This is a genomic window from Pigmentiphaga kullae (assembly GCF_004216695.1).
Classification (GTDB): domain Bacteria; phylum Pseudomonadota; class Gammaproteobacteria; order Burkholderiales; family Burkholderiaceae_B; genus Pigmentiphaga; species Pigmentiphaga kullae.
Genome location: NZ_SGXC01000004.1, coordinates 1 through 226,790 on the forward strand (window position 1 = coordinate 1; position 226,790 = coordinate 226,790).

The following is a 226,790-nucleotide window of genomic DNA, read 5'->3' on the forward strand; positions in this document are numbered from 1 at the left end:
CGGACGTCTGTGAAAGTAGGTCATTGTCAGGCTATCTACACCCAAAACCCCCGACCGGAAAACCGGCCGGGGGTTTTGTCTTTGGTGCTCCTGTTCGTGCTCAGCCATGCGAGCCGTTCCCCAGCCGGGGAACGGCTGCACCCTTGTTCCGGTCAAGAAGTAATCGCGGACAAGGAGAATGACATGAAACCAGTGCGTTGGATGGCAGGCTGGACCGTGGCGCTTGGCATGGCGGCGGCCACCGTGTCGTGGGCCCAGCCGGTGCGGCCGGGCAAGGACATACCCATGAATCGCGCGGCCCTGCCCGCCGGGGTACAGCTATCGACCTGGGCCGAGGGCCTGGAACATCCCTGGGGATTGGCCCTGCTGCCGCAGGGTGGCGCGCTGGTGACCGAACGGCCGGGCAGGTTGCGGGTCGTGTCTTCGCGCGGCGAATTGTCCGAGCCCGTCGCGGGTACACCCAAGGTCGACGCCCGAGGGCAGGGCGGTTTGCTGGACGTGGTGCTGCATCCCGATTTCGCGCGCAACAGCCTGGTCTACCTGAGCTACGCCGAAGCGGGCGAAGGAGGCAACAGCACGGCCGTGGCCCGCGGCAAGCTGGTGCAGGATGGCGGCCAGTGGCGCTTTGCCGAGTCCCGGGTCATCTTCCGCCAGGCTCCCAAGTTTGCCAGTACGCTGCATTTCGGCTCCCGCCTGGTCTTCGCACGCGACGGTACGTTGTTCATCACGCTGGGCGAACGTTCCAGCCGGCAGACCCGCCCGGACGCACAGGGGTTGAACACGCATCATGGCAAGGTCGTCCGCGTGAGCGACGATGGCGGCGTGCCGCGCGACAATCCATTCGTCGGCGACAAACAGGCGCTGCCCGAGATCTGGTCGCTGGGCCACCGCAATCCCCAGGGCGCGGCGCTGAATCCGGCCACGGGCGAGCTCTGGCTGGTCGAACACGGCCCCCAGGGCGGCGACGAACTGAACGTCGTGCGGGCCGGCAAGAACTACGGCTGGCCTTTGTACACCTACGGCGAGGAGTACGGCGGCGGCCGCATCGGACAGGAATCGTCGCCGGCCGGCTTCGAGCCGCCCATCTACAGCTGGGTGCCGTCGGTCTCGCCCAGCGGCCTGGCGTTCTACACCAGCCAGGCCATTCCTTCGTGGACGGGCAGTGTGTTCACCGGCGCATTGAGCGGGCAGGCCCTGATACGCCTGCAGATGGAAGGAGGGAAGGTGGTACGCGAAGAACGCCTGCTGACCGATCTGGGCAGCCGGATCCGCGATGTCGTGATGGGCGCGTCGGGGGAGCTGTATCTGCTGACCGATGCCAGGCAGGGAAAGATACTGGTCCTGCGCGCCACGTAGCGGGCAGGCAGGGCGCCCGGACCGCATTGGCCGGGCGCCGGCGGGAGCCCCGTCAGCCGGGGCGGCCTGCTTATTTCAGGTGAGCGTTGACGATCTTGGTCAGCTCGAACATGTCGACGCTGGGCTTGCCGAACAGCTCCTTGAGCTTGGCATCGCCGTTGATGTTGCGCTTGGCCTTGGGATCCTGCAGCTTGTGCTTCTTGATGTATTCCCAGATCTTGCGCGTGACTTCGGTGCGCGGCAGCGGGGCCGGGCCGATGATGGCGGCCAGCGTGGCGCTGGGGGTCATGGGCTTGAGGAAAGCGGCGTTGACCTTGCGGGGAGCCTTGGTCGCGGCCTTCTTGGCCGGAGCGGCCTTTTTGGCGGCCGGGGCTTTCTTAGCCGGAGCGGCTTTCTTGGCGGGCGCGGCTTTTTTCGCCGGCGCCTTCTTGGCTGTGGCCATGCTGTACTCCTAAAAAGGGGTTCAATCGTCAGATCGTTGGCAGGGCCACACCGCAGTGCGCGAGAGGCAAACTCCAGAACTGCGGAATAACCCCGCGAGCGCAGCATATCGCCTAGCTGGGCAAAGCCACAACAAAATTCCAACAGAAACGGCGTTTCCCCGGGGTTTTAGACGGGGATGCAACGCTTGGCGGGCCGCTATGGCCGGTAGAATGGTCACATTGCCGTCTACGCCCCTGCCGGGATGTGCCCGCCGATGTTCGCATTTGTTCCGTTTGGTATCCGGTCGTCCGCCTTGTTGCTGGCTTTCGCGGCGCTGCTCGCGGGCTGTGCCGGTCCCGCTCCCGAGCGGGCGGATCCGGCGGAACCGGTCGACGGCGCCGCGGCGCTGATGCTGTCGCAATCGCCCTCGGCCGTGGGCGAGGCCCCGGCGGGATGGCGGCCCTGGATCATCCGGCACGACAAGACCAAGACCCGATACCGTGTCGCCCGCGCCAGCGTGGGCGGGCACGAGCGCGCGGTGCTGCATGCCGTGGCGGAATCCGCCGCGAGCGGGATGTGGGTGCCGCTGCACCTGCCCGCCGCGCAGGCTCCATACGTGCGCTGGTCCTGGCGCACCGACGCGATGATCGAGCGGGCCGACAGCGCCCGCCCCGAGGCCGAGGACGCGCCGGCCCGCCTGGTGCTGGCCTTCGATGGCGACTGGCGCAAGCTGCCGCTGCGCGATCAGATGCTGGCCGAGACCGCGCGCATGCTGCTGGGGCGCGAGGTGCCCTACGCCACCCTGATCTACACCTGGGATGCGGGCAAGCCGGTGGGCGCCAACCTGGCCAATGCCCACACCTCGCGCATCCGCCTGAAGGTGGTCGAGTCCGGCCCCGAGCGTACGGGCCGCTGGCTGGACTACGAGCGCAACTATGTGCAGGACTACATCGAGTTGTTCGGAGAGGAGCCCGGCACGCTGATCGGCGTGGGGGTCATGACCGACTCGGACAACACCCGGGGTTATGCCGAAAGCTGGTATGGAGACATTCAGCTTTGGACACCAAGTCGTACCGCGCTGGGGGAACTCCCGGACGGACCGGTTATCGATTGACATTCGGGCCGCAAAGCGGCCGCAGGACCGGAGAGCAGGAATGGATGCTGGGGTGGCGTTGCGTTCGCCGCTGGAAGCCATACGCAAGTTTCACGATGATCTGACGCTGCTGCGGCGCGACCTGCACGCGCATCCCGAGCTAGGATTCGAAGAGGTGCGCACTTCGGGCATCGTCGCCAAGGCGCTGGAGCTGCTGGGCGTGGAGGTGCACCGGGACATAGGCAAGACCGGCCTGGTCGGTATCATCCACGGCCGGCGCTGCGACAGCGGCCGCATGATCGGCCTGCGGGCCGACATGGACGCGCTGCCGATGGCCGAGGACAACGCCTTCGCGCACCGTTCCAGCAAGCCGGGCCTGATGCACGGCTGCGGCCACGACGGCCATACCGCCATCCTGCTGGGCGCGGCCCGCTACCTGTCCAGGACGCGCAACTTCGACGGCACCGCGGTACTGATCTTCCAGCCGGCAGAGGAAGGGCTGGGCGGCGCCCGCGCGATGATGGACGATGGGCTGTTCGACACCTATCCTTGTAACGAAATCTACGCGCTCCACAACTGGCCGGGGCTGCCAGCCGGCAAGGTCGGCATCAATCCCGGGCCGATGATGGCCGCCTCCGACCGCTTCGAGATCGTCATCGAAGGCAAGGGCGGCCATGGCGCGCACCCCTACCAGACGATCGATCCGGTCGTGGTGGCGGGCCAGATCATCACCGCGACGCAGTCCATCGTCTCGCGCAACGTCAATCCGCTGGATTCCGCGGTGGTGTCCATCTGTTCGGTGCAGGCCGGCCATCCCGGCGCGATGAGCGTGATCCCGCGCGAGGCGCGCCTGGTGGGCACGGTGCGGACCTTCCGCCGCACGGTACAGGAGATGGTCGAGACGCGGCTGCGGGACCTGTCCTCGTCGATCGCGGCCGCGTTCGGGGCCACGGCCACGCTCAAGTACGACCGCATCTATCCGGCCACCATCAACACGCCGCGCGAAGCCAACTTCGTGGCCGACGTGGCGACCGCGATGCTGGGCAAGGAGAACGTCATCCGCGACCTGACGCCGTCGATGGGCGCCGAGGACTTCTCGTTCATGCTGCAGGGACGGCCGGGCGCCTATTTCCGGCTGGGGCAGGGCGGCGCGGAACAGGGCTGCTTCCTGCACAGCAGCAAGTACGATTTCAACGACGCGGTGATCCCCCTGGGCGCGGGCATCATGGCCTCGCTGGTCGAGCGCAGCATGCCGGTGGTGGACTGAACTCGCCCGAGGGGGCGGGTTTGCACCAGCCTTGCTTCCAATTGCTTTAGAAATAAAATTTGTAAATCTAAAGCAAGATGGGAGGATGACATGGCGAATGGAGAACGCACGGCGGCGCACGCCGGTACCGGCGGCCTGGACCGGCGGGATTTCCTGCGCGGCGCGATGGTGGCGGCGGTGGCCGGAACCGGTATCGCCGCCGCGGGCCAGGCGCGGGCCCAGGTGGGAAATAAGGAGGCGTCGGGCCGGGAATTCCTGATCTCCGGGGGCCATGTACTGTCGATGGACCGGAGCGTGGGCGACCTGCCCGAGGGAGACGTCCACGTGCGCGATGGCGCCATCGTCGCGGTGGGCCGCAAGCTATCCGTGCCCGGCGCGCAGGTCATCGACGCGCGCGGAATGATCGTCATGCCCGGCTTCGTCGATGCCCACTCCCACCTCTGGAATGCCTTCCTGCGCGGCTCGGTGCGGGGCGACGATCCCCTGCGCGGCTATTTCCCCACGACCAATCGCGCCGCGCCGCTGTGCACGCCGGACGATGCCTTCCATTCGGTCCGCTTCGGGCTGATGCAGGAACTGTTATCGGGCGTGACCTGCCTGAACAATTTCTCGCACAACACGCGGTCCGTCGCGCATGCCGACGCCGAGATCCGCGCCGCGCTGGACGTGGGGGCCCGCACCCGCTTCTCGTACGGCACGCCCGGCCGGGGCGAGCGGCTGGACCTGGCCGGCGTCAAGGCGACGCTGGCGAACTGGGGCCGTGCCGATCCGAGGCTCAGGCTGGGCGTGAACCTGCAATTGCCGTCGCCGGCCGTGCTGAAGGCCGGCGGCAGCGACGAGACCTTCGTCGGCGAAGTCCGGGCGTCGCGGGAGCTGGGGCTGCCGATCTCGCTGCATTACGGCGACACGGCGCACGGGCTCGTGGGGCTGATGGATCGCAGCAACCTGCTGGGTCCGGACATCCTGATGATCCACACCCAGGGCTACACGGCCGCCGAGCGCGAGCTGATGGTGAAGAAGCAGGTGCAGTTCAGCATGTCGCCGGCCATCGAGATCCCGTATTCGACGGTGCGCAACGGCTACATCCAGTTCGCGGAGCTGGAGGCGCTGGGGGCCAGCCTGAGCCTGTCGGTCGATGCGTCCAGCGCGTTGGCGACGGGCGATTTCTTCACCGTCATGCGGGCGCTGCTGTGGGCCCACAAGCAGCGCGCCGACGTGGACCGCAAGCTCGAACCGCGCCGCATCGTCGAAATCGCCACGCTGGGCGGTGCGAAGGCGCTGGGCATGGACGACGCCATCGGTTCGCTGTCGGCCGGGAAGCAGGCCGACATCATCCTGGTCCGCAAGAACGACATCAACATGGCCCCGGTAATCGACCCGTACTACTCGCTGGTCTATTCGGGCATGCCCGCGAACGTCGATACCGTGATCGTGGGGGGACGCGTGCTGCTGCGGGGCGGGCGGCACGCGACGCTGGACGTCCAGGAGGTCGCGGACCTGGCCGCACGGGCCGGGAGCCGGATGCACGAGCGGCTCGAGGGCATCATCTCGAACCGGAAAGAGAACCTGGGCGACCTGAACCGGAAAGGATGAGCGGGAGCGCGCGCGGCCGCAGGGGTTGGCGCCCGGCCGCGTTCGGGCCGTAAAATGAGGGCAGCCGGGCCGGCGCGGGTGCGGCGTACGCGCCAGCGCCGGCCGATCCTCCGATACGCCCTTGGCCGCATCCATGACCCTTTCCACGCTTACCATCACCCGCCCCGACGACTGGCACCTGCACCTGCGCGACGGCGAGGCGCTCGAGGCCGTCGCCGCCCATTCCGCGCGCCAGTTCGCCCGCGCCATCATCATGCCCAACCTGAAGCCGCCGGTCACGACCACGGTCCAGGCGCTGGCATATCGGGACCGCATCCTGGCGGCGCTCGGCAAGCGCGGCATCGGGCCGGAGGCGTTCACGCCCCTGATGACGCTGTACCTGACCGACAATACGGCGCCCGAGGAAATCCAGCGCGCCCGCGAGTCCGGCGCGATCCATGCGGTCAAGCTGTATCCGGCCGGTGCGACGACGAACTCGGATGCCGGCGTGACGGACCTGCTGGGCCGCTGCGCCAAGGTGCTCGAAACCATGGAGAAGGTCGGCATGCCGCTGCTGACCCACGGCGAGGCCACCGACCCCGCCATCGACGTGTTCGACCGCGAACAGGTCTTCATCGACCGGGTCATGATTCCGCTGCGCCGCGCCTTCCCGGCCCTGAAGGTGGTGTTCGAGCACATCACCACGGCCGATGCCGCGCAGTACGTGCGCGATGCCGAGGGCCCCATCGCGGCCACCCTGACGCCCCAGCATCTGCTGTACAACCGCAATGCCCTGTTCCAGGGCGGCATGCGCCCGCACTGGTACTGCCTGCCGGTGCTCAAGCGCGAGACGCATCGCCAGGCCCTGGTCGAAGTCGCCACCAGCGGCAATCCGCGCTTCTTCCTGGGCACCGACAGCGCGCCGCACGCGCGCGGCCTGAAAGAGCACGCCTGCGGCTGCGCGGGCTGCTTTACGGGGCTGCATGCCATGGAGCTGTACGCCAAGGCCTTCGACGACGCCGGCAAGCTGGATGCGCTGGAAGGCTTCGCCAGCTTCCACGGACCCGATTTCTACGGCCTGCCGCGCAATACCGGCACGCTGACGCTGGTGCGCGAGTCTTTCCGCATTCCCGACGAACTGTCGTTCGGCCAGCAGACCATCGTGCCGCTGGCCAGCGGGGAGACCTTGCCGTGGCGGGTCTCGATCTGACCCACATCGACTGGGGCCAGCCCTGGTTCGCCGGCATCGCCAACCGGGGCGAGCTGTTGGCGTCCACGGGCGACGAGCCCCTGTGCGACAGCCTGAACCGGCTGCTTGCGGCGGGCGAGGGCGGCCACGGCGCGCGCGGGCGCATGCGGACGGCCTCGGGCAAGCCGCTGCTGTTCGCGCCCCAGTCCGACCTGCCCGAGGGCCGGGCCTACGAGGCGCACATCCACCAGACCGGCCGCATTCCCACGCGGGACAACCTGCACGATCTCTTCAACGGGCTGATGTGGTTCGCCTTTCCGCAGACGAAGGCGCGGCTGAACGCGATGCAGGCGCGCGCGCTGAAGAAGGCGTCCGCGGCCGAGGGCCGGGGGCCTTTGCGGGATGCCGTGACGATTTTCGACGAGAACGGGCTGGTGCTGGCCTGCTCCAGCGACGAGCTGGCCCAGGCCCTGCGCCGCTTCGACTGGCGCGCGCTGTTCGTCGAGCGCCGCACCGCGACGCTGATGCAGACCGAACCCTGGGCCGTCGGCCACGGGCTGCTGGAAAAACTTGTGCGGCCGTACAAGGCCATTACCGCGCATACGCTGATCGTGCCTGTCGACGACTCGTATTTCCGGGCGTCGCCCCAGCAGCGGCGGACCACCATCGACCGGCTGGTGGCCGACTGGCTGGACAACTGGCCTTTCTTCACCGCGCGAGACCTGTGCCCGCTGCCGGTGCTGGGCCTGCCCGGCTGGTGGCCCGACAACACGGCGCCGGGGTTCTACGACGATACCGAGGTTTTCCGCCCGGGCCGCACCCGTCAGCGGTAAAATAGACGCGCAGAGCAGATCAGGCAGTCGCGGTGCCTTCGGGCATCGAGGAAGGTCCGGACTCCACAGGACAGGATGGCGGCTAACGGCCGTCCGGCGATCGCCAGGGCGCAAGCCCGGGCGCGAAGCCGAGGAACAGGGCCACAGAGACGAGTCTGCGGCGAGGGCGGACGATGTCCGCACCGGTACGGCCACTCCGTACCGTTCGCATGGGCAACCGTGCGAGTCGCGGCAGGGTGAAACGCGGCAACCTCCATCCGGAGCAACACCAAATAGGCATGCGCGCGGCTTCGGCCGTACAGGGCGGTCCGCCCGAGCATGCGGGTAGGTGGCTAGAGCCGTCCGGCAACGGCCGGCCCAGAGGAATGACTGCCCGCGGGCGACGCCCGTGTACAGAATCCGGCCTATCGATCTGCTTTGCCTTGATTCGCAGGCGCCTTCCCGTGTGCGGAAGGGCTCTGGACCGGGGTGCCGGCTTTCATGCCGGCAGCAAGAAAAGGGACCATCTCGCGCAGCGCCCGGTCGAATTCCTGACCGTTGCAGGCGCCGTCGGAAAGCGCTTCCAGCCGGCCGCTGTTGGCGAGCACGTATTGATAAGTGCCCAGCACGAAGATGAAGCGCCAGGAGACCTGCTCGCGCTCGAGTTCCGGGAGGCTGGCGGCCAGCGCCTGAACGAAGCGGCGCGACGATGCGTCGTAAAGCGTTCTGCGGAGTTTGTCGCCGAAGCTGCTGCCGTCCAGTTGCAAGTGCGCCTGCATGCGGAGGAAGTTGCGTCCGCCCGGGCCGCTCATGGCCAACCGAACCGCCGGAACCAGGAATATCTCGATCAAGCGTTCGATCGGTATCGCCTTGCCGGCGTGGGCTGCTTCTTCGTCGTCAAGCAAGCGCATGCGTTCATCGACCAATTGCTGGCCGTTGCGCATGTAGGCCTCGAAGAACAAGGCCTCCTTGGTCTTGAAGAAATAATGAATCATGCCCTGGTTGACCCCGGCCAGGTCGGCGACGCTGCGCAGGGAGCAGCCTTCGAAGCCGCGTTCGGCGAATAGCCGTTCCGCCGCACTCAGGATGGCGTCCCGGCCGTCGGTCTTGGGGCGGCCCGCCTTCCTGGGCATCGAGGGGGAGGCGGCGCCGGCTGCGCGAGAAATAGTGGCCATGAAGAATTCGCAATGTGCAGGCGAGTGTAGCGTGGGAGGAGTCGGCGCAGCGGTCCCGTACTTGCAGTCCGGCGGAGCCGGCTTCTATAATAGTTAGTCATTCGAATAACTAACTAATTGTGGATGCGGCGTGCCGCACCGACGGAGACTCCATGACCTTGAATTCGTTGCTTCGGCTTGGCGCCGTGTCGCTCGTTGCCGCTGTTTTCCCCGGGGCCGGACTGGCCCAGTACCCCGAGCGTCCGGTGCACATGGTGGTGCCCTACCCGCCGGGAGGCGGGACCGACAATATTGCCCGGTTATTGGCGGACAGGCTGGCGCAGCAAATGGGCAGGCCGTTCGTGGTGGACAACCGCCCGGGCGCCAATGGCAACATCGGTGCCGATGCGGTGGCCAGGGCGCCGGCCGATGGCTACACCCTGCTGCTGGCCGGCATGGGGCCACTGGCGGTGAACCCGGGCCTGTACAAGCGGATGCCCTATGACCCGGCGAAGGCCTTCGCTCCCATCGCGGTGGTGTCGTCGGCCCCGCTGGTGCTGGTGGCCGGACCTTCGGCCCCCGCCGGCGACCTGCGCCAGTTCGTCCGCATCATGCGCGAACGTCCCGACAGCCTGACCATCGCCAATGCGGGCGAAGGTTCGCCCCATCACATCTGCGCCGGCCTGTTCGTGAAGGCGGCGGGCGCATCGGTCATCCATGTTCCGTACAAAGGCGCCGCGCCAGCCGTTACCGATCTGCTGGGCGGCAGTGTGCAAGCCCTGTGCGAGAACGTCGGAACCATCAGCCCCTATCTGAAAGAGCGCAAGCTGCGTCCGCTGGCCGTTTCCACCCAACGCCGCACGGCGCTGCTGCCGGACGTGCCGACCTTCGAGGAGGGAGGCCTGCCGGGCATCGACTTTTCGCTGTGGTTCATGCTGGTGGCGCCGGCGGGTACGCCTTCCGAGGTGGTGGCGCGCCTGAACCGCGAGGTGAACGCGGTCCTGGCGCAGCCCGATGCCATCGCACGCCTGCGCGATCTCGCCAACGAGCCCGTGGGCGGGACTGTACAGGCGGCGGCCGATTTCCTGCGGAAGGAAACGGAACGCTGGCCCGGCCTGGTCAAGTCCATCGGCTTGAACCAGCAATAAGTCCATCGCCGCCAAGAGCCTGACCCATGCGCTACATCGATTTATCCGTATCCATAGAGAACGGCCTGCCGGTCGACCGGCCCGGCAATGGCCCGCACATCCGCTATCAACACCATCGGGAGACCTTCGCGGCGCTGGCGCAGCCGTTCGCCGGGCTGGCGCCCGAGGACCTGCCCGATGGCGAGGCCTGGGCGGTCGAGCGTATCGACCTGTCCACCCACAACGGTACGCACATGGATGCGCCCTGGCATTACGCATCCACGATGGACGGCGGCCGGCCTGCCGCCACCATCGACGAGGTCCCGCTGGAATGGTGCCATCGCCCCGGCGTGAAGCTCGACCTGCGCCATCTGCCCGATGGCCATGTGGCGACCGCGCGCGATCTGGAGGCCGAGTTGCGCCGCATCGGCCATGAACTTCAGCCGCTGGACATCGTGCTGGTGAACACCGCGGCCGCCGCTCGCTACGGGCAACCCGACTACCTGGACGCCGGTTGCGGCGTGGGCCGGGAAGCCACGCTCTACCTGACCTCGCGCGGCGTGCGGGTGGTGGGCACCGACGCCTGGTCCTGGGACGCTCCTTTTTCTTACACGGCTCGGCGCTACGCCGCCACCGGCGACGCCTCCCTGATCTGGGAGGGCCACAAGGCCGGGCGCATTCAAGGTTATTACCAGATGGAAAAACTGACCAATCTGGACCGGCTGCCGTCCACCGGCTTCCAGATCATATGCTTTCCCGTGAAAATCCACAAGGCGTCCGCCGGGTGGGTACGCGCTGTCGCGGTGCTGCCATGAGCGGTTCCGCCTCCCGGGCCGCGCTGCTCGGCACCTGGTACCTGCGCGAAGCCTATGCGGTCGGCCCGCAGGGGCAGCGCCTGTTCGACGTGTATGGCCCGCGGCCTTCCGGCATCATCCAATATGGCGCCGACGGGCGCATGATGGCCCTGATCACGCATGACGGCCGCCAGCGCATTTCCGGCCTCGACCGGCAGGACGCCACCGAGCGCGAAAGCGCCGCGGCCTACCGGTCATCCATAGGCTATGCGGGCAGCTACGGCTTCGAAGACGGCTGGATCGTCCACCGCATCGACGTCTCCACTTATCCCAACTGGGTCGGCGCCCGCTTGCGCCGCGAAGTCAGGCTGTTCGACGGCGTCGTGGAATTGCTTACCGCGCCCCAACCGCAGAATGGCGTCGAGACCGTCATCAAGCTGGTCTGGCAGCGCGAGCCCATCGGGCTCGATGCCGAGCCCGCCCCCGCTTCTTCATCCTTCGCCGATTCCACGACATGAGCAAAGCTCCCCGCAAGGTCATCATCACCTGTGCCGTCACGGGTGCCATCCACACGCCCACGATGTCCGACGCCTTGCCCTACAAGGCCGAGGACATCGCGCGGCAGGCCATCGAAGCGGCCGAGGCGGGCGCCGCCGTGCTGCACCTGCATGCCCGCCATCCGCAGACCGGCGCGGTTTCGATCGACCAGGAGCATTTCAGGGCCTTTCTTCCCGTCATCCATGCTTCCACCGATGCCGTGGTCAACCTTTCCACCGGCGGCAGCCTGACCAATACGGTGGCCGAGCGGACCGCCCCGGCGCTGCGCTTCTCGCCCGAGATGTGTTCGCTCAACATGGGCAGCATGAACTTTGCCATGCACCCGCTGGCCCAGCGCTACAAGACGTGGAAGTTCGATTGGGAAGAGCCCTATCTGCGCGAGTCCGACGGCTACATTTTCCGCAACACCTTCCGCGACATCGCGCAGGCCGCCCATGCCCTGGAGCCGCACGGCATCAAGTTCGAGCACGAGTGCTATGACGTGGGCCAGCTCTACAACCTCAAGTTCTGCATGGACACCGGTCTTTTCAAGGCGCCGGTCTTCATCCAGTTCGTGCTGGGCATTCTGGGAGGGATCGGGGCCGACCTGGACAATCTCGCGTTCATGAAGCGCACCGCCGACAAATTGTTCGGCAAGGACTACCAGTGGTCGGTGCTTGGCGCCGGCGCCAGCCAGATGAACCTGGCCGTCGCGGCGGCCGCCATGGGCGGGCACGTGCGGGTGGGCCTGGAGGATTCGCTGTTCATCACCCGCGGCAAGCTGGCTGCGTCCAATGCCCAGCAGGTGCGCAAGGTGCGGGCGCTGCTGGAGGACCTGGGACACGAGATCGCCACGCCCGACGAGGCGCGGGCTATCCTGGCGCTCAAGGGGCGGGAGCGGGTCGCTTTCAGCTGAGGGGCACCTCGGCCGCATGTGTCGACGGTAGAATACCCGGGCTCAGCAACCGGGTGATCTGCTGGGTCTTCCCTAGGCCCTACATGACCGCGACACTGCCCACCCCCTCGGATCTCGCTTTCGAACTGGCCCCCGTCGGCCTGCTGGTGACGCGCGACCGCGTCATCGAGCGCTGCAACCGGGCATTCGCGGGCATGTTCGGATACAGCCGACAGCAACTGGTGGGCCAGACCACGGAAATGCTGTATCCCTCTCATTCCGAGTACGAGGACATCGGCGCGCGCGGCGTGCGCAGCATGCTGGCCGAGGGCATCCACCGCGACGAGCGCATCATGGTCCATCGCAACGGCGAACTGTTCTGGTGCGCGGTGTCCGGGCAGCCGGTGGATCCGGCCCAGCCCTATGCCTGCGCCATCTGGGTGTTCGAGGACCTGCGTCCGGTGCGCGCGGTCCGCATGGCGCTGACTCCGCGCGAGCGGGAGATCTCGGCCCAGATCCTGGCCGGCCGGACCAGCAAGCAGATCGCCAAGGACCTCGCGCTGAGCCCGCGCACGGTCGAGACCTATCGCCTGCGCCTGATGCGCAAGCTCGAGGCCCGGACCGTGGGCGAACTCATCTCCCGCCTGCTGGGCCTGCCCTAGCCCCGCCCCTTATACCGGGATGCGGATGGGGAAGGGCGGCGGGGACGGGACGTGCGGCGCCACGATGCGGTTGCGCAGCGTGCCCAGCCCGCTGACCTCCAGTTCCAGCACGTCGCCGTCCTTCAGGAAGCGCCCCAGTTCGTTGCCGCAGCCGCCGCCCACGGTGCCCGATCCCAGGACTTCGCCCGCATACAGGGTCTCGTCGGACGACACGTAGGCCAGGATGTCCAGGAAGGTATGGTGCATGTCCCGGGAGTTGCCGCGCGACCATTCCTCGCCGTTGACCCGGGTGACCATGGTCAGCGCCTGCGGATCGGCGATCTCGTCGGCGGTGACCAGCCAGGGGCCCATGGCGTTGCCGGTGTCGAAGTCCTTGCCCTTGGCCGGGCCCAGGCCGCCCTGCATCTCGGTGTACTGGGCGTCGCGCGCCGAGAAGTCGTTGAAGATGGTGTAGCCGAAGATGTGGGATGAGGCCTCGGCCACGGGGATGTTCTTGCCCCCCCGCGAGGTGACCATGCCGATCTCCAGTTCGTAGTCGATGACCTGCGAATACGCCGGCCAGTGCACGTCGGCGCCGTCGCCCACCACGCTGAAGGGATTGCCCTTGTAGTAGATGGGGCGCTCGTACCAGACGCGGGGCAGCTCGACCGAGGCCGGGTCCAGCCGCTGCGTGCCGATGCCGAACAGGTGGCGGTTGGCGCGCGATTGCCGGAAGTGCGTCTCGAAACACAGGCAGTCGCGCAGGCGGCGTGGCTGGGGCAGCGGCGCCAGGCGGGCCACGGCCGGCACCGGGTGGGTGGCCGTAGGGCGCTCCACCAGGCGGCGCGCATGCTCGAGCGCCGCCGGCCCGGCATCGATCAGGTCCAGCATGCTGCGGAAATAGGGCGCGGCGTCGGCTGCCGTGAAGTCCGAGATCGTGGTTTCGCCGGGCAACAGCGCGCCGATGTGCGCCGCGCCGCCGGGGGCGAGGAAGGTGGTCAGTTTCATGAGTGATTTCCGTCGCAGTGGTCGTGTCCGCAGGCGTGCGGCTTGCGGGCGAAATGGCGTTTTCCCATCAGCGCCAGCATGTCCATGACGTTGGGGGCCGGGAGCGCGCCGCCCGAGATTTCGCGGTAGCAGGCGTAGACATTGACGCATAGCCGTTCGTCCTCGCCCCAGTTCGCCCAGCGGTCCATCGAAATGGCGTCCACCGCCTGCTCGAAGGACATGCCCGCCTCAAGGCAGCGGCGAGACTCGGCCAGCAGGTAGATCAGATAGTCGCGGAACTCGCGCACGCCATCCTTGTCCGTGATCGGGCCGTGGCCGGGCACAATGGTCTCGACGTCCCAACCCAGCATCAGGTCGCAAGCGGCGATCCAGTTCGAGACCGGGCCGGTCCAGATGGCCGGATGGGCGCCCACGAACATGATGTCGCCGGTGAAGACGGTGCGGTCCTGCGGTACGTAGACCAGTACGTCGCCGCGCGTATGGGCCGGGCCGACTTCGATGAGCTGGACTTCCTTGTCGCCGACCTTGAGGTCCATGCGGTGGTCGAAGGTTTCGGTGGGCAGCGTCAGGCGGATGCCGCTGAAGTCGAATCGCGACCCGATCACCTCTTGCCAGAATTTGCCGGCCATGCCCATGCCCGGCCAGTCCTTCTGCCATCCGGCGTACTGTTCGGGCGGGCGGTGCTTCATGTCCTCCACGCAGCCATTGGACGCGATGATGCGCGATCCTTCCAGCAACTGGTTGCCGAAGGTGTGGTCGCCGTTGCCGTGGGTGTTGACCAGGGCGCCGATCCGCTTCGCGGCGGGCACGGCGTCGCGCATGCTGGCCAGCATCTCGGAGGTCATGGGCAGGTCGAACAGGGTGTCGACCAGCAGCGATTCGCCACCGTCGGAAATCAGCCCGGCGTTGGACCAGCCCCAGCTTCCGTCGGGAACGAGGTAGGCGTGCAGACCGTTGCCCAGGTCGTGCAAGCCCTTGGTGAAGCGCCATTTGGCGGTCGAGGTCGTCATGTCGTCTCCTTCTGGTTGTCCAGCGTTCTATAGGTATCCACGGGTGGCGGCTCAATCGAGCCGGATGTTGGCATTGCGGATGACCGCGCCCCATTTGTCGTAGTCGCGCCGCACGATGTCGCGCAGTTCGGCAGGCGTCGATCCTACCGGCTCCAGGCTGGCGGCGGCCAGGCGCTCGCGCACGTCGGGCATGGCCAGCACGCGGGCGACGTCGGCGCTGATCCTGTCGACCACCTCGGGCGGCGTGCCCGCGGTGGCGAACAAGCCGTGCCAGGCGTCGGCCACGTAGCCGGGCACGGTCTCGCCCACGGTCGGCACGTCGGGGATGTTCTCGCTGCGCCTGGCCAGCGTCACCGCCAGCGGCCGGACCTTGCCGTCCCGCGCCGCGGCCACGCCGTTGGTGTAGGGCTCCATGGCCAGGTCGATCTGCCCGCTCAGCAGCGCCAGCACCTTGTTCGTGTTCATGGGGACGTGCAGCATGCGGGTGCCGGTCATGCTGGTCAGCAGTTCCATCACGATGTGGTTGCCCGAGCCGTTGCCGGCGGACCCATAGGTGAGCTTGCCGGGATGCTTCTTCGCATAGGCGACCATCTCGGCGACGTTGTTGACGCCCAGGTCGCTGCGGGCCAGCAGCACGTAGCCCAGGTTGACCATGAGCGAGACCGGCGCGAAGCTCTTGAAGGCGTCGTAGCCCAGCTTGCCGTACAGGTGGGGATTGGCGCACAGCACCGAGTTGACCGTGTAGAGCAGGGTGTAGCCGTCCGGCTGGGCCTGGGCGACCGCGGTCGCGCCGATGGCGCCGCCCGCGCCCGGACGGTTCTCGACGATCAGCGGCTGTCCCCAGATGTCGCCCAGCTTCTGGCCGACGATGCGCATGACCACGTCGGGCGAGGTGCCGGGGGCGAACGGGATGATGACTTTCACCGGCCGGGTGGGGAAGTTCTTCTCCGATCCGAGGGCGGGCCAGGAGGCGGCCAGCGCCAGGGCCAGCGCGGCGCGGCCGAACAAGCGTGCAACGGGGGTCTTCATGTCGTCTCCTTGGGGGGGGCTGGCTCGTGGTCGCCGCCGGCAAGCGCGGCCTTGAGCTCGGTTTTCAGAACCTTGCCGTAATGGTTCTTGGGCAGTGCAGCGACGAAGCGGTAGCGCTTGGGCCGCTTGAAGCGCGCGATCCGGTCCAGGCACAGGCCATCGAGCGCGGCCGGATCCGGCGCCGCGCCGTCCCGGGGCACGACGAAGGCCACGACCTCCTCGCCCCATTCCGGGTCGGGCGCGCCGACCACCGCGACCTCGGCCACGCCGGGATGGGCCAGCAGCACTTCCTCGATCTCGCGCGGGTAGATGTTGGAGCCGCCCGAGATGATGACGTCCTTGGAGCGGTCCTTCAGCGTCAGGAAGCCTTCCGCGTCCAGCGCGCCCACGTCGCCGGTCCACAGCCAGCCGCCGCGCAGCGCCCGGGCGCTGGCCTCGGGATCGCGCCAGTAGCCGGCCATGACCACGTCGCCGCGCACCTGCACCTCGCCGATCTCGCCGTCGGGCAGCGGCTGGCCGTGCTCGTCGGCCACGCGCATCTCCACCTGCGACTGGGCGTAGCCCACCGAGGCCAGGCGCGCCAGCCAGCGCGGGTGTCCGCGATCGGCCAACTGCTGGCGCGGCAGCGCCGTGATCGTCATGGGCGATTCGCCCTGGCCGTAGATCTGGACGAAACGGTCGCCCATCACGGCCAGCCCGCGCCGGATGTCCTCTACGTACATGGGGCCGCCGCCGTAGACGATGGTCTTGAAACCCGACGGGTCGGCATCGGCCGTCTCGACGTGGCCCACCAGCCGTTTGACCATGGTGGGGGCGGCGAACATCGATAGCCGGCCCACGCCCGATGCCAGGCCGACCAGCTCCGCCGGGTCGAAGCCGCCGGACTCCGGCACCACGTGACGCGCCGCGGCGGCCATGTGAGGCAGGCTGTACAGCCCCGCGCCGTGGGACATGGGCGCGGCGTAGACGGCGGCATCGCCGGCGTCCACCGGATCGACGTCCGAGAAATAACAGGCCGTCATGGCCAGCAGCATGCGGTTCGTCTGCATGACGCCCTTGGGCCGTCCGGTGGTGCCCGAGGTGTAGAACAGCCAGGCGAGATCTTCGGGCCGGCGCGCAGCGGGCGGCCCGGGCACGGCGCCCAGCAGGTCCCGATAGCCGGCGGTGCCGGTCTCGAACACATGGCGGACCGCCGGCGTCTCGCTCAGCAGGGGCAGCAGGCCGGCGCCCAGTTCCGGGCTGGTGAACAGCGCGCCGGCCCGGGCATGTTCCAGGATGAACAGGGCCTCGCGCGGATGCAGCTTGGCGTTGATGGGCACGACGACCAGCCCGGCCCACCAGGCGCCGTACATGGCCTCCAGGTACTCCGGGCAATTGGCCATGAACAGCGCCACCCGGTCGCCGGGCAGGAGGCCGCGGCCGCGCAGGCCCCCGGCGACGGCCGCCGCGCGGGCGGCCAGGCCGCGGTAGTCGAGCAGCCGCGAGGCCCCGTGGTACAGGGCCGGACGATCGCCGTGGGTGCGCGCGGCGCGGACCAGCAATTGGACGACATTCATCGGAAGCGGGTCCTAGGCTGCGCGTTCCAGCACGCTGACGTAGTTGGCGACGACCGAGCCGCCCATGTTGAAGACGCCGGCCAGTCCGGCGCCGGGCACCTGGATGTCCCCGGCCTCGCCGCACAGTTGCATGGCCGCCATGACGTGCATGGACACGCCCGTGGCGCCGACCGGATGGCCCTTGGCCTTGAGGCCGCCCGATGGATTGACGGGCAGCGCGCCGCCCGGGGCCACCGTGCCGTCGTCGACGCAGCGCCCGCCCTGGCCGGCCTCGGCCAGCCCCATGGCTTCGTAGCTGAGCAGCTCGGCGATGGTGAAGCAGTCGTGGACTTCGGCCAGGTCGAGATCGCGGATGCCGACCCCGGCTTCGTCCAGCGCGCGCCGCCACGCCCGCCGGGGGCCTTCGAAGGCGACCGGGTCGCGCCGCGACATGGGCAGGAAGTCGTTGACCTGGACGGCCGAGCGGAAACGCACCGCGCGGCGGAAGTCGCGCGCCAGCGGAGCGGCGGCCAGCACCAGCGCGGCGGCGCCGTCGGCGACGGTGGAGCAGTCGGTCTTGCGCAGCGGCGCGGCGATGATGGGATTGCGCTCGGACACCGTGTTGCAGAAATCGAAGCCCAGGTCGCGGCGCAGATGGGCGAGCGGGTTGCGGGCGCCGTTGGCGTGGTTCTTGGCGGCGATGCGCGCCAGCGTCGCGCCGTGGTCGCCGTGGCGGGCAAAGTACTCCCGGGCGATCAGGGCGAAGATGCCGGGAAAGGTCAGGCCGCGCGCGCCTTCCTCGCGGTGGTGGCTGGCGCGGGCCAGCGCCGCGGTCACGGCCGGGCCGTCGGCGGCGGTCATCTTCTCGGCCCCCACCACCAGGGCGATGCGGACCCGGCCCGAGCCGATCGCGTCCAGCGCGGCATGGATGGCGGCCGAGCCGGAGGCGCAGGCGTTTTCCAGGCGCACGGTGGGGGTGAAGCGGAAGTCGTCGTCGGCGCCGAAGGGCAGGGACGACGGGAAGCCGTCGGGCACCATGCCGGCGTTGAAGTGGGACACGAATACCGCATCCACGTCGCGCGCCCGCAGTCCGGCGTCGGCCAGCGCCAGGCGAGTGGATTCGACCATCAGCCCCTCGAGGTCGAAATGGTCCAGGCGGCCGAACGGGGTATGGCCCCATCCCACGATGCAGGGGGTTTCCATGGCGTCTCCTTGGTGGCGCCGGTCCCGGCGGGACGGCGCGTTCGTTATGGAGGCCATTATTTCCAGCCGCGCAGGCCGGGCCTAGTCGTAGGAATACGCTAGTGGCGCACCCGGCCGAGCGGTCCGGCAGTCGCCGGACCCGCGTGGCGCCTGGGCGGGGGGCAGTGTTTTGTTACCTTGTCGCCCCATTTATGTCACTTCCCCGGTTTTTCTTCAGACGACACCTTCACTTCAAATGCCAATGTACTGATTTCATAGAACATTTCGCAATGTGAAGCTTCGAGGAAGTGCGCCTAAGTCCTTGTTACTAATGAAGAAACCGTGATCGGGCGGCTTGACCCCGCGTAATCGCTCATTTAGAGTGGGAAATAGTAGAATTTTGTGCAAAAAAGTGGGGTGAAAAGCCGTGTTTCAGGGCAGCAGCGCGCTGACGCTCGATGCGAAGGGCAGGGTGTCCATCCCTACCCGGCATCGTGACGCGCTGATGATGCAGGCCGAAGGCCGGCTGACCCTGACCCGGCACCCCGACGGATGTCTTCTGATCTACCCCCGTCCCATCTGGGAGGTGAAGCGCGAGCAGATCGCCGCATTTCCGATGCAGGCGCGCGCGCTGCAGCGGTTGCTGCTGGGCAATGCCCAGGATGTCGAGCTCGATAGCGCGGGCCGCATCCTGGTCGCTCCCGAGCTGCGCACCGCCGCCGCCCTGACGCGCGAGGTGATGCTGCTCGGCCTGGGCGCTCACTTCGAGCTGTGGGACGCTGCCGTTTTGGCCCAGCGCGAGCAGGAGATGCTGGCGCAGGGCATGCCCGAAGTCCTGAACCAGTTTTCTTTCTGACGCCGTGACGACCCCATTCCTGCATCGGCCCGTCCTGCTCGAGCCGACGATAGACGCGTTGGCCGTACCCGCCGACGGCGTTGACGCCGGGGTATGGGTCGATGCCACTTTCGGCCGGGGCGGCCACACGCGGGAACTGCTCGCGCGGCTCGGGCCCGAGGCCAGGCTGGTGGTGTTCGACAAGGATCCGCAGGCCATCGCGGTGGCTCGCGAACTGGCCGGGCAGGACCGCCGGGTGACGGTGGTCCACGAAGGGTTCGGCGGGCTGGCCGAGGAAATGTCCCGGCTGGGGATCGCCAGCATCAGCGGCCTGATGATGGACCTGGGTATTTCGTCTCCGCAGATCGACGACGCCGAGCGTGGATTTTCCTTCATGCGCGATGGCCCGCTCGACATGCGGATGGATACGACACGCGGCGAAACCGCCGCGCAATGGCTCGCCCATGCGAGCATCGATGACATGCGGGAGGTCATAGCACGCTATGGTGAAGAACGGTTTGCTTTCCAGATTGCAAAGGCGATTGCAGCTGGCCGCGAGAAACGGCCTGTCACGACCACAGGCGAGCTTGCCGACATCGTGGCTGGTGCAGTCCGCACGAGGGAGAAGGGCCAGCATCCAGCGACCCGCACCTTTCAGGCTCTACGGATTCACCTCAATCAGGAGCTTGAAGAGCTCCCGCGTGCGCTAGCCGCGGCGCTCGACCTGTTGGCCCCGGGCGCCCGGCTGGCGGTGATCAGCTTCCATTCGCTGGAAGACCGCATCGTCAAGCAGTTCATCGCCGCTGCGGCCAGGCCTGGCGCGGAAACCGCGCGCCTGCCCCTGCGCGAGAGCGAGCGGCCGCAGCCGGTGCTGGCCTCGATCGGCCGGATCCTGCCCACCGAGGCCGAGGTTGCCGCCAACCCCCGCGCCCGTTCGGCGGTGCTGCGGGTGGCCGAGCGCACCCGGACGGCCCTGCCGGCCGAAGGCGGCAGGGCCTTCGTCAAGATGCCCGAAGCGCCCGCCGCCAGGCGGCGCCCGCCGGCCCGGACGCGCACTCCGCGCGCCCATTCTTTCGCCAGTGCATAGGAGGCCGGCATGGGGCGCCTGCTCTTCGTCCTGACGGTGGCCCTGATCGGGTGCGCACTGTCCCTGGTCAGCAGCCAATACAAGGCGCGCAGCCTGTTCGTCGAACTGGAGCGCGCCCAGGCCGTGGCGCGCGACCTGGACGTGGACTGGCGCCGGCTGCAGCTCGAGCAGACCGACCATGCCAAGCACGCGCTGATCGATAACGTGGCCCGCAGCACGCTCAAGATGGAGCCGGTCACGCCCGCGCGCACCATCTATCTGGCGCAATCGCGCGACGCGCAGAGCGGTCCGGCCCTGCTGCCCTATGGTCCGCCGGGCGTGCCCCTGCCGGCCAAGCCGAAAGCGGGAGGTGCGCGATGAAGCGCCGCGTCCGTTTCTCGTCCGAGAATCCTGTCCTGAACCTGAAGCTGCCGGCGTGGCGGTCGCGTTTCGTGCTGTTCATGCTGTTCGCCGGTTTCACGGCGCTGGCCGTCCGCGCGCTGTACCTGCAGGGGCTGTCGAACGAATTCCTGCAAAAGCAGGGCGAGTCCCGCTACGCCCGTACGCTGGTGCTGCCGGCTTCCCGCGGCAAGATCACCGACCGCAACGGGGTCGTGGTGGCGTCCAGCGTGCCGGCCCGCGCCGTCTGGGCCATTCCCGAGGACGTCAAGGCGCCTCCGGGCGCGCTGGCCGAACTGGCCAAGCTGCTGGAGATTCCCCTGCGCGACCTGCAGCGCAAGCTGGCCAACGAAGACAAGACCTTCGTCTACCTGAAGCGGCAGGTGCCGGTGGACGTGGCCGAGAAAGTGGCGGCGCTGGGTCTGGACGGCATCCACCAGCAGCGCGAGACGCTGCGCTACTACCCCGAGGGCGAGGTGCTCGGCCATGTGCTGGGTTTCACCAACGTCGAGGACCGCGGGCAGGAAGGCATCGAGCTGGCCTACAATTCCCAGTTGGCTGGCCGTGCGGGCAGCCGCCGGGTCATCAAGGACCGCCTGGGCAGGGTGGTCGAGGACGTGCAGGCGGTACGCGCGCCCGCCAACGGTCACGACCTGACCCTGTCCATCGATACCCGGGTGCAGTACCTAGTGTTTTCGCAGTTGCAAGAAGCCGTCGAGCGCCACAAGGCCAAGGGGGGCGCCGCCATCGTGGTGGATACCCGCACCGGGGAGATCCTCGCCCTGGCGAACATGCCCACCTACAATCCCAACCACCGCGAGACCCTGACCGGCGCCCGCCTGCGCAACCGCGCGCTGACCGACACCTTCGAGCCGGGCTCGACCATCAAGCCGTTCTCGATCGCGCTGGCGCTGGACCTGGGCCGGGTGCAGCCCTCGACCGTGGTCGATACCGGCGGCGGCCGCATGAATTTCTACGGGCGCACCATTTCGGACACCCACGGCTATGGCAAGCTGGACGTGGCCGGCGTGGTCCAGAAGTCCAGCAACATCGGCACCACCCTGATCTCCCAGCGCATCGAGAACAAGGAGATGTGGGAGAAGTACACGGAACTCGGCCTGGGCCAGGCGCCCAAGCTCGACTTCCCCGGCGCGGTGGCGGGCCGCCTGCGCCCCTATGACAAATGGAAGCCCATCGAGAAGGCGACCATGTCCTACGGCTACGGCCTGTCGGTGTCGCTGGTACAGATGGCGCACGCCTACACCGCGTTCGCGCGCGACGGCGATACCGTGCCCCTGACCTTCCTGAAGACCGAGCGCCCGCCCGCCGGCACCCGCATCTATTCCTCGAAGACCGCGCGCACCATGCGCCAGATGCTCGAGGCGGTGGTGGGCCCGGGCGGCACGGCCTCGCAGGCGCAGGTCATGGGCTATCGCGTGGCCGGCAAGACCGGCACCGCGCGCAAGATCATCAACGGCGCCTACGCAACCAAGTACGTCGCGTCGTTCTCGGGCTTCGCGCCGGTGTCGAACCCGCGCATCGTCGTCGCGGTCATGATCGACGAACCCACGGCGGGCAGCATCTATGGCGGCGCGGTGGCCGGACCGGTGTTCTCCAAGATCACCGGCGGGACGCTGCGCATGCTGGGCGTCGAACCCGACGCGCCGTTCAAGTCGCTCGTCATTCCCGAGCACCCGCTGGAGGACAGCCTGTGACGATGGCGACGTCTCCCGCCTCCATCCTGGAGTGGCTGCGCAAGCATGCCTCTCCAGGTTCGCATTTGCGCCTGGACTCCCGGGCGGTGCAGGCGGGCGACATCTTTCTGGCCTACGCGGGCGCCCGCAGCGACGGCCGCGACTTCATCGGCCAGGCGCTCGAACGCGGGGCGAGCGCGGTGGTGTTCGAGGACACCGCGGCCGACCGCACGGCCGCGCTCAAGCGCAACCTGGCCGAACGGGGCATCCCGGCGCTGCCGGCGGTGGGCCTGAAGGCCGCGCTGGGCGTCGTTGCGTCCGGCTGGTATGGCGATCCTTCGCGCGAGATGAAGGTGATCGCCGTTACCGGGACCAACGGCAAGACCTCGTGCACGCAGTGGATCGCGCGCGCGCTGACCGACGGCGGCATGCCCTGCGGCGTGATCGGCACGCTGGGCATCCAGATCCCGGGGCCGGACGGCGGCTCGCGGGCGCTGGCCACCGGCCTGACGACGCCCGACGCCGTGGCCCTGCATCGCGCCCTGGCCGACATGCGCCGCGACGGCGTCGCGGCGGTGGCGATCGAGGCGTCGTCGATCGGCATCGCCGAAGGGCGGCTGGACGGACTGCACGTCGACATCGCCGCCTTCACCAATCTGACCCGCGACCACCTGGATTACCACCCGGACATGGCCGCCTACGAGGCCGAGAAGGCGCGGCTGTTCTCGTGGCAGGGCGTGGCCGCGGCGGTCGTGAACCAGGACGACGAGGCCGGCCGGCGGCTGCTCGCCTCGCTCGAGGAAGGCGGCCGGGCCGTGGCGCTGACCGCCTACACGCTGGAGCCGGCGGCTGCCGGCGACGCCGCGCCCCGGGTGCTGCGCGCCTCCGACCTCCATGCCACCGGCAGCGGCATGGTCTTCACCCTGAACTGGCAGGCCCGCGCGGTGCAGATCGCCACGCCGCTGCTGGGCGAACACAACGTCTCCAACCTGCTGGCGATGGCCGGCGTGCTGCTCGCACTGGGATGGAGCGTGCAGCGCGTGTCGTCCGCCCTGTCGTCCGCGCAGGCGGCGGCCGGCCGGCTGCAGGCGGTGCCGGCGCCGGACCGCGCTCCCGGCGAAGGGGGGCCGCTGGTCGTGGTCGACTACGCGCACACCCCGGACGCCCTGGCGCGCGCGCTCGATGCCCTCGTGCCGGTGGCGCGCACGCGCGGCGGCCGGCGGATATGCGTATTCGGCTGCGGCGGCGACCGCGATCCCGGCAAGCGGCCGCAGATGGCCCAGGTGGCCTGCGCGCATGCCGACCTGGTCGTCGTGACCAGCGACAACCCGCGCAGCGAGCAGCCCCAGGACATCATTGACCAGATCCTCGCGGGCGTGCCCGCGGGCTGCCCCGTGCGGGTCCAGCCCGACCGCGCGCTTGCCATCCGCGAAGCCGTCCTCCAGGCCGGTCCGGACGACATCATCCTGCTGGCGGGCAAGGGCCACGAGGCCTATCAGGAAATCGCCGGTGTCCGCCATCCGTTCTCGGACATCGAGCAGGCGGCGGCCGTCCTGGCCGCCTATCGCGCCGAGCCCGCCTCCGGCGGCTTGATGACGCTGGCCGACGCGGCGCAGGCCATGCGCGGCGTGGTGCATGGCGAGGTCGGTGCCGACCGCGTGGCTTTCTCCCACGTCGGCAGCGACTCTCGCAGCGTGGCCGCCGGCGAATTGTTCTTCGCGCTGGGCGGCGAGCGTTTCGACGGCCATGCCTACGTGCGCGCCGCGCACGAGGCCGGCGCGGCGGCGGCCGTGGTGCAGCGTCCGGTCGAGGACGCCGGGATGCCGCAGGTCGTCGTGGCCGACACGCGCCGCGCCCTGGGCGACCTGGCGGCCGCCTGGCGTGGACGGTTCGCGATCCCGGTGGTGGGCGTGACCGGTAGCAACGGCAAGACCACCACCAAGGAAATGATCGCGGCCATCTTCGCCGCGCGCCACGGCGCCGACGGCCGGCTGGCGACGCAGGGCAACCTGAACAACGAGATCGGCGTGCCGCTCACGCTGATGCGGCTGCGCGATGCGCATCGCTGCGCGGTCATCGAGCTGGGCATGAACCATCCCGGCGAGATCGCCGAGCTGTCGCGCATCGCCGCTCCCACCGTGGCGCTGGTCAACAATGCCCAGCGCGAGCACCAGGAATTCATGCACACCGTCGAGGCCGTCGCGCGCGAGAACGGCGCCGTGATCCCGGCCCTGGCGGCCGACGGCGTCGCGGTGTTCCCCGGCGACGACGCCTACACGCCGGTCTGGACCGAACTGGCCGGCACGCGGCGCTGCGTGCGCTTCGGACTGTCGGGCGGCGTCGAGGTCACGGCCGACGACCTGCGGCTGGATGCCTTCGAGACCCGCTTCCTGCTGCGCACGCCCGACGGCCAGGCCGAGATCGCGCTGGCCGCGGCCGGCCTGCACAACGTGCGCAACGCGCTGGCCGCCGCCGCCTGCGCGCTGGCGGCGGGCATGGATCTGGAGGTCATCGCCCGCGGCCTGGCCGAATTCGCGCCGGTCAAGGGCCGCATGCAGCGGCACCGCCTGTCCGGCGGGGCGCTGCTGATCGACGATACCTACAACGCCAACCCCGACTCGGTGCGTGCCGCGATCGACGTGCTGGCCACGCTGCCGCGGCCGCGGGCACTGGTGCTGGGCGACATGGGCGAGGTGGGAGACCAGGGCCCGGCCATGCATGCCGAGGTCGGCGCCTATGCCAGGGAGCGCGGCATCGACGCGCTGTTCGCGCTGGGCGAGGCGACGCGCGACGCCATCCTGGCGTTCGGCGCCGGCGGCATGCACGCCGATGCGGTCGAGCAGGTGGCGCCCGCCGTGATGGCGGCCGGTCCCGCGTCGATATTGGTGAAAGGCTCGCGTTTCATGCGCATGGAGCGGGTGGTGCAGGCGTTGCAGGCCGGCCCCCCGTCGGATCATTCTTCTATTGGTAATAAGCATGCTGCTTGAACTGGCCCAGTGGTTATCCGAGGATTACCGGGCTTTCTCGGTGTTCAGCTACATCACGTTGCGCGCGGTGCTCGCGTGCGCCACGTCGCTGCTCATCGGCCTGATGGCGGGCCCTTGGGTGATCCGCAAGCTCACCGCGCTCAAGATCGGCCAGGCCGTTCGCACCTACGGTCCGGAAACCCATCTGATCAAGAGCGGCACGCCCACCATGGGCGGCGCGCTGATCCTGATCTCCATCGGCGTGTCGACGCTGCTGTGGGCCGACTGGAGCAACCGTTTCGTCTGGGTCGTGCTGCTGGTCACCTTCGGCTTCGGCTGGATAGGCTGGTCTGACGACTACCGCAAGGTCGTGCGCCGGGATCCGGAAGGAATGCCGGCACGCGAGAAATTCTTCTGGCAGACGCTGATCGGGCTGGTCGCCTCGGTCTACCTGGCCTTCGCCATTTCGGCGCCGGACGCTGGCGGCACCTGGTCGCTGTTCGTCGACTGGATCTCGGGCGGCTTCGGCTACCACCTGCCGGCGCGCGCCGACCTGATCGTGCCTTTCTTCAAAAGCGTGAGCTACCCGCTGGGCGTGATCGGCTTCATCGCGCTGACCTGGGCGGTGATCGTCGGCAGCAGCAACGCGGTCAACCTGACCGACGGCCTGGACGGCCTGGCCATCATGCCCACCGTGCTGGTGGGCACGGCGCTGGGCGTGTTCGCCTACGTCGTGGGCCGCGTCGACTATTCCAAATACCTGTTGTTCCCCTACATCCCGGGCGCCTCCGAGCTGATGGTGATCTGCGCGGCGCTGGGCGGCGCGGGGCTGGCCTTCCTGTGGTTCAACGCCTATCCGGCCCAGGTCTTCATGGGCGACGTCGGCGCGCTGGCGCTGGGCGGCGCGCTGGGCACCATGGCGGTGATCGTGCGGCAGGAGATCGTGCTGTTCATCATGGGCGGCGTGTTCGTGGTCGAGACGCTGTCGGTCATCCTGCAGGTGAGCTGGTTCAAGTACACCAAGAAACGCTACGGCCAGGGCCGGCGGATATTCAAGATGGCGCCGCTGCACCATCACTTCGAGGTCAGCGGCTGGAAGGAAACCCAGGTCGTCGTCCGGTTCTGGATCATCACCATGATGCTGGTGCTGATCGGACTGGCGACGTTGAAGTTGCGTTGAACCGTGTCGGACGAATCGCTGAACATGCAAACCCCCGTTGAAACCGCCGCGCAAGCGCCGTTCACCCTGGTCCTGGGCCTGGGCGAGTCGGGCGCGGCCGCCGTGCGCTGGTGCGCGCGGGCGGGCGGGGGCCTGCGCGTGGCCGACTCGCGCGCCGAACCGGCCGGGCTGCAGGCGCTGCGGGAAGCGGCGCCGCATGCCGAATTCCGGTTGGGCGCGGACGCCATGCGGGACAGCGGGGGCGCGAGCGTCTTCGATCCCGCCCTGCTCGACGGCATCGAGCGCGTCGTCATCAGCCCGGGCCTGCCGCCGCATGCGGCGCCCGCGGGCGACCTGGTCGGCGCCGCGCGCGAGCGCGGAATCCCGGTCATCGGCGAGATCGAGCTGTTCGCGCTGGCGCTGGCCGAACTGGCCGCCACCCGCTCGTACGCCCCGCGCGTGCTGGCGGTGACCGGCACCAACGGCAAGACCACCGTCTGCGCGCTGACGGGACACCTGGTCGAGGCCGCCGGCCGCTCGGTGGCCGTGGCGGGCAACATCGGCCCGGCCGCGCTGACCGCGCTGATCGCCGCGCTGGACGAGGACCGCCTGCCGGACGTCTGGGTGCTGGAGCTGTCCAGCTTCCAGTTGGAAACCACGCATAGCCTGCGGCCCGACGCGGGCGCGGTGCTGAACCTGACCCAGGACCATCTGGACTGGCACGGCGACATGCGAGCCTATGGCGCCGCCAAGGCGCGGCTGCTGGCGGCGTCGGCGGTGGCCGTGGTCAATCGCGACGATGCCCGGGTGGCGGCCATGGTCGAGCGGCTGGACGCCGAGCACGTGCGCGGCTTCGGGCGCGAGGCGCCGGTGGCCACGGGCGACCTGGGGCTGGACCACAGCCACGGCGTGGCCTGGCTGGCCGAGGCGGCGGCCGAGGATTTCGACGCGCCGCCGCCCAAGCGCAAGAAGGGCGAGGTTGTGACCCGTCCCGACGGGCGGGTGAACCGGCTGATGCCGGTCGATGCGCTGCTGATCCGGGGCCTGCACAACGCCCTGAACGTCCAGGCGGCGCTGCTGCTGGCGCGCAGCCTGGGGCTGCCGTGGGCGCCGCTGCTGCGCGCGGTGCGCGAATACCGGGGCGAGCCGCATCGCGTGGAGTTCGTGCGCGGCATCGCCGGCGTCGACTTCATCGACGACAGCAAGGGCACCAACGTGGGCGCGACCGTCGCCGCGCTGGAGGGCCTGGGGCAGCGCAGCGTGCTGATCGCCGGCGGCGTCGGCAAGGGACAGGATTTTTCGCCGCTGGCCCGCGCCGTGGCCTTGCATGCGCGCGCCGTGGTCCTGATCGGCCGCGACGGGCCGCTGATCGCCGAGGCGCTGAAGGACGCCGGCGTGCCGCTGGCCACCGGCCAGGACCTGGACGCCGCCGTGCGCACCGCCCTGGACCTGGCCCAGCCGGGCGATGCCGTGCTGCTGTCGCCGGCCTGCGCCAGCTTCGACATGTTCCGCGACTACAAGCACCGCGCCGACCAGTTCGTCGACGCCGTGCAGAGCCTCGCGGCCGACCGGGGGGAGGTGTAGCCCGATGAGCCTGTTCGCCGAACTGACCGGTAGCGTCAACGCCGTGCGGCCCAGCCGCACGCGGATGCTGAACTACGACGCCGCGCTCGTCACCTCGGCCCTGTCGCTGCTGCTGCTCGGGCTGGTCATGGTGTATTCCGCGTCGGTCACGCTGTCCGACTCGCCCAAGTTCGCCAACTACGGCAATTACTATTTCCTGGTCCGCCACGCGCTGTACCTGACGCTGGGCGTGGTGGTTGCCGCCGCCACGTTCACGATCCGCATGGACGTGTGGCAGAAATTCTCGATGCCCGTGTTCGGCGTGGCGCTGTTCCTGCTGGTGGCCGTGTTGATTCCCGGCATCGGCAAGGAAGTGAACGGTTCGCACCGCTGGCTGCCGCTGGGTTTCGTCAATTTCCAGCCATCCGAGCTGATGAAGCTGGCCGTGCTGATCTACGCCGCCGACTACACCGTGCGCAAGCAGGCCTACATGCAGAACTTCGTGCGGGGCTTCCTGCCCATGGCCTGCGCGATGGCGGCCACGGGCCTCTTGCTGCTGCTCGAACCCGACCTGGGCGCCTTCGTGGTCATCGTCGCCATCTCGATGGGCATCCTGTTCCTGGGCGGCATCAACGGAAAGCTGTTCGGCGGCCTGACCGCCGTGCTGGTGTCGACCTTCCTGCTGCTGATCTGGGCTGCACCCTGGCGGCGCGAGCGGCTGTTCGCCTACCTGGATCCCTGGACCGAGGCCAACGCGCTGGGCAAGGCCTACCAGTTGTCGCATTCGCTGATCGCCTTCGGGCGCGGCGAATGGTTCGGCGTGGGGCTGGGCGCCAGCGTGGAAAAGCTGCACTACCTGCCGGAAGCGCACACCGACTTCCTGCTGGCCGTGATCGGCGAAGAACTCGGGTTCATCGGCGTGCTGGTCGTGATCACGCTGTTCTTCGTGATCGTGCGCCGGGGCTTCGAGATCGGCCGCCAGGCCATCGCCATGGACCGCGTGTTCAGCGGTCTGGTCGCCAAGGGCGTGGTGCTGTGGATAGGCGTGCAGGCGCTGATCAACATGGGCGTGAACCTGGGTCTCCTGCCGACCAAGGGGCTGACGCTGCCTTTCATGAGCTTCGGCGGCTCGGGCATCATCGCCAACATGGCGGCGCTGGCCGTGCTGATGCGCGTGGACTACGAGAACCGCATCCTGATGCGCGGAGGGCGCCTATGACCGCGCCGCGCACGCTGATGGTCATGGCCGGCGGCACGGGCGGCCACATCATGCCGGGGCTGGCGGTGGCCGGCGCGCTGCGCGCGCGCGGCTGGAATGTGGTCTGGATGGGCAATCCGGACGCCATGGAAGGCCGGCTCGTGCCGCCGCAGGGCATTCCGATGGCGCCCGTGCGTTTCTCCGGCGTGCGGGGCAAGGGCCCGGCCACGCTGCTCAAGCTGCCGTTCACGCTGGCCCGCGCCGCGGCCCAGGCGCTGGCGGCGCTGCGCCGCCATCGTCCCGACGTGGTCCTTGGGATGGGCGGCTACGTGGCCCTGCCCGGCGGGCTGATGGCGCGCCTGCGCGGCACGCCACTGGTGGTGCACGAACAGAATTCCGTGGCCGGCATGACCAATCGCGTACTGGCGCGCTGGGCCAGCAAGGTACTGACCGCCTTTCCCGGCGCGTTGCCCGGCGAGCTGACCGGCAATCCCGTCCGGCCCGAGGTGGCCGCCGTGGCGCCGCCGGCCGAACGCTTCGCCGGCCACGCCGGTCCGCTGCGTCTGCTGGTCGTGGGCGGCAGCCTGGGCGCGCAGGCGCTCAACGGCACCGTGCCCGCCGCCCTGGCGATGCTGCCGGCGGACGCGCGCCCGCGGGTGGTGCACCAGGCGGGCGAGAAACATATCGAGGAACTGCGCACGGCGTATGCCCGGGCGGGGGTGGACGCCGACTGCCGCGCGTTCATCGCCGACATGGCGTCCGCCTATGCCGAGGCCGATCTTGTCATCTGCCGTTCCGGCGCGATGACGGTGGCCGAGGTTTGCGCGGCGGGCGTGGCGGCCCTGTTCGTGCCGTTCCCCCACGCGGTGGACGATCACCAGACCACCAATGCCAGGTATTTGAGCGATGCGCAGGCCGGATGGCTGCAGCCGCAATCGGCCCTGACGGCCGAGTGGCTGGCCGACTGGCTGCGGCAACGCACACGGGCCGAACTGGCCGAAACCGCGACCCGCGCGCGAGCGCTGGCGCATCCGCTCGCCACCGAGCGGATCGCCGACATCTGCGAGGCGGCGGCGCGACGCTGACACATCATGAGACATCGAATCCGACACATCCATTTCGTTGGCATAGGCGGCTCCGGCATGAGCGGGATCGCCGAGGTACTGTTGAACCTCGGCTACCGCATCAGCGGCTCGGACCTGGCCGACAGCGCCACCACCCGCCGGCTGGCGGAACTGGGCGCGCACATCACGCAGGGCCATAGCGCCAGCAACGTCGAGGGCGTGGACGCCATCGTCACGTCCACCGCGGTGGCGGGCAACAATCCGGAAGTGATCGCCGCGCGCAACAAGCGCATCCCGGTCGTGCCGCGCGCCGTGATGCTGGCCGAGCTGATGCGCCTGAAACGTGGCATCGCGGTGGCGGGCACGCACGGCAAGACCACCACCACCAGCCTGATCGCCAGCGTCCTGGCCGCGGGCGGGCTGGATCCGACCTTCGTCATCGGCGGCCGCCTGAATTCGGCGGGCGCCAACGCCAAGCTGGGGCAGGGCGAGTTCATCGTGGTCGAGGCCGACGAGTCGGACGCCTCGTTCCTGAATCTGCTGCCGGTCATGTCGGTGATCACCAACATCGACGCCGACCACATGGACACCTACGGCCACGATTTCGCGCGGCTCAAGAGCGCGTTCGTGGAGTTTACGCAGCGGATGCCGTTCTACGGCACCGCCGTGCTGTGCATCGACGACGCCAACGTGCGCGAGATCCTGCCCTTCGTGTCGCGGCCGGTCACGACTTACGGCTTCTCGGCCGATGCCCAGGTGCGGGCGACCGACGTCCATACCGACGGCCCGCGCATGTGCTTCACCGTCAGGCGGCGCGACCGGCAGGTCGAGCTGCCGCCGCTGGACATCGTCTTGAACCTGCCCGGCGAGCACAACGTGCGCAACGCGCTGGCCACCATCGCCGTGGCGACCGAGCTGGGCGTGCCGGACGACGCCATCCGCGAGGCGCTGGCGGCGTTCAAGGGCGTCAATCGCCGCTTCACGCAGGCGGGCGTGTTTCCGGTGAAGGCCGAACATGGCGGCGGCAGCTTCACGCTGATCGACGACTACGGCCACCACCCCGTTGAAATGGCCGCCACGCTGGCGGCGGCGCGCGGCGCCTATCCGCAGCAGCGCATCGTGCTGGCGTTCCAGCCCCATCGTTACACACGCACACGGGATTGCTTCGAGGATTTCGTCAAAGTGCTGGGTACGGCCGATGCCCTGCTGCTGGCCGAGGTCTACGCGGCTGGCGAACCGCCCATCGTGGCGGCGGACGGCCGCTCGCTGGCCCGCGCGGTGCGCGTGGCCGGCAAGGTCGAGCCGGTGTTCGTCGAGGACATCGCCGACATGCCGCAGGCCATCGCGGATTTCGCGCGCGACGGCGACGTCGTCATCGCGATGGGCGCCGGCTCCATCGGAAGCATGCCGGCAAGAATGGGAGCGCTGTTCGCTCCGGCATCGGATCAGGAAGGGAAATCGCAATGAGCGCGCAATTCGGCAAGGTCGGCGTGTTGTACGGAGGGAAGTCCGCCGAGCGCGACGTATCCATCATGTCGGGCACCGGCGTGCACAAGGCCCTGCGCAGCGCGGGCGTCGAGGCGCACCTGTTCGACACCGGCGTGCGCTCGCTGGCCGAGCTGGCCGAGGAACGCTTCGACCGCGTTTTCATCGCCCTGCATGGACGCTATGGCGAGGACGGCACGATACAGGGCGCGCTGGAACTGCTGCGCGTGCCCTATACCGGCAGCGGGCCGCTGGCCTCCGCGCTGGCCATGGACAAGACCATGACCAAGCGCATCTGGGTCCACGAAGGGCTGCCCACGCCGCGCTTCGAGACCCTGGACCGCCAGTCGGACCTGGCCGCGGTGGCTGCCCGCCTGGGCCTGCCGCTGATCGTCAAGCCGCCGCACGAGGGTTCCACCATAGGCGTGACCAAGGTCACGGACCTGGCCGGCATGCGCGCGGCCTACGATCTGGCGGCCGAGTACGACGAGCACGTGCTGGCCGAGGCCTTCATCCAGGGCCGCGAGCTGACCGTGGCCGTGCTGGGCACCGGCGCCGGCGCGAGGGCCCTGCCGGTGGTCGAGATCGTGGCGCCCGAAGGCAACTACGACTACGAACACAAGTATTTCACCGACGACACCCGCTACCTGTGCCCCGCGCAGCTGCCGCCCGCGGTCACCCAGCGCGTCCAGGAAATCAGCGAGGCCGCGTATCGCGTCCTGGGCTGCGAAGGCTGGGGGCGGGTGGACGTGATGCTGGACGCCGACAACCAACCCTATCTGCTGGAGGTCAATACCTCGCCCGGCATGACCGGCCATTCCCTGGTGCCGATGGCGGCAGCCGCCGACGGCATGAACTATGAAACCCTGTGCGTGGAGATCCTGAAGGATGCCCGCTGCAAGGTTTCAGGCCGGTCTTCGTAAGAGATTGAATCGGACACTCTGTGTGGAACGACTCCCGTACCCTGAACCTCATCGCCAATACCCTGTACCTCGCCGCGGCGCTGGTGCTGGCGGCGTGCGCGCTGCTGTGGCTGGCGCAGCGACCGGTGTTCGCGTTGCAGACGATATGGATCGAGGCCGAGGACGGCACGCTCCAGCACGTGACGCCGGCCAGCGTGCACCCGGCCATCTCCGGCCGGCTGACGGGCAACTTCTTCACCGCCAACCTGGAGCAGATGCGACAGGTATTCGAGACGGTGCCCTGGGTGCGGCAGGCGTCGCTGCGCAGGCAATGGCCCAACTCGCTGGTCGTGACCATACAGGAGCACCAGCCGCTGGGCCTGTGGAACGAGAACCGCTTGCTCAACACCTACGGCGAGTCGTTCACCGCCAACCTGGGCGAGGCCGAGGACGACCGGCAGCTGCCGATCTTCGCCGGCCCGGAGGGCTCGGAGAAGCTGGTGGCCCAGCGCTATGCCGAACTGACGCGCTGGTTCGCGCCGGTCAAGCTCGATCCGCTGCGGGTGGTGCTGACGCCCCGCTACGCCTGGCAGGTGGAGTTGTCCAACGGCGCGATCATCGACCTGGGGCGCGAGCCGACCACGGCGCCCGGCACGGATACCGCGTCGCTGGAGGCCCGCGTGCAGCGCTTCGTGCAGGCGATTCCGGTGATCGAATCGCGCATCGGCAAGCTGGAACATGCGGACCTGCGCTATCCGAACGGCTTCGCGGTCACCACCGCCCGGCCGCCGGCCAGCGCCAAACCGAATCCAAGGAAACCTGCATCAACCATGCAACCTAACCAGAAAAGACCATGACTCGTGAAACCAAGGATCTGATCGTTGCCCTCGACATCGGCACCAGCAAGGTGGTGGCGGTCGTGGCCGAGATGCTGCCTGAAGGGCGCTTCGAAGTGCTCGGTCTCGGGCAGCATGAGTCGCGCGGCATGCGCAAGGGCGTGGTCGTCAACATCGAGACCACGGTCAACTCCATCCAGCGCGCGCTGGAGGAGGCCGAGCTCATGGCCGACTGCAAGATCCGGGACGTCTTCACGGGTATCGCCGGCAGCCACATCCGCAGCTTCAATTCCAGCGGCATGGTGGCGATCAAGGACAAGGAAGTCACCGCCACCGACGTGGCGCGCGTCATCGAGACCGCCAAGGCCATCAACATCCCGACCGACCAGCAGGTGCTGCACGTGCTGACGCAGGAGTTCATCGTCGACGGCCAGGAGGACATCCGCGAGCCGATCGGCATGAGCGGGATCCGCCTGGAAGTGCGGGTGCACATCGTGACCGGCGCGGTCAGCGCGGCCCAGAACATCGTCAAGTGCGTGCGCCGCTGCGGCCTGGAAGTGCAGGATCTGATCCTGCAGCCGCTCGCCTCCAGCCTGGCCTGCCTGACGCCCGACGAGAAGGAACTGGGCGTGGCGCTGGTGGACATCGGCGGCGGCACGACCGACATCGCCATCTTCACCGGCGGCGCGATCCGCCATACCGCGGTCATCCCCATTGCCGGCGACCAGATCACCGGCGATGTCGCCGCGGCGCTGCGCACGCCCACGCCCGATGCCGAGGAAATCAAGCTGCGCTACGGCGTGGCCAAGCAGGTGCTGGCCAGCCCCGACGAACGCATCGAAGTGCCCGGGCTGGGCGACCGCGGGCCGCGCCAGTTGTCGCGCCAGGCGCTGGGCGCCGTGATCGAGCCGCGCGTCGAGGAACTGTTCACCTTCGTGCAGCAGGTGATCCGCGAGTCGGGCTACGACGAATTGCTGTCCTCCGGCATCGTGCTGACCGGCGGCACCTCGCAGATGCCGGGCGTGGTCGAACTGGCCGAGGACATCTTCCTGAAGCCCGTGCGGCTGGGCGTGCCCGAGTACACCGGCAGCCTGGCGGACGTGGTCCGCAGCCCGCGCTTCTCGACCGTGATGGGCCTTTTGGCCGAGGCCCGGCTGCAGCGCGTGCGTGGCCGCAAGGTGGCGCAGCAGACCGGAAATGTCACACAGGTTTTCTCTCGTATGAAAGAGTGGTTCCTGGGGAATTTTTGAAGCGATCCCCCGTCGCATACGTTGCCCGAATCGTGCAGTCCTTCGCAGTCCGATGAAGCAGTGCCCGTTCTTTGAGTCTGTGCAGTTGCAGGTCCAGAGTATCCAGTAGTTCGTTCAAATCTGTTTTTTTATATGAGTCGAGGAGGTGCGTGACCGGGGAAGGTGAAACGTGAAGCGCGATCCCAAGGCGGGGTCAGTCAGATGGTCGATTCCGGCCCGATCACATTTCACATTTCACATTTCCCAGCCGCCACTTATCCGCCAGAACCCCCGGAGGTCATTATGAAATTCGAAATGCTAGACACCGATAGCCGTGGAACGGTCATCAAGGTGGTGGGTGTGGGCGGCGCCGGCGGCAACGCCGTTGCCCACATGATCCGTCGCGGCGTGCAGGGCGTGGACTTCATCTGCGCCAATACCGACGTGCAGGCGCTGTCGCATACCAATGCGCCGGTGCAGATCCGCCTGGGCCGCAGCGGCCTGGGCGCCGGCGCCAAGCCCGAGCAGGGCCGCGCCGCCGCCGAGACCGCCCGCGAAGAGATCCGCGACGCGCTGCAAGGCGCCAACATGGTGTTCATCACCGCCGGCATGGGCGGCGGCACGGGTACCGGCGCCGGTCCCGTGGTGGCCGAAGTCGCCAAGGAACTCGGCATCCTGACCGTGGCCGTGGTGACCAAGCCCTTCAACTTCGAAGGCAGCAAGCGCATGCGCATGGCCGAGGAAGGCATCGACGCCCTGACGCAGCACGTGCATTCGCTGATCGTCGTGCTGAACGAGAACCTGTACGAACTGCTGGGCGAGGACGCCACGCAGGAAGACTGCTTCAAGTCCGCCGACGACATCCTGCACAATGCCTGCGCCGGCATCGCCGAGATCATCAACGTGGACGGCAACGTCAACGTCGACTTCGAGGACGTCAAGACCATCATGAGCGAGCAGGGCAAGGCCATGATGGGCACCGGCATCGCCAGCGGCGTGGACCGCGCCCGCGTGGCGTCCGAGCAGGCCATCGCGTGCCCGCTGCTGGAAGGCATCGACCTGAACGGCGCCCGCGGCGTGCTGGTCAACATCACCGCCAGCCGTTCGCTGAAGATGCGCGAGACCCGCGAGATCATGGACACCATCCGCAGCTACGCCGCGGAAGATGCCACCGTGATCTTCGGCGTGTCGTACGACGATGCGATGGGCGAAGACCTGCGCGTCACCGTCGTGGCGACCGGCCTGGGCCGCAACAAGGCCAAGCCGCAACTGGTGCAGAACACCATGCAGCAGCTGCGCACGGGCACGGACAACGTCCCGGCCTACAACGCGCAGGCCGGTGGCACCAACTACCACGACTACGACACGCCCACGGTCTTCCGCAACCCGCGGGATGCGTCGATGCGCGTGCAGGCGCTGGAAAGCTCGGGCATGGAACACCTGGACATCCCCGCTTTCCTGCGCAAGCAAGCTGATTGATAAACCCCCCCTACGCGCTGACGCGCGCCCCCCAGGGGGCGATGCGAGTGGACCGGCAAAGCCGGATCCACCGCATCCTGGGTCTAGTTCCTGTATCGTGAGGCCCTGGCGCTGTTGCTTCGCAGGCTGCCTGCGTTAGCACCGGCGGTACAACCCAACCAGTCCCCACTAGACCCAGGAAACCGCGGATCTGGCTTTGCCAGTCCGCTGGTTTCGCCCCCTGGGGGGCGCGCGTCAGCGCGTAGGGGGGGACATTTTTTTTAGGAGTCTTCCATGACCATCAAAGTAGGCGATCGCGTCCCTGACGGCACCCTGACCGAGTTCATCGCCGTGGAGACCGAAGGCTGCTCGCTCGGCCCCAACGCGTTCCAGGTCGCGGATCTGGTCAAGGGCAAGAAGATTGCCGTGTTCGCCGTGCCGGGCGCCTTCACGCCCACCTGCTCGGCCAAGCACGTGCCCAGCTACCTGCAGAACCATGACGCCCTGAAGGCCAAGGGCGTGGACGAGATCTGGTGCGTGGCCACCAACGACGCGTTCGTGATGGGGGCCTGGGCCAAGGACCAGGGCAGCCAGGGCAAGGTCCGCATGCTGGCCGACGGTTCGGCCAAGTGGACCAAGGCGCTGGGCCTGGAGTTCGACCTGACCGAGCGCGGCATGGGCGTGCGTTCGCAGCGTTATTCCATGCTGCTGGACGACGGCGCCGTCAAGGTGCTGAACGTCGAAGCCCCCGGCAAGTACGAGATCAGCGACGCGGAAACCCTGCTCAAGCAGCTGTAATTCCGTTTCCGGCACGGCCGCGGCAGCGTGTGCGCGGCCGTATCGGAACCTGTGGCGGGCCACCCGCTCTAACACGGAAACGTTACAATATAGTATTAACCCGGATTCCTAGCCGCCATGCTTTGCCAGCGCACAATAAAAAGCGTCACTCGAACCACCGGAGTCGGTCTGCATTCCGGGCGGCGCGTCGAGATCACGCTGCGTCCGGCAGCGCCCAATACCGGCATCGTCTTCCACCGCATCGACCTGCCCGAGCCCGTCGACCTGCCCGCTTCCGCGATGTCCGTGGGCGACACGCGCATGGCGTCGGTGCTGCAAAAGGGCGACGTGCGGGTCTCCACCGTCGAACACCTGATGTCCGCCTGCGCGGGCCTGGGCATCGACAACCTGCACGTGGACCTGACGGCCGAGGAAGTGCCCATCATGGACGGCAGCGCGGGCACCTTCGTGTTCCTGCTGCAATCGGCGGGCATCGAGGAACAGAACGCCGCCAAGGAATTCATCCGGGTGCTGGAACCGGTCGAAGTGCGCGAGGGCGAAGGCGCCTCGGCCAAATGGGCCCGGCTCGAACCCTACGACGGCTTCTCGCTGGCCTTCTCCATAGACTTCCATCATCCGGCCATCGACGCCACGTCGAATTTCGCCGAAATCGACTTCGCCAAGCATTCCTACATCAAGGAAATCGCGCGCGCCCGCACCTTCGGTTTCATGCAGGACGTGGAAAACCTCCGCGCCGCGGGCCTGGCGCGTGGCGGCAGCCTGGACAACGCCATCGTGATGGACGAATTCCGAGTCCTGAACAGCGACGGGCTTCGCTACGACGACGAGTTCGTCAAGCACAAGATCCTGGACGCCATCGGCGACCTGTACCTGGTGGGCAAACCCCTGATCGCCCGCTACGTGGCCCACAAGTCGGGCCACGGCATGAACAACCAGCTCGTGCGGGCCCTGCTGGAGCGCCGCCACGCCTGGGAACTCGCCACCTTCGAATCGAAGTCGGTCGCCCCCCAAGCCTTCCGCGAAGACTGGGTGGCGGTGTGACCCCCCCTACGCGCTGACGCGCGCCCCCCAGGGGGCGGCACTGGCGGACCGGCAAAGCCGGATCCGCGGTGCCCTGGGTCTAGTACCGGTTTCGCCCCCTTGGGGGGCGCGCGTCAGCGCGTAGGGAGGAGCAATCTCTTCAGTTCCGCCAGGGCCTGGGTGCCCTGTTCGGTGGCCTGGCGCGCCTGGGGCCGCGGGGCCGGGCGGGACAATTCGGTCTCTTCCAGGCGGGTAAGCGTTGCTTGAACGCGGACGGCGATTCCGTTAACCTGCCACCCTTGCTTTTCCAAGGCAGCCACCAGCCGGGGCGCCAGCTGGCGCAGTTTGGCCGAATGGGCCGCGGCGGGTACGCCCAGCGTCAACTGGCCATCCTCGAAGCGCAGCACGTGGCAGGCCGGGCCCAGGGGCGCGGGCAGGGCGGCGCAGACCTGGCGTTGCAGGTCCAGCAGGCGGCGGGCGGTGCCCAGCAGGCTGGCGCCCTTGCCGTCGCGTCCCAGGCAAGCCAGCGTGGCGGTGTACTGCGCCGGATCGGCATGGGTCTGCGGCTTGCGCCGCTTCCGGAAGGGCGCCGCGGGCCGGGTACGAAAAGTTTCGATCGCGAACTCCCTGGAGTCTCGGGAACATTCAAGAGGATACGGGGCGCCGAGCAAGGCGCGTCTCTCACGCCAGGAGGCACGTTCCGTGCAGATCATCATAGTGCATCCGCGCCTGTCCGAGGCGAGGACGCTGACCATCACCCCCCGTTTCGCGGCGGGGATGATCGCCGCAATCGGTGCCGCGCTGATACTTGGCGCCGTGCTGTTGAATTACGCCGCGTCCGGCATCGCCTGGCCCTGGAGCGGTTCCGGCCTGTCCGAGCGTAGCCGCGAGGAAGCCCGCCAGCAGGCGGTGCTGCGCGAGAACATCAACCTGCTTGCCAAGCGCGTGGGTGAAATGCAGGCCAAGCTGATGCAGCTCGACGCGCTGGGCGAGCGCGTCGCCGGCCTGGCGGGCGTGTCCCCGGCGTTTTCCGCCAAGGGCGTGCCGGGCCGCGGCGGGCTGCTGGTGTCGTCGCAGCCCATGTCGCCCCAGGACGTCAGTTCCGAACTCGATCATCTCGAAGCCCAACTGGCCGAGCGCTCCGATTACCTCAGCGTCCTGGACGCGCAATTGACGACCCTGTCGGTGCGCAAGGCGATGACGCCCACCGTCATGCCCGTCACGCAGGGGTACAACGGTTCATCGTTCGGCTGGCGGGTCGATCCCTTCACCGGGACGCGCTCGCTGCACGAAGGCGTGGATTTCTCAGCGCCGTCGGGCACCGCCATCGTGGCCGCGGCGGGCGGCGTCGTGCAGGTGGCCGAATTCCATTCCGGCTACGGCTACATGATAGACATCGACCACGGCAACGACCTGGTCACCCGCTATGCCCATGCGTCGAAGCTGCTGGTCAAGCCGGGCGACCTGGTCAAGCGCGGCCAGCGCATCGCCGCCGTCGGCAGTACCGGCCGCTCCACCGGTTCGCACCTGCACTTCGAGGTGCGGCTGGGCGGCGTCGCCGTCAATCCCAACAACTTCCTGACCCACGGTCCTGGCAAGCAGCCGGTCGAACCCTTCTCCAAGGTCGTCACCCTCCCAGCCCCCGGACCTCTGGACTAGAGGGGGAGAGGTCTCTCCTACGCAGACCCAGGATGCGGTGGATCCGGCTCCGCCGGTCCACCCGCATCGCCCGCTGGGGGGCGCCCGAAGGGCGTAGGGGGGGGACCATAATCAGCGGAGACCTCTCGCAGGCAGCGCATCAGGCGTTCGCTGGCGGGGGACAGCGCGCGTTGCTTGCTCCAGGTCAGGCCGATGGGGCGCAGCAGGCCGGGGAGTTCCAGAGGCAGGATGGCCAGCATGCCGAGGTCGCTGTAGTGGCGGGCCGCGACGCGGGACAGAAGGCCGACGGCCCGGGTGGATTGGAGGTAGGTGGCGATGACCGGGACCGACAGGGTTTCGATGTAGTCGCTGGGCATGGCGATGTCGTGCTCCTGGAACACGGCCTCCAACGGTTCCCTGGGCAGCGATGCCACCGGCGGCAGGATCCAGGGGTAGGGGGCCAGGTCGCGCCAGTGCAGGGACGAGGTGCCGGCCAGGGGATGCTGGCGGCCCACCACGACCATGCTCGATCCCTCGAACAGCGGGGCTTCCTCGAAGTCCGCCGATGGCCAGCTGGACAGGCGGCCCACCAGGATGTCCAGGTGGCCGCGCCGCAATTGCGGCAGCAGCGTGTCCATCGAGCCTTCCTGTACGTGTACCGTGGTCGTGGGCGAGATGCGCTTGAGGGCGGCCAGGGCCTGGGGGACCAGCGCCGAGGTCATCGCGGGCATGGCGCCCAGCGCGGCCCGGCCGGACGCGCCGGACAGCAGCGCGCGCAGTTCGTCACGAGTCTGGGCCAGGGTGTTGAGCATGACGCGGGCCTGGCGGATCAGGCATTCGCCGTAGACGTTGGGCTGTACGCCCCGCGCCGTCCGGTCGAACAGCTTGAAGCCCAGGCCTTTCTCCAGTTCGGACAGCGCCAGCGACACCGCCGGCTGGGTGATGTTGAGGCTGGCCGCGACCTTGCCCAGGTTGCGCAGCTCGTCCAGCGCCACCAGCAGTTGCAGATGGCGCGGCTTGAGGTTGGCGCGGATGTACCAGTCGAGTCTGGCCATGGCGGATCCATCCGGAATTTCAATAAGTGAATGCTTATGATAAACGCCGGATTTTTAAGTGGTTTGCTTATGTTGTTGCGGGCATGATGGGCGCCTTCGATCAGGAGCCCCCGTGTCCCATCCCAAGCCGACATCGATCATCGATCTCCACACCCACGTCGTCGCCGCGGACCAGCAGGCCTATCCCCTGGCGCCGCTGTCCGGCCGGCAGTCGGACTGGTCGCGCGAGCGGCCGGTCACGCGCGAGGCCATGCTGGCCGCCATGGACGAGGCCGGCATCGCGCAGGTCGCGCTGGTGCAGGCTTCCACCTGCTATGGCCATGACAGCAGTTATGTCGCGGACTCCGTCGCGGCCCGGCCGGACCGTTTCATCGGCGTCTATTCGATCGGCCTGGCCGAGCCCGACGCCGCCGAGCGCATTGCCTACTGGCACGGCCGCGGGCTGCAAGGCATGCGGGTGTTCATCGCCGGCCATACCGCGGCAGACCACGCGGCGCGGCTGGACGATCCGCTGGGTTTCCCCGCCTGGGAACGGGCGCAGGAACTGGACATCCCCGTGTGCGTGCAACTGCGGGCCGACGGCCTGCCGCAACTGCAGAACATCCTGCGGCGCTTCCCGCGCGTGCGGGTGCTGCTGGACCACTTCGCCCGGCCCAGGCTGGAAGACGGCCCGCCCTATGCGGCGGCGGCCAGCCTGTTCGCGCTGGCGGATCATCCCAACCTGTTCTTCAAGTTCACCACCCACAACGTCCGGGAGGCCCGTGAAGGGGCGGCCACGCAGGCCAGCTTCCTGCGGCGCGCGATCGATGTGTTCGGCGTGCGCCGCATCGCCTGGGGGTCGAACTTCCCGGCGTCGGCGGGCAGCCTGGCCAGCCTGCTGGGCGAGGCCCTGGAGGCCACCGCCTCGCTGTCCGGCGAAGAGCGGGAATGGGTCTTCCATCGCACGGCCCGGGCGCTGTATCCCGCGCTGGACGCCGCATCGGCAAGGGGGGCGTGATGGGGGCGATGACGCTGCGCACCTTGTTGGGCGACTATCCGAACACGCAGGCCCTGAAGCGGGGCGAGATCGCTTCGCCGCTGGTCGGCTTCGAATTCGATCCGGTCAAGACCGCCAACCGGGCGTTCAAGCGCGTCGTGCGCGAGGGCGCCTTCGACGTGGCGGAGCTGGCGCTGGTGACCTTCCTGCAGGCCAAGGCCTATGGCAAGCCCCTGGTGCTGATGCCGGCCGTGGTGGGGGCGGGACGCTACCAGCACCATTGCCTGGTCCACAACGTCGAGCGCGGACGCCTGCGGGTGGCGGAACTGGCCGGCAAGCGCATCGGGATCCGGGCCTACGCCCAGACCACGGTGGCCTGGGTGCGGGGCATCCTGGCCGACGACTACGGGGTGGACCTGAACGCGATACGCTGGGTGACGTTCGAGGACGGGCACCTGGCCGAGTTCGCCGATCCGCCCGGGGTGGCGCGGGCCGAAGGCCGGAGCATGGTCGAGATGCTGCTGGCGGGGGAACTGGACGCCGCCATCATCGGCACCGACCTGCCCGACGATCCGCGCCTGGCGCCGGTGCTGCCCGATCCCCACGTGGCCGCCGCCGCATGGGGCGCCCGGCACGCCATGGTGCCCATCAACCACATGGTGGCCGTGGACCGGACGCTGTGCGAGACGCGTCCGGAGGTGGTCCGCGAGGTCTACCGGCTGCTGCAGGAAAGCAAGGCCGCGGCCAGGCGGGACGCCGGCGGGCCGGACCTGACGCCGTTCGGCGTGGAGCCCAACCGCCACGCGCTGGAATTGATCATCCACTACGCCTATGACCAGAAACTGATTCCGCGCCGCTATGCCGTCGACGAGCTGTTCGACGACGTGACCCGCGTGCTGTGACCGGCGCCGGCCATCGGGCCGGCCCGCAAAGACAATCGCGGCGGCGAGGACCGCCGCCCTCATTCCCAGGAGACAACATGAAATGGTTCGCAATCCTGGCCGCCTGCGTGGCGGCCGCCGTTCCCACGCTTCCCGCCCAGGCCCAGGTGGGCGGCCAGGTCACGCGCATCGTCGTGCCGTTCGCCGCGGGCGGAGCCCGGGAGCTGCTGGCGCGCACGTTCTACCAGGAACTGGGCCAGCAGCTGGGCCAGACCATCATCATCGAAAGCCGGCCAGGCGCGGGCGGGGCCATCGGCACGTCCAACGTCGGGCGCGCCGATCCGGACGGGCGCACGCTGCTCATGGCCGCGTCCAGCCATTTCGTCACGGCCGAGCTGGGCGCCAAGCCGCACTATGACCCGGTCAAGGATTTCACGCCGGTGGCCAACATCGGCACCCAGAGCTATGTGTTGATGATCAGCAGCGCGGTGCCGGCCAGGAACGTGGCCGAATTCATCGCCTATGCCAAAAAGCGCCCGGGCGAACTGAACTACGGTTCGGCCGGCATCGGCAGCTCCACCCATCTGGCCATGGCCTATTTTCTGAGCACGGCCGGGCTGGACATGCTGCACATCCCCTACAAATCCACCCAGGAAGCGGCCAACGACGTGGCCGGCGGGCGGGCGCAGGCGGTGATCGTGCCCAATGCCGGTGTCGGTGCCTACCTGCAGGATTCCAGGCTGCGCATCATAGGCGTGACTTCGCGCCAGCCCTCGCCGCTGCTGCCCGGCGTGCCGCCCATCGCCCAGGCCGGCCTGCCGTCCTACGTGTTCGAGTCGTGGTTCGGCCTGCTGGCGCCCGCCGCCACGCCCGCGCCGGTGGTCCAGCGCATCAACGCCGCGGTGGCGAAGGTCCTGGAGATGCCCGTCATCAAGGAGCGCCTGGCCACCCAGGGCGTGGCGCCGGATGCCATGAACGTCGATGAATTTGGCAAACTGTTCGTCCAGGACAGGCAACTGATGGCCCGCATCGTCAAGGAGGCCAGGCTCACCCGGGATTGACCCGGACCGGTCCCGGCGGGGGCGGGCGCCGCTCCCGGGCCGGGCCAGCCGCCGGGGGCGGTGGCCGGGCAGGGATGTCCATGCGGACGGGACGCGCGATTCAAGGTCCTCCCACGGTGCTAAACTGGCTGGCTTATCCCCTATCCCGGCTGGGATGCCAGGCCACGGCCCGGCCCCGGTTGCTTGCAAATATCGCGCATGGTTTCCTCTCTGCTCAAGAAAATTTTCGGCAGCCGCAATGACCGGCTGCTGAAGCAGTACGGCAAGTTGGTCGCTCGGATCAACGCGCTGGAGTCCCAGACCGCCGCACTCAGCGACGAGCAACTCACGGCCCGCACGCAAGAGTTCAAGCAACGCTACCAGAACGGCGAAACGCTGGACGACCTGCTGCCCGAGGCCTTCGCCGTCGTCCGCGAAGGCGGCAAGCGGGTATTGGGCATGCGCCACTTCGACGTCCAGCTGCTGGGCGGGATCGTGCTGCACAGCGGCCGCATCGCCGAAATGCGCACGGGGGAGGGCAAGACCCTCGTGGCCACGCTGCCGACCTACCTGAACGCCATCGCCGGCAAGGGCGTGCACGTGGTGACGGTCAACGACTACCTGGCGCAGCGCGACGCGGCCTGGATGGGCCGCCTGTACAAGTTCCTGGGCCTGTCGGTGGGCGTGGTGATCTCGCAGCAGCCCAACGAGGAAAAGATCGAGGCCTACCGGGCCGACATCACCTACGGCACCAACAACGAATTCGGCTTCGACTACCTGCGCGACAACATGGAATACCGCGTGGAGGATCGCCGCCAGCGCGCGCTGTTCTACGCGGTGGTCGACGAGGTCGACTCCATCCTGATCGACGAGGCGCGCACGCCGCTGATCATCTCGGGCCAGGCCGAAGACCATACCGAGATGTACATCCGGATGAACGCGGTGCCGCCGCTGCTGACCCGGATGGCGTCCGAGCCCAAGTCCAACGAGCCCGAGCCCGAGGGCGATTTCTGGGTGGACGAGAAAAGCCACCAGGTCTACCTGTCGGAAGCCGGCCACGAGAAGGCCGAGCAGATCCTGGAGCGCCAGGGCCTGCTGCCCGAGGGCGAGTCGCTGTACGAGCCGCGCCACATCAGCCTGATGCACCACCTGATGGCGGCGCTGCGGGCGCACAACCTGTTCTTCCGCGACCAGCACTACGTCGTGCAGAACAACGAAGTGGTCATCGTCGACGAATTCACCGGCCGCCTGATGGTGGGCCGCCGCTGGTCCGACGGCCTGCACCAGGCGGTCGAGGCCAAGGAAGGCGTGAAGATCCAGAACGAGAACCAGACGCTGGCCTCGATCACCTTCCAGAACTACTTCCGGATGTACGAGAAGCTGGCCGGCATGACCGGCACGGCCGATACTGAAGCCTACGAGTTCCAGGAAATCTATCGCCTGGAGACCGTGATCATGCCGACCAACCGGCCCATGATCCGCGTCGACCAGAACGACCAGGTCTTCAAGACCGACCAGGAAAAGTACAACGCCATCCTGGAAGACATCCGTGACTGCCAGAAGCGCGGCCAGCCGGTGCTGGTGGGCACCACCAGCATCGAGAACTCCGAACTGCTGTCGGCCATGCTGGTCAAGGCCGGCCTGAAGCACGAGGTGCTCAACGCCAAGCAGCACGCGCGCGAAGCCGAGATCGTGGCCGAGGCCGGCAAGCCGGGCCACATCACCATCGCCACCAACATGGCGGGCCGCGGTACCGACATCGTGCTGGGCGGCAGCGTCGACAAGCAGGTCGACCTGATCCGCGCCGACGACGCGCTGTCCGAGACCGAGAAGGACATCCGCATCGCCCGCGTGCGCGATGAATGGAAGCCGCTGAACGAGCAGGTCAAGGCTGCCGGCGGCCTGCGCATCATCGGCACCGAGCGCCACGAATCGCGCCGTATCGACAACCAGCTGCGCGGCCGCGCCGGCCGCCAGGGCGACCCGGGGTCGTCGCGCTTCTACCTGTCGCTGGAAGATTCGCTGATGCGCATCTTCGCCGGCGACCGCGTGCGCGCCATCATGGAGCGCCTCAAGCTGCCCGAGGGCGAGCCCATCGAGGCCGGCATGGTCACCCGCTCGATCGAGTCGGCCCAGCGCAAGGTCGAGGCCCGCAACTTCGACATCCGCAAGCAATTGCTGGAATACGACGACGTCGCCAACGACCAGCGCAAGGTCATCTACACCCAGCGCAACGAAGTCCTGGAGGCGCCCTCCATCGCCGACGTGGTCGCCAACCTGCGCGAAGCCACCTTCACCGAGACCTTCCGCGGCTACGTGCCCGAAGACTCGGTCGAGGAACAATGGGACGTGCCGGGCCTGCAAAAGACGCTGGAGCTGGAATGGCAGGTCGAGCTGCCGCTGGCCAGCATGGTGGAAGCCGAGCCCAACCTGACCGACGACGACCTGCTCGAACGCGTCCTGAAGGCCTCGGCCGACGCCTACGACGCCAAGGTGGCGCTGGTGGGCACCGAGATGTGGGGCCAGTTCGAGCGCTCCATCCTGCTGCAGTCCATCGACACGCACTGGCGCGAGCACCTGGCCATGCTGGATCACCTGCGCCAGGGCATCCACCTGCGCGGCTACGCCCAGAAGAATCCCAAGCAGGAATACAAGCGCGAAGCCTTCGAGCTGTTCTCCAACATGCTGGACCGCATCCGCAACGACGTCGTCAAGGTGCTGATGACCGTGCGCGTGCAGTCGGCCGAGCAGGTGGAACAGGTCGAGCAGGACGCCGCCCTGCCGCATGTGCAGAACGTGCAATACCATCACTCCGACTACGACGAGGCCCTGGCCGCCGCCAACGCGGCCGCGGGATCCGGCCAGGAGCCGGTGCGCAACGTGCTGCCCAAGGTCGGGCGCAACGATCCCTGCCCCTGCGGCAGCGGCAAGAAGTACAAGCAGTGCCACGGGAAACTCGCGTAGGGGGGAACCCCCTACGCGAGTTTCCTGGTAGGCCCACCCCCTACCCGCTTACGCGGGCCCCCTCAAGGGGGCGATGCGGGTGGACCGGCGGAGCCGGATCCACCGCATCCTGGGTCTAGTACCCGTTTCTTGGGGTGCGGCACCGGTGCTATCGCTGGCTGCCAGCGGTAGCACCCCTGCTTCAGTCCAAGATGGTTTCCCTAGGCCCAGGAAACCGCGGATCTGGCTTTGCCAGTCCGCCGGTTTCGCCCCCTGGGGGGCGCGCGTCAGCGCGTAGGGGGGGCATGATTTCAAACATCGCCTCGATCTCGACCACCACGCCGTGCGGCATGCTGTTCACGCCCACGGCCGTGCGCGTGTGGGCGCCGGCTTCCCCGAATATCTCCACCATCAGGTCCGAGGCGCCGTTGACCACTTCGGCGATGCGCACGAAATCCGGCGTGGCGGCGACGAAGCCGCGCAGGTTGACCACCGAGACGATGTCGTCCAGGCCGTTGGGCAGGGCGGCGCGGGCCTGGGCCAGCACGTTCAGCGCGCTGGCGCGCGCGGCCTGCTGGGCCTGGGCCAGATCCATGGTGTCGCCCACGCGGCCGACGTGGCGCAGCTCGCCGTTCACGCTGGGCAACTGGCCCGAGACGAAGAGCAGGTTGCCCAGTTTGCGCGCCATGCGGATGCGCGCGGCGCGGGCCGCGGGCGCGGGCGGCAGGACGATGCCGAGGGCCGACAGGCGGGCGTCGATGGAGCTTGGCATGGATGGGACTCCCGGTGATGACAAAGGAAGCCATTCTCCCGCCCGGGTCCATGGAGCGGGCTGATTTTTCGCGCCGGGGCCATAACCATCCGGTTGGAACCAGGGGCGAAACTGGAATGCGGCCGTGGTTGCGGGCTCCGTATCATGGCCGTTTCGACAAGGAGCGCGCATGCTGTACATCATCTACCAGGAAGACCGGGACGACGGCGCGGCGGAGATCCGCAAGCAGGTCAAGCCCGCGCATCTGGAGTACCTGGCCCGGTTCGAGTCCAGGCTGGTGCTGGGCGGGGCCATGCTGGCCGAGGACGGCGTGGGGCGCACGGGCAGCGTGCTGATCCTGAACGTGGGCAGCCTGGCCGAGGCCGAGGCGTTCTCGCGCGACGAGCCGTTCCGCAAGGCCGGCCTGTTCAAGAGCGTGAAGATCTCGCGCATGCGGCGCGGCCAATGGAACCCGGCGGCCGCGCCCGCCACCGCCGAGGGCAACTGACCGGCATCAGGCCGCGGGTGGGCGGTGGTAGAGTTCGCCGGCGGCCTGCTTGAGGTTGTCGATCATGCGCAGCGCGGCGGCCGACAGGCTGTTGTGGGCGTGGGTGATGATGCCCACGGGCAGGGCGGGGTAGCCGATGTCCACGGGCAGCTTGGCCAGGATGCCCTGCTCGATGTCGGCCTGGACGATCTGCCAGGGCAGCGCGGCCACGATGTCCCGTTGCAGCAGCAGCGCGCGTATCAGCGGGAACGACAGGGTTTCGACGATGCGCGCGGGCAGTTCCAGCCCTTCGCGCGCGAAGAACATATGGATGGGCGTGCGGGCCACGCTGCTGGCGTGCGGCATGACCCATTCCTGCGCGGCCAGGTCCGCGGGGGTGGGCGCAGCCTTGGCCGCCAGCGGGTTCTGGTGTCCAGCCACCAGCACGATGGGTTCGAAGTACAGGGGGATCTGCCGGATCTGCCCATGGCCGTCCTGCTCGGACATGCGGCCCACGACGATGTCGATCTCTCCGGCCTGCAGTCCGCTCAGCAGCCTTTCCTTGCTGCCGTCCACCACCGACACGCGCGTGGCGTCGCCGCCGGCGAAGAACAGCGACAGCGCGCGCGGCAGCAGCGTGGGCAGCGCCACCATGTAGCTGCCTATCGCCAGCTTGCCGGCCGAGCCCTGGCGCAGGGCGGTCAGTTCCTCGGCCGCGCGCTTGAGTTCCGCGTGCAGCGAGTGGGCATAGCGCAGCACGTGGCTGCCGAACACCGTGGGGATGACGCCCTTGGCCGTGCGCTCCAGCAGCCGTTCGCCCAGCAGCGTCTCCAGTTCGTGGATGGTCTTGGACACCGCGGGTTGGGACATATGCAGCGTTTCCGCCGCGCGCGACAAGGCGCCGCATTCGGCCACGGTCTTGAACATCAGCAGGTGGCGCAGCTTGACCTGGGTGGTCAGCACGCGCTCGATCGATCGCTCGGCTTCCATGTGAACCTCGATGCAGGAAGGAGAGGGTGGCGGCCCATAACCATTTGGTTTGCCCGGCCGCCCGAATGCGAATGATCGCACGGCCGGGCCGCTGATAGAGTGGCCGCATCCCTGCCATGCCGGAGAATGTCTTGAAGATCACCGCTTTTTCCCTCGAACACCTGAGCCTGCCCGACGAAGACCCCAATTGGAAATTCGCGGGCCAGGCCTATCCGACCAACGATGCCGTCGTGCTGACCCTGACGGCCGAGGACGGCACGCAAGGCTGGGGCTATGCCGCGGCCTTTCCGCACCTGGCCGCGACGGCGCTGGGGGTGGAAGGCGCCTTGCAGCGCATCTGCCCGGCGCTGGTCGGCCAGGACGCGATGGCGATCGAGGCGAACCTCGTGCGCGTGCAGGCCGCGCTGGTGGGCAACAACCCCGCCAAGGCGGCCATCGATTGCGCGCTGCACGATCTGAAGGCGCGTCTCCTGGGCGTGCCGCTGTACGAACTGCTGGGCGGCAAGACCACCGACCGCATCGCCATCTGCCGCATGCTGGGCCTGAAGACGCCGCCCGAGATGGCCGAGCGCGCGCAGCGCCTGGTGGACCAGGGCTATCGCCACCTGAAGCTCAAGGTGGGCGGGTCGGTGCGCGAGGACATCGAGCGGCTGCGCGCGGTGCGGCGCCAGGTGGGCGACGACGTGCGGCTGGTGGCCGATCCCAACCAGTCCTACCGCGCCAAGGACGCCATCGTGTTCGCGCAGCGGGCCGTCGAGTTCGACGTCGACATCATCGAGCAGCCGGTGCCAGCCGACGACCTGGACGGGTTGCAGGAAGTCACGCGCGCCTCCAGCATCGCCATCGAGGCCGACGAGAGCGCCTACGACGCGTCGTCGACCTACCGCCTGGCCGCCAGCCGCTCGATCAACGCGGTCAGCCTGAAGGTGCCCAAGATGGGCGGGCTGCGCGCGGTGCAGACTGCCGCTCGCGTCTGCGAGGTGGCGCACCTGGGATGCCGGATGGGCGCCAACGTCGGCAGCCAGTTGCTGGCCGCCCATGCCCTGCACCTGGCCGTGGCGCTGCCCAACATCACCTATGCCTGCGAGCTGGCCGAGTTCCAGAAGCTCTTGAACGATCCGTTCGAGGGCCTGAAGGTCGTGGATGGCCATCTCCATGTTCCGGAAGGCCCCGGCGTGGGCGTCGTCCGCCGCGCGTCCTGAACGCGCCGTCCCCCCCTCATCTTCACTCAAGGAACGTCCATGGAATTCCCCATGCTTGCCCGCCGCCCCTTCCTGCACTCCGCGCTGTTCCTGCTGGCCGCGACGCTGGCCGGGAACGCAGCCGCCCAGCCGCTGCCGCGCCAGATCCGCATGGTCGTGCCGTTCTCGCCCGGCGGTCCGGCCGACCTGATCGCGCGCAAGCTGTCCGAGCGCCTGGGGCCGCAGCTGGATGCGACCGTGATCATCGACAACCGTCCCGGCGCCAACGGCACGATAGGCGTGCAGGCGGTGGCCAAGGCCGCGCCCGACGGCGGGACGCTGCTGTTCGCGACTTCGGGCATGCTGACCATCAGCCCCGTGCTGTACAAGGACCTGAACTACGACCCGCTGAAAGACCTGAGCCCCATCGGCCGGGTGGTGGCCAACGGTACCGCCCTGCTCGTGGGCAAGCAGCTGCCGGCCAAGGACATGAAGGAGTTCGTCGCCTACGCGCGCCAGTCCACGAACCCCGTGCCCATCGGATCGGCTGGGACCGGCAACATCACGCACCTGTACATGGAGCTGATGAAGGACGCCACGCGCGGCAACTTCGTCCATGTGCCCTACAAGGGCGTGGCGCCCGCGTTGACCGACGTCATGGGCGGCCAGATCGCCGGCGTGTTCGTCGACCTGCCGGCGGCGCTGCCGCTGCTCAAGGGCGGGAAGGTGAAGGCCTTGGGGTTGGTGGGCACCGAGCGCAGCCCGTCGGCGCCCGAGATCCCCACCATCGCCGAACAGGGCTATCCGGGGGTGGACGGCGTGAGCTGGTTCGGCGTGCTGGCGCCGGCCGGAATTGCCGCCGACAAGGTACAGGCCATCCATGCGGGCATTGCCCGGGTGTTGGCCGATCCGGCCATGATCGAGAACCTGAAGGAGATCGGCTCGGTTCCCGCGCTGAACCAGCCGGCGCAGATGACCGCGCTGATGCGCGACGAACAGGCGCGCTGGGCGCGGCTGATCAAGGCGCGCAACATCCAGGTCGATTAAGGACCGAGGCGGGCAGCCAGCCGGGCTGCCCGGGCCGCGTTCAGTTGCCGGCCGAACCCTTGTCCGCCGCGCCGTGCTTGGCGCGGACCTTGGCCACGTGGTCGGTCAGCAGTTGCCTGGCCAGTTCGCCGTCGCGCGCCACGATGGCCGCCAGCATCTTGCGGTGCCGCTGCACCAGCCGCTTGCCCACGGCCGGCGTCGTGTACGGATTGACCGAGCGGTACAGCACGTACGAGATCGCCTTCATGATCGACGACAGGAACTGGTTGTGCGAGGCGTCGACGATGGACTGGTGGAAAGCCAGCGATGCGGTGGTCAGTTTCTCGGGCGTGAAGTCTTCCGGCGAAGACACCAGTTCCTCGACCCGAGCCAGGCAGGCTTCCATCTTGGCGATGTCGTCGGCGTTCGCCAGCTTGGCCGCGAGTTCGGCGGCGCTGGCCTCGATGATGAGTTGAGCGTCGAAGACTTCGTCCGAACCGACGCCGATCAGCTTGAGCTGGATGGCCAGGGCTTCGACCACCGGCGCATCGTTGCCGTTGGCGATGCGGGTGCCGCCCCCGGCGCCCGTGCGCACGTCCACCACGCCCAGCGCCTGCAACCGCCCCATGGCCTCGCGGATGGGCAGGCGGCTGACCTGGAACTGTTCGGCCAGATCGTTTTCGGAACCCAGGAAATCGCCCGGTTGCAGCTTGCCGTCGAGCACGGCTTCCTTGATCTGTTTTTCAACGCGCATGGCCGTGGATTCGGTGCGTCCGGCGCGCCACACAGGTAGATCGGCTCTCGTACGTGCCATTTTTTCTATTCCACCGTTCATAAGTCGCAGACTGTATGAGCAATTATATCCGCTCTCATGACCTCGGGCCCCTGCCGCGATCCGGCGACCCGGGCTCAGTATAAACACTAAAAAACCTGCCTATCTCATCAAAAAACATTACGGAATCAATGCGTTAAGCCGATCCGTAGGGCCCGCGGGCGCATCGGTCCGCCGGGAGGCGGCCTTGACATTCCTGGTAATCACTCATACAGTATGACTATTAAAATAACTTACCAGAAAACGGGCAAATGGAGACACATCGATACGGCTCGAGGGGCGCGGCATGGCGCGCATAGTCCTCGGCCTGGGAACCTCGCACGGGCCGCAGCTTTCCACGCCTCCCGACAAGTGGAGCCTGCGGGTGGAGGCGGACCGGGCGGAGACGGCGCATCCCTATCGCGGCGCCACCTACGGCTTCGACGAACTGGCCGCGATGCGCGTGGCGGAGGGCCTGGACGAACGCGTCACGCCTGATGCCATGGCCGGCCATGCGCAGCGTTGCGCGGACGCGGTCGAGTCTTTGGCCGTGCGCTTGCGGGAGGCCCGCGTGGACGTGGCCATCATCGTCGGCAACGACCAGCGTGAAGTGTTCGGCGCGCGCCTGACGCCCGCGTTGTGGATGTATGCGGGCGCCGAGGTCGCCGACGAGCCCGTCCATCCCGAGCGCCTGGCGAAATTGTCGCCGGCCATCGCCATTTCGGCAACGGCGATCAAGCCGGCCGTGTCGTCGCGCTATCCGGGCCACCCGCAACTGGCGGCCCACCTGGGCGCCGCGCTGGCCGACGCCGGCTTCGACCTGGCGCAGTCCGACGAGATGCCGCAGCGCGGCCCGGGACCGGCCACGGGCATGCCGCACGCCTTCGGTTTCGTCTATCAACGGTTGATGAAGGGCAGCGTGCTGCCGCACGTGCCGTTCATGCTGAACACCTTCTATCCCCCCAACCAGCCCCGCGCCGGACGCTGCATGGATTTCGGCCGGGCCCTGGCGCGGGCCGTGGCGGCCTGGCCGCAGGCGCTGCGCGTGGCGCTGATCGCCTCCGGCGGGCTGAGCCACTTCGTCATCGACGAGACCTTCGACCGCGCCCTGCTCGATGCCATGCGGCGGCGCGACGAGGACTGGCTGCGCGGCATCGACGAGGCAACGCTGCAATCGGGCACGTCCGAGTGCAAGAACTGGCTGCCCGTGGCCGCGGCGTGCGCCGAGGCCGGGCTGGAGATGGAACTGGTGGACTACGTGCCGTGCTACCGCTCGCATGCGGGCACGGGCACGGCCATGGCATTCGCGGCCTGGCGATAAGGCCGCGGCAAAGGAGCAAGAAGTGCTGTCCAGGAAAGACAACGACATGCTGACACAGGTGGGGCCGGGAACGCCCATGGGCGAGCTGTTCCGCCGGTTCTGGCTGCCGGCCCTGCTGGAAGAGGAACTGCCCGAGCCCGACGGCGCGCCCGTCCGGCTGCGGCTGCTGGGCGAGGACCTGGTGGCGTTCCGCGACACCAGCGGCCGGGTCGGGCTGGTGGACGCCTATTGCGCACACCGCCGCGCGGGGCTTTATTACGGCCGCAACGAAGAGAACGGCCTGCGCTGCGTCTACCACGGCTGGAAGTTCGACGTGGAGGGCCGCTGCGTGGACATGCCGTCCGAGCCGCACGAAACCAACTACAAGGACCGCGTGCGCCTTACAGCCTATCCCACCGCGATCCGCGGCGGCGTCGTCTGGGCCTACATGGGGCCCAAGGGCACCGAGGGGCCGCTGCCGGAGTTCGAGTGGTCGGAGCTGCCCGCCGCGCAGCGCACGGCCACCAAGCGCCTGCAGCGCTGCAACTGGGCGCAGGCGGTGGAGGGCGGCATCGATTCGAGCCATATCTCGTTCCTGCACAGCCGCAGGGAAGGCACGGATTCCGGGCCGCGCAACCCCTATCACCAGAGCGACCGGCACCCCGTGTTCGAAGTGAGCGAGAGCGAAGCCGGGCTGGTGATCGCCGCCCGCCGCAACGCCGAGCCCGGCCACTACTACTGGCGTGTCACGCAGTTCCTGCTGCCGTTCTACACGATGATCCCGCCGGTGGGCGCGTTCAAGGAATCCAGCCGGGAGCCGTACGACGGCCACGCGTGGGTGCCGATCGACGACCATACGACCTGGACCTGGTCGTTCAGCGCCAGCCCGGCGCGCCCGTACTCGGATCAGGAACGCGAGACGCGCGGCGGGCGCAACGGTTTCTGGGGGCCGGTCGACGAAGCCTACCTGCCGCTGCTGAGCGCCGACAACGACTACGGCATCGATCGCGAGAAGCAGCGCCACGACAACTTCACCGGCATCACCGGCATTCCCAACCAGGATGCCGCCGTGCAGGAAAGCATGGGCGCGGTGGTCGACCGTTCCAAGGAAAACCTCGGCCATTCGGACCGCGGCATCGTGAATTTCCGCCGGCTCATGCTGCGCCTGGCCAAGGCGCTGGCGGCCGGCGAGGTGCCCGAGGCCGCGCGGCGCGGCGACCTGTACCGCGTCCGCTCGGCCTCGGTGGTGCTGCCGGCCGAGGTGCCGGTCGAGACCGGCGCCGCCGGATTGCTGAAGGCGGCGCCCGCTGCGGCGGACCGCTGACACGCCAACAAGGAGGAGACACTATGCAAGGCAAGAGACTCGCCACGATGCTGGCCACCTGTATGCTGGCCTGCGCGGCTGGCGCGGCGAACGCGCAGAAAGCCAAGAACACGCTGCGCATCGGACTGGTCGAACCCATTTCCAGCATGATCCTGTACGACGGCCCCAACCCCGAGGTGGGCATGTTCTCGCGCGGGCTGTTCGACCCGCTGCTGTGCTTCGACAATCGCACCGGCAAGTTCGCGCCCAATCTCGCCAGTTCGTGGAAATGGCTGGACGACCAGACGCTGGAACTGAAGCTGCATACCGGCGTGAAGTTCCACGACGGCTCGGCCTTCGACGCCGACGATGTCATCTATACCTTCGGCTGGCTGACCGATCCCAACAACGGCCTGCGCTTCGCCGAGAACTACGCGCCGTTCAAGCGCGCCGAGAAGATCGACCAGTACACCGTGCGCATCCACACCAACGGCCCCGCGCCCACGGCGATGCTGCGGCTGGCCTATTCCACGCCCATCGTGCCGTCCGACCTGCACGGCAAGTACCAGAACAAGGGCGACTTCGGCCGCAAGACGCCGATCGGTACCGGTCCCTTCAAGGTCGAGACCTTCAATACCGACAGGATCGTGCTCGTGCGCAACCCCGACTACACGCACGGCACGCCGTGCAAGCCGGCGGCGCGCGTGGCGCGGGTCGAGGCCGTACCCATGCCGGACACGCAGACCCAGATCGCCAACCTGGCGACCGGCAACATCGATTTCATCAAGGTGTCGGACAAGGCCCAGGCCGACATGCTGGCCAAGCAGCCCACCCTGAAAATGAGCGCCAACGAGGGCCTGACCTTCCAGTTCATGGCCATCGACTCGGCCGGCCGCTCGGGCAACGCGGCGCTGTCGAACCTGAAGGTCAGGCAGGCGATGGCGATGGCGGTGAATCGCACGCTGGTGGCGCGCAGCGTCACGCCGGGCGGCGATGCCGTGGTCGCGCCGGATGCGCTGTGCCTGCCCATCCACCGCGCCTGCGCCTATTCGACCAAGCCCCCGGCCTACGATCCGGCGGCCGCCAAAAAGCTGCTGGCCGAGGCCGGCTACCCCAACGGCTTCGACGTCGAACTGACCGCGACGCCCGGGTCCACCGGGCTGGCCGAGGCGGTGGCGGGCGAACTGCGCAAGGTCGGCATCCGCGCCAAGGTCGATCGCATCACCTTCGCCGGCTATCGCGAGAAGCAGCGCCAGGGCAAGCAGCAGGTGCTGGTCAGTCTGTGGACCTCGGGCGGACTGCCGGATGCCTCGTCGCCGGTCCAGTTCCTGTTCGCGCCGGGTGCGCGCGACTACTGGCACGACAAGCAGATCCAGGCCTGGATGAAGGAGGGCATGGCCACCACCGACGAGGAACGCCGCGAAGCCATCTACAAGAAGGCCTACGACCGGGCCAACGAACAGGCGTACGTGGTGCCGTTGTCGACCAAGCCGGACGTGTTCATCCACAACCGCGACCTGGTGCTGGACAAGACCTCGGGCGGCGTCTACGGACTCGACTTCTACGAAGTCCACTGGAAGTGAGGACGGCATGCTCCAGTTCTTCATACGCAGGCTGGGCGTCTCGCTGCTGGTGGCCATCACCGTCTCGGTGATCGGTTTCGCCCTGCTGCGATTGTCCGGCGACCTGGCCTCGGCGTTGGCGGGCGAGACCGCCACGCCCGAGGAAATCACCCGCGTGGCCGGCATGTACGGCCTGGACCGTCCGCTGTACGTCCAGTATTTCGACTGGGTGTGGAGCGCGCTGCATGGCGATCTCGGCACCTCGCTGTTCTCGCGTACGCCCGTGCTGGAACTGATCGTCGATCATCTGGGCGTGACCATCGCGCTGGCTCTGTGTTCGCTGCTGCTGTCGCTGGTCGTCGCCATTCCGCTGGGCGTGGTGGCGGCCATGCGGCCCAACACCTGGGTGGACCGGACGGCGCTGGCGCTGGCCGTGTTCGGCCAGGCCATTCCCAACTTCTGGTTCGCGCTGATCCTGATCTTCGTGTTTGCCGTGAAGCTGCAATGGGCGCCCGTGTCGGGATCGGACACCTGGGTGCACTTCATCCTGCCCACGGTCACGCTGGGGCTGGGGACCATGCCCGCCAAGATGCGGCTGACACGCACCGGCATGATCGATGCGCTGTCCTCGGATTTCGTCCGCACGGCGCGGGCCAAGGGACTCTCGGCGCGGTCTGTGCTGTTCAAGCACGCGCTGCGCACGGCCATCCTGCCGGTGGTCTCGGTGTCGGCCGTGTCGCTGGGTTTTCTGCTGGGCGGCTCGGTCATCGTCGAGTCGGTGTTCGGCCTGAACGGCATCGGCCAACTGGCCTTCCACTCCATCAGCCAGATCGACTTTCCCGTGGTGCAGTCCATCCTGGTCTTCCTGGCGTTCTGCTACATCTTCCTGACGATGCTGGCGGACCTGATCAACGCGCGCCTGGATCCGAGGATCAAGCTATGAGCACTGTCATGGACGCAAACCTGGCGGATGCAAGCGCCGCGCGCAGGGACCCGGCGTCGCCCCGGGCAATCATGCGGCGGCGCGCCCGCTCGCACCTCGGCTTCCTGATCGGCGCGGGCATCGTGCTGGCGGCCGTGCTGGTCGCGGTGTGCGCGCCGTGGCTGGCGCCCTACGATCCCTATGCGCAGGATCTTTCCAGGACGCTGGTCGATCCGGTCTGGACCACGGGGTCCTGGGAACACGTGCTGGGCACGGACGCGCTGGGCCGGGATTACCTGAGCCGCCTGATCTACGGCGCCAGGGTCTCGCTGACGGTGGGCTTCGGCGCCGCCGCCATCGCCGGGGTCATCGGTTCGCTGCTGGGCCTGGTGGGCGGCTATTTCGGCGGCCGGATCGACACCTTCGTGGTGTACGTGCTGAACGTCAAGCTGGCTCTGCCCAGCGTGCTGATCGCCCTGTCGCTGGTGTCCATCGTGGGCGGGTCGATGACGGCCATGGTGGTCATCCTGGGCCTGCTGACCTGGGACCGCTACACGGTGGTCACGCGCAGCGTGGTGCAGCAGATGCGCAGCAGCGAATTCATCCACGCGGCGCGGGCCATCGGCGCTTCGCACACACGAGTGCTGTTTCGCGAGGTCCTGCCCAACGTCATGAACCAGATCATCGTCGTGGCCAGCCTGGAGATCGCCATCGTCATCCTGATCGAGGCGGCGTTGTCCTTCCTGGGCCTGGGGGTGCAACCGCCCACGCCGTCCTGGGGCCTGATGGTGTCCGAAGGGCGCGCCATGATGTTTTTCAAGCCTTATCTGATCGTGCTGCCGGGCATGGCGATCTTCCTGCTGGTCATGGCCATCAACCTGGCTGGCGACGGACTGCGCGACATCACGGCGCCGGAGGGCAGGGCATGAGCGCGAATTCACAAGCGTTGCTGCAGGTCGACGGCCTGTCGGTGGAGATGGACGTGCCGGCCGGCCTGCTGCACGCGGTCAGCGACGTCAGCTTCGAGGTCGGGTCGGGCCGGACTTTCTGCCTGGTGGGAGAGTCGGGCTGTGGCAAGACCATGACCTCGCTGGCGCTGATGCAGCTGCTGCCCCGCAAGGCAAGGCTGTCGGCGCGGCGCATCCTGTTCGAGGGGCGCGACCTGGCGCGGATGTCGCCGCGCGAGGTCGCGCAACTGCGCGGGGACCGGATGGGCATGATCTTCCAGGACCCCATGACCGCGCTCAATCCCGTCTATACCGTCGGCGACCAACTGGCCGAGGTCTACGTGCGCCACCGTCGCGCCAGCCGCGGGCAGGCGCGCGACCGGGCAGTCGAGCTGCTCGAGCGCGTCGGCATCATGTCGGCCGGGCAGCGGCTGGCGCAGTATCCGCACCAGTTGTCCGGGGGCCTGCGGCAGCGGGTCATGATCGCCATGACGCTGATGTGCGAGCCCTCGCTGGTGATCGCCGACGAACCCACCACCGCGCTGGACGTGACCGTGCAGGTGCAGATCCTGCAACTGCTCAAGAAGCTGCAGGCCGAGATGGGCATGGCCATCATCCTGATCACGCACAACCTGGGCGTGGTGGCGCGCATGGCCGACGACGTGGCCGTCATGTACGGCGGCCGCATCGTGGAGTCCGGCTCGCCCACGCAGGTATTCGGCCGCGCCAGCCACCCCTATACGCGCGGGCTCATGGCCTGCATGCCCACGCGCGGCGAGGCGGGCCCCGGCCAGCGCCTGGGCTCCATACCGGGCACCGTGCCTTCGCTGGTGGGCGAGCACCAGGGCTGCGCATTCCGCAACCGCTGCGCCCATGCGGGCGATGCCTGCGGCCACGGGGTCATCGCGATGCGGGATGCCGGCGGAGGGCACCACTACCGCTGCGTCCTGGCCGCCGGGGCCGGAAGCGGCCGCCATGCCGTACAGGAGGCGCTGCAATGAACACGGTTTCCCTGGATACCGCGCGTCCCGCCGTGGCCGCGGGCAAGGCCCCGGTGCTGTCCGTGGAGCACCTGTGCAAGACCTACCCGGTGGGCGGCGGGCTGTTCAAGCCGCCCCGCCCGCTGCGCGCGGTGGACGACGTCTGCCTGACGGTGCAGCGGGGCGAGACCCTGGGCATCGTGGGCGAGTCGGGCAGCGGCAAGACCACGCTGAGCTGGATGATGCTGGGCCTGCTGCGGCCCACCTCGGGCGAGATGACCGTCGAGGGCCGGCCGATCGCCTCGTTCGACCGGCTGGAGATCGCCCGCAAGATCCAGCCCATCTTCCAGGATCCCTATTCGTCGCTCAATCCCCGCCAGACCATAGGCGAGATCGTCGGCGCGCCGCTGGTGGTGCACCGGGTCGGCGACGCCGCCCAGCGCGCGCGGCTGGTGCGCGAGATCATGGACAAGGTCGGCCTGCCCGCGCGCTTCGCCCACGCCTATCCCAGCCAGATGTCGGGCGGGCAGCGCCAGCGCGTGGCCATCGCCCGCGCCCTGGTGCTCAAGCCCGAGATCGTGGTGTGCGACGAACCGACGTCGGCGCTGGACGTCTCGGTGCAGGCGCAGATCCTGAACCTGCTGAAGGACCTGCGCCAGGAACTGGGGCTGACCTACGTCTTCGTGAGCCACGACCTGGGGGTGGTCGAATACATCTCCGATCGGGTCGCGGTCATGTACATGGGGCGGGTGGTGGAAACCGGCAGGGCTGCGCGACTGATGTCCGCGCCGCGTCATCCGTACACCCAGGCGCTGATGGGGTCGATCCTGACGCCGGATCCGGCGCTGGGACTGCCCGAGCTGCACCTGGGCCGGGGGTTTCCGGATCCGCTGAACGCGCCCGCCGGATGCCGTTTCCACCCCCGCTGCCCGGAGGCCGCCGACATCTGCCGCACCACGGCGCCACCCCAGCGCCACGACGAACAGGGCATGGTGGAGTGCCACCTGCGGGGCGGCGCGCCCGCGCAGGTCATCTCCTGGAAAACGGGTACCTAGGCTTTCCCACAGCATCTATTCCATTACTTACGCGGAGTCACATCATGGGTCATTCCCAGGCAGCGGCGGCGAACGCCCCCGGCCTTTCCCGGTTCGGCGAGTTCTTCCACACCATAGACGGCAAGCCGGAAAGCAGCGGCGCGCATTTCGACGTCATCAACCCTTCCACGGGCCAGCCTTTCGCCCGCTGCCCGGATGCCTCGCGCGCACAGCTCGACAGCGCGGTGGCGGCGGCCCGCCGGGCGTTCGTGCCGTGGCGCGAGCTGTCGTTCGCCCAGCGCCGCGAATACCTGCTCAAGCTGGGGCAGGCGCTCAAGGAGTCGATCGAGGAACTGGCACCCCTGCTGACCTCGGAACAGGGCAAGCCGCTGGCGCGCGCCCGCGAGGAACTGAACCGGGCCGTGGCGCAGTTCGACCTGCTGTCGCGCATCGAGATCAAGCCGGAAGTGCTGCGCGACGACGCCCAGGGCCGTACCGAACTGCACTATCGCCCGCTGGGTGTCGTGGGCGCGATCACGCCCTGGAACGTGCCCATCGTGCTGGCGGTGCCCAAGATCACGCAGGCGCTGTACGTGGGCGACACCGTGGTCGTCAAGCCTTCGCCGTACACGCCGCTGACCACGCTGAAGCTGGGCGAGCTGGCCCAGCGGGTGCTGCCTCCCGGCGTGTTGAACGTGGTGGCGGGCGGCAACGATCTCGGCCAGTGGATCACCGAGCATCCCGGCATCGACAAGATCTCGTTCACCGGGTCGGTGGCCACCGGCAAGCGCGTGCTGGCCAGCGCCGCCGGCACGCTCAAGCGGGTGACGCTGGAGCTGGGCGGCAACGACGCGGCCATCGTGCTGGACGACGTCAAGCCGGCGCAAGTCGCGCCGCGCCTGTTCCAGGCGGCGTTCGTCAATAGCGGCCAGGTGTGCATGGCCATCAAGCGCCTGTATGTGCACGACAGCATCTACGACGCGATGTGCGACGAGCTGGCCGCGCTGGCCCGCAAGGCGCGCGTGGGCGACGGCTTCGATCCGGACGTGACGATGGGACCGGTGCAGAACAAGATGCAGTACGAGCGGGTGCTGGGCATCCTGGAGGACACCCGGCAGACCGGCGCGCGCATCCTGACCGGCGGCCAGGCCCGTCCCGGCGACGGATATTTCATCGAACCCACCATCGTCGCCGACATCGCCGAAGGCACCCGCCTGGTGGACGAGGAGCCCTTCGGGCCCGTGCTGCCCGTGATCCGCTACACCGACGTGGACGACGCCATCCGGCGCGCCAACGACACGCGCTTCGGGCTGGGCGGTTCGATCTGGACCAACGATCTGGAACGCGGCGAGGCGCTGGCCTCGCGGCTGGAGGCGGGGACGACCTGGGTCAACCAGCACGTGGGCACCGAACCCGGCGTGCCCTTCGGCGGCTGCAAGGAGTCGGGCCTGGGGCGGGAGTACTCGGAGCTGGGCCTGAAGGGCTACATGGAGGCGCAAGTGGTCAAGGTGGCCCGCGCCGGCTGACGGGGAAACGCAAGCCGGCAGCGGGGCCCGGCCCTGCTACCGGCGTGTACAATTTTGCATCCACTTTCCCCATGCTGCACTTCATGACCGATTCCAAGCGCACCAGGCAAGGCCGCGCGGACGCCGAGACCGCATCGGCCACGCCCGCGTGGGAACCGGTCCATATCGAGACGCTGTCCAACCAGCTCATCCAGCAGATCCGCGATTCCTTCCTGGCCGGGCGGCTCAAGACGGGCGACTACCTGGGCAGCGAGCGTTCGCTGGCCGAGCAGTTCGGCGTCTCGCGGGTCGCCATCCGGGATACGCTGCGCTCGCTGGTGGCCATCGGCCTGATCGAGGTGCGCACCGGCAAGGCCGGCGGCGCCTGGATCGCCGCCGGCAACATCTCGCACTATGCCGACCTGTTGTCCATCCAGCTGCGGATGATGGGCGTGACGGAACTGGAGATGGTCGATGCCCAGGCGGCCATCGAGATCCAGGCGACCGAGCTTGCCGTGCTGCATGCCGGTCCGGACGACCTGGCGCGGCTTGAGGCGTTCGTGGCGCGCCTGCGCGCCTCGATGAACGAGCCGGAAGTGTTCACGGGCCTGGCGATGGATTTCCACGCGCTGGTGGTGCAGGCTTCCAAGAACCGCGCGCTGTCCGCGCAGTTCCTGGCCATCCGGCAGATCCTGCAATCGAACTACAGCCTGCACGCGCGGCAGGACCGGGCCGAGCGCACGGTGGCATTCGCCCAGAAGATGCTGGCGCATTTCCGCGCGCGGGACGCGGTGGCGGCGCGCAACGAGATGGCCGCGCGCCTGGCCCACATCCGCACGGCGACGCTGGACCTGACGGGCGCCTATTGGCTTGAGCCCGAGCCGCAGGCGAACCAGGCGCCGGCGCCGCGCCGCGCGCGCCGGGCCTGATTTCCCCGCCTACATCCCCACCCACACCCGGCCGGCGTCGACCTTCGTGGCGAAGGTCCGCACGCCTTTCTTGCAGGGCGCCGACAGCGCCTGCCCGGTCCGGATGTCGAACCTGCCGAAGTGCAGCGGACACTGCACGGTGCCGTCCTTGACGTAGCCGTCGGACAGGCGCGAACGCATGTGCGTACAGATGTCCGACGTGGCGTGATAGCCGTCGTCCAGGCGAAAGAGCGCCAGTTCCAACCCTTCCGCTTCCACGTGCAGTACCCCGCCGGTCTCCAGATCGTCCGCGCCGCATACCGGATGCCAGGACAACGCCTGGTCCGCTTCGGTCTCCATTGCCGCAATACGCGCTTGCATGTTCCACCTTCTTCGTCGGTTATCGATGGGCTTTATTTTCTTCATATGGTAGCATGGTAAAACAGTATGCGTGTTTACAGGGCGCAAGAAAAACGCCCATAAAGAGGAGAGCACCATGTCAGGATTCGCAGACTATCCGGGAGACCAGGTGCGGGCCAAGGTCCGCCATCCCATCATCGACAGCGATGCGCACATCATCGAGTGCGAGTTCGTGCTGAACGACTACGTCAGGGAGATCGGCGGCGCCGAACTGATGGAGCGGTCGCGCCAGCGCGGCCGCAAGGGGCCGGCGTTCTCGGACAACGCGACCAAGGGGCTGTGGTGGGGCGCGCCGTCGGGCAGGAACACCAGCGACCGCGCCATGGCCATGCTGCCGAAGTACTTCCGCTCGCAGATGGATCGCGCCGGGCTGGACTTCGCGCACATGCTGACGACCAACGGCATAGGCGGCCTGTACATTCCCGACGCAGAACTGCGCCAGGTCCGCTGCCGCGCGCTCAACACCATGTATGCCGACATGTTCAAGGACGTGGGCGACCGCATCCGCCCGGTGGCCGTCATTCCCACCTATACCCCGGAGGAAGCCATACGCGAGCTGGACCACGCGGTGCTCGAACTGGGGCACAAGGCGGTGATGATAGGCACGGAGATCCGCGTGCCGCATCCCGATGTCGCCGCGGCCGCGCCGGAGCTGGCGGCGCATGCGCAGAAGGTGACCTCGATCGCCATGGACAGCCCGCACGACTACGACCCGTTCTGGCGCCGCTGCGTCGAGCTGGGCGTGGCGCCGCTGTGCCACACCTCGGCCCATGGCGCGCGTACGCGCAATTCGCCCACGAACTATGTCTTCAACCACCTGGGCAGCTTCGCGTCGGGGTCGGAGTACTTCTGTCGCTCGCTGTTCCTGGGCGGCGTGACGAACCGCTTCCCGACGCTGAAGTTCGGCTTCCTGGAGTGCGGCGCGGGCTGGGCGCTGACGTTGCTGAACGACATCGTCGAGCACTGGGAGAAGCGCAACGTGCGCTACCTGCAAAGCAGCCTGGACCCGGACAAGCTGGACATCGCGCTGATGGCCGAGCTGTTCGAGCAGTTCGGCGACGCGCGCCACACGGCCGAACGCTTCCTGCAGAACCCGCATCATGGGCTGGCCCGGCCGGGGCGGCCGGAATTGTTCGACGAGTTCGGCGCGGCGGGCATGACCGAGGTGCGCGACCTGCGCCGGCTGTTCTGCGACAACTTCTATTTCGGTTGCGAGGCCGACGACAGGATGCTGTCGGTGGCGTTCAACCGGCGCCTGAATCCGGTGGGCGCCACGCTCAAGGCCATGTTCGGTTCGGACATCGGGCACTGGGACGTGATGGACGCGCGCAGCATCCTGTCCGAAGCCTACAACCTGATCCAGGCCGAGCTGATCACGGAAGAGGACTTCAAGGCGCTGACCTTCGACAACTGCGCGGAGATGATGCTGTCGATGAATCCCGCCTATTTCGACGGGACGGTCATCCAGGACGCGGCGCACGCATTCCTGCGGGAGCGTACGCCGGCGGCGGCCTGAGCGGCCGGCGCTCCGGACCCGGTCCGGAGCGGGCCGTGCCTAGGCCAGCGCGGCCAGGCGCTCGCGCCAGCGCGGCAGCACCTCGGGGTTGCGCACGTGCAGCGGCGTTTCTCCCCGCAGCGCGCGCATGGTGTTCTCCAGCGCCACCCCCGGCATGCGGGCATACAGCTCTTCCGAATGGCCGACGACGTGGCCGGTGCCTATCACTGCCGGGTGCCCGCGCAGCGGGTGGTCCGCCGGCAGCGGTTCGGTCTCCCAGGTGTCGATGGCCGCGCCCGACAGCCGTCCCGATTCCAGCGCGGCCAGCAGCGCCGCCTCGTCCACGCAGCCGCCGCGGCCGACGTTGATCAGGCTGGCGCCGGCCTTCATCGTCGCGATCGCGGCCGCGTCGATCAGGTGATGGGTTTCCGGGGTCAGCGTGACCAGCACGACGGTCGTGTCCGATTCCGCCAGCAGCGTGTCCAGCGGCACCAGTTCGGCGCCGTGGTCCCGGACCGCCTCGGCCTGCACGTAGGGATCGGCGACCAGGATGCGGCAGCCCCAGGGCGCCAGCATGCGGGCGACGGTGCGGCCGATGTTGCCGAAGCCCACCAGGCCGACGGTGGATCCGTGCACCATGCCGCCCAGCGGCGCGGGGCGCCAGACGCCGTCGGCCAGCGTGCGCATCTTCGCCAGCAGCCGCTTGCGCAGCGCCGCGATCAGCATGACCGACGCCTCGGCCATGCCGACGAAATTCTCGGCCGCCGCGCCGTGCGCGACCACGATTCCGAGTTCGCTGGCGCGGGCGACGTCGATGTGCTCGGTGCCGATGATGGGCGAGGTGACCACCTTCAGCCGGGGCGACGCCTCCAGCACTTCGGCCGGAATACGGATGCCGTTGAACATGCCGACGTAGGCGTCGGCCCCGGGACAGAACCGGGCCATGAGTTCCGGGGTCCAGTGCTGCGCCTCCACCGGCAGCCGGCTGACCGCGCAGCCCGCCGACGCCAGCAGGTCGGCCAGGCTTTCGTAGGGCCCCAGGCGGGCCGAGACGACCACGTTGTATGCCATTGCTCTTGCTCCTCTCTTCCGGTTGCCAATCGTTTTATACAGCTATACCATTATACTAATTATTTGGTAATACCAAATAAGCAAACCCCGGTAGGAGAGAGACATGAGCAAGAAAGACATCGCTTCGCTGGTGGACGATCGTCCCGAGGACGGCGTCTTCCGCCTGCACCGCAGCGTGTTCAGCGACCCCGAGATTTTCGAGCTGGAGATGAAGTACATCTTCGAGCGGAACTGGGTATTCCTGGGCCTGGACTCGCAGGTTCGCAATCCCCACGACTACATGACGACGACGGTGGGCCGACATCCGGTCGTGGTCATGCGCGACGGGGAAGGCAACCTGAACGCCTTCATCAACAGCTGTCCCCACAAGGGGGCCAGGCTTTGCCATCTCGCGCAGGGCAATCGCAAGATCCACGTCTGCCAGTACCACAGCTGGTCGTTCGACAGCGCGGGCAGGATACGGGGGCTGAAGTTCAAGGACGACGGCCAGTACAGCCCGGCCTTCGACGACGACAGCCACGACCTGGCGGCGCTGCCGCGCTTCGAGGTCTACCGGGGCTTCATGTTCGGCGCCCTGTCCGCCGACGTCCTGCCGCTGTCCGAGTACCTGGGCGAGGCCAGGACCTTCATCGACATCGCGGTCGATACCAGTCCGCAGGGCCTGGAACTGGTGCCGGGCGTGGTGGGCTTCACGTTCGAAGGCAACTGGAAGCTGCAGCTGGAGAACTGTTCGGACCAGTATCACTTCACGTCCACTCATCCGTCCTATCTCAAGGTGCTGGACCGGCGCGCCGAGAAGGGCTGGGAAGGCACCGTGCGCGCCAACGTGCGGGGGCGGGGCGGGCGCAAGGCCATGCAGTTCCCGGCCGACGGGCTCGAGCACATCGCCGGCGGCTCGACGTCGTTCGAACATGGCCACAACCTGAACTGGAACCGCCGCACGGTGAACGACAGCCATCCCCTGTTCGAGCGCGCGGAGGAACTCAAGGAGCAGTTCGGCGAAGCCCGGCGGGATTGGATGTTCAACACCCGCAACCTGACGCTGTTTCCCAACGTGCAGGTGGCCGAGAACGCTTCCAGCCAGTTGCGCATCATCCGCCCGATCTCGGTGGACAAGACCGAGATGCTGACCTACTGCATCGCGCCGGTCGGCGAAAGCGCCGCGGCGCGGGCCCAGCGCATCCGGCAGTACGAGGACTTCTTCAACCCCAGCGGCCTGGCCACGCCGGACGACACCATCAATTACGAGGACTGCCAGGACGGCCACCTGAATCCGGTCGCTCCCTGGCTCCAGGGCCATGCGCGCGGCATGATGCTGGCCAGCCCGGACGGCGATCCGTTCATCGACCGGCTGGGCGTCAAGGCCTTGTCGTCGGTGATCGGCGGCGTGGAGCTGGGCGACGAGACCATTTTCCATACCTACTACCGTTCCTGGCGGGCCCTGCTGCAGGCCGGCCAGCGCGCCGACGAGGCCGCCGCCCGCGGCCAGCCCGCCCCCGCACCCGCCCGCCTCGTGGAGACCGTACGATGAGCCATGCCCTGACGCCTGCCCACGCGGCGGACTACCTGTACCGCGAAGCCCACCTGCTGGACCGGCAGCGCTTCGACGATTGGGTCGACTTGTACACCAGCGACGCGGTCTACTGGATCCCCGCCTGGAAGAGCGAGCACCAGCCCACGGACAATCCCGAAACCGAACTGTCCCTGGTGTACTGCGCGTCGCGCAATGCGCTGGTGGACCGGGTATGGCGCCTGACCTCGAACCTGTCGGTCGCCTCGATGCCGCTGGCGCGCACGGCCCATTCGGTGTCCAACGTCATCGTCGAGCAGGCCGGCGACGACACGATGGACCTGCGATCGAGCTGGACCTCGCATGTCTACAACCCCAAGTACAAGTCGCAGCACGTCTACTTCGGGTCTTACGAGCACCGGCTCCAGCGCGTGGACGAGGGCTGGAAGATCGCCCGCAAGAAGATCACGCTGATGAACGATTTCATCCCCACGGTCCTGGATTTGTACATGGTGTGATGCGCCGGGCATGCGAGACCGTCGCATGCCCGGCGCATCATCGCGCCGCCGCATAGCGCGGCGCGACAGTGCTGCTGGACAGGTGGTTCGCCATGGCCTGGCGCGCCGCCTCGTAGGCATTCCACTTTTCGCCGTCGTGCAGCGAAGGAATGGTGATCCGTTCGCCCCGGGCGAAGCCCAGCAGCGCGGCATCGACCAGGTCTTCGGCGCGCATGACGATGCGCTGGTCCAGGTGCTCGACCGGCAGGCCGCCGATGGCCCAGAAGTCGGTGGCCGTGGCGCCGGGCAGCACCGCCTGCACCCGTATGCCCTTGTCGGCCAGCTCGTGCTGCAGCGACTGGCTGAAGGCCAGCACGAAGGCCTTGCTGCCGCCATAGACGCCGTTCAGCACTTCCGGGGCGATGGCGACGATGGACGCGATGTTGATGATCGCGCCCCGGCCGCGCGCGACGAAGCCCGGCACGGCGGCGTAGGCCAGGCGCATGGGCGCGGTGACGTTCAATTCGACCATGCGCGTCATCTGCTCCACGTCGCTCTGCAGCAGCGGCGTGTGCGTGCCGATGCCCGCGTTGTTCACCAGCAGGGTAATGCTGGCGTCCCGGCGCAGCAGGTCCTCCACCCGCGCCAGCTCGGCGCGGTCGTTCAGGTCGGCCGGCAGCACTTCCACCGAACGGCCGGTGCGGGTGCTGAGGTCGCGCGCCAGCGCATTGAGCCGTTCGCGATTGCGGGCCACCAGGATCAGGTCGTAGCCGTGCCGTGCCAGCCGGTCGGCGTACAGGGCGCCGATGCCGCTGGAGGCGCCGGTGATGAGGGCCGTGCCGGGATGGGAGTGCGGTTCCATGATAAGACTCCTTGCGTGGAGAGTATGTCGATGGGGAACATGGTGCGCTTGCCCTTGGATGTCGTAAATGACGTATATAGTCATGAATCAAGACATACGAAAAAGGGGCGATTCCATGCACCGCGTCGGCTATCTTTTACCCGAGGGCTTCCAGGTCATGGGCCTGGGCACCCAGGCCGTCTTCGAATTTGCCAACCTGGTGGCGGGCGAGCCTTTCTATGAGGTGGAGAACTACGCGCTGGGCGGCACGGTGCGCGCGTCGACCGGCCTGACCGTCCAGGCCCGCGCGTTCACCGCCCGCAGCCAGGCCGACACCTGGCTGGTGGCCGGCGTCATTTCGCCGCTCGATACGCCGGTGGCGTCCGGACTGCTCCCGCGACTGCGGAAGCTCGCCACGCGCGCGCGGCGCGTCGCCGGCCTGTGCACCGGCGCTTTCGTGCTGGCCGAGGCGGGCTTGCTGGACGGCAGGCGGGCGACGACGCACTGGTACTGGGCCGAGGCATTGCAGCAGCGCCATCCCGGCGTGCAGGTCGAGGCCGATCGCATCTACATCGCCGATGGGGCTGTGTGGACGTCCGCCGGCATGACGGCGGAGCTGGACCTGGCGCTGGCGATGGTGGAGAAGGACCTGGGCGCCGAGACGGCGCGCTCGGTGGCGCATAGGCTGGTCATGCACCAGCGCCGCTCAGGCGGGCAGTCGCAGCACTCGGAAATGCTCCGGCTCGCTCCCAAGTCCGATCGCATCCAGCGGGCGCTGGAGCATGCGAGGCGCCACCTTGCACAGCCGCTGAGCGTGGAGGAACTGGCCGGAGCCGCCCGCCTGAGCCCGCGCCAGTTCAGCAGGGTGTTCACGGCCGAGACCGGCCAGTCGCCGGCCAAGGCCATCGAAGGATTGCGGCTGGAAGCGGCGCGGCTGATGATCGAAAGCAGCCGGCATCCGCTTGAGGTGGTGGCCAGGGAGTCGGGGTTCCGGGACCGGCGCCACATGCGCGAGGCCTTCATGCGGGGCTTCGGCCTGCCTCCGCAGGCGGTCCGGCGCGAGGCCCGCGCAACACCCTGACCCATCCGGCGGCCCTAGAAGCGATGCATGATCCCTATGCCCACGAGCTGCGGATCGGCGCCCACCGGCAGGCCGGAAGGCGCGGAGCTCATGTTGTTGCCGTTCCAGTCCAGGTTGTAGTTGCGGTCGTTCAGGATCTTCTGGTAGTTGACGTACAGGTTGGTGCGCTTGGACAACAGGTAGCGGAAGGCCAGCAGGTAGCCGTGGGCGCCCGTGTCGTCGCAGCGGGATGCCACGTTGCAGCCGCTGATGTTGGCCAGGTGCATGTATTCGGCGATGAAGTGATAGCGCTTGCCTTCGCCGAAATACTGCGACATGCCCAGCACCAGGCCCCGCTGCCGCAGCTTGTGGGCGCTGGGGTCGGCGGTGGCGCCGACATTGAGCGAGGCGCCGCCGTTGGTGACCTGGCTTTGCAGCAGGATCAGGCTGACCTGGCCCGAGTCCGAGTAGGAATAGCGCAGCCGCAGCTTATGCCCTTCGCTTTGCCCCTGGGTGCCCGCCGGCAGCGACCCGCTGGGCGCCGTCAACTCGTTGCCGCGGTTGCGGGCGTAGTCGTAGCCATAGCCGAAGGGGCCTTTCGTGCCTTGCAGGGTCAGGGCCCACAGCGAACCGTTGTTCCTGGTGGTCGCGCTGATCGTCTCCCGCTGAGTGGTGGAGGCGCCGACGATGACCTCGAACAGGCCGAACAGGCGCGGGGAGATGTACTTGACGGTATCGTTCACGCGGACCACGCCCACCGCCATGCCGCGGCCGATGCCGCCGCTCTGCACGCCGAAGCCGCTGGAGACCCAGTCCGATCCCGTCTGGTTGATGTAGGGACTGGTCCAGAACAGGTCCTGCCGGCCGAAGCGCAGCGTGCCCAGCGTGTCGCTCTTGAGGCCGACGTAGGTGGTGCGGGATCCCAGCGTGCCGGTGGACGTGTTCGGCCTGCCGTTGGGGCCGATGTTGCCGCCGTTGTCCATGTTGAAGCCGCCTTCGATCACGAAGTGCGCGCTCAAGCCGTTGCCCAGCGCCTCCGTGCCCCGGAAGCCCAGGCGCGACCCCGCGTCGTACAGGCGGCGCACGCGCGGGATGTCCGAGGCCGGGCCGGCGGTGGCGCCGGTGGCCTTGTACATGTCCAGGCCCACCGAGGCCTTGCCGTAGATCTGCACCCCGCTGCCGCCACCTGCCTGGGCATGCGCCTGGCCGATGCATGCCGCGGCAAGGGCGGCCACGGTACAGGTCACATGCAGGCGATTGCCGTTACGGCCACGATCCGGTTTCATCATTGTCTCCTCCTTTTTTGATATTACTGTATGCGTGTTATTGTTTTGCGCATACTGTATGAGCTAAAGAAAGAGGTGTCAACGAAGAAAAACCCGGCATGCCGGGTTTTTCGGGGTGGGCGAGGGACACGAGTCTAGTGTGCCTGGAGATCCTCGTCGCGCAGGCCCATCGCTTCGCGGTAGGCGGCCTTGACCTCGTCGGGCTGGCCCGCCTGGAAGGGATAGTCCGCCAGGTGTTTGCCCAGTATGGGGTGCGCCAGCAACTGCTCGCGGGTCAGGCCCTCGGTGAACAGATGCCGTCCGGCAATGGGCAGCTCGACACACTCGTTGGCGGCGGGGTCGCGGATCAGCCCGCTGGGATCGCGCCCGTCGGCCACGGCATCCATGTCCTCGCCGAAGCGCTTGCGCAGCATGGCGATGCCGCGGTCGCTGGAGGCCAGGTTTTCCTTGGTGCGGTCGGCCACCGTGCCTTGTCCGACCCAGGCCACGAAGTCCTGGTTCATGACGTGGCTGGAGATCCAGCGGCCGGTGTCGGGATCCACCACGGGGCCGTGCCAGGCCGGGATGGGGCCTTGTTCATAGGGTTCCTGTTCCTTGGGCACGCGGGAGAACGCCCAGGCGATGCTGAGAGTGTTCTCGTCGTCGATGGGGATGCGCCACTCGATGTGGTCGCCCAGGCAGAAGGCCTGCGGCCACAGGCAGACGCGACCGACGGTCCACAGCGGATGGCGCTCGCTGGTGTCCTCGCGCAGGCGCTTGTAGATGATGCCGTAGTCGAATTCCTCGAAGTCCACCTTGATGTGCGTGGGCGCGTAGGGGCCGGTCTCGCCCTTCAGGCGGATGCTCCAGTTCGAGTGCATCCATTCGAAGTGCACGGGGTCGATGGAGTTTTCCTGGCACTGCAGCCAATTGCAGGGAATCTCGGAGATGACGATCTGCGCGAAACCGTTCTTCCAGGTGAAGGGCTCCCAGTTGGGAACCAGCGGCGCGGGCTGCGGGCCGAGATAGGCCCATAGCATGCCGGCCTTCTGTTCGACGGGGTAGGCCTTGATGCGCAGGCGTTCCTTCATGCGCGCATTCGGAGCCGCGATGTCCTCGTAGGGCTGCTCGGTACAGCGGCCATCCCGGTCGAACAGCCAGCCGTGGTAGTTGCAGCGCAGACCCGACTGTTCGACGAAGCCATAGGACAGGTCCGCGCGCCGGTGGGCGCAGCGCCGGTCGATCAGGCCGAAGTTGCCGCCCAGGTCCTTGTACAGCACGAGGTCCTCGCCCAGCAGGCGGACGGGCTTGGTGTCCACCTTGTCGAATTCGCTGACCGCCGCGATGGGGTGCCAGTAGCGCCTGAGCAATTCTCCCATGGGGGTGCCGGGCCCTACCTGGGTCAGTTGGCGGTTCTTCGCTTCGCTAAGCATGTGTCGTCTCCCTCTGCATCCGGCGACCACCATGCGGGTCTGCCTGCAAGTCGTTCATTGTTGGTGAATCAAGTCTGCTATTTAACATACAGTATGCGTGTTAGGGTGTTCGTGTCAAGATGGAACGGCGCGGGCGACGGGCATGCGCAGGTGCGTTGGGCGATATTCCTCGGGAAATCCCTGGTCAGGATTATAGACTTAATCTATATAATGGTATTACAGTTAGTGCAAATGAAGATCACGACCTTTCACTCGAAGCCAGGAACAACGATGAGACAAGAGCAAGCGAATGCCGCCCCCCGGGGCGGCGAAGTCATTCCGGCGCAGTCGGTGGGCGAGTCCTACCTGGCGCTGCTCAAGCAACGCGGGATCGACTACTTCTACGTCGGCGCCGGCACCGACACGGTGTCCATCGTCGAGGCCTACGCCCGCGCGGACCAGTCCGGCATCGATTTCCCCACGCCGGTGCTGTGCACGCACGAAAACCTGGCCGTGGGCATGGCGCATGGCTACTACATGATTTCGCAGAAGCCCCAGGTCGTGATGCTGCACGTCAGCGTGGGCGCGGCCAACGCGGTATGCGGAATCATGAACGCCTCGCGCAGCCAGGTTCCGATGCTGTTCACGGCCGGCCGCACGCCGCTGTTCCAGGATGGCAAGCGCGGTTCGCGCAATGGCGAGATCCACTGGGCGCAGGAAATGCTCGACCAGGGCGGCATGGTGCGCGAACTGGTCAAGTGGGACTATGAATTGCGGGACGGCTGCAACATGGAGCAAGTGGTCGACCGCGCCCTCGGCATCAGCATGGCCGAGCCGCGCGGACCCGTCTACCTGATGTTGCCGCGCGAGATCCTGGCCCAGGAAGTGGACGGTTTCCGGCCTTCCAGGCCCGTCGCCATTCCCGCGCCGCCCCATCCGGATGCCCAGGCCGTGCGCGAACTGGCCCGGCGGATCGCGGCGGCCAGCCATCCCGTCATCGTCACCACCGCCAGCGGCGCGGATCCGGACACCGTGGACCTGCTGGTCAAGCTGGCCGAGCGTTTCGGCGTGGGCGTGGCCGAGGCCAAGGCCCGCCACACCAATTTCCCGTCCAGCCACCCGCTGCACCTGGGCCACGACGCCGAGGCGGTGTTCGCCAAGGCCGATGCGCTGCTGTTCCTGGAAACCGACGTGCCCTGGATCCCGGGCAAGACGCGTCCGCGCGACGAGGCCTTCGTCGCCCACGCCGGCACCGATCCCCTGTTCAACCGCTACGCGGTGCGCAGCTTCCGCTCCGACCTGACGCTGACCTCCAATGCCCGCGCGCTGGTCGAGGCGCTGCATGCGGCGCTGGAAGAGCAGGGCGCGGCGGACACCGCGGCGGCCCGCCGCGCCGCGCTGGAGGCGTCGGCCGACGCCGCGCGGCAGGCTGCGCGCAACATCATGCAGCGCGTGCTGGCCAAGGATGGTCCCATCACCAAGCTGTTCCTGACGCACTGCCTGGACGAGGTGCGGCCGCAGGACGCCATCCTGGTCAACGAATACTCGGCCATCCGGCCGCAGATGCGCTTCGACGAACCCGGCACCTATTTCGGCAATCCTTCCGCCGCGGGCCTGGGCTGGGGCCTGCCGGCCGCGCTGGGCGCTCAGCAGGCGGCGCCGGACAAGGCCGTCATCTGCGTCGTGGGCGACGGCGCGTACATCTTCGCCAATCCTGCCGCCTGCCATCATGCCGCGGCGGCGCACAAGCTGCCGGTGCTGACCGTGGTGTTCAACAATGCCCGCTGGGAGGCCGTGTATCGGTCCACGCTCACGGTGTACCCCGGCACGCATGCGGCCCGCTATGCGGAAGAGCACGAGACCAAGACCGGCCCGCTGTCGTCGCTGGATCCGGTGCCGGACTTCGAGAAGTACGCCGAAGCCTCCGGCGGCTGGGCCGAGCGCGTGACGCGCCGCGAAGACCTGGTGCCGGCGCTGCGGCGCGCGCTGGAGGTGGTGACGAAGGAAAAGCGCCACGCGCTGCTGAACGTCATCGGCGCCTGATTGGGGGAGCCGTACCGTGAGCGCCAGCCTCCACGTGCATATCCGCGCCATCCGCTACGAGGCGCGGGGCATTCTTTCCTATGAACTGCGGCCGCCGCCGGAGCAGGGCGGCGCGGAGCTGCCGCCCTTCACCGCGGGCGCCCACGTCGACGTCCACCTGCGGGACGGCATGGTGCGCAGCTATTCCCTGCTCAACGACGATGCCGAGCGCGGGCGCTACGTCATCGCCGTGAACAAGGATCCGGCCGGCCGGGGCGGATCGCGCTACATGCACGAAGCCCTGAAGGTCGGCGACAGCCTGGCGATCAGCGCGCCGCGCAACCACTTCGAGCTGGACGAAGGCGCGCGGCATTCGGTCATGATCGCCGGCGGTATCGGCATCACGCCGTTGTGGTCCATGGTCCAGAAGCTGGAGCGCCTGGGGCGCTCGTGGGAACTCCACTACAGCGCGCGGACCCGCCAGCACGCCGCGCTGCTGGATCGGCTGGAGCAACTGCCGCCGGCGGCGCGGCGCCGCGTGCACGTCAACTTCGACCACGAGCCGGGCGCGCGGATGCTGGACCTCGCGGCCATCGTGTCCGCGGCGGCGCCGGATGCGCACTTCTATTGCTGCGGCCCCGCCGGCATGCTGCGGGCCTTCGAGGACGCGACCGCCAGCCGCGATGCGGGCTTCGTCCATCTGGAGCACTTCGGCGCCGACGCCGCGCCGGCGTCGGCCCGAGGCGGATTCACGGTCCATCTGGCCAGATCCGGCCGCGACGTGCCGGTGCCGGAAGGTTCCTCCATCCTCGATGCCTTGCTCGGGGCCGGCGTGGACGTAGGCCACTCCTGCCTGGAAGGCGTGTGCGGCAGTTGCGAGGTGGCGGTGCTGGACGGCGTGCCCGAACACCGCGACCTGGTCCTGACCCGGGCCGAGAAGGCCAGCAACCGGAGCATCATGGTGTGCTGCTCCGGCTGCCAGGGCGAGCGCCTGGTCCTGGATCTTTGAGCGGGGCGGGGCGCCGCCCCGCGGGCGTCAGGCGCCGGCCAGCCGCTTTTCCACCAGGCCCTGCACCGCCTTGTCGTAGCCGGCCGCGAACTCCGCGAATACCGGGTCCGATTCCATCGTCTTCCACCAGCGCGCGATCCGGCCCGTGCCCGAGGTCGGATCCGCGAGCCCGAACATGGGCGCGGCCACGCGGCGGATCTGGACCATGGGCGGCAGCAGCGCGCAGTCGGCCAGCGATGGCTGGCTGCCGGCGGCGTACGGCGCATCGGCCATGTGGCGCTCGACGTGGGCCAGTCCCGCGGCCAGGCCCTCGAGTGCCGCGGCGCGGGCCTTCTGGTCGGCATCGGCCACGCCCACCTGCCGCATCAGCGCCGTGCTGTGGGCCGCCGCGTACAGGTCGTAGACGCGCGCGATGAGACGGGCCCGCGCCTTGTCCTGCGCCGTGCCCGGCAGGCCGGGGCGCTGCGGATGCAGCTCTTCCAGGAATTCACAGATGACACTCGACTCCGGCAGCAACTGGCCGTCGTCCGTTTGCAGCACCGGGATCTTGCCGATGGGATTGATGGCCTTGAACTCCGGCGAATGCAGGCCGCCGGGCGGCGATTCGCGCGTCAGGTCCAGGCCCTTGAGCCGCGCGAACAGCATGACGCGGGCGGTATAGGGCGAGGGAGGGAAGCCGATGAGTTTCATGAAGTCTCCTTGGGTGGGTGGCGCGTGGCTTGCGCCATAATGTATATAGTAATACAGTATGCGTAATTAAAAGTCCAAGTCAAGGCAGGGGACAGCCATGCATATCGAGTCGGTGTCGTGCATCGACGACCTGCGGCGCGCCGCGCTGGCGCGGATTCCGCGATTCGCCTACACCTTCCTGGCTGGCGGCGCCGGCAACGACGCCGGCGTGCGCCGCAACGAACAGGAGCTTGCCCGTCTGCTGTTCGCGCCTGTGGGCATGGCGACGGGGCGCGTGGACACGAGCGTGCGGCTGTTCGGCCGCACCTACGCCCAGCCTTTCGGCTTCGCGCCGGTGGGCATGGCCAACCTGGCCTGGGCCGGCTGCGATCTCATGCTGGCCGAGACGGCCCAGCGCGAGTCGCTGCCCTACGTGATCAGCACGGCCGCATCCACCGAACTGGAGGAACTGGCTGCGCGCGCGCCCGACAACTGCTGGTTCCAGCTCTACATGCTGCGCGACGACGAACTGAACTTCGCGCTGCTGGACCGGGTCGCGGCGGCGGGCATCGAGGTTCTGGCCGTGACCGTGGACACCCCCGTGCGCTCGCGCCGCAACGGCTCCATACGCGAGCGCTTCGAGCAGCCGTTCCAGCCGCATCCGCGCTTCGTGCTGGACGTGGCGCGGCATCCGCGCTGGGCCTTGCGCACGGCGCGCGCCGGCATGCCCAATCTGATGAATTATTCGCGCTACGTGGAAGGCGGGGACATCCACAAGGTTGCCGCCTTCATGAAGGCGCAATCGCGCGGCGGCGTGAGCTGGGACGACATCGCCATGCTGCGTCGGAGATGGAAGGGGCCGCTGGTCGTCAAGGGTATCCTGGATGCCGCCGATGCCACGCGCGCGGCCCGGGAAGGCGCCGACGCGGTCTGGGTGTCCAACCATGGCGGCCGGCAGCTCGAATCCGCGCCGGCCACCATTTCCGTGCTGCCGGCTGTGCGGGAGGCGGTGGGTACGCTGCCGGTGCTGTTCGACAGCGGCGTGCGCGGCGGGGAAGACATCGTCAAGGCCGGAGCGCTGGGCGCCACCATGGCGTTCTGCGGACGGGCGCCCATTTTCGGCGCGGCGGCCTTCGGCGCCGCGGGCGTGGCCAAGGCGCACGCGGTGCTGGCCGACGAGGTCCGGACCACGCTGGCACAGATCGGCTGCCGCCGCTTCGCAGACCTGTCGCCGGCCTTCATCCATCGCGGCGAGCCCGGGCAGGGCGAACGGGGCCGGGCGGCGCCGGCGGCCCGCGCGGCCTGACGGGTTTGCCACGGGCCGCGGGTCATTCCGGGCTGATGCCTTCGGCCTTGATGACCTGCTTCCAGCGGTCGAATTCGGAACGGGTCAGGCGGCCCAGGTCCTCGGGCGAGCCCAGGACCACGTTGAAGCCCGTATCGGCCAGCGCCGTGCGCATCGCCGGCGCATCGAAGATGGCCTTCAACTCGCGGTTGAGCCGCGCCACGACGGGCTCGGGCGTACCTGCCGGCGCGTACAGCCCCACCCAGACCGCCAGGCGGTAGCCGGAGTAACCCAATTCTTCCAGCGTAGGCACGTCGGCCATCAACGGCGAGCGCGTGCCGCCCGTCTGCGCGATGGCCTTGAGCTTGCCCGAGGCCACCAGCGGCCGCGCCGCCTCGATCGGGGCGATCATCATGGTCACGCTGCCCTGGACCACGTCCATGATCGCGGTGTTCAGGCCGCTGGCGGGGATGTGGCGCATCTTCACGCCCACCATGTTCTGCAGCACGGTCGTATACAGGTGGGCGGTGGACGCGATGCCCGGCGACGCATACGACGCATCGTCGGGGCGGGCCTTGAGCAGGGCCACCAGTTCCTTGAAGTTGCCGGCTGGCGTGCTGGCGCCGGTGATGACGACCTGCGCGCTTTCGGCGATCTGGCCCACGGGCACGAAGCTCTTGACCGGATCGTAGGAGGTGGGGCGGAAGGCGGGCGTGATGACGAGCGTGGTGGGGCCGACCATGAGCGTGTGGCCGTCCGGCGCGGCGCTCGCGGCGTAGCCGGTGCCGATGGTTCCGCTGGCGCCCGGCCGGTTCTCGACATAGGTGTTCTGCCCCAGCCGCTGCGACAACTGTTCGGCCGCGCGCCGGGCGATGGCGTCGGCGCTGGTGCCGGGGCTGTAGGGAACGACGATCTTGACCGCGCGGCGAGGGTAGGTCGACGGGGCGGCCGGGTCGGACTGCGCCTGGACGCCGGTGCAACAGACGAGCAGCCCGACCGCGAGCGGCAGTCCGGCTGAAAACGGGAACGCGTGAACCATGGCTGTCTCCATGCTGGGGTGGGCCGGCATTCTGTGTGCCGGGCTCAATCTATAATATATAATATATATAAACTTTGACAAGAGAAAGCATGCCGCGCACGCGGAGGCACCCGCCGCCTTCGGCAAGGCGGTGGGCTAATCAGGATGGAAAGGGGGTCAGTCCGCGCGCGAGGCGGGATCCGTTTCCTGGGACAGTGTCCTGGCGCGCTGGTAGGCCAGCCGTTCCTGCATGAGCCGGGCCGCCTGCGCGCCGTCGCCGGACTCGATGGCCTCGAGCAGCAGCTTGTGGTGGCGCACGATGCGGACCGCCGATGCCGAGGTGAGATTGGGGCGCAGCACCGGTTCGAGCACGAAGCTCAGGGCGTGGAACTGGGCCAGCAGGATGCGGCTGTGGGAGGCGCGCACGATGGCTTCGTGGAAGCGCATGGACGCGTCGGCGAAGCGGTCGAGTTCGCTTTTCAGCGAAGACAGCTCGGCCAGCACGGCGCGCAGATGTTCCAGGTCGGCCTCGTCGCGCCGTTCGGCCGCCAGCCTGGCGGCCATTTCCTCGATCGCCATCTGGGCGTCGAACACTTCGCCCGAGGTGATGCCGATGAGCTTGAGGTGGATGGCCAGCGCGTCGGCCAGCCGGTCCGGGTTGCCCTGGGCGACCCAGACGCCGCCGCGCGCGCCCATGCGGATCTCGACGATGCCGAGGCCTTCCAGCGTGCGCAGGGCATCGCGCGCCGCCATGCGGCTGACGCCGAACTGCTCGGACAGCGCGGCTTCGCTGCCCAGGAACTGCCCGGCGACGATTTCCCGGTTCAGGACCGCCGCCCGTATCTGCGCCACGATGCCGCCCGACAGGGTGGCGTTGGGGACGGCTGCCCACGAGGGGGGCGAAGAAAGGGGCTTGCTGGCCAATCCGGTTCCTTTGAGCGCAAAGCGTGATGGCGGTGGACCGCATTATAGGGCGGCATGCCTTGTCCGATTTAAGTATGATATATAATATATATAGGCCATGGAGCCTCGCGCTCTTCCTTTCTATCCTTAGACACTGGCTGACCATGCTGAACCAAGAGAAGAATGAGTTGCTGACCCGCGTGGGGCGGGGCACGCCTATGGGGGACCTGCTGCGGCGCTACTGGATGCCGATCGCGGGCGTCACCGAGTTCGAACGCCGCGCCACCAAGCCCGTGCGCCTGTTCGGCGAAGACCTGGTGCTCTATCGCGACCTGGACGGCAAGTGGGGGCTGGTCGATCGCCATTGCCCGCACCGCCGGGCGGATCTCGCCTACGGCTTTCCGGAGTCCGAGGGCCTGCGCTGCAACTATCACGGCTGGCGTTTCGGCGCGGACGGCTCCTGCCTGGAGCAGCCCTACGAGGACGTTGCCCATCCCGAGGCGCGGATGAAGGACCGCATCCGGATCACGGCCTATCCCGTGCAGGAAAAGGCGGGCCTCCTGTGGACTTACATGGGACCCGCGCCCGCGCCGCTCCTGCCGGACTGGGAAGCCTTTTCCTGGCCCAACGGCTTTCGCCAGATCGTCCTGTCGGAAATCCCCTGCAACTGGTTCCAGTGTCAGGAAAACTCCATCGATCCGGTGCACTTCGAATGGATGCACAACAACTGGAGCCTGCGCCAGCGGGGCGTGCTGCAACCCTATTCGCCCGCGCACAAGGAGGTCGGCTTCGAGGAGTTCGAGCACGGATTCCTGTACCGGCGGGTCCGGGGCAACGGCAGGAAGGAGGATCCGATGTGGGCGGTGGGGCGCGTCTGCCTGTGGCCCAACGCCGTCTTCCTGGGCGATCATTTTGAATGGCGCGTGCCCATCGATGACGAGAATACGCTCAGCGTGTGCTGGTCCTACACCCGCGTTCCCCGTGAAAGCGAGCCCTACGTGCAGGCGTCCATTCCCACCTGGCACGGCCCGATCCGCGACGAGCATGGCGACTGGATCTCGTCGCACGTGATGAACCAGGACTTCGTGGCCTGGGTGGGGCAGGGGCGGATCGCCGACCGCAGCCTGGAAAACCTGAGCGCCAGCGACCGCGGCATCACCATGATCCGCAAGAAATTCTTCGAGGAACTGGACGCCGTGGCGGCGGGTGCCGAACCCAAGGGGGTGCTGCGCGATCCGGACCGGAACCACAAGGTCGAACTGCCGCTGGCCTTTCGCGAGATCCTGACCGGCGGCATGCCGCTGGCGGAACTGAAGGCGCATCCGATATTCGGCCGGCACTTGCACGACTACGTCTTCCAGGCCGGCCAGCCCGAACCGGTGGCGCGCGCCTATCGCGAGGCCATGGGGCTGGACGACGGTGGGGGCCATTGAGCCCTGGTCCAAACGCGGTGGACATGTATAATACTGTATGAGTGTTATAGCGAGGATGGAGGAGACCCACCCATGATCATCGATTGCCATGCCCACGTAAGCGCGCCCACGGAACTGTGGGCCTACAAGGCGAGTCTGCTCGCCAGCCGCGGCAGCCACGGCCGCGGCAAGGTGAAAGTCACGGACGACGAGATCCGGGCCGCCGCCAACAAGGCCGAGACCTGGCCGATGGGGCACCTGGACTACCTGAAGAAGCACGGCACAGACCTGCAACTGGTGTCGCCCCGGCCTTTCCAGCTGATGCAGTCCGAGCGTCCGGCGCGGATCATCGATTGGTTCACCGAAGAGTGCAACAACATCATCTATCGGCAGACCCAGCTCTTCCCGGAGACCTTCGCCGGCGTGGCGGGCCTGCCCCAGGTGGCGGGCGAACCGGTCGAACGGGTGCTGCCCGAGCTGGAGCGCTGCATCCGCGAACTGGGCTTCGGCGGCTGCCTGCTGAACCCGGATCCGTTCGAGAACGGTTCGGAGGAAGCGCCGCCGCTGGGCGACCGCTACTGGTATCCGCTGTACGAGAAGCTGTGCGAGCTGGACGTGCCGGCGCACATCCACGGCACGGGCTCGCGTTCCGAGCGGGTGCCGTATTCGCTGCACTTCATCAATGAAGAGACGGTGGCGGTGTTCGGCCTGCTGAACTCCAACGTCTACAAGGATTTCCCCGACCTGAAGGTGGTGGTGAGCCACGGCGGCGGCGCCATTCCCTACCAGCTAGGCCGTTTCCAGGCTCCCTCGCTGCGGCGGCCGGAAGGCGACCGCTTCGCGGACCGCATGGAAAAGCTCTACTTCGACACGGTGCTGTATACCGAGGAAGCGCTGCGCCTGTTGATCAAGACGGTGGGCGTGGACCGCTGCCTGTTCGGCACGGAATGCCCGGGGGTGGGGTCGTCGGTGAATCCGGCCACGGGCCGGTCGATGGACGACGTCAAGCCCATGATCGAAGGCTTCGACTGGCTGAGCGCGTCCGACAAGAAGAAGATCTTCGAGGACAACGCCCGCAAGGTCTTCAAGCTGCGGCAGTAGGAACCAGGACGGGGCCGCCGCCGGCGCGCCCCGCGCCCGAAGGGACGGACATGAGCACGACCGCCATCGCGCCCGCGCTGCGCACCCCCGTATCGCTGCTGACGGGCTTCCTGGGCAGCGGCAAGACCACGCTGCTGGGCCGCCTGATCCGCCATCCCGGCATGGCAGACACCGCGGTCATCATCAACGAGTTCGGCGAAATCGGCCTGGACCACCATCTGGTCGAGGCCGTCAGCGGCGAGGCCGTGCTGCTGGCCAGCGGCTGCGTCTGCTGCACGATACGCGACGACCTGGCGGCCACGCTGCGCGAGCTGCACGACAAGCGCGAGCGGGGCGAGATCCCGGCCTTTCGCCGGGTCGTGATCGAGACCACCGGGCTGGCCGATCCCGCGCCCATCATCCATTCGCTGCTCAAGCATGCCGATGTCCGCCGGCTGTATGCGCTGGACAGCGTCATCTCGACCATCGATGCAGTCAACGGGGAAGCCCAGCTCGATCGCCAGCCCGAATCCGTGAAGCAGGCGGCGGTGGCCGACAGGCTGGTGCTGACCAAGACCGACCTGGCCGACGAAGCCCGCACCGGAGCGCTGCTGCGGCGGCTGGCGCAACTGAATCCCGAGGCCGACGTGGTGCGCGCCGATCGCGGCGAGGTGGATCCGGCGCGCCTGTTCGAGGTGGGCGCGCTGCCCCGGCATCGCGCGGCCGGCTCCTGCGACGAGCCGGAGCCGGGCGGCTACCTGGCCGACGCCGTGCGCCACGTCTGCGGCCCGGATTGCGGCCATGCGGGCAGGCCGGGCCGGCACGACGCCGGCATCCGCACGCACGCCTTCCGTTTCGACCAGCCCCTGGACTGGGAGCGCGTGAGCGCCTGGCTGGGCGGGCTGGCCTATTTCCACGGCGATGCCCTGCTGCGGATGAAGGGCCTGCTGAACCTGCGGAACGAAAGCGCGCCGGTCGCCGTGCACGCGGTGCAGCACCTGTTCCACGATCCCGTCACGCTGGCGCGGTGGCCCGACGAGGATCGCGATTCCCGCCTGGTGTTCATCACCAAGGGCCTGGACCGGGAGGTGATCGCCGATGCGCTCGCCCTGGCCATGGCCGAGGACTGACCATGACAATGAATCGAACGCACGCCGTGACCCAAGGAGATGGAAATGGCTGAGGTAGTGTGCGCGCTGGCGTGCTCGCACGGCCCCCTGCTGGCGACGCCGCCGGACATGTGGGACCTGCGCGCGGGCGCCGATCGCGAGAACAAGCGGCACTGGTATCGCGGCAGGCAGATGGACTACGCCGCGCTGCTGGCCGAACGGCAGCCGGGCTTCCATGACGAGGCCAGCCTGCCGCAGCGGCAACTGCGCCACGACGCCTGCCAGCGGGCGCTGGACGAGATGGCGCGGCGCTTCCGCGCCGCGCGGCCGGACGTGGCCATCATCCTGGGCAACGACCAGCGCGAGGTCTTCCGCGAGGACCTGACCGCCGGTTTCACCGTCTATGCCGGCGAGGAGATCCCCAACACCCCGCTGTCCGAAGAACAGGTCCGGCGCCTGCCGCCCGGCGTCGCGGTGGCCGAGGAAGGCCACTGCCCGCCGGGGGGCGCGGTCTACCCGGGTGACAAGGGGACGGCCGAAAGCCTGGTACAGACCCTGGTGGCCGAGTCCTTCGACGTGGCGGTCTCGTACCGGCTGCCCGGCGGCGTGGACCGCCAGCATGGCATTCCCCACGCCTTCGGCTTCATCTACCGCCGCATCATGGAAGACGCGCCGCCGCCGTCGGTGCCCGTCTTCACCAACGTGGGCGTGCCGCCCAACCGGCCGCTCACGCGGCGCTGCCTGCAGATGGGGCACGCGCTGGCCAAGGGCATCGCGGCCCTGCCGTCCGATCTGCGGGTGGCGATCGTGGCCTCGGGCGGCTTCACGCACTTCGTCGTGGACGAGGAACTGGACCGCCGGATCCTGGATGCCATGGGCCGGGGCGACGAGGCGGCGCTGGCCGCGGTGCCCGAGTCGCATTTCGAGGGCAACACCTGCGAGATCAAGAGCTGGTATCCGCTGGTGGCGGCCATGAACGACCTGGGCCGCAAGATGGAAGTGATCGACTACGTGCCGTGCTACCGGACCGAGGCCGGAACGGGCAGTGGCATGGCCTTCGCGTCGTGGCAGTGACGCGGCGCAAGAACCAAGGGAAAGCAAGACATGGATAGCAAGGACATCGTGCGGCGCATGCAGCGCATCGACAGCTGCGCCTTCTCGGACGCGCTGGACAAGCTGGGCCTGAAGGGAACGGTGACGGGCCTGCCCAGGCGCGCCGCCAGCCGTCGCATCGCCGGGCGGGTGGTGACGCTCAAGCTGGTCGAGGCGTCGCAGGCGCCGCGCCACGACGGGCCGCCCCGGCACCTGGGCACGACCGCCATCGAAGCGGCAGAGCCCGGGGACATCGTCGTCGTCGAGCAGCGCACGGGCGTGGACGCGGGGTCGTGGGGCGGCATCCTGTCGCTGGGCGCGAAGCTGCGCGGCCTGGCGGGCGTGATCGCCGACGGCCCGGTGCGCGACGCCGACGAGGCGCACGAGTACGACTTCCCCATCTACGCGCGCGCCACCACCGCGTTCACCGCGCGCGGCCGGGTGGCCGAGGCGGGCACCAACGTGCCGGTGCGGATCGGCGAGGTGACCGTCGAGGCCGGCGACTACGCGGTGGCCGACAGCAGCGGCGCGGTGTTCATACCGGCGGCCCAGGCCGAGGCCGTGCTGCGCGTGGCCGAGGAAATCGCCGCGCGCGAGGCCGCCATGGCCCGCGCGCTGATGGCCGGCCGCCGCATCACCGACGTGATGGGCGCCAACTACGAAAACATGCTGGCCCGCTGAGCGCGGATCGGCAATCGGGAACAATCGGAGACGACATGGACAAGAATGTAGAACGCATCGCCAAGCTGGACACCGCCACGCTGAGCGATGCGCTGGACCGCCTGGGCATCCAGGGCCAGTGCCACGGCATCAAGCCCCGCACCGCCGGCTTCCGCCTGGCGGGGCGCGCCTTCACCATCCTGTATGGCCCCGCTTCCACGCCGCCGGGCACGGTGGGCGACTTCATCGACGACGTGCCCGATGGCCACGTCGTGGTGCTGGACAACGGCGGCAGGGTGGACTGCACCGTGTGGGGCGACATCATGACCGAGATCGCCCACCGCCGGAAACTGGGCGGCACCGTGATCGACGGCGTCTGCCGCGACGTGTCGCTGTGCATGGACCTGGGCTATCCCGTCTTCAGCCGCGACCACTGGATGCGCACCGGCAAGGACCGCGTGCAGGTCGAGGCCACCAACGTGCCGGTCAACATCGGCAACGCCCGCGTCGCGCCGGGCGACCTGTTGCGCGGCGACGCCGACGGGCTGATCGTGGTGCCGCAGGTGCACGAGCAAGCCGTGCTGGCGGCGGCCGAGGAGATCGCGATGGTCGAGGACCGCATCCGCGAGGCGGTGCGGGGCGGCATGCGCCTGGACGAGGCGCGGCGCGAATTCGGCTACCACACCCTGCAGACGAGGAAGAAATGAACCAGAGCCGTTTTCCGTTCATGTCGCTGCCCACCGTCACGGTGGACATCGAGCGGCCCGGCCCGGACCAGCTGGAGCAGGCCGCGCTGCTACCCAGTTCGACCCTGCACGAAGCCGCCGGCAAGATCGGCGCGCTGCCGTCGGCGATCAAGCCGGTGCATCCGTCGTTCCGCATCTGCGGCGCCGCCGTCACGGTGCAGTCGCCGCCGGCCGACAACCTGTGGCTGCACCGCGCCATCGTCGCCGCCCGGCCGGGCGACGTGCTGGTGGTGCACGTCGGCGGCCACTACGAGGCCGGCTACTGGGGCGAGGTCATGTCGCAGGCGGCCCGCGCCCGCGGCCTGGCGGGGCTGGTCATCGACGGCTGCGTGCGCGACGGCGCCATCCTGGAGCGCTTCGGTTTTCCCGTCTTCGCGCGCGGCCTGTGCATACGGGGCACGGGCAAGGACTTCGACGCGCGCGGCTGGATCAACGCGCCGACGCTGTTCGGCGACGTCACCGTGCAGCCGGGCGACCTGATCGTCGGCGACACCGACGGCGTCGTCGCCATCCCCCGGGCCCGCATCGACGAGGTCCTGGCCAAGGCCCGCCAGCGCGAGGAGGACGAGGCCCGCATCATCGAGCGCCTGGCGGCAGGTGAAAACTCCCTGGACATCTATAACTGGAACCGGTGACCGGCTATAGGAGGAACAGCGTCGCCAGGCCCAGGAAGATGAAGAACCCCATGGTGTCGGTCGCGAAGGTCAGCAGGACCGAGGAGCCGATGGCGGGGTCCTTGCCGAAGCGGCTGCGGGTCAGGGGGACCAGCATGCCTATGCAGGCGCCGACCAGCAGGTTCAGGGCCATGGCGGCCATCATGACGAGGCCGAGCGAGTAGCGGCCCGAGATCGCCCAGGCGAACAAGGCCGCCACCGCGCCGCCGCCCAGCCCCACCACCAATGCGATCTCCAGCTCGCGCCGCACCAGCTTGCCGACGTTGGCCGAGTTGATGCGGCCCACCGCCAGCGCCCGGATGATCAGGGTCATGGTCTGGTTGCCGGAGTTGCCGCCTATGCCCGCGACGATGGACATCAGGAAGGCCAGGATGACGATGTGGCCCACGGTGTCCTCGAAGCGCGAGGCGACGAAGGCGGCGGTCGAGGCGGTGCACAGGTTGACCAGCAGCCAGGGCGCGCGGTTGCGGATGGCCTGCGGGATGGGCGCGAAGATGTCTTCCTCCTGCAGACCGGCCTTGGACAGCGCCTGCTCGTCCGAGGCCTCGCGGATCACGTCCACCACCTCGTTCACGGTCACGCGCCCGATCAGGCGGCCCACGGCGTCCACCACCGGCGCCGACACCAGGTCGTAGCGCTCGAACGCGGCGGCGGCCTCGTCGGCCTCGTCCAGCGGCGCCAGGGTCAGGATCTCGGTTTCCATCACGTCGGCCACCTGCGTCTCGGGGTCGCTGACGATGAGGCGGTTGATGGCCAGGCTGCCCATCAGCTTGTCGTGCCGGTCGACCACGAAGATCTGGTCGGTGTGGTCGGGCAGTTCCTGCAGGCGCCGCAGGTAGCGCAGCACCACTTCCAGCGTGACGTCGTTGCGCACGCGGACCATCTCGAAGTCCATGATGGCCCCGACCGAATCCTCGGGGTAGCTCATGACTTCGGTCAGGCGGGCGCGTTCCTCGTCGGTCAGGCCTTTCTGGACCTCGGCCACCACCTCGGGCGGCAGGTCGGGGGCCAGGTCGGCCAGCTCGTCGGCCTCGAGGTTCTCGGTCGCGGCGACCAGTTCCTCCTGGTCCATGGTCGAGATGAGCGACTCGCGGACCCAGTCGGCCACTTCGAGCAGGATCTCGCCGGCCCGTTCGGGGCGGACCAGTTGCCAGACCGCCTGCCGGTCTTCCTTGGGCAGCGATTCGAGGATGAAGGCGATGTCGGCCGGATGCAGGTCCTCGAGCAGCGCGCCGAGTTCGGCGTCATGCTGGCGATGGACCAGGGCCTCGACCAGCGGGGCGCGGGTATCGCCGGCTTCCTGCCGGTGGACCAGTTCTTCGACCAGGTGCTGGCGTCGCAGCAGTTCCTGGACGTGCTCCAGGGCTTCCTGGGCGTCTTCGGGTTCGAGCCGGTTGCGCTCGAGCGATTTGAGTTGGGTTGCTTGTTCGACCATCGCGCGGGAAAACACAAGACGGCCCCGCACGGGCCTTGGGTCTGGCGCCTGACGCAGGCGGACTCAGATGGGGCTCGAACGCGGGCCGGGGAACAAAAGTCCGGCTGGTAGTAAGGGTCTAGGTCGTGGCTGTGAGGCCATACCGGGAAAGCAGCACGCATGCACTGCGAAGTTGACGACGCGGCAATTGTACGCGCGCCGCATGACATTCGTCTGCGTGGCCCGGCCGGTTGGCGCGCTTGGTTGCAAATGTGTCACGGAATGGCCGCGCCCGGCATCCAGCGCAGCAGACGGTCGGTACGCGAGGCGAGGTAGGCCGAGCCCCGGTTCTTGTCGTAGAAGCGGGGCCTGGGCAGCATGGAGGCCAGCCGCGCGGCCTGGTAGGACGACAGGTTGGAGGCCGAGGTATTGAAATAGTGGCGGGCCGCGGCCTCGGCGCCGAAGACGCCTTCGCCCCATTCGGCGATGTTCAGGTACAGCTCCAGGATGCGCTGTTTGGTCATGACCAGTTCGATCATGTAAGTGATGACCACCTCCTGGCCTTTGCGCAGGTAGTTGCGGGAGTTGGACAGGAACAGGTTCTTGGCGACCTGCTGGGTGATGGTGGAGCCGCCGCGCATGGGCCGCGTGGGTGGCTTGCGGCCGCGCGCCAGCGCGCGTTCGGCGGCCTCGGCCAGTTGGCGGTTGTGGTCGTAGGCCTTCTCGACCGCGTTCCAGTCTATGCCGCCATGCTCCAGGAAATTGGCGTCCTCGGCGGCCACCGCGGCGCGCTTGAGGTTGTTGCTGATGCGGCCGTAGTCCACCCACTGGTAGTTCAGGCGGCGGTGGGGATCCCGTTCCTGCAGCCGCGACAATTCGCTGCGCATGACCGAGGTCGAGCCCGGCGGCACGTAGGCATACCAGAGCACCCAGCCGAACAGCCAGACCTGGTACAGCAGCACCAGCGCCACAGCGGCCAGCACCAGGCGCATGGCCATGCCCGCGACGCGGGCGGCCAGCGGACGGCGGCGGGTCGAGCGCGTGGGGCGGCGGGGCGGCATGTCAGGAGGACAGCAACTGGCGCAGCGCGGCCAGGACCGGCGCCGGATCGGGCCGCACGCCGCGCCAGATGTGGAAGCTCTCGGCCGCCTGGCCGACCAGCATGCCCAGGCCGTCGGCGGTGGCCGAGGCGCCGTCGGCCATGGCCTGGCGCAGGAAGGCGGTGGGGCGGGCGGCGTACATCAGGTCGTAGGCCATCGCGCCCGGGGCGTAGGCGCCGACGGGCAGCGGCGGGGCCTGGTCGTCCAGGCTGCTGGCGGTGGCGTTGATCACGAGGTCCCAGCCGCCCCCGGCCCGCAGGTCGGCATAGCCGCTGCCGCGCAGCATGGCCTGTCCGGCCGGGAACGCTGCAGCCAGTTCTTCGGCGCGGGCCGCCGTGCGGTTGGCGATGTCTATCCGGGCGCAGCCGGCCTCGATCAGCGGCAGCAGGATGCCGCGCGCGGCGCCGCCGGCCCCGGCCAGCAGCACGCGCGCACCGGCCAGGCGGGTGCCCAGCCGGCGCAGGTCGGCGATCAGGCCGACGCCGTCGGTATTGCAGCCGTGCAGCCGTCCGTCCGCCATCCACAGCGTGTTGACCGCCCCGGCCGCCGTGGCGCGGGGGCTCAGGTGGGCGCGCGCCAGCTCGAAGGCCTGCAGCTTGAAGGGGACGGTCACGTTCAGGCCGCCGCCGCCAGCCGCGAAGAACGCGGCCACCTGGGCGGGAAAGTCGTCGATGGGCGCGCAGATGGCCTCGTAGGTGAGATGCTGGCCGGTCTGCTCGGCGAACCGCGCGTGTATCCAGGGCGATTTGCTGTGGGCGACGGGGTTGCCGATGACGGCGTAGCGGGTGGGAGCGGAGGACATCAGCCGGGTTTCGCGAGTAGCTTGTCGTTGGTGAAGTACCAGGTGCGCGTGATGGCCAGCACGTCGGTGTCGCGCGCGATCTGGGGCGGGAACGGGGCGAACGGCGTGGCCAGCGCGACGATGCGCCTGGCCGCATCGTTGAGTATTTTATGTTCCGAAGGCTTGTCGATGTCCATGCGCTCGACGGTGCCGTCGCTGCGTATATATACCGTCATGCGCAGCGAGCCGTACACCCTGCCGCGGGCCGCCGCCGGATAGTTCTGGTTGCCCAGCGTCTCGACCCGCTGACGCCATTGCTCGACGTACACCGCGAAACGGTATTCCGAGGTGGACGGGGCGAAGAAGTGCCGGCGCGGGCGCTTGTTGTAGTCGTCGACGCGCTGGGATATCTCGGCGAACTGGCGGGCAAGCTGCTCCGCTCGGACCTGGGTGGGGTTGCGTTCGGGGGCCGGCGCGCCCAGCGGGCCGGGAGGCGTGGGCGCCTGGCCGTGGTCGCGCGCCAGCGAGGCCGTCAGGCGGCGCTGCTCGGCCTCGAGCGCGGCCTGGCGCTGCTGCAGTTCGGCCAGCAACCGGCCGTCGCGGCTGGCGGCCGCGTGCGGCACCGGCGCCTTGGCGTGCCCGGACTCGGCATCGCCGCCGCCATCGCTGGCGACCTGTGCCCGCAACTGGGCCTGGGCCGGGGCGTGGCCGGTGCCGGCGTTCAGCAACACCACTTCCAGTCCGTCGTCGCGCTCGGGGCGCGTGGGGCCGGGCGCCGTGAAATGCAGCGCGAACAGGATGAGGTGGGCGAACAGCGAGATCGCCAGCGCACTCATCAGGTAGCGCCGGTCGGGGCGAGTGGTCCAGTCCTCGGCCAGTTGGTCGAGAACGCGCGCGCCGGCGCGCCGCAGCCGGCGCGGCAGCGGATCCTGCGTGGAAGAAGGCCGGGGGCCGGAGGCCGCGGGCTTGCCGTCAGGGAGGAGGGGGGGAGCGGGGGGATGCGACACCCCGCGATTGTAAAGCGTCAGGCGGGAGCGGATGGCCGCACGGCGTAGCGCGGCGGGCGGCCGGCCAGGCCGTCTTCCAGGCTTTCCAGCATCATGTCGAGCTGCACCAGGATGGCCGCGGGCGAGCGGCCCGAGATGTGGGGCGTCAGCACCACGTTGTCCATGCCCGTCAGCTCGGCCAGCAGCGCGGCGGGCGGCTCGGGTTCTTCCTCGAGCACGTCCAGGCCGGCGCCGGCCAGCTGCCCGGCGCGCAGCGCCTCGAGCAGGTCGTCGGTCTTGAGCACCGATCCGCGCGCGACGTTGACGACGACGCCGCCGGGTCCCAGGGCCTGGAACATCTCGCGGTTCAGCAGGTGGCGCGTGCGTGGGCCGCCGGGGCAGCAGGCGAACAGGAAATCGCTGTTGCGGGCGAGTTCCAGCGGGTCGGCGTAGTAGGTGCCGGGCGCGCCGGGCTTGGGGGAAGGGTTGTGGTAGCCGATGTCGGCCCCGCAGGCGGCGGCGCGCTCGGCCACCATCCGGCCGATCTGGCCCAGTCCGATGATGCCCACCCGGGATTTGTTCAGGCTGGCGCGGGGCGCGCGCAGCGAGGCCCAGGCCTCGCCGCGGGCCAGCCGGTTGCCCAGGCTGCGCAGGCCCCGCGCGACCGCGAGGGCCAGGCCGATCGCATGGTCGGCCACCGTGGCGGCATTGGCGCCGGGGGCGTTCGTGACCACGATGCCCCGGGCATGGGCACCGGCGATGTCGATGTTCTCGGTGCCGGCGCCCATGGAGCAGATCACGCGCAGGCGGGGCAGCCTGTCCATCTGGGCGGCGCTCAGGCCGATCGAACCGTTGGTGACCACCGCTTCGACGTCGGCGGGGGCGCCGTCGCCGAAGTCCGATGCGCTCTCGTGCAGGTGATAGTGGCGCGCGATACCGTCGCGCAGCGCGGGCGGCAGGGGGATGGTGGTCAGGACGTGTCGGGTCATGGGTGATGGTTTCCAGGGATGGGGCGGTGCGCCGCGCGCGGCGCATGGGCTCGGACCGTTTCAGCCGGCCGGCTTGACTTCCTTCACGGCGCCCTTCCAGCCATTTTCCGTGATGTCGAAGACCGTGCCGTCCGGCATCCGGTATTTGACCTCATAAAACACGTTGGGGTCGGTTTCCTTGCGGCCGGTCAGGTAGGTGCCGCCGGCTTCGGTGATGCGCTTCTCGGCGGCTTCCAGGTCGTCGACCCACATGCCGAAGTGGATCACGCCGCGCACGTCCTTCAGGCCCGCGTAGCCGGGCACGGTTTCGTTGGCGAAGTTCAGCAGCGCCACGTTCATGACGCCGTCCGTCATGTAGACGCCCCGCATGGCCTTGCCGGCGCGCGTCATGCCGAAGGCCTTTTCGAAGAATTGGGCGGCGGCTTCGGGATCTTCCACCGAGAGGGCGATGTGCCTGAGTTTTTCCATGAGTGCTCCTGGTCGTTCAAGGGATGAAAATGGGGCTTCCCATTTTTTGGTGTTCCATTCTATATTACAGGTATACCAAAATTAAAAAAGGATTTTTGTTGTCGATTTATTGAATACCTAAAATTGATTTGGCATGTAAGTTGCATCGGATGTCTCCGTGTGGCGCGGCGCCTCGGGCGAGTGCGCGGTCGGCCACCCCACCCAATATGGAGCTCGGAATGAACAAGCAACGCAGGTCTTGCATGAAGGCGGGGGCCGTGGCCCTGGCCATGGCGGCATCGGGGGCGGCATCCACGGCCGGCGCGGCCGCACCCTCCTGGCCGGTGCGGCCCATCACCATCGTGGTGCCCTATGCACCGGGCGGCAACACGGACCTGATGGCGCGCCTGATCGGCGAGCAGCTTGCCAAGGCCCTGCACGTGCCGGTGGTGGTCGACAACAAGGCGGGAGCGGCGGGCCTGATCGCCGCGGAGTACGTGGCGCGTTCGCCGGCCGACGGCTACACCCTGTTCATGGGCACCCTTACGCAGATATCCACGGCGCCGTTCACCAACAAGATCCGCTACAACCCGGTGAAGGACTTCGTGCCCATCGCCAACGTGGGCGGCAATCCGTTCGTGATCACGGTCAACGCGCGCGTGCCGGCGCGGGACGTGAAGGAACTGATCGCCTATGCCAAGCAGCATCCCGGCAAGCTCAACATGGGGAACGCCGGCGTGGGCGGGCTGACGCACCTGTCGGCGCTGGTCTTCGCCAAGTACACCGGCATCGACGTGGTGGAGGTGCCGTACAAGGGGGCGTCGCTGGCGCTGGGCGACGTGGTGGCCGGCCAGATCGACATGTATTCCGGCAACCTGTCCGAGGTCGTGCCCTATGCCCGCGACGCGCGCGTGCGGCTGCTGGGCGTGTCCAGCAAGAACCGGGTCAAGCAGCTGCCGGACGTGCCGGCGCTGGCCGAAGCGGTGCCCGGCATTCCCGAGGTCGAGACCTGGAACGGACTGCTGGGGCCGGCGGGCATGCCGGCGCAGGCCGTGGACCGGATCGCCGCCGCGGTGCTGGCGGCCCTGGCCGACCCAGCCTTCCGCAAGAAGCTGGAGGACGCCGGCATCACCCCGCTGCCCGAGGTCAAGGAGCAGTTCGCCCAGCGCATCCGCCGCGACATCGAAGTGTGGAAGCCGATGATCGAGATGGCCGGCATCAAACCCGAGTAACCTGGAGGAGGACCATGATGCAAGCAGACAAGCAGCGCGTTCTTATCGTCGGAGCCGGCCCCGTGGGCATGGTGTGCGCGCTGGCGCTGAACCGGCAGGGCATACCGGTGACCGTGTTCGAGCAGGAGCCCGGTCCGGTCAAGGACCAGCGCGCCGCGTCCATCCACCCGACCACGCTGGAAATGCTGGACGAGCTGGACGTGACCCGGACCATCGTGCCGCGCGGGCTGGTGTCCGAGACCTACCAGTACCGCGACCGGGTCAGCGGGAAGCTGATCGCGGAGTTCGACCTGCGCCGGATGGCGGACGTCTTCCGCTTTCCCTTCGTGCTGCAGTACGAGCAGTACAAGCTGACGGGCGACATCGCCCAGCAGTATGCCGACGAGTCGGACTTCGACGTACGCTACGGGCATGCGGTCGGGCAGGTCGAGGAGCACGACGACCACGTCGAGATCGCCGCCCGCGGGCCCGACGGCATCCGGCGCTATCGCGGCGCCTACCTGATCGGCGCCGACGGCGGGCGCAGCACGGTGCGCAAGGCTGCCGGCATTCCGTTCGAAGGCTTCACCTATCAGGAACGTTTCATCAAGATTGCCACCAGCTTCGATTTCCAGGAGGCCCATCCCGACTACGCCTACCGCAACTACTTCTCCGATCCGGATGAGTGGTGCAACCTGTTCAAGGTCCGGGGCGAGGCCGGGGAAGGGCTGTGGCGCGCCATCTTCCCGACCCGCGTGGACGAGTCCGAGGAAGAGGCGCTGAGCGACAGGGGCGTCGAGGCCCGGCTGCAGAAGTTCTTCCCCAAGGCGGGCCGCTACGAGGTCGCCTACTGCAATGTCTATGGCGTGAACCAGCGCGTGGCGCAGACCTTCCGGCGCGGCCGGCTGCTGCTGGCCGGCGACGCCGCGCACGTCAACAATCCCATCGGCGGCATGGGCATGAATGGCGGCATCCATGACGCCATCAACCTGGCCGGCAAGCTGGGCGCGGTGCTGCGGGGCGCGGACGACGCGCTGCTGGACCAGTACAGCCGCCAGCGGCGCCATGCCGCAGTGGCCTTCGTGCAGGCGCAGACCATCGCCAACAAGAAAATGCTGGAAGAAAAAGACGAGCCCAGCCGCCAGAAGAAATTCGAGGAGCTGGCTCGCATCGCGGACGATCCGGCCGGCGCGCGGCAGTACATGCGCCGCGCCTCGCTGCTGGAGAGCCTGGAAACCGCCAATGCCATCACCTGAGGACACCATGATCGATCCCACCCGCACGCTGGGCAGCCTGCCGCCCGAGCAGGCCGCCGAACTCGAGCGCGCCGGCCCTGTCTGGGGCACCGACATCAACCGTTTCCGCGACCTGGTCGTCAAGCTGTACTCGCCGCTGGTGGCGGCGGCGCCCAAGGACGGGATCGCCGTCGCGCGCGACCTGCCGTACGGCGGCAGCGCGCGCCAGGTGCTGGATATCTTCACGCCCGACGGCGCGCGCGATGCCGACGTCGTGGTCTTCGTGCACGGCGGTGCCTTCATCCGCGGGTCCAAGAGTTCCAACGGCCACATCTACGACAACGTGTCGTACTGGTTCGCGCGCCAGGGCATGGTGGCGGTCAACATGGAATACCGCCTGGCGGGCGAGGCGCCGTTCCCGGGCGGCGCCGACGACGTGGCCGCCGCCGTGCGCTGGCTGGCCGAGAACGTGTCCGCCTACGGCGGCAACCCGCGCCGCATGTTCCTGATCGGGCATTCGGCCGGCGGCACGCACGTGGCCACCTATTGCTTCGATCCGCGCCGGGGCTACCGGCCCGACACCGGCGTGCTGGGCGCGGTGCTGGTCAGCGCGCGCCTGCGGGCCGATACGCTGCCGGGCAACCCCAACGCCCGCGCGGTCGAGGCCTACTTCGGCACCGATCCGGTTCGCCATGAGGCCGACTCGCCCATGGCCTATGCCGCCGAGTCGGACCTGCCGGTGATGATCGCCATCGCGCAATACGAGAATCCCTACCTGGACCTGTACGGGCTGGAGTTCTGCCAGCGCGTGGCCCGCGCGCGCGGCTACGTCCCGCGCTTCGTGCAGATGATGCGGCACAACCATACGTCCATCGTCGCCCACTTCGACAGTGGCGAGGAAACGCTGGGCCGCGAGATCCTGGACTTCTTCCGCAGCATCTGATTTCCCCTTCTTCGAGGTTTCCATGAGCGATTCCGCCACGCTGGCCACCCGCGCCCAGCCGCTGGGCAAGTATCCCCACTACAAGACGATGGGCGACAGCATCTACCTGTCCGGCATCAGCGCCCGGCTGCCCGACGGCTCCATCGCCGGCACCACCCGCCATGCCGACGGCAGCGTGACCCGCGACATCGAGGTCCAGACCCGGGTGGTGATCGAAAACGTGCGGGCCACCCTGGCCGAGGCCGGCGCGACCCTGGCCGACTGCATCGACATCCTGGTATTCCTGACCGATATGAAGGACTTCCCGAAATACAATGCGGTCTACGGCGAGTATTTCGATGCAGGCGGCCCCACCCGCACCACGGTGGCGGTCAGCGAGCTTCCGCGTCCCGACATGATCGTCGAGATGAAAGTGGTGGCATGCCGGCCCCGGCCGTGACCGCATGCGGCCTACTGACCAATCGGGTAGTCATGTCCACGATTTCCTCCAAGATCTCCAAGCAACTGGCTGAACAAATCATCGACGGCACCTATCCGCCGGGTACCAAGCTCGAGGAACGGTCGCTGGCCGAGAAGTTCAACGTGTCCCGCACGCCTATCCGCGAGGCCCTGCGCGAACTGGGCAGCCGGGGGCTGGTGGAGGTGATGCCGCGCCGCGGCGTGGTGGTCGCCTCCATCGGCGTCAAGGAGCTGGCCAAGCTGCTGGAGGCCGACTGCGAGCTGGAGGCGCTGTGCGCGCGGCGCGCGGCCGAATGCATGACGGCCATGGAGAAGAAGGAGCTCGAGTTCATCTACGAACAGAGCGCCGAGTTCGCCCGGAACGAGGACGTCGCCGGTTATCTGAACAACAACCGCCAGTTCCACGCCCAGATCCTGGCCGGCGCTCACAACGAGGTGCTGGCCTCGATGGTGGCCGACCTGCGCGAGCGGCTGGCGCCGTTCCGCCAGGCCCAGGCCCACGTGAACGACCGGCTGTCGGTGTCGCACGACGAGCACGAGCCCATCGTCAAGGCCATCCTGGGCGGCGACTGCGAGGCGGCGTACAACGCCATGCGCAGCCACCACGCCCGCCTCAGCAACCACGTGCTGCGGCTGATCCGCTCGCGCCAGGACGAGGACGCCTGAGTCCGCGGGGCCGGCAGGCGGCCGCCGCGGCCAGGGGGCTCAGGCCCCTTCTTCCGGCTTCGGCCCCTCGTCCGGGGCGGGCGCGCCCGCGTCGTCCAGGCGCAGGTCGCCGGCATCGGGGCCGTCCGCCGCATCGGTCTCGGCGATTTCGACCGCGGCCTCGGCCGTCGCCGGTTCGTCCTCGATGTCCTCGGCCTCTCCCTGCGCATCCACCACGTCCAGGAAGCGGCAGTCCAGGCTCAGGTCGAGTTCGTCGTCGCCCATGACTTCCAGCAGGACGTGCCGGCCGCGTTCCAGTTCCGGCAGGGTTCCCACGCGGGTATAGAAGGGGGCGTCCTTCAACCTGACGAGGTCCTCGCGCAGGACCACGGCTTCGATCCGGCGCAGGCCCTGCTGTTTGATCCAGCGCAGGCACCAGAAGCGCTCCATGGCCTGCTGGAAATCGGCATAGGCGCCGTACTTGGCCTCGAAGGCGCTGATGACGGCGTACAGGTCGGCCTCGCGCGGCTTGAACGGGGCGACCAGGCGTGCCGATACGCCGTGTTCGATGGCGGCGATCAACTGGCCCTGGTTGACCAGGTCCACATAGCGCCGCAGCGGCGAAGTGCACCAGGCGTACTGCGGCACGCCTATCGAATCGTGGGGCGCCGCGGCGGTCCCCATCCGCACCCGGCCCATCTGCTGCGAGCGGTAGATGCCCGGCACCCCGCAGGACGACAGCAGCCCGCCCCAGAGGTTGTTGGCCAGTATCATGTATTCGGCCACCAGCCGGTCCAGCGGCGCGTTGCGCTTGCGCTGCTCGATGCGCACGTGGGCCGACTCGGGGTGGTCGGGGTCGCCGTCCACGTAGAAGCTGAAATCGACCCGGTTGTTCGACTCGGGCTTGCCGCGGACCTCGTCGCGGCGCCGGGACAGGGCCTTGGCCAGCCGCCACAGCGGGCGGAAGACGTGGCCGTAGGGCAGCTCGGCGGCGGGGTCGTCCAGCTGTTCCTCGCTGACCAGATCGTCCAGCGTGTTGTGGCGCAGGTTCTCGCGCACGACGATGCGCTCGATGCGCGACTCGTGCGACAGGATCTCGCCGGTGTCGGGATGGGCGACGACGTACAGCGACAGCGCGGGCACGGGCCGGCCGGCGTCCAGCGAGAAGGCGGCGATCACCTCGTCGGGCTGCATCGGGATCTTGGCGCCCGGCATGTAGACGGTGGACATGCGGGCGCGGGCCAGCGCGTCCAGGTCGCTGTCGCGCGTGACGGCCAGGGCCGGGGCGGCGATGTGGATGCCGACCCGAAGCCGGCCGTCGTCCAGCGCCTGCACCGACAGCGCATCGTCGATCTCGGTGGTCGTGATGTCGTCCACCGAATAGGCTTCGACCTCGGCCAGCGGCAGCTCGCGCGTGATGGCGGGCACCTCGGCCGGGGCGAAGCCCGTGCCGCGCGGGAACTGCTGGGTATAGAAGCGGCGCTTGTGGATGGCGATCGCGCTGGGGAAGGCGCCCAGGTCCATCAGCAGCCGCTCGGGGCGCTTTTGCAGCTGGGTGCAGGCGGCGTCCAGCGCCTTCCATTCCAGGGTGTTCTTGTCGGGCTTGAACAGCAGGGTCTCGGCCTGCCGGGCCAGCGGCTCGGGCAGGGTGCCGGCCTTGATCTCGTCCACCCAGGCCTGCTGCTGCTCGGCCTGGCGCTTCTTCTTTTCCAGGGCGGCCAGCGCGGCCGCCAGGATGTCGGGCGGGGCGGGGCGGTACTTGCCCTTGCCGCGGCGGTGGAAATAGACCGGCGCGCCGTGCACGCGCAGCAGCATGGCGGCCTGTTCCACCGGGGTGGGCGGGTGGCCGTGGTATTCCTCGGCCAGCACGGGGATGTCGAAGTCGTCCTTGGGCGCGCATTCCCACAGGAATTCCAGGTCCAGCTCCTGCGAGGCCGCGTCGGCCTCCTTGAGCAGGGCCTCGGGCGAGGGCTGTTCGAAACGCACGATGACGGCGGATTTCTTGATCTTGCTGCGCTTGCCGCTGGCCGCCTCGACCTGCAGGCTGGTATCGGTTTCGCTCAGGACAGTGGCGGCCTTGAACCCGCCGTCATCCTCGTAGAGGACATGCATCGTGTGTTTACCCAGGAATGGATTCGTCGTCTGCCGCGGCGTCGGCGAAAGCCAGGACGCCGGGCAGGTAATGCTCGAAGTCGGAAATACCGTGGTCGCCGCCTTCGATGATGTGTTGCCGCGCGCCCGCGTAGTGGTCGCGCATCTCGCGCCAATCCAGCACTTCGTCGCCGGTGGCCGCCAATAGATAGTAGCGGGAGGGACGGGTGATGCGCGCGACCGCGTAGGCGCGCAGCTCGTCCACGTGGCCGGCCGTGAAGCTGAAGGGCTGGCCGTCGTGGTAGGACAGGTGTTCGCCCACCTGCGTGACGAGATCGCGAGCCCCATGCACGACGGGGTTGAGCAGCGCGGCGCGGCACCCCAGCCGTTCGGCCAGCCAGGTGGCGTAGTAGCCGCCCAGCGAGGATCCCACCAGGGTCAACTCGCCGCCGTTCGCGCGCGCATGCCGCTGCATGTCGCGCGCCAGCGGCTCGGCCAGCTCCATGGCCGAGCGTGGGCTGGCCGGCAGCTGCGGGCAGGCCCATTCGCGCCGGCGGCCGCGTTCGGCCATGGCCTGCGCCAGCTGCCGCGCCTTGGCCGAGGCGGGCGAGGACCGGAATCCGTGCAGGTAGAGCAGCATCATGCCGGCCCGGCGCCGGGGGTGCGCTCGCGCAGCGCCCGCAGCAGCTTGTCGTGCACGCCGCCGAAGCCGCCGTTGCTCATGACCACGACGTGGTCGCCGGGGCGCGCGGCGGCCGCGATGGCCGCGACCATGGCTGGCAGGTCCGACCAGCCGCTGGCCCGGTCGCCCAGCGGCGCCAGCGCCTCGGCCGGGTCCCAGCCCAGCGCGTGCTTGCCGTCCTGGGCCCCGAAGCAGAACACCAGGTCGGCGTCCCGCAGCGAGCCGGGCAACTGGGCCTTCATGGCGCCCAGCTTCATGGTGTTCGAGCGCGGCTCCAGCACGGCCAGGATGCGCGCGCCCGGCACCCGGGCGCGCAGGCCCGCCAGGGTGGTGGCGATGGCGGTGGGATGGTGGGCGAAATCGTCGTAGACCCGCACGCCGTTCACGGTGCCACGCAGCTCCATGCGGCGCTTGACCCCGGCGAAGCGGCTCAGGGCCGCCACGGCGTCGGCAGGGGCGACGCCTACGTGCTCGGCCGCCGCGATGGCCGCCAGGGCGTTCATCCGATTGTGCTCGCCGCTCAGCGTCCAGGCCACGCGGCCCGCGGACGTGCCCCGGTGTGCGACCTCGAAGGTGCCCGAGGCGTCTTCCGGGCCCGCCTGCCAGTCGCCGTCGGGGCCGAACGTGACCGTCTCCGACCAGCATCCGCGCGCCAGCACCCGGTCGATGGCGGGTGTCCGGGTGGGCGCGACGATCCGCCCCTGGCCGGGGATGGTCCGCACCAGGTGGTGGAATTGGGTTTCGATCGCGGCCAGATCCGGGAAGATGTCGGCGTGATCGTATTCCAGGTTGTTCAGGATGGCGGTGCGGGGCCGGTAGTGGACGAACTTCGAGCGTTTGTCGAAGAAGGCCGTGTCGTACTCGTCGGCCTCGATGGCGAATACCGGCCGCCCGGCGCCCCGGCCGGGCGAGAGGCGCGCCGACACGCCGAAGTCCTGCGGCACGCCGCCCACCAGGAAGGAAGGCCGCAGGCCGGCCGACTCCAGGATCCAGGCCAGCATCGAGGTCGTCGTCGTCTTGCCGTGCGTGCCGGCCACGGCCAGCACGTGCTGGCCGGGCAGGACGTGCTCGCCCAGCCACTGCGGGCCGGACGTGTAGGGCAGGCCCTCGTTCAGGATGGCTTCCATCAACGGGTTGCCGCGGCTGACCACGTTGCCGACCACGAACAGGTCCGGCGCGAGCGCCGTCTGGCTCGCGTCGAAGCCTTCGATCAGTTCGATGCCCTGTTCCATGAGCTGGGTGCTCATGGGCGGGTAGACGCCGGCGTCGCAGCCGGTGACGCGGTGCCCGGCCGCCCGCGCGATCAGCGCCAGGCCGCCCATGAAGGTGCCGCAGATGCCGAGTATGTGTAGATGCATGGTTGCCTGCTTCCGGTCGAGGCATGGATTGTAGACGCCCGGGCCCGTCCGGGCCGCCGCGGGCCGGGGCGGGGACGAAGTATGATGTCGGGGTCACCTCCTCGGAGCAATCATGTCGTTTTCTTCTTTGCGCCAGGAAATCGCCGCCGCCGCGGCCCGGATGATCGCCGAAGACGGGCTGGACTACAGCACGGCCAAGCGCAAGGCGGTCAAGCAACTGGTTGGGGCGGGCAGCCTGCCCCGCGGCGACGTGCTGCCGGACAATGACGAAATAGAAAGCGAGGTCCGCGAATATCAGGCCTTGTTCATGGGGGATACCCAGCCCGCGCGCCTGGCCAGGCTGCGGCGGGTAGCGCTGTCGGTCATGGACCTGCTGGAACGATTCCAGCCCTACCTGGTCGGTCCTGTCTGGAACGGCACCGCGGGCGAGCATTCCGACATCGCCCTGCAGTGCTTCGCCGACTCATCCAAGGAAGTCGAGATATTCCTCCTGAACCATGGCATCAAATACGAAGTGGGCGAACGCCCGGATTTCCGCGGCCGCGGCAAGGTCGAGGCCCTGTACTTCCTCTGGCAGGAGGAAGGCGTCATGTTGAGTATCTATGATGGCCTGGCGCTGCGCGGCGCCTTGAAGCCCGGCCCGGACGGCCGCGCCGAGCGCGGCGACGCGCGGGCCGTGGCCCGGCTGCTGGACGACGTCGAGGGGCGGGTGCAGGGGGAAACGGCATGAGCGCGCCCGCCCGGCCGCCCGAAGGGCGCGCGACCTCCCGCGGGGAGGATGTCGCGCAGCGACAGGAGGGTAGTCCAGTGAGCGAATTTTCTCGCCGCCGGCTGCTGGTGTACGGCGGCACGGGCGTCGCGGCGGCCCTGGTGGGCGGTGGCGTGGCCTGGTGGCGTCTGGCGCCCGACGCCGCGTCCGACCGGGCGGTGAACATCCTGTACGCGCAGACGCTGGAGGGGCTGGACGGCCGTTCCTATCCGTTCCAGCAATGGCGGGGACAGCGCCTGGTGGTGAATTTCTGGGCGACCTGGTGCCCGCCCTGCGTGGACGAGATGCCGGAACTGGACATGCTGCACAAGGAATTCGCCAATACGGCGCAGTTTGTCGGGATCGGCATCGATTCGGCCGCCAACATGCGGAAATTCGTCGAAAAGGTGCCCGTGGGTTATCCTTTGCTGGTCGCCGGCAATGTCGGTACGGAACTGGCGCGCGAGCTGGGCAACGGCAGCGGCGGCCTGCCGTATACGGTGGTGATCGACGAAAAAGGGGGAGTAATCCATCAGTATTCCGGCCGGATCAAGCCCGACACCCTGCGGGGTGTGCTCAAGCCCGCCTGAGCGCTGTCCGGACCCCCGGGGCATACCCGGGTCAGGATGTTCCCGACATAGGCGGAATCGTCGAATTCGTTACAATTGATAGACAATACGGCGTGTTTTGCGTAAAAATCGCGCCCTTCCGTATCGCATCGCAGGCATATGGCCCATCGCATCCTGGTTCTGCACGGCCCGAATCTGAATCTGCTCGGCACGCGCGAGCCCGGTATCTATGGTGCGACGACGCTGGCCGACATCGATGCCCGTCTGCTGGCCCTGGCGCAGCAGCACGGCGCATCGCTCGCCTCGTTCCAGAGCAACCATGAAGGTGCGCTGGTCGACCGCATCCAGGCGGCGGCGGGCGAAGGTGTCGACTTCATCGTGATCAATCCGGCGGCCTACACGCATACCAGCGTGGCGGTCCGGGACGCGCTTGCGGCGGTGGCGGTGCCGTTCATCGAAGTCCATTTGTCGAACGTGCACAAGCGGGAAGCCTTCAGGCACCGTTCGTATTTTTCCGACCTGGCCGTGGGCGTGATCGCCGGGCTGGGCGTCGATGGCTATGAAGCGGCCGTGCGCTACGCGCTGTCGCATTGAAGAAAATTACTGGGGAACCCCCATGGATCTTAGAAAACTGAAAACCTTGATCGACCTGGTTGCCGAGTCCGGCATCGCCGAGCTGGAGATCACCGAAGGCGAGGGCAAGGTGCGCATCGTCAAGTTCGCGCAGGGTGGCCAGTTCACCGCCGGGCCGGCTGTCCAGGCCTATCAGGTCATGCCGCAGGCCGCCGCCGCGCCGGCTCCGGCCGCCGAAGCCGCGCCCGCCCCGGCGCCCGTCGTGGCCCAGGGCCACGTCGTCAAGTCGCCCATGGTCGGCACCTTCTACCGCGCGCCCAATCCGGGCGCCGCGGCGTTCGTGGACGTGGGCCAGGCCGTCAAGGAAGGCGATCCCCTGTGCATCATCGAGGCCATGAAGCTGCTCAACGAGATCGAGGCGGACAAGGCCGGCACCATCAAGGAAATCCTGGTCGAGAATGGCCAGCCGGTCGAATTCGGCCAACCCCTGTTCGTGATCGGCTGACCGGTCGACACCATGCGCATCGACACCTTGCCCGTTGATGCGCTCCAAACCGTGTTATCAGTCGGGCGTCCGGACCGGCGCGCCAGTCCCGGCAAGGCATCGTCCGCCGCGACGCGGCCGGAGGAAGGCGCCCCGACCAGCCGTCCGACTTTTTCAGGACATTCGTTCATGTTTGAAAAGATCCTGATCGCGAATCGCGGGGAAATCGCCCTGCGCATCCAGCGCGCCTGCCGCGAGCTGGGGATCAAGAGCGTGGTCGTGCACTCCGAGGCCGACCGCGAAGCGAAGTACGTCAAGCTGGCCGACGAGTCGGTCTGCATCGGGCCCGCGCCCTCGCGCGAGAGCTATCTGAACATGCCGGCCATCATCTCGGCCGCCGAGGTCACCGACGCCGAGGCCATCCACCCGGGCTACGGCTTCCTGTCCGAGAATGCCGATTTCGCCGAGCGGGTCGAGAAGAGCGGCTTCGTGTTCATCGGGCCCAAGCCCGAATCCATCCGCATGATGGGCGACAAGGTCAGCGCCAAGCAGGCCATGATCGCGGCCGGCGTTCCCGTCGTGCCCGGTTCCGACGGCGCGCTGCCCGAGGACCCCAAGGAAATCATCCAGATCGCCCGCAAGGTCGGCTATCCGGTCATCATCAAGGCCGCCGGCGGCGGTGGCGGCCGCGGCATGCGCGTGGTCCATACCGAGGCCGCGCTGCTCAACGCCGTGACCATGACGCGGTCCGAAGCCGCGGCGGCGTTCAACAATCCCGACGTGTACATGGAGAAGTTCCTCGAGAACCCCCGCCACGTCGAGATCCAGATCCTGGCCGACGGCCAGCGCGGCGCGATCTGGCTGGGCGAGCGCGACTGCTCGATGCAGCGCCGCCACCAGAAGATCATCGAGGAAGCGCCGGCGCCGCACATTCCGCGCCGGCTGATCGACCGCATCGGCGACCGCTGCGCCGACGCCTGCCGCAAGATCGGCTACCGCGGCGCGGGCACGTTCGAGTTCCTGTACGAAAACGGCGAGTTCTATTTCATCGAAATGAACACCCGCATCCAGGTCGAGCATCCGGTCACCGAGGCGATCACCGGCGTGGACCTGGTGCAGGAGCAGATCCGCATCGCCGCCGGCGAGAAACTGCGGCTGCGCCAGCGCGACGTCGTGTTCCGCGGCCATGCCATCGAATGCCGGATCAACGCCGAGGATCCGTTCCGCTTCACCCCCAGCCCGGGCCGCATCACCAACTGGCACGTTCCCGGGGGCCCCGGCATCCGCGTCGATTCGCACGTCTACAACGGCTATTTCGTGCCGCCCAACTACGACTCCATGATCGCCAAGGTCATCGCCTACGGCGATACGCGCGACCAGGCGCTGGCGCGCATGCGCATCGCCCTGTCGGAAATGGCGGTCGACGGCATTTCGACCAACATCGCGCTGCACCGCGAACTGCTCCAGGATGCCCGCTTCATCGAAGGCGGAACCAACATCCATTATCTGGAGCATCGCCTGTCCCAGCGTCCGGACTGAAGGCGGCGAGTCCGTATGCGCGAACTGGTGTTCGACTGCCCCGAGCAATTGGCCGAGCCGCTGTCCGACGCGCTGCTGGAAGCGGGCGTGTTGTCGGTGTCGGTCGAGGATGCCGATTTCGGTACCGAGGCCGAGCGGCCCTTGTTCGGCGAGCCCGGCCTGGAGCCGGAAACCCAGGCCTGGTCGCGCAATCGCGTCGTGGCGCTGCTGCCCGACGGCGAGGATCCGGCCCAGTTGCTGGCGGTCGCCTGCGCGGCCTGCGGCATCGACGAGCCCCCCGTCTGGCAATTGCGCGACGTGCCCGATGCCGACTGGGTCCGCCTGACCCAGTCGCAGTTCGAGCCCATCGAGGTCGACGCCCGCATCTGGATCGTGCCGACCTGGCACGAAGTGCCGGACCGTCCGGGTACGATCTCCATCCGCCTGGACCCGGGCCTGGCCTTCGGCACCGGCAGCCATCCCACCACCCATCTGTGCCTGGCCTGGCTGGCCGCCAACCTGCAGGCCGGCCGCAGCGTGCTGGACTACGGCTGCGGGTCGGGCATCCTGGCGATTGCCGCGCGCAAGCTTGGCGCCGGAGAAACCGTGGGCATCGACATCGACCCGCAGGCGGTCCAGTCCGCCCAGGCCAATGCCCAGGCCAACGAGGTCGAGGTCCTGACCGGACTGCCCGACGTGCGCCAGGGCTGGCGCGCCGACGTGGTGGTCGCCAACATCCTGTCCAATCCGCTCAAGGTGCTCGCCCCCATGCTGTGCGACCGCGTGCTGCCGGGCGGCGACCTGATCCTGTCGGGCGTGCTCGAGCGGCAGGCCGACGAGGTCGCGCAGGCGTACGCGCCGTGGATCGAGATGAAGGTCTGGCGCGCGCTGGACGGCTGGGTCTGCCTGCACGGGCAGCGTCCCGCCTGACGGACGCCAGGCATGACGCTCGCCACTCGCTGCCCCCAGTGCGCCACGGCGTTCCGGGTGGCTCCCGACCAGATCAAGCTGCGCGGCGGCTGGGTGCGGTGCGGGGTCTGCAACGAAGTCTTCGATAGCAGCCAGAGCCTGATCGAGCTGGACCCGGCCGGCGGCGCGCCGCGCCCGGTGGCCGCAGGTCCGGCCTCCCTGCCCGAGGCGCCGGCCGAGCCGCACGTGCTGCGCCGGCGCGGGGAAGGGCTGGTCTCCCCCGCGCAGGACGACGAAGCACCGTCTTTCGCGCCCGAATCCGAACCGCCGTCTTCCGCGTTGCCGGACGTTGCCGACGACGAGTCCGTGGACCCGCCTGCCCGCGAGGCTTCACCGCCGGGGGCCGCGCCCTTTTCGATGGCGGGCGACGCCATGCCGCCGCGCGTGGTGGACGAGACCGCCGACGGCGTCCTGCCTTCGGTGCTGCGATCGCGCCGCGCGGCGCCGGCCGCCATCTCAGACGAAGCCGGCGCCGAGCCGGACGAGACGGCCGGGCAGGAGCCCGCCGCCGCGGACCCGCATGTTCCCATCGTGGGCGAGTCCCGGCCGCGCGCGCAGGAACCGCGTGCCGACAAGGCGCCCGATTTCCTCGACGAGGAGGCCCGGCAGCGCGGACGGCGTGCCCAGTGGCTGTGGGGCCTGGCCGCCCTGATCGCGTTGCTGGTCCTGCTGGCGCAGGCGGCCTGGATCTTCCGTGCCGAGATCGCGACCCGCGTGCCCATGCTCCGCCCCGCCATGGAGCGGCTGTGCCAGCGGTGGCAGTGCACCGTCGGCTATCCCCGCGCCCCCGAACTGCTGGTCATCGAATCGTCGTCCGTCGAGCCCTGGTCGCCCGAGTCGCCGGGATTCGCGCCGCCCATCGCCGACGTGGCCGAGACCGCGCCGGGCGAGTCCTCGGAAGTCGTCCTGCCGACGCGCCAGCTGGCGCTGCGGATGGTGCTGCGCAACCGCGCCGCGTTTCCGCAGTCCTGGCCCGCCATCGAACTGTCGCTGATGGACTTGTCCGACGCGGTGGCGGCGCGCCGGGTGCTGCTGCCGTCGGTCTATCTGTCGCCCCGCGATTTCGCCCAGCCCCTGGGGCCGCTCCAGGAGCGGGTCCTGCGGATTCCCATCGAAACCATCGACGCCCACGCCACCGGCTACCGCGTCGCCATCTTCTATCCGTGACCGCCATGGCCCATCCCGAAACCGCTCCCGTCATCATCTGCGGCTCCGTTGCGTTCGATACGATCATGGTGTTCGAAGGCAAGTTCCAGGAGCACATCCTGCCCGAGCAGGTGCACGCGCTCAGCGTCTCCTTCCTGGTGCCGTCCATGCGCAAGGAGTACGGCGGCTGCGCGGGCAACATCGCCTACAACATGCGGCTGCTGGGCGGTACGCCCGTGCCGGTGGCCACCGTGGGCGAGGACGCGGGCGATTACCTGCGCCGCATGCGCGAGCAGGGCACCAACGTCGATTGGGTCAAGATCGTTCCCGACACCTTCACCGCCCAGTGCTTCATCACGACCGACCTGGCGGACAACCAGATCACCGCCTTCCACCCGGGCGCCATGTCGGCGGCGGCCACCAACGACCTGACCGGAGCGCCCGGCGTCTGGGGCATCGTCGCGCCCGACGCCAAGGACGGCATGTTCGCGCATGCCCGGCGGCTGCACGCGCAAGGCATCCCCTTCATCTTCGACCTGGGCCAGGCCATGCCGCTGTTCAGCGGCGAGGACCTGGAGGAAATGCTGGCGCTCGCGCAGGTGCTGACGGTCAACGACTACGAGGCCCATGTGGTCGAGCAGCGCACGGGCCGCAGCATGACCGACATCGCCGCCGGCCTGCAGGCGGCCATCGTGACGCGGGGCGAGAAAGGCTCGACGCTGCTGACCGGCGGCCAGGAGATCCGGATCGATCCGGTCAAGGCCGAGGCCGTGGTGGACCCCACCGGCTGCGGCGATGCCTACCGCGCCGGCCTGCTGTACGGGCTGACGGTGGGATGGCGCTGGGAAGACTGCTGCAAGCTGGCCAGCCTGATGGGGGCCATCAAGATCGCCTGCCGGGGCCCGCAGAACCACCAGATCAGCCGCGAAGAGATTTCGTCGCGCCTGGAGCGCAGCTACGGACTCTCGTTGCCCCAGGGTTGAGGCGCCCGCGGTCATGGTTTGAAACAACCTGGCCCGGTCCGGGGCAGGTGCCCACGGGCCGGGGGCGAACCGACAGGGTATAAATCCAGTCCAAGACCTTTGTTTCATACCAAGAAGAGGGCGCTGCGGCGTTTCTCCGCTTTTCCATCAGGATGGCTCTATGAATCCAAGCAATTCGTCTCTTTCCCTGGCTGCCGGACGCGGACGCGCCCTGGCCGTGGCCGCCGCGCTGTCCGCGCTGGCGCTCCTGGCCGGATGCGCGACGGGCAGCAATTCGGCGTCGGTCTATGACCGCAACCAGGCGCAGCGCGAGCAGGTGGTGCGCATGGGGACGGTGGAGTCGGTGCGGCGCGTCACGATCGATCGCGGCCAGACCGGCGTGGGTACGGCCGGCGGCGCCATCGTCGGCGGCGTGGCGGGCAGCAGCATAGGCGGGGGCCGCGGCCAGATCATCACGTCGGTGCTGGGCGCGATCGCCGGCGGCATCGCCGGGCAGGCCGTGGAAGGCGGCATGTCCAAGCGCGATGGCCTGGAAATCACCGTCCGCTTCCAGAACGGAGAAATGCGCTCCATCGTGCAGGAAGCCGACGAGATGTTCTACGTCGGGGATCGTGTGCGCGTGCTGAGCGGCACCGGCGCCACCCGCGTCACGCACCTGTAGCAGGCGCCGGCAAGCGCCGGCCGCTGGGCGGCGGCGCTTGGTCGATGGCAGGCCTGGCGACCCGGCCGGCGTCTACAGCCCGAAGATGGGCAGGCCGATGCGGGACAGCACCATCAGCGCGATCTGCGTCAGCAGGAACAGGACCAGCGGCGACAGGTCCAGGCTTCCCAGTGAAGGCAGCACGCGCCGGATCGGATCGAGCAGCGGCGCGGTCAGCGCGTGAAGGACCGGCATGGCCGGCGCGCCGGGATTGACCCACGACAGGATCACCATCAACAGCGTGACCCACATCACCAGGTTGATGGACCACTTGAGCATCAGCATCAACGCGATCCACAGCCCTTCGGGCAGCATGGAAAGCGGGTTGCCGCCCGCCACCAGCATGATGGCCGCCAGATAGATCAGCGCCGTCAACCAGGCCGCCACCAGGCTGGCCCAATCCACGCCACCCCGCCCCCCCAGCACCCGCCGCAGCGGAATCACCACCCAGTCCGTGACCTGGAACACGGTGCGCGAAACCGGGTTGTACGGCGGCATCCGCACGAACTGCAGCCACAGCCGCAGCAGCAGTACGGCCCCGTAAAGGGTGAAAACGACGTTGAGCAGAAAACGGGCGATATCGCCAACCATGAGAACTCCGAGTGCCTGCACGATTTATTCAGCAGGCTGTAAGAAAAAGATTATAGCTCCCTGCATAAGTCTCCCACAGACCCAGGATGCGGTGGATCCGGCTCCGCCGGTCCACCCGCATCGCCCCCTGGGGGGCGCGCGAAGCGCGTAGGGGGGCACAAAAAACCCCGCCAAAGCTTGCACCTTGGCGGGGTTTGAACCAGAGCGCAAGGCGCTCCGATTAGGGCTTACGGGCGGCTGCCCGTAGGGAAGGGCCAAGCAGCGGCAGGGTTGAGCGCCGTTTTCGCGCCCGGCGCAGCCGCGGTCGAGGGCGCAGGGGCAGGCTTTTTGGCGGCAGGCTTCTTGGGGGCCGCCTTCTTGGCCGCAGGCTTCTTCGCCGCAGGCTTCTTGGCAGCAGCCTTCTTGGCCGGGGCCTTTTTCGCCGCAGGCTTCTTGGCGGCAGCTTTCTTGGCCGGGGCCTTCTTGGCTGCAACCTTCTTCACTGCGGCTTTCTTGGCCGGAGCCTTCTTGGCCGCAACCTTCTTCACTGCGGCTTTCTTGGCCGGAGCCTTCTTGGCCGCGACCTTCTTCACTGCGGCTTTCTTGGCCGGGGCCTTCTTGGCCGCAACCTTCTTCACCGCGGCTTTCTTGGCCGGAGCCTTCTTCGCTGCAACCTTCTTCACTGCCGCCTTCTTGGCCGGGGCTTTCTTAGCCGGGGCTTTCTTGGCTACCGCTTTCTTCGCGGCCTTCTTGGCTGTCGCCATGGTCTGCTCCTTTACGAGACGTTCAGGGACCCAGAACACGAACCCGCTCGGACCATCCTCACGGGCTATTCATCGGCGCAAGCCCTGCTGGTGAACGAAACCTCAACAGCGGAATCAGTTTGCGCTAATGAATGCTTTACACAGCCATTCGACATACCCCGCACCCGGTGCGACCCATGTCGAATGACTTGGCAGACGGTTTCCCGCCTGCCGGATGACACCCCCGTTTGCCCGGCCGCCTTTGCTTCGTCTTCGACAAAGCAACATGCGCAGGGGCCGGATGGTGCGCTGGGCGAGGGGGCCTGCCCCAATCGCCGCGTCTGAACTCATCCGGGCCCTGCCGGGCGCCCGAGGGCGCCTGATCCTGTCTACGTGCGGTCTAGTCCCAGCTCAGCGCCCCGCCGGTCTGGTACTCGATCACACGCGTTTCGAAGAAATTGCGTTCTTTCTTCAAGTCGATCATTTCCGCCATCCACGGGAAGGGGTTCTCTTCCTGCGGGAACAGCGGTTCGATGCCGATCTGCTGGCAGCGGCGGTTGGCGATGAAGCGCAGGTACGACTTGAACATCGGCGCATTCAGGCCCAGCACGCCACGCGGCATGGTGTCTTCGGCGTAAGCGTATTCGAGTTCGACCGCCTTGCGGAAGAGGCCGCGGATTTCCTCGCGGAATTCCGGCGTCCACAGATGCGGGTTCTCGAGCTTGATCGTGTTGATGAGGTCGATGCCGAAATTGCAGTGCATGGACTCGTCCCGCAGGATGTACATGTACTGCTCGGCCGCGCCGGTCATCTTGTTCTGCCGGCCCAGCGCCAGGATCTGGGTGAAGCCGACGTAGAAGAACAGGCCTTCCATCAGGCATGCGAAGACGATCAGCGACTTCAGCAGGGTCTGGTCGGCCTCCGGCGTGCCCGTCTTGAAGTTCGGGTCGGCGATGGCGTCGATGAAGGGGATCAGGAATTCGTCCTTGGCGCGGATGGACGGAACTTCATTGTAGGCATTGAAGATTTCCGACTCGTCCAGGTCCAGGCTTTCGACGATGTACTGGTAGGCGTGGGTGTGGATCGCTTCCTCGAAGGCCTGGCGCAGCAGGAACTGCCGGCATTCCGGGGCGGTGATGTGGCGATACGTGCCCAGCACGATATTGTTCGCGGCGAGCGAGTCGGCCGTGACGAAGAACCCCAGGTTGCGCTTGATGATGCGGCGCTCGTCCTCGGTCAGGCCCTCGGGGTTCTTCCACAGCGCGATGTCGCGCGACATGTTGATTTCCTGCGGCATCCAGTGGTTGGCGCAGGTGGCCAGGTATTTTTCCCAGGCCCACTTGTATTTGAACGGGACCAGCTGGTTGACGTCCGTCTGGCCGTTGATGATGCGTTTGTCCGCGATGTTGACGCGGCTCGACGAGGCACCGCCGGGCGCGGCAGCGCCCGAGGCCAGCGCGACCTCGTCGAACGCGCCGGCGCGTTCGCGCGGCGCGGCGGCGCCCGCCGGCTGCAGGGCCGGCGTGGCGGAGGGGGTGGATACTTCTTCGTCCCAAGACAACATAGATCGACTCCGGTGTTCAGCGGGGGTTATTGGCAGGCTTCGCACTCTTCGAAGCCAGGGTCACCCGGCTTCATGGTGCATACCGCCCCGACGATTTCCGGTTCCGGAAGGTTGGTACCCGACGCGGACATTCCCGCATTGGACGATGCCGTGGGCACGGCGTTCAATTCGCCGCCGCGTCCGGTCGATTTTTCAGCGCTGGTCGCACCCAGGGTGCGCAGGTAGTAGGTGGTCTTCAGGCCGCGCTGCCAAGCCAGCTTGTAGGTCTCGTCCAGCTTCTTGCCCGATGCGCCCGCCATATAGATATTGAGCGACTGCGACTGGTCGATCCACTTCTGGCGGCGCGCGGCGCATTCCACGAGCCAACGGGGTTCTACCTCGAAGGCCGTCGCATACAGCTTGCGCAGCTCGGGAGGCACCCGGTCGATCTTGGCGAGACTGCCATCGAAGTACTTCAGGTCCGCGATCATCACCTCGTCCCACAGCCCGAGCTTCTTGAGATCACGCACCAGGTAATCGTTGACGATCGTGAATTCGCCGGAGAGATTCGATTTGACGTACAAGTTCTGATAAGTCGGTTCAATGCACGCAGATACGCCAATGATATTGGAAATCGTCGCCGTCGGGGCAATAGCGATGCAGTTGGAATTGCGCATGCCGTGCAGTTTGATGCGCTCGCGCAACGCATTCCAGTCCATCGACGCGCTTTCGTCGATGTCGACGTAGCCTCCGCGCTCTTCGCGCAGCAGCTTGATGGAGTCTTGCGGAAGAATGCCGCGGTCCCACAGCGAGCCTTCGAACGACGAGTAGCGGCCGCGTTCTTCGGCCAGTTCGGTCGACGCGAGGTAGGCGTAATAGCACACCGCTTCCATCGAGCGGTCGGCGAATTCGATGGCGGCATCGGACGCGTAGGGCACGCGCATGATGTGCAGCGCGTCCTGGAAGCCCATGATGCCCATGCCGACGGGGCGGTGGCGCAGGTTGGAGTTGCGGGCCTTGTCGACGGCGTAATAGTTGATGTCGATCACGTTGTCGAGCATGCGCATGGCGACGTGGACCGTGCTGCGCAGCTTGTCGTGGTCGAGCTCGACCGTGCCGTCGGCGTTGGTCTTCAGGTGCGCGACCAGGTTCACCGAGCCCAGGTTGCAGACGGCGATCTCGGACTCGTTGGTGTTCAGCGTGATCTCGGTGCACAGGTTGGAGCTGTGGACGACGCCGACGTGCTGCTGGGGCGAGCGGATGTTGCAAGGATCCTTGAACGTGATCCACGGATGGCCGGTCTCGAACAGCATCGACAGCATCTTGCGCCACAGCGACATGGCCGGGATCTTCTTGAACAGCTTCAATTCGCCGCTGGCGACCTTGGCTTCATAGCCCAGGTAGGCCTTCTCGAATTCCTTGCCCACCTTGTCGTGCAGGTCGGGGCAGTCGGACGGCGAGAACAGGGTCCATTCGGCGTTGTCCATGACCCGCTTCATGAACAGGTCGGGGATCCAGTTGGCCGTGTTCATGTCGTGGGTGCGGCGGCGCTCGTCGCCGGTGTTCTTGCGCAGTTCGAGGAATTCCTCGATGTCCAGGTGCCACGTCTCGAGGTACGTGCACACGGCGCCCTTGCGCTTGCCGCCCTGGTTGACCGCCACCGCGGTGTCGTTGACCACCTTCAGGAAGGGGACGACGCCCTGGCTTTCGCCGTTGGTGCCCTTGATGTGGCTGCGCAGCGCGCGCACGGGGGTCCAGTCGTTGCCCAGGCCGCCGGCGTACTTGGCCAGCAGCGCGTTTTCCTTGATGGCGTCGTAGATGCTTTCCAGGCTGTCGGCCACCGTGGTCAGGTAGCACGACGACAACTGCGAGTGCAGCGTGCCGGCGTTGAACAGGGTCGGCGTCGAGCTCATGAAGTCGAACGACGACAGGATGTTGTAGAACTCGATGGCGCGGGCTTCGCGATCGGTCTCTTCCAGGGCCAGGCCCATCGCGACGCGCATGAAGAAGGCCTGCGGCAGCTCGATGCGGGTGCCCTTGATGTGCAGGAAGTAGCGGTCGTACAGGGTCTGCAGGCCCAGGTAGGTGAACTGCAGGTCGCGCGTATCCTTCAGCGCCGCGCCCAGGCGCGCGAGGTCGTAGGTGGCCAGCTTGGCGTCAAGCAGGCCGCCCTCGATGCCGCGGGCGATGAACTGCGGGAAATATTCGGCGTAGCGCGTGGCCATGGCTGCCTGCTCGACCTCCTCGCCCAGCACTTCCTTGCGGATGGTGTGCAGCAAGAGACGTGCCGTGACGGTGCTGTAGGCCGGATCCTTTTCCAGCTGCGAGCGCGCGGCCAGGATGGCGGATTTGAAGATTTCGTCGGTGGAGACGCCGTCGTACAGGTTCTTGACGGTTTCCTTGAAGATGCCTTCGGCCGAGGCGAATTCCTCCAGGCCCGAGCACGCGGCCTGGATGATGGCCTGCAGGTGCTGGGGGTCGAGGGGGATGCGCAGGCCGTTCTCGGTGACGTGCACGACGGCCTGGTCGGGCGAAGTGTGCATCAGCGCGCGCTGCTGGGCGCGTTTCTCGCGGTACAGCACGTAGGCGCGCGCGACGTCATGCTCGCCGGAGCGCATCAGCGCCAGTTCGACCTGGTCCTGGATGTCTTCGATATGGACCGTGCCGCCGCTGGGCTGGCGGCGGATCAGCGCGTGGACGACCTGTTTGGTCAGGCCTTCGACGAGCTCGCGCACACGCGCGGAGGCAGCGCCCTGGCCACCGTTGACGGCCAGGAAGGCCTTGGTCAGCGCGATGGAAATCTTGCCGGGTTCGAATCCGACCACGGCGCCGTTGCGCCGGATGACCTTGTGGTCGGAATACGCGGTCTGGTCGGCTTCGGTCTGTGCGGGCTTGGAAGCTAGCGGCGCAGCGGTCGATTGGGCCGAGGGAGTCGAGAGTTGCATAAGGCCTCCTGGATGCATGAAGGCGCGGGGGGCCGCGCCGGTACTCGGTGTTCTGGGATTTGCAGCGAAAAATTCTGGATTACAAGGGCGTCAGGCCGCGCCGGAGCGCGGCTTGGGGCCTAACGACGAAGCGCGGAGCGGCAGGCGCCGCCGCACGTCCGGGCTGGTATGGATAAGCCATGTTTTCCCCTCCCTTGCAGCGCGGGCACTACATCTAGTGGTGTGTGACCGGCAAGGCACTAATTCTAGGGGGGTGCAGATTGTACGGCAAGTGTCAAAATGTTGCAGGCGGAGATAATCCGGCGCTCGCATAGGTAATTCGGGCTCTATTTATTAGACAGCTAGCAACCATGCGTGTTTCACGAGGAAAGGTGCACGAGGTACGCGTGAAATGCGGCGTTTACCGCGCGTGAAACAGCATGGGCGCCGCTGGGAGCCTGGGCGGCCGGGTTGGCGAGGGCGAGATTCTACAGGAGGGCCGGCAGCGCGCTCCAGCCGGTCTCCCGGCCGTAGCGAACCCAGTCGAAGGCCGGGCCGGGGTCGGTCTTGCGGCCGGGGGCGATGTGTTCGTGGCCGCGGACGGCTTCGAGTGGGTGGCGGGCGCGCAGGGCGGGAGTAAGCCAGGCCAGGGCGCGGTACTGGGCATCGGTGAAGGGCAGGGTGTCGCAGCCTTCGAGTTCGATGCCGATGGAGAAGTCGTTGCAGCGTTCGCGGCCGGCGTAGCAGGAGATGCCGGCGTGCCAGGCCCGCCGGTCGGTGCTGGCGAACTGGACGATGGCGCCGTGGCGGTCGATCAGGAAGTGGGCCGAGACCTTCAGGCCGCGCAGGCAGTCGAACCAGGGATGGGCGTCGCAGTCGAGGGTGTTGGTGAACAGGGCCTCGACGTAGGGGCCGCCGAATTCGCCGGGCGGCAGGCTGATGTTGTGCAGGACCAGCAGCGAGACCTCGGTGCCGGGCGGCCGCTCGTCGGTATTGGGGGAGGGGACCCGGCGCACGGCGGGGTGGTCGATCCAGCCCGCATCGTCCAGCCGCGCGGCGGTGTTCATTTGCCGGGGCCCTTCAGCGAATGGGCCAGGCTGCAATAGTTGTAGCCCTTGCGCCGCACGGCTTCGGACGGCGGCAGGTGGATGCCGCAGTGGGCGCAGCGCACCATGCCGTCGGCCGGGAAGCGGCTGGCGTCGGCGCGGCGCGATTCGCGGCGGTGGCCCTTGACGGCGCTGCGGGCGGCGATGCGGGCCACGAGCAGCGCGGCCACGATGACGAACACCCAGAAAAGTAGCTTGCCCATGAATGATAGGGGTCCTGGTTGCTAGCGGTGCAGGATGAACTCGAGCACGAACCGGGTGCCGGTGTAGGCCAGCAGCAGGAAGGCGAAGCCGACCAGCGTCCAGCGCAGCGCGATGCGGCCGCGCCAGCCCCGGACCTGGCGGCCCAGCAGCAGCATGCCGAAGGTCAGCCACGAGAGCAGGGTGAAGACCGTCTTGTGGTCCAGCGGCAGGGCGGTGCCCGACAGCGACTCGGAGATGACGATGCCGCTGATGACGGCCAGGGTCAGCAGCACGAAGCCGATCCAGATCAGCCGGAACAGCAGGCGCTCGAGCACCAGCAGGGGCGGCACGGCGTCGAACAGGCGGGCATAGACCCGGGCCGAATGCCGGGGTTGGGGCGGGTTGCTGGCCGAGATGTCGTGCAGGCGCCGGTCGGCCGAGGCCATCAGCAGCGCGTGCAGGGCGGCGATTGTGATCATGCTGTAGGCGGCCAGCGCGATGGCCAGGTGCACGCGCAGCCAGCCGCTGTCGGCGTGGGCGATGACGCGGCCCTCGGGAAAGACCACCGGCAGCACGGTGCCGATCACGCCCAGCGGCATCAGCCAGAGCCGCAGGCCGGCGATCGCGACCCACAGGCTTTCGGCCCAGAAGACGACCAGGCCCAGCCACAGCGCGGCCGAGATGCCCAGGGCGAAGCCCAGTTTCAGGTTGCCGTCCCCCAGCATGGCCTGCTGGACCGCGAGGCCGTGCACGATCAGCACCAGCGCCAGCCCCAGGCGCTCGGCGGAGCCGGCCCGGGGTTCAGGGTGCGACGAGACGGCTCGCCACGCGAGTACCGTCAACAAGGCGTAACCGGCCGCGGCCAGTGCGTGCAATACAATTCCCATATCCATGGAAGTGTAAGCGAATCCCATTCATGCTCGATAACCTTACCGCTCGCCTGTCGCGCGTCGTCAAGACCCTGAAGGGCGAAGCGCGCCTGACCGAGGCGAATACGCAGGAAATGCTGCGCGAAGTCCGTCTGGCGCTGCTGGAAGCCGACGTGTCCCTGCCGGTCGTGCGCGAGTTCGTCGCGCGGGTCAAGGAAAAGGCGCTGGGCGAGGACGTCACGGGCAGCCTGACGCCGGGCCAGGCCCTGGTGGGGGTGGTCCACAAGGAGCTGACCGCCCTCATGGGCGGCGACCTGGGGCCCCACGCCAGCGAGCTGTCGCTGGCCCAGCAGCCGCCGGCCGTGATCCTGATGGCGGGCCTGCAGGGGTCGGGCAAGACCACCACCACCGGCAAGCTGGCCCGCTGGCTGGTCGAGGGCGGCCACGTGCAGAACGGCCGCAAGACGGGCAAGAAGAAGGTGCTGGTGGTCAGCGCCGACGTCTACCGTCCCGCCGCCATCGAGCAATTGAAGACCGTGGCCGCGCAGGCCGGCGTCGATTTCCTGCCGTCGTCCACCGACCAGGCGCCCGAGGCCATCGCCCGCAACGCGCTCGACCATGCCCGCAAGCACCACTACGACGTGCTGATCGTCGATACGGCCGGCCGGCTGGGCATCGACGAGGCGCTGATGAACGAGATCCGCGCGCTGCACGCGCTGCTCGAGCCGATCGAGACGCTGTTCGTGGTCGACGCCATGCTGGGCCAGGACGCGGTCAACGTCGCCAAGGCCTTCAACGACGCCCTGCCGCTGACCGGCGTGGTCCTGACCAAGCTGGACGGCGATGCGCGCGGCGGCGCGGCGCTGTCGGTGCGCCACGTGACCGGCAAGCCGCTCAAGTTCGTCGGCGTGTCCGAGAAGCTGACCGGCCTCGAACCCTTCCACCCCGAGCGCATGGCGCAGCGGGTGCTGGGCATGGGCGACATCCTGTCGCTGGTGGAAGAGGCCCAGCGCGCGATCGACGTGGACGAGGCGCAGAAGCTGGCCGCCAAGCTCAAGTCGGGCGACAAGTTCGACCTGAACGATTTCCGCGCCCAGATCGCGCAGATGAAGAACCTGGGCGACATGGGCTCGCTGCTGGAGAAGCTGCCGGCGCAGTTCTCGCAGGCCGCCTCGCAAATCGACAGCAAGCAGGCCGGCAAGCAGATCCGCCGCATGGAAGGCATCCTGAACTCCATGACCGAGCTCGAGCGTGCCAAGCCCGAGCTGATCAAGGCCTCGCGCAAGCGCCGCATCGCCACCGGCGCCGGCGTGCAGGTCCAGGAGGTCAACCGCATGCTGTCGCAGTTCGAGCAGATGCAGGCCATGATGAAGCAGATGAAGAAGGGCGGCATGGCCAAGATGATGCGCGCCATGGGCGGCATGAAGGCGCTGCGCGGCATGAAGGGCTTGCCTGGACTCAAGTAAAGCCCCGACAATCGCGGTTCCGTGGTCCCGTCTCCAGGAACGATGAGCGCAGCGCCGCAGCCAGGCCGTCTAGTGTGGGATGCCGCAACCGGCGCCGGCCGCCTGTCGGTCGAAGGCGACTGGACGCTGGCGGGCTTCGACGCCCTGCGCCGCGAGGTGGCCCGGTTCGGGGCCGGCGCCCAGGTGCGCGTACTGGACCTGGGCCGGCTGGGCGCGCTGGATACCGCGGGCGCATCGCTGCTGGTCGATCTGCTGGGCGCCGAGCGCCTGCCCGGCCTGCTGGCCGCCGGTCCGCAGGTGGACGCGTCGCGCCGCGCGCTGCTCGACACCATCATCCGCGCCCAGGGCGCGGTCCAGCAATGCAAGCCGCCCGAGCCGCCTTCGCCGGTGGCCGAACTGCTGTGCCACGTGGGCGAGGCCGGCGAGCAGTTCTGGAAGCACGGCGTGGGCCTGTGCGGGTTCATCGGCCTGACGCTCGAGAGCCTGGGCCGTTCGCTGCTGCGCCCGCGCACGTGGCGGATCACGGCCACCGTCGCCCAGATCGAGCAGATCGGGCTGAACGCCGTCCCCATCGTCGCCTTGCTGACCTTCCTGGTCGGCGCCGTCGTGGCTTTTCTGGGCGCCACGGTGCTGCGCGATTTCGGTGCCACGCTTTATACGATCAATCTGGTCGGTTTCGCCTTCCTGCGCGAGTTCGCCGTGCTCTTGACCGCCATCCTGATGGCGGGCCGGACCGCCAGCGCCTTCACCGCGCAGATCGGCTCGATGAAGGCCAACGAGGAAATCGACGCCATCCGGGCGCTGGGCCTGGATCCGATCAACATGCTGGTGCTGCCGCGCGTGCTGGCCATGCTGGTGTCGCTGCCCGTCCTGACCTTCATGTCCATGCTGACCGGCATCGCGGGCGGCATGGTGGTCTGCGCCTGGAGCTTGGACATCCCGGCGTCGCTGTTCCTGTCCACCCTGCGCGAGAGCCTGGACGTGCGGCATTTCTACGTGGGCATCGTCAAGGCGCCCATCCTGGCCTTCATCATCGCCGTGATCGGCTGCCTGGAAGGCTTCAAGGTCAGCGGCAGCGCCCAGTCCGTGGGCGAGCACACCACTTCCAGCGTCGTGCAGGCCATCTTCATGGTGATCCTGATCGACGCGCTGGCGGCGCTGTTCTTCATGGAGATGGGATGGTGACGGCCGACGAACCCATCGTGCGCGTGCGCGGGCTGGTCAACCGCTTCGGGTCCCAGACCGTGCACGAGGGCCTGGACCTGGACATCCGCCGGGGCGAAATCCTGGGCGTGGTGGGCGGCTCGGGCTCGGGCAAATCGGTGCTGCTGCGCTCCATCGTGGGGTTGCGGCGGCCGACCGCCGGCAGCGTGCAGGTGTTCGGCCAGGTGCTGGACGAACTGTCTCCCGAGCTGCGTTCGCGCCAGGAACGGCGGATGGGCGTGCTGTTCCAGCGCGGCGCGCTGTTCTCCTCGCTGTCGGTGACCGAGAACGCGGCGCTGCCGCTGATCGAGCACGCGGGCCTGGCCCGGCCCGAGGCCGAGCGGCTGGCGCGGCTCAAGCTGGCGCTGGCGGGCCTGCCGGTCGAGGCCGGCGCCAAGTCCCCGGCCTCGCTGTCGGGCGGCATGGTCAAGCGGGCGGCGCTGGCGCGCGCCCTGGCGCTGGATCCCGACCTGCTGTTCCTGGACGAACCCACGGCGGGGCTGGATCCTATCGGCGCGGGCGCCTTCGACGACCTGATCCGCACCTTGCGGGATGCGCTGGGGCTGACCGTGTTCCTGGTCACGCACGATCTGGACACGCTCTACGCCATCTGCGACCGGGTGGCGGTGCTGTCGCAGCGCAAGGTGCTGGTGGTGGACCGGCTGGACGTGGTGGAGCGGGTCGACGATCCGTGGGTGCAGGAATATTTCCAGGGGCCGCGCGGACGCGCAGCCTCGCGGGCGGCCGAGCGGTCGCGCAAGGAGGAGTAGATGGAAACCCGGGCGCATCATGTCGTGATCGGCCTGTTCCTCGTCATCGCGGTGACGGGAGCCCTGCTGTTCGCGCTGTGGCTGGCCAAGAGCCACTCCGACGCCAGCGTGGCGCAGTTCGACATCGTGTTCAACGAAGCGGTCAACGGGCTGTCCGAGGGCAGCGCCGTCATGTACAGCGGCATCAAGGTGGGCGACGTGGCGCGGCTGCGGCTCGATCCCGTGGATCCGCGCAAGGTGGTGGCGCGGATCCGGATCGCCAGCGACGTGCCGGTCAAGGAAGACACGGTGGCGCGCCTGCGCCTGACCGGCGTCACGGGCACCTCGGTGATCCAGCTCGGCAGCGGCACGCCGGAAAGCCCGCGCCTGCTGCCCAAGGGCGACGAGGTGCCGGTCATCGTGGCCCTGCCGTCGCCCATCACCCAGTTGCTGGCGGGCGGGGAGGACCTGATGCTGAACATCAACGAAATGGTGGCCAGCGCGCGCCAGATCATGTCGCCCCAGAATGCCCGGCAGATCAGCAGCATCCTGGAACATCTCGAGCAAAGCACGGCCGAGCTGGCCGCGCAGCGGGAAAGTTTCGCGAAGCTGAGCGGGCAGCTGGGCGAGATCGGCCGGCAGACGTCCGAGGCGCTGGCCCGCGCCAACTCGCTGATGATGCATACCGACGAACTGGTGGGTTCGCACGGCAAGGAAACCATGCAGAGCGCCCAGCAGGCCATGACTTCGCTGGCCAGGGCCAGCGACAGCATCGACCGGCTGGTGCAGGAGAACCGCGGCGCGCTGGGCAGCGGCGCGCAGAGCCTGGGCGAGCTGGGCGGCGCGCTGCGCGAGATGCAGGCGACGATGGCGTCGCTGCGGGCCATCACCCGCCGCCTCGAGGACAATCCGGCCGATTACCTGCTGGGCCGCGAACAACCCAAGGAGTTCACCCCATGAGACGCGCGGGCGCATTCATCCGTTGGGCGGGCATATCGCTGGCGGCGCTGGCTTCGGCGTGCACGCTGCTGCCGGAACAGAAGACGGTCGACATCTATCGCCTGCCGTCCGCGCAGGCGGCGGCTTCCCAGGGCCAGGCCCAGGCCTGGTCGCTGCGCATCCGCAGCCCGCATGCCGATGCCACCCTGGATAGCGCGCGCATCGCGGTCATCGTCCAGGGAGACCAGATCAGCACCTATGGCGGGGCACGCTGGACCGATGCGCCGCCGGCGCTGCTGCGCGCCCGCCTGGCCCAGGCCTTCAGGTTGGACGGCCGCGTCGCGTCGGTGTCGACCACCGACAGCAACGTGCGCGCGGACCTGGAGCTGGACAGCGACCTGCGGGCCTTCCAGAGCGAATACCGAGGTTCGGTGCCTTATGCGGTGGTCAGCCTGGACGTGCGGCTGATCTCGACTTCGACGCGGCGCGTGGTGGCCTCGCGCAGCTTCGAGATGGCGCAGCCGGCCGACGGTGTCGAGGTGCCCGCCGTGGTGTCGGCCTTCGGCCTGGCCAGCGATGCGCTGGCCGCGCAGGTGGTCCGGTGGGCGGTGGAGCAGGGTGCCGCGGCTCAGTCCGGCAAGCCGGAGTAGTCGCCACCCGTACCGGGATTGTGAATGTTCCTTTTTGTGGATACCATCAACTATATGGTTGATGGTGTCAATCATATCCAGGTGCCCGCCCGTGGCGCCGATGACCACATACAAGGAGACGTTCGATGATCGTTCTGGAAAGGGTGGGGCGCAGGGTCGGCGGGGTGTTCTGCATGGCGGCCGCGGCGTGGGCCGGAGGCTGCGCCTGGGCCGCCGAACCGCCCGCGGCGGGATTTCCGGGGCGCACGGTCCAGGTGATCGTGCCCTATCCGCCGGGTGGCCTGACCGACGGGCTGGTCAGGCAACTGGCGGCCGAACTGGGCCAGGCATGGAAGCAGAGCGTGGTGGTGGAAAACCGGGGCGGCGGCGGTACGACCATAGGCACCGCGCAGGTGGCCCGTGCCCAGCCCGACGGCCATACCCTGCTGTTCACCAGCACGGGCCTGGTCACCAACCAGATCCTGATGAAGTCGCTGCCCTACGAGGCGGACGCGCTGTCGCCCGTGGCGATGGGCGGCACCGCGCCCAACGTGCTGTATGTGCGGCCAGGGCTGCCGGTGCAGTCGGTGGCCGAGCTGGTGGCCTATGCGAAGGCGCGGCCGGGCGAGGTGAAGTTCGCCTCGACCGGAAACGGTTCGAGCCCGCACCTGACGGCCGAGCTGCTTGCGGCCCGCGCGGGCATCTCCATCCTGCACGTGCCCTACAAGGGGGCGGGGCCGGCCCTGACCGATCTGCTGGCGGGCCACGTCGATGCCATGTTCCATTTTCCCGCCTCGCTTGCCCTGGCCAAGCAGGGCAAGCTGCGCGCGCTGGCGGTGGCCGCCGACGAGCGCCTGGCCGACGCGCCGGACCTGCCCACCGTGGTGCAGGCGGGCGTGCCGGGCGTGGTGTCCGGGAGCTGGTTCGGGTTTTTCGTGCCGTCCGCGACGCCGGCGGCGATCCAGGACAGGATCCATGACGACGTGGCGCAGGCGCTGAAGGCGCCGGCGGTGCGGCGCTACATGCAGGAATCGGGGCTGGTATCTCCGCCCATGTCGCGCGCCCGGTTCTCGGCCTTCATCGCGCACGAACGCGACAAGTGGGCCGAGGTGATACGGACGCGCAACATCCGGCTGGAATAGCGGCGGTCAGTTCGCCTGCGCCAGCCGGGCCAGGGTGGCGGCCAGCGCCTCGCCCACGGGGATCTTGGCGGCGGCTTCGTCGCCGCGCCCCTGGAGCTCGATCTGTCCGTCCTTCAGTCCACGGTCGCCGATGGTGACGCGGACCGGCACGCCGATCAGCTCCCAGTCGGCGAACATCACGCCGGGCCGCTCGTCGCGGTCGTCCAGGATCGCGTCGACGCCAGCTTCCCTCAGACCCTCGTAGAGCCTGGTCGCGGCCTCGCGCACCGCTTCGCTCTTGCCCCAGCCCACCGGGCAGACCACCACTTCGAACGGCGCCAGCGCGCGCGGCCAGATGATGCCGCGGGCGTCGTGGTGCTGCTCGATCGCGGCGCCCAGCAGGCGCGTGACGCCGATGCCGTAGCAGCCCATCTGCAGCAGCGCGGGCTTGCCGGTCTCGTCCAGGTAGGTGGCCTTGAGCGCCTCGGAATACTTGGTGCCCAGGAAGAATACGTGGCCGACCTCGATCCCGCGCTGGATCGCCAGCGGGCCGCTGCCGTCGGGCGACGGATCGCCGTCGACGACGTTGCGCAGGTCGGCCACCAGGTCGGGCTCGGGCAGGTCGCGGCCCCAGTTCACCCCCACGTAGTGGTGGTCGGCCTGGTTGGCACCCGTGACGAAGTCGTGCAGGTTGGCCACGGTGCGGTCGGCCACCACCTTGACCGGCTTGGCGGTGCCCACGGGCCCGATGAAGCCGGGCACGCAGCCGAAGTGATCGACGATCTCGGCGTCGGTGGCGAAGCGGTAGCCATGGTCCAGGCCGGGGATCTTGCCGGCCTTGATCTCGTTCAGTTCATGGTCGGCGCGCAGCAGCAGCAGCCAGATCTGGACCGGCTTGCCGGCTTCTTCCGGCTCGACCGCCAGCGCGAGGGACTTCACGTGGCTGGCCAGCGGCAGGCCCAGCAGTTCGGACACGGCCTCGCACTTGGTGGCGCCGGGGGTGGGGGCTTTCTCCAGCGTCCGGCCGGGGGCCGCGCGCCGGGCGACCAGGCAGGGCGCCTCGGCCAGCTCGATGTTGGCGGCGTACTGGGTGGCGGGGTTGTAGACGATGAGGTCCTCGCCAGTGTCGGCGATGACCTGGAATTCATGGCTGCGCGTGCCGCCGATGGAGCCGGTGTCGGCCGCCACGGCGCGGAAGGTCAGGCCCATGCGGGCGAAGATGCGCATGTACGCGTCGTACATGGCGTCGTAGCTTTTCTGGGCGCCGGCTTCGTCGCGGTCGAAGGAATAGGCGTCCTTCATCGTGAACTCGCGGCCCCGCATGACGCCGAAGCGCGGCCGGCGCTCGTCGCGGAACTTGGTCTGGATGTGGTAGAAATTCTTGGGAAGCTGGCGCCAGCTGTGGATCTCGTTGCGGGCGATGTCGGTGATGACTTCTTCCGAGGTCGGCTGCAGCACGAAATCGCGGCCGTGGCGGTCCTTCATGCGCAGCAGCTCGGGGCCGTACTGCTCCCAGCGGCCCGACTCCATCCACAGTTCGGCGGGCTGCACGACCGGCATCAGCAGCTCGAGCGCGCCGGCGCGGTTCATTTCCTCGCGGATGATGGCCTCGACCTTGCGGATGACGCGCAGGCCGATGGGCATGTAGTTATAGATGCCGCCGGCCAGCTTGCGGATCATGCCCGCGCGGGTCATGAGCTGGTGGCTGACGATCTCGGCGTCGGACGGTGCTTCCTTGAGGGTGCCGATATGGAACTGCGATGCGCGCATTGCGGTGCTCACGTGGGTGGATACGGGTTCGGCCCCCTGGGCCTATAATTGACTCAATTGTATGAGAATCGCTGGGGTGGCTCATGCTGGATCGTGAAGGTTACCGTCCCAACGTCGGCATCATCCTCGTCAACCAGAAGAACGAGGTCTTCTGGGGCAAGCGCGTCAACGAACATTCCTGGCAGTTTCCGCAGGGCGGCATCAAGCATGGTGAAAGCCCCGTCCAGGCGATGTTCCGCGAGCTCCACGAAGAAGTGGGCCTGCGGCCCGAGCATGTCCGCATATTGGGTAGAACACGCGACTGGTTGCGCTATAACGTGCCCGATCACTTCGTCAGACGCGAATGGCGGGGGCACTACAAAGGTCAGAAGCAGATCTGGTTCCTGCTTCGCATGCAGGGACGCGATTGCGACGTCTGCCTGCGGGCCTCGTCGCATCCGGAGTTCGATGCGTGGCGCTGGAGTTCCTACTGGGTCCCGCTGGAATCGGTCATCGAATTCAAGCGCGACGTGTATACGCTGGCCCTGAACGAGCTTGCGGTCGTGCTCTTCCGCCGCAACCACGAGACCCGGTACCTGCGCCAGCACATCGGTTCGCACCGGCGCGGCCAGGGTGAACCGGCGCCCCTGTCCAACGAAGCGCCCGAGGTCTGAGCCCCCGCCACCCCCTGGCGGGGGTTCGGGTATCGTGTCGGGTGCAACCTGTATATGGAAAACACTTATGCCTAGTCAGTTCGCCGGGGCGCGGCCTCGTCCCGCCCGCCGGGCCCTGCGTGCCGCCGCCTGGGCCGGCGCCGGATGCCTGGCCCTGTTACTCGCCGCCTGCGGCAGCCAGCCGCGCGGCGAGGGCAACTACCTGCTGGACGACATCGATGCCCAGCGCACCCTGCCCGACGCCGGCTGGGAAGCCCTGAAGTCGGAACTGCCGCCGGTGCCCACCGATGCCGACGTGCTGCCGGTCGAAAACCTGTCGCGCAACGAGCGTTTCCGCTTCGGCGTGGATCCGCGCTCGATCCAGATCGCTCCTGGCCTGATCGTGCGCTACACGCTGCGCGCGGTCAGCGACATGGGGGCCGAGAACATCTCGTACGAATCGGTCCGCTGCGGCACGCGAGAATGGCGCACCGTGGCCCTGTACCGGCCCGGCGCCGGCTGGCAGCGCCCGGTGCACGACGAATGGCGTCCCTTGCTGCCCAATACGATCCAGCACGTGCTGCGCAATGGCGTGCTGTGCTCGGGCGGCGGTCCGGCCGGCGCCAAGGCGTCGGACCTGGCCTACCGCGTACGCCACTGGGACCGCTACGCCGACGCCATGGCGGGCCGCAACACGCAGTAGGGGCGGGCAAAAACAAAAACGCACAGCCTGGGCTGTGCGCTTGCGTGCCTGATTACAGGCTTGTCGACCAGATCAATGGTCGGGGCGAGAGGATTCGAACCTCCGACTCCTGCGTCCCGAACGCAGTACTCTACCAGGCTGAGCTACGCCCCGACTTGTCGGTCCGGCCTGCCGGATACGGGCTGTACAACTTGCCCGGCAGGCCGTCTTTCTTTTCAGCGATCTCGGTTGATCGCGAAAGCGCAGAATTCTAGCAGAGAATCCCGGAAAGCGGAAACGGGGTAGGTGGAAATCGCCGCGACCGCCGCATCCGCCTCGATCCGGGCCCGGGCGCGGGTGTAGTCCAGGGCGTCCGATTCCCGGATGGCGGCGGCGACCGCGACGAAATCGCCTTCGCCGTTCTCGATGGCGGTGCGCACCAGCGTCTGCTGCGCCGGCGTGCCCACGTCCAGCAGGCGGATCAGCGGCAGCGTGGGCTTGCCCTCGCGCAGGTCGTCGCCCAGGTTCTTGCCCAACGCCTCGGCCTCGCCGCTGTAGTCCAGCACGTCGTCGATCAACTGGAACGCCGTGCCGGCGCGGCGGCCGTATTCCGCCGCCGCGGCTTCCTGCTCGGGCGTGGCGCCCGCCAGCACCGCGGCCAGCTGGGCCGAGGCCTCGAACAGCCGGGCGGTCTTGTAGCGCACCACCTGCAGGTAGCGTTCTTCGGTCACCAGGGGGTCGTGCACGTTCAGCAGTTGCAGTACCTCGCCCTCGGCAATGACGTTGGTGGCGTCGGCCAGGATCTGCATGACGCGGACCGAGCCGGTCTCGACCATCATCTGGAACGAGCGGGAATGCAGGAAGTCGCCCACCAGCACGCTGGCGGCGTTGCCGAAGACCGCGTTGGCCGTGGCGCGGCCCCGCCGCAGCGCCGATTCGTCGACCACGTCGTCGTGCAGCAGCGTGGCCGTATGGATGAATTCCACCACCGCGGCCAGCAGATGATGCTGTTGCCCCTCGTAACCCAGCGCCCGGGCGACCATCAGCAGCAGGGCGGGACGCATCCGCTTGCCGCCCGCGCCGATGATGTAGTCGGCGATGGTGCGGATGAGCGGGACGTCGGAGTCGAGTCGTGCCCGGATGACGGCGTCGACGCGCTGCATGTCGTCGGCGATGGGGGCGAACAGGGTCGGCAGGCTCAAGGGGAATCCGTGGGTAGACTGGCCGTTGCCGGCCAGGTGTGCAACAAAAGCCGAGATGCAACAACCGGCGGCATGGCGTGACTGGGAGGCCCGCGAGCGGGCGGCGGCGCCCGAAAGCGCCGTGGCAACGAAATTATACCGGGGCTGTGCGTGGGGCGAGGCCGGGATTGACGCTCCGGCACAACTCCGGTTATAGTCTATGGTTCGACCCCTAATGGGGGCTCGAGCTTTGAACAACCCAAGAGGTCATCCCATGTACGCGGTCATAAAAACCGGCGGAAAGCAGTATCGCGTTGCCGCTGGCGAAAAGCTGAAAATAGAACAGATACCGGCAGACATCGGGCAAGAGATCACGCTGGACCAGGTCCTGGCAGTGGGCGAAGGCGATCAACTCAAGATCGGCGCGCCTCTTCTGTCCGGTGCCGTGGTCACGGCCAAGGTTCTTGCACACGGTCGCCACGACAAGGTCCGCATCTTCAAGATGCGTCGGCGCAAGCACTACCAGAAGCGCCAAGGCCACCGTCAAAACTACACCGAAATCCAGATCGGCACCATTTCCGCCTGATGGGAGCCCGGCACGGCCGGGCCCGGAATGTAGGCAAGAATCGGTAACGAACAAGCAGGAGTGCAAACATGGCACAGAAAAAGGGCGGCGGTTCGACACGGAACGGCCGCGACTCAGAAGCGAAACGCCTGGGCGTCAAGGCCTACGGCGGTGAATTGATCCCGGCTGGCTCGATCATCGTGCGCCAGCGCGGCACGCGTTTCCACCCCGGCGTCAACGTCGGCGTGGGCAAGGACCACACCCTGTTCGCGCTGGTCGACGGCCGCGTGCAGTTCGCGGTCAAGGGCGCCCTGCGCAAGCACACCGTCTCGATCGACCCTGTCTGAGGGTCCCCCCCTACGCGCTGACGCGCGCCCGGCATGGTGAACCCCCAGCCGCTGCGCGGCAGCCCCCCGAGGGGGCCGGGGCCCGCCTTGGGGCGGCCCGGCGCCGTGCCCTGGATCTGGGCTCGGCTTCGTAGGAGTGGATGTGGTTACGGGGAGCCTTGGCTCCTCGGAAAAATAGCGCCGCTGCGCGATGTTACGCGTGGGGGCTTTTTTTTATGATCGCGCTAGTATTAGTACTTGCACGGTCATTTCTTTTGAATCTTTGAAACCCCGCCTCCGCACCTCCCAGGATGCGGTGGATCCGGCTTGGCCGGTCCACCTGCATCGCCCCCTGGGGGGCGCGCGAAGCGCGTAGGGGGGGGCATGAAATTCGTTGACGAAGCCACCATCGAGGTAGTTGCCGGCAAGGGCGGCAATGGCGTGGCGAGCTTTCGCCGCGAGAAATTCATTCCCTTCGGCGGACCCGATGGCGGGGATGGCGGGCGGGGCGGCAGCGTGTATGCCGTGGCCGACCGCAACATCAATACGCTGATCGACTACCGCTACGCCCGCCTGCACCGCGCCCAGAACGGCGAGCAGGGCAGCGGTTCGGACCGCTATGGCGCCGGCGGCAGCGACATCACGCTGCGCATGCCGGTGGGCACCATGGTGTACGACGCCGAGACCAACGAGCTGCTGTTCGACCTGGCCACCCATGGCGAGAAGGTCGTGCTGGCCGCCGGCGGCAACGGCGGCCTGGGCAACCTGCACTTCAAGTCCAGCACCAACCGCGCGCCGCGGCAGTTTACCCACGGCCGTCCCGGCGAGCAGCGCAAGCTGCGGCTGGAGTTGAAGGTACTGGCCGACGTCGGCCTGCTGGGCATGCCCAACGCCGGCAAGTCCACGCTGATCCGCAAACTGTCGAACGCCCGGCCGAAGGTGGCCGACTACCCGTTCACCACCCTGCATCCGAACCTGGGCGTGGTGCGTACCGACGCCGAACGCAGCTTCGTGATCGCCGACATTCCCGGGCTGATCGAGGGCGCCTCCGAGGGCGCCGGGCTGGGGCACCAGTTCCTGCGCCACCTGTCGCGCACGCGCCTGCTGCTGCACCTGGTGGACGTGGCGCCCGTGGATCCCACGGTGGACCCCGTGCACGAGGCGCGCGCCATCGTCGAGGAACTGCGCCGCTATGATCCGGCCCTGTACGAAAAGCCGCGCTGGCTGGTGCTCAACAAGGTCGACATGGTGGACGATCCGCAGGGCCTGAAAGAGGCGTTCTGCCTGGAGTTCGGCTGGGACGGCCCGGTGTTCTGCATTTCCGCGCTGGCCGGCGACGGTACCCAGGAACTGGCCTGGGCCGTCCAGAACTGGCTGGACGAGCAGCGCGAGGCCGAACAGGCCTTCGACGAGGACCCGCGCTTCGTCGAGGCCCAGGCGCCCGCGCCCAAGGCGGCGCCTGCCCGCCGCCGCTCCCCGCGCCGGGTGCCGGCCGATGGCGGTGACGCGGGGGCGCAGACCCCCGAGGATGCTCCCGATGCCGACGGCGGCGATGCCGGTGCGGAAGGGGGCGATGGCGGTGGCGACGGCGATTGAGTTCCACGATGAATAGCACTTCAGTGATCGCCGCCGCCCGGCGGGTCGTGATCAAAGTAGGCTCCTCGCTGGTCACCGACGAGGGGCGTGGCCTGGACCGGCGGGCGCTGCTGCGCTGGGCCGGGCAGATCGCGCACCTGCGCGCGCTGGGCAAGGAAGTGGTCCTGGTGTCCAGCGGCGCCATCGCGGAAGGCATGCTGCGCCTGGGCTGGGACAAGCGGCCCACGCTGGTGCCCGAACTGCAGGCGGCCGCGGCGGTCGGCCAGATGGGCCTGGCGCAGGCCTACGAAAGCGTGTTCGCCGAACATGCGCTGCATACCGCGCAAATCCTGCTCACCCATGAAGACCTGTCTGACCGCACGCGCTACCTGAACGCGCGCTCGACGCTGTTCACGCTGCTGCGCCTGGGCGTCGTGCCCATCATCAACGAGAACGACACCGTGGTCACGGACGAGATCAAGTTCGGCGACAACGACACGCTGGGCGCGCTCGTGACCAACCTGATCGAAGCGGACGCGCTGATCATCCTGACCGACCAGGCCGGGCTGTATTCGGCCGACCCGCGCAAGCATCCCGATGCGAAGTTCGTGTCGCACGCGCGCGCGGGCGAACCGGAGCTGGAGTCCATGGCCGGCGGCGCCGGCAGCAGCCTGGGCAAGGGCGGGATGCTGACCAAGATCCTGGCCGCCAAGCGGGCGGCCGGCAGCGGCGCGCATACCGTGATCGCGTCGGGCCGCGAACCGGACGTGCTGGTGCGGCTGGCCGGCGGAACCTGCATCGGGACCGAACTGCGCGCCTCGCTGCCGCTGCTGTCGGCGCGCAAGCAGTGGATCGCCGATCACCTGCAACTGCGGGGCCGCGTCACCGTCGACGAAGGCGCGGCCCTGGCGCTGACCCGCGACCACAAGAGCCTGTTGTCCATAGGCGTGACGGCGGTCGAGGGCGAGTTCGAGCGCGGCGACGTCGTGGCCTGCGTGGACGCCTCCGGCAGGGAGCTGGCGCGCGGGCTGATCAATTATTCCTCCGGCGCGACCCGCCGCATCATGCGCCAGCCCTCGAACCGGATCGAGGCGCTGCTGGGCAGCATGGAAGAGCCCGAGCTCATGCATCGGGACAACATGGTCATCCGCTGACCGCCATTCCCGTATATCGACGACAACAACCGAGACGCGGGGGCGACGTTCCGATGGACGTCGCCCCCGCGTCTCTGTTATTTTGTGTACGCTGTACACATTTCCTGTTCCCATCCAACCCGCCATGTCGCGCGCCGGCATGAGGAGCTCATCCGTGACTGCCGACCTCGACCGCCGCAAACGCTGGCTGGCCTTGATGGTGTTGTGCCTGGGCGTGCTGATGATCGTGCTCGACACGACCATCGTCAACGTCGCGCTGCCCTCGATCCGCGACGACCTGAAGTTCTCCGAGACCGCGCTGGTCTGGGTGGTCAACGCCTATATGCTGACCTTCGGCGGCTTCCTGCTGCTGGGCGGGCGGCTGGGCGACCTGTACGGGCACCGGCGGCTGTTCGTGGCCGGCATCGCGCTGTTCACCGTCGCCTCGCTGGCCTGTGGCCTGGCCCAGTCGCAGGCCGTGCTGGTGGCGGCGCGCGCGGTGCAGGGCCTGGGCGGCGCGGTGGTGTCCGCGGTGTCGCTGTCCCTGATCATGATGCTGTTTCCCGAGCAGGAGGACCGCGCCAAGGCCATGGGCGTCTACGGCTTCGTGTGCGCGGGGGGCGGCAGCATAGGCGTGCTGCTGGGGGGCTTCCTCACCAGCGTGCTCAGCTGGCACTGGATCTTCCTGGTCAACCTGCCCATAGGCGCGGCCGTCTACGGCCTGTGCATGGCGCTGCTGCCTGCCAGGGGCGGGCAGCCGGGCGAGCGGCTGGACATGGCCGGCGCGGCGGCGATTACCGCCTCGCTGATGCTGGCCGTGTATGCCGTGGTCAACGGCAACGAGCGCGGCTGGACCTCGTTCCATACGCTGGGCCTGCTCGGCGCCGCCGCCGTGCTGCTGGCCGCTTTCCTGGCCATCGAATCCCGGGTGCGCGCACCGCTGATGCCGCTGGGGCTGTTCCGGCTGCGCAACGTGGCCACGGCCAACGCGGCGGGCGTGCTGTGGGCCGCCGCCATGTTCGCCGTCTTCTTCATTTCCGCGCTGTACCTGCAGGTGGTGCTGGGCTACAGCCCCATGCAGGTGGGGCTGGCCTTCCTGCCGGCCAACGTGATCATGGCGGTGTTCTCGCTCGGCCTGTCGGCCCGGCTGGTGATGCGCTTCGGCATCCGCACGCCGCTGGCCTGCGGGCTGGCGGTGGCATCGGTGGGCCTCGCGCTGTTCGCGCGGGCGCCGATCCACGGCGATTTCCTGATCGACGTGCTGCCCGCCATGTCGCTGCTCGGCCTGGGCGCGGGCATCGCGTTCAACCCCATGCTGCTGGCGGCCATGAATGACGTGGATCCCCGCGATGCCGGGCTGGCCTCGGGGGTGGTGAACACCTCGTTCATGATGGGGGGCGCGCTGGGCCTGGCCGTGCTGGCCAGCCTGGCGGCCGCGCGCACGAGTTTCCTGCTGGAGCGGGGCGCCGCCCAGGTGGCCGCGCTGAATGGCGGCTACCAGTTGGCCTTCGCCCTGGGGGCCGCCTGCGGCGCGGTGGCCGCGGTCCTGTGCGCGATGCTGCTGCGCCCGCCCGCCGCGGCACGGGCGGGGGATTCCGCGTCGGCGGCCTGACGGCGCGAGGGAACCGGGCGCAGAGGCCACGGCCGGGGCCAGATGCGCGCGGGCGTCGCTCGCGCTACCATCTGGCCTGCGTCCTGGCCGACGCGTCCACGCAACGCAGGTTTCACCAGGTCTCCTCCGTATGCGCTACATCCTTTCGCTGGACCAGGGCACGACCAGTTCGCGGGCCCTGCTGATCGACCATGCCGGGCAGATCGTCGCCGTCGCCCAGAAGGAATTCCCCCAGCTGTTCCCCCGCCCGGGCTGGGTCGAACACGACCCCGAAGACATCTGGACGTCGCAACTGGCCGTGGCGCGGGCCTGCCTGGCGCGCGCGCCCACCTCGCTGGTGGGCAATGGCTATTCGCGCGCGCCCGCCATCGCGATCGGCATCACCAACCAGCGCGAGACCACGGTGCTGTGGGACCGCATCACCGGCAAGCCGGTGGCCCGCGCCATCGTCTGGCAGGATCGGCGCACGGCCGAGCGCTGCGACCAGTTGCGCCGCGAAGGGCACGAGGCGCTGATCCAGCGCAAGACCGGACTGGTGCTGGACGCCTATTTCTCCGCCACCAAGCTGCAATGGCTGCTGGACCATGTGCCGGGGGCCCGGCAGCGCGCGCGCAACGGTGAACTGGCGTTCGGCACCGTCGATGCCTGGCTGATCTGGAAGCTGACCAATGGCCGCGTGCACGCGACCGATGCCAGCAATGCCTCGCGCACGCTGCTGTTCGACATCCATCGCATGGCCTGGGACGAGGAACTGCTGGACCTGTTCGACATCCCCGCCAGCGTGCTGCCCGCCGTGGTGCCTTCGTGCGCGGTGCTGGGCGAGACCGACCCCGACCTGTTCGGCGCGGCCGTGCCGATCGCGGGCGTGGCGGGCGACCAGCAGGCGGCTACGTTCGGACAAGCCTGCTTCGAGCCCGGCATGGTCAAGAACACTTATGGCACCGGCTGCTTCATGCTGATGAACACGGGCACCGTGCCCATGGCCAGCCAGAACAAGCTGGTGGCCACGGTCGGCTGGCAGGGGCCGGCCGCGGCCGAGCCGGCCACGCGTACCGCCTATTGCCTGGAGGCCTCGGTCTTCATGGCGGGCGCGACCATCCAGTGGCTGCGCGACGGCCTGAAGATGATCGCCAGCGCGCCCGAGGTCGAGCCGCTGGCCGCCAGCGTGGCCGACTCGGGCGACGTCTATCTGGTGCCGGCCTTCACCGGACTGGGGGCGCCGGACTGGGACGCCTACGCGCGCGGCACGCTGATCGGCCTGACGCGCGGCACGACCCGTGGCCACATCGCCCGCGCGGCGCTGGAGTCGATCGCGCTGCAGGCCACCGATGCGCTGACCGCGATGATGGGGGATTCCAGCCTGGCCATCCGGGAACTGCGGGTGGACGGCGGTGCCTGCGGCAACGACCTGCTGATGCAGATGCAGGCCGATTTCCTGGGCGTGCCGGTGGTGAGGCCCCAGGTTACCGAGACCACCGCGCTGGGCGCGGCCTACCTGGCGGGCCTGGCCACGGGGTTCTGGGCCGACGGGACCGAGATCGCCTCGCAGTGGGCGCTGGACCGGCGCTTCGAGCCCTCGATGTCCGAGACCGCCCGCCGCGCCAAGGTCGACCGCTGGCGCGAGGCCGTCGCGCGCTCCCGCGCCTGGGCCCGGACTTGACCGCGTCCACGCCGGCGCCGCTGCGCACCGACCGGGCCGGATTGCTGGCCCGGCTGGCCGAGCCCCGGCATTACGACGTGGCGGTGATAGGCGGCGGCGCCACCGGCCTGGGCGTGGCGCTGGATGCGGCCACGCGAGGCCTGCGCGTGGTGCTGGTCGAGGCCCACGACTTCGCCAAGGGCACGTCCTCGCGCGCGACCAAGCTCGTGCACGGCGGCGTGCGCTACCTGGAGCAGCGCAATTTCCCGCTGGTGCGCGAGGCCCTGCGTGAACGGCAGATCCTGCTGCGCAACGCGCCGCACCTGGCGCAGCCGTTGCCTTTCGTCGTGCCCGCCTACCGGTTCTGGGAACGGCCGTATTACGGCACGGGCCTGGTGCTGTACGACGTGCTGGCCGGCAAGGCCGGCCTGGGGCGCACGCGCTGGCTGGACACGCGGGCCATCACGGCCCGCCAGCCCGGGCTGCGGACGCAGGGGCTGCGCGGCGGCATCGAATACTGGGACGGCCAGTTCGACGACGCCCGGCTGGCCATCGCGCTGGCGCGCACCGCGGCGTGCGCAGGCGCGCTGCTGGTCAACCATTGCGCCGCCGTCGGCCTGATCCGCGAGCAGGGCAGGGTGGCCGGCGTGCGCTGCGAAGACCGCGAAACCGGCCGTGCGTATGCAGTGCGGGCCGCCTGCGTGGTGAACGCCGCGGGCATCTGGGTCGATGCCGTGCGACGCCTGGACGCCCGCGTCGAGGCCGCCCAGGACACCCTCCTGTTCAGCCAGGGCGCGCACGTGGTCGTATCGCGCGACTTCCTGCCCGGGGACCGGGCGCTGCTGGTGCCCCGCACGCGCGACGGCCGGGTGCTGTTCGCGCTGCCCTGGATGGGCAGGACTCTTATCGGCACCACCGACACGCCCCGGCCCCACCAGGAACTGGAGCCGCGCCCGCTGGCCGAAGAAGTGGACTTCCTGCTGGGCGAGGCCGGCCGCTACCTGGCGCGCGCGCCGGGCGCCGCCGACGTCTCCAGCGCCTGGGCGGGCTTGCGTCCGCTGGTGCGCCCGGCCGGACACGCCAGCACCAAGGACGTCAGCCGCGAACACGTGGTGCGGGTCGATAGCGACGGGCTGGTCACCGTGGCCGGCGGCAAGTGGACCACGTACCGGGCCATGGCCCAGGACACGCTGGATGCCTGCCTGGATGCCGGGCTGGTGCAATCCGCCGGCCCCTGCGTGACGGCCGACCATCCCCTGGTGGGCGCCGCGCCGGGCAGGCACAGCATCGGCGATGCCCCGGGCCTGTGGGGGTATGGCGGCGAAGGGGACGCGGTGCTTGCCCTGCCGGGTGCCGGCCGCGAACTGGGTGGAGGATTGACCGAGGCCATGGTGCGCTTTGCCGCGCGCCACGAATACGCGCGCACGGTCGAGGACGTGCTGGCGCGCCGTTCGCGCCTGCTGTTCCTGGACGCCCGCCTGGCACGGGAGCTGGCGGGCGAGGTCGGAAGGCTGCTGGCCGAGGAGACCGGCGCGGAGGCGGGCGCCGGGGCGTTCCGCGAACTGGCGGACAGTTACTTGCGCTGGCCGGCCGATGCGTCCTCGTCGGGCACCACCAGTTTTTCCAGGTAGGCCAGGTCCTCGCGCAACAGCCGCAGGGATTCCTTGACGTCGGGCACCCGGGCCCGGCGCGATTCGTCGCGCCGCAGGGCATGGATGGCCATGTCGGCGATGGCCTCGGCCACTTCCTGCTGGCCCAGGCGCCCGCTGGGCTTGAACCACCACGCGGTCCAGTTGCACATGCCGATCAGCCCGAAGGCCGCGACATGCGGGTCGGCCATGCGGAAATGGCCGAGCTGGATGCCGCGCTCGATGATGCCGCTGAAGTCCGCCAGCACGCTGCGGCGCGCCGTGTGCATCGAGGCGCGCTGGCGCTGCGTGAGGTCCGACTCGTTGCGGTCGGCCACGCGGAACTCGGCCGGGCGCGACAGGATGAGGTTGGCGTAGTCGGTGACCAGCTCGCGCAGGGCCTCGGCCGGATCACGGTCCTGGCGGGAGACGGCGGCGTTGGCCAGTTCCCGGGCCGAGGTCAGGATTTCCTCGGTCAGCGCCCGCAGGATCGCGTCCTTGTTCTTGAAATAGTAGTAGACGGCGGTACGGCTCAGACCCAGCGATTCGGCGATGTCCTGCATGCTGGTGCCGCCCGTGCCGCGTTCGATGAAGAGCTTGGCCGCGGCGTCCAGGATGGCGCCGCGCAGGACTTCCCCTTTCATCGTTGCCTTGGTGGGAAGCTCGTTCACGGATAGGGACTTTCCAGGATATGGGGCAGGAACGGGTGCCGGCCCAGGAGCCGATTATGGCATGTCGAAACCCCGTCTTCCCAGGGAAAACGGGCGCGGCGGCGAGTTTTTTTGACACTTCTGTCTGAATTTCAACGTGTATTGACAGTTAAGTCAAAAAATAGTCGAATGTGACAAAAGACGGTTGCATCCGCCGTCCGCGTCATCAGGAGACCCATCGTGAGCACCGGCGCCAACGCCCCCCAGCACGTCACCGCAGGCTTCTTGAACACCGACTGGAATCCGCGCGATCTTCCGGCCGGCGCCACCACCCGCAACGTCGTCCTGCGCACCGATGACGACGCCGCCACCACGGGCTCGCTCTACCTGCCCGCGGGCCCCCGGCCCCGGACCGTCGTGTGCGTGATGCACCCGCGCGAGTTCATGGCCTGCCACTACCTCATTCCCGACATCGTCGGCGCCGGCTACGCGGCCTGGTCGCAGGGCGCGCGCTCGGTCGGCAACGACCTGCGCCTGGAGCACGAGACCGCGCTGCACGACGTGGCCGCCGGCCTGGCCTTCCTGCGGGGCCAGGGGTTCGAGCACATCGTGCTGCTGGGCAACTCGGGCGGCGCCGGCCTGTATTCGTTCTATGCCCAGCAGTCGTCGCTGCCGGCCGCCGAGCGCATCGCCCGCACGCCGGGCGGCAAGCCCTCCGGCCTGGCCGGGCTCGACATGCCCCTGGTCCAGGGCCTGGTGCTGGTGGGCCCGCATCCGGGGCAGGGCGCGCTGCTGATGAACTGCATCGATCCCTCGGTACGGGACGAAGGGGACGCCCTGTCGGTCGACCCCGCCCTGGATCCGCTGAACCCGGACAACGGCTACCGCCCCGGCGGGCAGGCGCGCTATGCGCCCGGGTTCGTCGCGCGCTACCGGCAGGCGCAGCGCGACCGGGTCGAGCGGCTGGACGCCCTGGCGCGGCAATCGATCGCGCAGCGGCTGGGCGCGCGCAAGGCGCTCAAGGGCCGCGAGGACGTCTCCCAGGCCGAGCGCCGCGTGGCCGCCCATACGCCCGTGATGACCGTCTGGCGCACGGACGCCGACCTGCGCTGCCTGGACCTCAGCCTGGATCCGTCGGACCGGCATCCCGGTTCGCTGTGGGGCCGCGATCCCTATGCCTCGAACTACGGCGCGGTCGGCTTCGCGCGCTTCTGCACGCCCGAGAGCTGGCTGTCGACCTGGTCCGGCCTGTCGTCCAACGCCAGCCTGGCCGCGGCCGCGGACGCCATCGTCCAGCCCACCCTGGTCATCGAATACACGGGCGACCAGGCCTGCTTCCCGGGCGACGTGCGCGCCATTTACGACGCCCTGGCCACGGCCGACAAGCGCCATCTGCGGGTGCGCGGCGACCATCACGGCCGCGCGCTGGCCGAGGGCGAGGAGCCGGGCCGCTACGAGGCAGGCCGCCAGCTGGCGGCCTGGCTGCGCGAGCGTTTCGCGCACTGACCACCATCCATACGCAAGGGGAAACGACATGAGCAGCCTGAACGCCAGCGCCACGCCGGCAGGCAATACGACCGAAGCCGCACCCGTGGCGCCGTCCGCCCACGGGCTCGTGCTGCGGGGCGTCGATCACACGGCGCGGCCCACCTGGAAGCTGCGCGAGACCGTGACGTTCTACCGGGACATCCTGGGCCTGCCCCTGATCCACGTGATCTCGGCGCGCGGCTGGGGGCCGGCCACGCACCCGGACTTCCTGCATTTCTTCTTCGACAGCGGGAACGGCAGCACCATCGCCTTCTTCTATTACCTGGGCTCGGAGCCGCCGGCGGCCATGCGCGACCGGCCGCCCATGGCGCCCGTGCCCGACGACCACGTGTTCGACGCCACCCATACCGCGTGGCTGGTCCAGGGACAGGACGAACTGCGCGCGTGGAAGAAGAAGCTGGAGGATGCCGGCCTGCAGGTGTCGGTCGAGACCACCCACGAGGTGATCGAGTCGATCTACGTGCGCGATCCCAACGGCTACTTCATCGAGTTCACCCGCAAGCTTCGTCCGCTGACCCAGGTGGATGCCCTGGACGGACAACTGACGCTGCAGGCCGCGCTGGAAGCCGAGGACGAGGCCCGGGCCGGACAGCGGCGCGTGTCGGACATCGCCGAGATCTGGTCGCGCAAGGCCCGGCTGGTGGCCGAGCACGTGCGGCCCGGCGATGCGCGGGCATCGTCGGCGGTGCGCATCTTCGTGCCCCGCGTGCGCGAGTTCGCCGCCATCGTCGACGATGCGCGCGGCCGTGGCGACTGCCGTGTCGAGACCCTGGGCGACTACGACCGCATAGAAAGCGACGGTCCCATCGAGTTCCGCCGCAAGGCGCTGGGGCTCAAGCCCGCCATCTGGTATGGCCTGTTCACCGGCGGCGTGCAGGGCCGCATAGAAACCCTGGATCGTGACCGAGTTCGCATCGTTCCAGAATGAATCCCACCCCCTACGCCCTTCGGGCGCCCCCTCAAGGGGGCGGCGCTGGCGGACCGGCAAAGCCGGATCCGCGGCGCCCTGGATCGGAGCGCGGATTGAGCCGCGATGGAGATCTGGAGAGACTGACATATCGGAGGAGGAGATCATCATGCAAGACATACGGCACCCGATAGAAGGGGTCATCTACCATCCGGCCGAGCGCGCCGCCTCCTACCTGGACAGCGGGGCGTGGATGCGGTCCTCGGTGGGCGATGCCCTGCGCGCCACCGCGCGGCGCCTGCCTGGCAAGGCGGCGTTCATCACCGACGAAGGCAGTCTGAGCTTCCAGGAGCTGGACGAGCAGTCGGAACGGCTGGGGGCGGCGCTGCTGGAAGCGGGCCTCGCGCCCGGCGATCGCGCCATCTTCCAGATGGGCACCACGCTGGAAACCGTGCTGGCGCTGGCGGCCTGCTACAAGGCCGGCATCGTGCCCGTCTGCTCGCTGCCCCAGCATCGCGAACTGGAAATCGGCCAGTTGATCCGGCAGTCGGCGGCGCGCGCCTATTTCGTGCAGGCCGATTTCCATCCCAGCTTCGACCTGATCGCCTTCGCCCGCAAGATGGCCGAGGGCAGCGACACGCTGCGCCATCTGATCGTCGCCCGCGGGCCGGCGGGCGAGGGCGGCCTGGCCCTGCGCGACCTGATCGCCGGCATGCCGCTCGAGGCCGCACGCCGGCGCCTGGCCGAGGCGCCGCCGGGACTGGGCGACGTGCTGAGTTTCCAGCTCTCGGGCGGCACGACGGGAATGCCCAAGATCATTCCGCGCTTTCACGCCGAATACCTCGGCCATGCGCTGGCCTGCGCGGGCATGTACAAGCTGCGCGAGGACGACCGCTTCATGTGGGCGCTGCCGCTGCTGCACAACGCGGCCCAGGTGTACGTGCTGATCCCCGTGTTCGCCATGGGCGTGTCCGCCGTGCTCATGCCCAGGCTGGACCTCGTCCGCATGCTGGAACTGATCGAGGAACACCGGGTCACCCGCGCCGTTTCCATCGGCCCCATCGCCCCGCAGCTCATGACCTATCCGGACCTGGCCAGGCATGACCTGTCGGCCCTGCGCCTGTTCATCACCATGAGCCGCGCCGACCGCCTGGAGGCGCACCTGGGCGTGCCGTGTTCCAACCTGTTCGGCATCACCGAGGGGCTGCTGCTGGGTTCCCCGCCCGACGCCCCGCAGGCCCGGCGCTTCCAGACCCAGGGCTGCTCCGGCTGCCCGCAGGACGAGCTGCGCCTGCTGGAGCCCGATTCGGAAAAGCCGGTGGCGCCGGGACAGATGGGCGAGCTGTGCTTCCGCGGTCCCGCCACGCTGCCGGGCTTCTTCAACGCGCCCGAGGCGAACGCCCAGGCCTACACCTCGGACGGTTTCTACCGCACCGGCGACATGATGACCGCCCACGTGGTGGACGGCGTCACCTGCTACGCCTTCGAAGGCCGCCTGCGCGACAACATCAACCGCGGCGGCGAGAAGATCGGCTGCGAGGAAGTCGAGGGCCTGGTGGGCGCGCATCCGGCCGTGGCCGAGGCGCGGCTGGTGGCCATGCCCGATCCCGTCTATGGCGAAAAGGGCTGCATCTACATCGTGCCGCGTCCCGGGCAGGCCGCGCCGCAGGTCAGGGAACTGGCCGATTTCCTGGTTGCCCAGGGCCTGGCCAAGTACAAGTGCCCGGAGCGGGTCGAAGTGATCGAGGCCTTCCCGGTGACCAAGGTGGGCAAGCTGGACAAGCCTGCGCTCAAGCGCATGATCGCCGAGAAGCTGGCGGGCGAGACCGGCGCCGGCGGGCAGGATCCCAAGTCGGGGAGACCGGCATGACCAGCACCGAACACGTGCTCTCGGCCACGCCCTTCGTCGTGCGCCGACGCGTCAAGTGGGGCGACTGCGACCCGGCCGGCGTGGTCTACACCGTGACCTTCGGCGAATACGTCATCTCCGCCGTCGAGCTGTTCTACGGCATGCTGTTCGGCTCCACGCCCCAGCGCATCAAGGACGAACTCGGCTTCGGCACCCCCAGCCGCGCGCTGGCCTTCGACTTCCGCACCTCGCTGTGGCCGGACGACGAATTCGACATGCGCGTGACCGTGGAAGCGATCCGCCAGCACACCTACGCGCTCGACATCACCGCCACCACGGCAACCGGGCTGACCGCCTTCATCGCCAAGCTGACCCCCATCTGCGTCGCCCGCGGCGAGCGCCGGGCCATACCCGTGCCCGACGTGCTGCGCGACGCCTTGTCCTCGTACCAGACCGCCTGCGGCGCCGCCGCGGCGGCAGGGAGCCTCGCATCATGAAAATCGCCGTCATCGGAGCCGGACCCGCCGGCCTGTACTTCTCGCTGCTGGCCAAGAAGCACGACCCGTCCCACCAGATCCAGGTCTACGAACAGAATCCCGCCGGCGCCACCTACGGCTGGGGCGTGGTGTTCTCGGACGTCGGCCTGTCCTTCCTGCAAGAGGCCGACCCCGAGTTCTTCAAGGCCTTCGTGGCCCACCACGAACGCTGCGACTACATGGAGATCGTCCATCGCGGCACCCACGTGCAGGTCCACGGCAACCACTTCTCGCGCACCGCCCGCATCGACATGCTGCGCGTGCTGGAAGACGCCTGCCGGCGCGAGGGCGTCAGGATCGAATACAACCGCCGGATCGACGACGTGGCCGCACTGGCGCGCGAGGTGGACCTGGTGGTGGCGGCCGACGGCGGCAACAGCGCCGTGCGCAAGCAATTCGCCGACCACTTCCAGCCCAGCTTCGAGAAACGCCGCAACAAGTTCGCCTGGTACGGCACCCGCCAGCGCTTCCACCCGGTCTCGCTCATCTTCCGCGAGACGCCGCACGGCGTGTTCATCGCCCATAGCTACCAGTACAGCCCGGAACTGAGCACCTTCCTGGTCGAGGTCGATCCCGAGACCTGGCAGCGCGCCGGCCTGCACGAAGCCAGCGAGGACGAAAGCCGCCGCTACTGCGCCGACGTCTTCCGCCCCGAACTGGGCGGCAACGAACTGCTGACCAACCGCTCGCTCTGGTTCGAGGCCAACATCGTCCGCAACGAACGCTGGACCCATCGCAACATCGTCCTGCTGGGCGATGCGCTGCGCACCGTGCACTTCTCGCTCGGCTCCGGCACGCGCATGGCCATGCAGGACGCCATCGCCCTGCACCAGGGGCTGGTGCGACACCCCGGCGACCTCCCGGCCGCCTTCGCCGCCTTCGAAACCCAGCGCCGGCCCGCCTCGTCCAGCTTCCAGAACGCCGCCGCCCGCAGCCTGGACTGGTACGAGAACGTCGCCGACAAGATGCACCTCGACCCCGTCTCGTTCGCCTACGACTACATGCGCCGCACCGGCCAGGTCAGCCATGAAGACCTGAAACAGCGCGACCCCCATTTCGCCGCCGCGTGCGAGGCGCTGTCCTGCCACCAGCGCGCGCCCGCGGCCGCCTGATCCCCACACCAACGCAGCACAACACGAGGAGACACCATGAAAATCATCCTGCGCGGCGCCGCCGCCTTCGTCCTGGCCCTGGGCGCCGGCCATGCCGGTGCCCAGGCCCCCGCCTATCCCTCCAAGCCCGTGCGAGTCGTCCTGCCCTACTCGGTCGGCAGCGGCCCCGACGCCGTCACCCGCCTGGTCGGCGAAAAACTGTCCAAGGCCTGGGGCCAGCCCCTCATCGTCGAGAACAAGCCGGGCGCCAACGGCTGGCTCGCCATCGGCGACGTCAAGCGCGCCGCGCCCGACGGCCTGTCCCTGGTCGTGGTCGACAACACCCACATGACCCTGCACCCGCACCTGTACAAGAAACTGCCCTTCGACCCCGCCGCCGACTTCGAGCCCGCCTCGCCCGTCTACACCACCAACTTCTTCATCGTCGTCTCGGCCAAGTCGCCCTGGAACAACGTCGCCGACCTCATCGCCGACGCCAAGGCCAAGGGCGGCAACCAGACCTACGGCACCTGGGGCCTGGGCAGCGTCGCCCACATCGGCGCTTCCATGTTCCAGACCCAGACCGGCACCCACATGACCCACGTGCCGTTCAAGGAACTGCCCCAGCTCTACACCGCCGTCGCCACCGGCGAAGTCGACTGGGCTTTCGGCACCGCCGCCACCGTGGCCCAGCTCTACCAGGCCAAGAAGGTCAAGCTGCTGGCGCTGGCCGCGCCCAAGCGCCTGGCCCTGTATGACGGCGTACCCACCGTCTCGGAAGCCGGCGGCCCGGCCAACTTCGAACTGAAGACCTGGGTCGCCCTGTTCGCGCCCAAGGGCACGCCCAAGGCCGCCATCGACGCCATCAACAGCGGCGTCGCCAAGGCCGTGGCCGAGCCCGACGTGCGCAAACAGTTCGACACCTTCGGCTTCGAAGCCTGGCCCGCCTCGGCCGCCGACCTGGCCCAGGCGGTCAAGGCCGACACCCGGCGCTTCGAGTCGGTGGTCAAGCTGGCCAACATCACGCTTGACTGACCGCGCAGGAAGCGGGCGAATGTGTCGGGCATGAATAATAAGTAAGTGCTTCCTATTGAGGCGGCGGGATGCGGAGAGGGTTTTCGTGTGTCATGCGCCACGTAACCCTGGACGGATGGCCATGGCCCAAGTTCACAAAATGCATGGAATCCGACTGGATATGTCAGGCCGCTTACGGCTTTGACACCCCTGGGCGCCGGCTGCGATAATCGCCGCCCATGGCCTCCCGCCGATTCGGTTGTCCGCTCGTCCTGGGAACGAGAAGAACCGAGCCGCCTGAATCTGTAAAAATGCCAGGGCTTCAAGCAAAGGTTTGAAGCCCTTTTCTATTCGGGTTGCCTTTACATTTCAACACGATTACATACGTTCCGACCAACGCGTGCCCGGTTCGTTGCCAACCGGGCGGATAGAATGCGATGACACGGCCGACGCTGGGCGACGGCGTCGTACTTGAACAGGTTTTCTGGTGAATTTTTCCGAAGCAATCGTCGATATCACTACCGCTTTCCGCGATCGTTATTTCTGGATGGCCCTGGGCTGGCAAGACATTCGGGCGCGATACCGCCGGTCCGCGCTGGGGCCGCTCTGGATCACCATCAGCACGGCCGTCACGGTTGCCGCGATGGGGCCTCTGTACGGGGCGTTGTTCAATCGGTCGCCCGACGACTTCATTCCCCATCTGGCGCTTGGCCTGATTTTCTGGGCGTTCATCTCGGGCAGCATCAACGAATTCTGCGATGCGTTTTCAGGCTCGGCGCATTATCTAAAGCAGGTCAAACTGCCTTTGACGATTTTCGTGCTGCGAGTGGTTTATCGGCAGCTAATTATCCTGGGGCACAATATCTGCATTTACCCGATCATAATGCTGCTGCTCGGGAAGACGGTAAACGCGAATATTTTCCTCACGGTGCCCGCCCTGCTGCTGGTGTCATTCAACCTCTTGTGGGTCGGGTTGGTCGTGGCGATATTCTGCACGCGCTACCGCGACATGCATCCGGTGGTGGGCAGCGTCATGTCGCTCATGTTCTTCGTGACGCCCATCGTCTGGCAAGTGGACCAGCTGCCGCCCGAGCGTGCCTATCTGGCGCACCTGAATCCATTGACGATCATGCTCGAACTGATGCGCATGCCGATCATCGGCGTCGCGCCTCCGGCCATGTACTGGGTGGCCGGCCTCGTGGCCGCGGTGGCGGGCAGCATCGCCACCCTTTGCCTGCTGGCGCGTTTCCGGCATCGCGTGACCTATTGGCTGTAACCATGCACATCAACCTCAAGAACGTATCGATCCGCTTTCCCATATACGATGCCAAACAGCGGTCGTTCAAGCAGACCGTGCTGAATGTGGCCACGGGGGGCCGGATCATCGCATCGGGGCATGGCCTGGCGCAGGTCGAGGCGCTCAAGGACATCGATCTGGATATCCGCGAGGGCGATCGGATCGCCCTGCTGGGCCACAACGGTTCGGGCAAGACCACGCTGCTGCGGGTCCTGGCCGGTGTCTACGCTCCCGTGTCCGGATCGATATCGGTCCAGGGGCGGGTCACGAGCCTGCTGGACTCCATGCTGGGCATGGACGGCGAGGCGACCGGCTACGAGAACATCAAGCTGCGGAGCCTGTTCCTGGGCATCAGGCCGAGCGCCGTCAGCCGCCTGGTCGATGACATTGCCGAGTTCAGCGAACTGGGCGATTTTCTGAATATCCCGGTACGCACCTATTCGAGCGGCATGGTGCTGCGGCTCGCTTTCGCCATCTCCACCAGCGTCCAGCCGGAAATCCTCCTGATGGACGAATGGATGAGCGTGGGGGACGAACGCTTCAGGCAAAAGGCAGCGGAGCGGCTGGACGGGTTCGTCAAGGGTGCGGGGATCCTGGTGATCGCCACGCACGACATGGATCTGGCCCACCGGGTTTGCGACAAGGTCATCCATCTGGAGCACGGCCGCATCGTCAACGTGACGATGCCCGCCGCGGCATAACGACTACATAGGTTTTTCATGAAGAACATTCTGATCGTCGGTGCAGGTTTTTCCGGAGCAGTCATCGCCCGGGAGCTGGCGGAGCAGGGGCATCGCCTGACTGTCATCGACCAGCGCGAGCACGTCGCGGGCAATTGCCATTCCGCGCGGGATGCCGAGACGGACGTCATGGTCCACGTGTACGGGCCCCATATTTTCCACACCGATCATGAGCGGGTCTGGGAATACATCAATCGCCATGGCGAGATGATTCCCTTCGTCAACCGGGTCAAGGCGGTTTCGAAGGGACGTGTCTATTCGCTGCCGATCAACCTGCACACCATCAATCAGTTCTTCGGCAAGACACTGGCGCCCGATGAGGCCCGCGCGTTCCTCGAGAGCCAGGCCGACTTGTCCATCGAGTCGCCGCAGACTTTCGAGGAGCAGGCGCTGCGGTTCGTGGGCAAGTCTCTTTACGAGGCCTTCTTCGAGGGGTACACGCGCAAGCAGTGGGGGGTGTCTCCTTCCGAATTGCCCGCCAGTATCCTGAAACGGCTGCCCGTGCGATTCAACTACGACGACAATTACTACTCCCACCGCTACCAGGGGATGCCCCGGGACGGCTATACGCGGATCGTCGAGAGCATCCTGGATCATCCGGGCATCGAGGTGCGCCTCCAGACCCGGTACGAGCCCGCCATGCGGCAGGCCGCCGACCACGTTTTCTGGACCGGACCCCTGGACGCCTGGTTCGGATTCGACCTGGGGCGGCTGGGATACCGCACGCTGGATTTCGAAACGGTGCGCTGCGACGGGGATTTGCAGGGGACGGCAGTCATCAATTACTGCGACAGCGATGTTCCCTATACCCGCATTTCCGAGCACAAATACTTCTCCCCCTGGGAGAAGCACGAAAAAAGCATCGCCTATCGCGAGTACAGCCGCCTTTGCGGGGAAGACGACATTCCCTATTACCCCATCCGCCTCGTCAAGGACAAGGCCCTGTTGCAGCAATACGTGGACAGGGCGCGTGAAGAGAAAGGCGTGACCTTCGTGGGGCGGTTGGCCACGTACCGCTATCTCGATATGGATGTCACCATCAAAGAGGCCCTGGACGTCTCGGATGCGGTCAAGCCCGCGCTTGAAGCCGGCGCGCGACTGGATCCGTTCTACGTCAATCCCCTGGGCTGATCCATGCACGTCTGCGCGGTAGTCGTCACCTACAACCGCAAGGCGCTGCTCGCAAGGTGCCTGAAGGCGCTGCTCGGCCAGCAGCGGCCGCCGGACAGGATCATCATCATCGACAACGCCAGCACAGACGGCACGCCGGCGGCGTTGGAGCAGGACGGCACGCTTGCCCGGCCGGACGTGGAGCTGGTTACGCTCGAGCGCAACGAAGGCGGTGCAGGGGGCTTTCACCATGGCCTGGAGCGGGCCATGCGTTCCGGCGCCGAACTGGCATGGCTGATGGACGACGACGGCCATCCCGCGCCGGATTGCCTGCAGCGTCTATTAGAGGCGCGTCAGGGGCTGGACCTTTGGGGGCCCGTCGTGCTGGACGACAAGCATCCGGACCAGCTGTGCTTCCCGCTGCGCCTGCCAAGGAGTTCGCGCATCCTGCGCAGCCGCCGCGCCGTGGAAGAAGCGTGTACCGAAGGGCTGCTGCCGGAGGTGGTCATGCCCTTCAACGGCGTGCTGGTCACGCGCGAACTGGTGGCGAAGATCGGCCTGCCGCGCAAGGAGTTCTTTATCTGGGGGGACGATATCGAATATGTGTGGCGAGCCGCGCGGGCCGGTGCACAAATTGTTACAGTATGCGGTGCAAGCTTTTATCATCCCCGTCAGGACGACCTGGGTGCGCCGATGTTTTTTGGCCTGATGCATTTCAACAATACCGGATCGCTGCTCAAGCACTACTGCCTGTGCAGGAACAATACCGCCAACCTCCTGGCCTATCGCGGCCGGGTGGCGGCGCTCGTCTTCGCGGCCAAGACCCTGTGGTTCTACACCTTTTCCCGGCCCAGTCTGGCCCGGCTGCGACTGAGCTTGCGCGCGCTGGCGGCTGGATGGCGTGGAGATTTCTCGGGCCATCGGCGCTTCATCGAGTAAGCCTACGTGGACAATATTGCAGTCGTCATCGTCACGCACAACCGCTGCGAACTGCTGGCCCGATGCCTGGACGGGCTGGCCCGCCAGACCGTGCCGATCGGTGCCGTCTACATCATCGACAATGCATCGACCGATACGACACGCGATTACCTGTCCTGTCGCCGGGACCTGCCGCTGCGCATCACGCATAGCGAAGAAAACCTGGGAGGAGCCGGGGGGTTTTCGATGGGCATGCAGCAGGCTCATCGCGATGGGTGGGCGTGGATCTGGTTGATGGACGACGACGTGGTCCCCGCCGACGATTGTGCCGCGCAACTGCTGGCGCAAGGCAAGCCAGCCATGATCGCCGTGCGCGAGGGACTGGATGGTGCCTTGGCCGAACGTTCGGCCGTGCATTTCGATTTGCGCAACCCGCTCGCGCTCAGGCCCAAGCGCAAATCCGTGGCCCAGGTTTACCGCCAGCGTGGCCGGATGCCGGAAGTTTCCGACGTCGAGAACGTGGCCTTCGAGGGATTCATGGTGTGCCGCGAGGTCGTCGATGCGGTGGGGTATCCCGACGCCCGTTATTTCATCTTCTACGACGACGTCGACTACGCGCTGCGCATCCGGCGCGCCGGCTATCGAATCACCGCGGTGCGGGACGCGGTCATGGTGCGCCAGCTGGATTTCGTCCAGCAGCATGCCTTGGACTCCTGGAAGGGGTTCTACATGTTCCGCAATTTCTTCGTCGTGCAATTCAGGTACGGCGAGAACATCCTGGTCCGGCTGAAACCCTACTTGATCACCGTGGCTCTGGTGGGGATCAGTTTTTTCTCGGCCGAAGGACGGTCGCGGCGAAAAATGCTGTGGTCCGCGCTTCACGCCGCACGAAAATTCGACAGCCCGAGGGCTGACCTTCTAGAAAATCCATGACTACTTCGCTCTTGATCACAGGTGGGGCCGGATATATCGGCTCTCATGCCCTTGTCGAATTCCTTGCCGCCGGGCACCGGCCCATCGTGGTCGACAACTTCGTCAATAGTTCGCCCGAGGTGTTAAGACGTGTCGAGATGCTGTCCGGGAAACGCGTGGAGTGGCACCAGGGGGACGTGCGTGACGCCGCCCTGTTGGAGCGCATATTCGCCGGAGCGCGGGAGTCGGGAGCGCCAGTCGATGCCGTGGTGCACTTCGCCGGACTCAAGGCGGTGGGAGAGTCCGTGGCGCAGCCCCTGGTCTATCACGACAACAATGTGAACGGCAGCATCGTCCTGCTGCAGGCCATGGAAAAGGCGGGGGTTTCACGCATCGTCTTCAGTTCGTCGGCGACGGTCTATGGCGAACCGTTGACGCTGCCGTATACGGAAAGCCATCCGTTGGCCCCGACCAATCCGTATGGAAATACCAAGGCCATGGTGGAAGCCATCCTGGCCGATTGGTGCCGCGCGAAGGCAGGCAGGACCGCGATCAACCTGCGCTATTTCAATCCGATCGGAGCGCACGAAAGTGGCCGCATCGGCGAATCGCCCCGCGGTACGCCGAACAACCTCTTTCCTTTCATTACCCAGGTGGCCGTGGGCAAGCGCGACAAGCTCACGGTATTCGGCGACGACTATCCGACCCCGGATGGGACGGGCGTGCGTGACTATCTGCACGTATCCGATCTGGCCGTCGGCCACGTGAAAGCCGTCGAGTACGCTCGCGGTGGCGAATACGGCTGGATGGCCCTGAACCTGGGAACGGGGAAGGGGACCAGCGTCCTGGACCTGATCCGCACCTTCGAGGCGGTGACCGGGTTGTCCATTCCGTACGAGGTCGTCGCCCGGCGGCCGGGGGACGTGGCGCAGATGTGGGCGGACGCGGGCGCGGCAAGCCAGGTATTGGGCTGGCGAGCGGCGCGCAGCCTCGAAGAAATGTGCCGGGATGGCTGGGGCTGGCAGTCGGGCAATCCCGACGGCTACACGAGCTGATACGCCGGCGTCAGCCGAGACGGCACCCGCCGAAGCGAACCGACGGTTAGCGAACGATTTTTCCAATAATGACCGATCACTACATTCTTCAGAATTTCGTTTTTCCCGATGAAACCCTGGCCGATCGGGTCGCGCTTTACGCTCGCTGGGTTGCCGGTCCGTCAAGGCTTGCCGATACGCGCGGCGTGCTGCCCATCGCGCCCGGTACGACCATAGACCTGGCAACTTTCTTCAACGCGTTCAGCCACCGGAAATGGCATGCCCTGACCGGCCTCGGCGATCTGGCTGTCCGGTTGCGGGGAGAAGGCACGGTCGAGGTGACGGTTCATGCCCTGACGGAAACCGCCGCTGCGGCGGTGGTCTGCAGGCAGACCGTCGTGCTGGGAGACGGCGAAGTCCTGTTGCCCCTGCCCGGGCCCGCTAGTCTTCCCGGCACCATTCTGGCCCTGGAAGTCAGGAACGACACGTCGACCGAGGCAAGGCTCCTTTCCGTGGCATGGGTTACCGCCCAGGCTCCCCTGAGGCCGGTAAGGCTGGCCGGGGTCATTACGACGTTCAAGCGGGAAGCCGCGGCACGGGAGGCCATGCGGCGGTTTTCCGAGGTGACGATTCCGCGTTTCCCGCAAGGGGAGCTGCACTTATACGTGATCGACAACGGGCAGACGCTGGATCTCGTCGACACCGGGACCGTCACGCTTCTACACAACCCCAATCTGGGCGGCGCCGGCGGTTTTGCGCGGGGCTTGATGGAAGCGCGCAAGGCGGGCCATTACACCCATGTCCTGTTCATGGACGACGATGCGTCCTGCGAGCCGGAGAGCGTATGGCGGACGGTGGCCTTGCTCGCCAGATGCAAGGACGAGCGGGCCGGTGTCGCCGGCGCGATGCTGTACGTGGACCGCCCCACCATTCAGTTCGAAAAAGGGGCGGTGATGCGGGTGGACGCGGGGTCCGGGCCCTTCTGGCGTGCGTTGAACCATTTGCGGGATCTGAGCGATGCGGCCGTCGTTGCCGACAATGACGGGCCGGACGAGGCCAATTACGGCGCGTGGTGGTATTTCGCCTTCCCGCTTGCGGCGGTGCGGCACATGCCTTTCCCTTTTTTCGTCAGGGGGGACGATACGGATTTCAGCCTGTCCAACGACCTGCCCGTGGTCACCCTGAATGGCGTTGCCACCTGGTGCGACAATTTCGGCTACAAGCTGACTCCGCCCACCCACTATCTCGCATGGCGCAGCTGGTGGGCGCTTGCGTTGATGCACGGAGAGGTTTCCACCGCGCGCCACGGATTGTGGCGCGCCATGGCCGCCGCACTCGACCTGGCCATGAGATTCGATTATGCGGGGGCAATGGCGGTGCTGGACGGCCTGGAGGACGCCGCCCAGGGGCCCCGTTTCTTCGGCGAGAATCCGGCGCCGTTCGCCAGTCTTGCCAAGGTCAAGGGCCGGGATGCGGTGCGGGCCGCTTCGCCGGAGGAGTTCGAGAGCCTCGCGCGCATCTCCTATACCAAGTACAAGCTGAAACGGTTGCTCGGCCTGGTCAGCGTGGGAGGGCTGTTGATTCCCGACCTGCTTCTTCATCCAAGGCTGCCGCACGCGAGAATCGGCTGGGAGGCCGGGCGATGGAATCTGCTGAGAGCCCGCGCGTTCGTCTCTGGCGCGGGCGCGCAGCTTAACGTGCATGTACGAGACCGCCGCAAGCTGCTTGCCGTCTTGTGCCGGATGCTGAAGGTCCATTGGCGGCTGACCCGCCTCAGCCGTAGCCTGATCGAGCTCTATCGTACCGAAGGCAAGCATCTGCGGACCTCGGAGTTCTGGCAAGCGAAGCTGTATTAATCAGATCCATTCCCAAGGAAATTTTGTGCAAGAGACTTTTCGCGGAAACAAGATCGCTGTCGTCATGCTGGCATGTCGCGACTACGAAGCGACCGAACTGGCGCTTGCGTGCCATATGGCCTATGGCAATCGCGACGTGCCGTTCTATATCCTGCAGAACTGCCGGGGCAACTACGACGCGGAGCGCACGCTGGAAGTCGCGCGGCGCTACGAGCAGCTTTTCCCGCGCACGGTCAAGGTCGTCGACTGGCTTCCTCCCGGCCCGCCGTACCACAGCATCAGCCGTCTGCTGCAGTCGGACGAATTTGCCCGCTACGACCTGATCTGCAAAGTCGACGACGATGCCTTTCCGATCGCCCCGGGCTGGCTGAACGAACTGGTCGAGTGCTTCCTGTCCGAGGAAGAGGCACGGGGCGAGCGTCTCGCCTACGTCACGCCTCTGATCAACAACAATTGCTGGGGATTCCTGGAGACCATCAAGGCGATGGGCCTTGCCGAGGAGTATTTTTCCTCGGTGGCGATGGAGCACCGCATCGGTGCCGGCGCGGAGTCGGCGCCGTACCGTATCCTGCCGGCGTCCGAGGTCGGGACCGGTGCCAACGGGACGGTCTGGGGTTACCCTCACATTGCCCGCTGGCTGCACGAACGGACCACGTTGCAGCCGGATGCCTTCATCGAAGCCACGCGGTCGCTGGGGCGTATTCCCGTGCCCTCGAAGGAAAGATACTCCATCGGTTGCCTGGTGTTCCGACGCACGCTTTGGGAAAAGGTCGAGGATGGCGGAACGGATGACGAACACATGCTGCACCAGTATTGCGCCAAGCGCGATCGGGATATCGTCTGCCAGGCCTCCATTCCCTTTATCCACCTGGCCTATTTCTCGCAGCGGGAGGAGAACCGCGACCTCGTCGAGCGTGCGCGGGAGGTTTACGAGCCTCGGTTGAAGTTCCCGTTTCCGATTGCCCTGCGTAGTTCCCGCCAGCTGGAAATCGAGGCAAGGCTGCGGTGGATGGAAAACGCTTCGGGCACGGCGGGTGGGGCGCCTACCGGGGTGAGCGGGGCACTGTCCCCCGAGGTGTTCGGCGTTCAGGCTGCCAAGGGGGTAGCCAAGGCCATCCTGTTCAAACTCAGGCTTCGCAAGACGCCGCCACGTTGATGGCAGGGGGTGCGGAACCATATCCACGGGGCAGGCCTGGCGGCCGGGCGACGTGGGTAAGCGGAATCGGAATCTGGATAAATGAACGAATCAATCATCAGCGATAGCAGGCCGCGGCCCTCCGGTCAGGCTCCCTTGATCTCATGGATCGTGCCCGTGTTCAACACGCGCGGCGTGTTGGTCGAAACCCTCGATTCCATCGCCGCGATGGCGGGAACGTGTATAGAGATCATCGTCGTGGATGATGGCAGCACCGACGGCAGCGGGGAGGTTATTTCGTCGTGGACGAAATCCTGTGACGTGCCGACGCTACATCTGCGCCAGGACAACGCGGGCCTGTCGGCGGCTCGCATGGCCGGCGTCAGGCATGCCCAGGGAGAGTTCATCGGCTTTTGCGACAGCGATGACCGGATCGAGAGCCCTTGCTATATAAAAATGGCGGAAATCGCATTGCGGGAAAACTGCGACGTCGCCATCTGCCGGACGGTCGAGTTCGACGGGGTTTCCCAGATCGTCTATGACTTCTACGATGCCTCGCTTTGGGACGAAGTCCTGGATGGGCGGCCGATGCTGGTCACGAGCGCCTTGCGCGAGCCGCGCGTGTTCCGATTCGAACCCAACGCCAACACCCGGTTGTGGCGAAGGAGTTTCGCGGACAGGAATGCCCTGTCTTTCCCCCTGGGCCTGCATTTCGAGGATTTCCCCGCGCACGTCGAGGCGCTCGCCTGCGCGCAGAGAGTGCTCTTGCTGAATTCGACCGGCTACCACTACAGGGTCAACCGCCCGGGCAAGATTACCGACCAGAAGAGCGAGAAGCGGTTCGACATGCTCAAGTCGATACAGATTGCCTTCGACTCTGCGCGGCGCCTCCAGGTTAGTACGGCAGGCCGGGCGTACATCGCGATCATGGCGGCGCGCATGACCTACTGGTGCGGCATGCACACGTTGAACCGGGATCGTCAGCGCTTTTTTCGCCAGGCCTGCGAGCACCTGGAAGCGTCCATAGATCCCGCCGCCGCGTCCTATGCCATGGGGCATGGCATCGATCGCCGCGAGGCCATCCTGGTTTCCGCCTTCAGGGCGAAAGCCGTCCGCTTTCTCGTCGCGCACTCATCGGGAAGGCGCAGCGCGCGGTTCTGGGCGCTTGGGCTTTTGTTCAATCGCAAGCATGGACGAAAGTTCCGCCGCACGCTGGCAAGGGCCGGCCTGCGCAAGTTCAAGAGCGGCTTGCGCGGTCTCGTGGCGAAGGGCTGAAGGAATCAGGAACAGGAATCGACCATGTTGAGAGCTTCGGAAGCAGCGCGAATCGCGTCCCGATTGAACGGGCCGCTTATCTCCAGGTATCGGGAAGAAGACGGCAACCGCCTGGCGGGGAGCTACTTTGGTTTGGGATGCCGGCCTACGCGGCATAGCGACTGCGTCCTGCTGGTGGGAGCACGGTCCGGATTCGAAATCGTCCACCTGCTGGCGTCCAGTCAGGTGGCCACGGTTTGCGTCGTGGAGCCCAACCGGGCACTGAAGACGGAACTGGACGAATGTCTGGAGAACATCGAGACGCTTGGCTGGCGGCAGCGGGTAAGGTTCTACGCCACGCTCGAAGAGTTCCTGCAGGGGTCTCCCGGCAACCTGGCGGCGGCTCGCATCGCCGCGGAGAATTTCGATTGGGCGGGTTTGCGCCAACTGCTGCAGCAGTGTGCCGTCGGGCACGTTTGCGGGGATTTCGATCCTCTGGATGCCGATCCGCTCGAGGTCTATCGTTTCTGTCGCGCACGGGCCGAGAGTTTTTACTGGCGGGTCAAAGGGCTGCCTGACCCCATGGCCGCAAGCGGTCCTGCCGCGGCTTTCGAGGTGTCGGTCGTCGTTCCCGCATACAAGGTGCTTCCCTGGATCGACCGTTGCATGCAGACCCTGGTCGACCAGACGCTCAGGTCGCTGGAGATCATTGCCGTGGACGACGGTTCTCCGGATGCGACAGGCGAGCGCCTGGACGAGTGGGCCGCGAAGTATCCGGAACGGGTAAAGGTCGTCCACAAGCCGAACGGAGGTTGCGCCAGCGCACGGAATGCCGGCGCCCGGGTCGCTCAGGGCGAGTATGTGGCGTTCGTCGACGGCGACGATTGGGTCGGAACGGAAATGTTCGAAGCCCTGTACCGATCCGCCGTGCTGAATGCCGCCGACATCGCCCAGTGCGGATACATCGAGGCTTTCGAGGACTCGGGCCGCGAAGTGCACGACTCGACGGCCTGGGGAGCGCAATCGGCTTCGGGCAATTGCGGGCTGGTGGCCGATCCTCGGTCCTACCTGGTGGTAAGGCCCACGATCTGGCGGCGGATCTACCGGCAAGAGTTCCTGCGCGGCAATGCAATCGAGTTCCCTGAACACATTCCCCGCTTCGACGACCTGCCGTTCCAGTTCGAAGCGCTTGCGCGCGTCAAACGCATGTCCGTCATTCCCGAATGCTTCTATTACTATCGGCAGGAGCGGGAGGGGCAGGATATCGCGGTCAGGGACGACCGGCTTTTCGTGCACTTTCCGATCTTCGACTGGCTGGACGAGAAGGTGGGCGTATGGGCGGACGCCGGCCTGGAGCGTCAGCTTCTCCAGTGCAAGATCAATACGCACATGTGGGCGTTGGGCCGCATAGACCGGAAATTCGCCAGCCGTTATTTCCGGGAGTCGGTCAAGGATATTCTGTCCCACGGGGCCCACTTCAGGTGGGGCGGGGTGGCGCGTTTCCTCAAGCGCGTGGTGCCTTCCGTCGTGAAGTCGGCATTGCGTCCGGCGGCGGGAGGACGGGCGTAGCCGGCAGGGCGGCGCCGCCAGAAGGGGCGGGCGCTCGCGGACGGGATTAACATTTGTCAGCGACGATGTCGCAGGGCCGGATTGTCATTACACTGGCGGAGCTTCTTCCGTGCCGCCGACCTGGCATCGTTCCATCCTGATTCTCATACGCATATGGCTCTCGTTCCCGTCATCCTCTCCGGCGGCAAAGGCACCCGGCTCTGGCCCGTTTCGCGCGAGCTGCATCCCAAGCCCTTCATTCGCCTGGCCGACGGCCAGAGCCTGATTCAGAAGGCCTTCCTGCGCGCCGCGTCGCTTCCCGGCGTTTCGCACCTGGTTACGGTCACCAACCAGACCATGTCCTTCAAGACCATGGACGAGTTCCGCGAACTGGATCTGCCCGCGCTCGATCATGGCATGGTCCTGGAGCCGGCAGGCCGCAACACGGCGCCGGCCTTCGCCGCGGCGGCGGCCGTCGTCGCGCAGCGGATCGATCCCCAGGCCGTCCTGCTGTTCCTGACGGCCGATCACATGATCCAGGATCTGGAGGCCTTCCAGGCCGCCGTGGTTCGCGCCGTGGAACTGGCCCGGCAGGGGCGCATCGTTACCTTCGGCATCCAGCCGGATGGACCTGAAACGGGATACGGCTACATCGAAGCCTCGGGCTCCGATGTGCTGCGTTTCGTGGAAAAGCCGTCGCTGGAGCGGGCGACGGAGTTCGTGGACAGCGGCCGCTATCTGTGGAATTCGGGCATGTTCTGCGTGCGGGTCGATGTCGCGCGTGAAGCCTTGTCCACGCACGCTCCGGACGTATTGCGAGCCGCCGAGGAAAGCGTCGCCGCGGCGCGCGTGCTGGAAGGGCAGAACGAGTGGCAGGTCGCGCTGAACGAAGCGGCGTTCACCCAGGCGCCGGATATTTCGATCGACCACGCGGTAATGGAGAAAACCGACAAGGCTTCCGTGGTGCCCTGCGACATCGGCTGGAGCGACATCGGATCGTGGTCCGCGTTCGGCAATCTTTTCCCGAGCGATGCGCGCGGCAACCAGCTCGACGGCGACGTCATCGCCGTCGAGCTGGACAACTGCTACATCCATGCCGACGGCCGGGTCGTTGGCGCGATCGGCCTCAAGGACGTGGTCATAGTCGATACGGCCGATGCGCTGCTGGTGTCGCAGAAGGACGCGCTGCCGGACATCAAGCGCGTCATCGCGCAACTGGAAGCGCGCGGCAGCGATGTGCACCGCATCCATCGGACGGCCCATCGGCCCTGGGGGACGTACACCATCCTGGAAGAAGCCGACCGCTTCAAGATCAAGCGCATCGTCGTTCATCCGGGGCAGTCCATTTCGCTACAGATGCACCACCATCGCAGCGAGCACTGGATCGTGGTGAGCGGCACCGCACGAGTCACCAAGGACGAGGAGTCGTTCCTCGTTCGCAGCAACGAGTCGACCTATATTCCCGCCGGGCACAAGCACCGCCTGGAGAACCCCGGCATCATCGACCTTGTGATGATCGAGGTGCAGAGCGGGGAGTATTTGGGCGAGGACGATATTGTACGGTTCGCGGATATCTATGGTCGGAGTTGACGGATGCGTCAATACCAGCACCGCGCCGGCGATCTGGCTCTGGTGAGTGGCGTGCAGTGCGTGGAACTTGCGCCGGTGCGCCATGTGGCCCAACGCCGTGATGCCCGCGCGGCGCAGCACGCCTTGTAGCTCGAGCAATCGTCGGTCATCAGCATGAACGGTCTTGGAAGAACGTGCGGCAGTGCTCACCCCTGGCTGGGCGTAAAGTTGTAGACTGCCGCACGCAGACTGTCATGGGACGTCGCCGGCGTGTACGCCCATAGTAGGCCCGGTGCGTTTTTCTTGCGCCGGGCTTGAGCATCTGCACTGGCGTTCCGTTCGCAAGTAGCCAGCGGCATCAAAAGCTTGCGTATATGGGCGCAGCTGAAAGCAAAGAAGGCTTAACCAAAAGGTGGCTTCAGCTTGGATTCCTCCCTCAGTCTTTCCATACCAATCCGACGCAAGACGAGTCCCGAACCATATATCAACCCTAACCCTACTGCGCAAGCCAACTTAAACCAGAAACCGTTTAACCAAAAAATTGCAACTGGAACCAACAAGAACCCTGTAGCAAGTCCAAGCTTCGCAATTTTTTCAGATCTTTTAAACATTATTTGCTTAGCAGTTTGTTGTTTGTCTGATCAGTCATCAGTCGATATGTAGGAGTCAACTTAAAAGTCTCGTTTATCACAAAGTTCACCGGTGCCGTCGCGGGAAAGTGAGTCTCAATATACTGCGACAATCCCCAAGAAAAAGCCTCGACAATAGAGGCGCCTGGATTCGGTTCAAAATATTGAACACCCGCAGATGTTGTGAGGGATATAACCGCCAATCGAGTAGCAGCTTCAGGGTTTCTAAACATGATAGCAGCACCTGCCCCCGTAGCAGACCCGATCGTTTTCAGAGCATCTACTCCGTCGCGAGTCCCCGTCGTCCTAGGAAGACCAGCACAGTTATTTTCAAACCCTGCAGGGCACGCTCCTTCCATCACGGCTTTGTTTCGAGCTGCAGCTGCGGCTTCAGCCTGTACCATCGCAAAAGGAGCGGGAAGCCGCTGCGCGTACCGCTTCTCTCGAGCCTGGACTGCAGGGGGTCTATCCGGAAATCGCGTTGGCGCCGGTCGGTCGCGGGGTTTCATTATTACGAAACTTAGTAAATTTCTTCACACGAGATGAGTTAGTAATTCATTGGGGGACAAATAGGAACGACAGTTCTCATGCTATGCGATGGGTAGAAAGCAAAGGCCTCGATGTAAATCAGGTGCAAAATGCCATTCGTCAAGACTTGATCGTTCGCGACGTCCAGGCTCTTCCACCCGGGGGGTTGGGTGGACACAACCCTGTCAATGTACAAGGCGTTACTGTCCGCTATTCCGCTTATAAGTTCGATGATGGAGCGATTAATGTCGGATCGATTCGAACCCGCTAAGAAGTGGAGAAATCTCACAAAAGCAGAGGCGAGTCTCGTCGCTCGATTATGGCAAGGGAAAGATACTCTGCTTGTCGTGCATTCAGTTGCAGAATTACTCGCAAGAAACATGGGCGACGGATATTGTTTACGACTGTCTCGACCTGATCAAATCAACGTCGAGCGACAAGGGTATGAAGCCTCTGCCTTTGTTGGCGATGCTGTCGACTATGACCAGGTTATGGTTCAGGCAGTTCTCGTGATCGGATTGGATTTTTATCCATTAGAATTAGAAATTTTTCGCCAAGACGGAAAATATCTAAACACCCCTTTAGAAGAACTAGATTTCCACTTAGTAAGAGAAGACTAGGTAGAGATGGCATGTTATTTTTCTGGTAATTTCCCCGCAAGACTGGTGAAGTCAGAAGTAGAGTTTTCTCATCGAGGAGTTCTACAGCATGAAGAAGTCGAGATTCACGGACAGCCAGATCATCGAGGCGATCAAACGGGTGGAAGCCGGATTGGCGGTGCCGGAGCTGTGCGGAGTGTTGGGCATCAGCTCGGCGACGTTCTACGAGTGGCGTTCGAAGTACGGCGGCTGGATGTGTCGCTGATGGCGCGGATGAAGGAGCTGGAAGCCGAGAACGCCCGGCTGCACAAGATGTACATTGAAGAGAAGCTCAAGGCCGAGATCGTGTCGGAGGCGCTCGAAAAAAAGTGGTGAGGCCATCTCGCCGCCGCGAGATGGCCCAACGTGCCGTGCAAGAGCGAAGCGTATCGATCCGGCGGCCTGCCAAGCATTTCGGGTCAGCCAGACGTGCTATCGATATGTGGCCAAGGCCGACGCCGAGAACGAAGAGATTGCCACTTGGTTGCTGCGCCTGACCGACAATCACCGCAACTGGGGCTTCGGGCTGTGTTTCTGTACCTGCGCAATGTCAGAGGCTACGGATGGAATCACAAGCGCGTGTACCGGATCTACCGCGAGCTTGAGTTGAATCTGCGGATCAAGCCGCGTAAGCGGCTGGTGCGGCTGGCGCCCGAGCCGTTGACGGTGCCGACGGGCTTCAACCAGGTGTGGTCGATGGACTTCTCGCTGCCATCCGAACGCGTGATCCGTGCGCTCAAGCAGATCATCGGCTGGCGTGGCCGGCCGTTGGCGATACGTTGCGACAACGGCCCGGAATATCCGAGCGCAGCGATCGTCGAATGGGCGGGTCGATGGGGCATCACGCTCGAATATATCCAGCCGGGGAAGCCACAACAAAACGCCTACGTTGAGCGGTTCAACAGGACCGTTCTCTATGAATGGCTGTCCCAATATCACAGGACGACTTGGATCACGTCCAGCGCGTCGCCACCGACTGGATGTGGTCCTACAATCACGAACGCCCGAATATGGCCCTGAGCGGCTTTATCCCTAAATGGCGGTTGGCCATGACCGTCTGAATCCACAGCCGTTAAAAATGGGGGGATTACCCATCGGTCTGCCCCCGCCGGAACAACCTCACCACCCACTGCCCAAAATCATCCACGAACAAAAACACCACCGGTATCACCAGCAAACTCAAAAACGTGGACGTGATCAACCCCCCCAGCACCGCGATCGCCATCGGCGACCGGAAGCTCGGGTCCGCGGCTCCGTAGCCGATCGCGATCGGCAGCATCCCGGCGCCCATCGCCATGGTGGTCATGATGATGGGCCGGGCCCGTTTGTGGCAGGCGTCGATCAGGGCATCCCAGCGGCTCATGCCGGGCACGGCCGGCCGCACGTCGGTGGCGGGGTGTCCTCGCCGCGCCAGGATGGCGTATTCGACGAGCAGGATGGAGTTCTTGGTGGCGATGCCCATCAGCATGACCAGGCCGATCAGCGAGGGCATGGAGAAGCTCTTGTGCGCGATGAGCAGGCCGACGAAGGCGCCCCCCAGCGATAGCGGCAGGGCGGCCAGGATGGTGACGGGGTGCAGGAAGTGCTTGAACAGCAGCACCAGCACGACGTAGATGCACAGCACGCCGGTCAGCATGGCCAGGCCGAAGCTCTGGAACAATTCGCCCATGACTTCGGCGTCGCCCACGGTGGCCTGGCGCACGCCGGGCGGCAGGTTCTTGATGGTGGGCAGGTCGGCCACGCGCTGGGCGACTTCGCCCAGGTCCATGCCGGCCAGTTCGATCTCGAAGTTGATGTTGCGCGAGCGGTCGTAGCGGTCGATGACGGACGGTCCGGCCGAGAAGTCCAGGGTGGCGACCTGTTCGAGCAGGACGGGGCCGCGGGTGCCGGGCACGGACAGGCGGCCGAGCAGGGACAGGTTTTCGCGCGCGGCTTCGTCCAGGCGCACGACGATGGGGACCTGGCGCTGCGACAGGTTGAGCTTGGGCAGCGAGATGTCGTAGTCGCCGACGGTGGCGATGCGCAGGGTGTCGGCGATGGCGCTGCTGGTGACGCCCAGGTCGGCGGCGCGGGCGAAGTCGGGGCGCACGGCGATCTCGGGGCGGATCAGGCTGGCGGTGGACGAGATGTTGCCCAGGCCCGGGATGGTGCGCAGTTCCTTGGAGACGGCCAGGGCGGCCTGGTTCAGCGCGTCGGGGTCGTCGCCGGTCAGCACGAGCACGTATTTGTTGTTGGAGCCGCCCAGGCCGACGCGGCTGCGCATGCCGGGGATCTCGTCCAGGGCGGCGCGCATTTCCTCTTCGATGCCTTGTTTCTTGGGCCGGTCTTGGCGCGGGTCGAGCTGGATGGTCAGGGTGGCCTTGCGGACTTCGGCCACGCCGGACATGGAGAAGGGATCGCCGCCGGCGGTGCCGCCGCCGATGGTGGTGTAGACGCTGCGCACGTGCGGGACCTTGGCCAGCCGCAGGCGCACGAGTTCGGCGGTGTCCAGGGTCTGGGCCAGGGTGGAGCCGGGCGGCAGTTCGACCACGACCTGGGTCTGGGAGTTGTCGTCGGCGGGCATGAAGCCGGCGGGCAGCAGCGGGATCATGCCGATCGACAGGATGAAGAAGACGGCGGCGCCCAGCACGGTCAGCCAGCGGTGGCGCAGGCAGGCGGCGACCCAGCGCATGTAGGTCTGCAGCCAGCGCGGCTCCCTGCCCGCGTGCACGATGGGTTTGAGCAGGTAGGCGGCCATCATCGGGGTCAGCACGCGCGCGACGATGAGCGAGGCGAACACGGCCAGCGAGGCGGTCCAGCCGAACTGCTTGAAGAAGCGCCCGGCCACGCCGCTCATGAAGGCGGTGGGCAGGAAGACGGCGATCAGGGTGAAGGTGGTGGCGACCACGGCCAGCCCGATTTCGTCGGCGGCCTCCATGGCGGCCTGGTAGGGGGTCTTGCCCATGCGCAGGTGGCGCACGATGTTCTCGACCTCGACGATGGCGTCGTCCACCAGGATGCCGATGACCAGGGACAGCGCCAGCAGGGTGATGACGTTGATCGAGAATCCCAGGAAGTACATGCCGGCGAAGGCGGGGATGACGGACAGCGGCAGTGCGACGGCGGAGATCAGCGTGGCGCGCCAGTCGCGCAGGAACAGCCAGACGACCAGCACCGCCAGCAGCGCGCCTTCGTACAGAAGGCGCATGGAGCCGTCGTATTCCTCCTGGACCGGCGTGACGAAGTTGAAGGACTCGGTGATCTGCAGGTCGGCGTGCTGGGCCTTGAGTTCGTCCAGCGCGCGCTGGACGCCCGCGGCCACGTCGAGTTCGCTGGCGCCGCGGCTGCGGGCCACCTCGAAGCCGACGACCGGCTGGCCGTCGAGCAGGGCGGCCGAGCGCCGTTCGGCGATGGTGTCGGTCACGGTGGCGACGTCGGACAGCCGGATGGGCCGGCCGTCGCTCAGGACCAGCCGCAGGCTGGCGAGCTCTTCGGCGGTGCCCACGGTGGCCAGGGTGCGCACGGGCTGTTCGGAGTCGCCGATGTCGGTGCGGCCGCCGGAGCTTTCGCGCTGCACCTGGCGCAGCTGGCGCGAGATGTCGGCGGCCGAGGCGCCCAGGGCCTGCAGGCGCTGGGGGTCGAGCGCGATGCGCACTTCGCGTGTCACGCCGCCCACGCGGTTGACCGCGCCCACGCCCGGCACGTTCAGCAGCTTGCGGGCGACGTCGTTGTCGACCAGCCAGGACAGCGCCTCGTCGTCCATGCTGGAGGCGCGCACGGTGAAGGCCAGCACGGGCTGGCCGGCCAGGTCGACCTTGTTGATGATGGGGTCGCGCAGGTCGGCCGGCATGTCGGCGCGCACGCGCGAGACGGCCGAGCGCACGTCATCCACTGCTTCCTGCAGGGGCTTCTCGAGTTCGAATTCGGCGGTCAGGCTGACGCTGCCGTCCTGGATCTTGGTGTAGACGTGCTTGAGGCCCTGCAAGGTGGCGATGGAGTTCTCCAGCTTGCGGGCGACGTCGTTCTCCAGCTGGCTGGGCGAGGCCCCGGGCAGCGAAGCCGTGACCAGGACCATGGGCAGGTCGATGTCGGGGAAGTTCTGCACCTTCATGGCGCTGAACGACAGCAGGCCGGCGAAGGTCAGCAGCACGAACAGCATGACCGACGGAATGGGGTTGCGTATGGACCAGGTCGAGACGTTCATCGCGTCGGCTCTCAGCGCGTCACGGCGGTGGCGGGGGTGGCGGCGGGCGCGGGCGTGTCGACCACGCGCACCACGTCGCCGTCGGTCAGAAAGCCGGCGCCGCGCACGGCGACGCGGTCGGTGGGCGCGAGGCCGTCCAGGACCTCGACCCGGTCGCCGTCGCGCCGGCCGGCCTGGATCTTGCGCTGGGCCACCCGGTTGTCGGCGCTCACGACGAATACGTAATTGAAGGCCTCGCGCATGACGACGGCCTGTTGGGGTACGGTCAGGCCCTGCGCCGCGCCCAGTTCGAACTCGCCGCGCGCGAACATGCCGGCCTTGGCCGAGGAGCCGGACGCGCCGGCGCCGGGCAGGTCGACGTAGACCAGGGTGTTGCGCGTCTGCGGATCGACCGTGGGGCCGACGGTGCGGACCTTGCCCCGCAGGCGTTCGCCGCTGGCCGCGACGACGGTGACGGGGTCGCCCACGCGCACGCGGCCGACCTCGGCGGAAGTGACTTCGCCGCGCCATTCCAGGCGGCCCTTGCGGATCATGCGGAAGAGCTCGGTGCCGGCGCTTACGACCGCTCCGACCGTGGCGGTGCGCGACGAGATGACGCCGCTGTCGGGCGCGCGCACCTGCGTGAATTTCAGGCGCAGCTCCTGCGCGGCCAGGCTGGCGCGGGCGGATTCCACGCGCGCCTGGGCGGTCTGGCCGCCGGTCACGTACTGGTTGATCTGCGATTCGCTCAGCGCGCCGGAGGCCTTCAGGGACTGGGCCCGCTCGGCGTTGGCGCGCGCCTCGGCGGCGCTGGCCTCGGCCTCGGCCAGCGCGGCGCGGGCCTGGGCGATGTCGGCGCGCACGGTTTCCTGGGCGAAGGTGGCCAGTACCTGGCCGGCCTTGACGGTATCGCCCACGTTGACCAGGACGTCCTGCAGGCGCAGGCCGCCGATCTCGGCGCCCAGGCTGGCTTCCTGCCAGGCCATGATGTTGCCGTTGGCCTGCAGGGCGAGGCGCAGGGACTGCATCTGCGGCTGGGCGACGGTGACGGTCAGGGCCGGCCGGACGGCCGGGGCGGCGTCGGTATCGGCGGCGCGCAGGGCGGGCGCGAGGAAGGCGCCGGCCAGGATGGCGCCGAGCACGGCGGCGGCGATGAGAGGGCGTAGCGGCATGGACGGGATCATGGTTGGGGTGGGGCCGGGGCCTGGAGAGGCCCCGCGGCGATGCGGTTCGTGGGGTGTTCCGTCAGGAGGGATGGGTGGCCGGCGCGGTGGAGGCCGCGGGCGGCGTGTCCGGCGGCAGGGGAGCTTCCTGGCTCCAGCCGCCACCCGCCGCGCGGTACAGCGCGATCCAGGCCGCCATGCGTTCGCGTTCCAGGGCGGATTGGGTGGTGCGGGCCGTCAGCAGCATGCGCCGCGACTCCTCCAGCTCCAGCAGGCTGGCCAGGCCGCCGCGATAGCGTTGTTCGGTGGCCTCGAACGAGGCCTGGTAGCCCTCGACCGCGGCGCGCGCGTCGGTGGTGCGCGCGGCCGTGCTCTCCAGGTTGACCAGGGCTTGCTCCACCTCGCGCACGGCCTGGCGCGCCGTGGCCCGGTACTGGGTGACGGCTTCGTCGTAGCGGGCCTGGGCGGCGTCGATGTCGGCGCGGTGGCGGCCGCCGTCGAACAGCGGCAGCGTGACCGCCAGCGGGCCGATGGACCAGGTCGAGACGTCGACGTTCGCGCCGCGTGCCCTGAACGAGGCCGCGCCCACGCTGCCGGCCAGGGTCAGGCGCGGGTAGCGCCTGGCCTGCGCGCTGCCGACTTCGGCGCTGGCCGCCGCCACGTTGCGGTCGGCGTTGAACAGGTCGGGGCGCTGCGCCAGCACGGCGGCGGGCAGGTGGTCGATGGCGAACAGGGTGTCGGACGGCGGTCGCGCCGGAGCGGCCAGCCGGTCGCGCAGCGTCGGTTCGTCCAGCGCGGTCAGCGCCACCAGGGCCTTGACGCTGATGTCGCACGCGGCGCGCTGCTGGCGGGCACGGGCGGCGGCCTCGGCGCTGCTGGCGCGCGCCAGCGCGGCGTTGGCGGTGGACTGGAAGCCCGCGCGCATGGCGAGGTCGGTCAGCCGCGAGCTTTCCGCGCGCGAGGCCGCGTCCGATTCCTGGATGGCCAGTTCGCGGTGGCAACTGCGGAAGTTGTTCAGTTCGTTGGCCACTTCCGCGGCGACCGAGATGCGCGCGTCGTGCCACTGGGCCTGCGCGCCTTCCAGCCGGGCCTGGGCGGCGTCGCGCGTGGCCGAGTTGGCGCCGAACAGGTCGATTTCCCACGAGGCCTGCAGGCCGGCCTGGTTCTGGGTGGCGACGCCCCCCGCGATCTGGGAGAACCCGCGGCTGGTCTGGGCCGTGGCGTCCAGCGTGGGTCCCAGGGCGGCGCCGGACGATACGCGGGTGGCCCGGGCCTGCAGGAAGCGCGAGCGCGCGGTGCCCACGGTCGGGCTGGCCGCCTGCGCGGCTTCGATCAGCCCGGGAAGCGCCGGGTCGCCGGCTTGTTGCCACCATTCCAGCAGGCGCCGTTGGCTGGAGTGGTGCGGCAGGGAGGGGCCGGCGGCGGGGGGCAGCGGGGCCTGCCAGCCGGCCGGCGTGGCCAGCGGGACGGACGGCGCGGGCGGTTGCAGGCTGCAGCCGGCAACCAGCAGCAGCGGGACCACGCCCAGGCCGGGGCGTGGCAATGAAGAAGCAAAGGACTTGACGCGAGCGAGAGGCATGCTGGAGGGCGGATGCCGGCGGGATCGCCGCCAGTCCGCACAGTTAGGGTGCATGGACGACTCGATAGCGTAATCGAAAAGATATTAGGAAGTCGTGAATATCGAGAATATTTCTCGATACGGGGCGGGCAGGGCACCCGCCCCACGGGCCTAGCGGGACAGCGAGGCCAGGTCGTAGCCCGCCACGCGCTTGTAGCCGTTGGAAATGGCGGCCAGTTCCTCCTGGCTGATGACGTCGTCGATGTGCCGGAAGGGGCGGTCGCCCGTGCGTTCGTAGACCTCCTTCAGGATGGCGTCGGGCGGCGTCTTGCGGTTGGTCAGCACGATGTTCGTCGTCGCCGGACGGCGTTCGGTCTCATAACGGTCCAGCGCGGCCGGCACGTCCGGTTCCGCGGCCAGCGCGGCGGCCAGGGCGCGCGCGTCCAGGATGGCCTGGCCCGCGCCGTTCGAGCCGCGCGGGACCATGGGATGCGCCGCGTCGCCCAGCAGGGTGACCCGGCCCTGCGTCCACCAGGGCAGCGGGTCCTGGTCCACCATGGGAAATTCCAACAGGGTGTCCGCGGCCCGGATCATCGCCGGCACGTCCAGCCAGTCGAAGCGCCAGTCCTCGAAGACGCCGATGAAGTCCTCGAGCCGTCCGCGCCGATTCCAGTCGCGGCGTTCGTAGCGGGGCGTCGTCACCTCGGCCACCCAGTTGATCAGTTGCAGCCCGTCGGCGTCGAGCGCGTTGCGGATCGGGTAGATGACCATCTTGCCCGGCGTCAGCCAGCCGCCGCGGACATAGGTGGCGCCGTCGAAATAGGGCTTCCAGCGGGTAACGCCGCGCCACATGTTGACGCCGGAATAGACCGGTTCGCCTTCGCCGGGATGCAGTTGCTTGCGGATCACCGAGTGCAGGCCGTCGCAGGCGATCAGCGCATCGGCCGTGCGGGGCGCGAGAGGGTTGTCCGCGGGATCGACGAACGAGGCGGTGACGCCGTCCGGCGTCTGCGTGAAGCCGGTGCAGCGATGGCCCGCGACGATGCGGTCCGCACCCAGGCGCTCGCGGCAGGCCTCCAGCAGGATCATTTGCAGGTCGCCGCGGTGGACCTGGAACTGCGGCCACTCGTAGCCCGCCTGCCGGCCGGTCGACTCGGAATAGACGTGCTGTCCGAAGCGGTTGAAGAAGGTGGTGGTCGTGGTGGTGACGGCCACTCGCGCCAGCGCCTCGTTCAGGCCGAGCTCGCCCAGGACCCGGGTCGAGTGCGGCAGCAGGCTCACGCCCACGCCCAGCGCCTGGATTGCCGGCGCCGCCTCGAACACCCGGGCGGCGATGCCCACCTTCTGCAGCGACAGCGCCAGGGTCAGGCCGCCTATGCCGCCGCCCACGATCATGACTTCCATGAAGACTCCTCTTGGTGTTGGGATATTCGTTGCTATTGGGATGAAAGACCGGCCTGCCGGATGACGCCGGCCCAGCGCCGGAGGTCGTCGCGCGTCAGCCGCGCCAGGTCGTCCGGCGTGCCGCCGCTGGGCTGCAGCCCCTGCATGGACAGGCTCTTGAGCACGTCCGGCATCTTCAGGATCCGCGCGACCTCGGCGTTCACCTTGCCGACGATGGCTGGCGGCGTGCCGGCGGGCAGGTAGAGGCCGTACCACATGTCGACGTCGACGTCGGCGATGCCCGAGGCCTCGGCCAGCGACGGGATGTCGGGCGTCACGGCGGTGCGCCGCGTGCCGCCGGCGGCCAGCATCTGCATCTTGCCGGCGCGGGCGAATTGCAGCGCCTGGTGGACGGGCACGAAGGCCAGGTCCACCTGGCCCGACAGCACGTCGTTGACCAGACCGCCCGAGCCCTTGTAGGGCACGTGGACCACGTCGATGCCGGCGCGCTGCTTGACCAGCTCCATGGCCAGGTGATGCGGCGTGCCGGTACCGGGCGACCCGTAGTTGAGCTTGTGCGGCTGCTTCCTGGCCAGTTCGATCAACTGGGGCACCGACTTGGCGGGGAAGTCCGGGCGGGTCACCAGCGCGAGGCTGCCGATGGCGATGGGCATCACCGGCGCGAAGTCCTTCACTGGATCGAAGGTGACGCCCTGCATGAAGCTCGGCGTCATGATGATGGTGTTGGCCGTCATCAGGTAGGTGTAGCCGTCGGGCGCGGCCCGCGCGGCCAGGTCGGTGCCGATGTTGCCGCTGGCGCCGGGGCGGTTTTCCACCACCGCGGCGTATTGCCAGGTCTCAGACAGTTTCTGGCCGATGGTCCGGCCCAGCACGTCGATGCCGCCGCCGGCCGAGAAGGGCACGATGATGCGGATGGGGCGCGTGGGATAGGGCTCGTCCGCGTGGGCCGCGCAGGCGGCCAGCGCCAGCAGCCAGGCACTACAGAACGAGCGACGGGAGATGCAGCGACGGGTGGGCATATCGACCTCTCTGGTGGGACAGGAACGATCGCCATTCAATACGAGCTTTATACGCGCGTGAAATATGAATAAAGTATGAATTGATCAGATATCTGCATCAATGCACCGAGATGAACATTTCCCACCGCCAGCTCAAGGCCTTCCTGCTGCTGGCCCAGCAGCGGAATTTTTCCCGAGCGGCCGAACAACTGCACATCGCCCAGTCGGGCCTGAGCCTGATGATCCGGGAGCTGGAAGGGCAGCTGGGTTTTCGCCTGTTCGACCGCACCACGCGGCAGGTCACGCTGACGCAGTTCGGCGCCGAGTTCCGCGCCGTGGCCGAGCAGAACGTCAGGCGGATCGAAGAGATCGTCGAGCAGGTGGGGCGGTCGGCGCAGCGCGCCAATACCACGCTGTCGGTCGGCGCGCCGCCGCTGACCTGCTCCTACCTGCTGCCCCCGGTCGTGGCGGCCTTCGAGCAGCGTCATCCGGGCGTGCGGTTGACCATCGTGGACACCGACCTGCCTTCGGTGTCCAGCATGGTGCGCGCGGGGCACCTGGACGTCGGGCTGGGCATGTTCATCAAGGCGGCGCCGGGCCTGCTGCGCCAGCCGCTGTTCCATTTTTCGCTGGTGGCGGCCAGCGCCGCGCCACGGTTCCAACTGGCGCGGTCGCCCCGCTCGTGGAGCGCGCTGGCGGGCGAGCCCTTCATCAACCTGCCTTTCGACAATCCCCTGCAGCAGTTGATCGACAAGAACCTGGCCCTGGTCGGCCATGAGGCGCCGCCGCGCTTCGTGGTCAATTTCATCGAAACCCAGATCGGCCTGGCCGAGGCCGGGCGCGGCATCGCCATCCTGCCGTCGACCGCCGTCCCCGCCTGCCGGGGGCGCGGCATCCGGCTCGAGCCGCTGGGCTCGCCCTTGGTCGAGCTGGAGTTCTACGAGTTGCGCGACCGGGGGCGCAAGCTGCCGCCGTGCGCCGACGATTTCTGCGACCTCTTGAAGCGTTCCATTCCCCGCGCGGTGCGGGGCGGGTAGGGCGCTTCCCGAAAAAGAAAAACCCGGGCCGTTTCCGGTCCGGGTTTTTTCCAGCGCACGCCCAGGGGGTTCTGGGCGCTTGCGGGAGCGCGAGGCGCTCCCGCCGCCGACTTAGAACATGTGACGCAGGCCGACGCCGAACTGGCGGGTGGTCTTGTCGCCGGTCGTGACGGCGCTGCCGTAGTGACCAACGTTGTCCATGTTGCTGAAGAAGGCGTAGGCGTTGGTACGACGCGACAGCGGGTAGGTGTAGCCGACGCTGAAGCCTTCGATGTCCCAGTCCTTGGCCTTCTGGTACGAACCGAACAGCGAGCCGGTGCCGACGGGAGCCGACGCGCCGACCATGTACGACAGGGTCTTCTTGGCGAAGCGGCCGTTCCAGCCCGGGATGTCGCCAACGTTGACCGCGACGTTGCGCTGGTCGGCGACGGCGGCATGCAGCTTGACCACGCCGAAGTCATAGGTACCGCCCAACTGGGTCGAACGGCCGACGTTGCCGCCGGTCGAGGGCTCGACCTGGTCGTAGGTCAGGGCGACTTCGATGGGGCCGTTGGCGTAGCGCAGGCCCGAGGTGATGGCGCGGTTGTTGGTGCCGGCGACCGGGGTTTCGTTGGTCGAACGGTTGAAGCTGTAGCCGATGGCGCCTTGCAGGCCGTTCCAGGTCGGCGTGAAGTACATCACGCTGTTGCTGTTGCGGACCTGGTTGGCGGCGATGAAGGTCGAGCCCATGCCGGCCTGGCGGAAGGTCGTGCCGAACGGATCGATGTTGGTGAAGAATTGCGAGCCCAGGATGAACTGGCGGCCCAGGCGGATCTCACCCAGCGTGTTGGACGACAGGCCCACCCACGATTGGCGGTTGAACAGACCCGACTGCGACGAGGTGCCGTCGTCGGCGTTGATGCCGGCTTCCAGCAGGAAGTTGGCCTTCAGGCCGTTGCCCAGGTCTTCCGAGCCGCGCAGGCCGAAGCGGGATTCGCTCTGCAGGCCGCTGTCCAGCGCGTTGCGGGCCTTCGTGCCTTCGGTCTTGGAATACAGGTAGCCCATATCCATGATGCCGTACAGGGTGACCGAGCTTTGCGCGTGCGCGGTACCAGCCATGCCAGCCAGAACGGCGGCAGCGATCAGGGTCTTTTTCATTCGTACATCTCCATGATTGATCTGGCTGTCGCGGCACTCGGGGGGTGCGAGGCGCCGGATGGAATGCGCGGATCCATCGTCGGGTATCCGTTTGCCGCGGGAAAACCAGTGCTTCCTGGTAGGAAGTTGGTCATATTGCAGCAAAGAATGCGGGTTACTACCAAGTGTGGAGGCTAATGAGGGCCGGGTTTTTACTTATTCTTACGGCTTTCGTTGTTTTTCCGCAAAAATCCAACGAAAAAGCCCGTCTTCGGCCGGGCCGAAGACGGGAAAACACTCACTGCTGAAGTAAGCACTTCGATACATAAGCCGGGATGCCTCCCGGCCCAGGGGGAACAGGCTTAGAACTTGTGCTGCAGGCCGATGGCGATTTCGCGCTTGTCGCCCAGGGCCTTGTTGTCCGCGCGGACGATCACGTCGGTGTACTGGTTGAACAGCGCGTAGATCGTGGTGCGCTTGGACAGCGTGTAGTTGTAGCCGATGGCGTAGCCGTTGATGGACTTGTCGGCGCGGCCGGCGTTGATGTTGGCGTTGTCGTTGCGCTGGTAGGTGGCGAACACCGAATGCGCGCCGAACGGCACGGTCACGCCCAGCAGGTACGAGTTTTCCTTCTCGGCGCTCGACTTGTAGCCCGAGTTCTGCAGGCGGCCGTAGCCGGCGTGCAGCTTGGCCATGCCGAAGTCGTAGGTGGCGCCCAGCTGGATGTTCTTCAGGTCGGAACCGCCCACGCCCGAACCCGGGGCCTGGTCGGCGGCGTTCTTCTGTTCGTAGGTCAGGACGGCCAGCAGGGGGCCGTTCTGGTAGCGCAGACCCAGCGAGTAGACCGAGTTGTCGGCGTCGTTGCCGGCGGTTTCGCTGGCGTTGGCGTTGAAGCTGTAGCCGGCGCCGACCTGGAAGCCGCTGAACTTGGGCGACAGGTAGAACGCGCTGTTGCTGACGCGGTCATCCACGCCGTTCACGTTGAAGACGGTCTTGCTCTGGGCTTGCGAGTAGGCGTTGCCGAAGGGGTTGATGGCGCCGCGGAACCAGTTGAAGCCCAGGGTATCCTGGCGGCCCAGGCGGACCTCGCCGAAGTTGCCCGACACGCCCACCCATGCGGCGCGGTCGAACAGCTGGCCGCTGGCGCTCTGGATGCCGGTGTCGGCCTTGAAGCCGCTTTCCAGCTGGAAGTTGGCCTTCAGGCCGTTGCCCAGGTCTTCCACACCACGCAGGCCGAAGCGCGAGCTGCCGGCGATGCCGCTTTCCAGCCCGTTGACGGCGGATTGGCCGTCCTGCTTGCTGTTCATGAATCCCATGTCGACGATACCGTACAGCGTCACGCTCTGGGCTTGCGCGGTGCCGACGAAGCCAGCCAGCAGCGCGGCGGCGATGAGGGTCTTTTTCAATTGAGAACTCCAGATGGATTTGTGATGGGGCACGAGGATGTTGCTCAGGTGCTCGGACGAGAGGATGACGATCCAACATGAGGCGAAAATGACAGCGGGGTTGCGTCGCGCCGGACGTTGTTCAAGAACAACGGATCGGCGATTGCCTATACTGGAATCTGTTCGTGTCGCAGTCCGGCCGTGTCCGGACCGGAGGTCGCAAATGTCGGGAACCGCATCCTTTCGCCGTATTTCCCTGCTGGATCGGGTGTTATCCGAGGCGGATCGCGCCGTGCGCGTGCTGACGGGCTCGGTATCGGCGCAGCGTGCGAATCCGGCGGGCCGCCTGTCCGCGGCCGCCGACGGCTCGGCCGAAGAGGCCGCCGGCACCGAATTGACGGAGTCCGAGCGCAAGCACGCCGCCGGCCTGATGCGGGTCAATCACGTGGGGGAAGTCTGCGCCCAGGCCCTGTACCGGGGGCAGGCGCTGGTCTGCGACAAGCCGGATACGCGCCAGGTGTTCCTGGACGCGGCGGCCGAGGAGACCGATCACCTGGCCTGGCTGGACGACCGCCTGCGCGAACTGCGTTCGCACTCCAGCCTGTTGAACCCGCTCTGGTATGCGGGGGCTTTCGGGCTGGGCATGCTGGCGGGCAAGGCGGGCGAGGCCTGGAACCTGGGGTTCATGGCGGAAACCGAGCGGCAGGTGGAGCGCCACCTGGACGGACACCTGGGCACGCTGCCGGCCAATGATGCGCGCTCGCGCGCCATCGTCGAACGCATGGCCGCCGACGAGCGCCAGCACCGGGTGACGGCGGAGCAGCGGGGCGGCGTCGAGCTGCCCGCGCCGGTGCGGGCGGCGATGCGGTGCGGGTCCAAGGTCATGACCTCCACCGCCTATTACCTCTGAGCCGCGTCAGTCGGCTTCGACGATCTCCACCGACCAGGTCAGTTGCGCGGTTTTTTCCAGCATGGCCGAGGCCGAGCAATACTTTTCGTGGGAAAGCTGCACCGCCCGTTCCACTGCGGCGGACGGAAGGTTCTTGCCCGTGACCGTGAAGGCGAAATGGATCTTGGTGAAGACCTTGGGATCCGTGTCTGCCCGCTCGGCCTTGAGCGCCACCGTGCAGCCGCGCACGGCGTGGCGGCCGCGCTTCAGGATGAGGACGACGTCGTAGGCCGTGCAGCCGCCGGTGCCGGCCAGCACCAGTTCCATCGGCCGGGGCGCGAGATTGTTGCCTCCGCCGTCCGGGGCGCCGTCCATGACCGCGACGTGCCCGCTGCCCGTCTGGGCAGTAAACAGCATGCCCTGGGGGCCGCCCCAGCTTACGATGCATTCCATGATATTCCTCGTGCTGCGATAGAAAGTTGGCGAATCAGCACGATGATAGCGGGTGGGAGGCGGGTTTCGCGGTGCTTGCATGGTCTGATGATGCTGCGATGCAGCGAAAACTGCGACAAATGGTCGCGCCCCCCGGTCAAGCCGCCCGCAGTCCCGATTTTTCGTCGATGACGTTGCGGAGCGATGGGATGGTTTGTAAGTAAGTCATTGATCGGAAAGGAATTTTTTGTCCGCAGCCGCATCGGTTTTTGTACGTAGGCAACAACCCTAGGAGGTTCTTGCATCGCACAAAACATCTCTCTATAATTGACCCAACGGATGACGCTTTGTATGTCGACACGGCCCAGGGCCCCTCGGCATCGTCGGATAGCCCCGCAAAGCTCATTCACCGGTGTCTCCTCCACCCTCCTCCTTTGGTGGATTAGCCCGAAGCCGCAAGGCTTCGGGCTTTTTTTTGCCCGCTCCTTGTTGCTGTGCGGCAAAACAAGCGGAAAAAGCCGAGCGAGGATAGGGTCGAGTCTGACCGTTTGGCCGGAAAAGAGAAGGAAAAGAAGAGCAGGGCGACGCTAAATTAGGATTTAATCTATTGATATAAAAGGAATTTTTGCCTGTTGAAATTTGAAACCGTATTGTGGTGAGCAGGCAAAAAAACTTCTTGCAACGCACAAACCGCTTCCCTATAATGGGTTCAACGGATGTCGCTTTGTATGTCGACACGGCCTCGGGCCTCTCGGCATCGTCGGATAGCCCCGCAAAGCCCATCCACCGGTGTCTCCTCCACCCTCCTCCTTTGGTGGATTAGCCCGAAGCCGCAAGGCTTCGGGCTTTTTTTTGCCTCGGCCAGGATCAGCGCATCATCGTGCCGCCGCCCGTTGAGCCGCCATAGCCGCCCCCGGTCGAGCCGGCGCCACCCTGCATCAGCGCGCCATAGCGCTGCATCAGGGCGGGGTCCTGCTGGACGGCCGCGTTGATGGCGTTGAATTCCCGCACGGTCAGGCCTTCGCTCCAGACCGCCTGGGCCTTGCGGCCGTTGGCTTCGTCGAAGGTGGCGTTGGTGGGCTCGCCCGTCGGCGTGCTGGAGGCGGCCGCTCCGGTGGCCGGCGAGATGGCGTTCACCTTCCTGGCCGCGTTGGCGAAGCGCTGCAGCTGGTCGTCGGTGACCGATTGCGGCGACATCGCCGAAGCCTGCTGGGTGGGCATGTCGCGCTGGGGAGCCGCGCAGGCGGCCAGTCCCGCGGCCACGGCACCGGCGGCCAGCATCGTCTTGATCGTTTTCATCGGACGGATCTCCATAGGGCTCTGTGAGCGGACTAGTGTCTGCCCTTACGCCGCGCCGGGATCTATTCTTATGTATGGATGTTTATCAAAGCATGAAGCGCGGGCAGGGCATCACAGGGGAAGCGGGGGATGGCGTCGGATATCGTTACAGGTACGCCGGGCGGGGCGCGTGCCGCCGCGGCGCGCCGGCACGCGGTCTTTGACTTCCCGGGTCGATCCGGGTTACCATCTTCCGCTTGCCCTTTTTCCGTACCTGCAGTTCACAATGCCGGGGCGGGATCGGGGTGACAGGCCGTCAGAAAGCCCACAGGGGGCTTTACGGGCACCAGATATGTCACAGAGATCATCATGAAAACCTTCGTTGCGAAACCGCATGAAGTGACGCGTGACTGGTACGTGATTGACGCCAAGGGCAAAGTCCTAGGTCGTGTGGCCAGCGAAGTCGCACACCGTTTGCGCGGTAAACACAAGCCTGAATTCACGCCTCACGTCGATACCGGCGACTACATCGTCATCATCAACGCCGCCGATATCGTCGTTACCGGCAACAAGGCGCAGGACAAGCGCTACTACCGCCACTCGGGCTATCCCGGCGGTATCACCGAAACCACGTTCCTGAAGATGCAGCAGCGTTTTCCTGGTCGTGCGATCCAGAAGGCCGTCAAGGGCATGCTGCCCAAGGGTCCCCTGGGCTACGCCATGATCAAGAAGCTGAAGGTGTACGCAGGATCCGAACATCCGCACACCGCCCAGCAGCCCAAGCTGCTGGACATCTGAGGAGCCGCGCATGATCGGTAACTGGAATTATGGAACCGGCCGCCGCAAGACCTCGGTGGCGCGTGTGTTCCTGAAGAAAGGCTCGGGCAAGATCACCGTCAACGGCAAGCCCGTCGACGAGTACTTCGCTCGCGAGACCGGCCGCATGATCGTTCGCCAGCCGCTGGAACTGACCGGCCACCTGGAAAGCTTCGACTTTCACGTCAACGTCAACGGTGGTGGCGTGACGGGGCAGGCCGGCGCGGTGCGCCACGGCATCACCCGTGCGCTGATCGACTACGACGCGACGCTCAAGCCCGCGCTGTCGCAAGCCGGCTTCGTCACCCGCGATGCCCGCGAGGTCGAGCGCAAGAAGGTCGGTCTGCACAAGGCGCGACGTCGCAAGCAGTTCAGCAAGCGCTGATCGGCTTCGATCCCCCTCGTCCCGTTCCGGCTCCGGCCGGCGGGCGAGACAAGAAAGGCCGCAGCGATGCGGCCTTTTTTTCGCTTCGAACGGCGTGCGCCCCGAGGGGCGTCACATCGATGCTGCCGAGCGTGGGGTATTCTTATTCATCACATGTCGCAGGGCACCGTCCCGCTTTCCCGGGCCGGGAAGCGCAGGGACTCCAGGAGATTGCAATGGCCAAGATCAAGGTAGGTATCGTCGGCGGCACGGGCTACACCGGCGTGGAACTGCTGCGCCTGTTGTCGCAGCACCCGAACGCGGAGCTGGCGGCGATCACCTCGCGCAAGGAAGACGGCATGCCGGTGGCCGACATGTACACCAACCTGCGCGGCAAGGTGGACCTGGCGTTCTCCTCGCCCGACAAGGCACGGCTGACCGAGTGCGACGTGGTGTTCTTCGCGACGCCCCATGGCGTGGCCATGGCGCAGGCGCAGGAACTGCTGGCCGCCGGCGTCAAGATCATCGACCTGGCCGCCGATTTCCGCCTGCAGGACCTGGCCTCGTTCGAGAAGTGGTACAAGATGCCACACGCCTGCCCCGACGTGCTGCGCGAGTCGGTCTACGGCCTGGTCGAGCTGAATCGCGAGAAGATCCGCGGCGCGCGGGTCGTGGGCAATCCCGGCTGCTATCCGACCACCGTGCTGCTGGGCCTGGCGCCGCTGCTGGAAGGCCGGGCCGGCGCGTCGCCGCTGGTGGACGCGTCCACGCTCATCGCCGATTGCAAGTCGGGCGTGACCGGGGCCGGGCGTAAGGCCGAGCTGCACATCCTGTTCTCGGAAGCCAGCGACAACTTCAAGGCCTATGGCGTGTCGGGCCATCGCCATCATCCCGAGATCGTCGAGCATCTGCAGACGCTGCACGGCGGACCGGTGGGGCTGACCTTCGTGCCGCACCTGACGCCCATGGTGCGCGGCATGCACTCGACCATCTACGCCCGCATCGACCCGAAGGCGCGCGACGTCGATTTCCAGAAGCTGTTCGAGCAGCGCTACGCCGATGAGCCTTTCGTCGACGTGATGCCTGTGGGCAGCACGCCCGAGACTCGCTCGGTGCGCGCCTCCAACATGATACGGATCGCCGTCCACCGTCCCGGCAACGGCGACCAGCTGGTCGTGCTGGTGGTGCAGGACAACCTGGTGAAGGGCGCATCCGGCCAGGCCGTGCAGAACATGAATCTGATGTTCGGGTTGCCCGAGGATGCCGGGCTCGGCCAGGTGGCGGTGCTGCCCTGATGAAGCGCCGGCCGCTGTTTCCGGCGTTGGTGCCGCGCAGGTTGCGGCGTGGCGCGGCGGCGGGTGCGCGTACCGACGGGACGGGGCTGCCGGCCGCCTCGCCGTGGCGGATCGTGGTCCTGGTGCTGTTGCTGGCGCTGGGCGCAGCCATGGGAACGGGGCTGTACGAGTCGGCGCGGCGGGTGTTCGGCGGGCCGCAGATCTCGGCGTCCGAACTGGCGCAATTGCGTGCCGAGCACCAGCGCCTGATCGCCGACAACGAGCGCTTGCAGGGCAGCCTCGCCGCCGCGGAAAGCCGCCTCGAGATCGAACGCGCGGCCAAGGACCAGTTCGCGGCCGATTTGCGGGCCGCGCAGAAGGAAATGGGCGACATGCGCAATGACCTGGCCTTCTTCGACCAGCTCATTCCCATGGATCCGCGCCAGGCCCAGGTCAACATCCGTTCCGCGGAGCTGGAGCGGCAGGGCGAACTGTTGCGCTACCGGGTGCTGCTGATGCGCGGCGGGCGGCCCTCGGGCGAATTCAGCGGACGCCTGCAGTTCTCGGCGTCCGGTGTACGCGCGGGCACCGCCACCACGCTGGACCTGCATCCGTTCTCGGTGCCGACCGAGGCGCTGGCGGGGGAGGCGGCGCCGGTGGCCCTGCCGGCCGCCGATCCGCTGGCCCTGCGGTTCCGGCAGTACCAGCGCGCCGAGGGGTCGCTCGCGGTCCCCGCCGGTTTCGTGGTGCGCAGTGTTACCGTGCGTGTGGTCGAAGGAGGCGTGGTGCGCTCGCAAAGCACCATCAACCTGCCGGCCTGAGGCGGCGGGCTTGAACCTTGGCGGCGCACCCCCATCTAAACGGTGTGGCCGCCGACAGGGCGGCCAGGCGTCGCCCGAAGTATCCCTGGCGGCGCCAGGGTTGAAATCAGGCGCCAATAGCGGTTGAATTACCCATTAACCAGACGATTTACAGCGCATGCGCGGCACGGGCCGTGTCTGCGCGCAGGCAAGGAGCAGTCATGAACGCAGCAGTCGAACAAGCCAGCCTCGAAGCCCCGCCGATGGGCCTCGTCTTCACCGATGCGGCGGCCGCCAAGGTCAAGGAGCTGATCGATGAAGAAGGCAATTCGGCGCTCAAGCTGCGCGTGTTCGTGCAGGGCGGGGGCTGTTCCGGCTTCCAGTACGGCTTCACCTTCGATGAAGACGTCAACGAGGACGACACGCAACTGGACAAGAACGGCGTGCAACTGCTGATCGACTCCATGAGCTTCCAGTACCTGGTCGGTGCCGAGATCGACTACAAGGAAGGCCTGGAAGGCGCGCAATTCGTCATCAAGAACCCGAACGCCACGTCCACCTGCGGCTGCGGGTCGTCGTTCTCGGTCTAGGCCCAGGCGCCGGGCGGCAGCCCCACGGGGCTGCGCCGCCCGCTCCGTCCTTTCCTCCAGGGCGCCCTCGCGCAAGCCAGGGCGCTTTTTTCGTTTCCGTCCCACCGTTTCTGACCGGCCCGCCCGGCGCGCTTCATGGCCCTCATCGCTCTGACCGACATCGAACTGGCCTACGGCCACGTCCCGCTCCTGCATCGCGCCAGCTTTTCGGTGGAGGCCGGCGAGCGGGTCGGGCTGATCGGCCGCAACGGCACCGGCAAGTCCTCGCTGCTCAAGCTGCTGGACGGCCGTTCGCTGCCCGATGACGGCCTCATCTCGCGCCAGGACGGGCTGAAGGTCGCCACGGTGGAGCAGGAGCCGGTGTTCGACGAGTCCGGTACGGTGTTCGATGCCGTCAGCGAGGGCCTGGCCAAGGGGCGCGACCTGCTGCGCGCCTACCAGCGCCTGACCCATGACCTGGCGGAGGCCGCCGGCGGGGCCGACCACGATGCGCTGCTGGCCCGGCTGCAATCCCTGCAGGCGGACCTGGAGGCGCACGACGGCTGGACGGTGCAGGCACGGGTCGAGGCCACGCTGGCCCGGCTGAACCTGCCCGCCGACGCGCCGGTGGCGGGGCTGTCCGGCGGCACGCGCAAGCGGGTGGCGCTGGCCCGGGCACTGCTGGGCGATCCCGACCTGCTGCTGCTGGACGAGCCGACCAACCACCTGGATTTCCAGGCCATCGCCTGGCTCGAGGAACTGCTGAAAGCGTTTCCCGGCAGCATCGTCTTCATCACCCACGACCGCCGTTTCCTGGATGCGGTGGCCACCCGCATCGTCGAACTCGATCGCGGCGAGCTCGCCAGTTTTCCCGGATCCTTCTCCACCTACCAGACGCGCAAGGCCGAGATGCTGGAGGCCGAGCGGCTGGAGCAGGCGCGCTTCGACAAGCTTCTGGCCCAGGAAGAGGTGTGGATACGCAAGGGCGTCGAAGCACGCCGCACGCGCAGCGTCGGGCGGGTCAAGCGGCTGGAGCAACTGCGCCTGCAACGGGCCGAGCGGCGCGAGCGTATGGGCAAGGTCACCATCGACGTGGCCGAGGGACAGCGGTCGGGCAAGCTGGTGGCCGAGCTGACCGATGTGTCCAAATCGTTCGGCGACAAGGCCGTCATCCGGTCGTTCTCGACCACGGTCATGCGCGGCGACCGCATCGGCCTGATCGGCCCCAACGGCGCGGGCAAGACCACGCTGCTCAAGCTCATCCTGGGCGAACTGGCGCCCGACTCGGGCTCGGTCAGGCAGGGCACCAACCTGTCGGTGGCCTACTTCGACCAGATGCGCAGCCAACTGGACGAGGACATGGCGCTGGCCGACGTCATCAGCCCGGGCAGCGAGTGGATAGAGATCAACGGCCAGCGCAAGCACGTGATGAGCTACCTGGGCGACTTCCTGTTCGCGCCCGAGCGGGCGCGTTCGCCGGTCAAGAGCCTGTCGGGCGGCGAGCGTGCCCGGCTGCTGCTGGCGCGCTTGTTCGCGCGGCCGGCCAACGTGCTGGTGCTGGACGAGCCCACCAACGACCTCGACATCGAGACGCTGGAGTTGCTGGAGGAGTTGCTGCAGGACTACTCGGGCACGGTCTTCCTGGTCAGCCACGACCGTATGTTCCTGGACAATGTCGTGACGCAGACCATCGCCTACGAGGGCGACGCGCGCTGGCGCGACTACGTGGGCGGCTACGACGATTGGGCGACGCAGCGCGCCAGGGTGGAGGAGGCCCGGTCGGCCGCGGCCAGGCCCGCGCGGGAGGTCGTTCGCGACGAGTCCGCCCCGCCCGCGCCGGAGAAAACCGCAACCGAGAAGGCCGCGCCGGCCAAGCCGGCCCGTTCGCGCCTGAGTTCCTGGGAAGCGAAGGAACTGGAAGGCCTGCCCGATGCCATCGCGACGCTCGAGGCCGAGCAGCAGGAACTGAACGGGAAGCTGGCCGACGGCATGATCTACCGGGACGATCCGGCTGGCGCGACCGCCATCCAGCAGCGCCTGGCGGCGATCGAGGACGAGCTCATGGCCAGGCTCGAACGCTGGGAACTGCTGGAAAGCAAACGGGGCTGACCCGCCGACCCTTCAGCGGCCCGCGCCCGCGGGCCGCGCCACCAGCTTCATGGCTTGCCGGATCGCCGTCGGTTCGTAGGTGGGATCGATGTTGCCCATCACCGTCAGCGCGATGCGGGACAACTGGCGGCTCATGATCTGGATCGCCCGGTCCTGGTCCCGCGCCGCATAGGCGTCGACCAGCGCGCTGTGTTCTTCTTCCGATGCCAGCCAGGAATACGGCTGCTGCTGCCCCATGAACGATTTGCGGGCGCGCTCGGAGTTGGTGCGGCAATTTTCGTATGCGGTCACGATGTGGTCGCCCGCGTGCATGATCAGCAATTTGTGGAATTCGATGTGGCGGTGCGCCCAGTCGCCCGCCGGCTGGCTGCCGTTCATGGCTTCGAGCGCCGCGCGGATGCGCGCCAGGTCGTCCGCGTCCAGCCGCGGCACGGTCAACGAGATGCCCAGGCAGGCCATCAGCAGCCACATGGCGTAGACCGAATCGATTTCCTCGGGCGTGATGGGGACGACCCGGATCCGGTGCTGGAAATTGACCTCGACCAGGCCTTCGGCCTGAAGCATGCGCAGCGCTTCCCGCACGGGAGTGCGGCTGACGTTCAGCCGCTTGGCGATGTGTACCTGGTTCAGCATGGACCCGGCCGCGATGCTGCCGTCCAGGATGTCATGGCGCAAGCGTTCGTACACGTCGTGCAGGTCCCCGCGCGAGGCGCGAGGCTGGGCGGGCGGCGGTACGGGAGGCACGGCAAGGGGGCCGTCCTGGCCGTTCTGGTGCAGCGCCGCGTCGCTGCCGGTCGAGTCGTGGGTCACTGAGTCACCCTGTGATTCCGATGATGCCTGAGAGAGTCTTGATATGCGCTTTTGCTTCAGACAGTATCACATCTGCAAAACGCCAAAAATGTATTCATTTTTAAGTCTTATATTCTTGTCTTGACGAAGATTAGGCCAAATTCATTGAGTATTTTTGGTGTTTACCCTATATGTTCGACAAAAATGTATCCTTTTTTGGAGATTGATGTAATCATAGTGCATCCATTTTCAGGGGTTGGAGATGAGCACAGCGGGAGTCTTGCGCGAGGCATGGCGGGCCGGGAAGCCGGTATTCGGCGGCTGGGCGGTGCTGCCCACGCCGTTTTCCGTGGAGCTGATCGCGCAACAGGGCGTGGGGTATGTCTGCGTCGACCAGCAGCATGGGCTGATCGACTATGCGCAGACCCTGGACATGTATCGCGCCGCCGAGGGACGGGGCGTGGCGCCGTTCACCCGGGTGCCGGCCAACGAGGGGTGGATGATAGGCAAGGCGCTGGATGCGGGCGCCCAGGGCGTCATCGTGCCGCTGGTCAATACCCGCGACGAAGCCGCCGCGGCGGTCCGGGCGTGCCGCTATCCGCCTTCGGGCATACGGTCCTACGGCCCCATCCGCGCCGCGCTGGTCAGCGCCACCCGCGACACGCAGGCCTTGGGCAACGCCGTGCTGTGCTTCGTCATGGTCGAGACCCGCGAGGCGCTGGACAACATCGACGATATCGCGTCCACGCCAGGCCTGGACGGCATCTACATCGGCCCGGCCGACCTGGCCCTGGGACTGGGGCTGCCGCCTGACCTGGACAAGACCGAGGCCGAGCACGTCGCCGCGGTCGAACGGATCTTTCAGGCCTGCCGCCGGCACGGCATCGTCGCCGGGATCCAGTGCGCCAGCGGAACGTCCGGCCGCGCCTACGCCGAACGCGGGTTCGGCCTGATCACCGTCATCAAGGATTCCGCCCTGCTGCAGGCTGGCGCGCGCCAGGAAATCCGCGCGGCGCTGGGCGAGGCGCAAGGGGCCGGCAAGGCCCAGGGCTATACCTGACCCCGGCATCGGTCCGGATACCTGGAGAAAGACAGAGTGACAACGACTTCCGATCGCATGCTGCGGGCCCTGGCTGCGTACTCCCGGCACGCGGCGCTGGAATGCGGCGTGTCGGTGGACCGCGCGGTGAAGGCCGCGCTGCTGGATACGCTGGCCGTGGCGCTGGGCGCCCTGACGCATCCCGCCGCCGTGGCGGCCCGGCGCTACGCGCGCCATGCCATCGTGGCCCGGGGGGCGACGATATGGGGCACGGGCGAATGCGTTACCGCCGAAGCCGCGGCGCTGGTGAACGGCGTGCCGCTGCGGGCCTATGACTACAACGACCTGTACATCGGCAAGTCGGGCGGCCACCCCAGCGACATGATCCCGGGACTGATGGCCCTGGCGCAATGGCGCGGCATCGACGGCAAGCGGCTGATCGGCGCCATCGCGCTGGGCTACGAGGTCGCGGTGGCGCTGTTCGACGGCCTGCGCTTGCGCAACGGCGGCCTGGACTACCCCAACATCGTGGCCATCGCCTGCACTTGCGCGGCCGCCCGCATGCTGGGCCTGTCCGAAGACCAGACCGCCGACGCCCTGGCGATCACCGTGATTCCCCATGCCGCCAGCCTGGAGGTCGAGTCCAATGACCTGAACCGGCGCGGCGACCTGACCATGTGGAAGCGGTTCAACGGCAGCGACGCCGTCAGGCAGTCGGTGTATGCCTGCTTGCTTGCGGAAGCGGGCGCCGAAGGCGCGGTGCGTCCGTTCGAGGGCAGATACGGTTTCCTGGCGCGTCTCGAACTGGCCGAGGACGACCGCGCGGCGCTGCTGCGGCGCCTGGATCCCGCGCAGCCCCTGTCGGCCGTCGAGCGCGTGACCTACAAGCTGTGGCCGGTCGGATCGCGCGGGCAGAGCGCCATCCAGGCCGCGCTGGAGGCGCGGCGCCGGATTCCCGATCCCGCGCGGATCGCGGGCATCCGCGTGCTGGCCGACGAGGGCGTGTACGACCATCTGGTCAGCCAGCGGGCGGATCCGTGGCATCCGGTATCGCGTGAGACGGCCGACCATTCGCTGCCCTGCATCGTCGCGATGGCGCTGCTGGACGGCCGGGTGGACACGGGCACCTTCGACAAGGAACGGGTCATGCGTCCCGATGTGCGGACGCTGCTCAACGACCGGCTGGTGGTCGAACCGGCCGCCGAGCTGGGCGGCGGCGCGGCCGCGGGATTCCTGGCGCGGGTCGAGGTCACGCTCGACACCGGCGAGGTGGTCGTGGGCGAGGCCGGCCCGCCGCCCGGGCACCGGCTCAAGCCTTTCTCCGACGCCGATTTCGAGGAAAAGCTGCGCGTCAACGTCGAGCCGGTCATGGGCGCGCGGCGCACCCGGGACATCCTGGAAGCGGTCCGGGCGCTGGACGCGGCGGCCAGTCTCCAGCCGCTGTGCGCCCTGCTGGGCGCCGGCGCGCAGGGGGTGGAGGCGCCATGATGCCCGGCGTGGTCATCGTCGGCGCCGGCCATGCGGGGGCGCGTTGCGCCCATGCCTTGCGCCAGGCGGGCTACGCCGGGCCGGTCACGCTGCTGGGCGACGAGGGGGCCGAGCCCTACGAGCGGCCGCCGCTGTCCAAGTCCTTCCTGCTGGAGGACGGCCGCCTGGCGCCGATCGCGCCGGCGGACAGCTACGCGGCCGCTGGCATCGTCCTGCGGCCGTCGGCCCGGGCGGCCGCCATCGATCCGGCCGCGCGCCGCGTGGAGCTTGCCGATGGCGCGTCCATCGCCTATCGCCACCTGGTACTGGCGACCGGTTCCGTGGCGCGGATGCCGGCCTTCGCCGGCCTGGCGCCGGGCGACGTGCTGGCCCTGCGCAACGCGGCCGATGCCGCGCGCCTCAGGCAGGCATTGCGTCCCGGGCAGCGCGTGCTGCTGATCGGCGGCGGCTTCGTGGGGCTGGAGGTGGCCGCGTCCGCCACCCGTCTGGGGTGCCGCGTGACGGTGGTGGAGAAACAGCCGAGGCTGCTGCCGCGCGCCGTCAGCGCATGGGCGGCCGGACGCGTGCTTGCCCTGCATGCCGGGCAGGGCGTGGAAGTGAAGCTGGGTTGCGCGCCCTTGGACATCGGTCGCGCGGGAGCGGCATTCCAGTATGTATTGGACGATGGCACGCGGGGCGAAGCGGACGTGGTGCTGGCCGGCATGGGCGCGACGCCCGACGTGGCCCTGGCCGCGCACGCGGGCCTGGCCCTGAATCCGCCGCCCGTGCACGGCGTTCTGGTGGACGAGGCGTGCCGGACGTCGGCGCAAGGCATCTATGCGATCGGCGACATCGCCGCGCCGCGCGATGCGGGCGGCGGCTGTCGCGTCCGCCTGGAGTCCTGGGAGAACGCCGAGCGGCAGGCCGCGCGGGCCGCCGCCACCATCGCGCGGGCCGAGCAGGGCGGCGGGCCGCAATCGGCGGAGCCCGCCGCCGACGATGCGCCGTGGTTCTGGACGGACCAGTTCGACATGAACCTGCAGATCATCGGCTGGCCGGCGGGGGCCGTGCGGCACGTCGCGCGCGAGGCCGGCACGGGCAAGGCGGTGGGTTTCCATTTCGATGCGGCCGGCGTGCTGGTCGGAGCGGAACTGTTCAACAGCGGACGGGAGCGCCGCGTCGTGCGCCAGCTCGTGGCCGCCGGCCGGGGCGTGGACGCCGAGGAACTGGCGGACCCGGCGGTGCCGCTGGCGGCGGCGCTGCGCAATGCGCAGCAGCGCGGCCGGGCGCCGGGCCATTCCCGGTCATAGACGGAGTCTTCATGGTCTGGTGCCAGACGATCAAGTTCGAGGACGTACCCGAGGGCGACGCCGTCCCGGTGTGCGTGGAGGGCGAGCCGCTCGCGCTGTACAAGCTGGATGGCCGCGTCCATGCCACGCACGACATCTGCACGCACGCGAAGGCGCACCTGTCGGAAGGCTTCGTCAGCGGCGACTGCGTGGAGTGCCCCCTGCACGAAGGCGTATTCCACATTCCCACCGGCCGCCCGGTCTCGGGCCCGGTCAGCGTTCCCATCAAGGTGTATCCGGTACGTATCGAGGAAGGCATGGTGCTGGTCGACGTGCCTCCCTCGGGCTGACGCCCGGGCCGGCGTCCTGCAGCAAAGCGCGGAGGAATGTCCTTCGTGTCCGTCCATCTCTTGGGAGAGTCAAATGCGTATCACGTCGTGTGCTGTGCTCCTGGCCTTTGGCTGTGTATCGACCGCCGTGGCAGCGGCCGACGCGGCGGTCGATTTTCCGTCCAGACCGCTGCGCTTCATCGTTCCCTTCACCCCGGGAACGGGCATGGACAACATCGCCAGGCTGGTCGGCGAAAAACTGTTCGAAAGCTGGAAGCAGCCCGTCATCGTCGAGAACAAGACCGGCCTGGCCGGTCACCTCGGTGCAGAGCAGGTGGCGCGCTCGGCGCCCGACGGCTATACGTTGGTGGTGACCGCGAGCAATCTCGTCATCACGTCCATCCTGTATCCCTCGCCGACCTTCAACCCCATGAAGGACCTGACGCCGGTGATGATCGCGGCGCGCGGCACCAACTCGCTGGCGGTGAATCCCGGCAAGGGCTACCGCACGATGGCCGATCTGGTGGCCGCGGCCAAGGCCAATCCCGGCAAGATCAACTTCGCGTCCGCGGGCGTGGGGTCGCCGTCGCACATCCTGCTGGCCGAGTTCGAGGACGCCACGCACACCTCGTTCCTGCACGTGCCCTACAAGGGCACGGCGCCCGGCGTCAACGATGTGATCGCGGGGCACGTGGACGCCATGTTCGTCGCCACCCATACGCTGCGGCCCTTCGTCGAGTCCGGCCAGTTGCGCAACCTGGGCGTGTCGAGTCCCGAGCGCCAGCGCAGCGCGCCCGGCGTGCCGTCGTTCGCGGAGTTGGGCATCACGCCGGGCATGCCGGCCTGGTACGGCTTCCTGGCGCCCAAGGGGACGCCGGCCGCCGTGATCGACAAGCTCAACAAGGAGATGACGCGCATCCTGGAGCTGCCCGACGTCAAGTCGGCGCTGGAGAAGACCGGGCTGGACGTGAAGCCGTCGTCGCCGCGGGCGCTGCAGGAACTGATGGACATGCAGCTCGCGCGCTTCACCCAGATCATTCGCAAGAACAACATCACGGCCAACTGAGCCCGGGAGGAAGCCGCCATGGACGACACGTTCAAGTGCGAGACACCCGGCGATCCGGGCGAGTTCTCCGGCTCCGCCGTCGTCCTGGTGGGCGGCGCGCTGGGGTCGGGCCCGGAGCTGCTGCGGGCGTTCGCCGCGCGCGGCGCCAAGGTCGTGATCGGCGTGACGCCGGCCGAAGACGCGGCGCACGCGGCCTCGGTGGCGCGTGCCTATGGCGTCGCCTGCCTGACCGTGGACACGGAAGACGAGACCGAGGTCGAGCGCTTCTTCGACGCCTGCATGGCGCAACTCGGCGGGCTGGACATCCTCGTGAACGTGGCCGCGCCGGTCAGCACGGCGGATGCGCTGGACATCCATGCCGCGCGCTACCGCAACGTGATCGAGCGGGAACTGGTGGGGCCCATCCTGTGCATACAGGCCGCGGCGCGCCGGATGAAGGAACGCGGCCGTGGCCGCATCGTGTCCTTCTCCTCGATGTCGGGCAAGACCGGCGTGCACCGGCACGTGGCGCCGTATGCGGCGGCCAAGGGCGGGCTGATCGCTTATTCGCGGGTGATGGCGGCGGAGCTGGCGCCCCATGGCGTCACGGTCAACGTGATCGCCACGTCATTGTTCGACGTGCAGGTGGCGGGCGCGAGCGAAGCCCGCATGCAGGAAGTGGTCAGGGGTATTCCCGTCGGCCGCGTGGGCCGCTCCATCGAGGCGGCGCACGCGGTGTTCTACCTGGCCTCGCGCCATGGCGCGTACGTGACGGGCGAAACGCTGAACCTGTCGGGCGGCAGGTTCATGGATTAGTGGTTGGAGGATAGGAATCGATATGTCTGCGATGTTTGCAAGAGAGCATGGGGGCGGGGAGGCCGGGCTGGATCCGTCGTCGCTGATCTGGCAGGACGAACGCCATTTCCGCGTGCACACGCGCGCCTATACCGATCAGGCGGTGTTCGACGCCGAGATGGCGCGCGTCTTCTCGAAGGTCTGGGTCTATGTCGGCCACGAAAGCGAGATCCCCAACCCGGGCGATTTCAAGACGGCCTACATCGGGACGCAGCCCGTCATCGTCTCGCGGGCGGACGACGGCTCGGTGCACGTGCTGGTCAACCGCTGCGTGCACCGCGGCGCGGTGATCGCGCGCGAAACCCGTGGCACGGTCCGCGACTTCACCTGCCCCTACCATGGCTGGGTGTTCGGCCTGGACGGCAGGCTGCTGGCCGTGTCCGAGCGCAACGATTCGGGCGGCTATGCCCCCGACTTCGACGCGCCCGAGGGGCTGCACCGGGTGCCGAAGGTCGATGCCTACCGCGGGCTGATCTTCGCCAACCTGGACCCGGACGCCGTCGACCTGGACACCTACCTGGGGCGCGCCAAGAAGACCATAGACCGCAAGTTCGGCCGCTCGCCGGCGGGGCGCATCGCGCTGCGCGGCAAGCCGTTCGTCATGCGCTACCAGGGCAACTGGAAATTCCAGATCGAGAACATCGTCGATGCCTACCACTTCCTGCATACGCACAAGGGCTTCGTCGCGCTGCAGGCCAAGTACGGCGAAAGCACAGGCGACTACGGTGCGCACAAGGGCGGCTCGGCCAAGGCCATGCGCCAGATCCGCTTCAAGGGGTCGAGCTGGGCGCTGCGCCACGGCCACGCCCAACTGGAGAACTCCGGCACGGCCGATCCCGAGGCCTTGCTGAACGGGCCGCACCGCGCCTACTACGAGGCCCTGCGGGACATCCACGGCGAAGAGGAGTTCGCCTTCGTGGTCGGACGCATGTCGGGCACGATCTTTCCCAACCTCGGCCTGATCCACCAGCAGATCCGCACCTGGCGACCGATCGCGCCGGACCTGACCGAGGTCACCATCTACCTGTACGACCTGGTCGATGCGCCGCGCGAGTTCAACGAGGGCTGGATGCGCAGCCAGGAGCGCTTCTACGGGCCGGCCGGCCACGGCATGGCCGACGACGTCGATATCTTCGCGCGCAACCAGCAGGGGCTGGCGGGCAGCGCGGTGGAGTGGCTGGTGCTGGAGCGCGGGCTGCAGACGGACGAGAAACTGGCCAGCGGCGACATCAAGGGCCTGCCGGCCAGCGAGGCGCCCCAGCGTGCGCTGTGGCTGGCATGGAAGCAACTGATGGCGCGACGCTGAGGAGACCGGGCGCATGCATTTCCCCACGACATTGAACCGCGCGGACGCGGAAACCCTGCTGATACACGAAGCGGACCTGCTCGACACCCGGCAGCTGGACGACTGGCTCAAGCTTTTCACCGAGGACGGGCTGTACTGGATACCGCTCGACCCGGCCGAGGAGCCGGGCCAGAACGCCGCCATCGTCCACGACGACACGCTGCGCCGGGAAGAGCGGGTCTATCACCTGCTGCACGTGGAGTTTCCCGCGCAATCGCCGCCGTCGCGCACCCTGCACCTGATCGGCAACGTGCGCGTGCAGGAACACGAGGAAGGTTTCCTGGTGAAGTCCAACCAGGTGATCTACGAGATGCGTACCGGCGACAGCGCGCAGGTCGGCATCGGCGAGATCCAGCCGCTGGTGACGACGATGGAGCACATTTGCCGCCCGACCGACCAGGGCATGCGGATCGTCCGCAAGACCATCACGCTGATGAACCACGACGCCTGGCTGGGCAACCTGACCTTCCTGCTATGACGCGGGCCCCGGGCCGTCGTCCAGGCCCAGTTCCCTGAGTATCTCTTGCGTGTGCTGCCCCAGTGCCGGCGCGCCCCGCCGGTACGAGGGCGGCGTGGCGCTCCAGCGCGCGGGAAAGCCCGGCATGCGCAGGTTGCCCTGCGTGGGGTGCGGCGCGTGGATGAAGAAATCCACCGCCGCCAGGTGCGGGTCGTTCACCAGGTCGGCGATGCCCCGCACCGGTGCCGCCGGGACCTCGGCTTCTTCCAGCAGCGCCAGCCAGCGCGCGGTGGTGCCGCCGGCGAACAGTTCCCGCAACTGGAGGTCGACGGCCCGCGCCTCGCGGGCGCGCGCGGCGCGGGTGGCGAACGAGGGGTGGGCCAGCAGGTCGGCGCGGCCCGCCGCTTCGAGGAACTTGCGCCACTGGCGATCGGTGTTGATGGCGGCGCACAGGTGGCCGTCCGCCGTGCGGAAATAGGTGCGCTGGCCGTTCAGGTAGCGGTCGTATCCCGGCGCCGACTCGGGCGGATCGAAGACGCTGCCTATCATGTGGTCGGCCAGCACCAGTTGCGCGATCACTTCGAACATCGGGATTTCCAGCTTCTGCCCCGTGCCGTCGCGGGCCACGGCGGCCAGCGCGGCGCCGATGCAGAACGCGGCATAGAGGCCGGCGTAGCGGTCGGCCAGCGGGAACGGACACGACTGCGGCATGCCGTCGCGTTCGCGCGCCCGGGCCGCCGCCAGCCCGGTCATGGCCTGGATCACTTCGTCGAAGGCGGGCCGTCCGGCATAGGGGCCGTCCTCGCCGAAGCCCGAGCAGCTCACGTAGACCACCTTGGGATTCACGCGCCGGATGCTGTCGTAGTCCAGGCCCAGGCGCTCCAGCGCCTGCGGCCGCATGTTGCTGACGAATACGTCGCACCAGGCGATCAGCCGCTCCAGCACCTGCCGCGATGACGCCTGCTTCAGGTCCAGCGCCATGCTGCGCTTGTTGCGGTTCAACTGCAGGAAGGAGGGGCCCATGTCGTTCGTGCGGCGCGGTCCCACTGCCCGCATGGGGTCGCCCTCGGGCGCTTCCAGCTTGATGACGTCGGCGCCGTGGTCGGCCAGCATCTGGGTGCAGAAAGGGCCCAGGATGACCCAGGTCAGGTCCAGGACCTTGACGCCGGCCAGCGGGCCGCTGCGCGGCGTGTCTGCGAATGTCACGAATGTCTCCTGCGTGGGGGTCAGGCCCGGCCCAGGGCAAGGAAGCGCGTGCGCGCCGCCCGGAATTCGTCTTCCAGCCCGTCCACGACCTGAGCGACCGGCGCGATGTCCCGCACGGCGCCCAGCCCCTGGCCGGCCGACCAGACATCCTTCCATCGCCGGGTTTCCTTGCTGCGGCCGCTGTCGTAGACGCGCTCCCTGGGCGAGGGCAGGTTGGCCGGATCCAGGCCGCACTGCACCAGCGAGGGCACCAGCCAGGAGGCCGGGGTGCCGGTGATGGCGTCGCTGACCAGCAGGTCGCCGATGCCGCAGTCGGCGACCATGCGCTTGTGCGCTTCGGCGGCGATGCTTTCCTCGGTCGCCAGGAAGCGCGTGCCCATGTAGACGAAGTCCGCGCCCGCCGCCAGCGCCCCGGCGATGCCCCAGCCGTCGGCGATACCGCCGCCCGCGACGATGTAGCCGTCGAAGCAGGCGCGCACCGCGGATACGAAGGCGAACGGGGACAACCGGCCCGTGTGCCCGCCCGCCCCCGCGCAGACGCAGACCAGGCCGTCGACCCCGGCTTCGGCGGCTTTGCGCGCCAGCCGCAGGTCGATGACGTCGGCGAACACCAGGCCGCCGTAGCCATGCACGGTTTCCATGACCGGACGCGGGCTGCCCAGCGAGGTGATGACGATGGGCGGGCGGAATCGCCTGACCTGTTCCAGGTCGCCGGGCAGCCGGGTATTGGTCGAATGCGTGATCAGGTTCGCCGCCCAGGGCAGGGCGCCGGAGGCGCCATGGGGGCCCAGGGCGTCGCTGATCCGGCGCAGCCACTCGCCGTAGTCCTGGCTGGTGCGGACGTTGTTGTTGGGGAAGGCGCCGATGATGCCGGCACGGGCGGCGGCGATGACCAGTTCCGGTCCGGACACCAGGAACATGGGGGCGGCGAAGACCGGAAGACGTAGACCTGCGAGGAAGCTCATGGTGCTCCTGGGAGGCCGGGGTCACCCCGGTCTGGTCGCTAGAAAAGACTTGGTGAAATGTATGTATTTTTATACTGAAGGTCAATATTTTTAGGTGGATTCTAGGTGTTTAACCTAGAGGAATTTGCTGCTTGTCGATAAAAATGTATTCATTTTAGGGGCTGGGCGAACGCAACCCAGGCGTGGCATGGAAAGGCAGCGGAAGAGGGAAAGCCGCCGGAAGCGGTGCGGAGCGGCCTACGCGGGGTAGTAGGCGCCCAGCACGCGGGGACCGGCCGCGCCGGTCACGGCGGGCAGGTTGCCGGGCAGGCCGGCAACGTGGCGATGGGCCAGCCAGGCGAAGGCCAGCGCCTCCATCTGCTGGGCCGGTACGCCCGCGTCGTCGGAGGGCGCCACGGGGCAGGGCAATGCCCCGGCCAGGGCCCGCATCAGGCCGCCGTTGCGCGCGCCGCCGCCGCAGACCCAGACCTGTTCGCAGCCGGGCTGCTGGCGGCGTATCTCGCGCGCCACCGTCTCGACCGTCAGGGCCTGCAGCGTGGCCTGCACGTCGGCCGGGTCCAGCGTGCCGTGGCGGGCCTGCCAGGCCTGCAGGCGCTGGTCCAGCCACGCGGTGTTGAACAGATCGCGTCCCGTGGATTTGGGCGGCGGTGCCGCCAGCCACGGTTCGGAAGCAATGAGTTCGGCCAGCAGGTCGGGCCGCGCCGTGCCGGAGGCCGCGTAGCGGCCGTCTTCGTCGTAGTCGCGGCCGGTATGGCGGACGCACCAGGCGTCCAAGAGCAGGTTGGCGGGGCCGGTGTCGTAGCCCACGACTCCGGCGGGCGACAGCAGCGTGACGTTGGCGATGCCGCCCAGGTTGACCACGGCCCGCGGCCGCCCGGCGCCGAACACCGCCGCGTGGAAGGCCGGCGCCAGCGGGGCGCCATGGCCGCCCGCGGCCACGTCGCGGCTGCGCAGATCGGCCACGACCGCGATGCCCGTTCGTTCGGCCAGGCGGGCGGGGGCGTTCAACTGCACGGTGTAGCCGGCATCGGGACGGTGGCGGATGGTCTGTCCGTGGGCGCCGATCGCTCGGACCCGCGCGGCGTCCAGGCCGGTCCGCGCCAGCAGTTCGGCGACGACGCGGGCATACAGGTCCGCCAGGGCCAGGCCGGCTTGCGACATCCTGTGGATTTCGTCCGGGCCCGGCGTGTTCAGGGCCAGCAGCTCGGCCCGCAGGGCCGGCGGCATGGCGATGTCGGCGTGCGCGAGGATGCGGGGCCGGCCGCCGTCGAACACGGCGGCCACGCCATCCACGCCGTCCAGGCTGGTTCCCGACATCAGGCCGATGTACGGTTCCATCCCGGCCATGGCGGGCGCCTTACTGGCTGGCCAGCGACGTGTCGCCCGCCGGCATGCTGTAGTCCTTCAACTGGGCCAGCAGCGACATCTGGTGGCGCAGCGGATCGGTCTGCTGCTTGAACAGGGCGAGGCCGCGGGCATTGAGCTCGGGGGCCTGCGGCAGGGCGACGGTGAGCGGATCGACCGGCTTGCCGGCGATGCGGAACTCGTAGTGCAGGTGCGGGCCGGTGGCCCAGCCGGTCGAACCGACGCGGCCGATGAACTGGCCCTGGCTGACGCGGGCGCCCTTGGCCAGGCCCGGCGCGAACGCGCTCATGTGGGCGTACAGCGTGGAGTACTGGCCATGGTGGCGGACCACGACCACGTTGCCGTAGCCGTTCTGCCTGCCGATGAAGTCGATGGTGCCGTCGGCGGTGCTGCGGATGGGCGTGCCGGTGGGCGCGCCATAGTCCACGCCCTTGTGCTCGCGCCAGGTCTTCAGGATGGGGTGAAAGCGGCGCGAGAAGCCGGACGTGACCCGGGTGAATTCCATGGGCGCGCGCAGGAAGGCCTTGCGCAGGCTTTTGCCGTCGAAGGTGTAGTAGCCGCCGCTGACGCCCGGCTGCTGGTCGAACCAGACGGCCTGGTAGGGCGTGCCCTTGTTGACGAATTCGAGCGCGATGACCTTGCCGGCCCGCACGTAGTTGCCCTGGTGGGTATAGGTTTCGTAGACCACGTTGAAGTGGTCGCCGCGGCGCAGGTCGCGGTGGAAGTCGATGTCGCCCGACAGGATCTCGGCGATCTGGGTGGCCACGCTGTCGGGGATGTCGGCGGCGTCGGTGGCGCCGAACAGCGAGCTGTAGATCTCGCCGTGGGCGATGCGGGTCTCGCGTTCGGTGTCGAGCTGCACGTCGCGGGCCGACAGGCCCTGCGCCGAGCGCTCGATCTGCAGCATGCGCGAGACGACCTTGTCCCCGGACTCGGCGCCCGGGGTATGGATGTAGCGCAGCCAGCGGACTTCGCCCAGCGCGTCGGTGGACGCCTGGACCACGCGGCCGGGGTAGAGCTGGTAGAAGCTGCGGGCGTCGGGCGAGGTGCGGATGAAGCGCTCGAGCTCGGGGTCGTCCACGCCCAGGCGGTTCAGCAGCGTGGCGACCGAGTCGCCGCGCTGGACGCGTTCCTCGCGGATGAAGTCCGGCGCCTTGGCTTCCTGCTCGGCCACTTGCTCGGACAGGTCCGGCAGGGCCAGCGACTCGACGATGCGGGTCGTGGGCAGGGTGGAGGCGTCCGGCGCCAGCGGCGCGACGCCGATGGCGGCGGCGGTGACGAACAGGCCGGCCGCGCCGGTGCCGATGACGATGCGGCGTTTCAGCGGCGACGAGGTGATGGTCAGGGTGGCGGGGTGGGAGGTGATGCGGGAGAGGGTTTGTTGCACCGCTGCGGCGATGCGCTTGAGCATCGCGCCGGCGATGCCGGAAAACTTACGGTTCATGCGGCCTGGCCCCTGGGGTCGGTTGGGCTAGAATTGCTTCGGAGTGCGGGTCCGGAGCGCGGCGTGTCCCGGCCCCCGTTGTATTGCCGCAACTTTGTTGCGAAGCACAAATAGCGTCGCTGGGCTCGATTCATGAACCGAACCCGCGCCTTCATATTTGTAACAACGGGATATCGCCGAAACGGGCCGAGTATATAGAAACTCCCCCGGGCCTGCCAATACGATTGTTTACACTTGACACACTTTCCAGAGCTGTCCGCGCCATGACCGAAACGAAACCCGCCTCGTCCGCATCCCTTCCCTCTGGCACGCCCGGGGCGGCGGCGACATATCCGGTTACACCGGAGGTCGAGCGGGACCTGGCCATTGTGCGGCGCGGCTGCGACGAGCTGCTGGTCGAGGCCGAATTCGCGCGCAAGCTGGCCCGCAGCCGGGCCACCGGCGTGCCGCTGCGCATCAAGCTCGGCCTGGATCCTACGGCGCCCGACATCCACCTGGGCCACACGGTCGTCCTGAACAAGATGCGCCAGCTGCAGGAGCTGGGCCACACGGTCATCTTCCTGATCGGCGACTTCACCTCGATGATCGGCGACCCCAGCGGCCGCAACGCCACCCGCCCGCCGCTGACCCGCGAACAGATCGAGGCCAACGCCAAGACCTACTATGCCCAGGCCAGCCTGGTGCTGGACCCGGCCCGCACCGAAGTCCGCTACAACTCGGAATGGTGCGACCCGCTGGGCGCGCGCGGCATGATCCAGCTGGCCTCGCGCTACACCGTGGCCCGCATGCTGGAACGCGAGGATTTCACCAAGCGCTTCAAGGGCGGCGTGCCCATCTCGGTCCACGAATTCCTGTACCCCCTGATGCAGGGCTACGACTCGGTGGCGCTGAAATCGGATCTGGAGCTGGGCGGCACCGACCAGAAATTCAACCTGCTGGTGGGGCGCGAGCTGCAGAAGGAGTACGGCCAGGAGCCCCAGTGCATCCTGACCATGCCGCTGCTGGAAGGGACGGACGGCGTCGAGAAGATGTCCAAGTCCAAGAACAACTACATCGGCATTTCCGAGACGCCCGAATCGATGTTCGGCAAGCTCATGTCGATTTCCGACACGTTGATGTGGCGCTACTACGAACTGCTGTCGTTCCGGTCGCTGGAAGAGATCGCCGGCCTCAGGCGCGAGGCGGAAGGCGGCCGCAACCCGCGCGACATCAAGGTGCTGCTGGCCCAGGAAATCGTTACACGTTTTCACTCGGCGGCCGCCGCCGAACAGGCCCTGGCCGGCTTCGAGGCCCGTTTCAAGCAGAAGGCCATCCCCGACCAGATGCCGGAGGTCTCGCTGGCGGGCGCCCCGCTGGGCATCCTGCAGGTGCTGCGCGAGGCGGGGCTGTGCGCCTCGGCCTCCGAAGCCCAGCGCAACATCGAACAGGGGGGCGTGCGCATCGATTCGGCCAAGGTCGAAGACAAGGGCCTGAAGCTGGAGGCCGGCACCTACGTCGTACAAGTTGGTAAACGAAAGTTCGCCCGCGTCACGGTACGATGAGAAGACCGGAGTCCAGGTAGACGATTTTTAGGAGTATCGCGATGAAGCTCTGGAGCAATTCCTTCATGGATGGCGAACCCATCCCCGCGCGTTATGCCTTCGGCAAGATCGACCCCAAGACCCAGGTGACGCTGTCCGACAACGTCAATCCCCACCTGGCCTGGAGCGACGTGCCCGCCGGCACGCAATCGTTCGCGATCATTTGCCATGACTACGACGTGCCCAGCAAGGGCGACGACGTCAACCAGGCCGGCAAGCAGGTGCCGGCCGACCTGCCGCGCGTGGACTTCTTCCACTGGGTGCTGGTGGACGTGCCGGCCGGCAAGACCGAGATCGAGGAAGGCGAGTTCTGCAACGGCGTGACGCCGCGCGGCAAGGCCGGCCCGATGGCCCCCGGCGATACCCGCCAGGGCGTCAACGACTACACCGGGTGGTTCGCGGCCGACCACGACATGAGCGGCGACTACTACGGCTACGACGGCCCGTGCCCGCCGTGGAACGATTCCATCGTCCACCACTACGTGTTCACGGTGTATGCGCTGGACGTGCCCAAGGTCGATGTCGACGGCAGGTTCGGCGGGACCGACGTGCGCCGCGCGATCGACAAGCACGTGCTGGGACAGGCGGCCATCACCGGCACCTACACGCTGAATCCGGCCCTGGCGCCGCGCCGGATCGCGCCCAATGACTGAGCTCTGGCTGATCCGGCACGGCGAGACCGAATGGAACCGCTTGCGCCGGGTGCAGGGGACGCTCGACATCGCCCTGAACGCGCTTGGCCGCGCCCAGGCCGAGCAGGTCGCCGCCCGGTTCCGGCCCGGGCGCGACCGCGTGCATGCCATCTACAGCAGCGATCTCGCTCGGGCCCACGATACCGCCCGCCCCACGGCGGACAGGCTGGGGCTGGACGTGCAGCTCGATGCCGGCCTGCGTGAACGCAAGTACGGCGTCTTCGAGGGACTCAGCTTCGACGAACTGGCCGAGCGCCATCCCCAGGCCGCGGTGGCCGTGCGCGAACGGCATCCGGACTACGAACTCGATGGCGGCGAATCGCTGCGCCAGTTCCACCGGCGGGTGGTGGCCACGCTGGACCGCATCGCCGCGGCCCACGATGGCGAACGTGTGCTGGTGTTCACCCACAGCGGCGTGCTGGACACCGCCTATCGCCATGCCGAAGGGCTGTCGCTGCGGGCCGAGCGCCGGCACACGCTGCACAACGTCAGCATCAACCGTCTGGTGATCGATGCCGCCAACTGGCGGGTGGACGGCTGGGGCGACGTGGCCCACCTGGAAGGCGCCGGGCAGGACGCCTGGGAAGAGCCGGCCGACGCCGCCTAGCGGCCCTCGAGGCCAGCCCGCTCGCCGTGGACCTCAAGCAACTCGAATATTTCGTGAGCGTGGCCGAGCTGGGGGGCTTCACGCGCGCCTCCATCGCGCTCGACATCGCTCAGCCCGCGCTCAGCCGGCAGGTGCGCCAGCTCGAGATCGAACTGGGGCAAAGCCTGCTCAGGCGCACCGGGCGCGGCGTGGTGCCCACCGAGGCGGGCAAGATGCTGCTCGAACACGGGCGGGGTATCCTGCACCAGGTCGCGCGCACGCGCGAGGAGTTGGGGCGGCTGCGCGGCGCCCTGGCCGGCCGGGTGGCGATCGGCCTGCCGCCCCGCTTCGCCAAGATGCTGACCGTGCCGTTGACGCGTACCGTGCGGGCGCAGCTGCCGGAGGCGGCGCTGTCCATTTCCGAAGGTCTTTCGACCGGCCTGCAGGAATCCCTGCAAAGCGGCCGGCTGGACATCGCGCTGCTGTACAACCCGGCGCCGTCGCCCGACATCGACAGCGTCGTGCTGCTGGAGGAAGACTTCTACCTGGTTACCCGCCGCGAGGGGCGGGCGCGCCAGTCGATCAGCGTGCGCGAACTGGCCGACCAGCCCCTGGTGATTCCGACCCGGCCCAACACCATACGCATGCTGGTCGAGGCCGAACTGGCCAACATCGGACTGCATCCGCGCATCGCCATGGAGATAGACGGGGTGGCGGCCATGCTCGACCTGGTGGCCGAGGGCGTGGGCGCCGCGGTGCTGTCGGTCAACGCCGTGCGCACGTCCGGCCGCGAGGAAGTGTTCCGCGCGGTACCCATCGTCAAGCCGCGCCTGCGCAGCAAGCTGGCGCTGGCGGTCAGCGCGCAGCGGCCCGCCACGCGCACGCAGCAGGCCATGCAGGACATCATCCGCGAACTGGTGCTGGGCCTGGGCATGTAGCGGCGCGCGCCCGGCGCAGCCATGCCAGTCCGGCCGACGTGCCGCCCGGCTGTGCGCCCAGCCGGGGGTGGTATTCGCAGCCGATCCAGCCGTCGTAGCCCAGTTCGTCCATCAGGCCGAACAGATAGGGATAGTTGATTTCGCCGGTATCCGGTTCGTGGCGGTCCGGCACGCCCGCGATCTGCACGTGGCCGACGTGCCCGGTGGGCAGGTAGCGGCGCAGCCGGGCGGCCAGGTCGCCTTCCACGATCTGGCAGTGATAGAGGTCCATCTGGATCTTCAGGTGGGGCGAACCCACTTCGCGGACGATCTCGTGGGCCTGCTCCTGGCGGGTCAGGAAGAAGCCGGGCACGTCGCGGGGATTGATCGGTTCGATCAGCACGGTGCGCCCGTCGCGCGCGGCCAGGTCCGCGGCCCAGGCAAGATTCTCGACGTAGGTCGCGTGCAGGGCGGCGGGATCCGCCTGCGCCGGCACCCGGCCGGGCATGACGTGCAGGCTGCCGCAATCGAGCGCCGCGGCATGGTCGAGCGCGCGCAGGAAGCTGTCGCGGAATTCGCGGCGCCGGCCGGGCAGGCAGGCGATCCCGCGTTCCTCCGGATGCGACCTGGGCGTGGCGTTGAAGAACACCAGGCGCAGGCCGTGATCGCGCAGGCGGGCCGCCAGGTCCGCCTGCGCGTGGTCGTAGGGGAAGAAGAACTCGACCGCCGTGAACCCGTCCCGCATCGCACAGCCGAACCGGTCCAGGAAGGGCCGATCGGGATAAAGCATCGAGAGGTTGGCGGCGAAGCGCGGCATGGTCGGTTGCTCCGTAGGGCGTTCAGACCGGGGTCAGGACCTGTCCGGTGCGGAAGTAGGCGTCCAGGTTGTCGCACACCAGTTGTTCCATGTCGGCGCGCGATTCGCGCGTGAAGCCGGCGATGTGCGACAGCGCGACGACCTGGTCCATCTCCAGCAGGGCCGGGGGCACGTCGGGTTCATGTTCGAACACGTCCAGGCCCGCGCCGCCCAGGCGGCCTTCCTGCAAGGCCCGGACCAGTGCCGCCTCGTCCACCACGCTGCCGCGCGCGATATTGACCAGGATACCTCGCGGGCCCAGCGCCTCCATGACCTCGGCGTTCACCAGGTGGCGGGTGGCGGGGCCGCCCGGGCAGGCCACGACCAGGAAGTCGGCCCAGCGGGCCAGTTCCGCCAGCGAGGGCTCGTGTTCGTGCGCGCTGCCCTCGACCGGCCGGCGCGCGTGATAGCGCACCGCCATGTCGAAGCCGGCGGCGCGGCGGGCGACGGCCTGACCGATGCCGCCGAAGCCCAGCAGCCCCATGTTCTTGCCGTGCACGCGCGTCATCAGCGGACGCTGGCCCGTTTTCCAGCCGCCGGCCCGCACGAAGCGGTCGGTCGTGGACAGGCCGCGCGCCACGTCGATCGCCAGGCCCATGGCCAGGTCGGCGACGCAGCCGTCCAGGACGCGCGGCGTATTGCTGATCTGCATGCCGAGGCGCCTGGCGGTCTCGACGTCGATCTTGTCGTAGCCCACGCCGAAGTTGACGATGACGCGGGCATGGGGCAAGGCGTTCAGGATGTCGGCGCCGCAGGCATCGCGCACGTGCACGGCGATGCCCTCGAAGGCAGGCCCGTGTTCGGCCAGGAAGGCGGCGCGATCGGGCTGCTTCCACAGCGGGGCGATGTCGTAGTCGCGCGCCAGCCGTTCGTCGGCGGGGGCGGTGATGGGGCCGATCTGAAGGATGCGGTGTTTCATCGTGGGGACTCCTGGCGTCAATCGCGGTAGCTCGTGTCGCGGCGGTCCAGCATCCGCAGCAGCGCCGGCCACTCGCGTTCGCCGTGCGGGGGATGGGTGCCGTCCGGATTGGGCGTGGGCGCGCGGCGCAACTGCTGGTAGGCGCGCTCGGCCACGGCCGGCGCCGGCATGTGCAGCGGGCTGCCGGCCGACAGCGTCAGCAACTGCGTCTGGCATGCCCGTTCGAGGCGCTGCATGTTGACGAAGGCCTCGGCCACGGTCCTGCCCACGGCCAGCAGCCCGTGATTGCGCAGGATCATGACGTCGCGGTCGGCCAGGTTGGCGGCCAGTCGCTGGCGCTCGTCCACGTCCACCGCCACGCCCTCGAAGTCGTGGTAGCCCACGCCGCCGGCAAAGCGCATCGCGGTCTGGTTCAGCGGCAGCAGGCCGCATTGCAGGGCGGATACCGCCATGCCGGCCGGCGTGTGGGTATGCAGCACGCAGGCCACGTCCGGCCGCGCGCCGTGGATGGCGCTGTGGATCACGTAGCCGGGCAGGTTGATCGTGTACTGCGCATTGGGGTTGTGGATCACCCTGCCCGCCAGATCGACCTTGATCAGGCACGACGCCGTGATCTCCTCGTACATCATGCCGAAGGGGTTGATCAGGAAATGCTCGTCGTCGCCCGGGACCCGCGCCGAGATGTGGTTGAGGATCATGTCGCTCATGCCGAACAGATCTATCAGCCGGTAGCACGCGGCCAGGTCTGTCCTCGTTCGCCTTTCCGCGTCGGTGATGGCGGCGGTTTCCTGCGGCGCCGAAGGCGCCGTGCTGCGGTTCGTCATGACGGTTCCGTTTGCGTGGTCGGGTTTCATTGTTTCTCGATGCCGGCTTCCTCGATGACGACCCGCCACTTGGCGGCGTCCTTCCGGAAGACCTCCCTGAGCGCCTCCGGCGTGCTGCCGCGCGGCTCTATGCCCAGCGCGATGAAGCGCTGGCGCACGTCCGGCGATTGCAGGGCCTTGCCGATTTCCTGGTTGAGCTTGCGCACGACGGCGGGCGGCGTGCCGGCGGGGGCGACGATGCCGTTCCAGGAGTCCGATTCGTACCTGGCCAGGGCCGGGATGCCGCTTTCCGCGATCGTGGGCACGTCGGGCAGGAACCCTATCCGGGTGGAGCCCGTGGTGGCGATGGCTCGCAGCGAGCCTCCGCGGATCTGGCCCAGCGCGCCGGTGACGGTTTCCATGCCCACCTGGACATTGCGGCCGCGCAGCGCGGCGATGACGTCGCCGGTGGACTTGAACGGGACGATGGGGACGTCCAGTCCCGCCATGGTCGCGAACAGGCGTGCGGACAGGTGCTGGGCGCTGCCGACGCTGATCGTGCCGATGTTGAAGTGCGCCGGATCCCGGCGGGCGGCGGCGACGACGTCCTCGACGGTCTTGAGCGGACTGTCCTTGTCGGCCACCAGCAGGAAATGGAAGGTGCCGATGGTGGAGATCATCGAGAAACTGTCCACCGGGTCGTAGGGCAGCGACTTGAACAGGTAGGGGCTGAAAGCGTTCTGTCCGCTGACCAGCAGCAGGGTGTAGCCGTCCGGTGCGGCGCGGGCGACCATCGAAGCCGCCGTGATGCCGCCCGCGCCGGGCGCGTTCTCGACCACGACGCTCTGGCCCAGCGACTCGGCCATTTTCTGCGCCAGGGTGCGGACCACGGTGTCGCCCAGCCCGCCAGGGCCGAAGCCGACGACGATCCGGACAGGCTTCTGCGGGAAGGCCTGGGGCCACGCGGCCGGCGAGGCCAGGAGGGTGGCGAGCGTGAGCAGCAGCGGGGAAAGGAGCCCGCGCCGGGGCGGGCGATGGTGGCGGTCCATGATGTCTCCTGGTGGTCCGGCAGTGTCGTCCTGCCTGGAAGTGCATTGTGGGCAGGCGCGGCGCTGGCCGATACCGCTTTCGATGGACAGCTGTTATGCCGTTTTGATATGGCTGGTCTAGGGGTTTCCGCCGTCGGGCCGACTCAGGGCGATGGGCTATGCTTGACCCCCCGATTTTCACGCACCTTCCGGACATGACGACCCCCACTTCCCGTACCGTTTCCCGTTCCGCTCGCCGCCGCCTGCTGGCCGCCGCCCCAGCCCTCGGCCTGGCCGCCGCCGCCGCCGCGCCCAACGCCTGGGCCCAGGGCCGCAAGCGGGTGACCCGCATCATCGTGCCGTTCGCGCCGGGCGGCGGAAACGACGTGTTCGCGCGCCAGCTCGCGTTCAGCCTGAACGCGATGACCCAGAAGGACGTCATCGTCGAGAACAAGCCGGGCGCCGGCGGCAACCTCGGCACGGAGCTGGTGGTGCGCGCCGCGGCCGACAGCAACACCTTCCTGCTCGGCCATACGGGCACGATCGCCATCAACCCCGCGCTGTACAAGAACCTGTCGTTCAATGCCTCGACCGATCTGCAGCCGGTCGCGATGTTCGCGTCGTCGGCATTGCTGCTGGTGGTGCCGGCCGCCTCGCCCGTCAAGAGCGTCGCGCAGCTGGCCGACGCGCTCAAGGCCAAGAATGCCGACCTGACCTATGCGTCCAGCGGCGCCGGCACGGGCGGCCACCTGACGGCGGAAATGTTCCTGCACGCCCTGGGCGCGCGCGCCGTCCATGCGCCGTACAAGGGCACGGCGCCGGCGCTGGCCGACGTGGCCGGCGGCCAGGTGGATTTCAGCTTCAGCGTGATCCCGGCCGCCATGGCGCTGGTCAAGGCGGGCAAGCTGCGGGCCCTGGCCGTCACGAGCGCGAAGCGGCTGGCGCTGCTGCCGGACGTGCCGACCGTGGCCGAGTCCGGTGTTTCCGCGCTGGCCGGTTTCGAAAGCACGCTGACCTACGGCATCCTGGCGCCCAAGGGCGTACCGCAGGCGGATGTGGCGCAGCTCGGCGCCGAGATCCTGAAGGCGGCCTCCACGCCCGAGTTCCAGTCCAAGCTCGGCATCGAAGGCGCCGAGCCGCTGCTGGGCGGCGCGGCCGATTACGCCCGCAAGGTCCAGGAAGAAAGCCGCAAGTGGTCCGAGGTGGTGAAATTCTCGGGGGCGTCGGTCTAGGGTTGAGGGGGCGCCGTGATGTAGGTCCCGCGCCCGCTCGCGATCAGCTTGCCGTCCTGGAGCACCTGCGCCTCGCAAACCGAGAACTGGCGCCCATGCTTGATGACCTGCCCTCTTGCGAGCAGGTCGCCGGGCTTGGCCAGGCGATGGTAGTCGACCCGCAGGTCGATGGTGGGCACGCCGTGGCCGATGCGGCGGACCAGCGCGAAGTCGGCGGCGAAGTCGATCAGCGAGGCCAGGATCCCGCCGTGCGTCTGCATCAGCCGGGTGCTGGCCACCCATTCCTCGCGCCAGGTGGCGCTTACCTCGATGCTGTCTTCTTCCAGCGCCAGCACCTTCAGGCCCAGCCACTGCAGGTAGGGGCCGCGCGAGACCAGCGCCTGCAATTCTTCCAGCGTCATGGGATGCTCCTTACCAGATGGCACGGCGGCCGGGCCGCCGTGCGGGGTCAGGCGTCGACCGGGCGGGTCGGTTCGCTCAGTTGGCGCGCCCGTGCCTCGAGCGCCTTGCGGTCGATCTTGCCGACACCGTTCAAGGGCAGCGCATCGACGAAGATCACCCGGCGCGGGTATTGGTAGGGCGGTGCATTCTCCAGCGAGTGCGCCTTGACCATCTCGGCGGTGAGCGGCGATCCGGCGCGCTTGACGATGAAGGCATAGGGGATGCGATGCTTGATCTCGTCGGGCACCGGCACCACGATGGCCTGGTCGATGTCGGGATGGCGTTCAAGCATCAGCTCGACGTCGCCCGGATAGATGTTGTGTCCGCTGGAGACGAACATGTCGTCGGCCCGCCCGACGAAGTAGTACCAGCCGTCCGCGTCGCGCCGCAGCACGTCGCCCGTGTCGAACCAGCCGTCCTTCATGCGGCGGGCCATTTCCTCGGGGTTGTTGTAGTAGCCGTTCATCATGCCCGGCCCCTGCACGTACAGCGTGCCGAAGTCGCCGTCGCCGTCGTCGCCGACCAGGCGGAAGCGGTTGCCGGCCACCGGCCAGCCCACCGAATGGCGGGGGCGCGGCTTGCCCTGCGGGTGCGGGCCGAACAGCGCGGCGCTGGTCTCGGTGGTGCCGAAGATGGTGACGATCTCGGCGCGCGGGAACATGCGCGCGACCTCGTCGATCAGCACGTCCGAGGCCGGCGCGCCGCCCATGGTGGCGAGCCGCACGAAGGAATAGTCCTGGCCTTCGATCAGGTCGCGCTGCTGCAGGATCATCGCGAAGATGGTCGGTACGCCCGACAGCACGGTCACGCGGTGGCGGGTGATGGCCTCGATGTAGCGCCGGGGTTCGAACTTGCGCATCAGGATCACGGCCGAGCCGCCCACCAGCACGCACTTGATCGAGTTCATCGCGTGCTTGTGGTAGAGGGGCGCCGCGACGATCATGCGATCGGTGGCGCAGAAGCCGCGGTCGCGCGAAATGGTCTCGGCCACCCAGGTATGGGCGCGGTGGGACAGCAGCGCTCCCTTGGGGCGGCCGGTCGAGCCGGACGTGTAGGGTTGGAAGGCCACGTCGTCGCGGGCGGGGGCGTAGGGTTCGAACGGTCCGGGATCCTTGAAGGCTTCGTACGGCCGCTGTCCGTCCGCGTCGACGTCGACACAGGGCACGTCGTCGGGCAGGTGCGCCCGCAGCGCGCCGTCGCAGAACACCAGGCGCACCCGGGCGTCGCGCACCACCCATTCGACGGTGGCCTTGGGTTGCAGGATGCCGATGGGCACCGGGATGATGCCCGCCCGCATGGCGCCGAAGAAGATTTCCAGGAACTCGAGGCGGTTCGAGCACAGGATGCCGATGCGCTCGCCCGGCGCCAGGCCATGCCGGCGCAGTCCGCGCGCCATGGCGTCGCACGAGGCGTGAAAGGTGGGGTAGTCCACCTCGCGCGGATGGTCGGGGTCCGACAGGTCGATGACGGCGGGCCGCGCGTGGCCGCGGAATTCGCTGCCTATGCAGCCGAGGTTCTTGATGGGTGTGCTCATGGATTCACGATCACCTTTCCGAAGATGCGGCGCTGCTCGAGCAGGCCGACGCCTTCGGCGGCCCGTTCGAGCGGGAGGATGGTCTCGATGACGGGGGCCAGCCGGCCTTGCGCCACGTAGGCCAGGCAGGCCTCGATGTCGCCGGGCAGGTAGGCGCGCGAGCCGACGATGTCGATCTCGCGGTGCCACACGTAGCGGATGTCGATGGGGCAAAGATGGCCGGCGGTCGAACCGCAGGTCAGGATGCGGCCGTTGACCGCCATGCAGCGCTGGGTCGGAATCCAGGTGTCGCCACCGGTGAAGTTGATGGCCACGTCCACGCCCTTCTTGCCGGAGGCGGCCCAGACCGGCTTGGAAAAGTCGGGATGCTCGGCATAGTTGACGATGTGGTCGGCGCCCAGTTCGCGCAGCTTGCGGCCTTTCTCCTCGCTGCTGGTGCAGGCGATGACTTCGGCACCCGCCATCTTGGCGAACTGCACGCAGGAAACGCCCACGCCGCCGCTGGCGCCCAGCACCAGCACTTTTTCGCCGGCCTGGATCCTGCCGCGCGTGAACAGCATGCGGTGCGAGGTGCCGTAGGCGATGGGCAGGGCGGCGGCGTCGTTGAACCCCACGCCCTCGGGGATCTCGATCAACTGGCGCTGGTCCACCGCGATGTATTCGCATAGCCCGCCGTTGCCGTGCTCGCCCAGTACGCCGCCTTCGGGAAAGCGCGGGAACAGCGCCACGCGCTTGCCCATCCAGTCTCGCGGCACGCCTTCGCCCACCTCGGTCACGATGCCCGCGACGTCGCCGCCGGGAATGCGCGGCATGGTGGTATGCAGGTCGGGCATGCCGTGCAGCACGAACACGTCCATGTAGTTCAGTCCGCAGGCCCTGACCTGCACCAGCGCCTGGCCTGCCGCGGGACGCGGCACCGGCCATCGCTCCAGCTTCAACCGTTCCAGGCCGCCGTGTTCGTTGAGCGCGATCACTCTCATCGTCGTAGTCATGGATCCCCTGCGTGGTAAGTGGCGCACCGGTACAGCGCCCGATGCGCGGATGGCGAGGGAATCGTAAGAGTGGGCTTTGATCAGTACAAATTACTAGTTTTGGTGGATTGATCGTCGCGGTCGATAGATGCGCCGCGGCGGCCGTGGAAAGCGGCCGCCGGCGATCTATCGGCAAAAGTGAAGAATGGACAAAAACGAATTGTTTGTGCTGATGAAAGCGTCGAACTTAGGATGCCCTTGCCTGTCCGGCGTGCCGCCACGATGCGGAGCCGGCGGGCCATGCCGGTGCCTCGTTGCACTCGGTCCCTTGTTCATCCAACCAGACAGGGAGCATCCATGTCGGCCGATTCCTCCGCCGAAAACTGGCCCGAGACCGTCGTACGCGCGCTCAAGGCCAACGACGTCAGGCTCGTGGCCTATGTGCCGGACAACGTCCTGGCGCCCTTGATCCGGCTGGTTCACGACGATCCGTATTTCTCGGTGGTATGCCCCGCCCGCGAAGAAGAGGCGGTGGGCATCGTGGCCGGCGCCTACATGGCGGGCACGCGCGGCATCGTCCTGATGCAGACCAGCGGCTTCGCCACCCTGCCCAACGTGCTGGCCTCGCTGCTCGCCCCCTACCGCATCCCCGTGCCGATGATGATTTCCGAGCGCGGCGCGATCGGCGACTTCCAGCTCGGCCAGGCCATGGTGTGCCGCACGATGCGGCCGGTGCTGACCGCGCTGGGCATTCCGCACTTCGCCATCGAACGCCGCGACGACGTCGAGTTCGTCGTGGGCGGCATGATCGGCCAGGCCTACGCCACCCACGAGCCGGCGGCGGTGATCCTCTCGCCGCTGTTGACCAAGAAGGCTCACGCGCCCGCCGCCACGGCGGCGCGCTGATGGAGAAACGCATGTCGAACAGCGAACTGAGATCGATCTCCCGCGCCAGCGCCAAGGTCATGAATCGCTCCGACCTGACACGCAGGCTGGTGGCCCGGCTCGAACGGGAAGAAGCCGTCATCGGCGGCATAGGCAACAGCAACTTCGACCTGTGGGCCAGCGGCCAGCGGCCGCAGAATTTCTACATGCTGGGCAGCATGGGGCTGGCCATCCCCATCGCGCTCGGCGTGGCCATGGCCCAGCCGGGCCGCAAGGTGTTCGCGCTGGAAGGCGACGGCTCGCTGCTGATGGAGCTGGGCGCGCTGGGAACGGTCGCGGCTCACGCGCCGTGCAACCTGGCCATCGTGGTCTGGGACAACGGCATGTACCAGATAACGGGATCGCAGAAGACTCTGACGTCGTCCAAGGTGGATCTGGTCGGGATGGCGCGCGCGGCGGGTCTGGAGCGCAGTTCCTGGGCGCTGGACGAGGCGCATTTCGAATCCCTGGTCGGGCAGGCGCTGGACGGCGATGGGCCGTGGGTGATCGGCGCGCGCATCGACGGCGGGAAACCCGCCGGTACGACCGAACGCGATCCGGCCAGGATCCGCCTGCGTTTCATGCAGGGCCTGGGCGTGGCGGCCTGAAGGAGGGAGACCATGTCCAGACTGCTGATCGATGGCCGTTGGGTGGATGGCGTATCCTCCCAGCCGCTCACGGATAAATACGCGGGCCGCGTCTACGGCGAGATGGCCGTGGCGTCGAGCGCCCAGGTCGACGAGGCGATCGGCGCCGCCAGGCATGCCGCCGACACCATACGCATGGAGCCGTATGCGCGCTACCAGGCCCTGACCGGCGCGGCCCGGATCATCGAGAGCCGCATGCGGCAGTTCATCGACCTGCTGCGCGACGAGGCCGGCTTTACCCGCGCGGACAGCGAGAACGAGGTGCGGCGCTGCGCCCAGACCCTGGAGCTGTCGGGCGAAGAGGCCAAGCGGCTGGCCGGCGACCTGATCCCGATGACGGCGGGCCGCGGCGTCAAGGACCGGCTGGGGTTCACCGTGCGCATGCCGCTGGGAGTGATCTGCGCCATCACGCCATTCAATTCGCCGCTCAATACCCTGGCCCACAAGGTGGGGCCGGCATTGGCGGGCGGCAATGCGGTGATCATCAAACCCTCGACCTTCACGCCGCTGTCGGCGGTGGAGCTGTGCAAGGCCCTGATCGACGCCGGCGTGCCGGGCAAGTTGCTGACCCTGCTGCACGGGCCGGGCGGATCGCTCGGCCGGCAATTGCTGGCCGACCCCCGCATCGCGTATTACGCCTTCACCGGCAGCACGCAGGTGGGGCGCGAGATCCAGCAGGCCGCGGGGCTGCGCGGCACCCAACTCGAACTGGGCAGCATCGCCAGCACTATCGTCTGCCACGACGCCGACATCGGGATGGCGATTCCCAAGATCATCAACGCGGGCTTCCGCAAGGCGGGGCAGGTCTGCACCTCCGTGCAGCGGCTGTTCGTCGACCGGCGCATCGCCCCGGACTTCGTGCCGCGCCTGGTGGAGGCGGTGCGCGCCACGACGTTCGGCGATCCGGCCGATCCGCGTACCGTCATCGGGCCGATGATCAGCGAGCACCACGCCCGGCGCGCGGCATCGTGGGTGGACGAGGCCGTGAGCCAGGGCGCGCGCCTGCTGACGGGAGGCAAGCTGCACGGCAGGGTGTTCGAGCCGACGATCCTGCGGAATGTGCGCAGCGACATGCGCGTGGTGTGTGAGGAAATTTTCGCGCCGGTGCTGTCCATCATCGAATTCGACGACATCGCCGAGGCGGTGGCCGGCGCCAATGCCAGCGATTTCGGCCTGGCGGCGGGCCTGTTCACGGCCGACCTGCACACGGCCTTGAACACCGCGCTGGCCCTGCGCTTCGGTGGCGTGCACATCAACGAAGCTTCCAGCGCGCGGGTCGATGCCATGCCCTTCGGCGGCGTCAAGGATAGCGGCCACGGCCGCGAAGGGCCTGCCTACGCGATCCGGGAAATGACCGAGGAGCGCCTGATCACCATCGCCTACTAGCCGGACCCGCGGGGCCGGTGTCGATTCAAACTGAATGGGATGAAGAGAGCGTGAACACATCTGCTGCAGGCTCCAGCACCTTGCGCGTCGCCGTGGATATCGGCGGGACCTTTACGGACGGCGTGGCGACCCTGCATCCGCAGGGCCGGATCTGGGTCGGCAAGACGCCGACCACGCCGTCGGACCCGGGCGAGGCGGTCTCCACCGTCATCGGCGACCTGTTGCGGCAGGTCGCGGTCTCGATGGGCGGGGCATCGCCGCAACTGGGCGAGGTGCTGCACGGCACGACGCTGGTCACCAATACGCTGATCGAACGCAAGGGCGCCGCCACCGGCCTGATCACCACCGCCGGCATGCGCGATGCGCTCGACATCGGGCGCGAGTGGCGCTATGACCCCTACGACCTGGACATCGTGTTGCCCCAGCCGCTGGTGCCGCCCGAGTGCCGGGCCGAAGTGGCCGAGCGGCTGGGCGCGCATGGCGACGTGCTCGAAGCGCTGGACGACGCGGATGTCGCGGCGGCGATCCAGGCGCTGGCGGACGCGGGCGTGACCTCGGTCGCGGTGTCGCTGCTGCATGCCTACATGGACGACAGCCATGAACGCCGCATCGAGGCGGCCATCAAGGCGCGTCTGCCCGAGATGGCGGTGTCTACCTCGTCGTCGCTGGCGCGCGAGATCGGCGAGTTCGAACGGACCTCCACCGCCACGGCCAACGCCTACGTCAAGCCGGTGGTGGCCGACTACCTGCGCCAGCTCGAGGCGCGTATTGGCGACATCCGCCGCGGCATTCCGCTGCGCGTGATGGTGTCCAGCGGGGGATTCACTTCCGCCCGCGCGGGCGCCGAGTCGCCCATCATGCTGCTGGAGTCCGGGCCCGCCGCGGGGGTGCTCTCGGCGCTGAACACCGCGCGCCAGAACGACGTGGACCAGGTGCTGGCCTTCGACATGGGCGGCACCACGGCCAAGGCCTGCGTCGCCATCGATGGCGAGGCGCCGGTTGCGCACAGCTTCGAATGCGCGCGCGTGGAGCGGTTCAAGCGCGGGTCGGGGCTGCCCATCCTCATTCCCAGCATCGAGCTGATCGAGATCGGCGCCGGCGGCGGTTCGATCGCCTACTGCAACCGGCTGGGCCTGCTCAACGTCGGCCCGGAGTCGTCGGGATCGGTGCCCGGACCGGCGTGCTACGGCCGCGGCGGCGCGCAGCCGACCGTGACCGACGCCGACCTGCTGCTGGGCTATCTGAATCCGGGCAATTTCCTGGGCGGCGAGATGGCGCTGGACCTGGACGCGACCCGCGCTGCCATGGCCCGGCTGGGCGAGCAATTGAAGATGCCGGCCGAGAGCGTGGCCTGGGGCATCTGCAACATGGTCAACGAGAACATGGCAAGCGCCGCGCGCATCCACATCGCCGAGACCGGCCACGATCCGCGCGAGCTGTCCATGGTGGCGACGGGCGGCGCGGGGCCGGTGCACGCGGTGGACGTGGCGCGCAAGCTGCGCATTCCGCGCGTGCTGGTGCCGATCGCAGCGGGCGCCGGGTCGTGCCTGGGCATGCTGGCGGCGCCGGCGCGGGTGGACCGTGCCTGGTCCAGCCCGCAGTTGCTGGCCGAGGTCGACTGGAGGCAGATCGCGCGCGTGCTGGGCCAGCTCAAGCAGGAAGGGGAGGCCGAGCTGGCTTCGGTGGGAGCCCGCGATGTCGAGTGGCGCATCGGCGCCGACATGCGCTACTACGGCCAGGGGGCCGAGGTGCCTGTCTCGATTCCCTATGCCGAGGTCGACGCCGCCACCGGCGCGGGCGTGCTCGCCGCATTCGAAGAGCAATACCAGCGCCTGTACGGCCGCCTGGTTCCGAATGCCCGGCCGCAGGTCACGACCTGGCGCCTGGTCGGCAAGGCTCGCACCGAGGGCAGCCATTTCGAATGGGGCGATGCCCGCACCCGTGGCGGCGCACCGGCCGGCTCGCGGCCCATCTACCTGCCGCTGCGGCGGGCGTACGGCGAGGTGCCGGTGCACGACCGCTATTCGCTGGCGGCGGGAACCACGCTGCAGGGACCGCTGATCCTGGAGGAACGCGAATCCACCCTTGTCGTGGCGGTGGCGGCCGATGTGGCCGTGCTTGCGGACCTGACCATATCCGTGACCATCAAGGAATTCGAATAATGGACAAGACTTCCTCGCGGCGGCGTCCGGCCGCCCGGCAGACGAGCTTCGACGCGGTCGAACTGGAGATCCTGTGGAAGCGGCTCATCAGCGTCGTCGACGAGGCCGCCGCCGCGTTCGTGCGCACCTGCTTTTCCACGCTGGTCAGGGATGGCAACGATTTCGCCATCGTGCTGACCGACGCCCAGGGACGCTCGCTGGCGCAATCGGCCATGAGCCTGCCCGGTTTCATCGGCTGCCTGCCGGCGACGGTGCGCCATTTCCTGGACAAGTACCCGGCCGATACCATCAAGCCGGGCGACGTCTTCATCACCAATGATCCGTGGAAGGGCTCGGGCCACGTGCACGACGTCACCACGGTCACGCCCATCTTTTTCGAGGGTCGGCTGGTCGCCTTCGGCGCGGTGGTCTCGCACCTGCCAGACATCGGCGGCAAGCTGCGCAGCAACAGCAGCCGAGAGATCTATGAAGAGGGCCTGCAGATCCCGTTGATGAAGCTGCTCGACGACGGCAGGCCCAACGAAGTGCTGATCGAGATGATCACCCAGAACATACGCGTGCCGGAGCAGGGCATGGGCGACATCTGGGCGCAGGTGGCGGCGTGTCGCATGATGGCCGATCGCCTGCAGGGACCGCTGGCGGCGGTGGACCTCGAGGCGCTGGGCGCGCAGGTGCGGCGGCGCTCGGAAGATGCCATGCGCGAGGCCATCCGCGCCTTGCCCGACGGCGTCTATCGCTCGACCGTGCAGCACGACGGCTTCGAAGAACCCATCGTCATCCGCTGCCAGCTGACCGTGGCCGGCGACCGCATCGACATCGACTACGCCGGCACGTCGGCGCAGCTGCCGCGTGCCCTGAACGTGGTGCCGATCTATGTGTTCGCCTACACCGTGTACGGCCTGAAGGCCTTGCTGTGCGCGGATATCCCGAACAACGAGGGCAGCTTCCTGCCGATCACGACGCAGGCGCCGGCCGGCTCGCTGCTCAATCCGACCTATCCGGCGGCCTCGGGCGGCCGCAGCGCCATCGGCCACCTGCTGCCGGGCGCCGTCTTCAAGGCGCTGGCCGAGGTGCTGCCCGAGAAGGTCTGGGCCTCGGGGTCGCCGAATTCGTCGATGACCATGTCGGGCGAATACCGGGGCAAGCGCTACGCCGTCGTGAACTTCCTGAATGCGGGGCAGGGCGCCAGCGCGCGCCGGCCCGGGTTCTCGGCGTTGAGCTTCCCGGCCAACCTGGGCAATACCCCGGTCGAGATGATGGAGACCCTGGCTCCGATCCGGGTCCTGCGGCGCGAGATCCGTCGCGGCAGCGGCGGCGAAGGGCGCCAGCCGGGCGGCTGCGGCATCCGCTTCGAGTACGAGTTGCTGCCCGATGCGCCGGATGCGGCGGCATCGTTCCTGATGACCCAGCTCAAGTCCGCGCCAGCCGGGCTGGCCGGCGGCGGCCCCGGCCAGCCCGGGCGCCTGGCCATCAACGGCCAGGCCGTCGATCCCACCGAGCCGCGCGTATTGCGCGCCGGCGACCGCGTGTTGATGGAAACCGCCGGCGGCGGCGCCTATGGACCACTGGAGAAAAAAGCATGAGCGAAATGATACGTATCGACCAGAGCGCGCGGCGCAGCCGGGCGCTGGTCCACAACGGCATCGCCTACCTGTCGGGCCAGGTGCCCGATGACCGCACGCAGGACGTCGCCGGCCAGACCCGGCAGGTTCTGGCCAAGGTGGACGAGTTGCTGGCGCAGGCCGGAACCGACAAGAGCCGGGTGTTGAGCGCGCAGATCTGGCTGAAGACGATGGACGATTTCGCGGCGATGAACGAGGTGTGGGATGCCTGGGTGGAGCCAGGGCGGACCCCCACCCGTTGTTGCGGCAAGGTCGAACTGAATGACCCGGCATGCCGGGTGGAAGTAACGATGGTGGCCGCTGTTTGAGGCTGCTTGAAGGACGGAGGAGGCGACATCCCGTTGTTCCCTAAACACGTGAGGCTGAGATGATCGAGAGAAGCTCTGGCAGGTGTTGTAAGGTGAAGTCGCCCTCCGCGCGGGCCGGGTGGGCCGTGGCCGGGATGGCCATGGCATGCGCGGCCTGGGCGGCGCCCTCCGCGGCAGTGGCCGACGAGTTCCCCAGCAAGCCCATCCGGCTGGTGATCCCGTATGCGACCGGCGGCGTATCGGATTCGATCGGACGGGTGCTGGCCAAGTCCATGACCGATGTGCTGGGACAATCGGTGGTCGCCGAAAACCGCGGCGGCGGAGGCGGCACCATAGGCGCCGCGGTGGTGGCCGCCGCGCCGCCCGACGGCTACACCATCCTTCTGACCAGTCCGCCCATGGTCGCGGTAGCGCCCGTGCTGCTGAAGAACCTTTCCTACCGCGCGATCGACGATTTCACCGCGATCGGCACGCTGGTGACCACGCCCAACATTCTGGCGGTGAATAACGACCTGCCGGTGAAGTCCCTGGCCGACATGGCCAGCTATGCCAAGGGCGAAGGCCGGAACAAGCTGAGCTTCGCCTCGGCCGGGCCGGGCAGCACCGGCCACCTGTCGGGCCAGATCCTGCAGAACGCCATGAACATCGCCATGACCCACGTGCCGTACAAGTCGTCGGGGCTGGCCTTTCCCGACGTGATCTCGGGACGGGTGTCGATGGTGTTCGATTCGCTGCCGTCCACCATAGGCTACGTGCGCGCGGGGCAAGTGCGTCCGCTGGTGGTGATGTCCAGGGAACGGTCCTCGATATTGCCGGACGTGCCCACCGCCATCGAAGCGGGCTACCCCTCGGCCACGATGAACTTCTGGATGGGCATAGAAGGGCCGGCCAACATGCCACCGGCCGTCGTGGAGAAGCTCAATGTCGCCATCCACAAGGCGGTGCAGTCGCCGGAGATGCGCAAGCAGCTCGCCACGCTGGGAGCGGAACCCTATCTGATCAGTTCCACGGAGTTCGCGCAGTTGCGTCGCCAGGATGCCGCGACTTACCGTAAGCTCGTCAAGGACATGGGACTGGAGCGCGACTGATGACCGACAAGGATACGAGCGGCTCGTCCGCGGCGACGGAAAAGGGAGTCGGGGCGCGCCTGCGCCGCCGGGAGGACTGGCGCCACCTGCGGGGGCGCGGGCAGTTCGTCGGCGACATCCGCGTACCGGGCATGCTGGAGGTCGCGTTCGTTCGCAGCTCCAGCGCCCATGGCATCGTGCGCGACATCGTCGTTCCCGACGAATACCGCGACCAGGTATTCACCGCCCGGGACTTCCCCGGCGTCAAGCCCATCGTGGCGGTTCCCAAGGTCGACGGCTTCAAGTATTCCGAGCATCCGGCGCTGGCCACCGACCGCGTCCGCTTCGCCGGCGAGCCGGTGGCGATGGCCATCGCGCCCACGCGGGCCATGGCCGAAGATATCGCCGATTCGGTGTTCGTCGATATCGAGGAATTGCCGGCCGTGGTCGACACCGTGGCGGCCACGCTGCCCGGCGCTCCCCTGATCCGCGAGGAGTGGGGCGACAACGTGTACGTGGCGCGCGACGCCGAGTTCGGCGACCTGGCCGCCGCGCGGCGCGAGGCCGCGGTGGTGATCGAGCGCGAGTACCGGATGAACCGCCAGTCCGCCGTCCCGCTGGAAGGGCGAGCCATCCTGGCGGTATGGGACGACCGGCTGGACGAGCTGTGCGTCTACACGGGCAGCCAGTCACCGCACCAGACGCGGGTGGGCATGGCGCAGGTGCTGGGTATCGAGGAGCGGCGGCTGCGGCTCATCTCGCCCGACATGGGCGGCGGTTTCGGCGCCAAGCGCGTGCTGTATCCGGAAGAGCTGATGGTGGCGGCGCTGGCGCTCAAGCTCAGGCGGCCGGTCCGCTGGCTGGACGACAAGCGGGAGCATCTGCTGAGCGCCATCCATTGCCGCGAACATCACCACAAGGTGAAGGCCTACGCCGACGCGCGCGGCCGTATCCTGGGCCTGGACGTGGAGGTCTACGTGGATGCGGGGGCCTATTCGCACTGGCCCAACAGCCCCTTCATGGAGACGGGCATGGTGGCCAAGAACATTCCCGGTCCCTACGACGTGCCCAGTTACCGGTGCCGCAGCTATACCGTGGCCACCAACAAGTCTCCCATCGGCGCGTACCGGGGCGTGGCGCGTCCGGCGGCCTGTTTCACCATCGAGCGGACGATCGACGAGATCGCCCACGCCGTGGGCCGCGAGCCCTGGGAGGTCAGGGTGGAGAACATGGTGCCCGAGCACGCCATGCCGTACCGGTCCATCACCAACCTGGTCTTCGACACCGGCAACTACGGCGAATCGGTGTGGCGCGCCGCCGGGCTGATCGAACTGGCCGGGGTGCGGGCGCGCCAGAAGCAGGGCGAGGCCGATGGCCGGCTGATCGGCGTGGGCTTTGCCGCGTTCACCGAGCAGACCGCGCACGGCTGCGGGGAATGGGTCTCGCGCGGCACACCGGTGATTCCGGGCTACGAGTCGGCCACGGCGCGGATGATGCCCGATGGATCGCTGATGCTGATGGTGGGTATCGTGTCGCATGGGCAGGGCCTGGAGACGGCCTTGTCTCAGGTCGCCCATCAGGAACTGAGCATAGATCCGGTCCACGTGTCGGTCCGGCATGGCGACACGCAGGTCTCGCCGTTCGGCATGGGTACCTTCGCTTCGCGCAGCATGGTCATGTCGGGAGGCGCGGTGGCCAAGGCGTGCCGGTTGCTGCGCGCCAAGATGGCGGCCATCGCCGCGTACGCCATGAAGTGCGAGGCCGAGGCGCTGCGCTTCGAGGAGGGGCGCGTGCACGGCCCCGAAGGGTCGATGGGCTTCGACGAGATCGGCCGCATCGCGCATCTGCGGCAGGAGGCGCTGCCGCCGGGCATGGAGCCCCTGCTGGACGTGACGACGACCTACGAGCCGCAGGTCGACACCGGGGTGTTCACCTATGCGACGCATGCGGCGGTGGTGGCCGTGGACCCGGACACCGGCAAGGTCGACCTGCTGGACTACGCCTGCGTCGAGGACTGCGGCACCGTGGTCAATCCCATGATCGTCGATGGCCAGATCATCGGCGGCATCGTGCAGGGCATAGGCACGGCGCTGTACGAAGAGATTCCCTACGACGAGAACGGGCAGCCGCTGGCCACGACGCTGGGCGATTACCTGATGCCGGGCGCGCCCGAGGCGCCGCCCATCAGGATCGGCCACATGGTGACGCCCACGCCGCACACCGAATACGGCATGAAGGGCATGGGCGAGGGCGGCGCGATCCCGCCGCCGGCCGCGATCGCCAACGCGGTGCGCGACGCGCTGCGCGGCCTGGGCGCCGAGTTGAACGAAACGCCCATGACGCCGCAGCGCGTGCGGGCGGCCATCGTCGCGGCCGCCGCGGGCACGCCGCGCGCGGCCCGGGCGCGCCGGGAAGGCGAGGTGGTGCGATGAAGGCCGCGCCGTTTTCCTATCGCCGCGCCGCGACCCTGGACGAGGCGCTGGCCGCCGGCGGCGAGACCTCCCGCTTCCTGGCCGGCGGCCAGTCGCTGGTGCCGATGATGAACCTGCGCCTGACGCTGGCGGACACCATGATCGACATCTCGGGACTGGCCGAGTTGCGGCGCAGCGGGCGCGAGGGCGACCGCGTGTTCATCGGCGCGGGCGTCACGCACGCCATGATCGAGGACGGCAGGATCGAGGACCCGTCGCGCGGCTATCTGCGGCACGTGGCCGGCGGCATTGCCTTTCGTTCGGTGCGCAATCGCGGCACGCTGGGCGGCAGCCTGGCCCATGCCGACCCCGCGGCGGACTGGCCCACGGCGCTGCTGGCCCTGGGTGCCGAGGCCGTCGTCCGCGGCGCCGGCGGCGAGCGCCGGCTGCCGCTCACGCAATTCCAGCTCGGGTTGATGGAGACCGCGCTGCGGCCGGACGAGATCCTGGTTGGCGTGACCGTGCCGGTGCTGTCCGATCTTGCCCGGTGGAGCTATCGGAAATTCTGCCGGAAATCGGGCGAGTTCGCCCATTCCATCGCGGCCGCCGTATGCGATCCGCGGCGCGAACTGGCCGAGGTGGTGCTGGGCGCGGCGGCGGACAAGCCGTGCCGGCTGGGGCGCGCGTCGGCGCTGCTGGCCGACGGGGCGCGGGTCGATCCGCAACAGCTCGGGCAGGTGGTGGACGAGGACGTGCGGGACGCCACGGGGCTGGCCGCGTCGTCCTACGAATTCCATCTGCATCGGACCATGGTCGTGCGCGCCTGCGCGCACTTGCGGGAGCAGACATGAAGCTTGCATTGACAGTGAACGGCGCGCCGGTGGCGGGCGAGATCGAGGACCGCATGACGCTGGCCGATTTCGTCCGCGACCACTGCGGGCTGACCGGTACCCATCTGGGCTGCGAGCACGGCGTGTGCGGCGCCTGTTCGGTGCTGGTGGACGGCGAGCCCGTGCGGGCATGCATCACGCTGGCGGCCGCGGTCGAGGGCAGGGCGGTGACGACCATCGAAGGCTTCGAGGACGATGCCGCGATGGCGGTCATCCGCGAATGCTTTGCCGAGGCCCATGGGCTGCAATGCGGCTTCTGCACGCCCGGCATGGTCATCATGGTGCGCGATGCGCTGGCGCGCGGCTGCTGCGGATCGGAACGCCAGATCCGCGACCAGTTGGCCGGCAACCTGTGTCGCTGCACCGGCTATGCCGGCATCGTCAAGGCCACCGAAATGGCGCGCGACCGGCTGGCCAAGGCCGGTTGAATCCGAAACTCCTTCAAGGACATTCCATTCATGAACATCACCGGAGAGCGGCAACTGGCCGTCGATCGGCAGGCCGCCTGGGAAAGCCTGTTCGATCCTGCCATCCTGCAGCAGTGCATACCCGGCTGCGTATCGGTCGAACGCGAGGACGAGACGCGCTACAGGGCCGTGGTCGTGATGGCCATCGGCCCCGTCAAGGCGCGGTTTTCAGGGACCTTCGCCATCGCCGATGCGCAGGCGCCAGGGCGCTGCCGGCTGGTGTTCGAGGGGAGCGGCGGGGCGGCGGGACTGGCGAAGGGTGGCGCCGATGTGGTGCTGGACCCCGCTGACGGCGGTACGCGCCTGGCCTATGATGCCCAGGCTCAGGTCGCAGGCAAATTGGCCCAGGTGGGAGCACGATTGATCGAGGGAGTCGCCAGGAAGCTCGCGGGAGAATTCTTCGATCGCTTCGAGACGGCGGTCACGGCGGGCCAGACCTGATCCGCCCACGCCGCACGGCGGGAGCCCGGCGCGAAAACCGCGCTGCAACACGTCCAGGGTTGTTCGAGCGGTGTCTTTCGAAGGCTCGCAATCATGAGAAAGCTTTCCCTGCGTCACCTGCGGGGTTTCGTCGCCATTGCCGAAACCGGTTCGTTCACGCTGGCGGCCGCGCGGCTGTTCCATACGCAATCGTCCCTGACTGCCACCATCCAGCAATTCGAGGAGGCGGTCGGACTGAAACTGTTCGACCGCACGACGCGGCGCGTGGTCCTGACCGACGATGCCGTCCGTTTCAAGGCCGTGGCCGAGCGCATCCTGCGGGACTTCGACAACGCCATCGGGGATCTCCAGGCCATCGCCAAGAGCCAGCGGGGGCACGTGCGCATCGCCGCCGCGCCGTCGATGATCATGCACATCCTGACCCCGGCCCTGGCGGCGTTTCGGCGGGCCTATCCCGCCATCACCGTGTCGGTGCGCGACGGCGGATCGGACAAGATCGAGCGCGCCGTGCTCGACGGCGAGGTCGATTTCGGGCTGTGCAGCCGCCTCAACAACTATCCCGAACTCAATTACGTGCCCATGCTGGCCGACCCGTTCGGCGTGATCTTCCCCAACGATCACCCCCTGGCCTGTACCAATGGTCCGATCAAGTGGTCGGAACTGGCGCAGTACGACTACATCGGGCTGACGGGGGACACCGGCATCGGCGCCTTCCTGGAGAACTATCCGGAGCTGGGCCTGCACGAACGGGCCCAGTTGCACGACAACGTGTCCAGCACCCATTCCCTTTACGCCATGCTGGGCCTGGGCGGGAAAATCTCGGTGGTGCCCGCGCTGGCCGCCCAGGCGGGACCGCTGAACGAGCTGAAGTTCCGGGAGTTGTGCGAACCCCGCATTTCGCGGGAAATATGCCTGGCCACCAGGCACCTTCGTTCTTTTTCGGTCAATACCCGCCGTATTCTCGAAGTGCTGATGACCACCATCCAGGATGCCGGCAACCTGAGCGGCGTCGAGGTCATCCTGGACCAACGCTGGTCCTCGCCTGAGACCTGGGAGAGCGCCCCCGCACGTGGTGGACAGCCCGACGCGCGGCAGTTGATGGAGCTTTAGGGTATCGGGTTCAACACCTGTCCGGTGCGGAAATACGCATCCAGGTTGTCGCACACGCGGGCTTCCATGTCAGCCCGCGATTCGCGGGTGAAGCCGGCGATGTGCGAGACGGCCACCACGTTGTCCATCTCCAGCAGGGCCTGGGGCACGTCGGGTTCGTTCTCGAACACGTCCAGGCCCGCGCCGCCCAGGCGGCCCGCCTGCAGTGCCCGGACCAGCGCGGCTTCGTCGACCACGCTGCCGCGCGCGATGTTGACCAGGATGCCGGACGGGCCCAGGGCTTCCAGGACTTCGGCATTCACCAGATGGCGGGTGGCCGCGCCGCCGGGGCAGGCCACCACCAGGAAATCGGCCCAGCGGGCCAGTTCCACCAGCGAGGGCTCGTGCCGGCAGGGGGAGCCCGCGACCGGCCGGCGCGTGTGGTAGCGCACGTCCATGTCGAAACCGGCGGCACGCCGGCCGATGGCCTGGCCGATGCCGCCGAAGCCCAGCAGGCCCATGTTCTTGCCGTGCACGCGCGTCATCAGCGGGCGCTGGCCCGTTTTCCAGCCGCCCGCCCGCACGAAGCGGGTGGTGACGGAAATGCCGCGCGCCGCGTCGATCGCCAGTCCCATGGCCAGGTCGGCGACGCAGCCGTCCAGCACTTCCGGGGTATTGCTGATCTGCATGCCCTGGCGCCTGGCGGTGTCGATGTCTATCCGGTCGTAGCCCACGCCGAAATTGGCGATGACGCGGGCGTTGGGCAGCGCCGCCAGGATGTCGGCGCCGCAGGCGTCCCGCACGTGGATCGCGATGCCCTCGATGCCGGCCCCGTGTCCGGCCAGGAAGGAGGCGGGATCGGCCTGCTTCCACAGGGGGGCCACGTCGTAGTCGCGCGCCAGGCGGGCGTCGACGGCGGGCGTGATGGAGGCGATCTGCAGGATGCGGTGCTTCATCGGGAGAGTCCTGGAAGTCGGTTGTCGGTCGCGGTCAGGCCGCCACGATAGCCCATGTTGCGCCGCCGCGCAGACCGATGCCGGGGCGTGCGAGTCTGGGGTAAACTAATCCTTGCCTTCACCCTGCGTGACTGGCGACTCTAGGCCACCGGGCCTAGGTGGGTTTACCACAAGGAAGCGCAGGGTTCCGGCGGTTCGGTTCGTCTCATCCGGGGCGCGGCCGCGCCGCCCGCCGTTCGCCTGGGCAGCCGTTAGGCAGATTCGTAGATCGCGTCACGCCGTCTTTCGTTTCGGCTGCCCTGCCGCGCAGGCGCAGCAGGGCGATGTGGCGCGGTTTCCGTCATATCGGCTGGCCGTCGCGTTGAACCCGTCGGTTGGCCCCCCGTTCTGCACAGGAAGGAAACCGTCATGTTCGACCGCAACCGCACCATCGCCCAGGCCGATCCCGAACTCTGGTCCGCCATCGAGCTGGAAAACCAGCGCCAGGAACAGCACATCGAGCTGATCGCCTCGGAAAACTACGCCAGCCCCGCCGTCATGCAGGCCCAGGGCACGCAGCTCACCAACAAGTACGCCGAAGGCTATCCCGGCAAGCGCTATTACGGCGGCTGCGAGTTCGTGGACATCGTCGAGCAGCTGGCCATCGACCGCGCCAAGCAGATCTTCGGCGCCGATGCCGTGAACGTGCAGCCCAACTCGGGCTCGCAGGCCAACCAGGGCGTGTACATGGCCGTGCTCAAGCCCGGCGACACCGTGCTGGGCATGAGCCTGGCCGAGGGCGGCCACCTGACGCACGGCTCGCCGGTCAATGCCTCGGGCAAGCTGTACAACTTCCTGTCCTACGGCCTGAACGCCCAGGAAGAAATCGACTACGACCAGGTCGCGCGCCTGGCCGCCGAGCACAAGCCCAAACTGATCGTGGCCGGCGCCTCGGCCTACGCGCTGCGCATCGACTTCGCCCGTTTCGCCGAGATCGCCAAGGCCAGCGGCGCGCTGTTCATGGTGGACATCGCCCACTACGCCGGCCTGGTCGCCGGCGGCGCCTATCCCAATCCGGTCCCGCACGCCGATTTCGTCACCTCGACCACGCACAAGTCGCTGCGCGGCCCGCGCGGCGGCCTGATCATGTGCAAGGCCGAGTTCGAGAAGGCCGTCAACTCCGCCATCTTCCCGGGCATCCAGGGCGGTCCGCTGGAGCACGTCATCGCCGCCAAGGCCGTGGCCTTCAAGGAAGCGCTGGATCCCTCGTTCAAGCAGTACGCCGCCCAGGTCGTGGCCAACGCCAAGGCGATGGCCGAGACGCTGGTCGAGCGCGGCCTGCGCATCGTGTCGGGACGCACCGAGAGCCACGTCATGCTGGTGGACCTGCGCGCCAAGGGCATCACGGGCAAGGACGCCGAACTGGCGCTGGGCCAGGCCCACATCACGGTCAACAAGAACGCCATCCCGAACGATCCGGAAAAGCCCTTCGTGACCAGCGGCGTGCGCGTCGGCTCGCCGGCCATGACCACGCGCGGCTTCAAGGAAGACGAGGCCCGCCTGACCGCCAACCTCATCGCCGACGTGCTGGACAACCCGCGCGACGAGGCCAACATCGCGGCCGTGCGCGAGCGCGTCAACGCCTTGACCGCGAAGTTCCCGGTCTACGGTGGGTAGTAGGGCCCACCCCCTACGCCCTTCGGGCGCCCCCTCGAGGGGGCGGCGCTGGCGGACCGGGAGGAAAGCCCACCCCCTACGCCCTTCGGGCGCCCCCTCAAGGGGGCGGCGCTGGCGGACCGGCAAAGCCGGATCCGCGGCGCCCTGGAGGGGGGGGGCTAGGTTGCAGAGGATCGAGGACCATACATGAAGTGTCCTTTCTGTCGCCATGAGGACACCCAGGTGATGGACACCCGGGTGTTGGAAGAAGGCAGCGCCATTCGCCGGCGCCGCCGCTGCACGCATTGCGATCGTCGTTTCACCACCTACGAGCGGGTGGAGCTGTCGCTGCCGGCGGTGGTCAAGCGCAATGGCAGCCGGTCGGAGTACGACCAGGGCAAGCTGCGCGGCAGCCTGATGCTGGCGCTGCGCAAGCGGGCCGTCAGCGCCGACGCGGTGGAAGCCGCCGTCACCCGCATCGAGGAAGCCCTGATGACCAGCGGCCTGCGCGAAGTGCCGTCCGAGCGCGTGGGCGAACTGGTCATGCAGGAGCTCAAGAAACTCGACAAGATCGCCTACATCCGCTTTGCCTCGGTCTACAAGAGCTTCGAGGATGTGGACGAGTTCACCGACGTCGTGCGCGAGATCCAGGGGCCCCGGCCTCCCGCCACGAAGTCCTGACCGCCGATGAGCGCCGACCCGACCGAACGTCCCGAGGATGCCGCCTGGATGCGGCGCGCGCTGTCGCTGGCCGACGGCGTCATGTACACGACTTCGCCGAATCCGCGCGTGGGTTGCGTCATCGTGCGCGACGGCCAGGTCCTGGGAGAGGGCGCTACCCAGCCCGTAGGCGGGCCGCATGCCGAGATCCGGGCGCTGCGCGACGCGCAGGCGCGCGGTTTGCCGGTGCAAGGCGCCACCGTCTACGTCACGCTGGAACCGTGCAGCCACCATGGCCGCACGCCCCCTTGCGTCGACGCGCTGGTCGCCGCCGCGCCGGCGCGGGTCGTCGTGGCCATGGGAGACCCCAATCCGCGCGTCAACGGCGAGGGCCTGGCGCGGCTGCGCGCCGCGGGCATCGCCGTTACCGCCGGCGTCTGCCTGGACGAGGCGCTGGCGCTGAACGTCGGCTTCGTCTCCCGCATGAGCCGGGGCACGCCCTGGCTCTGGGCCAAGATGGCGGCGTCGCTCGATGGGCGCAGCGCGCTGCCCAACGGCAAGTCGCAATGGATCACCGGCGAGGCCGCGCGCGCCGACGGCCACCATTGGCGCGCGCGCAGCTGCGCGGTGCTGACCGGCATCGGCACCGTGCTGGCCGACGATCCGCGCCTGGACGTGCGCCACGTCGCGACCACGCGTCCGCCGCGCAAGATCGTGCTGGATACGCATCTGCGCATGCCGGCCGGCGCGCGCCTGCTCGATGGCGCGGAAACCTGGATCTTCACGGCGCGCGAGGATGCCGGCCGCGCCGCCGAATTGGCGGCGCGCAACGCGCGGGTCATCTGCCTGCCGGGCGCGGATGGCCGCGTCGACCTGCCCGGCGTCATGCGCTGGCTGGGGCAGCACGACATCAACGAAGTCCATGCCGAGGCCGGCGCGGTGCTGACCGGCGCCTTGCTGCAGGCCGGCTGCGTGGACGAACTGCTGGTCTATATGGCGCCCATGCTGCTGGGCGAGGGCGCCGGCATGGCGCGCCTCCCGTCCATCGAGGACCTGGACGGGGCGCGCCGTTTCCAGTTCGTGGACGTACGCGGACTGGGCCCGGACGTCCGGCTGCGGGCGCAGGACCCGAGTCGGCTGGCCGCCGCGCGCGCGGCAGCCACGCCGGCGCGGCGGGCCTGATCCGCCAGGCTCAGGGTGCCGTGCGGCTACCCAGCGTGCGCGACAGTTCGGCGGCTTCCCGCACCACCATTTCCCCGAATTCCTCGATGCGGTCGGCGGGCAGACGCGCGCCGGGGCCGAACACGCCCAGCGAGCCCGCCACCTGGCCGCTGCGATCGAAGAACGGCGCGGCAATGGCCACCGCGCCCTGTATCAGTTCGTCCCGGCTGACGGCATAGCCCCGCCGCTTCACCATGTCCAGGTCCTCGGCCGGCCGCGCGATATCCAGCCCGCGCTCGGCGGCGTAGCGGCGGCGGTCCTCGTCGCCTTGTCCGATGTTGGCCAGGATGGCCCGCCCGCTGGCGCCCACCGAGATGCGCTCGCGATAGCCGATGCCGCGCTTAAAGCTCAGGGGCTGGGGGCTGGGTAGTTCGGCAATGCAAAGCCGGTCGCCGCCTTGCAGCAGGAACAGGGCGACCGTCTCGCCGGTCTGCTCGCGCAGCCGCTGCATCGGCGGCGCCGCCAGCGCGCTCAGGTCCAGGCTGGAAGTCCAGACGTGGGCCAGCTGGCCTACCGCGGGTCCCAGGCGGAATTTCTGCGGATCGCCTTCCGATACCACGAAGCCGCATTGCTCCAGCGTGTACAGCAGGCGGTACAGCGTGGGCCGGCTCAGGTCCACGCGCTTGAGCAACTGCCCCACCGTCAGCTCGTAGTCCGTGGCCGTGAAGGCCAGCAGGATCTCCAGGGCCCGGTCCACGGCCCGCACGCTTTCGCCTGGTTTCTCGGTTTCCGCCACGCCTTTCCTCGTTCGTCTCTGTCCATCGAGCCCGACATCGTAGCCGAGCCGCCGCCGGGTTCCGTTGCCGCTTGCCCGTTGACAATCCGTTTTATGTCCGTAGAATGGACTCAATTATCATAGAACGGACAAACCCGTTGGAGAAAGTGGAGTCATGAACAAGGAAACCTCGGAAATCCTGGTGCGCACGGGTCCGGGCACGCCCATGGGCAGTCTGCTGCGGCGCTATTGGGTCCCCATCCTGAAATCGAGCGAAGTCGCCGAGCCCGACTGCCCGCCGGTGCGCGTGCAGATCATGGGCGAGAAGCTGCTGGCGTTCCGCGACAGCAGCGGGCAGGTGGGGCTGATCGACGAGTTCTGTTCGCACCGCGGCGTGTCGCTGTACTTCGGCCGCAACGAAGAGGACGGCATCCGCTGCGCCTACCACGGCCTGAAATTCAACCGCCTGGGCGAATGCGTGGAAGTGCCGTCGGCGCCGCAAAGCTGCGGCCGCATGGGCATCAAGGCCTATCCGTGCATCGAACGCGGCTCCATCGTCTGGGCCTACATGGGCCCGCCCGAGACGCAGCCCAGCCTGCCCGAGGTCGAATGGTGCGGCCTGCCGGAAAGCCACATCTATGTGTCCAAGCGGCTGCAGGAATCGAACTACCTGCAGGCCATGGAGGGCGGAATCGACACCAGCCATGTGTCCTATGTGCACCGCTACGAGGTCGACGTCGATCCGCTGCACCAGGGCACCAAGGCCAACGACTACATCAAGGCCGACGGCAACGTCGTGTTCGACATCGAGAAGAACGCGTTCGGCCTGTCGCTGTACGGCCGCCGCAACGGCGAACCCGATTCGTACTACTGGCGGATCACCCAGTGGCTGTTCCCGTGGTTCACGCTGATCCCGCCGTTCGGCGACCATGCCCTGGGCGGCCACGTCTGGGTGCCCATCGATGACCACAACTGCTGGGCCTGGAGCATCAACTTCCATCCGGGCAAGCCGCTGTCCGAGCAGGAGCGCGCGGACCTGGATGCGGGCAAGGGCATCCACGCGCCCTGCGATCCCGTCACTTTCCGCCCGCTGGCCAACAAGGACAACGACTACCTGATCGACCGCGTGGCGCAACGGGAGAAGCGCGCCTACAGCGGCGTGTTCGGCTTCGCCATGCAGGATGCGTCGCTGCAGGAAAGCATGGGCCCCATCCAGAACCACGAGGCCGAACGGCTGCTGCCCACGGACCGCGCCATCGTCATGGCGCGCCGCATGCTGCACGAAGCCGCCGTGGGCCTGGCCAACGGTACGGAGCCGCCGGCGCTGGACGGCGCGGCGCAGCGCGTGCGCGCCGCGGGCGTCCTGCTGGACCGTGCCGCCGATCCGATGGAGTGGGCCGGAAAACACCTGGCGGACGGCCTGGACGAGCCGGTCTACAGCGTGTAGCCATGCGGCCCGGGCTTTGCCCGGCCGCTTCGAGAACGAGAGGGTAAGGAGACTTTCATGCATGCATTGCTACGCAAGGCGGCCTGTGCGCTGGCCGTCTGTTCCATGGCACAGGCGGCCGTGGCCGCCGGGGAATGGGCGCCCACCAAGCCGGTGCGGATCATCGTGCCCATCGTGGGCAGCACCAACGACGTGCTGGGGCGGCTGGTCGCGTCCAAGCTCGAGGGCATACTCGGGCAGCCGGTCATCGTCGAGAACAAGCCGGGCGCCGGCGGGAACATCGGCGCCGACCTGGTGGCCAAGTCGCCGCCGGACGGCTACACGCTGCTGGTGGGCTACAACGGCCCCATCGCCATCAACAAGACGCTGTTCGACAACATGCCCTACGATCCCGTCACCGATCTGGCGCCGATCACGCTCGCGGTCAGTTCGCCGCAATACCTGGTGGTCAACCCCGGGCTGCCGGTCAAGAGCGTGGCCGACCTGGTGGCCTGGTCCAAGGCCCATCCTGGCAAGCTGTCGTACGGGTCGGTGGCCACGGGCAGCGCCTCGCACCTGACCATGGAAATGCTGAACGAGGCTTCGGGGCTGGGCGCCACGCACGTTCCCTATCGCGGCGCCTCGCCGGCCCTGGTCGACCTGGTGGCGGGCAACGTGCAGGCGGCGTTCATGGTGCCCGGCAACGTCCAGCAGTACGTGAAGGAAGGGCGGCTCAGGCTGCTGGCCTCGACCGGCGAGAAGCGCTTTCCCAGCACGCCCGACATCCCGACCATGATCGAGGCGGGCTATCCCCATTTCGTCGCCACGTCGTGGATAGGCTTCCTGGCGCCGGCCGGCACGCCGCGCCCCATCATCGACCGCTACAACAAGGAGATCGTGAAGATCCTGCACATGCCCGACGTGCAGCAGAAGCTGCGCGACATGGAGTTCGAGGTCGTGGCCAACACGCCGGAACAGTTCGGCGCGTGGATACGGACCGAAGTGGAGCGCTGGGGCAAGGTCATCAAGGCCACCGGCGCGAAGGCGGGATAAGCCATGGCCAGACTTGCCGAACGCAGGACCCTGATCACCGGCGGCGCCGCGGGCATAGGCGCCGCCATCGCGCGGGTCTTCTGCCAGGAAGGCGCGGCGGTGCTGCTGGTGGACCGCGATGCCGACGCGCTGGCGCGCACCGCCGCGGCGCTGCGCGAACAGCATCCGCGGGCCCGGATCGAATCCATGGCCGCCGACGTGGCCGACGAGGAGGCGGCGCCAGGCGCGGCCGCGCTGGCCCGGCGGGCCTGGGGCGGGCTGGACGTCCTGGTCTGCAACGCGGCCATGCGCAACTACTCGCCCCTGTCCGAAGCGCGGCCCGAGGAATGGCGCGCCATGGTGGACGTCAACCTGGTCGGCACGGCCAACTACTGCCGTGCCGCGCTGCCCGCGCTGCGCGAGTCGGGCAAGGGCAGCCTGGTGATCGTGTCGTCGTGCTACGCGGTGACGGGCCGGGCGGGCATGGGCATCTACGACGCGACCAAGGCCGGCCTGCTGGCGATGACCCGCACGCTGGCGTTCGAGGAGGCGCCGCACGGCGTGCGCGTCAACGCCGTGTGCCCGGGCTCGACACTGACCGAGTTCCACGTGGGCCGGGCCCGGGCGCGCGGCAAGGCGGTCGAACAGCTCAAGGGCGAGCGCAGCGACACGTCCCTGCTGGGGCGTTGGGCGGCGCCCGAGGAAATCGCCTGGCCGGTGCTGTGGCTGGCCTCGGACGAGGCCTCGTTCATGACCGGGACCCACGTGCTGGTCGACGGAGGGCTGTCGGCGATGTGATGCGCAAGATGCGCACTATGCGGCTGTTTTCTTTATCATGTCCTCCATGAGACGTGGCCGGCGCGGGGGTGGCCGGTTCCGCCATACTTGTCAGGGGGACGGGATCCGTGCATGTGTCGACGTCCGGGGGCTGGAATTTCCGCCCAGATGAGGGTGAGCAACGGCGGCGCAAGGCGGGCAGGGCAGTGGCCTGGCTGGCCCTCGCCCTGCACGCGGGCGCGGCGGCCCAGGCGCTGCCTTCCCTGAGCTTCCAGGCCGCGCAGCAGCAGGTGCTGGCGCGGTCCGACAAGCTGGGCGCGGCGCGGGCGGCGGTCGAAAGCAAGGAACTCCAGCTCGAAGGCGTGCGCAACCTGGGCGGGCCCTCGCTCAGCGTGTCCGCCTCGCACATCCGCTACGAGGCCAACGCCAATCTCAGCCTGTCCGGGCTGAACAACATCGGCATTCCGTTGCCGCTGCCTTCCAGTGTGGAGGTGGAGCGGCGCGGCTCCCTGACCAACAAATCCCTGATCGGCATCTGGCCGCTTTATCTGGGCGGGGCGACCGACGCGGCGCGCGGCCTGGTCAACGCCCAGGCCGACGAAGCGCGCGCGGACGCGACCCAGGCCGGCTACGAAGTGCAGACCACGCTGGCCAAGCGCTATTTCGCGGCGCAGCTCGCCGCCCGCGCCTGGGACCTGCGCCGCGAGGCCCTGCGGGCCATCGGCGAACACGACCGCGCCGCCGAGCGCATGATGGCCGAAGGCACCATCGCCCGCGTCGATCGGTTGCAGGCGCGCGTCGCGCTGGAGGATGCGCGGCGCGAGGAGCGCAAGGCGCAGGACACGCTGGAGCTGGCGCAGGTCGCGCTGGGCCGCACGCTGCGCATGGACGAGGCCGTGCGGCCTTCGACGCCGCTGTTCATCCTGACCCAGGCCATCGAGCCGCTGTCGTATTTCCTGGAGGCCGCGATGCACGGCCATCCCGCCCTGGGCAAGGTTGCGGCCAAGGAAGAACAGGCGCGCCAGCTGCATGCGGTGGAGACCGCCACGCGGCGCCCGCAGGTGTTCGCGTTCGGCGG

Annotated in this window: 206 protein-coding genes, 1 tRNA gene, 1 other RNA gene, 2 pseudogenes and 1 riboswitch (1 of these 211 running past the window's edge); of the genes and pseudogenes, 147 read left to right on the forward strand and 63 right to left on the reverse strand. The window is 67.9% G+C overall.

Annotated features, from left to right (window positions below):
- Positions 1–183 precede the first annotated feature (183 nt).
- A complete protein-coding gene (locus EV675_RS28080) occupies positions 184–1,356 on the forward strand; it encodes a PQQ-dependent sugar dehydrogenase (RefSeq protein ID WP_130361984.1) in 1,173 nt (390 codons plus the stop codon).
- A gap of 70 nt (positions 1,357–1,426) precedes the next feature.
- Here EV675_RS28080 and EV675_RS28085 read toward each other — a convergent pair whose 3' ends face one another.
- Complete coding sequence (locus EV675_RS28085) at positions 1,427–1,798, reverse strand: SWIB/MDM2 domain-containing protein (RefSeq protein ID WP_087841749.1); 372 nt, start codon at positions 1,796–1,798, stop codon at positions 1,427–1,429.
- Between the two features lie 255 nt (positions 1,799–2,053).
- Here EV675_RS28085 and EV675_RS28090 point away from each other — a divergent pair, with 255 nt between their 5' ends.
- The 6 genes from EV675_RS28090 (at position 2,054) to rnpB (ending at position 8,156) form a co-directional block, all read left to right on the forward strand.
- Positions 2,054–2,893, forward strand: a complete 840-nt coding sequence (locus tag EV675_RS28090) for a DUF3047 domain-containing protein (RefSeq protein WP_165404817.1) — start codon at positions 2,054–2,056, stop codon at positions 2,891–2,893.
- Positions 2,894–2,945: 52 nt separating this feature from the next.
- Positions 2,946–4,139, forward strand: a complete 1,194-nt coding sequence (locus EV675_RS28095) for a M20 aminoacylase family protein (RefSeq protein WP_130362250.1) — start codon at positions 2,946–2,948, stop codon at positions 4,137–4,139.
- Between the two features lie 90 nt (positions 4,140–4,229).
- The gene (locus tag EV675_RS28100) at positions 4,230–5,732 is read left to right on the forward strand and encodes an amidohydrolase family protein (protein WP_242621642.1); all 1,503 of its coding nucleotides are present in this window, start codon (positions 4,230–4,232) and stop codon (positions 5,730–5,732) included.
- Positions 5,733–5,865: 133 nt separating this feature from the next.
- Positions 5,866–6,921, forward strand: a complete 1,056-nt coding sequence (gene pyrC / locus EV675_RS28105) for a dihydroorotase (protein WP_130361986.1) — start codon at positions 5,866–5,868, stop codon at positions 6,919–6,921.
- Complete coding sequence (locus tag EV675_RS28110; RefSeq protein ID WP_130361987.1) at positions 6,903–7,733, forward strand: DUF3025 domain-containing protein; 831 nt, start codon at positions 6,903–6,905, stop codon at positions 7,731–7,733. The genes pyrC and EV675_RS28110 overlap by 19 nt, the downstream gene beginning before the upstream one ends.
- 11 nt (positions 7,734–7,744) lie before the next feature.
- An RNA gene (gene rnpB / locus EV675_RS28115) (RNase P RNA component class A) lies at positions 7,745–8,156 on the forward strand.
- Between the two features lie 119 nt (positions 8,157–8,275).
- Here the strand turns inward: rnpB and EV675_RS30325 are convergent.
- Positions 8,276–8,887 (reverse strand): annotated as a pseudogene (locus EV675_RS30325) (TetR/AcrR family transcriptional regulator); the annotation flags it as partial.
- A 152-nt stretch (positions 8,888–9,039) separates the two neighbouring features.
- On the opposite strand from EV675_RS30325, the gene EV675_RS28125 reads away from it, so the two are divergent.
- The 5 genes from EV675_RS28125 (at position 9,040) to EV675_RS28145 (ending at position 12,881) form a co-directional block, all read left to right on the forward strand.
- The gene (locus EV675_RS28125) at positions 9,040–10,014 is read left to right on the forward strand and encodes a Bug family tripartite tricarboxylate transporter substrate binding protein (protein ID WP_130361988.1); all 975 of its coding nucleotides are present in this window, start codon (positions 9,040–9,042) and stop codon (positions 10,012–10,014) included.
- Positions 10,015–10,040: 26 nt separating this feature from the next.
- Complete coding sequence (locus EV675_RS28130; RefSeq protein ID WP_130361989.1) at positions 10,041–10,808, forward strand: cyclase family protein; 768 nt, start codon at positions 10,041–10,043, stop codon at positions 10,806–10,808.
- Positions 10,805–11,305: a lipocalin-like domain-containing protein gene (locus EV675_RS28135; protein WP_165404818.1), complete on the forward strand. Its 501-nt coding sequence runs from the start codon at positions 10,805–10,807 to the stop codon at positions 11,303–11,305. Before EV675_RS28130 ends, EV675_RS28135 begins: the two co-directional genes overlap by 4 nt.
- Positions 11,302–12,240: a 3,5-dioxohexanoate:acetyl-CoA acetone transferase gene (kce, locus tag EV675_RS28140; RefSeq protein WP_130361991.1), complete on the forward strand. Its 939-nt coding sequence runs from the start codon at positions 11,302–11,304 to the stop codon at positions 12,238–12,240. The genes EV675_RS28135 and kce overlap by 4 nt, the downstream gene beginning before the upstream one ends.
- An 83-nt stretch (positions 12,241–12,323) precedes the next feature.
- Entirely contained in the window at positions 12,324–12,881 is a 558-nt protein-coding gene (locus tag EV675_RS28145; protein ID WP_130361992.1) for a LuxR C-terminal-related transcriptional regulator, read from the forward strand.
- 9 nt (positions 12,882–12,890) lie between these two features.
- Here EV675_RS28145 and EV675_RS28150 read toward each other — a convergent pair whose 3' ends face one another.
- The 5 genes from EV675_RS28150 to EV675_RS28170 are packed head-to-tail and all read right to left on the reverse strand — an operon-like array spanning position 12,891 to position 18,645.
- Entirely contained in the window at positions 12,891–13,868 is a 978-nt protein-coding gene (locus EV675_RS28150; RefSeq protein ID WP_130361993.1) for a fumarylacetoacetate hydrolase family protein, read from the reverse strand.
- Positions 13,865–14,878 (reverse strand): MBL fold metallo-hydrolase, encoded by a 1,014-nt coding sequence (locus EV675_RS28155; protein ID WP_130361994.1) that lies wholly within the window; start codon positions 14,876–14,878, stop codon positions 13,865–13,867. Before EV675_RS28155 ends, EV675_RS28150 begins: the two co-directional genes overlap by 4 nt.
- 51 nt (positions 14,879–14,929) lie before the next feature.
- Positions 14,930–15,907 (reverse strand): Bug family tripartite tricarboxylate transporter substrate binding protein, encoded by a 978-nt coding sequence (locus EV675_RS28160; RefSeq protein WP_130361995.1) that lies wholly within the window; start codon positions 15,905–15,907, stop codon positions 14,930–14,932.
- Positions 15,904–17,463 carry a class I adenylate-forming enzyme family protein gene (locus EV675_RS28165; protein ID WP_130361996.1) on the reverse strand — a complete coding sequence of 520 codons (1,560 nt, stop codon included), beginning with the start codon at positions 17,461–17,463 and terminating at the stop codon, positions 15,904–15,906. Before EV675_RS28165 ends, EV675_RS28160 begins: the two co-directional genes overlap by 4 nt.
- Positions 17,464–17,475: 12 nt before the next feature.
- Entirely contained in the window at positions 17,476–18,645 is a 1,170-nt protein-coding gene (locus tag EV675_RS28170; protein ID WP_130361997.1) for an acetyl-CoA acetyltransferase, read from the reverse strand.
- A gap of 406 nt (positions 18,646–19,051) precedes the next feature.
- Between EV675_RS28170 and mraZ the strand changes: the two genes are divergently transcribed.
- The 16 genes from mraZ to lpxC all read left to right on the forward strand — a co-directional run bounded on the left by mraZ (position 19,052) and on the right by lpxC (position 38,317).
- Positions 19,052–19,480 carry a division/cell wall cluster transcriptional repressor MraZ gene (gene mraZ / locus EV675_RS28175; protein ID WP_130361998.1) on the forward strand — a complete coding sequence of 143 codons (429 nt, stop codon included), beginning with the start codon at positions 19,052–19,054 and terminating at the stop codon, positions 19,478–19,480.
- A gap of 4 nt (positions 19,481–19,484) precedes the next feature.
- Entirely contained in the window at positions 19,485–20,546 is a 1,062-nt protein-coding gene (gene rsmH, locus EV675_RS28180; protein WP_130361999.1) for a 16S rRNA (cytosine(1402)-N(4))-methyltransferase RsmH, read from the forward strand.
- 9 nt (positions 20,547–20,555) lie between these two features.
- Entirely contained in the window at positions 20,556–20,906 is a 351-nt protein-coding gene (ftsL, locus tag EV675_RS28185) for a cell division protein FtsL (RefSeq protein WP_130362000.1), read from the forward strand.
- Positions 20,903–22,639, forward strand: a complete 1,737-nt coding sequence (locus tag EV675_RS28190; protein WP_130362001.1) for a peptidoglycan D,D-transpeptidase FtsI family protein — start codon at positions 20,903–20,905, stop codon at positions 22,637–22,639. Before ftsL ends, EV675_RS28190 begins: the two co-directional genes overlap by 4 nt.
- 2 nt (positions 22,640–22,641) lie before the next feature.
- Positions 22,642–25,605: a bifunctional UDP-N-acetylmuramoyl-L-alanyl-D-glutamate--2,6-diaminopimelate ligase MurE/UDP-N-acetylmuramoyl-tripeptide--D-alanyl-D-alanine ligase MurF gene (murF, locus tag EV675_RS28195; RefSeq protein ID WP_130362002.1), complete on the forward strand. Its 2,964-nt coding sequence runs from the start codon at positions 22,642–22,644 to the stop codon at positions 25,603–25,605.
- On the forward strand, positions 25,595–26,764 hold the full coding sequence (gene mraY, locus EV675_RS28200; RefSeq protein WP_130362003.1) for a phospho-N-acetylmuramoyl-pentapeptide-transferase: 1,170 nt from the start codon (positions 25,595–25,597) through the stop codon (positions 26,762–26,764). Before murF ends, mraY begins: the two co-directional genes overlap by 11 nt.
- A 24-nt stretch (positions 26,765–26,788) precedes the next feature.
- Complete coding sequence (murD, locus tag EV675_RS28205; protein ID WP_130362004.1) at positions 26,789–28,327, forward strand: UDP-N-acetylmuramoyl-L-alanine--D-glutamate ligase; 1,539 nt, start codon at positions 26,789–26,791, stop codon at positions 28,325–28,327.
- Between the two features lie 4 nt (positions 28,328–28,331).
- Positions 28,332–29,525: a putative lipid II flippase FtsW gene (ftsW, locus tag EV675_RS28210; RefSeq protein WP_130362005.1), complete on the forward strand. Its 1,194-nt coding sequence runs from the start codon at positions 28,332–28,334 to the stop codon at positions 29,523–29,525.
- Entirely contained in the window at positions 29,522–30,589 is a 1,068-nt protein-coding gene (gene murG / locus EV675_RS28215; RefSeq protein WP_130362006.1) for an undecaprenyldiphospho-muramoylpentapeptide beta-N-acetylglucosaminyltransferase, read from the forward strand. Before ftsW ends, murG begins: the two co-directional genes overlap by 4 nt.
- A gap of 6 nt (positions 30,590–30,595) precedes the next feature.
- A complete protein-coding gene (gene murC, locus EV675_RS28220) occupies positions 30,596–32,035 on the forward strand; it encodes a UDP-N-acetylmuramate--L-alanine ligase (protein WP_130362007.1) in 1,440 nt (479 codons plus the stop codon).
- Complete coding sequence (locus EV675_RS28225) at positions 32,032–32,976, forward strand: D-alanine--D-alanine ligase (RefSeq protein ID WP_130362008.1); 945 nt, start codon at positions 32,032–32,034, stop codon at positions 32,974–32,976. The genes murC and EV675_RS28225 overlap by 4 nt, the downstream gene beginning before the upstream one ends.
- Positions 32,977–32,996: 20 nt before the next feature.
- Entirely contained in the window at positions 32,997–33,812 is an 816-nt protein-coding gene (locus EV675_RS28230; RefSeq protein WP_130362009.1) for a cell division protein FtsQ/DivIB, read from the forward strand.
- Positions 33,809–35,041, forward strand: coding sequence for a cell division protein FtsA (gene ftsA / locus EV675_RS28235; protein WP_087841729.1), 1,233 nt, complete (start codon positions 33,809–33,811; stop codon positions 35,039–35,041). Before EV675_RS28230 ends, ftsA begins: the two co-directional genes overlap by 4 nt.
- 279 nt (positions 35,042–35,320) lie before the next feature.
- Entirely contained in the window at positions 35,321–36,499 is a 1,179-nt protein-coding gene (gene ftsZ, locus EV675_RS28240; protein ID WP_130362251.1) for a cell division protein FtsZ, read from the forward strand.
- A 273-nt stretch (positions 36,500–36,772) separates the two neighbouring features.
- Positions 36,773–37,276, forward strand: coding sequence for a peroxiredoxin (locus tag EV675_RS28245; RefSeq protein WP_124691230.1), 504 nt, complete (start codon positions 36,773–36,775; stop codon positions 37,274–37,276).
- 117 nt (positions 37,277–37,393) lie between these two features.
- Entirely contained in the window at positions 37,394–38,317 is a 924-nt protein-coding gene (lpxC, locus tag EV675_RS28250) for a UDP-3-O-acyl-N-acetylglucosamine deacetylase (protein ID WP_130362010.1), read from the forward strand.
- Between the two features lie 113 nt (positions 38,318–38,430).
- Here the strand turns inward: lpxC and EV675_RS28255 are convergent, their stop codons facing one another.
- The gene (locus EV675_RS28255; protein WP_165404819.1) at positions 38,431–38,967 is read right to left on the reverse strand and encodes a DciA family protein; all 537 of its coding nucleotides are present in this window, start codon (positions 38,965–38,967) and stop codon (positions 38,431–38,433) included.
- 31 nt (positions 38,968–38,998) lie between these two features.
- Between EV675_RS28255 and EV675_RS28260 the strand changes: the two genes are divergently transcribed.
- Entirely contained in the window at positions 38,999–39,955 is a 957-nt protein-coding gene (locus EV675_RS28260) for a M23 family metallopeptidase (RefSeq protein WP_130362012.1), read from the forward strand.
- 17 nt (positions 39,956–39,972) lie between these two features.
- Here the strand turns inward: EV675_RS28260 and EV675_RS28265 are convergent, their stop codons facing one another.
- Positions 39,973–40,989: a LysR substrate-binding domain-containing protein gene (locus tag EV675_RS28265; RefSeq protein WP_130362013.1), complete on the reverse strand. Its 1,017-nt coding sequence runs from the start codon at positions 40,987–40,989 to the stop codon at positions 39,973–39,975.
- 112 nt (positions 40,990–41,101) lie between these two features.
- Between EV675_RS28265 and EV675_RS28270 the strand changes: the two genes are divergently transcribed.
- The 4 genes from EV675_RS28270 to secA all read left to right on the forward strand — a co-directional run bounded on the left by EV675_RS28270 (position 41,102) and on the right by secA (position 46,850).
- A complete protein-coding gene (locus EV675_RS28270) occupies positions 41,102–41,986 on the forward strand; it encodes an amidohydrolase family protein (protein ID WP_130362014.1) in 885 nt (294 codons plus the stop codon).
- The gene (locus tag EV675_RS28275; RefSeq protein WP_242621644.1) at positions 41,917–42,867 is read left to right on the forward strand and encodes a substrate-binding domain-containing protein; all 951 of its coding nucleotides are present in this window, start codon (positions 41,917–41,919) and stop codon (positions 42,865–42,867) included. The genes EV675_RS28270 and EV675_RS28275 overlap by 70 nt, the downstream gene beginning before the upstream one ends.
- 77 nt (positions 42,868–42,944) lie before the next feature.
- Complete coding sequence (locus EV675_RS28280) at positions 42,945–43,907, forward strand: tripartite tricarboxylate transporter substrate binding protein (RefSeq protein WP_087841722.1); 963 nt, start codon at positions 42,945–42,947, stop codon at positions 43,905–43,907.
- Between the two features lie 198 nt (positions 43,908–44,105).
- The gene (gene secA / locus EV675_RS28285) at positions 44,106–46,850 is read left to right on the forward strand and encodes a preprotein translocase subunit SecA (RefSeq protein ID WP_130362016.1); all 2,745 of its coding nucleotides are present in this window, start codon (positions 44,106–44,108) and stop codon (positions 46,848–46,850) included.
- 181 nt (positions 46,851–47,031) lie between these two features.
- Here the strand turns inward: secA and EV675_RS28290 are convergent, their stop codons facing one another.
- Positions 47,032–47,601 carry a RidA family protein gene (locus EV675_RS28290; RefSeq protein WP_130362017.1) on the reverse strand — a complete coding sequence of 190 codons (570 nt, stop codon included), beginning with the start codon at positions 47,599–47,601 and terminating at the stop codon, positions 47,032–47,034.
- A 169-nt stretch (positions 47,602–47,770) separates the two neighbouring features.
- Here EV675_RS28290 and EV675_RS28295 point away from each other — a divergent pair, with 169 nt between their 5' ends.
- On the forward strand, positions 47,771–48,088 hold the full coding sequence (locus EV675_RS28295; RefSeq protein WP_130362018.1) for a YciI family protein: 318 nt from the start codon (positions 47,771–47,773) through the stop codon (positions 48,086–48,088).
- A 6-nt stretch (positions 48,089–48,094) separates the two neighbouring features.
- Here EV675_RS28295 and EV675_RS28300 read toward each other — a convergent pair whose 3' ends face one another.
- Positions 48,095–49,057 carry a LysR substrate-binding domain-containing protein gene (locus EV675_RS28300; RefSeq protein ID WP_130362019.1) on the reverse strand — a complete coding sequence of 321 codons (963 nt, stop codon included), beginning with the start codon at positions 49,055–49,057 and terminating at the stop codon, positions 48,095–48,097.
- 131 nt (positions 49,058–49,188) lie between these two features.
- Here EV675_RS28300 and EV675_RS28305 point away from each other — a divergent pair, with 131 nt between their 5' ends.
- Both EV675_RS28305 and EV675_RS28310 read left to right on the forward strand, forming a co-directional pair.
- Complete coding sequence (locus EV675_RS28305) at positions 49,189–50,259, forward strand: mandelate racemase/muconate lactonizing enzyme family protein (RefSeq protein WP_165404820.1); 1,071 nt, start codon at positions 49,189–49,191, stop codon at positions 50,257–50,259.
- A gap of 39 nt (positions 50,260–50,298) precedes the next feature.
- Positions 50,299–51,285, forward strand: coding sequence for a Bug family tripartite tricarboxylate transporter substrate binding protein (locus EV675_RS28310; protein WP_130362021.1), 987 nt, complete (start codon positions 50,299–50,301; stop codon positions 51,283–51,285).
- A gap of 40 nt (positions 51,286–51,325) precedes the next feature.
- On the opposite strand, the gene EV675_RS28315 is transcribed toward EV675_RS28310, so the two are convergent.
- Positions 51,326–52,078: a FadR/GntR family transcriptional regulator gene (locus tag EV675_RS28315; RefSeq protein WP_165404821.1), complete on the reverse strand. Its 753-nt coding sequence runs from the start codon at positions 52,076–52,078 to the stop codon at positions 51,326–51,328.
- 304 nt (positions 52,079–52,382) lie between these two features.
- Here EV675_RS28315 and EV675_RS28320 point away from each other — a divergent pair, with 304 nt between their 5' ends.
- From EV675_RS28320 to EV675_RS28360, 9 genes are all read left to right on the forward strand, one after another.
- Positions 52,383–53,396: a DODA-type extradiol aromatic ring-opening family dioxygenase gene (locus EV675_RS28320; protein WP_130362023.1), complete on the forward strand. Its 1,014-nt coding sequence runs from the start codon at positions 52,383–52,385 to the stop codon at positions 53,394–53,396.
- Between the two features lie 22 nt (positions 53,397–53,418).
- Positions 53,419–54,699: a Rieske 2Fe-2S domain-containing protein gene (locus tag EV675_RS28325; RefSeq protein WP_130362024.1), complete on the forward strand. Its 1,281-nt coding sequence runs from the start codon at positions 53,419–53,421 to the stop codon at positions 54,697–54,699.
- A gap of 23 nt (positions 54,700–54,722) precedes the next feature.
- Entirely contained in the window at positions 54,723–56,261 is a 1,539-nt protein-coding gene (locus EV675_RS28330; RefSeq protein ID WP_130362025.1) for an ABC transporter substrate-binding protein, read from the forward strand.
- Between the two features lie 7 nt (positions 56,262–56,268).
- Positions 56,269–57,183: an ABC transporter permease gene (locus tag EV675_RS28335; RefSeq protein ID WP_130362026.1), complete on the forward strand. Its 915-nt coding sequence runs from the start codon at positions 56,269–56,271 to the stop codon at positions 57,181–57,183.
- Positions 57,180–58,091 carry an ABC transporter permease gene (locus tag EV675_RS28340; RefSeq protein ID WP_130362027.1) on the forward strand — a complete coding sequence of 304 codons (912 nt, stop codon included), beginning with the start codon at positions 57,180–57,182 and terminating at the stop codon, positions 58,089–58,091. Before EV675_RS28335 ends, EV675_RS28340 begins: the two co-directional genes overlap by 4 nt.
- Entirely contained in the window at positions 58,088–59,110 is a 1,023-nt protein-coding gene (locus EV675_RS28345) for an ABC transporter ATP-binding protein (RefSeq protein ID WP_130362028.1), read from the forward strand. The genes EV675_RS28340 and EV675_RS28345 overlap by 4 nt, the downstream gene beginning before the upstream one ends.
- Positions 59,107–60,144, forward strand: coding sequence for an ABC transporter ATP-binding protein (locus EV675_RS28350; protein WP_130362029.1), 1,038 nt, complete (start codon positions 59,107–59,109; stop codon positions 60,142–60,144). Before EV675_RS28345 ends, EV675_RS28350 begins: the two co-directional genes overlap by 4 nt.
- A 44-nt stretch (positions 60,145–60,188) precedes the next feature.
- Positions 60,189–61,649 carry an aldehyde dehydrogenase family protein gene (locus tag EV675_RS28355; protein WP_130362030.1) on the forward strand — a complete coding sequence of 487 codons (1,461 nt, stop codon included), beginning with the start codon at positions 60,189–60,191 and terminating at the stop codon, positions 61,647–61,649.
- An 83-nt stretch (positions 61,650–61,732) separates the two neighbouring features.
- The gene (locus tag EV675_RS28360; protein ID WP_165404822.1) at positions 61,733–62,557 is read left to right on the forward strand and encodes a FadR/GntR family transcriptional regulator; all 825 of its coding nucleotides are present in this window, start codon (positions 61,733–61,735) and stop codon (positions 62,555–62,557) included.
- Positions 62,558–62,566: 9 nt separating this feature from the next.
- On the opposite strand, the gene EV675_RS28365 is transcribed toward EV675_RS28360, so the two are convergent.
- Positions 62,567–62,917 carry a non-heme iron oxygenase ferredoxin subunit gene (locus EV675_RS28365; RefSeq protein ID WP_242621645.1) on the reverse strand — a complete coding sequence of 117 codons (351 nt, stop codon included), beginning with the start codon at positions 62,915–62,917 and terminating at the stop codon, positions 62,567–62,569.
- 115 nt (positions 62,918–63,032) lie between these two features.
- Here EV675_RS28365 and EV675_RS28370 point away from each other — a divergent pair, with 115 nt between their 5' ends.
- Positions 63,033–64,472 carry an amidohydrolase family protein gene (locus tag EV675_RS28370; RefSeq protein WP_130362032.1) on the forward strand — a complete coding sequence of 480 codons (1,440 nt, stop codon included), beginning with the start codon at positions 63,033–63,035 and terminating at the stop codon, positions 64,470–64,472.
- Positions 64,473–64,511: 39 nt separating this feature from the next.
- On the opposite strand, the gene EV675_RS28375 is transcribed toward EV675_RS28370, so the two are convergent.
- Positions 64,512–65,522 carry an NAD(P)-dependent oxidoreductase gene (locus EV675_RS28375; protein WP_130362033.1) on the reverse strand — a complete coding sequence of 337 codons (1,011 nt, stop codon included), beginning with the start codon at positions 65,520–65,522 and terminating at the stop codon, positions 64,512–64,514.
- Between the two features lie 103 nt (positions 65,523–65,625).
- Here EV675_RS28375 and EV675_RS28380 point away from each other — a divergent pair, with 103 nt between their 5' ends.
- Together EV675_RS28380 and EV675_RS28385 are read left to right on the forward strand one after the other, a co-directional pair.
- Positions 65,626–67,053: an aromatic ring-hydroxylating oxygenase subunit alpha gene (locus tag EV675_RS28380; protein WP_130362034.1), complete on the forward strand. Its 1,428-nt coding sequence runs from the start codon at positions 65,626–65,628 to the stop codon at positions 67,051–67,053.
- Entirely contained in the window at positions 67,050–67,550 is a 501-nt protein-coding gene (locus tag EV675_RS28385) for an aromatic-ring-hydroxylating dioxygenase subunit beta (RefSeq protein ID WP_130362035.1), read from the forward strand. The genes EV675_RS28380 and EV675_RS28385 overlap by 4 nt, the downstream gene beginning before the upstream one ends.
- Before the next feature lie 37 nt (positions 67,551–67,587).
- On the opposite strand, the gene EV675_RS28390 is transcribed toward EV675_RS28385, so the two are convergent.
- A complete protein-coding gene (locus tag EV675_RS28390) occupies positions 67,588–68,391 on the reverse strand; it encodes an SDR family NAD(P)-dependent oxidoreductase (RefSeq protein ID WP_130362036.1) in 804 nt (267 codons plus the stop codon).
- A gap of 115 nt (positions 68,392–68,506) precedes the next feature.
- On the opposite strand from EV675_RS28390, the gene EV675_RS28395 reads away from it, so the two are divergent.
- Positions 68,507–69,451, forward strand: a complete 945-nt coding sequence (locus EV675_RS28395; RefSeq protein WP_130362037.1) for a GlxA family transcriptional regulator — start codon at positions 68,507–68,509, stop codon at positions 69,449–69,451.
- Between the two features lie 14 nt (positions 69,452–69,465).
- Here the strand turns inward: EV675_RS28395 and EV675_RS28400 are convergent, their stop codons facing one another.
- Together EV675_RS28400 and EV675_RS28405 are read right to left on the reverse strand one after the other, a co-directional pair.
- Positions 69,466–70,716: a porin gene (locus tag EV675_RS28400; protein WP_165404823.1), complete on the reverse strand. Its 1,251-nt coding sequence runs from the start codon at positions 70,714–70,716 to the stop codon at positions 69,466–69,468.
- 134 nt (positions 70,717–70,850) lie between these two features.
- Positions 70,851–72,128 (reverse strand): aromatic ring-hydroxylating oxygenase subunit alpha, encoded by a 1,278-nt coding sequence (locus EV675_RS28405; RefSeq protein ID WP_130362039.1) that lies wholly within the window; start codon positions 72,126–72,128, stop codon positions 70,851–70,853.
- Positions 72,129–72,398: 270 nt separating this feature from the next.
- On the opposite strand from EV675_RS28405, the gene EV675_RS28410 reads away from it, so the two are divergent.
- The gene (locus EV675_RS28410) at positions 72,399–74,150 is read left to right on the forward strand and encodes a thiamine pyrophosphate-requiring protein (RefSeq protein ID WP_165404824.1); all 1,752 of its coding nucleotides are present in this window, start codon (positions 72,399–72,401) and stop codon (positions 74,148–74,150) included.
- A gap of 16 nt (positions 74,151–74,166) precedes the next feature.
- Positions 74,167–75,138, forward strand: coding sequence for a PDR/VanB family oxidoreductase (locus EV675_RS28415; RefSeq protein WP_130362041.1), 972 nt, complete (start codon positions 74,167–74,169; stop codon positions 75,136–75,138).
- A gap of 27 nt (positions 75,139–75,165) precedes the next feature.
- Here the strand turns inward: EV675_RS28415 and EV675_RS28420 are convergent, their stop codons facing one another.
- Positions 75,166–75,828: a glutathione S-transferase family protein gene (locus tag EV675_RS28420; protein WP_130362042.1), complete on the reverse strand. Its 663-nt coding sequence runs from the start codon at positions 75,826–75,828 to the stop codon at positions 75,166–75,168.
- A gap of 97 nt (positions 75,829–75,925) precedes the next feature.
- Between EV675_RS28420 and EV675_RS28425 the strand changes: the two genes are divergently transcribed.
- Positions 75,926–77,113 (forward strand): alpha-hydroxy acid oxidase, encoded by a 1,188-nt coding sequence (locus EV675_RS28425; RefSeq protein WP_130362043.1) that lies wholly within the window; start codon positions 75,926–75,928, stop codon positions 77,111–77,113.
- A 22-nt stretch (positions 77,114–77,135) separates the two neighbouring features.
- Here EV675_RS28425 and EV675_RS28430 read toward each other — a convergent pair whose 3' ends face one another.
- On the reverse strand, positions 77,136–78,131 hold the full coding sequence (locus tag EV675_RS28430; protein ID WP_165404825.1) for a Bug family tripartite tricarboxylate transporter substrate binding protein: 996 nt from the start codon (positions 78,129–78,131) through the stop codon (positions 77,136–77,138).
- Between the two features lie 156 nt (positions 78,132–78,287).
- Positions 78,288–79,034, reverse strand: coding sequence for a FadR/GntR family transcriptional regulator (locus EV675_RS28435; RefSeq protein ID WP_130362045.1), 747 nt, complete (start codon positions 79,032–79,034; stop codon positions 78,288–78,290).
- 143 nt (positions 79,035–79,177) lie between these two features.
- On the opposite strand from EV675_RS28435, the gene EV675_RS28440 reads away from it, so the two are divergent.
- From EV675_RS28440 to EV675_RS28470, 7 genes are all read left to right on the forward strand, one after another.
- A complete protein-coding gene (locus EV675_RS28440) occupies positions 79,178–80,446 on the forward strand; it encodes an aromatic ring-hydroxylating oxygenase subunit alpha (protein WP_130362046.1) in 1,269 nt (422 codons plus the stop codon).
- Between the two features lie 72 nt (positions 80,447–80,518).
- Positions 80,519–81,526, forward strand: a complete 1,008-nt coding sequence (locus EV675_RS28445; RefSeq protein ID WP_130362047.1) for an amidohydrolase family protein — start codon at positions 80,519–80,521, stop codon at positions 81,524–81,526.
- A gap of 50 nt (positions 81,527–81,576) precedes the next feature.
- Positions 81,577–82,635 (forward strand): CobW family GTP-binding protein, encoded by a 1,059-nt coding sequence (locus EV675_RS28450; RefSeq protein WP_130362048.1) that lies wholly within the window; start codon positions 81,577–81,579, stop codon positions 82,633–82,635.
- A 45-nt stretch (positions 82,636–82,680) separates the two neighbouring features.
- A complete protein-coding gene (locus tag EV675_RS28455) occupies positions 82,681–83,688 on the forward strand; it encodes a DODA-type extradiol aromatic ring-opening family dioxygenase (protein WP_165404826.1) in 1,008 nt (335 codons plus the stop codon).
- A gap of 30 nt (positions 83,689–83,718) precedes the next feature.
- The gene (locus EV675_RS28460) at positions 83,719–84,387 is read left to right on the forward strand and encodes an RraA family protein (RefSeq protein WP_130362050.1); all 669 of its coding nucleotides are present in this window, start codon (positions 83,719–83,721) and stop codon (positions 84,385–84,387) included.
- A gap of 35 nt (positions 84,388–84,422) precedes the next feature.
- The gene (locus EV675_RS28465) at positions 84,423–85,073 is read left to right on the forward strand and encodes an RraA family protein (protein ID WP_130362051.1); all 651 of its coding nucleotides are present in this window, start codon (positions 84,423–84,425) and stop codon (positions 85,071–85,073) included.
- Complete coding sequence (locus EV675_RS28470; RefSeq protein ID WP_130362052.1) at positions 85,070–85,747, forward strand: 4-carboxy-4-hydroxy-2-oxoadipate aldolase/oxaloacetate decarboxylase; 678 nt, start codon at positions 85,070–85,072, stop codon at positions 85,745–85,747. The genes EV675_RS28465 and EV675_RS28470 overlap by 4 nt, the downstream gene beginning before the upstream one ends.
- Before the next feature lie 4 nt (positions 85,748–85,751).
- Here EV675_RS28470 and mgtE read toward each other — a convergent pair whose 3' ends face one another.
- From mgtE to EV675_RS28500, 6 genes are all read right to left on the reverse strand, one after another.
- Positions 85,752–87,221: a magnesium transporter gene (gene mgtE / locus EV675_RS28475; RefSeq protein WP_124691185.1), complete on the reverse strand. Its 1,470-nt coding sequence runs from the start codon at positions 87,219–87,221 to the stop codon at positions 85,752–85,754.
- Positions 87,222–87,475: 254 nt separating this feature from the next.
- Entirely contained in the window at positions 87,476–88,198 is a 723-nt protein-coding gene (gene mtgA / locus EV675_RS28480) for a monofunctional biosynthetic peptidoglycan transglycosylase (RefSeq protein ID WP_207222081.1), read from the reverse strand.
- Positions 88,199–88,262: 64 nt separating this feature from the next.
- The gene (aroE, locus tag EV675_RS28485; protein WP_130362054.1) at positions 88,263–89,102 is read right to left on the reverse strand and encodes a shikimate dehydrogenase; all 840 of its coding nucleotides are present in this window, start codon (positions 89,100–89,102) and stop codon (positions 88,263–88,265) included.
- Complete coding sequence (locus EV675_RS28490) at positions 89,102–90,088, reverse strand: energy transducer TonB (RefSeq protein ID WP_242621646.1); 987 nt, start codon at positions 90,086–90,088, stop codon at positions 89,102–89,104. Before EV675_RS28490 ends, aroE begins: the two co-directional genes overlap by 1 nt.
- 17 nt (positions 90,089–90,105) lie before the next feature.
- On the reverse strand, positions 90,106–91,056 hold the full coding sequence (locus EV675_RS28495) for a 2-hydroxyacid dehydrogenase (RefSeq protein WP_130362055.1): 951 nt from the start codon (positions 91,054–91,056) through the stop codon (positions 90,106–90,108).
- A gap of 60 nt (positions 91,057–91,116) precedes the next feature.
- Complete coding sequence (locus EV675_RS28500) at positions 91,117–91,524, reverse strand: VOC family protein (protein WP_124691180.1); 408 nt, start codon at positions 91,522–91,524, stop codon at positions 91,117–91,119.
- A gap of 218 nt (positions 91,525–91,742) precedes the next feature.
- Between EV675_RS28500 and EV675_RS28505 the strand changes: the two genes are divergently transcribed.
- The 5 genes from EV675_RS28505 to EV675_RS28525 are packed head-to-tail and all read left to right on the forward strand — an operon-like array spanning position 91,743 to position 96,017.
- Positions 91,743–92,735, forward strand: coding sequence for a Bug family tripartite tricarboxylate transporter substrate binding protein (locus EV675_RS28505; RefSeq protein WP_130362056.1), 993 nt, complete (start codon positions 91,743–91,745; stop codon positions 92,733–92,735).
- Between the two features lie 14 nt (positions 92,736–92,749).
- The gene (locus tag EV675_RS28510; RefSeq protein ID WP_207222074.1) at positions 92,750–93,970 is read left to right on the forward strand and encodes an FAD-dependent oxidoreductase; all 1,221 of its coding nucleotides are present in this window, start codon (positions 92,750–92,752) and stop codon (positions 93,968–93,970) included.
- On the forward strand, positions 93,957–94,892 hold the full coding sequence (locus EV675_RS28515) for an alpha/beta hydrolase (RefSeq protein WP_242621647.1): 936 nt from the start codon (positions 93,957–93,959) through the stop codon (positions 94,890–94,892). The genes EV675_RS28510 and EV675_RS28515 overlap by 14 nt, the downstream gene beginning before the upstream one ends.
- Positions 94,893–94,914: 22 nt before the next feature.
- Positions 94,915–95,331 (forward strand): RidA family protein, encoded by a 417-nt coding sequence (locus EV675_RS28520; protein ID WP_087841697.1) that lies wholly within the window; start codon positions 94,915–94,917, stop codon positions 95,329–95,331.
- 32 nt (positions 95,332–95,363) lie between these two features.
- Complete coding sequence (locus EV675_RS28525; protein ID WP_130362057.1) at positions 95,364–96,017, forward strand: GntR family transcriptional regulator; 654 nt, start codon at positions 95,364–95,366, stop codon at positions 96,015–96,017.
- A gap of 39 nt (positions 96,018–96,056) precedes the next feature.
- Here EV675_RS28525 and EV675_RS28530 read toward each other — a convergent pair whose 3' ends face one another.
- From EV675_RS28530 to mpl, 3 genes are read right to left on the reverse strand one after another with little or no spacing between them, the layout of a single operon-like run.
- Positions 96,057–98,108: a ribonuclease catalytic domain-containing protein gene (locus EV675_RS28530; protein WP_130362058.1), complete on the reverse strand. Its 2,052-nt coding sequence runs from the start codon at positions 98,106–98,108 to the stop codon at positions 96,057–96,059.
- Positions 98,109–98,115: 7 nt separating this feature from the next.
- On the reverse strand, positions 98,116–98,730 hold the full coding sequence (locus EV675_RS28535) for a YqiA/YcfP family alpha/beta fold hydrolase (protein WP_130362059.1): 615 nt from the start codon (positions 98,728–98,730) through the stop codon (positions 98,116–98,118).
- Positions 98,727–100,127, reverse strand: a complete 1,401-nt coding sequence (mpl, locus tag EV675_RS28540) for a UDP-N-acetylmuramate:L-alanyl-gamma-D-glutamyl-meso-diaminopimelate ligase (RefSeq protein WP_130362060.1) — start codon at positions 100,125–100,127, stop codon at positions 98,727–98,729. Before mpl ends, EV675_RS28535 begins: the two co-directional genes overlap by 4 nt.
- 112 nt (positions 100,128–100,239) lie before the next feature.
- Between mpl and EV675_RS28545 the strand changes: the two genes are divergently transcribed.
- The 9 genes from EV675_RS28545 to EV675_RS28585 all read left to right on the forward strand — a co-directional run bounded on the left by EV675_RS28545 (position 100,240) and on the right by EV675_RS28585 (position 107,778).
- A complete protein-coding gene (locus EV675_RS28545; RefSeq protein ID WP_130362061.1) occupies positions 100,240–100,857 on the forward strand; it encodes a hypothetical protein in 618 nt (205 codons plus the stop codon).
- Between the two features lie 77 nt (positions 100,858–100,934).
- Positions 100,935–101,465, forward strand: coding sequence for a TlpA family protein disulfide reductase (locus EV675_RS28550; protein WP_242621648.1), 531 nt, complete (start codon positions 100,935–100,937; stop codon positions 101,463–101,465).
- Between the two features lie 138 nt (positions 101,466–101,603).
- A complete protein-coding gene (gene aroQ, locus EV675_RS28555) occupies positions 101,604–102,038 on the forward strand; it encodes a type II 3-dehydroquinate dehydratase (protein WP_130362063.1) in 435 nt (144 codons plus the stop codon).
- Between the two features lie 22 nt (positions 102,039–102,060).
- Entirely contained in the window at positions 102,061–102,522 is a 462-nt protein-coding gene (gene accB / locus EV675_RS28560) for an acetyl-CoA carboxylase biotin carboxyl carrier protein (protein WP_130362064.1), read from the forward strand.
- 168 nt (positions 102,523–102,690) lie between these two features.
- Positions 102,691–104,040 (forward strand): acetyl-CoA carboxylase biotin carboxylase subunit, encoded by a 1,350-nt coding sequence (gene accC, locus EV675_RS28565; protein ID WP_124691168.1) that lies wholly within the window; start codon positions 102,691–102,693, stop codon positions 104,038–104,040.
- A 15-nt stretch (positions 104,041–104,055) separates the two neighbouring features.
- Positions 104,056–104,949: a 50S ribosomal protein L11 methyltransferase gene (prmA, locus tag EV675_RS28570; RefSeq protein ID WP_130362065.1), complete on the forward strand. Its 894-nt coding sequence runs from the start codon at positions 104,056–104,058 to the stop codon at positions 104,947–104,949.
- 12 nt (positions 104,950–104,961) lie between these two features.
- A complete protein-coding gene (locus tag EV675_RS28575; RefSeq protein WP_130362256.1) occupies positions 104,962–106,155 on the forward strand; it encodes a zinc-ribbon and DUF3426 domain-containing protein in 1,194 nt (397 codons plus the stop codon).
- A 5-nt stretch (positions 106,156–106,160) separates the two neighbouring features.
- Positions 106,161–107,117, forward strand: a complete 957-nt coding sequence (locus EV675_RS28580; RefSeq protein ID WP_130362066.1) for a carbohydrate kinase family protein — start codon at positions 106,161–106,163, stop codon at positions 107,115–107,117.
- Between the two features lie 160 nt (positions 107,118–107,277).
- Positions 107,278–107,778, forward strand: coding sequence for an outer membrane lipoprotein (locus tag EV675_RS28585; RefSeq protein ID WP_130362067.1), 501 nt, complete (start codon positions 107,278–107,280; stop codon positions 107,776–107,778).
- A gap of 72 nt (positions 107,779–107,850) precedes the next feature.
- Here the strand turns inward: EV675_RS28585 and EV675_RS28590 are convergent, their stop codons facing one another.
- The 7 genes from EV675_RS28590 to EV675_RS28620 form a co-directional block, all read right to left on the reverse strand.
- Positions 107,851–108,408 carry a YggT family protein gene (locus EV675_RS28590; RefSeq protein ID WP_130362068.1) on the reverse strand — a complete coding sequence of 186 codons (558 nt, stop codon included), beginning with the start codon at positions 108,406–108,408 and terminating at the stop codon, positions 107,851–107,853.
- 227 nt (positions 108,409–108,635) lie between these two features.
- On the reverse strand, positions 108,636–109,151 hold the full coding sequence (locus EV675_RS28595; protein ID WP_130362069.1) for a histone H1-like DNA-binding protein: 516 nt from the start codon (positions 109,149–109,151) through the stop codon (positions 108,636–108,638).
- Between the two features lie 379 nt (positions 109,152–109,530).
- Entirely contained in the window at positions 109,531–110,694 is a 1,164-nt protein-coding gene (locus EV675_RS28600) for a ribonucleotide-diphosphate reductase subunit beta (RefSeq protein ID WP_130362070.1), read from the reverse strand.
- A gap of 26 nt (positions 110,695–110,720) precedes the next feature.
- Positions 110,721–113,618 carry a ribonucleoside-diphosphate reductase subunit alpha gene (locus EV675_RS28605; protein WP_130362071.1) on the reverse strand — a complete coding sequence of 966 codons (2,898 nt, stop codon included), beginning with the start codon at positions 113,616–113,618 and terminating at the stop codon, positions 110,721–110,723.
- A 467-nt stretch (positions 113,619–114,085) separates the two neighbouring features.
- On the reverse strand, positions 114,086–114,664 hold the full coding sequence (gene ampD, locus EV675_RS28610; RefSeq protein WP_130362072.1) for a 1,6-anhydro-N-acetylmuramyl-L-alanine amidase AmpD: 579 nt from the start codon (positions 114,662–114,664) through the stop codon (positions 114,086–114,088).
- On the reverse strand, positions 114,661–114,906 hold the full coding sequence (locus EV675_RS28615) for a PP0621 family protein (RefSeq protein WP_124691158.1): 246 nt from the start codon (positions 114,904–114,906) through the stop codon (positions 114,661–114,663). Before EV675_RS28615 ends, ampD begins: the two co-directional genes overlap by 4 nt.
- 21 nt (positions 114,907–114,927) lie before the next feature.
- Complete coding sequence (locus EV675_RS28620) at positions 114,928–115,779, reverse strand: cytochrome C assembly family protein (protein ID WP_130362073.1); 852 nt, start codon at positions 115,777–115,779, stop codon at positions 114,928–114,930.
- A 23-nt stretch (positions 115,780–115,802) separates the two neighbouring features.
- Here EV675_RS28620 and ffh point away from each other — a divergent pair, with 23 nt between their 5' ends.
- The 6 genes from ffh (at position 115,803) to EV675_RS28650 (ending at position 121,883) form a co-directional block, all read left to right on the forward strand.
- The gene (gene ffh / locus EV675_RS28625) at positions 115,803–117,221 is read left to right on the forward strand and encodes a signal recognition particle protein (protein ID WP_130362074.1); all 1,419 of its coding nucleotides are present in this window, start codon (positions 115,803–115,805) and stop codon (positions 117,219–117,221) included.
- 72 nt (positions 117,222–117,293) lie between these two features.
- Positions 117,294–118,406, forward strand: a complete 1,113-nt coding sequence (locus tag EV675_RS28630) for an ABC transporter permease (protein WP_479724763.1) — start codon at positions 117,294–117,296, stop codon at positions 118,404–118,406.
- Positions 118,400–119,194, forward strand: a complete 795-nt coding sequence (locus EV675_RS28635) for an ABC transporter ATP-binding protein (protein ID WP_207222075.1) — start codon at positions 118,400–118,402, stop codon at positions 119,192–119,194. The genes EV675_RS28630 and EV675_RS28635 overlap by 7 nt, the downstream gene beginning before the upstream one ends.
- Complete coding sequence (locus EV675_RS28640) at positions 119,195–120,133, forward strand: MlaD family protein (protein WP_130362076.1); 939 nt, start codon at positions 119,195–119,197, stop codon at positions 120,131–120,133.
- Positions 120,130–120,762 carry an ABC-type transport auxiliary lipoprotein family protein gene (locus EV675_RS28645; RefSeq protein WP_130362077.1) on the forward strand — a complete coding sequence of 211 codons (633 nt, stop codon included), beginning with the start codon at positions 120,130–120,132 and terminating at the stop codon, positions 120,760–120,762. The genes EV675_RS28640 and EV675_RS28645 overlap by 4 nt, the downstream gene beginning before the upstream one ends.
- Before the next feature lie 125 nt (positions 120,763–120,887).
- Positions 120,888–121,883, forward strand: coding sequence for a Bug family tripartite tricarboxylate transporter substrate binding protein (locus tag EV675_RS28650; RefSeq protein ID WP_130362078.1), 996 nt, complete (start codon positions 120,888–120,890; stop codon positions 121,881–121,883).
- Positions 121,884–121,889: 6 nt separating this feature from the next.
- Here the strand turns inward: EV675_RS28650 and EV675_RS28655 are convergent, their stop codons facing one another.
- Positions 121,890–123,632, reverse strand: a complete 1,743-nt coding sequence (locus EV675_RS28655; protein ID WP_130362079.1) for a proline--tRNA ligase — start codon at positions 123,630–123,632, stop codon at positions 121,890–121,892.
- Between the two features lie 83 nt (positions 123,633–123,715).
- Here EV675_RS28655 and EV675_RS28660 point away from each other — a divergent pair, with 83 nt between their 5' ends.
- Together EV675_RS28660 and EV675_RS28665 are read left to right on the forward strand one after the other, a co-directional pair.
- On the forward strand, positions 123,716–124,285 hold the full coding sequence (locus EV675_RS28660; protein ID WP_130362080.1) for an RNA pyrophosphohydrolase: 570 nt from the start codon (positions 123,716–123,718) through the stop codon (positions 124,283–124,285).
- A gap of 67 nt (positions 124,286–124,352) precedes the next feature.
- Entirely contained in the window at positions 124,353–124,967 is a 615-nt protein-coding gene (locus EV675_RS28665; protein WP_130362081.1) for a CNP1-like family protein, read from the forward strand.
- 76 nt (positions 124,968–125,043) lie between these two features.
- Here the strand turns inward: EV675_RS28665 and EV675_RS28670 are convergent.
- Both EV675_RS28670 and ispB read right to left on the reverse strand, forming a co-directional pair.
- Positions 125,044–125,120, reverse strand: a tRNA-Pro gene (locus EV675_RS28670).
- 62 nt (positions 125,121–125,182) lie between these two features.
- Entirely contained in the window at positions 125,183–126,148 is a 966-nt protein-coding gene (gene ispB, locus EV675_RS28675) for an octaprenyl diphosphate synthase (RefSeq protein ID WP_130362082.1), read from the reverse strand.
- Between the two features lie 253 nt (positions 126,149–126,401).
- Between ispB and rplU the strand changes: the two genes are divergently transcribed.
- The 7 genes from rplU to EV675_RS28710 all read left to right on the forward strand — a co-directional run bounded on the left by rplU (position 126,402) and on the right by EV675_RS28710 (position 134,608).
- Positions 126,402–126,713, forward strand: a complete 312-nt coding sequence (gene rplU / locus EV675_RS28680; protein WP_087841668.1) for a 50S ribosomal protein L21 — start codon at positions 126,402–126,404, stop codon at positions 126,711–126,713.
- Between the two features lie 68 nt (positions 126,714–126,781).
- Positions 126,782–127,039, forward strand: a complete 258-nt coding sequence (gene rpmA, locus EV675_RS28685) for a 50S ribosomal protein L27 (protein WP_087841667.1) — start codon at positions 126,782–126,784, stop codon at positions 127,037–127,039.
- Positions 127,040–127,402: 363 nt separating this feature from the next.
- Positions 127,403–128,614, forward strand: coding sequence for a GTPase ObgE (obgE, locus tag EV675_RS28690; RefSeq protein WP_130362083.1), 1,212 nt, complete (start codon positions 127,403–127,405; stop codon positions 128,612–128,614).
- Between the two features lie 8 nt (positions 128,615–128,622).
- Positions 128,623–129,747 carry a glutamate 5-kinase gene (gene proB / locus EV675_RS28695; RefSeq protein ID WP_165404827.1) on the forward strand — a complete coding sequence of 375 codons (1,125 nt, stop codon included), beginning with the start codon at positions 128,623–128,625 and terminating at the stop codon, positions 129,745–129,747.
- Between the two features lie 196 nt (positions 129,748–129,943).
- On the forward strand, positions 129,944–131,338 hold the full coding sequence (locus EV675_RS28700) for an MFS transporter (protein WP_423213256.1): 1,395 nt from the start codon (positions 129,944–129,946) through the stop codon (positions 131,336–131,338).
- Between the two features lie 130 nt (positions 131,339–131,468).
- On the forward strand, positions 131,469–132,998 hold the full coding sequence (gene glpK, locus EV675_RS28705; protein WP_130362086.1) for a glycerol kinase GlpK: 1,530 nt from the start codon (positions 131,469–131,471) through the stop codon (positions 132,996–132,998).
- The gene (locus EV675_RS28710; protein WP_130362087.1) at positions 132,995–134,608 is read left to right on the forward strand and encodes a glycerol-3-phosphate dehydrogenase/oxidase; all 1,614 of its coding nucleotides are present in this window, start codon (positions 132,995–132,997) and stop codon (positions 134,606–134,608) included. The genes glpK and EV675_RS28710 overlap by 4 nt, the downstream gene beginning before the upstream one ends.
- Here the strand turns inward: EV675_RS28710 and EV675_RS28715 are convergent.
- Positions 134,551–135,276: a TetR/AcrR family transcriptional regulator gene (locus EV675_RS28715; protein WP_130362088.1), complete on the reverse strand. Its 726-nt coding sequence runs from the start codon at positions 135,274–135,276 to the stop codon at positions 134,551–134,553. The genes EV675_RS28710 and EV675_RS28715 overlap by 58 nt on opposite strands.
- Before the next feature lie 219 nt (positions 135,277–135,495).
- Between EV675_RS28715 and EV675_RS28720 the strand changes: the two genes are divergently transcribed.
- The 19 genes and pseudogenes from EV675_RS28720 (at position 135,496) to EV675_RS28815 (ending at position 158,429) form a co-directional block, all read left to right on the forward strand.
- Complete coding sequence (locus EV675_RS28720) at positions 135,496–136,761, forward strand: alpha/beta fold hydrolase (RefSeq protein ID WP_130362089.1); 1,266 nt, start codon at positions 135,496–135,498, stop codon at positions 136,759–136,761.
- A 28-nt stretch (positions 136,762–136,789) separates the two neighbouring features.
- Complete coding sequence (locus EV675_RS28725; RefSeq protein WP_130362090.1) at positions 136,790–137,731, forward strand: VOC family protein; 942 nt, start codon at positions 136,790–136,792, stop codon at positions 137,729–137,731.
- 148 nt (positions 137,732–137,879) lie between these two features.
- Positions 137,880–139,580: an AMP-binding protein gene (locus EV675_RS28730; RefSeq protein WP_130362091.1), complete on the forward strand. Its 1,701-nt coding sequence runs from the start codon at positions 137,880–137,882 to the stop codon at positions 139,578–139,580.
- The gene (locus EV675_RS28735; protein WP_130362092.1) at positions 139,577–140,056 is read left to right on the forward strand and encodes an acyl-CoA thioesterase; all 480 of its coding nucleotides are present in this window, start codon (positions 139,577–139,579) and stop codon (positions 140,054–140,056) included. The genes EV675_RS28730 and EV675_RS28735 overlap by 4 nt, the downstream gene beginning before the upstream one ends.
- Complete coding sequence (locus tag EV675_RS28740) at positions 140,053–141,207, forward strand: FAD-dependent monooxygenase (protein ID WP_130362093.1); 1,155 nt, start codon at positions 140,053–140,055, stop codon at positions 141,205–141,207. The genes EV675_RS28735 and EV675_RS28740 overlap by 4 nt, the downstream gene beginning before the upstream one ends.
- A 36-nt stretch (positions 141,208–141,243) precedes the next feature.
- Positions 141,244–142,221, forward strand: a complete 978-nt coding sequence (locus tag EV675_RS28745; protein ID WP_130362094.1) for a Bug family tripartite tricarboxylate transporter substrate binding protein — start codon at positions 141,244–141,246, stop codon at positions 142,219–142,221.
- Between the two features lie 466 nt (positions 142,222–142,687).
- Entirely contained in the window at positions 142,688–143,476 is a 789-nt protein-coding gene (locus tag EV675_RS28750; RefSeq protein ID WP_242621649.1) for an ABC transporter permease, read from the forward strand.
- Positions 143,477–143,478: 2 nt separating this feature from the next.
- Positions 143,479–144,198 (forward strand): ABC transporter ATP-binding protein, encoded by a 720-nt coding sequence (locus tag EV675_RS28755; protein ID WP_130362095.1) that lies wholly within the window; start codon positions 143,479–143,481, stop codon positions 144,196–144,198.
- A gap of 18 nt (positions 144,199–144,216) precedes the next feature.
- Positions 144,217–145,368, forward strand: coding sequence for a UDP-galactopyranose mutase (gene glf / locus EV675_RS28760; RefSeq protein WP_130362096.1), 1,152 nt, complete (start codon positions 144,217–144,219; stop codon positions 145,366–145,368).
- Positions 145,369–145,371: 3 nt separating this feature from the next.
- A complete protein-coding gene (locus EV675_RS28765) occupies positions 145,372–146,286 on the forward strand; it encodes a glycosyltransferase family 2 protein (protein WP_130362097.1) in 915 nt (304 codons plus the stop codon).
- 6 nt (positions 146,287–146,292) lie between these two features.
- Positions 146,293–147,198 carry a glycosyltransferase family 2 protein gene (locus EV675_RS28770; protein ID WP_130362098.1) on the forward strand — a complete coding sequence of 302 codons (906 nt, stop codon included), beginning with the start codon at positions 146,293–146,295 and terminating at the stop codon, positions 147,196–147,198.
- Positions 147,195–148,232, forward strand: a complete 1,038-nt coding sequence (gene galE, locus EV675_RS28775; RefSeq protein ID WP_130362099.1) for a UDP-glucose 4-epimerase GalE — start codon at positions 147,195–147,197, stop codon at positions 148,230–148,232. Before EV675_RS28770 ends, galE begins: the two co-directional genes overlap by 4 nt.
- A 68-nt stretch (positions 148,233–148,300) precedes the next feature.
- Positions 148,301–150,067, forward strand: a complete 1,767-nt coding sequence (locus EV675_RS28780; protein ID WP_130362100.1) for a glycosyltransferase — start codon at positions 148,301–148,303, stop codon at positions 150,065–150,067.
- 25 nt (positions 150,068–150,092) lie between these two features.
- Positions 150,093–151,223 carry a glycosyltransferase family 2 protein gene (locus EV675_RS28785; protein ID WP_130362101.1) on the forward strand — a complete coding sequence of 377 codons (1,131 nt, stop codon included), beginning with the start codon at positions 150,093–150,095 and terminating at the stop codon, positions 151,221–151,223.
- A gap of 81 nt (positions 151,224–151,304) precedes the next feature.
- The gene (locus EV675_RS28790) at positions 151,305–152,477 is read left to right on the forward strand and encodes a glycosyltransferase (protein ID WP_130362102.1); all 1,173 of its coding nucleotides are present in this window, start codon (positions 151,305–151,307) and stop codon (positions 152,475–152,477) included.
- A 24-nt stretch (positions 152,478–152,501) separates the two neighbouring features.
- On the forward strand, positions 152,502–154,025 hold the full coding sequence (locus EV675_RS28795; protein ID WP_130362103.1) for a glycosyltransferase: 1,524 nt from the start codon (positions 152,502–152,504) through the stop codon (positions 154,023–154,025).
- Positions 154,026–154,178: 153 nt separating this feature from the next.
- Positions 154,179–155,594 carry a mannose-1-phosphate guanylyltransferase/mannose-6-phosphate isomerase gene (locus EV675_RS28800; protein ID WP_130362104.1) on the forward strand — a complete coding sequence of 472 codons (1,416 nt, stop codon included), beginning with the start codon at positions 154,179–154,181 and terminating at the stop codon, positions 155,592–155,594.
- 1,381 nt (positions 155,595–156,975) lie between these two features.
- Complete coding sequence (locus tag EV675_RS28810; RefSeq protein WP_130362105.1) at positions 156,976–157,350, forward strand: DUF6984 family protein; 375 nt, start codon at positions 156,976–156,978, stop codon at positions 157,348–157,350.
- Positions 157,351–157,489: 139 nt separating this feature from the next.
- A pseudogene (locus EV675_RS28815) lies at positions 157,490–158,429 on the forward strand (integrase core domain-containing protein).
- Between the two features lie 26 nt (positions 158,430–158,455).
- Here the strand turns inward: EV675_RS28815 and EV675_RS28820 are convergent.
- From EV675_RS28820 to EV675_RS28840, 5 genes are all read right to left on the reverse strand, one after another.
- A complete protein-coding gene (locus tag EV675_RS28820) occupies positions 158,456–161,551 on the reverse strand; it encodes an efflux RND transporter permease subunit (protein WP_130362106.1) in 3,096 nt (1,031 codons plus the stop codon).
- Between the two features lie 11 nt (positions 161,552–161,562).
- Positions 161,563–162,702, reverse strand: coding sequence for an efflux RND transporter periplasmic adaptor subunit (locus tag EV675_RS28825; protein WP_242621650.1), 1,140 nt, complete (start codon positions 162,700–162,702; stop codon positions 161,563–161,565).
- A gap of 73 nt (positions 162,703–162,775) precedes the next feature.
- Positions 162,776–164,272 (reverse strand): efflux transporter outer membrane subunit, encoded by a 1,497-nt coding sequence (locus EV675_RS28830; protein WP_130362107.1) that lies wholly within the window; start codon positions 164,270–164,272, stop codon positions 162,776–162,778.
- A 150-nt stretch (positions 164,273–164,422) separates the two neighbouring features.
- Positions 164,423–165,655, reverse strand: coding sequence for a flavin-dependent oxidoreductase (locus EV675_RS28835; protein ID WP_130362108.1), 1,233 nt, complete (start codon positions 165,653–165,655; stop codon positions 164,423–164,425).
- A 32-nt stretch (positions 165,656–165,687) separates the two neighbouring features.
- A complete protein-coding gene (locus EV675_RS28840) occupies positions 165,688–166,674 on the reverse strand; it encodes a tripartite tricarboxylate transporter substrate binding protein (protein ID WP_130362109.1) in 987 nt (328 codons plus the stop codon).
- A 110-nt stretch (positions 166,675–166,784) separates the two neighbouring features.
- Between EV675_RS28840 and EV675_RS28845 the strand changes: the two genes are divergently transcribed.
- Positions 166,785–167,690 carry a LysR family transcriptional regulator gene (locus EV675_RS28845; RefSeq protein WP_130362110.1) on the forward strand — a complete coding sequence of 302 codons (906 nt, stop codon included), beginning with the start codon at positions 166,785–166,787 and terminating at the stop codon, positions 167,688–167,690.
- Between the two features lie 111 nt (positions 167,691–167,801).
- On the opposite strand, the gene EV675_RS28850 is transcribed toward EV675_RS28845, so the two are convergent.
- Both EV675_RS28850 and EV675_RS28855 read right to left on the reverse strand, forming a co-directional pair.
- Positions 167,802–168,827, reverse strand: coding sequence for a porin (locus EV675_RS28850; RefSeq protein ID WP_130362111.1), 1,026 nt, complete (start codon positions 168,825–168,827; stop codon positions 167,802–167,804).
- A 341-nt stretch (positions 168,828–169,168) separates the two neighbouring features.
- Positions 169,169–170,212 (reverse strand): porin, encoded by a 1,044-nt coding sequence (locus EV675_RS28855; RefSeq protein ID WP_165404828.1) that lies wholly within the window; start codon positions 170,210–170,212, stop codon positions 169,169–169,171.
- Between the two features lie 202 nt (positions 170,213–170,414).
- Between EV675_RS28855 and coq7 the strand changes: the two genes are divergently transcribed.
- Positions 170,415–171,101, forward strand: coding sequence for a 2-polyprenyl-3-methyl-6-methoxy-1,4-benzoquinone monooxygenase (coq7, locus tag EV675_RS28860; RefSeq protein WP_130362113.1), 687 nt, complete (start codon positions 170,415–170,417; stop codon positions 171,099–171,101).
- A 6-nt stretch (positions 171,102–171,107) separates the two neighbouring features.
- Here the strand turns inward: coq7 and EV675_RS28865 are convergent, their stop codons facing one another.
- Both EV675_RS28865 and EV675_RS28870 read right to left on the reverse strand, forming a co-directional pair.
- Complete coding sequence (locus EV675_RS28865; RefSeq protein ID WP_130362114.1) at positions 171,108–171,533, reverse strand: OsmC family protein; 426 nt, start codon at positions 171,531–171,533, stop codon at positions 171,108–171,110.
- Between the two features lie 846 nt (positions 171,534–172,379).
- Entirely contained in the window at positions 172,380–172,811 is a 432-nt protein-coding gene (locus EV675_RS28870) for a DUF4168 domain-containing protein (RefSeq protein WP_165404829.1), read from the reverse strand.
- A gap of 348 nt (positions 172,812–173,159) precedes the next feature.
- Here EV675_RS28870 and rplM point away from each other — a divergent pair, with 348 nt between their 5' ends.
- The 6 genes from rplM to EV675_RS28900 all read left to right on the forward strand — a co-directional run bounded on the left by rplM (position 173,160) and on the right by EV675_RS28900 (position 178,722).
- A complete protein-coding gene (gene rplM / locus EV675_RS28875) occupies positions 173,160–173,588 on the forward strand; it encodes a 50S ribosomal protein L13 (protein ID WP_130362116.1) in 429 nt (142 codons plus the stop codon).
- Positions 173,589–173,598: 10 nt separating this feature from the next.
- The gene (gene rpsI / locus EV675_RS28880; protein ID WP_124691110.1) at positions 173,599–173,991 is read left to right on the forward strand and encodes a 30S ribosomal protein S9; all 393 of its coding nucleotides are present in this window, start codon (positions 173,599–173,601) and stop codon (positions 173,989–173,991) included.
- Between the two features lie 215 nt (positions 173,992–174,206).
- Positions 174,207–175,265, forward strand: a complete 1,059-nt coding sequence (argC, locus tag EV675_RS28885; RefSeq protein WP_130362117.1) for an N-acetyl-gamma-glutamyl-phosphate reductase — start codon at positions 174,207–174,209, stop codon at positions 175,263–175,265.
- Positions 175,265–176,065, forward strand: a complete 801-nt coding sequence (locus EV675_RS28890; RefSeq protein ID WP_130362118.1) for a DUF6776 family protein — start codon at positions 175,265–175,267, stop codon at positions 176,063–176,065. The genes argC and EV675_RS28890 overlap by 1 nt, the downstream gene beginning before the upstream one ends.
- 200 nt (positions 176,066–176,265) lie before the next feature.
- Complete coding sequence (gene erpA, locus EV675_RS28895; protein WP_130362119.1) at positions 176,266–176,634, forward strand: iron-sulfur cluster insertion protein ErpA; 369 nt, start codon at positions 176,266–176,268, stop codon at positions 176,632–176,634.
- Positions 176,635–176,769: 135 nt separating this feature from the next.
- A complete protein-coding gene (locus tag EV675_RS28900) occupies positions 176,770–178,722 on the forward strand; it encodes an ATP-binding cassette domain-containing protein (protein WP_130362120.1) in 1,953 nt (650 codons plus the stop codon).
- Between the two features lie 12 nt (positions 178,723–178,734).
- Here EV675_RS28900 and EV675_RS28905 read toward each other — a convergent pair whose 3' ends face one another.
- On the reverse strand, positions 178,735–179,532 hold the full coding sequence (locus EV675_RS28905) for a GntR family transcriptional regulator (RefSeq protein ID WP_130362121.1): 798 nt from the start codon (positions 179,530–179,532) through the stop codon (positions 178,735–178,737).
- 241 nt (positions 179,533–179,773) lie between these two features.
- Between EV675_RS28905 and EV675_RS28910 the strand changes: the two genes are divergently transcribed.
- From EV675_RS28910 to EV675_RS28945, 8 genes are all read left to right on the forward strand, one after another.
- Positions 179,774–180,571, forward strand: coding sequence for an HpcH/HpaI aldolase family protein (locus EV675_RS28910; RefSeq protein WP_130362122.1), 798 nt, complete (start codon positions 179,774–179,776; stop codon positions 180,569–180,571).
- Positions 180,572–180,607: 36 nt separating this feature from the next.
- Positions 180,608–182,038 (forward strand): MmgE/PrpD family protein, encoded by a 1,431-nt coding sequence (locus tag EV675_RS28915; RefSeq protein WP_130362123.1) that lies wholly within the window; start codon positions 180,608–180,610, stop codon positions 182,036–182,038.
- Complete coding sequence (locus EV675_RS28920) at positions 182,035–183,327, forward strand: NAD(P)/FAD-dependent oxidoreductase (protein ID WP_130362124.1); 1,293 nt, start codon at positions 182,035–182,037, stop codon at positions 183,325–183,327. The genes EV675_RS28915 and EV675_RS28920 overlap by 4 nt, the downstream gene beginning before the upstream one ends.
- A gap of 11 nt (positions 183,328–183,338) precedes the next feature.
- On the forward strand, positions 183,339–183,656 hold the full coding sequence (locus EV675_RS28925) for a non-heme iron oxygenase ferredoxin subunit (RefSeq protein WP_130362125.1): 318 nt from the start codon (positions 183,339–183,341) through the stop codon (positions 183,654–183,656).
- A 73-nt stretch (positions 183,657–183,729) separates the two neighbouring features.
- Positions 183,730–184,701, forward strand: coding sequence for a Bug family tripartite tricarboxylate transporter substrate binding protein (locus tag EV675_RS28930; RefSeq protein WP_130362126.1), 972 nt, complete (start codon positions 183,730–183,732; stop codon positions 184,699–184,701).
- Between the two features lie 18 nt (positions 184,702–184,719).
- On the forward strand, positions 184,720–185,496 hold the full coding sequence (locus EV675_RS28935; RefSeq protein WP_130362127.1) for an SDR family NAD(P)-dependent oxidoreductase: 777 nt from the start codon (positions 184,720–184,722) through the stop codon (positions 185,494–185,496).
- A gap of 22 nt (positions 185,497–185,518) precedes the next feature.
- Positions 185,519–186,841 (forward strand): aromatic ring-hydroxylating oxygenase subunit alpha, encoded by a 1,323-nt coding sequence (locus tag EV675_RS28940; protein WP_130362128.1) that lies wholly within the window; start codon positions 185,519–185,521, stop codon positions 186,839–186,841.
- 13 nt (positions 186,842–186,854) lie between these two features.
- Positions 186,855–187,358, forward strand: a complete 504-nt coding sequence (locus EV675_RS28945) for an aromatic-ring-hydroxylating dioxygenase subunit beta (protein ID WP_130362129.1) — start codon at positions 186,855–186,857, stop codon at positions 187,356–187,358.
- Here the strand turns inward: EV675_RS28945 and EV675_RS28950 are convergent.
- The 4 genes from EV675_RS28950 to EV675_RS28965 all read right to left on the reverse strand — a co-directional run bounded on the left by EV675_RS28950 (position 187,353) and on the right by EV675_RS28965 (position 192,317).
- A complete protein-coding gene (locus EV675_RS28950) occupies positions 187,353–188,543 on the reverse strand; it encodes a CaiB/BaiF CoA transferase family protein (RefSeq protein WP_165404830.1) in 1,191 nt (396 codons plus the stop codon). The two genes, EV675_RS28945 and EV675_RS28950, sit on opposite strands and share 6 nt — an antisense overlap.
- 20 nt (positions 188,544–188,563) lie before the next feature.
- Positions 188,564–189,508, reverse strand: a complete 945-nt coding sequence (locus EV675_RS28955) for an NAD(P)H-dependent flavin oxidoreductase (RefSeq protein ID WP_130362131.1) — start codon at positions 189,506–189,508, stop codon at positions 188,564–188,566.
- A 237-nt stretch (positions 189,509–189,745) separates the two neighbouring features.
- Positions 189,746–190,855 (reverse strand): anhydro-N-acetylmuramic acid kinase, encoded by a 1,110-nt coding sequence (locus EV675_RS28960; RefSeq protein ID WP_130362132.1) that lies wholly within the window; start codon positions 190,853–190,855, stop codon positions 189,746–189,748.
- A 10-nt stretch (positions 190,856–190,865) separates the two neighbouring features.
- Positions 190,866–192,317, reverse strand: coding sequence for a M23 family metallopeptidase (locus EV675_RS28965; protein WP_242621651.1), 1,452 nt, complete (start codon positions 192,315–192,317; stop codon positions 190,866–190,868).
- A 263-nt stretch (positions 192,318–192,580) separates the two neighbouring features.
- Here EV675_RS28965 and tyrS point away from each other — a divergent pair, with 263 nt between their 5' ends.
- From tyrS to EV675_RS28985, 4 genes are read left to right on the forward strand one after another with little or no spacing between them, the layout of a single operon-like run.
- Entirely contained in the window at positions 192,581–193,858 is a 1,278-nt protein-coding gene (gene tyrS / locus EV675_RS28970; protein ID WP_130362133.1) for a tyrosine--tRNA ligase, read from the forward strand.
- A gap of 41 nt (positions 193,859–193,899) precedes the next feature.
- Positions 193,900–194,550 carry a YbhB/YbcL family Raf kinase inhibitor-like protein gene (locus EV675_RS28975; protein WP_130362134.1) on the forward strand — a complete coding sequence of 217 codons (651 nt, stop codon included), beginning with the start codon at positions 193,900–193,902 and terminating at the stop codon, positions 194,548–194,550.
- Complete coding sequence (locus tag EV675_RS28980) at positions 194,543–195,196, forward strand: histidine phosphatase family protein (protein WP_130362135.1); 654 nt, start codon at positions 194,543–194,545, stop codon at positions 195,194–195,196. The genes EV675_RS28975 and EV675_RS28980 overlap by 8 nt, the downstream gene beginning before the upstream one ends.
- Positions 195,197–195,222: 26 nt before the next feature.
- On the forward strand, positions 195,223–196,113 hold the full coding sequence (locus tag EV675_RS28985) for a LysR substrate-binding domain-containing protein (protein ID WP_130362136.1): 891 nt from the start codon (positions 195,223–195,225) through the stop codon (positions 196,111–196,113).
- On the opposite strand, the gene otnI is transcribed toward EV675_RS28985, so the two are convergent.
- From otnI to EV675_RS29005, 4 genes are read right to left on the reverse strand one after another with little or no spacing between them, the layout of a single operon-like run.
- Positions 196,079–196,909, reverse strand: coding sequence for a 2-oxo-tetronate isomerase (otnI, locus tag EV675_RS28990; protein ID WP_130362137.1), 831 nt, complete (start codon positions 196,907–196,909; stop codon positions 196,079–196,081). The genes EV675_RS28985 and otnI overlap by 35 nt on opposite strands.
- Positions 196,910–196,931: 22 nt before the next feature.
- Positions 196,932–197,867 (reverse strand): 2-hydroxyacid dehydrogenase, encoded by a 936-nt coding sequence (locus EV675_RS28995; RefSeq protein ID WP_130362138.1) that lies wholly within the window; start codon positions 197,865–197,867, stop codon positions 196,932–196,934.
- A gap of 17 nt (positions 197,868–197,884) precedes the next feature.
- Positions 197,885–198,691 (reverse strand): class II aldolase/adducin family protein, encoded by an 807-nt coding sequence (locus EV675_RS29000; RefSeq protein WP_130362139.1) that lies wholly within the window; start codon positions 198,689–198,691, stop codon positions 197,885–197,887.
- 26 nt (positions 198,692–198,717) lie between these two features.
- Entirely contained in the window at positions 198,718–199,719 is a 1,002-nt protein-coding gene (locus EV675_RS29005; protein ID WP_130362140.1) for a Bug family tripartite tricarboxylate transporter substrate binding protein, read from the reverse strand.
- A 194-nt stretch (positions 199,720–199,913) separates the two neighbouring features.
- Between EV675_RS29005 and EV675_RS29010 the strand changes: the two genes are divergently transcribed.
- On the forward strand, positions 199,914–200,930 hold the full coding sequence (locus EV675_RS29010; RefSeq protein WP_130362141.1) for a Bug family tripartite tricarboxylate transporter substrate binding protein: 1,017 nt from the start codon (positions 199,914–199,916) through the stop codon (positions 200,928–200,930).
- Here the strand turns inward: EV675_RS29010 and EV675_RS29015 are convergent.
- From EV675_RS29015 to EV675_RS29025, 3 genes are read right to left on the reverse strand one after another with little or no spacing between them, the layout of a single operon-like run.
- Positions 200,927–201,331 (reverse strand): PaaI family thioesterase, encoded by a 405-nt coding sequence (locus EV675_RS29015; protein ID WP_130362142.1) that lies wholly within the window; start codon positions 201,329–201,331, stop codon positions 200,927–200,929. The genes EV675_RS29010 and EV675_RS29015 overlap by 4 nt on opposite strands.
- 47 nt (positions 201,332–201,378) lie before the next feature.
- Positions 201,379–202,905, reverse strand: coding sequence for a class I adenylate-forming enzyme family protein (locus EV675_RS29020; RefSeq protein ID WP_130362143.1), 1,527 nt, complete (start codon positions 202,903–202,905; stop codon positions 201,379–201,381).
- Positions 202,902–203,897 (reverse strand): quinone oxidoreductase family protein, encoded by a 996-nt coding sequence (locus tag EV675_RS29025; RefSeq protein ID WP_242621652.1) that lies wholly within the window; start codon positions 203,895–203,897, stop codon positions 202,902–202,904. The genes EV675_RS29020 and EV675_RS29025 overlap by 4 nt, the downstream gene beginning before the upstream one ends.
- A gap of 336 nt (positions 203,898–204,233) precedes the next feature.
- Between EV675_RS29025 and EV675_RS29030 the strand changes: the two genes are divergently transcribed.
- The 12 genes from EV675_RS29030 to EV675_RS29085 all read left to right on the forward strand — a co-directional run bounded on the left by EV675_RS29030 (position 204,234) and on the right by EV675_RS29085 (position 217,311).
- Positions 204,234–204,782 carry a decarboxylase gene (locus EV675_RS29030; protein WP_130362144.1) on the forward strand — a complete coding sequence of 183 codons (549 nt, stop codon included), beginning with the start codon at positions 204,234–204,236 and terminating at the stop codon, positions 204,780–204,782.
- An 11-nt stretch (positions 204,783–204,793) separates the two neighbouring features.
- Complete coding sequence (locus EV675_RS29035; RefSeq protein ID WP_130362145.1) at positions 204,794–205,408, forward strand: thiamine pyrophosphate-dependent enzyme; 615 nt, start codon at positions 204,794–204,796, stop codon at positions 205,406–205,408.
- A gap of 12 nt (positions 205,409–205,420) precedes the next feature.
- Complete coding sequence (locus EV675_RS29040; RefSeq protein WP_130362146.1) at positions 205,421–206,833, forward strand: aldehyde dehydrogenase family protein; 1,413 nt, start codon at positions 205,421–205,423, stop codon at positions 206,831–206,833.
- Between the two features lie 50 nt (positions 206,834–206,883).
- Positions 206,884–208,995: a hydantoinase/oxoprolinase family protein gene (locus EV675_RS29045; protein ID WP_242621653.1), complete on the forward strand. Its 2,112-nt coding sequence runs from the start codon at positions 206,884–206,886 to the stop codon at positions 208,993–208,995.
- Positions 208,995–210,578: a hydantoinase B/oxoprolinase family protein gene (locus EV675_RS29050; protein WP_130362148.1), complete on the forward strand. Its 1,584-nt coding sequence runs from the start codon at positions 208,995–208,997 to the stop codon at positions 210,576–210,578. The genes EV675_RS29045 and EV675_RS29050 overlap by 1 nt, the downstream gene beginning before the upstream one ends.
- Entirely contained in the window at positions 210,575–210,925 is a 351-nt protein-coding gene (locus EV675_RS29055; RefSeq protein WP_130362149.1) for a RidA family protein, read from the forward strand. Before EV675_RS29050 ends, EV675_RS29055 begins: the two co-directional genes overlap by 4 nt.
- A gap of 92 nt (positions 210,926–211,017) precedes the next feature.
- A complete protein-coding gene (locus tag EV675_RS29060) occupies positions 211,018–212,013 on the forward strand; it encodes a Bug family tripartite tricarboxylate transporter substrate binding protein (RefSeq protein WP_165404831.1) in 996 nt (331 codons plus the stop codon).
- Complete coding sequence (locus EV675_RS29065) at positions 212,013–214,424, forward strand: xanthine dehydrogenase family protein molybdopterin-binding subunit (protein ID WP_130362151.1); 2,412 nt, start codon at positions 212,013–212,015, stop codon at positions 214,422–214,424. Before EV675_RS29060 ends, EV675_RS29065 begins: the two co-directional genes overlap by 1 nt.
- Positions 214,421–215,254 (forward strand): FAD binding domain-containing protein, encoded by an 834-nt coding sequence (locus tag EV675_RS29070; RefSeq protein ID WP_130362152.1) that lies wholly within the window; start codon positions 214,421–214,423, stop codon positions 215,252–215,254. Before EV675_RS29065 ends, EV675_RS29070 begins: the two co-directional genes overlap by 4 nt.
- Positions 215,251–215,721 carry a (2Fe-2S)-binding protein gene (locus EV675_RS29075; RefSeq protein ID WP_130362153.1) on the forward strand — a complete coding sequence of 157 codons (471 nt, stop codon included), beginning with the start codon at positions 215,251–215,253 and terminating at the stop codon, positions 215,719–215,721. Before EV675_RS29070 ends, EV675_RS29075 begins: the two co-directional genes overlap by 4 nt.
- A 30-nt stretch (positions 215,722–215,751) precedes the next feature.
- Positions 215,752–216,201 carry an SRPBCC family protein gene (locus EV675_RS29080; protein ID WP_130362154.1) on the forward strand — a complete coding sequence of 150 codons (450 nt, stop codon included), beginning with the start codon at positions 215,752–215,754 and terminating at the stop codon, positions 216,199–216,201.
- A gap of 93 nt (positions 216,202–216,294) precedes the next feature.
- Positions 216,295–217,311 carry a LysR family transcriptional regulator gene (locus EV675_RS29085; RefSeq protein ID WP_242621654.1) on the forward strand — a complete coding sequence of 339 codons (1,017 nt, stop codon included), beginning with the start codon at positions 216,295–216,297 and terminating at the stop codon, positions 217,309–217,311.
- Here the strand turns inward: EV675_RS29085 and EV675_RS29090 are convergent.
- Positions 217,308–218,246, reverse strand: a complete 939-nt coding sequence (locus EV675_RS29090) for a 2-hydroxyacid dehydrogenase (protein WP_130362156.1) — start codon at positions 218,244–218,246, stop codon at positions 217,308–217,310. The two genes, EV675_RS29085 and EV675_RS29090, sit on opposite strands and share 4 nt — an antisense overlap.
- A gap of 117 nt (positions 218,247–218,363) precedes the next feature.
- Positions 218,364–218,499, forward strand: a riboswitch (ZMP/ZTP riboswitch).
- 155 nt (positions 218,500–218,654) lie between these two features.
- On the opposite strand from EV675_RS29090, the gene glyA reads away from it, so the two are divergent.
- From glyA to ribD, 3 genes are all read left to right on the forward strand, one after another.
- The gene (glyA, locus tag EV675_RS29095) at positions 218,655–219,902 is read left to right on the forward strand and encodes a serine hydroxymethyltransferase (protein WP_130362157.1); all 1,248 of its coding nucleotides are present in this window, start codon (positions 218,655–218,657) and stop codon (positions 219,900–219,902) included.
- Between the two features lie 186 nt (positions 219,903–220,088).
- Positions 220,089–220,562 (forward strand): transcriptional regulator NrdR, encoded by a 474-nt coding sequence (gene nrdR / locus EV675_RS29100; RefSeq protein ID WP_124691068.1) that lies wholly within the window; start codon positions 220,089–220,091, stop codon positions 220,560–220,562.
- Positions 220,563–220,610: 48 nt separating this feature from the next.
- Complete coding sequence (gene ribD, locus EV675_RS29105) at positions 220,611–221,723, forward strand: bifunctional diaminohydroxyphosphoribosylaminopyrimidine deaminase/5-amino-6-(5-phosphoribosylamino)uracil reductase RibD (RefSeq protein WP_130362262.1); 1,113 nt, start codon at positions 220,611–220,613, stop codon at positions 221,721–221,723.
- Positions 221,724–221,733: 10 nt separating this feature from the next.
- Here ribD and EV675_RS29110 read toward each other — a convergent pair whose 3' ends face one another.
- Positions 221,734–222,498 carry an IclR family transcriptional regulator gene (locus EV675_RS29110; protein ID WP_242621655.1) on the reverse strand — a complete coding sequence of 255 codons (765 nt, stop codon included), beginning with the start codon at positions 222,496–222,498 and terminating at the stop codon, positions 221,734–221,736.
- Between the two features lie 154 nt (positions 222,499–222,652).
- On the opposite strand from EV675_RS29110, the gene EV675_RS29115 reads away from it, so the two are divergent.
- The 4 genes from EV675_RS29115 to EV675_RS29130 all read left to right on the forward strand — a co-directional run.
- Positions 222,653–223,924, forward strand: coding sequence for a Rieske 2Fe-2S domain-containing protein (locus tag EV675_RS29115; protein ID WP_130362158.1), 1,272 nt, complete (start codon positions 222,653–222,655; stop codon positions 223,922–223,924).
- A gap of 57 nt (positions 223,925–223,981) precedes the next feature.
- A complete protein-coding gene (locus tag EV675_RS29120) occupies positions 223,982–224,956 on the forward strand; it encodes a Bug family tripartite tricarboxylate transporter substrate binding protein (RefSeq protein ID WP_130362159.1) in 975 nt (324 codons plus the stop codon).
- A 3-nt stretch (positions 224,957–224,959) separates the two neighbouring features.
- Complete coding sequence (locus tag EV675_RS29125) at positions 224,960–225,733, forward strand: SDR family NAD(P)-dependent oxidoreductase (protein WP_130362160.1); 774 nt, start codon at positions 224,960–224,962, stop codon at positions 225,731–225,733.
- Positions 225,734–225,918: 185 nt separating this feature from the next.
- On the forward strand, positions 225,919–226,790 hold the 5' portion of the coding sequence (locus EV675_RS29130; RefSeq protein ID WP_130362161.1) for a TolC family protein. It continues 490 nt past the right edge of the window; 872 of the gene's 1,362 nt are visible here — the first part of the coding sequence; the start codon lies at positions 225,919–225,921; its stop codon lies off the right edge, out of view.

What these genes read in the sequence shown, in the direction of transcription:
- EV675_RS28810 (WP_130362105.1), top strand. Translation starts at nt 156,976, where the DNA reads ATGTCGGATCGATTCGAACCCGCTAAGAAGTGGAGAAATCTCACAAAA.
- EV675_RS28920 (WP_130362124.1), top strand. Translation starts at nt 182,035, where the DNA reads ATGATGCCCGGCGTGGTCATCGTCGGCGCCGGCCATGCGGGGGCGCGT.
- EV675_RS28345 (WP_130362028.1), top strand. Translation starts at nt 58,088, where the DNA reads ATGAGCGCGAATTCACAAGCGTTGCTGCAGGTCGACGGCCTGTCGGTG.
- EV675_RS28295 (WP_130362018.1), top strand. Translation starts at nt 47,771, where the DNA reads ATGCTGTACATCATCTACCAGGAAGACCGGGACGACGGCGCGGCGGAG.
- EV675_RS28615 (WP_124691158.1), bottom strand. Translation starts at nt 114,906, where the DNA reads ATGGGCAAGCTACTTTTCTGGGTGTTCGTCATCGTGGCCGCGCTGCTC.
- rplU (WP_087841668.1), top strand. Translation starts at nt 126,402, where the DNA reads ATGTACGCGGTCATAAAAACCGGCGGAAAGCAGTATCGCGTTGCCGCT.
- EV675_RS28640 (WP_130362076.1), top strand. Translation starts at nt 119,195, where the DNA reads ATGGAAACCCGGGCGCATCATGTCGTGATCGGCCTGTTCCTCGTCATC.
- EV675_RS28605 (WP_130362071.1), bottom strand. Translation starts at nt 113,618, where the DNA reads ATGCAACTCTCGACTCCCTCGGCCCAATCGACCGCTGCGCCGCTAGCT.
- EV675_RS28400 (WP_165404823.1), bottom strand. Translation starts at nt 70,716, where the DNA reads ATGAAACCGGATCGTGGCCGTAACGGCAATCGCCTGCATGTGACCTGT.
- EV675_RS29030 (WP_130362144.1), top strand. Translation starts at nt 204,234, where the DNA reads ATGTCGGCCGATTCCTCCGCCGAAAACTGGCCCGAGACCGTCGTACGC.
- EV675_RS28465 (WP_130362051.1), top strand. Translation starts at nt 84,423, where the DNA reads ATGGACAAGAATGTAGAACGCATCGCCAAGCTGGACACCGCCACGCTG.
- EV675_RS28600 (WP_130362070.1), bottom strand. Translation starts at nt 110,694, where the DNA reads ATGTTGTCTTGGGACGAAGAAGTATCCACCCCCTCCGCCACGCCGGCC.
- EV675_RS28655 (WP_130362079.1), bottom strand. Translation starts at nt 123,632, where the DNA reads ATGCGCGCATCGCAGTTCCATATCGGCACCCTCAAGGAAGCACCGTCC.
- EV675_RS28725 (WP_130362090.1), top strand. Translation starts at nt 136,790, where the DNA reads ATGAGCAGCCTGAACGCCAGCGCCACGCCGGCAGGCAATACGACCGAA.
- EV675_RS28280 (WP_087841722.1), top strand. Translation starts at nt 42,945, where the DNA reads ATGAAATGGTTCGCAATCCTGGCCGCCTGCGTGGCGGCCGCCGTTCCC.
- EV675_RS28085 (WP_087841749.1), bottom strand. Translation starts at nt 1,798, where the DNA reads ATGGCCACAGCCAAGAAGGCGCCGGCGAAAAAAGCCGCGCCCGCCAAG.
- EV675_RS28865 (WP_130362114.1), bottom strand. Translation starts at nt 171,533, where the DNA reads ATGGAATGCATCGTAAGCTGGGGCGGCCCCCAGGGCATGCTGTTTACT.
- EV675_RS29080 (WP_130362154.1), top strand. Translation starts at nt 215,752, where the DNA reads ATGAACATCACCGGAGAGCGGCAACTGGCCGTCGATCGGCAGGCCGCC.
- rplM (WP_130362116.1), top strand. Translation starts at nt 173,160, where the DNA reads ATGAAAACCTTCGTTGCGAAACCGCATGAAGTGACGCGTGACTGGTAC.
- EV675_RS29000 (WP_130362139.1), bottom strand. Translation starts at nt 198,691, where the DNA reads ATGACGAACCGCAGCACGGCGCCTTCGGCGCCGCAGGAAACCGCCGCC.
- EV675_RS28455 (WP_165404826.1), top strand. Translation starts at nt 82,681, where the DNA reads ATGGCTGAGGTAGTGTGCGCGCTGGCGTGCTCGCACGGCCCCCTGCTG.
- EV675_RS28870 (WP_165404829.1), bottom strand. Translation starts at nt 172,811, where the DNA reads ATGAAAACGATCAAGACGATGCTGGCCGCCGGTGCCGTGGCCGCGGGA.
- proB (WP_165404827.1), top strand. Translation starts at nt 128,623, where the DNA reads ATGAATAGCACTTCAGTGATCGCCGCCGCCCGGCGGGTCGTGATCAAA.
- EV675_RS28225 (WP_130362008.1), top strand. Translation starts at nt 32,032, where the DNA reads ATGAGCGCGCAATTCGGCAAGGTCGGCGTGTTGTACGGAGGGAAGTCC.
- EV675_RS28545 (WP_130362061.1), top strand. Translation starts at nt 100,240, where the DNA reads ATGTCGTTTTCTTCTTTGCGCCAGGAAATCGCCGCCGCCGCGGCCCGG.
- EV675_RS28330 (WP_130362025.1), top strand. Translation starts at nt 54,723, where the DNA reads ATGCAAGGCAAGAGACTCGCCACGATGCTGGCCACCTGTATGCTGGCC.
- EV675_RS29090 (WP_130362156.1), bottom strand. Translation starts at nt 218,246, where the DNA reads ATGAAGCACCGCATCCTGCAGATCGCCTCCATCACGCCCGCCGTCGAC.
- EV675_RS28385 (WP_130362035.1), top strand. Translation starts at nt 67,050, where the DNA reads ATGAGCCATGCCCTGACGCCTGCCCACGCGGCGGACTACCTGTACCGC.
- argC (WP_130362117.1), top strand. Translation starts at nt 174,207, where the DNA reads ATGGCCAAGATCAAGGTAGGTATCGTCGGCGGCACGGGCTACACCGGC.
- EV675_RS28635 (WP_207222075.1), top strand. Translation starts at nt 118,400, where the DNA reads ATGGTGACGGCCGACGAACCCATCGTGCGCGTGCGCGGGCTGGTCAAC.
- otnI (WP_130362137.1), bottom strand. Translation starts at nt 196,909, where the DNA reads ATGCCGCGCTTCGCCGCCAACCTCTCGATGCTTTATCCCGATCGGCCC.
- EV675_RS28335 (WP_130362026.1), top strand. Translation starts at nt 56,269, where the DNA reads ATGCTCCAGTTCTTCATACGCAGGCTGGGCGTCTCGCTGCTGGTGGCC.
- EV675_RS29055 (WP_130362149.1), top strand. Translation starts at nt 210,575, where the DNA reads ATGAGCGAAATGATACGTATCGACCAGAGCGCGCGGCGCAGCCGGGCG.
- EV675_RS28735 (WP_130362092.1), top strand. Translation starts at nt 139,577, where the DNA reads ATGACCAGCACCGAACACGTGCTCTCGGCCACGCCCTTCGTCGTGCGC.
- EV675_RS28505 (WP_130362056.1), top strand. Translation starts at nt 91,743, where the DNA reads ATGAACAAGCAACGCAGGTCTTGCATGAAGGCGGGGGCCGTGGCCCTG.
- EV675_RS28510 (WP_207222074.1), top strand. Translation starts at nt 92,750, where the DNA reads ATGATGCAAGCAGACAAGCAGCGCGTTCTTATCGTCGGAGCCGGCCCC.
- EV675_RS28395 (WP_130362037.1), top strand. Translation starts at nt 68,507, where the DNA reads ATGCACCGCGTCGGCTATCTTTTACCCGAGGGCTTCCAGGTCATGGGC.
- murD (WP_130362004.1), top strand. Translation starts at nt 26,789, where the DNA reads ATGCAAACCCCCGTTGAAACCGCCGCGCAAGCGCCGTTCACCCTGGTC.
- EV675_RS28160 (WP_130361995.1), bottom strand. Translation starts at nt 15,907, where the DNA reads ATGAAGACCCCCGTTGCACGCTTGTTCGGCCGCGCCGCGCTGGCCCTG.
- mgtE (WP_124691185.1), bottom strand. Translation starts at nt 87,221, where the DNA reads ATGGTCGAACAAGCAACCCAACTCAAATCGCTCGAGCGCAACCGGCTC.
- EV675_RS28445 (WP_130362047.1), top strand. Translation starts at nt 80,519, where the DNA reads ATGATCATCGATTGCCATGCCCACGTAAGCGCGCCCACGGAACTGTGG.
- EV675_RS28350 (WP_130362029.1), top strand. Translation starts at nt 59,107, where the DNA reads ATGAACACGGTTTCCCTGGATACCGCGCGTCCCGCCGTGGCCGCGGGC.
- aroQ (WP_130362063.1), top strand. Translation starts at nt 101,604, where the DNA reads ATGGCCCATCGCATCCTGGTTCTGCACGGCCCGAATCTGAATCTGCTC.
- coq7 (WP_130362113.1), top strand. Translation starts at nt 170,415, where the DNA reads ATGTCGGGAACCGCATCCTTTCGCCGTATTTCCCTGCTGGATCGGGTG.
- EV675_RS28925 (WP_130362125.1), top strand. Translation starts at nt 183,339, where the DNA reads ATGGTCTGGTGCCAGACGATCAAGTTCGAGGACGTACCCGAGGGCGAC.
- ribD (WP_130362262.1), top strand. Translation starts at nt 220,611, where the DNA reads ATGCGGCGCGCGCTGTCGCTGGCCGACGGCGTCATGTACACGACTTCG.
- EV675_RS28645 (WP_130362077.1), top strand. Translation starts at nt 120,130, where the DNA reads ATGAGACGCGCGGGCGCATTCATCCGTTGGGCGGGCATATCGCTGGCG.
- glf (WP_130362096.1), top strand. Translation starts at nt 144,217, where the DNA reads ATGAAGAACATTCTGATCGTCGGTGCAGGTTTTTCCGGAGCAGTCATC.
- accC (WP_124691168.1), top strand. Translation starts at nt 102,691, where the DNA reads ATGTTTGAAAAGATCCTGATCGCGAATCGCGGGGAAATCGCCCTGCGC.
- accB (WP_130362064.1), top strand. Translation starts at nt 102,061, where the DNA reads ATGGATCTTAGAAAACTGAAAACCTTGATCGACCTGGTTGCCGAGTCC.
- EV675_RS28850 (WP_130362111.1), bottom strand. Translation starts at nt 168,827, where the DNA reads ATGAAAAAGACCCTGATCGCTGCCGCCGTTCTGGCTGGCATGGCTGGT.
- aroE (WP_130362054.1), bottom strand. Translation starts at nt 89,102, where the DNA reads ATGTCCTCCGCTCCCACCCGCTACGCCGTCATCGGCAACCCCGTCGCC.
- murF (WP_130362002.1), top strand. Translation starts at nt 22,642, where the DNA reads ATGGCGACGTCTCCCGCCTCCATCCTGGAGTGGCTGCGCAAGCATGCC.
- EV675_RS28100 (WP_242621642.1), top strand. Translation starts at nt 4,230, where the DNA reads ATGGCGAATGGAGAACGCACGGCGGCGCACGCCGGTACCGGCGGCCTG.
- EV675_RS28700 (WP_423213256.1), top strand. Translation starts at nt 129,944, where the DNA reads ATGGTGTTGTGCCTGGGCGTGCTGATGATCGTGCTCGACACGACCATC.
- ffh (WP_130362074.1), top strand. Translation starts at nt 115,803, where the DNA reads ATGCTCGATAACCTTACCGCTCGCCTGTCGCGCGTCGTCAAGACCCTG.
- EV675_RS28320 (WP_130362023.1), top strand. Translation starts at nt 52,383, where the DNA reads ATGGCGCGCATAGTCCTCGGCCTGGGAACCTCGCACGGGCCGCAGCTT.
- EV675_RS28150 (WP_130361993.1), bottom strand. Translation starts at nt 13,868, where the DNA reads ATGAAACTGACCACCTTCCTCGCCCCCGGCGGCGCGGCGCACATCGGC.
- EV675_RS28585 (WP_130362067.1), top strand. Translation starts at nt 107,278, where the DNA reads ATGAATCCAAGCAATTCGTCTCTTTCCCTGGCTGCCGGACGCGGACGC.
- EV675_RS29025 (WP_242621652.1), bottom strand. Translation starts at nt 203,897, where the DNA reads ATGACTACGACGATGAGAGTGATCGCGCTCAACGAACACGGCGGCCTG.
- EV675_RS28355 (WP_130362030.1), top strand. Translation starts at nt 60,189, where the DNA reads ATGGGTCATTCCCAGGCAGCGGCGGCGAACGCCCCCGGCCTTTCCCGG.
- EV675_RS28590 (WP_130362068.1), bottom strand. Translation starts at nt 108,408, where the DNA reads ATGGTTGGCGATATCGCCCGTTTTCTGCTCAACGTCGTTTTCACCCTT.
- EV675_RS28515 (WP_242621647.1), top strand. Translation starts at nt 93,957, where the DNA reads ATGCCATCACCTGAGGACACCATGATCGATCCCACCCGCACGCTGGGC.
- EV675_RS28620 (WP_130362073.1), bottom strand. Translation starts at nt 115,779, where the DNA reads ATGGATATGGGAATTGTATTGCACGCACTGGCCGCGGCCGGTTACGCC.
- EV675_RS28900 (WP_130362120.1), top strand. Translation starts at nt 176,770, where the DNA reads ATGGCCCTCATCGCTCTGACCGACATCGAACTGGCCTACGGCCACGTC.
- EV675_RS29065 (WP_130362151.1), top strand. Translation starts at nt 212,013, where the DNA reads ATGACCGACAAGGATACGAGCGGCTCGTCCGCGGCGACGGAAAAGGGA.
- EV675_RS28945 (WP_130362129.1), top strand. Translation starts at nt 186,855, where the DNA reads ATGCATTTCCCCACGACATTGAACCGCGCGGACGCGGAAACCCTGCTG.
- EV675_RS29070 (WP_130362152.1), top strand. Translation starts at nt 214,421, where the DNA reads ATGAAGGCCGCGCCGTTTTCCTATCGCCGCGCCGCGACCCTGGACGAG.
- EV675_RS28145 (WP_130361992.1), top strand. Translation starts at nt 12,324, where the DNA reads ATGACCGCGACACTGCCCACCCCCTCGGATCTCGCTTTCGAACTGGCC.
- EV675_RS28965 (WP_242621651.1), bottom strand. Translation starts at nt 192,317, where the DNA reads ATGAACCGTAAGTTTTCCGGCATCGCCGGCGCGATGCTCAAGCGCATC.
- EV675_RS28265 (WP_130362013.1), bottom strand. Translation starts at nt 40,989, where the DNA reads ATGGCCAGACTCGACTGGTACATCCGCGCCAACCTCAAGCCGCGCCAT.
- EV675_RS28940 (WP_130362128.1), top strand. Translation starts at nt 185,519, where the DNA reads ATGTCTGCGATGTTTGCAAGAGAGCATGGGGGCGGGGAGGCCGGGCTG.
- nrdR (WP_124691068.1), top strand. Translation starts at nt 220,089, where the DNA reads ATGAAGTGTCCTTTCTGTCGCCATGAGGACACCCAGGTGATGGACACC.
- EV675_RS28080 (WP_130361984.1), top strand. Translation starts at nt 184, where the DNA reads ATGAAACCAGTGCGTTGGATGGCAGGCTGGACCGTGGCGCTTGGCATG.
- mpl (WP_130362060.1), bottom strand. Translation starts at nt 100,127, where the DNA reads ATGCATCTACACATACTCGGCATCTGCGGCACCTTCATGGGCGGCCTG.
- EV675_RS28795 (WP_130362103.1), top strand. Translation starts at nt 152,502, where the DNA reads ATGTTGAGAGCTTCGGAAGCAGCGCGAATCGCGTCCCGATTGAACGGG.
- EV675_RS29115 (WP_130362158.1), top strand. Translation starts at nt 222,653, where the DNA reads ATGAACAAGGAAACCTCGGAAATCCTGGTGCGCACGGGTCCGGGCACG.
- EV675_RS28765 (WP_130362097.1), top strand. Translation starts at nt 145,372, where the DNA reads ATGCACGTCTGCGCGGTAGTCGTCACCTACAACCGCAAGGCGCTGCTC.
- EV675_RS28660 (WP_130362080.1), top strand. Translation starts at nt 123,716, where the DNA reads ATGCTGGATCGTGAAGGTTACCGTCCCAACGTCGGCATCATCCTCGTC.
- EV675_RS28650 (WP_130362078.1), top strand. Translation starts at nt 120,888, where the DNA reads ATGATCGTTCTGGAAAGGGTGGGGCGCAGGGTCGGCGGGGTGTTCTGC.
- secA (WP_130362016.1), top strand. Translation starts at nt 44,106, where the DNA reads ATGGTTTCCTCTCTGCTCAAGAAAATTTTCGGCAGCCGCAATGACCGG.
- EV675_RS28935 (WP_130362127.1), top strand. Translation starts at nt 184,720, where the DNA reads ATGGACGACACGTTCAAGTGCGAGACACCCGGCGATCCGGGCGAGTTC.
- rpmA (WP_087841667.1), top strand. Translation starts at nt 126,782, where the DNA reads ATGGCACAGAAAAAGGGCGGCGGTTCGACACGGAACGGCCGCGACTCA.
- EV675_RS28370 (WP_130362032.1), top strand. Translation starts at nt 63,033, where the DNA reads ATGTCAGGATTCGCAGACTATCCGGGAGACCAGGTGCGGGCCAAGGTC.
- EV675_RS29050 (WP_130362148.1), top strand. Translation starts at nt 208,995, where the DNA reads ATGGACAAGACTTCCTCGCGGCGGCGTCCGGCCGCCCGGCAGACGAGC.
- EV675_RS28535 (WP_130362059.1), bottom strand. Translation starts at nt 98,730, where the DNA reads ATGATGCTGCTCTACCTGCACGGATTCCGGTCCTCGCCCGCCTCGGCC.
- EV675_RS28310 (WP_130362021.1), top strand. Translation starts at nt 50,299, where the DNA reads ATGGAATTCCCCATGCTTGCCCGCCGCCCCTTCCTGCACTCCGCGCTG.
- EV675_RS28130 (WP_130361989.1), top strand. Translation starts at nt 10,041, where the DNA reads ATGCGCTACATCGATTTATCCGTATCCATAGAGAACGGCCTGCCGGTC.
- EV675_RS28440 (WP_130362046.1), top strand. Translation starts at nt 79,178, where the DNA reads ATGCTGAACCAAGAGAAGAATGAGTTGCTGACCCGCGTGGGGCGGGGC.
- EV675_RS29085 (WP_242621654.1), top strand. Translation starts at nt 216,295, where the DNA reads ATGAGAAAGCTTTCCCTGCGTCACCTGCGGGGTTTCGTCGCCATTGCC.
- EV675_RS28835 (WP_130362108.1), bottom strand. Translation starts at nt 165,655, where the DNA reads ATGGAAGTCATGATCGTGGGCGGCGGCATAGGCGGCCTGACCCTGGCG.
- EV675_RS28165 (WP_130361996.1), bottom strand. Translation starts at nt 17,463, where the DNA reads ATGAATGTCGTCCAATTGCTGGTCCGCGCCGCGCGCACCCACGGCGAT.
- EV675_RS29120 (WP_130362159.1), top strand. Translation starts at nt 223,982, where the DNA reads ATGCATGCATTGCTACGCAAGGCGGCCTGTGCGCTGGCCGTCTGTTCC.
- EV675_RS28460 (WP_130362050.1), top strand. Translation starts at nt 83,719, where the DNA reads ATGGATAGCAAGGACATCGTGCGGCGCATGCAGCGCATCGACAGCTGC.
- EV675_RS28375 (WP_130362033.1), bottom strand. Translation starts at nt 65,522, where the DNA reads ATGGCATACAACGTGGTCGTCTCGGCCCGCCTGGGGCCCTACGAAAGC.
- EV675_RS28275 (WP_242621644.1), top strand. Translation starts at nt 41,917, where the DNA reads ATGGGTCTTCCATCGCACGGCCCGGGCGCTGTATCCCGCGCTGGACGC.
- EV675_RS29040 (WP_130362146.1), top strand. Translation starts at nt 205,421, where the DNA reads ATGTCCAGACTGCTGATCGATGGCCGTTGGGTGGATGGCGTATCCTCC.
- EV675_RS28595 (WP_130362069.1), bottom strand. Translation starts at nt 109,151, where the DNA reads ATGGCGACAGCCAAGAAGGCCGCGAAGAAAGCGGTAGCCAAGAAAGCC.
- EV675_RS29010 (WP_130362141.1), top strand. Translation starts at nt 199,914, where the DNA reads ATGACGACCCCCACTTCCCGTACCGTTTCCCGTTCCGCTCGCCGCCGC.
- EV675_RS28955 (WP_130362131.1), bottom strand. Translation starts at nt 189,508, where the DNA reads ATGAGCTTCCTCGCAGGTCTACGTCTTCCGGTCTTCGCCGCCCCCATG.
- EV675_RS28840 (WP_130362109.1), bottom strand. Translation starts at nt 166,674, where the DNA reads ATGCCCACCCGTCGCTGCATCTCCCGTCGCTCGTTCTGTAGTGCCTGG.
- EV675_RS28800 (WP_130362104.1), top strand. Translation starts at nt 154,179, where the DNA reads ATGGCTCTCGTTCCCGTCATCCTCTCCGGCGGCAAAGGCACCCGGCTC.
- EV675_RS29015 (WP_130362142.1), bottom strand. Translation starts at nt 201,331, where the DNA reads ATGACGCTGGAAGAATTGCAGGCGCTGGTCTCGCGCGGCCCCTACCTG.
- EV675_RS28820 (WP_130362106.1), bottom strand. Translation starts at nt 161,551, where the DNA reads ATGAACGTCTCGACCTGGTCCATACGCAACCCCATTCCGTCGGTCATG.
- ampD (WP_130362072.1), bottom strand. Translation starts at nt 114,664, where the DNA reads ATGAACACCGCCGCGCGGCTGGACGATGCGGGCTGGATCGACCACCCC.
- EV675_RS28525 (WP_130362057.1), top strand. Translation starts at nt 95,364, where the DNA reads ATGTCCACGATTTCCTCCAAGATCTCCAAGCAACTGGCTGAACAAATC.
- glyA (WP_130362157.1), top strand. Translation starts at nt 218,655, where the DNA reads ATGTTCGACCGCAACCGCACCATCGCCCAGGCCGATCCCGAACTCTGG.
- prmA (WP_130362065.1), top strand. Translation starts at nt 104,056, where the DNA reads ATGCGCGAACTGGTGTTCGACTGCCCCGAGCAATTGGCCGAGCCGCTG.
- EV675_RS28405 (WP_130362039.1), bottom strand. Translation starts at nt 72,128, where the DNA reads ATGCTTAGCGAAGCGAAGAACCGCCAACTGACCCAGGTAGGGCCCGGC.
- EV675_RS28745 (WP_130362094.1), top strand. Translation starts at nt 141,244, where the DNA reads ATGAAAATCATCCTGCGCGGCGCCGCCGCCTTCGTCCTGGCCCTGGGC.
- EV675_RS28360 (WP_165404822.1), top strand. Translation starts at nt 61,733, where the DNA reads ATGACCGATTCCAAGCGCACCAGGCAAGGCCGCGCGGACGCCGAGACC.
- galE (WP_130362099.1), top strand. Translation starts at nt 147,195, where the DNA reads ATGACTACTTCGCTCTTGATCACAGGTGGGGCCGGATATATCGGCTCT.
- EV675_RS28740 (WP_130362093.1), top strand. Translation starts at nt 140,053, where the DNA reads ATGAAAATCGCCGTCATCGGAGCCGGACCCGCCGGCCTGTACTTCTCG.
- EV675_RS29005 (WP_130362140.1), bottom strand. Translation starts at nt 199,719, where the DNA reads ATGGACCGCCACCATCGCCCGCCCCGGCGCGGGCTCCTTTCCCCGCTG.
- ftsL (WP_130362000.1), top strand. Translation starts at nt 20,556, where the DNA reads ATGGGGCGCCTGCTCTTCGTCCTGACGGTGGCCCTGATCGGGTGCGCA.
- murG (WP_130362006.1), top strand. Translation starts at nt 29,522, where the DNA reads ATGACCGCGCCGCGCACGCTGATGGTCATGGCCGGCGGCACGGGCGGC.
- EV675_RS28520 (WP_087841697.1), top strand. Translation starts at nt 94,915, where the DNA reads ATGAGCGATTCCGCCACGCTGGCCACCCGCGCCCAGCCGCTGGGCAAG.
- EV675_RS28425 (WP_130362043.1), top strand. Translation starts at nt 75,926, where the DNA reads ATGCATATCGAGTCGGTGTCGTGCATCGACGACCTGCGGCGCGCCGCG.
- EV675_RS28300 (WP_130362019.1), bottom strand. Translation starts at nt 49,057, where the DNA reads ATGGAAGCCGAGCGATCGATCGAGCGCGTGCTGACCACCCAGGTCAAG.
- EV675_RS28315 (WP_165404821.1), bottom strand. Translation starts at nt 52,078, where the DNA reads ATGGCACGTACGAGAGCCGATCTACCTGTGTGGCGCGCCGGACGCACC.
- EV675_RS28365 (WP_242621645.1), bottom strand. Translation starts at nt 62,917, where the DNA reads ATGCAAGCGCGTATTGCGGCAATGGAGACCGAAGCGGACCAGGCGTTG.
- EV675_RS28390 (WP_130362036.1), bottom strand. Translation starts at nt 68,391, where the DNA reads ATGGAACCGCACTCCCATCCCGGCACGGCCCTCATCACCGGCGCCTCC.
- EV675_RS28155 (WP_130361994.1), bottom strand. Translation starts at nt 14,878, where the DNA reads ATGACGACCTCGACCGCCAAATGGCGCTTCACCAAGGGCTTGCACGAC.
- glpK (WP_130362086.1), top strand. Translation starts at nt 131,469, where the DNA reads ATGCGCTACATCCTTTCGCTGGACCAGGGCACGACCAGTTCGCGGGCC.
- ftsW (WP_130362005.1), top strand. Translation starts at nt 28,332, where the DNA reads ATGAGCCTGTTCGCCGAACTGACCGGTAGCGTCAACGCCGTGCGGCCC.
- EV675_RS28450 (WP_130362048.1), top strand. Translation starts at nt 81,577, where the DNA reads ATGAGCACGACCGCCATCGCGCCCGCGCTGCGCACCCCCGTATCGCTG.
- EV675_RS28135 (WP_165404818.1), top strand. Translation starts at nt 10,805, where the DNA reads ATGAGCGGTTCCGCCTCCCGGGCCGCGCTGCTCGGCACCTGGTACCTG.
- EV675_RS28470 (WP_130362052.1), top strand. Translation starts at nt 85,070, where the DNA reads ATGAACCAGAGCCGTTTTCCGTTCATGTCGCTGCCCACCGTCACGGTG.
- EV675_RS28960 (WP_130362132.1), bottom strand. Translation starts at nt 190,855, where the DNA reads ATGGCCGGGATGGAACCGTACATCGGCCTGATGTCGGGAACCAGCCTG.
- EV675_RS28730 (WP_130362091.1), top strand. Translation starts at nt 137,880, where the DNA reads ATGCAAGACATACGGCACCCGATAGAAGGGGTCATCTACCATCCGGCC.
- EV675_RS29020 (WP_130362143.1), bottom strand. Translation starts at nt 202,905, where the DNA reads ATGAGCACACCCATCAAGAACCTCGGCTGCATAGGCAGCGAATTCCGC.
- EV675_RS28420 (WP_130362042.1), bottom strand. Translation starts at nt 75,828, where the DNA reads ATGAAACTCATCGGCTTCCCTCCCTCGCCCTATACCGCCCGCGTCATG.
- kce (WP_130361991.1), top strand. Translation starts at nt 11,302, where the DNA reads ATGAGCAAAGCTCCCCGCAAGGTCATCATCACCTGTGCCGTCACGGGT.
- murC (WP_130362007.1), top strand. Translation starts at nt 30,596, where the DNA reads ATGAGACATCGAATCCGACACATCCATTTCGTTGGCATAGGCGGCTCC.
- EV675_RS28890 (WP_130362118.1), top strand. Translation starts at nt 175,265, where the DNA reads ATGAAGCGCCGGCCGCTGTTTCCGGCGTTGGTGCCGCGCAGGTTGCGG.
- EV675_RS28910 (WP_130362122.1), top strand. Translation starts at nt 179,774, where the DNA reads ATGAGCACAGCGGGAGTCTTGCGCGAGGCATGGCGGGCCGGGAAGCCG.
- rpsI (WP_124691110.1), top strand. Translation starts at nt 173,599, where the DNA reads ATGATCGGTAACTGGAATTATGGAACCGGCCGCCGCAAGACCTCGGTG.
- mtgA (WP_207222081.1), bottom strand. Translation starts at nt 88,198, where the DNA reads ATGGCCATGCGCCTGGTGCTGGCCGCTGTGGCGCTGGTGCTGCTGTAC.
- EV675_RS28790 (WP_130362102.1), top strand. Translation starts at nt 151,305, where the DNA reads ATGAACGAATCAATCATCAGCGATAGCAGGCCGCGGCCCTCCGGTCAG.
- EV675_RS28980 (WP_130362135.1), top strand. Translation starts at nt 194,543, where the DNA reads ATGACTGAGCTCTGGCTGATCCGGCACGGCGAGACCGAATGGAACCGC.
- tyrS (WP_130362133.1), top strand. Translation starts at nt 192,581, where the DNA reads ATGACCGAAACGAAACCCGCCTCGTCCGCATCCCTTCCCTCTGGCACG.
- EV675_RS28090 (WP_165404817.1), top strand. Translation starts at nt 2,054, where the DNA reads ATGTTCGCATTTGTTCCGTTTGGTATCCGGTCGTCCGCCTTGTTGCTG.
- EV675_RS28340 (WP_130362027.1), top strand. Translation starts at nt 57,180, where the DNA reads ATGAGCACTGTCATGGACGCAAACCTGGCGGATGCAAGCGCCGCGCGC.
- EV675_RS28380 (WP_130362034.1), top strand. Translation starts at nt 65,626, where the DNA reads ATGAGCAAGAAAGACATCGCTTCGCTGGTGGACGATCGTCCCGAGGAC.
- EV675_RS28290 (WP_130362017.1), bottom strand. Translation starts at nt 47,601, where the DNA reads ATGCCAAGCTCCATCGACGCCCGCCTGTCGGCCCTCGGCATCGTCCTG.
- EV675_RS28975 (WP_130362134.1), top strand. Translation starts at nt 193,900, where the DNA reads ATGAAGCTCTGGAGCAATTCCTTCATGGATGGCGAACCCATCCCCGCG.
- EV675_RS29075 (WP_130362153.1), top strand. Translation starts at nt 215,251, where the DNA reads ATGAAGCTTGCATTGACAGTGAACGGCGCGCCGGTGGCGGGCGAGATC.
- erpA (WP_130362119.1), top strand. Translation starts at nt 176,266, where the DNA reads ATGAACGCAGCAGTCGAACAAGCCAGCCTCGAAGCCCCGCCGATGGGC.
- EV675_RS28500 (WP_124691180.1), bottom strand. Translation starts at nt 91,524, where the DNA reads ATGGAAAAACTCAGGCACATCGCCCTCTCGGTGGAAGATCCCGAAGCC.
- EV675_RS28825 (WP_242621650.1), bottom strand. Translation starts at nt 162,702, where the DNA reads ATGCCGCTACGCCCTCTCATCGCCGCCGCCGTGCTCGGCGCCATCCTG.
- EV675_RS28755 (WP_130362095.1), top strand. Translation starts at nt 143,479, where the DNA reads ATGCACATCAACCTCAAGAACGTATCGATCCGCTTTCCCATATACGAT.
- EV675_RS28190 (WP_130362001.1), top strand. Translation starts at nt 20,903, where the DNA reads ATGAAGCGCCGCGTCCGTTTCTCGTCCGAGAATCCTGTCCTGAACCTG.
- EV675_RS29035 (WP_130362145.1), top strand. Translation starts at nt 204,794, where the DNA reads ATGTCGAACAGCGAACTGAGATCGATCTCCCGCGCCAGCGCCAAGGTC.
- EV675_RS28930 (WP_130362126.1), top strand. Translation starts at nt 183,730, where the DNA reads ATGCGTATCACGTCGTGTGCTGTGCTCCTGGCCTTTGGCTGTGTATCG.
- EV675_RS28830 (WP_130362107.1), bottom strand. Translation starts at nt 164,272, where the DNA reads ATGCCTCTCGCTCGCGTCAAGTCCTTTGCTTCTTCATTGCCACGCCCC.
- EV675_RS29125 (WP_130362160.1), top strand. Translation starts at nt 224,960, where the DNA reads ATGGCCAGACTTGCCGAACGCAGGACCCTGATCACCGGCGGCGCCGCG.
- EV675_RS28125 (WP_130361988.1), top strand. Translation starts at nt 9,040, where the DNA reads ATGACCTTGAATTCGTTGCTTCGGCTTGGCGCCGTGTCGCTCGTTGCC.
- EV675_RS28245 (WP_124691230.1), top strand. Translation starts at nt 36,773, where the DNA reads ATGACCATCAAAGTAGGCGATCGCGTCCCTGACGGCACCCTGACCGAG.
- lpxC (WP_130362010.1), top strand. Translation starts at nt 37,394, where the DNA reads ATGCTTTGCCAGCGCACAATAAAAAGCGTCACTCGAACCACCGGAGTC.
- EV675_RS28845 (WP_130362110.1), top strand. Translation starts at nt 166,785, where the DNA reads ATGAACATTTCCCACCGCCAGCTCAAGGCCTTCCTGCTGCTGGCCCAG.
- EV675_RS28995 (WP_130362138.1), bottom strand. Translation starts at nt 197,867, where the DNA reads ATGAAACACCGCATCCTTCAGATCGGCCCCATCACCGCCCCCGCCGAC.
- EV675_RS28170 (WP_130361997.1), bottom strand. Translation starts at nt 18,645, where the DNA reads ATGGAAACCCCCTGCATCGTGGGATGGGGCCATACCCCGTTCGGCCGC.
- EV675_RS28580 (WP_130362066.1), top strand. Translation starts at nt 106,161, where the DNA reads ATGGCCCATCCCGAAACCGCTCCCGTCATCATCTGCGGCTCCGTTGCG.
- EV675_RS28530 (WP_130362058.1), bottom strand. Translation starts at nt 98,108, where the DNA reads ATGCATGTCCTCTACGAGGATGACGGCGGGTTCAAGGCCGCCACTGTC.
- EV675_RS28780 (WP_130362100.1), top strand. Translation starts at nt 148,301, where the DNA reads ATGACCGATCACTACATTCTTCAGAATTTCGTTTTTCCCGATGAAACC.
- EV675_RS28495 (WP_130362055.1), bottom strand. Translation starts at nt 91,056, where the DNA reads ATGACCCGACACGTCCTGACCACCATCCCCCTGCCGCCCGCGCTGCGC.
- EV675_RS28665 (WP_130362081.1), top strand. Translation starts at nt 124,353, where the DNA reads ATGCCTAGTCAGTTCGCCGGGGCGCGGCCTCGTCCCGCCCGCCGGGCC.
- EV675_RS28575 (WP_130362256.1), top strand. Translation starts at nt 104,962, where the DNA reads ATGACGCTCGCCACTCGCTGCCCCCAGTGCGCCACGGCGTTCCGGGTG.
- EV675_RS28410 (WP_165404824.1), top strand. Translation starts at nt 72,399, where the DNA reads ATGAGACAAGAGCAAGCGAATGCCGCCCCCCGGGGCGGCGAAGTCATT.
- EV675_RS28430 (WP_165404825.1), bottom strand. Translation starts at nt 78,131, where the DNA reads ATGGTTCACGCGTTCCCGTTTTCAGCCGGACTGCCGCTCGCGGTCGGG.
- ftsA (WP_087841729.1), top strand. Translation starts at nt 33,809, where the DNA reads ATGACTCGTGAAACCAAGGATCTGATCGTTGCCCTCGACATCGGCACC.
- mraY (WP_130362003.1), top strand. Translation starts at nt 25,595, where the DNA reads ATGCTGCTTGAACTGGCCCAGTGGTTATCCGAGGATTACCGGGCTTTC.
- pyrC (WP_130361986.1), top strand. Translation starts at nt 5,866, where the DNA reads ATGACCCTTTCCACGCTTACCATCACCCGCCCCGACGACTGGCACCTG.
- obgE (WP_130362083.1), top strand. Translation starts at nt 127,403, where the DNA reads ATGAAATTCGTTGACGAAGCCACCATCGAGGTAGTTGCCGGCAAGGGC.